Origin of the sequence: Thermoanaerobacterium aotearoense (assembly GCF_009905255.1) — a bacterium.
GTDB lineage: Bacteria > Bacillota > Thermoanaerobacteria > Thermoanaerobacterales > Thermoanaerobacteraceae > Thermoanaerobacterium > Thermoanaerobacterium aotearoense.
Genome location: NZ_CP047602.1, coordinates 173,015 through 403,700, shown reverse-complemented (window position 1 = coordinate 403,700; position 230,686 = coordinate 173,015). Strand labels below are relative to the sequence as shown.

Here is a 230,686-nt window from a genome sequence, read left to right as displayed (position 1 = left end):
GTACATGAAAGCAGTAAGCTTTGCAGGAAAGCTGCTGTGGGGAGTAGCATCAAACGTATCACTCTCGTCAAATGCAATGCCTGCCTCTGTAGTATTGGAAATCACAAATCTTATGGTTTCTGATTCAGCCACTTTTAGAAATGCCTCGTAGTCATCATACGGATTAATACCTCTACTTATGCTATTTACAACCTTATAAGTCCTTTTAGCCTTTCCATCCTTTATTCCTTGAAGTATAATGGTGTAAAGTCCATCCTGCTCATTTAATTTATCCACCAATCCACCTCTTAAAGGCTGTACAACGACGACGCTGCCATTAAAAACACCCTTTTGGTCCATCTCATCAATCATCCAGTCTGCAAATGCCCTTAGAAAATTCCCTTCTCCAAACTGTACTACCTTTTCTGGATATCTTTTATAATCCTTATAAATCTTCGACGATAACCTCATCATTTTCTTCCTCCTTAGCTCGATTTTAGCACACGTGAACATTTTATTTTAAAAAAAATATTTCATTGAATTTCATTGTCAATATTTAACTTTGTAAATGGTTCTGTCAAAGCGCCTTCTACTACAACATTTTTCAACCTAAGGTTTTTAATGTTGTTAAGGTAAAATCCATTTCTACACATTTCTTCTACAAAACTAAGCATCTCAGGATAATCAGGCTTAGCGTTTAAATCAAAGCTTACATAGATATTCTCCATATCAACTCTCTCAATTTTTCTCTCAGGAAGGCCATACATGTATCCTGCTGCAACATGAGCATCAATGCATGTTATATTTTTTAGATAAATATTGCCCACATACGGCGTCCTATCATCTACAGGAAGCTTTTCCTTGCTCCACACGTATTCCGTCTTGCCATCAGCATCGCAGAAATAAAAGCTATTTATTGTAAAAGGCGTCAAAACACCTTCCATTTTAATGTTGGCAGCGTGTATCTCATCTATGATTCCAGTCTTGCCTCTGCCTCTCCTGGTCTTTATGCGTATGCCACGGTCTGTCTTTTTAAATACGCAGTTCTCTACATGGACGTTTTTTACTCCGCCTGACATCTCGCTGCCTATTACGACAGCACCATGACCGTATTCCATAAGGCAGTTTCTTATATAAAGATTTTCCGACGGCATAGGAAGCTTTTGGCTTACAGACAACTTGCCTGATTTTATGGCAATGCAGTCATCGCCAACAGAAAATCTGGTGCCTGCAATGAGGACATCTTTGCACGACTCAGGATCGAGGCCGTCAGTATTTGGTGCATCCTTAGGATTTTCGATGTTTAAGTTTATAAACTTAAGGTTTTGCGACATCAACGGATGTATCGTCCACGACGGCGAATTCCTTATTGTGATGCCTTCTATCAGTACATTTTTGCACTTATTTAAATAAACTGTCCTTGGTCTCCATGCGATTCTTTTAACCTTTGCGTCGTACCACCATGTATCGAAACTGGAATTGCCATCTATAACTCCATCGCCTATAATATTAACATTTTCCACAGAGATGCCAGTTATAAGGCTTGCAAACATATCGTTTGCTTCACCTTCCCAGGATCCCAAATAGCTATTTGAGAATTCTTGGCTATCTATCTCCCCTGGAAGGATAGGGTACATTTCCCTCTCTTTTGCCCCTAATAACACAGCGCCTTTCCCCAATTCTATCGTAATATTGCTTTTTAAAAAAATCGGGTATGTCAAGTAAACACCTTCAGGAAAATACACCCTTCCCCCATCAGGACACGCCATTATGGCTGATTGTATGGAAAAGGTATCAATGCGCTTTCCATCGCCAACAGCACCAAAATCTTTCACGTTTATATATGCTGTTTCAGGTTTTGTCCGTTGAAATACAGTTGATTTTTCTCCTGTATCTTCGTTTTTCAATGTAATTTCGTATTGACTATCAGGCTTTAAATTTTTTATCGTCCACACACTTCTATCGACTTCGCCCATATAATTTGAATTAACGTACAATTGATATTTTTTCTCTAAATAATAAGGTTCTAATCCTTGCAATTCAAAGGAAATTGTGGTAGATGTAACTGATATGACATTTAGTTCTTTCAATCGAATCACTCTTTCTTTAAAGAATCATCCTTTTAATCCGCTTGTAGATATACCTTCGACAAAATACTTTTGAGCCGAGAAGAATACTACGATTGAAGGTATAAGAGCTATAACCGACATTGCAATTATCTTATTCCACTCGAAGTTGCCTGACGTAGCATCCATTGCCATTTTCAAAGCTATTGAGACAGGGTACTTGCTGACAGTCGAGATGTAGATAAGAGGTCCCATGAAGTCATTCATAGACCACATGAATTGAAATATGGTTACAGACACAATGGCTGGCGTTATCACCGGCAGCAATATCCTCGTCAGTATCGTAAATGAATTGCATCCGTCGATTTTGGCGGCTTCATCAAGCTCCTTTGGTATTCCCCTCATAAACTGTATAATCATAAACACGAAGAATGCTTCTGCTGCAAATATGTCATTTGCATACAGAGGAACAAACGTGTCCAGCAAATGCAATTGCTTCCACAAAAGATAGAGCGGTATCCTCAAAACGATCTGCGGCAAAAACATCGTTGAAATCAGTATCGCAAACAAAGGCTTTTTAAACGGAAAATTAAACCTTGAAAAGCCGTATGCTGTCAATACAGATGAAACAACTGTAAAAATAACTTTAGGAATGACGTATTTAAAAGTATTCAAGTAGTACGTTGCAAATGTGTATTGCGTACCTGTTATCCATCCTTTTATATAAGGCGTAAAATCTATCCTTTTTGGTATGAAGCTTATTGACGAAAAGATTTCGCTGTTGGTCTTAAATGATGCACCTACAAGCCAGACAATTGGGTACAACATTATAATTGCGCCAATTGTCAGTATCGCATATCTAATTGCCAAGTTGACTTTTCTTCTAAACTCTCTCTTCCTATACCCCTTATCCATCCTAAGGTTTACATTATTGAATGCTGTCTCATTGTTCATTATGACTCGCCTCCTCCTTCATCTGAATAAAACACCCAGTACTTCGACGATGAAAATACGAACATTGTAAATATCATTATTATTATGAAGAGGAACCATGATATAGCGCTGCCATATCCCATATTGAAGAACTTAAATGAGTTGTCGTAAATCATCATTGGCAAAAGATACGTCTTATACAGAGGACCGCCTTGCGTTATCATGTAAGGTCCGTTGAATTCCTGGAAAGCCTGTATTAGCTGCATTACCAAGTTGAAAAATATTATGGGTGTCAAAAGCGGTATGGTAACTTTAAAGAATGTTTTGATCTTGCCTGCACCGTCAACCGCTGCTGCCTCATAAAGCTCTTGCGGTATGTCTTTTAAACCTGCCAAGAAAATCACCATGGTAGAGCCAAATTCCCATACCCTTAAAGCGCTTATGGTAAATATTGCTCCTAAACCTGTAGAAAACCAACCTACTGGCTTTATACCAAATACTCCCAAAACCTGATTGACAAGCCCTGTATTTGCAAATACAAATTTCCACAAAACAGCTATAGCAATATTTCCACCGAGAATCGATGGTACATAATACGCTGTACGATAAAAATTGATGCCTTTTAGCTTGTAATTCAAGATAAAAGCTATAAAAAGCGAGAATATAAGCTTTAGCGGTACTGTAATTGCAACATACTCCAATGTTGCAGTAAATGACGTCCAGAATGTGCTGTCATGAAACATATTGACGTAATTTTGAATACCAATAAATTGCGGTGCATTAATAATATTGTAATTTGTGAAACTTAATATTAAAGATGTCACAAACGGATATATAGTAAATATCACAAGACCGATAAGCCACGGCAGTATATATAAAAGCCCTATGCGCCTGTTTTCCATTAAAACCCTCCTATCAATACAAAGTGGATGCAATTAATTAAATGCGTGGAACTACAGTTTTCCCTCTGTAGTTCCACAAATTGACCACAGTGTTTTATTTTGTTATTTGACTTAGCACATTCTGAATATTTGTGTACATCTCTTTTGCAGCTTGATCAACTGTTTCTTGGTTGTAAGAAATTTTGTCTATAGTCTGATCGTATACTTGTTGAAGCTTTGGATCCTCCAGATATGGGCTTAATGGCAAGCCTGGCTTTGACTCCAATATCTGCAATCCTTCATACTCTAAGCCTGATATTTTTCCGTCTTTTTTAAGCGTATCCAAAGCAGCCTTGCTTACAGGTATGCCTCTATTTGTGCCCATAGCTTCTACACCTTGTGGGTCATTCAAGATGAAATTCAAGAATGTAGCTGCTTCTTTCGGATATTTGCAATCCTTATTGATGGCAAAAAGCATTGATGGCTTTAATATAGCCGCTGATGTCTTGGCATCAGAATTCATAGGAAGTCCTGCTGTCACAAGCTCCATGTTGTTCTGCTTTATTGGAGTTGCTTCTTTTGATATTGCACTTGTCCATTCAAACAAGCCTGCAAATTTACCATTTAAGAAGCTTGGAAGCTGTGCTATTGGTGCAAGTCCATTGCCGCCTTCTGCAGCTATTGATTGAATTGGGGTAGTGACTTTTTTGTCTAACAAAGTCTTGTAGAATGATAAAGCTGTCTTTATATCGTCTTGAGTAAAGTTAAGCTTGCCATCTGTTGTGAGGAAAGGTTTTCCTGTCTCTTGCTCTGCGTAAGTCATAGACAAAAGCCAAGAATCATAAGAGCCTGTTACAATTGGGTAACTGCCTTTCGGGAACTTTGAAGCATCATTAATAAGGTCATCCCATGTTTTAGGTATCGTGGCACCGTATTTGTCGTACATCGTCTTATTTACGTACAGCACTCTTCCAGTCATAGCTACTGGTATGCCATTTAGTTTACCGTTAACAGTTCCTGTAGCTAAAATGTCTTTAGAATAATTGTCTAATCCCAGCTCGCTTGACAACTTATTAAGATCGTAGAAGCCATTTCCATCTTTAGAGAACAGCGGCAACCAGTTCCAGTTTATCTGCATTATGTCTGCAGCAGTGCCACCTGCCATTTGTGTTGTCTGTTTGTCAAGATAACCATCCCAACCAGCATACTCTGCCTGTATCTTTATATTCGGGTATTTTTGCTCAAAAAGCTTTATGGCGTTTAAAGTCGCTTGATGTCTTGTGTCATCGCCCCACCATGAAAACCTAAGAGTTATTTGCTTTGCTGGCTGGCTTTCAGATGTCTTTGTACTGCTATTTGTGTTCTTCTGGTTCGTTGAATTATTTGATGAGCCACATCCTGTAAGCAACGTCGAAATACCAAGAGCTGCCGCAAGTGCTAATGCTACAAGTTTTTTCATAAATGATCCTCCTTAAAAAATTTTTTTATTTTGCATGTACAAAGCTGTTGATTTTTGACCTCCCTTTATCACCCCTTTCAAATGCAGATTTAATTTATTTTAATTATTTCACTGTACGCCATCATCAATGCGCCTACGCCTTTGGGATCATCATAGACGACTTTTTCTGATATATAGTAGTCATAGCTTCCATCTCTGTATGGATTGTTGCCTAATCCAGCAACAGAGCATATACCTCCAAGCATCAATTTCCCTTCATTTTCTACGAGGTATTTATCGACTGTGCCTTCAAATGCCTTTACGCCACTGTCTTTATAGTTTTTCGGCAAAAGGTTTAATCTCACACCTTTCAGTATGCTGTACGAAATCATCAGCGTTGCGGATGTTTCTTGATAATTTCCTTTTTCACCGCCTTTGTCCAAGACTTGATACCACATGCCTGTTTCTTCATCTTGATAAATAATGAGTCCATCTATTGCTTCGTTGAATATTTTAAGAAGAAGATCTTTTTCAGACTCCATTCTTTTGTCCATCTCTTCCAGCACATCAACAAGGGCCATGACAAACCAACCTTCAGCTCTTCCCCAAAAGTTCGGAGAAACACCTGTTTTTTTATCTGCCCATGCTTCTTTTCTGCTCTCGTCGTACCCATGATAGTAAAGCTTTTTCTCATTGTCATACATAAGCCTTCTCACATTGCCAAACTGGCTTACAATATCAGATAAGCTATGAATGTCACCAAAATTTTTGATGTATTTGATGTAAAAAGGCATCACCATGTAAAGCCCATCAAGCCAAACTTGATAAGGGTATATATCTTTATGCCAAAAATTGCCTTCATTTGTCCTTGGCTGTGTCTTAACTTGATTAAAAATCGTCTCTATGGCTTTCTTGTACTTCTCATCTCCTGTCATTTTGTACACGTCAAATAACACTTTGCCTGAATTTATATCGTCTAAATGGTGATTGTCCATGTTGTAGCCTTTTATCTCGCCGTCTTTTTCTATAAATTCATCAAGGTATTTTAATACAAATGTTTTGTACTTTTCATCATCTGTCGCATTGTAAAGATCAAGTGCGCCTTTTAGCACACAGCCATCTTCGTAATTCCATGATGGCTTGTAACTTTTGTAATCTTTAATGTAGTCATCTATAAACTTTTCAACTTTGTTCAAAGCTTTCAATCCTCCAAATGACTTTTTTAATTTCCAGCAGCAATTTCTGATTAAAGCTTTTCATTTAAACTGTTTTGCACACGTTAACTGGATTTATGCAAAAATTATTTTACGGCTATTACAGAATCTCTTATCTTTAACTTTGTAGGCACGTATATCTTTTCTCCGCTGTTTTCATCATTTTCAATCATGGACATCAATATCTCTGCACCTTTTTGGCTGACATCTTTTATAGGCTTTCTCACCGTTGTAAGTGCAGGTATTATATATCTACAAAATTCACTGTCATCAAAACCAACCACTGAAATATCGTCAGGAACCTTAAGGCCTTTTTCATATATGGCCTTTATAGCACCTACTGCCATATCATCGTTGGAGCAAAAAACGGCTGTCGGTTTTTTCTTTAGCTTTAAAAGCTTGTTCATGGCGCTGTAGCCGCTTTCTATGTCGTACTCTCCACTTACGATGTAATCATTGTTAATAAGTATTTTGCTTTCAATAAGTGCCTTCAAAAAGCCATCTTTTCTATCTACAGTCGATTTGAAACCTTCCTTGCCTTCAATTATGGCAATATCCCTATGGCCATTTTCAATAAGGTACTTCACTGCATTGTAAGCTCCTGTCTTCTCTTCACTCAGTATATTGACTACAGATTTTTCGTTGACTTCCCTATTTAGGACAACCAATGGTATACCTTTTCTCATGACATAGTACATGAATTCATTATCGCTTTCGCTTTGGCTTGTAAGTATGATCCCATCAAAACGGTTTTTCTCGATAGACGAGTAGTCTTTGTACTCGTCTATCCCTCTTATTATAAGATTGTAATTTTTTTTGATTGCGCTGTTTACACCCCTTACAGTTTCATAGAAGAAACTTGGGGATGTTCCTTTGAAGATTGTAGAAAAGAACAAGCCAATATTATATGATTTATTGAGAACAAGGCTTTTAGCATTGTAATTTGGCACGTAATTAAGCTTTTTGGCGATTTCTTTTATCTTCTCTTTCGTCTCCTCTTTTATTTGCGGGCTATCATTTAAAGCTCTGGAAACCGTAGTATGTGATACATTTGCAAGTTTTGCTATATCCTTTATTGTAACGCTCATCTTAAGCACCTTCCACATTCATTATAGAAGACTATACTCCAAAATAATTTACCGCATTGTTATAAGAAATGTCTTCAACTATCTTCCCTAATAAATCTATATCGTAAGGAACCTCACCTTTATCTACCCACTGTCCAATCAAGTTGCACAGTATCCTTCTAAAGTATTCATGTCTTGGGTATGATAGAAAACTTCTCGAATCAGTAACCATTCCAACGAATTTGCTTAAAAGTCCTACATTTGCCAGCGTCCTCATCTGCTCCCTCATTCCATCGATGTTGTCATTAAACCACCATGCAGAGCCAAATTGCATTTTCCCTGGAATCCCTTCTCCTTGGAAGCTTCCCATGAGGGTTGCCAAAACGTAGTTGTCCTTTGGGTTTAATGTGTACAATATGGTCTTAGGAAGTTCTCCTGTAGCTTCTAATGAATCCAAAAGCTTAGATAACGGATAAGCTATATTAACATCATTTATGGAGTCGTAACCTGTGTCAGGTCCTAAGTTTTCAAACATCCTGGTATTTGTATTCCTCAATGCTGCAATGTGAAGCTGCATGGCCCATCCAAGCTCTTTGTACTTTCTTCCTAAGAATTGAAGTATATTCGTCTTAAACTTATCTATCTCGATTTGAGAAAGTTTCTCTCCATTCAAGGCTTTTTTGAATATACCATCGACTTCTTCATCAGAAGACTCTTCATAAGCTACAAAGTCGAGAGCGTGATCTGACAGCCTGCATCCTAAGCTGTCAAAGTACTCCAGTCGTGAATTCAATGCATCTAAGTAATCCTGGTAATCTTCAATGGCCATTCCACTTGCTTCTTCAAGCTTTTTGACCCAGTCTTTAAAATCGTCCTTGTCAATGTTTATACCCTTGTCAGGTCTAAATGCAGGCAAAACCTTTACACTAAAGCTTTCATCATCTCTCAAAAGTTTGTGATACTCAAGGCTATCTGTCGGATCATCTGTTGTACACAATATCTTTACGTTTGAATTCTTAATGATGTTTCTTACACTGAAATCGCTGCTATTTAATACAGCGTTAACTTTTTCCCATATCATTGGAGCTGTTTTCTCATTTAGAAGCTCATTGACGCCAAAGTACCGCTGAAGCTCTAAATGTGTCCAATGAAAAACAGGATTGCCGATAGCCATAGGCATAGTCTTTGCAAACTCTAAAAATTTGCTGTAATCATCAGCATCACCTGTAATATACTTTTCATCGACGCCATTGCTTCTCATAAGTCTCCATTTATAGTGATCGCCATATAGCCAAACTTCCGTGATGTTTTTAAATTTTTTGTCTTCGTAAATATCTTTAGGATTCAAATGACAGTGAAAATCAAATATAGGCATCTTTGAAGCATAATCATGAAATAGTTTAACAGCAACTTCGTTGTCTAATAGAAAATCTTCATCCATAAAATTCTTCATAAAATCAGCTCTCCCACGAAATTTTTGTTCACGTTAACATTTGTTTAATTTAATTATATAACTGCCAATGATGATTGTCAAGTTAATGTTAAAAATTTTTTTGCTTGAATTTATCATCTTTGAAATTTGAAAATTTATTTTGGCAACTTTAATCTTTAAAACTTTTTAGTGCCCTTTGTACAAAATCTCCAGGTGAAATTGCCTTATCAGTCAACTTTTGAAATTTTTCATCTCTCGTTACTATAAAATTGCCTTTAATCTTTTTTAACGATTGTAGTTGTAAGGCATCTTCTAAATCATTAAATTCTGAAAGGGCCATCGCTTTTTCTATATCTTGCTTTGCTACACTTACCACATTCATGATATTAAATAATGCTTTAATGGCTTTTATACAAGTATCATGATTGAGATTTTTATTGATAAAATAATATATATCCGTAACTGCAAATGCAGATATATATGCTGTTACGACCTTTTCATCTGCCATTTTAAATATAGTATATGCATCCTTAGCAAAAGGCTCTCTTTTTAGCAATACATCAAGTATAACATTCGTATCAATCAATATTTTCATCAATTTGCACATTCATCTCCAATCATGCAATATTATCTATGGAGATGAATGTGCTTTACCCCCTCTCTTTGTCTATCTATACAGCAAAACTTGTATTTTTCACAAATTCACTTACAGCGGCTCGCCATTTAGGTAAGATTATTTGTATTTCTCATTTATCCTTTCAGCTCTAATTTGTTCTTTTGTTACATCTTTATTTTCACAGTTTGATAATAAACCATATAAAAAATCAGCATTTGGAGTGCCATCTTTTCTTATAGGCACTAATTTTGCTACTTCTTTACCATTTCGCGTTATTATTATCTCCTCTTTTTCCACAATATCCAAGTATTTTCCTGCTCTTGTTTTGAATTCTGTGGCATTAACTATCATATAAAGCACCTCCTCTAATTACATTATACAATCATTAATTAATTTATACAATTATATATTGATTAATTTTAAAATTTATATAATGATTAAAATTTAACTCTGCAGCTTAAATAAATTTTTCTCATGTATATGCTACTTTGCCCATATTAATTTTATCCTGGTGAAGGCAAGCATATCACTTGCCCTACTACAAGGTTATTTGGATCTATATATGGGTTTAGGGCGAGAATTTTATCGACAGTAGTGCCTACAGTTTTTGCGATTTTATAAAGGGTATCTCCAGGTGCTACTTCCCAGTATATTCCTGTTGGGCATTCTGTCGTTTTGCCATAAGGTATTATGGACGGCAAACATATTACTTGTCCTACCATCAATCTATTTGGATCTATGCCAGGATTCACTCTTATAATGTCATCTACAGGTCTATTTATCTTCTGAGATATAAGCCACAATGTATCACCGGGCTCTACTGTGTAATACCTTCCAGATGGGCAATACGGCATTGTAACACAACCTTTCATTCAATTTTTGTACTATTATATTCACAAAAAGACTCATTGACATATTTTTTCAGAATATGCTGTGGTATAATATGTATGAGAATTAATGCAGTGACAGCGCTCACATAAATTCAATTAAGGAGGTTTTTGTATGGGTCATATTAATATAGATGTGAAAAGAAGGTTTATGGGACGCTTTAAGTACGATAACGATCTTTTACAGGAGATAACAAATTTCATAACAAATGAGAATATAAGATCTGGTGAGATAAGGATTATAGGTGCAGTAAAAAAGGCTCGTTTCGGCTACTTTAACCAATCTACAAAAGAGTACAAATTTATCGAGAAAAACGAACACATGGAAATACTAAGTGCCATAGGAAATATATCCTTAAAAGATGGCAAGCCATTTCCCCATGTACATATAATTCTTGCTGATGAAAACGGAAATGCCTTTGGCGGTCATCTCATGGAAGGCACAAAAATATTCGCTGCTGAATTTGTCATCGTAGATTACGGCGAAAACAACTTAGAAAGGGTCGATGACGACTACACAGGACTATCTCTGTGGAACCTATGAAAAAAAGCTTAAAAGGTGACTTTAGCCTTTTAAGCTTTTACTTTATAAACTTCAGCATGGTGTGCCCGTACTTTATCACGTCTATGTTTGTATTATACACTATATGCCTAATAAGCGGCATGCCTAATATCTTAACCATTCTGTCATAATCGCTGTTACTGAATTTATCCAGTTTATCTCTGTAATCTGAAAGCATTTGTACTTTATCAGTTATAGTTTTGACCATTTTTTCATAGTCTTCACCTGTTGCAATTGATCTTGCAGCGTAAATACCGCTTTCTAAAGCGTGAAATGCTCCGAGCCCTAAAAGTGGATCTAAAAATCCAGCGGCATTTCCAACGAAATATACATTGTCGATTTTGTGCTGTTTAGCAATACCTGTATTTAGTTCCAATTCATAGGTCTCCACCATCTCATAGCTAAATCTCTCAGTTTTTAAAAAAAGCTGCCATAGACTGTCTAATTCACCGTGCTGTAAGTATGTCGTTATAAGCCCTAAAGATGCTTTAGTCTTATCAAAAGGCATGATGTATCCGTACCCAGATCTTGCGTAATCAGTGTTAAACCACATCTCTGCCGTATGTGGTTCAAAATTTCCTAAGATTGTGGCACCTTTTATCCACGTAGTAACGGTGGTTCTCCACTCTGTAAGCTTTTCCAGTATCCCAGAATTTCCAGTAGCCACTACTACAAAGTCAAATTCCCTTGAAAGTTCTTTGTAATCAGGGTCTGCATTAAAGTTTACCTTTGACTTTACGCCTCTTGCCAACTGATTGTCAAGTGAATCCGCATCTTTGCTTCTCAAGACGAAATACCCATGATTTCCTTTTACTGATGAAGTGTACTTTGGAGAATGCATGATGATTTGAGTCATCTTCTCAACAGGCGTCAATGATATGCCATAAGTACGCCTAAAGTAGTAAACGGGATCTTTAATCGGCCTATCTTCCATGTTTAAAAATGAACCGATGTTAGGCTGAATCGTCCCTATAGCATTTTTTCTCTCAAAAATCACACACGTTATTCCAAGTCTTTCAAGCTCATGAGCACATGCGAGCCCTGATATCCCTGCTCCTATTATGGCAACTTTCATAGCCTAAAATTCCTTTCATGTAGTTTTTATCAACATTAAAACTTAAATAATTCATTGACAGCGTACCGTATTATGAATGAAGAATACTTTACTATGTTAAAATTTGTATCGTAAATAAGCTGCTTTATGAGTGGCGTTGTCAAAAACTTTATAAGCCTGTCTATCTTATCGTTATCTACCGTGTCGATGGCTTTCCTGAACTCTAAAAGTTTTAAATTTGCATTTGTAAGATACGCCATTTCATTTTCAAAGTTGCAACCTGTTGCGATGCTTTTTGCTGCCAAAGCGCCACCTAAAATTGATGCAAACTGACCAAAACCCAAGAATGGCTCTATGGCCCCTCCTGCATTGCCTACAAAGTACATGTTTTCGTATGTATGCGGAAACGCATTGCCTGATATATGCTCATAGTCGTACACACTTACTACGTCATAGCCGATCTTCTCTATTTTTAAAAACGTCTCCCAATACCTGTCTATTTCCTCCTTTGTGATGTAAGGAACTATAAGCGCTAAAACGGCCCTTTTATCATCAAAAGGAGCGAGGTATACATAACCGCTTTTGCAGTAGACTGTATTCATCCACATTATAAGCGCATTCGGGTCGAATTTACCGATTACCTCAGCAATTTTAAGCCTCGTATCAACAAGCGTCTGCCAACATCCTAACTCATTTGGTATCTGATGATTTCCAGTTGCTACAATGACATAATCATAAATTTCCTTTAGGTTCTTGTAGTCTGCGTGGACATCAAAATTGACATTTGTCTTTAATTTCTTGTATAGTTGGCTTTCTACTGACAATTCTCCTTGCCCTTTCAGCATAAAGTATCCAAGCCTTCTGCCTTTAATTGTGCGAGTGACTGTTGGCCCATGCATCACAATCTTGTCTATGTTGTTAAGCGGTGCAATAGCTACATCAAAGTTATTTTTTAGATACTCTAAAGGATCATTTATTGGCCTATTTATGACATTTAAAAGTCCTCCTACATGGTTAAAAGCATCGCCGACTTTCGATTTTCTCTCAAATATATCAGGCTTTATCCCATAAGATTCAAGCCTTATAGCTGCAGTTAAGCCTGCCGAGCCTGCTCCTATAATAGCTACTTTCATTTATTTTCCCTCGGCGTCGTATATACTATGCTGTTGGGCTCAGTCGGCTTTGACTTTAACGATTCTATGTTCTGCTGTATGATAGTGATAAATCGCATCTCATCATCCCTCATCTGAGTGAATATCTGCCTCACATACGGATTGGTTATGTTTATTAGATTTTCGTTGTAGAACATCTGCTGATTTATCAAATCCTTCTCTATATCCTGCAATGCATCCATCATATCATAAGACATATTTTTCTTCACGAGGGAATCTATCTGCATCGTCTTTTCAGCAGCGACAATCTTGTCTACATGGTTTAAGGCAGTAATCTCTATCTGTTTCAATACTCCTTTAACTTGACTATCCGGTATGTTTTTGCCGTAATCTTTTGCCTTTTTGTGTATCACATCTTCGTAATTTTTAGCCTTCTTAAAGGCACTCGATATAATCTCTTGCGGGCTCATATTCTGCATTTTGCATCACCGTTATTAGATTTTCCACATTGCATCCCTTATATACATAAAAAGAGGCCTCACCACACATATGTGAAGCCTCCCAACATAATTTGATTATATATCTAATTGTTTTATGACATCTGCCATGACACTTGCTGAATGCCTAAACTTCTCCACTTCTTCGTCAGATAAAGGCAAGTCCAAAATCCTGGCAACGCCATTCCTGCCTACGATAGATGGCAAGCTTAATGAAACATCTTTCACGCCGTACTGTCCATTTAATGGAGATGATACTGTGAGGATGGAATTTTCATCTCTTAAGATGCACTCCACAATCCTTCTTACTGCAACTGCCACAGCATAGTATGTAGCACCTTTTTTGTCTATTATCTTGTAAGCAGCATTTACGACTTCTTCTTCTACTTCCTTTCTGAAATTTGTGTTGCAGACGCGTCCGCATATGCTGCAGTACTCATTAAATGATATACCCGATATGTTTGTTATGCTCCATGCTGCAAACTCTGTGTCACCATGCTCGCCGATTATCCTTCCGTGGACATTTCTCGGATCTATATTGCAGTGCTTGCTTAAAAGGTATCTAAACCTTGAGCTGTCAAGAACGGTGCCAGAACCAAAAACTCTGCCCCATGGAAGTCCAGAAATCTTGTATGTAACGTACGTCAGTATATCTACGGGATTTGTCACAATCAAATATATGGCCTTGTCATTGTACTTTAAAAGCTCAGGTATCATGGACTTAAATATGGCTGTATTTTTCTTTACAAGGTCAAGCCGTGTCTCTCCCGGCTTTTGAGCAGCACCTGCTGTCACAACTATTACATCTGCGCCTTTCACATCTTTGTAGTCACCTGCATACACATTTACAGGCTGTATTAGCGGTATGCCATGGCTTATGTCCAGTGCATCGCCTATAGCCTTGTCCTTGTTTAAATCCACCAGCACGATATCTGTCACAGTCCCACTTAATGCCAGCGTAAATGCCGATGTTGCACCTACAAAACCAGATCCTATTATTGCTACCTTGCTCATTACATCGCCTCCTAAATAATATGTATTTTCCTTTAATAATATTATAACATAGTTTTGATGAAATTGTCTAAATTTTAATCTTATTTTGTCCTTATTGATTTGAAATATTATCTTTATAGTTATTTTCTAAAATACTTTTTCGCAGTTTATCAGATATCATTTCATCCTTTTAATTGCATAAAAATACCGCTTTAGCTATCATGCCTTAGCGGTTTATTATGCTGCTAACTTTTTTACAAGTTTTTGCACTTTTTGTCTTAATTCATTTTCTCCAATATACAAGTGATATTCATTTCTTATATTTTCATCCTGTTCATAGTATTCACAAGCCATATAAATATCATCAAACAAGCTCATTTCTTCATCTGTCAATAAATCTTGCTTTTGTTCATAAAGCACTTGAAAGTCTTCGATAAATTCATTTATGTTTAAATTATTATTTACATATTTCCGACAAATTTCTATTAATTGCATTGCGACATTACTCATTAATTCGCCTCCATTCCTTTACTATTCGTTTCCTTGGAGTTATAGTAATTATCCAGCCATGTTCTTTATCGATATGTATTGATATGCCATTTTTATACCTGACTATATTGCCATTAGGTTCAATATAATTTTCACCATTTTGTAATACATCCAATAACATCTGTTTGTCATCTGGCAATCTTCCAGAAGCTGTTTTCCCAAGTATTTCATTCAATGCATGTTCAGTAGGAACAAAGCCATTATCAGTAAAAAATTTGGCTAAATTAAGCAACTTTTCCTTATATTCAGGTTTATATTTCCCTTTTAATATTATATTGCCCTTTTGTTTTTCCATATATTCATTATACTGCTTTAATATACTGCCGTCAATTTCTATTGACGCATGGTTTGTATTTTTTTTACCCTAGTTTTGCAGCAAAATTTTATGTAGCGTAACCCGGAACCAGCAATTTTACTAACGATTTTGGGTAAAATTTTTTTAAATTTTTGTCATATTTTGGTTGCGGATTATTATGGATTGTGGTATAATATAGTTATATTGAATTTTATTGGGGGAGTTTAATGTGTATTTAAAGAAAAGTAGACGCAGTTCCGGAAGAATATACCTATCTATTGCAGATGGATATCGTGATAAAGAAAGAGGGCATACAAGGACTGTTACTATTGAATCGCTTGGATACCTCGATGAGCTTCAAAAACAATACGATGATCCAATCGCTTTTTTTGAACAAAAGGTTAAAGAATTGAATGAACAAAAAGCCATGAAAAAGACTCCAATTACTCTTAGTTTTTCTCCTAATGAAAGACTTTTGATTAATACGAATGATCGTAAAAACTTTGGCTACGCTGCATTTAGTAAGATTTATCATGAACTTGAATTGGACAAATTTTTGAAAAACAGGCAGCGTCATTCAAAAGAAGAGTATGATTCTAATGCTATTATGAAACTTCTCGTATTTTCACGTTTATTGTATCCTGCTTCAAAGAAAAAGACTTATGAGAATAGAGATATATTCTTTGAGAGGTTTGATTTTTCTTTGGATGATGTCTACAGATGTCTATCTTTTTTTAACAAACATAGTAATGCTTTGCAACTTTGGGTTCATGAGCATATTAAGTCTTTATATGAACGAAATACTAATCTGGTTTATTACGATGTTACCAACTATTATTTTGAAATTGATGAACAAGACGAATTGCGTAAAAAAGGCGTTTCTAAAGAACACAGGCCAGATCCAATTGTGCAGATGGGATTATTTATGGACACCAATGGTATACCTATTACATATAAACTTTTTCCTGGCAATGCTCTAGATAAAACTACATTTATGCCTATGTTAAGGAAAATACAACATGATTATTCTTTGGGAAGAATTATTGTAGTTGCTGATAAAGGTATCATCACTGGCGATAACATTTGGTATACTTTATCTGCTGGTAATGGTTATGTATTCAGCTATTCTGTTCGTTGTGCAGATAAGGAATTTAAGAAATATGTCCTTGACGAAAACGGATATACACACAGAGGAGATAGCTTCAAGATAAAATCCAGACTTTATCCAAGAGAAATATTAGTAACCACCACTAAAGGCAAAAAAATGAAAAAGGTAGTTGATGAAAAACAGGTTATTTTCTATAGTGAAGAATATGCTTTAAAAGCAAAATATGAACGAGCTGCTACCATAGAGAAAGCAAAAGACCTAATTAAAAATCCAGCAAAATACAATAGAGCTACATCATACGGTGCTTCCAAATATGTAAAGAATCTCATTTTTGATGAAGAAACCGGCGAAATATTAGAAAGTGCTCATCAGCATTTAACATTTGATGAGGAAAGGCTAAAAGAAGAAGAAAAATTTGATGGATATTATGCAATAGTTACTAGTGAATACAAAGAATCTGATGATAAAATTATTGAAATGTACCGTGGACTTTGGAAGATAGAAGAATCTTTTAAGATAACTAAAAGTGATATCGAAAGCAGACCAGTTTATTTATCACTGAGGGAACATATTGATGCTCATTTTCTGATATGCTTTATATCACTTGTAATTGTGAGAATACTTGAATATAGATTAAAAGGAAAATATTCTGTTTCAGCTATACTTGAGAGTCTAGCAAAAGCATCCTGCAGTTACATACAAGAAAATTATTATCTGTTTGATTTTAATAATGATGTTCTTGAAGATATAGGTAAAGAATTAGGCATTGATTTTGGGAAAAAGATTATGACATTAGGAGAGATTAAAAAAATTTTAGGAGAAGTAAAAAAATGACATTTCCACTACAACTTTTTGACAAAAACAGAAAGCCCGAAAGCCTTCATTTTAAAGGGCTTAGGGGCTTTTTTTATCCTTTTTTGCTGCAAAAGTCAGGTTATATTGCCCTTTTGTTTTTCCATATATTCATTATACTGCTTTAATATACTGCCGTCAATTTCTATTGACGCATGGTTTGTATTTTTTTTTTTTGGTATCAAATCGTAGATTGTTGGTTTAAAAATTACTACAAGTGGAATATTAGAAGTAAGTATATGAATGTCTTGCGAAAGGATTGAGTTTAAATGAGCGATATAGATGAGATAAAAAAATTGATGGAAAGACTTACAGAAAGCGAAAAAGACAAAGAAGAAGCCAGCAAAAAGATGCAGGAAGTATTGGGCAAATCCATAAAAGAGGTAAAAGAAATACTGCTGACACTAAAAAAATACATAGCCAATGATAATGTAACATTAAGAAGCTACAGCGGCAAAACATTTGCCACAGGAGAAGGAATCATAATCTACGACAAAGGCATAGACGAAAAAATAATTTTAAAATCAGACGGAAGCTTTTACCTTTATAAAGTGGAAAATGACCAATTGGCAACAGAAAAAATAGAGGATTTAGACATACACGACTACATGAGCTACGACACTCTCTTTGACAGCGTGAAAAAATCTTTGATAAAATGCATACAGAAAAATGAAGAAGACATATTGGCATACAAAAGCACCATGCTTAAAATTGACAAGTACAACAAAGATTTGGAAGAAATATTGGCTTTAAAAAATGGGACTGAAGAAAATAAAGTAAACAAGGAAGAACAATGATTCAAAAAAATGAATTTATTACTGATCTGTAACACAATATTAATATTTATTTTTGGGCAAAGTCTTACACTATCACCTCCTTCAAAACCTTGATAAATCAAGGTTTCCCTTCCAAACTTTTGTCTTTTGTGTTCATACAGTTTATATAGTTTATTCTCTGGTTGCAGTAAAATTGCAGTACACTGCAATTATTCGTTCTGTGCCTTAGTCACCAAAATATCCATTTTACATATAGCAATACTGCTCACAGAACTTCCAGAATGAGGTAAACTTTTCTGGATAAAGTACATGAAGCAAAAGCCATATTTCAGATGTATTGTTATCATTGGTGTTGCTGTCAACAACCATACATGAGGCACATCTTTAGTTATTGTCGCTATTGCCTTACTTCTGGCTGCTTTTCTATTCTTTATATAAGCATCTTCGTCGCACACAACAACCTCCCAATCAACATCTTTAAACCAGTCCAGCTTAATCATCACGCTTTCGTAATTTGTGACGATAACTCTACTGTCTGGTAAAGTTTTAGACGTGGTTGTAAACACTTGTGCTTCTAAATTGAACCATTTTTCATTTCATAGACCCAGTTGTATATGAGTGACTTTTTAGTCACAACCAATACCTTTTGGGCATTAATCTCCAGAAAAGCTGCAATTGTTTGCAATGTTTTTCCAAGCCCAGCATCGTCTGCCAGTATTGCATGTTTAGCATTTATTAGGAAACCCACACCTGCCTTTTGATAGTCGTCTAACATACTGCCATATTTCAATCGTGGAGTTTCTCCTGAAATGATTTTTGCAAGTGTAATTCTTTGACTGGATTTTTCTTGAAGGTACTTTTCAACACTTTCGTCAAACTGTATACTATCTGCTATTCCGTACAAACCATTGATGTCAATATCCAGTGGCAGAAACCATTTGTGCAATTGCTTATTGTATCTGCCACCAATACTTTGCAGGTTAGTCTTTTCTCTAACTGTTAACTGGTCAGCAAAGTAACCTGCAACTTTGCCATCCGATTGGACTTTCAGTGAAAGCCTCATTAATTCAACCCTCCTTTACACAGTGTAGTGGGCAGTCATTGCAATAGCTAATTAAAAGCTCTGGTGCATTTAGTTCCTTGGCTACTGCTACGGCAATGTCTGGTGGGCAACGCCTTTTGTTTATTTCCAAAAGGCTTATCATTTGTTGTACTACACCGATACGGTACGCCAACAATTTTTGTGGTATATCTTTCTGTGTGCGTACATGACGTAGTGTATTGCCAAAGCTGTACAAGTAAATAAGCACCTCCTTTATCTTTAGTTATGTACAACTATTAGTTGTATAAATTTTATTGACAAAAAATATTATGAGGCATATAATACACAATGAACGCAAAACATAATATAAACTGTAAACAAATAATTGTTATTGCTGTTGTATATGTATAGTATACACTATATTATACAGTATGCCAAGTACATAAAATACAAATTTTAATTTTATGAAAGGAGGCTTATGATGAACAATAACAATAACAATAACAACAACAACTTTAGCATTACTCTAAGACGCTTAAAAGAAATGCACAATCTAACAAATAAACAGTTAGCTTCAATTGCAGATGTGGCAGAAGTAACCATAATCAAATACTTGTCTGGCAAAAGAAACCCAAGCAGAGAAGTAATACAAAAATTGTCAAGTTACTTTAACATACCTGAAAGTGAGCTAATGAATAGCACACCTGATGAAAACATTAGTACAATATTGGAGAGCTACAACAACGCTGTAAAAAGCTTTGAAAAAATTAAAGGTGAAATCGCAAAGGCTTCTTTTAATGAAATACCGAATTTTGTCAATAGATTAAATGAAGCTTCAAAAACAGTCGAAACTGCGAAAGAAACCTTAAAGAAAATCCTGCTTGAGAGCAAGCCCATAAACTATGTACCTTTATATGACAACAGAATACCTGCTGGGTATCCTAATAGTGTTGGAACTGACAACATCGCAGATTGGGTAGTAACACCGTCAGATTACGAAGTTGACTTTGCAGTCACCATAAAGGGTGATAGCATGATATATGCAGGCATTGATGACGGAGATACTGTTTTTGTTACCTCCAGCGCAACGGCAGAACATGGTGATATGGTTATAGCAGCCACTGAGGAAGGTGAAGTTACTATCAAGTATTTTGTGCAGAAAGGCAATCAGTATTTTCTCATGCCTGCCAACCCAGATTATAAACCGATACCATTCACAGATAAATTCCGTATTGTGGGAAAGGTAGTAGCTGTATTAAAAGAACCCAGACCATACAAAGTGGCAGGTGAGCTAAATGCCTAAACGTCGTGCTAACGGAGAAGGAACTATATATCAGCGTCCTAACGGAACATGGGCTGGACAACACTATCAATGGTAAACGCAAAACTGTGTATGGACGCCGAAAACAGGACGTTGTTACTAAAATAAGAGAACTACAACTTCAAGCTTTGTCTGGGGAATATGTTGACCCAAACACAATAACTGTATCACAATTAGTTCATACATGGCTTGATGTGTATAAAAAATATAACATCAGCCAAACAACTTATAATAATTATCTCCAGAAAATACAAAAGTACATCGACCCCTCTATCGGTAGTATTTTAGTACAACAGTTACAACCAACACAATTGCAAATGCTCTATAATTCTTTAATTGATAAACCAGGGGTACTATACAATATCTATATAATTGTGAAGGCTGCCCTAAAATTAGCTGTAAAACAACGCATAATAAAAGAAAACCCAGATGAAGGCACTAACCACCCTATGCCAAAACTGAAAAAGCGGAAGTCCCTTACACCAGAGGAACGGGACAGATTTTTAGAAACCGCTAAAAAGTATTTTATCTATCCGTACATTGTTTTGGCAATGACCACTGGTTTACGCCGGGGTGAACTGCTTGGGTTGAAATGGTCTGACATTGACTTTGAAAACAAAACAATCACAGTAAACCGTCAAATACAATACACACGTCAACCAGATGGTCATTATAGCTTTATGGAAACAGATACAAAAACAGTCAATGCTTATAGGACTGTGCCGCTTCCAGATGATGCTTTGCCAGTAATGGAAAATTACAAAAAGCTTTATGACCTCTGGCTAAAAGCTATAAATGTAAATACAGATTTTGTGTTTATTACTTCTAAAGGAACACCACTGAACCCTGTAACAATTGCAGTGATGTTTAAGAAAATTCGTGAAGAAGCAGGTGTGCCCTCCGCAAGTCCGCATGTGCTACGCCACACTTATGCAACAAAGTTAGCAGAACGTGGTGTACACCCAAAAGCTGCACAAAGACTTCTGGGTCATGCAAGATTTCAAACAACAATGGATATTTACACAGATGTCACAAACACGCTTATGGAGGACACAAAACATAAAATGAAAAATTTTTTGCAAAATGGGTAAAATAAGCCTAAAGGGCTTATTTTATTATTGCAGTAAAATAACAGTACATGCCATTACTGCAATAGTAAAATAAGCCCAGAAAGGGCTTAAATAGCGGACTTCAGAAAGTAGTTTATGAAATGTTAATATAATGTAACACAATATTAATATTTTTTTAATAAATTTTATCTTTATACGTGATATTATTATATATAGAATGAAAATGAAGTTTTCATAAATGGATATATTAGCCCATGGGGAGGATGAAAAAATGAAGGGTAAGGTTTTTCAAGTTGTTTCTTTTGTGATGGTATTTCTAATAATGGGCTTTATGATATCAATGGAATTTAAGACTATACAAGGCAGTGTAAAGACTGCAGCAGATACATCTCGCGGAAGCAGCGTAAATGTTGATGAGCTAAGCAGCGAACTGCAGAACATGACTGATGAAAGAAATGCCTTAAAACAGCAAGTAGCAGATCTCAATAAAAAGCTTGATGAATTAAACAGCTCATCATCAAAATATGAGGCGACTTTAAATGCTCTGTCGCAAGATGTAGAAAAATACAAAGAGCTTGCAGGTTTTACTGCCATGACTGGTCCAGGAGTCATAGTCACTTTAAACGACAGCGACCTTCAGCCAAAAGATGGAGAAGACCCAAATATGTTTTTGGTACACGATGAAGACCTGATAAAAGTAGTAAATGAGCTAAAAGCAGGTGGAGCTGAAGCCATATCTATAAATGACCAAAGGCTTATAGCTACATCTGAAATAAGGTGTGTAGGTCCTACCATCAACATAAATTCTACAAGATATGCTCCTCCATACGTCATAAAGGCGATTGGAAACCCTGACACATTAGAAGCTTCATTAAATCTCAAAGGCGGCATTGTAGATACTCTTAAATATTATGGGATAAAAGTGGACATACAGACATCTAAAAGCATCGTAGTCCCTGCCTACACAGATCCAATAAACTTAAAATACGCTAAAGCTACAAATTAAACTTGCCTCTTACCTTAATACATTTTATTAAGATAGGTTCAGTCATGGCTGAACCTATCTTTTATTTTGTTTATTATTTTATTTTCAGCAATTATATAGTAAAGGCAAAACCTGCCTGCAATAGAAGGATATGAAGCGACAAGCCTCATGTTCCTCTTTTTATCCTTAGTCCAATCTTCTTTGTACTTTTCATCCCCTCTTAAAAAATCGTAGACTTCATCTCCGACTTCTATTGAGCGCTTTATCGATAAACCTAATGTTACAGCTCCAACGCTTAATCTGCTGTAATCCAAATCATATCCGCTTATGTAGTAATACCTTTTTCTACCTACATGGTAGCTTAATAAGCTTGCAACGATTTTATCATTGTCTTTTAATTCAAACAAGCTTAAAATGCCTCTATTGAAAAAATCAAATGCCAAAGCCTTGTGAAAATCCCTAATCCTCTTAGAATAAAATGCACCCGGCATACGTCGTTTTCTCCACCTTGCCTGATGCAGCTCTATTAGTCTATCCATTGAATCATCTATCTCATTTTCATCTGCGACGCACATGAAACTTCCATCGCACTTTGTGAAAAATCTCTTGATCTCGTACTTTATATTTCTTCTAAATTTGCCATCAAGAGTGCTTAAATATTCATCCCATGTTGCAGGCAGCTTTATATATGGACATACATCTTGAATATCGTAATCGTAGTAAAGCCAGCTATCCATTATATACGGGTATATGCCGCTGCTTTCTGGAAGGTGCTCCAAGTCTAACACTGTAAACCTGTCTATCGTTGACTCCAGATACTTTACAAGTGTACGATAAAACACATCTTCATATCCGTATCTCACTATGAAGTCGAGGTAATCGCTGTTATTAGATCCTATGAATTTTATCCTCTTTACAGGAAGTCCCATCTCACCAAATGTAATCATAAAGGGCGCTATTCCAATAGGGCCTTGGTCACCAACCACCAAAAGAATCCACAGCCTTTTACCGCCGCCAAAATACTTCCACCAATTTACGACCCATTCAAAAGTGTTGAAAGGGTACACTTTAGAATTCTCCTCAAGCTGATGCCATATATCCTTGATGCTTAAAAGAGTCTTTACATCCCTCACTATCTTTATCTCTATGTCAAGTATCTTTCTTTCATCCATAAAAATATCCTCCAAACGACGTACATAAATAGGATAAAGCCTACAAGCATTAATAAATAACTCCACCATGGGTACGTCCTGCCTATTAAGTCTATCTTCAAAATCTGCATCGACACTAAATACGAAACAGACGTCCAAAAAAGTGACCACAAAAGATCGCCGATGGCAGAAAACACAAAAAACGACTTGAAGTCCATCCTTGTTATGCCTGAAGCCCAGATAGCGGGTGTCCTTGGCAGCCCTATGAGGCGCCCTAAAAGATTAGTAACACCACCATACTTTGAAAACCACCGATCCATGCCTTCTAAATCTTTAACAGTTATCTTAAAAAAATGTCCATACTTCTCTACAAAAGTCCTGCCTGATTTGGCACCTATTATGTACGCTAATACATTTCCTGAGACATTTCCTAATGCTGCAATCAAAACCACAGCCAAAAAGCTCATCTGTCCTCTTGATATAAGGTAGCCTGCCGCAAGAAAGAGTATCTCAACAGGCCCTGGCATTCCGGTGCCTTCAACCAGCAATGACAGAAACAATGCCAAATAACCGTAATCTATTATTAAACTGTATAAGATATTAGTGTTCTCCATAATTACCTTCCAATCAAAAATTTCTATATAATAGTATACAACTTTATCGCGAAATTTAAAAGCAAGTGGCACAATAAAAAAAGAGCCTTTAGGCTCTCAAAAAATCAATTTATTTTTTGTAATTTTCGATGACATTTTTGTAAAGGTCATAAGTCTTTTTTGCAATTGATTCCCAACTAAACATGTCTTCTACTCTCCTTCTGCCGTTTGCGCCGAATAAAGCAGCCAAATCCCTGTCATTAAGTAGAATATTGATCTTTTCAGCTAATTCATAAGAATTGCCGGGCTCCACTAAGAATCCAGTTTCTCCATCTACGACTACTTCTTTTATTCCACCTGTGGCGCTGGCAACAACTGGCGTGCTGCATGCCATTGCCTCAAGATTTATAATGCCAAAAGGCTCGTATATGGATGGACATACAAAAACATCGGCATTGCTGTAAAGCTCTATGACTTCTTCCTTTGAAACCATCTTGTCAATCCAGATGATGTTTTCATAAAGCTTGACTTTTTCCTCCATCTCTTCCTTGATTTCCTGTGTATCAGGTGATGAAGCGCACAATACGACTTTTACATCCTGTGGCAAATATTTTACAGCATCTATAAGGTGGATTATTCCCTTTTGTCTTGATATCCTTCCTACAAATAAGATGTACCTTCCATCTATTCCGTATTTTTCCCTTGCCATGTTTGAATCCGCCTTCTTGTATTGATTTAAGTCTATCCCATTGTAGATAACCTCGATCTTGTCTTCCGGCACATTGTAGCACTTCATGATATCTTTCTTGGAATCATTGGACACAGCTATTATCTTGTCAGCCGCCTCAACACCTGTTCTCTCCATCCATGTGCTTAAGTGATACCCATTTCCAAGCTGCTCTTCCTTCCAAGGCCTCAGAGGCTCTAAGCTATGAATGGTGACAATAAGCGGTATATCGTAAAGCATCTTCGCTAGAAAGCCTGCCATAAACGTGTACCATGTGTGGCAGTGGACAATATGTGACGAAACCGCATCACTGACCATGGCAATGTCGGTAGTCAATGGTCCTAACACTTTTTTAAATTTATCGTCAGAAGCTTTTTTCAACATCTCCCATTCTCTATAGCCTTTTACTTCCATGTTTTCAAAATGATTGTCCTGATCTCCAAAGCACCTGACATCAACATTCATAAGCTTTGATAATTCCCTCGTCAAATAATCCACATGGACACCCGCGCCACCGTAAATATTAGGCGGAAATTCATTTGTAAATAACGTGACTCTCAAATTATCCATTGTATACCTCCAAACTTGAAATATTTTTTAATTCATCTATGCACTCAATAATGCCTTTTAGCGGTATCTTAAACCAAGATGGCCTGTTATTGACCTCGTAAATTGCTTCAAACACAGCTTTATCCAGCTTAAACAAGGCTAAAATGGCAGTAATGTATCTTTCATCAGGTATTAAATCTGCATCGTGTTCATTGATTAGATTTACATAGTTTTCAACAAACACGCTTGTTATAACGGTTGCCCATGTTGACAAAAGATTTTCTACTTTTTCTAAATCAACGCCACCTTTACCATTTTCCTTGTACTCAAAAAACTGTGAGTAAGCGGCATAGTTAAATGACCTTATCATGCCAGCCACATCTTTTAAAGGCGACATGTGCCTGCTTCTCTCAGAAATAGATTTTGTAGGCTCTCCTTCAAAATCTATAAGTATATAGCCGTCTTCTTTCTTTAAAAGCTGCTCTAAGTGCAAATCTCCATGACATCTTAAATATTTGCCAAAGTATGGCGCTAAAGATTTAATATTTTCGATGCTTTCCAGTAACAAATTTTTGTCATCGATTATCTCTTTTATAAGGCTTTCAACATCGTCACTGTAATCCTGATTTTTCATGTAATCCAAAAGCAAATTAAAATTGGATATTATCTGATTTGTAATCTCATCTATGTGAGATTCATTGGGTTCTAAAACGCCAAAATTCCCTTCATTAATGAGCGACAGCTTAATGTGCATGTTGGCGATAAGCTCTGATATCCTTTTTACTTCACCCATATAATCGCCGCAATTTTTGTATACAAAGCTTACAAAGTCGCTGCCATCGTACTTCTTCACAAAATCCTTCAAGTACTCCTGAGTATACTGCCACATGTCAGCTACATTTTCAATGTACTGCGAAAACATTGAAAGAGTGTATATTGTGCCTTTCCCATCGTCGTACAAAAAATACCCTCTAATATCTTGCACATCATGAAAACCGTACTTTCTAAGCATGTAAGTCATTTCAAGATCTGGGTTCATGCCATTAGCCATTCTCCTAAATGTCTTCACTATCTCGTTTTTGCTAAGCAGCGTAAGGCTATTGCTGGACTTGTTGTTTAACCTTTTTGAACTGTATATGTCATGATTTAAAATCATGTAAGGCTTAAGTCGGCTGCCTGATTTAAACTCAATTTCTTTTCCACCTCTTAATATATCATCTAAGCATCTGATGTACTCCACATCGTCAACCGCATCGTATAAGCTGTACACACAATTACCATCATTGTATGCGGCAAGACAGCTATCACTTAAAACATTCTTTCTCACAATAATAGGAAAATAATACCGAGATTTTTTTTCTTCACCGCTTATCGTTTCAAAAATAAAATCTATAAGTGCTGCAATAATAATAAATGATCTATCAATACTTAATATAGCATAGTCAAAAAGCGTCTTGTCTTTTATATAAGAGGCTTTCTCCTGAAACCATCTAAATTCTCGAATCTTGTCATCTTTGATTGTTTTTACAATATAATCTATCTTCGACAAGAAGCCATCAAAATCTCCTTCTTCAATGTGCACATAAACCATTCCTTTCAATTAATCTAACCTTAAGATTGATGCTGCTTCTTCTGGCGGTGTAGGATTTATATACGCTCCTGTTGCAAGTTCAAACCCTGCAAATGTGGTAAGCCTTGGCAATATTTCTACATGCCAATGAAAATCGCGTCTATCATGATGTGGCACTGTATGAATGACTATATTGTACGGCGGATTGTCAAAAAGGTCTTCATACTTCTTTACAAGCGATTTAAGTAGCGATGAAAGACTTCTTATGTCATCGTCGTCCATCTCGTTAAAAGCCTTGGCATGTTTTTTAGGAAGTATCCACGATTCATACGCAAATTGCGATGCATAAGGGCATATAACTATAAACCTGTCATTTTCGGCAACGATTCTTGCATTTTCTTTCATTTCTTCATCGATGATGTGGCAGTAAGGGCATCTCCCGGTTTCTGCCTCATGCCTTTCAACGCCTTTTAGTTCTCTCTCCAAAACCTCAGGTACAAATGATACGCCCATAATTTGCCAATGTCCATGCTCTAAGGAAGCACCACCGTTTGCACCAAAGTTTTTAAACATCTGAACGTACTTAATCTTCTCATCTTTCACAATATCCCTGTATCTTAAGATGAGTGCCTTCATGATGTTCTCAATGCCTTCTGAATCCATCTGTCCCAAAGTCATATCATGATACTGGCTTTCAACGATAATCTCTGCTACGCCGTACCCATCATCTGCCCTGTACAATTCACTTCCATGCTTAGCCGCATCCGCATCTTTTTTAAACGCTGCAAACTTGTTATTAAAACCTCTCAATGTCCACATGCCGTCTTCTCCACGAAACTCCACAAGCGTAGGTGGTGTCATGGGTTCATTTCCAGGACAAAATGGACATACTCCGCTATTCTTTATGACATCTGCCTTCTTAAAATCGTGAGGCCTTTTGCCTCTTTCAGTGGAAATGACTGCTATCTTGCCTGTAACAATATCATATCTAATCTCTGACATACCATCACCCTTATCAAAAAATAAAAAACACAATTAAAAAACCAATCAACACATCAGATGTTAACTAAGTATAAGTATGTGCAACCGAGTGCACTTCTTAAGTATATAATATACTTTTTTATACAAAATGTCAATCTAATTTTTACAATCTATCGCAATATATATGATTTCAATGAAGCAAACAAAAAAGCACTCAAGCTAATGAGTGCCTAATACATTTATAACCTTCCCTGCTAACCCCAGAGCGGTTTAAAAACTTTTAAACTGTTTCCCGGGCAACCGCATTTTGCGGACGGCTGCCTCTCTATTTATATTATAGCATAATTTTTCAAAAAATAAACAAAAATTTAGCTGCTTAAATCTACTATTAAACTGATATTCCATGAATATAATCTCTCATTCCAAATTATAATTTAGTGTAGTCTTACGCTTATTCATAAATAAAAGGAGCTGTTTATATTGGCTTTGTTTACAATCATACTTTTAATGAGTCTGGCCTTTATATTGGTTTCGTGTGCTTATTTTACAAATGCCGTAGAATGGTTAGGCAAAAAGTTCAACTTAAATCAAGGAGTAATTGGAAGCATTTTTGCTGCTGTAGGAACAGCGATGCCAGAGACGATTATACCTGTAATTGCAATCATTTTTCACAATGGCCAATCATCAGAAGAAATAGGTGTTGGTGCAATAGTCGGTGCTCCCTTCATGCTGTCGACACTTGGCTTCTTTGTCACAGGCGCCTCTGCAGTAATATACGCTTTATTCCGCAAGAGATCTCTAAAAATAACCCCTTCGCTGACTGGATTTCAAAGGGACATGTCGTATTTTATAATCATGTACTCTTTAGCCGTCATCACTTCCATAGTGAATAACTACATAGATATCAAAAACATTGTATCAATTGCTATACTTATTTCATACTTCGTTTACGTCATTCGCACATTTTCATCTAATGATGAAAGCATAAATGATGTAAAAAATTTGTACTTCTCGTCCCATTTTAATTCAAAGCCTACTGTACATCTCATCCTTTTGCAGCTTATATTTTCACTTTTGGGAATATCCTATGGCGCCCACATATTTATAAAGTACACAGAGCAAGTATCTGCGATGGCAGGGATTCCCCCAGCCATACTGTCATTAATCATAACGCCTATAGCAACCGAGCTTCCAGAAAAGCTTAACTCCGTCTTATGGGTGGGACAAAAAAAAGATACCCTTGCCCTTTTAAACATAACAGGGGCAATGGTATTTCAATCATCTGTGCCTGTCGCCATAGGCATGATGTTTACAGAATGGCATTTGACTGGGCTTACTATGCTTACAACCATGTTATCGCTTATATCGTCATATATATGCCTTTTATATTCATCCAGCAAAAAAAGTTTAAACCCATTTGTTTTGATGTCAGGCATCATTTTCTATGCAATCTTTTTAATGGCATTGCTTTGACTATTCTTTTATGTATGATGCAACAATTTCGCCAAAGTAAAACGTATGGTAATCTGGATACCATCTTTTATCAATATCAGCATCCAGATTTTCCTTTATCATTTCCTGTTTGTATATGACTTTGCATTCATAGTGGAGTGAACACTCGCCTATTATAGGCGTGTCAATCTTTTGGGATGGAATAGGTGTAAGATTGCACTCCTTAAATTTATCAAAATCTCTACCTGATTTTGTACCGCAAAATGCAATGGCCTTACTTAAGTCCTCATTTAGAGGCACGCTAATCGTAAATTCACCTGATTTTTCGATTTGATTGTACGTAAAGCGGGATTTCCTCACTGCAACTAAGAATACAGGCTTGCCCCAAAAATACGTTATTCCTCCCCAGCCGATTATCATGGTGTTTAATTTATTCTCTTTAGTAGTCAAAAATATGCCTCTTGATGTAAGCTTTTGATTCACCTCTTTTAAATACATATCGTAAGGTACTTCTTTAATAGTCATATCGATCCCTCCGCAATATTTTTTACATTATACATTTTATAGCGTAAGCTTGAAAAAACCAAATCCAATAAAAAAACCCCGAGAAAACTCGAGGTATAAAAAGCTATTGATTCTTGATGAGATCTGCAACTGCCGTTATGCTTCCTAATGTTCCAACCAATTTATCAGGAATAATAAGCTTATTGGCAGGATTTTTAGCCATCTCCTGAAGCGCCTCTATTTGCTTTAATGCTATGACAGTCTCATTTGTACCTGACTCTAATATGGCTTTGTTGACCAATTCAATGGCCTTTGCCTGCGCTTCAGCAATCGCTTCAATGGCCTTCGCTTTTCCTTCCGCCTCTAATATCTGTGACTGCCTTAAACCTTCCGCCTTTCTGATATTGGCTTCCTTCTCAGCCTCTGCTTGCAATATCTTTGCCTGCTTTTGTCCTTCGGCAACAGCTATGGCGCTTTGCTTTTCTCCTTCTGCCTGAAGTATCGTAGCCCGCTTATCTCTTTCAGCCTTCATCTGTTTCTCCATCGCTTGTCGTATCTCATCCGGTGGAGTAATGTCCTTTATCTCTACAGACAGTATCTTTATGCCGTATGCGTCTGTAAGCTGATCAATCACTTTGAGAAGCTCCGCGTTTATCTTGTCCCTGCCTGACAAAACTTCGTCAAGTGTCATATCGCCAATGATGTTTCTCATGTTTGTTATCGTAGAATAGACTATGCCTGATCTGTAGTTCTCTATGTTGTATATGGCGTCTTTTGCGCTCATTACCTTATAAAATATGACGTTGTCAACGGATATTTTCACATTGTCTTTCGTAATGACGTTCTGCGGTTCAATGTCTAATATCTGCTGCTTTGTAGATACTTTCGCCCGCACATAATCAACAAACGGTATTACAAAATGCCATCCCGGTTCCAATACCTTGTAAAACTGTCCTAGTCTCTCAATGACGTAAACATAACCTGTTTGAACGACTTTTATAGATGCTACGGCAGCAATAAATATGAGAAGAAGCAATATTATAAGCAAAATAAACACTTTTATTCCTCCAATCTCTTTACAATTAATTTATTTCCAGATATACCTGTTATAACCGCGTTGTCACCGCTTTTTAGCGGCACATCAGACTTGACAGTCCAATACACACCTTCAAAAAACACTTGACCAGTCTTGCCAATATCGTTTTTTATCTCTATGGTCCTGCCTATATACTGGCTTTCATAGGGATATGTCTTTGGTATGTTTTTAAATTTCTTTCTCAAGTATTTAAACGAAAAAATAAGCGAAACAATTCCTACTGCGAGAAATGCAAAAATCTGAATCAGTGTATTAGCTCCTAATAGATCTGCACATATTGCAAAAAAAGCTCCAATGGAAAAATTAAAAAATATGAAGTTGCTTGTAATAAGGTCAATAGCTACGCCGATTATCATTATTGAAATCCATAATGTCAATAATCCTTCCGTATTTATCCCCCTTCCATTGTTAAAATTTTGATATTTTATCTTAGTATATCACAGTATGTGTCCAACATAAAGTAGTTAGACAAGCTATTTTATAAATTTTCTATAAATTTTTTAGACAATATATTAGAGCCGATCGCATAGTATCGGCTCTTTTAAGGAGGATCATCAATTTTAGTTTACAATAAATGATCGTAATTATAAAGAGTATCAAGCTTTTATTTTCCATCCATCTAGATATTTCTTCGTATTTTCAAGCATTTCCTTAAATAATTTTTTTGCATCTTTTAAAGATATTGTAACAAGTGGATCATTTACAAAAGCACTAAAAGCCAAATCAAAATCTCTCTTTAAAGCAGCTTTCAACGTCGTTTCTTGGTTGTATACTTGCCTTAACACGAGGCTGTTTACATTGTCAGGCAATTTTCCTGATAATACAGGCTTTAGTTTATTACCTGAAAATAAAGCGTTTGTTTCAACTACCGCACCGTATGGTATTCCTTCAATCTGTCCATGGTTCGGCATGTTGACATTAGTCACTAAATCGCCTAAGCCTAATAGTGCTTTAATTTGCCTAACACCTTCTTCGCCTGTTTCCTTTAACTCAAATTTTTCCTCACCTGTCTTAAGCCTTTTACTTCTTTCAAGCCTGCGTTTTAAGTCTTCTTTTCTCCAACTTACAGTCGTTAAGCCAAACATCCATTCTCTGACTGTCTCTGGATCTTTTAAATACCAATATCCCGGCACAAATTCCGCCAGATGTCTATCTCCCGCTGCAGCTATTACTCCATACCTCAAAAACAGATCAAACTTTACTCTCTCTGCAGATACAAATGAATTGTTCATCCAATTATTGTTAGCATCGCTGACAAATCCGCTTTCATAGTACTTATTCACAAATTGTTTATAAACATACATTAAATCTATGTCTTTGTACCTTGCATTGTCGATCCACGTAAAATGATTTATACCTAAAACATTTATCTTTATCTCTTCCCTCGGAACATTTTCAATGCCTTCTATATCCTGCAGAGCACGAGATAATAGCTTCTGTGTGCCAAAAACTTCATGGCAGCATCCAAATGCTTTAATTTGAGGGAAAATTTCATACAATGTCCTTACACAAAGTGTCATAGGATTTGTATAATTTATGACCCATGCATCTGGACAATGCTCTTTAATCGCATTGGCAATGTCCACAAACATCGGAATCGTCCTTAAAGCTCTGACTATTCCACCAGGTCCTACTGTATCACCTACTGACTGATAAATGCCATACTTTTCTGGTGCATGAACATCAGATTCCATCTCGTCGAACGTACCTGGCAAAATAGATATTATGACAAAATCAGCACCTTTTAGTGACTCTTCTAACGTCTCACAAGCTTTATAAAGCCATTTGCCTTTAACATCCTGTCTCATTGATAAAGCATTGCCTATTATCTCATTGTCATGTGCCGCATCGTAATCTATGTCGTATAACTTTACTGTACCAGAAATACTTTCCTCTTTTGCTAAGTCAGTCATTAAATTCCACGCCCATCCTCTTGAACCACCACCGATATAAGCAATAGTAATGTCATGAACCTTTCCATCTGTATATCTCATAAAACTCATCCTCCTGACATAAAATAGGTTATTTATTGAGTAGACTTATACTTAGTTTAGTTCTTTAATCCAGTTGTTGCAATACCTTCAACGAAGTATTTTTGCGCTGAAAAAAATATTATGATGCTCGGTATCATTGAAATAATTGTCATTGCCATTATTTGGTTCCAATTTACAACTGAAGTCCCATCAATTGTCATATTAAGCCCGAGAGAAACTGTATATTTTTCTACACTGTTGATATATATCAATGGATTAAAAAAGTCATTCCAAGTCCAAATGAACTGAAATATACACATAGAAATAATTGCAGGTTTACACAATGGTATTAAAATCTTCATAAGTATTTGAAATGAATTGCAACCATCAATTGTAGCCGATTCTTCTAATTCTTTAGGAAGACCTCTCAAAAATTGAACCATCATAAAAATGAAAAAAGGCGTTGTTCCGAACAAAGCGGGAACAATAAATGGTTTATAAGTGTTTATCCAGCCTAACCAATTAAACAATATATATCTTGGTATCAAAACTGCAGTGCCCGGCAACATCATAGTAGATATCATCAAAGTAAACAAAATAGTTTTAAGCGGAAACTCAAATCTTGCAAATCCATAGGCTACAATTGTTGATGATATAGCAGTAAATACAACAACAGGTACAACAAGCGTAATGCTGTTTAAAATAAATGTACCAAAAGAGTATTGTCCCGTACCTTTCCATCCTTCAAAATATGAATTTGTCACAATGTGTTTTGGTATAAGGCTTATCGATTTAAAGATTTCATCATTTGATTTAAATGATGATGCAAAAACCCAAAGTAAAGGATATATCATGAAAATACCAAAAGCCACCAAGAAAACATATATAAATACTTTTCTGATTATATCGTTATTTTGACTATTCTTTGCTTTCATGTCATCTACCTCCATTTTCGTAATACACCCATGTATTTGAAGATTTAAATATTATAACTGTAACAATCAATATTAACAAAAATAAAATCCAAGACAAGGCAGATGAATAACCCATCCTAAAATACCTAAACGCATTATCATAAATCAACATACTGTACACATAAGTAGAGTTCATCGGTCCTCCACCAGTTATCACGTATGGACCTGTAAATTCCTGAAAAGCATTTATAGTCTGCATAACCAAATTAAATAATAGCACAGGCGATATCATAGGTAAAGTTATTGAGAAAAACCTTCTTATTTTGCTTGCACCATCTAACATAGATGCTTCATACAACTCATTCGGGACCTGTTTTAGGGCTGCCAAAAATATTACCATAGAAGACCCAAATTCCCACACTGACAATAAACTTATAGTAAATAATGATATGTGTGGGTTTCCAAGCCAACTTGGCCCGTGTATATGAAAGTATGAAAGAAATTTATTCATAATACCATTATCCATGAATAAAAATTTCCATATAACAGATAAAGCAACACTTCCTCCAAAAATAGAAGGCAGATAATAAGTTGTTCTAAACACATTAACTCCTTTAATATCAATATTTAAGATCATTGCAACAAAAAGTGCAAAACATAATTTTAAAGGAACTGTCATTAATACATATTTTATAGTATTAATTAAAGATGGCCAAAAATACATATCTTTAGTAAACATAGTTATATAATTGCCTAATCCAATAAATACAGGTGATTTTGTAATACTGTAGTTACAAAATGAATAGATAAAAGTCATAGCAAATGGATACAGAGTAAATATTAAAAAGCCTATAATCCATGGACTAATATATAAATACCCCATCAAATTTCTCTTTTTATTATAACTCATTGATTTGACCACTCCTTCATAATGTTTCATAGGGTGAGCTTTAACACACCCTATGAAACTAATTTTTATTGCTGGCTTTTTAATTCTGGAAGTTTCTGTTTATAAGTATTTATCAATTCATCAGCAGCCTGCTCTGGCGTTATCTTTTTATAAGCCAGTTCTTGTATGATATCAGTATTTATCTTTTCTAACTCTTGATTACCACTTATACCGTTTTCAGGAGGTGCCATCTTTTCCATAGCTTGATTTGCATTATCAGTTAAAGTCGAATCCAACAAATTATTTTCTGATAAAATTTTGCGTGCATCTGCGGTAGCTGGAACTCCTCTGACATCTTTAAGTGTTTTTATAGCATCTGTATTCGTAAAGAACCAATTTAAAAATTTTGCTGCTTCATCGATATTTTTAGAATCCTTGTTAATAGCAATAAGCTGTGATGGTCTTACAACTATGCCTGTCTGTTTTGCATTAGGGTCAATAGGTGGCAATGCCAATGACAGGTTCTTTATGTTTGCTTTTACACCAGCATATATAGATGACCAGTTCCAAAGCATACCCGTTTGACCATTAAGCCACATAGGATTTTGATCAGGTTTTCCTTCGTATGGAGCACTTTGAGAAAATGGCTCTATAGCGCCTACTTCGAACAAATCGTTTAAATATTTGAATGCCTCTGTCAATGTTTGTTTATCAAAACCTAAAGTGTAATCATCTTTCACCCACTGATTTCCAGTTTTTTGCCCCACGTATGTGACCAATATATAATCACAAATAGTAGAATCAGCATCTAAAAGATAAGCATTTTTATCCTTTTCATGCACCATCTTAGCGGTTTGCAAGAGATTATCCCATGTCCAAACCGTCTTATCGTCTATGCCAAATTTATTAAAAAAGTCTTTGTTAATATACATTGCCGAATTGTTTATTCCTGTAGGCAAACCTATCAACTTATTGTTGACATAGCAATAATTTTTAAGAAAATTTTGATCAAATGCATTCACATTGATATCTTTTAACTTACTTAAATCTGCAAAAAAATCACCTTGGCTAAAAAGTTGCTGCAACCATGTTACATCTATTTGTATAAGATCAGGTGCTGTACCACTGCTTAATTGAGTTATCAGCTTTTGGAGATAGTCAGTAACGCCGCCATATTCAGCATTAATCTTTACATTGGGATGTTCTTTTTCATAAAGACTTATGGCATCAAGTGTTGCTTTATGTCTGGCATCTCCACCCCACCACATAAATCTTAATGTTACGGTTTTTGGGCTGGTATTATTTTCAGAACTATTTTTCGATGAACTCGAAGAATTCGAAGAACTGCTACATCCTGTAACTAATGAAATTATCAAAAGAAGCGATATTAACAGAGATGTAATTTTTTTAAACATTTTCAATACCTCCTTAGAAATTTATTAACTACTCTAAAAACATTATATTATGTATATTCAATGTGTTAAAGGTATTCAATTTAATATATGGTATCATTATTTGTCATCTAATTATAAGGTATCATTAAGCACAGATTTTTCTAAAGTTATAAAAAGGGGCCGTTCTTCTTTCCTTTTATTAGGTGTGTGTACTGCCAATGTTAGATTCCCTTCAAAGGTCTTAAATATCATACCATGCCCACCATCACCTGCGAAAATTGGATTTTCACTGTGTACCCACGGGCCGGTTATTTTGCCTGTTCTCGATAATGATATACCAACAGCGTATATATTGTTTTCAATAAAACTGGACCACAACATATAAAGCTTTCCCTCTTCAGACCTATAAATAAAAGGGCCATCCGTAACGTAGCATTCATGATCTTTAATCTTTTTAATACTTCTTGTCCAATTAGCACTGGAAGCTTTAAAAAGTGTAATAGGATTTCCTATCGTTGTTTTTAAATCTTTCGACAATCTTACAGCACAAATTTCCCCATCATATATTTGTACCCATTCATGGCAAAATATCATCCAGGGTTCCCCATTCTCATCTACATAAAAAGTCCCATCTAAACACATCCAATCCTTCGGCGTCACCGGTTCAATACTCCATGGTCTATATGGCCCACTTATTTTTTCAGATACTAAAATTTGCGTTCCTCTATTTCTGCCATCAGCGAAAAATGTAGCAAACATATAATACATGTCATTGTATTTGTGCACTTCTGGAGCCCAAAAATTTTTATCCCAAATAAAGTTTTTATCTGGTCTAAATGCAATAAAAGGTCCTTCAAAATTTTCTAAATCAGATGATTTATAGTAATCAAATCCAGTTGCTTTCTCATCATTCCAGCAATTTATATCAGTAGTTCCAAACATATAATATATTTTTTCATTCGGTACTGGAACTACAAATGGATCACGTATATAAAGATCCTTTCGTTTTATCATCTATAATTCCTCCAATTCATCATATCATCGCTTTTAACCCTTCCCATTCAACATTCCACATCCCATTTTTAGGAAATCCAGGTGTGCTTTGGCTATTCCCATCCCAACCAGCTGTCATGAGGGCCATTGCCGCCAATAGTCCACCATTTCCAGGCAAATATACTGGTAGTTCTTTATTCGGTATTTGGTTATTATGGCCATTTACCATATAAGTATTTTTTGGTGAATCCATCAAAAGAATATTTATTGCTGTCTCCGGTTCGCCTAATCTTGTTGCAGTCATAGCCATCATCGGAAAATCCCAACCCCACATTTCCTCAAATTTCCACTCTTTTAATACTCTATGTAAAGTCCTTCTCATAGTTTCTTTATCAACCTTGCGGCCTGGTAGCATCCCCAATGCTGCAAGCATAGATGGATGGTCAAAATTAAATTTCTCATAAGTGTTAATACATTTTTCATGCGATATATATACACCGTCTTTTGAAGGTAAATTAGCTAATTTAAAACGTATTTCATTCCACTCTTGGTTCACATTTAGTCCTAACCTTTCAATCCATTTAACTGCTATTTCCAGCGCAAACGAAAAATACTCCAATTCAAATACCGGATTTAATGTAACGTTAGGATCATGATTTTCTTGTGCTGGAATCAAAGGTGGCGCAAGTATATATCTATCATTTTTTCTATCATATGCAACAAATGATGCAATAAAATCAGCAGTATTAATTACTATGTCTTTAAACATATCTAATGTTTCTTCCGTAGGATTTTCTCTAAAAAACAGTTCACTGTAATATATAAGATGAGGCTGCTGCCAAACAAGCAATGGTCCTATCGGAGAAGGGCTATCCCTTCCATCTGGTCCAACCATTTTAGGCCAGCGTACACCTTTGTATCCTTGCTTTCTCGCAATGTCACGTGATACATTGAAAATGCTCCTGTACCACCATATACTTCTACTCAGCAAAGGCATTCTACCCCATAAAGCAAAATGTACAGCATGCCACCAATGCATTTCCAAATGAAATTTACCATACCAGCTATTACAGGTGAGCCCTGTTTCTTGCGGCGGCATAGAACCCGAACATTGAATAGCTGTAAGATATTGCGAAAGTATTACCCTTCTCTCCAATTCAAAAGCTCTTTTATCCTCACACTTTGAAAAATCTATTGCACCACCTCCTCTCCAAAAGCTATTCCAATATTCTTTACACATCCTTTTGCTTTCACTAAATGAATGCAAGCACTTAAGAGGTTTTTGCTTCGAAAACAAGCACGAAAATTCTATTCTCCCATTATACTCTTTTTGCTTTAATGCAAAATGATTTTCCCCGATTCTATTTAAATAAACGCCTTTTGAGTACTCTATTTTTACAAAATAAACATCTTCATCGACAGTTCTCAATAATTCGACAAAATCTCTGCCATAATCAACCACATTTGTATCATGTCTATCATTTCTATCCCAATCGGAGCCTGATATATTGGCCGCACCATATGGAAATTTTACTTCAATATAAATTTTATTTTGTTTTAGCAGTTCTGATTCAACAGAAAAATTTATCATATCTTCATATGGATGGCAAAAAGTCTCAACGTGAACAGGGACTTTTTCGACTTTAAAGTCACTTATCAATATTCCGTTCCACAAATCTAATACTTGGTGTATTTCGAAAATATCTTTCAATTCTGCTTTTGTGCCATCATCAAGAATTATATTTAATCCTATATTACCTAAATTAATTCTATGAGGATTACTCCTCAACCAATTAAATACATTCTCTTGATTTTCTGCTGATGTTACATATCCAACCTTTCGGTCAAATGCATCGTAATACTTGAGGTTCAAATCTTCCAAAGTATAATAGCCCTTATCATTCTGTGCCGGCGTAGTATGAAACCCCCACTGTGACATGGTACATAAAGGAATGCTCTTATAGTCATCAATAAAAGTTTGCATTCCCGTTATATCAGCTGTAAAAGCAATTTCTCCATTACCTACTGACAATGGATTTTCGATATCTGCTTTTTCCAAAATTACATTATGCCTTTTTACAAGATCATATCTGTTAATTCCCATGTTTTCATCCTTCTTTCACTTATTATAATCATCATTATTCTGATTTTTTAATTGATATGGAAAAATTATATATACGGCAGTACCAATATTCAATTTACTTCTTATTAATATTTCACAATCTTTCCCATAGAGAAGTTTTAACCGTTCATTTGTATTCATTAGTCCAATATGTTCATAAAAATCGAAGTCAGAGTCAAGAATTCTTTTTACATAATTTAGCCTCTCTTTGGACATTCCTATGCCATTATCGATTACTGAAATTTTTATTTTCTTTTTATCAACTGCTTTTATTTTGATTTTTATTGATCCTTCATAATTTTTCTTCTTAAGCCCATGTTTTATAGAATTTTCTATTAAATGTTGCAGCATCAGTTTCATCATGAGACATGATAAAATACTTTCATCATAAATTAGATTTACTTTAAATTTATCTCTATACCTGACCTTCAATATTTGTATATATGCCTTTGTATTTTCAATTTCTTCTTTTACAGTTACTGTTTCATTTGGATTACTTAACAAATACTTTAAAATCTGTGACAAATTTTCAATCATTTTTGTGACATCATTAGGACCGTTTGTGTATGACAATGCCCTAAGATAAATAATCTCCAACGCATTAGACAAAAAATGAGGACTAATTTGCGATTGCAGTGCTAATAACTCCATTGCTTTCATTTTATACTTCTTTTCTGCTAATTCCATTTTCAATTGACTTTTTTCAATATAACTATTAATAATGTTGTAAATTATATAGCTGTACTCATCTCTACTTTCTACTGGAATTTCTGGAAATATCTCATTTGTCTTTTCTGCCTCTATAATCTTTAATATTTTATTTACATTTTCGTAATTTCGTTTAGTGATTCTAAATGTTATCAATATCACAAAAAAAATTGACGTCAAAAGTAAAACTAAAGTCATCTTTAAAAGCTTTATAGGAACTTCATAAAGGTATTTTTTAGGAACAATAGATACATATTTTATATTATAATTTGGAGATTCTAATTTTGTTATGATGTTTGCTTTGCTATAATTATCTAAGTCTATCTTCCCAGTGAAATTCCCATTAATATTTTGACATATTAAATTGTCGTGGGCATCTAATATAAGAATTTTTTGGTCAGGAAATATTGTTGAAGTATTTAGCAAATTTTCAATATAGTCCAAATATATATTTAGTACAAGCACACCATCAATTTTATCCCCGTTAAAGTTTGCAATTTTTTTGTATATACTTAGGACTTTTATCCCCTTTTTATCGAAACTATACATTTTTAAATTTCTAACCTCTATCCAAGAAATCTCATCTTTTGGTGCATTTAAAAAGCTGTCATACCATTTATTATCAATATAATTTGTTACAGAATTAATACCATTTCCTGTCACTAAAAAATTTTTATTAGGATTGTTAAAATACAAATAAATTGATTGTATATAAGGTTCTGAAAACGACGTAGAATCAAATAAACTTTCTATCATGCTAAGATGCCACATATCATCTAAAGAATATTTATTTGTATTTAAGATCCTTTCCAAATACAATGTCACATCTTTGTTTGTTCCAAATGTTAAATAAATTTTATTTATATCATTAAATAAAATTGACAAATCATTACTGCTTTGCTTTAATATTTCTCTACTATTTTTGTATATTTCATCTCTAACATATCTTTCTGTTATTAATATTGAAAATGAACCTAATACAATAACAATTAAAATTAATGGCAATGCCAAAACAAAAAGATTTTTATAAAAAAATTTATTGTTTAATTCTCTCATTTATAAATCATTCCTTAAAATTTATTGCTGAATTTACAAATTCTCTTGGGGATTTTTTATAATATTTTTTAAATGCTCTAGTAAAATTTTTTGGATTTTTATATCCAATCATATAACTTATTTCATAAGTTTTATACAAAGGATTTTTTAGAAACTCTACAGCTTTTTTCATTCTGACCTCAGTTATATAATCAGAAAAATTCATACCGGTTTTTTGTTTAAAATATTTGCTTAAATAATACGGATTCATATAAACTACTTTAGCTACATCTTCCAATGTCACATCTCTGTAATGTTCATCAACATATTTTTCTATGATTGAAATTATGCTGCTGTACTGATCAATTTCATTGTTACATGAGTTATTCAATATTTCCTTTGTATTTTCATTGTCTAATTCTTTTTTTATTCTGCTGAAAACATCAATTATTTCATTATATTTAGTAGGTTTTACTATATAATCTTTAACACCATATCTTAACGCCTGTCTGGCATATTCAAAATCAGTATAACCACTGATTATAACTATTTTAGTGCTTATATTACTTTCAAAAATTTTCTTTGCCAACTCTATACCAGACATAACTGGCATTTTTATATCACATAAAATTGTATCAACCTTATTTTTACACAAATACTCAAAACATTCTCCTCCATTTTCAAATTCTTCTGCAACAACAAAACCCATTTTGTTCCATGGAAAGCAGTTAACTAATCCTGTTCTTATCTCATATTCATCTTCTACTACTACAAGCGTATAAATATTAGACACCACCTTCCTATTTAGCAAACATCTCTTCATCATTCTCTATAGAATTCTTTATTATCTTTCTTCCTTCTCTCAAGTCTTTTATATATCCCAATGCCATAAGCTGGACTATCACATTGCCATAGATTGAAGCTTCTACAGGGCCTGTTATGACTTTTTTCCCTGTAACATCTGCAGTCAGCTTGCACAGGAACTTATCCTGTATCCCACCACCAACCATGTGAATATTATCTATTTCTTGCCCTACAATATCTTCTAAATTGTTTAAGCAATTTTTGTATTGTTCAACTATACCATTGTAAGCGGCTCTTGCTATGTCGCCAATATTCTGCGGCAAACCCTGTCCTGTTTTTGTACAATATTGCCTTATCGCCTCAGCCATATCATCTGGAGCTATAAACAATTTGTCATCAGGATTTATGATAAATTCTTCGTGCTCTGCTTTAGATGCCATCTGGCTGATTTCTGGAAATCCTATTTTAATGCCATTTGAATTCCAACTTTGTTTTAATTGCTGAATTATCCACAGACCATTAATATTTTTAAGTAGCCTTATAAGGCCTTCGACACCGCCTTCATTTGTAAAATTGTACTTCTTTGTATTTTCATTTATTATAGGTTTTTCACTTTCAACACCTAATAATGACCAAGTACCACAAATCAAATAAGCACTTGAACCGTTTTCAATAGGTGTACCTGCAACTGCTGATGCCGTATCATGGCTGCCAACAGAAATCACGGGAACTTCAGACAATCCTGTTTCTTCTTGAATTTCTTTTGTTAGATAACCAATTGTATTTCCTGGCATCAGTATCTTTTGAAAAATACCTTCTGGCAAATTTAACTTTTCTATAAGATCATTTGCCCAATCTTTCTTGTTAGCATCCAACATTTGCGATGTGGATGCAACAGTATATTCATTGTATTTCTCATTTGTCAAATAAAAGTTAAATAAATCTGGAATAAACAACAATGTCTTTGCATTATCCAATAATTCTGGACGCTTTTTATAATCGCAATACAATTGGAATATTGTATTAAATTCCATAAACTGTATACCAGTTACGTTGTAGATTTCCTCCAGTAACGCCATATTTTCAAAATCTTTTATTATGCCATCCGTTCTTTTATCTCTGTAATGAAAAGGATTTGAAATCAATTGATCATTTTTATCAAGCAATCCATAATCGACACCCCAAGTGTCTATACCAATGCCGGATATTTTGATTTTCCTCTTTGATGCTATTTTTAATCCGTTTTTTAATTCGTGAAAAAGCCTTAAAAAATCCCAATAAAATGATTGTCCCAGCTTGACTGGCTCATTTGGAAATCTATAAATCTCTTCAATTGTGATTTTTTCGCCATCAAACGCGGATAGCATAAGACGGCCACTTGAAGCTCCAAAATCAAAAGCCAGATTATACACAATATCTTTCATTGAAATACCATCCTTTAGCCTTAAATTTTAAGCCCTATTTTTTACAATTTCTTTTTCATATTCTTTAACATCATCAATCCACGATGTACCAATAGGCACATTTTCGTCCATGCAGTATTTGTTCCAAACAGAGTAAAATGGCAATGTTTTGAATTCCTCCATCAAAGCAAGTCTTGCACCAAAATTTCCTTTATTCTCCTCTTCCATAAGTAGATGCACAGGCTCTAATAGTGATATTAATATGGCTTTTAGCGTCGCTCTTGCACCTATTACCCATGCCATTATCCTATTTATGCTTGCATCAAAGAAATCTAATGCAATATACACTTTGTCATAAGCATCACATCTTCTTATTTCTTTTGCTAATGAAAGCAAATCTTCATTTAAAATGACTACATGGTCGCTATCCCACCGGACACCACGGCTTACATGAATCAACAAATTGTCATTGAATGTAAGTATTGATGATATCTTATCAGCAATATTCTCAGTAGGATGAAAATGTCCCATATCAAGGCACAGCATTACATCATTTCTCGACGCATAGTTCATATAAAACTCATGTGAACCAACCACATAGCTTTCAGATCCAATGCCAAATAATTTGCTTTCAACAGAATCAACGATATTTGATTTGTCATATTTTACTGAAAATATCTCATCTAAAGATTCTTTAAGTATTTTTCTGTGTTCAATCCTATTAGCAGGCAAATCTTTTGAACCATCAGGAATCCAAACATTATTCACACATTGAGTTTTTAGCTCTCTTCCTATTTCATTTGCGATTTCACGGCATCTTTTACCATGTTGGATCCAAAATTTTCTTATGTTTTCATCTTTGCTTGAAAGCGTATAGCCATCATTTGCTTTAGGATGCGAAAAAAACGTAGGATTGAAGTCAAGGCCAAGGCCATTTTCTTTTGCCCAGTAAATCCATTTCCTGAAATGCTCCACGTTTATTTCATCTCTGTCTACAAATTCACCATCCGTTTCTGCGTAAATGGCATGTAAATTGATTTTGTGTTTGCCTGGTATAAGGCTTAAGGCTTTTTCAATGTCTTGCCTTAATTCTTCACCATTTCTTGCTCTACCAGGCCAGTTTCCTGTCGCCAAAATACCTCCACCGCTTAATCCATTGGCACTTTTTTCGAATCCAGTTACATCATCGCCTTGCCAGCAGTGAAGTGAAATACGAATCTTCTTCATTTTATCTAATACTTTATCAATATCTATGTCAAACTTTGCATAAATCTCTTTTGCATTATAATAATCATTTAAAATTTTATCTTTTTCTGCTTCATACATAATAAACATCCTTTCAATAAATCAAACAATAATTGCATTTGATTCTATTTAATAATAAGCACTATTATTTAATCTTAAGCTTATATATTTTTCATATTATATATATTCGACGTTTTTTGTTAAATTCCTTCTTGTTTTTAATAATTTTTTATTATTTTTTTGTTATTTTTTTGTTTTATAGATATATGTATTGTATTTTCTTTTGTTGACTGTTTTTATATTTAAATTATCTTATCCCAAATAGCTCTATCTGGATTGGGTATTATAGACTTATTTAAAAGCATACCCGTTCTCTCCAAAGCTTTGCATCCTGCATTTATAGATGCTTCAACAGCAGCAAGTTCTCCTGTAAGCAGTAGATATGACTTGCCGCACATACCTCTGGCTATTCTTATCTCTACCAGATTCACTTTTGCAGCTTTTGCAGCCGTATCTGCTGCAAGTATTATTGATGCTGCAGAAAATGTCTCTATGATACCAAGTGCTTCTACATCTTCAATTACAGACGTGCCACTCATAGCTTTATATATTGTTTCATGCGGATTTCCCAATATAAAGCTATCAATGACATTTTCCGAATACTGATTTATGCCCTTTTCTATCGCCGAATTAACTGCACTTAATTTCCCAGCTAACAGAACAATGTATTTCCCCGGACATACTGTATATGCTTCTATTATTTCCACATCAGCAGTTTTAGCCATGTCATCAGCAGCAGTTATACCTGTAGCAACTGATTTGTATTCAACCAATCCTATCGCTTTGTCCATCAAAATCACCTCTTGGTTTGATAACAATACTGTCATCAGTTACATCTATTATAATGCCGTCAATACTGGCATGCAATTTAGCACCCAGCTTATTATTAGGCACATCGCCTATCAGATCTCCTTCTTTCACAATATCTCCTACCTTTACTACAGGTATCGCTTTGGCACCAACATGCTGACTTAGTTGCATGACAACGTGATGTGAAGGAATAACAGTATCAAAATTCATCGGAGCATCTACATCGTATTTTTTGAGCGAAAGTCTTGAAATAAGCCTTTCCATCGGCACTAATCTCTCATCTCGCATGACATTTGCTGTTTCTGGTCTTTTGTTGTGTGGATTTTTTACACCATTTTGCCTTAATTTTATCTTTATCTGGCTTATTATCTTTCTCGGCGACAAACTTTGATGACATGAATACATCTCGCACAATCCACATTCAGAACATAACATTGTCATCGTATATGCAGCGGTATCATCAATAATACTATTTGCAACTGCATTCATGACTTTATGAGGTTTGATGGAATGACCTAATAAATTTCTAGGACATAGATCTGTGCACATTTGGCATTGAGAGCAAACAGACATTGCTCGTTTTAACCCTATCCTTATGTTTGTCTTTCTCTTTGTTATCACAGGGTGGTCTTTTGGGAGAACGATAATAGCTTTTGTAGTTTTTGTTATTGGAGTCTTTACATCAACTATTTTCCCAGTCATAGGACCACCCATTATCACTTCACAATCTTTTTCTAAGCATCCTCCTGCTTTTTCAATAAGACGAGCTACAGATGTTCCTACTTTTGCTTTAAATGTGCTGGGATATTTGACATCTCCCGTTACTGTTACATACTTTTCTGTGACTGGATGTTTTAAATAAATAGCATTATAAACATTAAGCACAGTTTCCACATTCATTACCAACGTGCCAACAGAAATAGGTATAGAACCTTCTGGCACAATTCTTCCAGTCGTTTCATATATTAATACAACTTCATCACCAGCAGGATAAACGTCTGGCAATACCTTTAACTCCAAGTTTTTATAATTACCAATCAAATTCTTAACTGAGCTGATGGCAGTTTTGTATGCTGATTTTATTGCTACAATGCCACGTTTGGCTCCTAAAGTATCAACTATGAATGATAAAGTCATCAATATTTCATCAGTATATATTGCAAGTAGCTGCCTATCTACTCTTAAAAGCGGTTCACATTCAGCGCCATTTAATATGATTGTATCTATACCTGTAGTAAGTTTTGCATGTGTAGGAAATCCAGCTCCGCCTGCACCGACTATTCCATTTTCAAATACGATATTTTTAAGTTCATCAATATTCATCATCTCACCCCAGATTAACTAATCATCAATGATAATATCTTTTATGCTATCAACAATTCCGACAATTGCCGCATCTACAGGCGAATCTGGCATACCACAACCGATTCTTGCTGAACTTCCAAAGGTAACTAATACTATCTCTCCTACACCTGCACCTACATTATCTATTGCAACAACCCTATTTTTACTGTCATAATTCATTTCACTTACTGGTTCTACTATTAAAAATTTATTGCCTATTAAATTTTGATTCTTGCGGGTAGAAATAACAGTACCAACAACTTTAGCTATTATCAATTTTTTCAACTCCTATTATCTCTTACTATTTCAACAAAATCGCCGCTTTTTAGTCCCATGCAATTAGCTTCATCTGTGTCAATATGCATCTCAAGTGTATACTTTTCGTCAACTCTAATCTGTACATTTTCTAAAATTCCGCCTCGCTGACCATTTATTTTTACTGATATTATATCGTCGTCTTTAACATTGAATCTTTTGGAATCTTCCGGTGACATGTGAATATGTCGTTTTGCTATTATACATCCTTCTTTTAATGATATTGCTCCTCTCGGCCCTACAATTGTAATTGGCGATGAACCTTTTATATCACCTGATTCCCGTATAGGAGGGTTTAACCCTAAACTTATTGCATCGGTCTTCGATATTTCTACCTGCGTTTTATCTCTTAAAGGACCCAAAACTCTCACTTTCTCAATAGCATTTAATTTAAATCCGATAATTGTCACACATTCCTCTGCTGCGAACTGTCCACCCATCAATTCCTTTTTCTTTTTAAGGATATAATCTTTTCCAAATAATATATCCAAATGTTCTTTAGTCAGATGTACATGTCGGGCTGATACGCCTACTGGTATCTTAAGCGAATTCCTTTCACTAATCGTATCCGCTATAGTTTTTGATATAATCTCTATCAATTTTTCGTTCACTGTTATCACACTACTTTATCGTAGGCAGTATTTTCTCTACATCTGCATGAGGTCTTGGTATTACGTGAACAGCTACTAACTCCCCTAACTTTTTAGCTGCATTTGCTCCAGTCTCTGTCGCTGCTTTTACTGCACCAACATCTCCTCTTACCATGACTGTTACAAGTCCTGAACCTATTTTTTCAGTTCCTATTAACGTGACATTAGCAGCCTTTACCATTGCATCAGCAGCTTCTATCGCTGCTACCAATCCTCTCGTCTCTACCATTCCTAATGCTTGTTGTTCCATAATCAATTCCTCCTTAAATTCTTTATTTGATGTTTTCGTTAAATTATTTTTCTGCTTTTCGACTTTAACATCTTTTGCATTCGTATCCTTTTCTTCAGAACTCATTTATTTCACCACCATCTGCTTTAAATAGCTTTCCTGCACTAATATTTACCATCTTTATAGTTTCTGGATGTGGATTTGGAATAACTGCGTATGCTACTGTCCGTGTAATCTTGTCAGCTTCAATCTTTCCAGTTAAAATTGCTTCTTCAACTGCTGAAACATCTCCTTTAATAATGATTGTCACAAGTCTGCCTCCAAGTTTTTTCTCCCATGTTACAAACTCTACATTGGCTGTTTTCAACATTGCATCCAGTGTTTCAACCGCTGTGACAAACCCATTTACTTCAATAAGTCCAATTGCATACATTTATCAAACTCCTAAATGTGCCAAAATTATTTAATTGTCGGCAGTATCTTTTCAACATCAGTATGAGGCCTTGGTATTACGTGAACAGCCACTAACTCTCCCAATTTTGAAGCTGCACTTGCGCCAACTTCTGTCGCTGCTTTTACTGCACCGACATCTCCTCTTACCATGACTGTTACAAGTCCTGAACCTATTTTTTCAGTTCCTATCAAAGTGACATCCGCAGCCTTTACCATAGCATCTGCTGCTTCTATTGCTGCTACCAATCCTCTCGTTTCTACCATTCCCAATGCTTCTTGTACCATAATCAAAATCCTCCTCGATTTTTTATTTAAGACAATTTAGCTTTAATAGCTTTTCAGTATCTTCTTCTGGTTTTGCTATTATATTTGTAGCAACTACACCAGATATTTTATTAGCTGCATCAACTGCAGCATCTACCGCTATTTTTACATCCTCAAGATCTCCTCTGAGCTTAACGACTATTATCAATGGAACTGGCAATGCTTCAGCATTTAATGGCTTATTGTTGTCAAAAGACTCTATTACGACATTCGCTTTTTTGCATGCAGCATCTGCTGCCACAAATGCCGCTACTAATCCATAAACTTCAATCAATCCAACAGCCTGCATTATATCACCTAAAATCTGTCATTTATATACACTACTTTTATCCCTTCCTGCTTCATATTAACTTCCATAGCTTCATTCATTTTATCAAGTGAAAATCTATGTGTTATCAGCTCTTCAATTGGAAGTCCTATTTCTTTAGCTCTTTTGAGAAAATCAAAAGTTGTCAAATAGTCTTGAGGAGTGTAAGTCCATGAGCCAACTGCTGTTATCTCCTTATTGCAAATATCATAATGGGGGTTTATCTTACAATCACCATTATTTACAAAAAATCCAACTTCGCATAAACCACCTCCCCGCCTTACAAACTTCCAAATATTAGACGCTGCAGAAGGAACGCCTGTACATTGAAATGCAAAATCTGCGCCAATTCCATCGCTTGCTTTTTTAACAGCATCAACAAGCTCATCAATATTGCTGTATTTAGTAAAATTAATGAGTGCTGTAGCACCTAATCTTTTAGCCATGTTGAGTCTATTCTCATCGCCGTCGACGGCTATGATATTTTCTACTCCAAGCGTCTTTACAACCGACAATAGCAGTAATCCTATAGGGCCACAGCCTTGTACGAGAACTTTACTGTTGAATTTCATAAGACCTGTGGATTTTGCGCGCTCTACTGCATGTACGACTACTGCAGCCGGTTCTACCAAAAGCCTCAAATTAAGGTTTATATCATTGACCTTATAAAATGTTGAGCCTTTCCTTATGACGATGTACTCTGAGAACCAACCATTTAAATGGTAATTATCATCGGATATTAAGCCGTAAATCTTTGAGTTTTCACACAAATTTGTCTTGTCTGGATGATTCAAACATATATCGCATTCACCGCACGGAACGACAGATGTAACAATCTTATCGCCTTCTTTGATTTCTTTACCAGCAGAATCTCGTCTCACGTTTTTCCCCAGCTTGACTATCTCACCTGTACCTTCGTGTCCTAAAACCAATGGTATAAGTCCAAAAGGATCTCCTTTGTATTCATGAACATCAGTACCGCAAACGCCACAGCCTTCCACCTTGACAAGCATTTCATCATCATTTATTTCTGGAATATTAAATTCTTTTACTTCTATTTTTTTAACATCTGTAAGTACAGCAGCTCTGCAGATAGATGGTATTTTTGAATTGCTCTCTTTAATGTTTTCTTTAGGCTCATTTCTTAAATCATTTAATATTTTCTTAACTATCTCCTCAATGTCTATCTGATTGACTTCCATATTATCCTCTCCTATCTTATTGATAATCCATCTGCCAAGACACATCTACGACTTTTAGTAAAAGTCCTTGCAGATGTCAATCCTTCACCTGTTCTGCTTGCAATCGTAAATGTGCAATAACCTTCACCACCATATCCTAACGCGGCATACGATGGAGCATTTTTTACAAATATAGCAGTGTCAATTATTTTTCCAAACTTTGTTAAATTATCAACGTTTTTAGAATGCATATGTGCTGAATGCCTATTGCCATGTTCTAACTCTGTCGCAATCATTATCGCTTCATCTACATTTTTGGCTCTTACTATTCCTAAAATAGGCATCATCAGCTCTTCTACCACTAACGGATTGTCTTTTTCCGCCTCAAAAATTATGCACCTTACGCTTTCATCAGCATCTATGCCTATAGCTTTTAGTATTAAATGAGCATCTTTGCCAACCCATTTCCTGTTTAATGTTATCTTGCCACCTTTGTGATCCAATACAAGTTCAATGAGCTTTTCAATTTCTCGCCCCTCAATCTTGTAGCAGCCATTCTGTTGCATGTAGTAAATCAGTTCATCTGTTATTTTATCTACAGAAACTACTTCCTTTTCAGCAATACAAGGCAAATTGTTGTCAAATGTAGCACCATCGACTATATCTTTCGCAGCTTTTTTTATATCTGCCGTTTCATCAACTACAACTGGTGGATTTCCTGCTCCTGCTCCTATTGCCCTTTTGCCAGATGAGAGAACCGATGTTACTACACCAGGTCCGCCTGTCGCTACTAATAGCGAAACATCAGGACTCTTGAACATAATATTTCCAGTTTCAAGTGTAGGTTTTTCAACAGATGCGACTAAATTCTCAGGGCCGCCAGCTTCCATCACCGCTTCATTTACTAACTTGACAGCGTAATTAGATACATTTACCGCACCTGGATGTGGATTAAATACGACTGAATTACCTGCGGCTATCATACCTATGCTATTGCAAAGGACGGTTTCACTTGGATTTGTCGAAGGAGTAATCGTACCTATTACACCAAATGGCCCCATTTCAACCAATGTCAGTCCCTTATCGCCAGACCATGCTGTTGTCACTATATCTTCGGTACCAGGTGTCTTAAGTGCTACAAGCTCATGTTTTATTATTTTGTGCTCTACTTTCCCCATGCCAGTTTCACTGACGCCCATCTCTGCAAGTATTTTTTTATTCTCCATAATCTTTTTTCTTATATTCTGTATAATCTTTTCTCTCGACTCCATGGACATATTTCTCAATTTTTTCTGGGCATCTTTTGCAGCACGAATAGCATCATTCATATCTTGAAATACGCCAAAATCTCTGAAACTTTTAGTATTTTTTTTAAAATTAAATTCCGATAAGACTTTTTTGACGATCGCTTCAATATCTTCCTCTTTAACTTTCATGATATAACCTCCTCAAATACATCTGCACCATAAATAGAAAGTTCTATATCTTGTTCTACTGTACCACCGCTAACTCCAATTCCACCAACTATTTCACCTTGATGTTTTATAGGGCACCCACCTCCAAACACTACGATTCTATTATCAGTTGTATTTATCCCGTAAAGAGGCTGCCCTGGTTGTGCAAGTTTTGATAACTCTTGCGTCGACATTTTAAGCACCACTGATGTATAAGCTTTATTTATAGCTAGATTCATGCTTTCAAGAAGTGTACCATCCATAAAATGAGCCGCTATCAAATTGCCATGCATGTCAACTATTGCAATAGCAACCGGTAGATTAATGCTTTCTGCCTTCTTTTCTACCTTAGCCATTAAATTTTTTGCTATATCTAAATTTAGCTTTATTTCGCCTTTGTTCTTTCCATAATGCTTTCTTATCACGTCTTTTACTTTTTCTTCTATTTCCGTTCTTATTTCCATATACCTTGCTAAAACAAACAAATAATCAGACAATCTATTGATGTAAACTTTCGAATTAATATTTACAGGATATTTCTTGTCAACTTTGATTAAGCTTCTCTCAGTTTTTCTCGTTATAGTCCTTACAATATCTAATAATGCTGAGATTTGGTTTTTACCAGGTATTACAAAACCATTTTTAATCTTTACCATGTTTTGATAATCGTCAATTAATCTTTCTATGTCAAAGACATCATTTTCTGATATATGCCATTTATCGCTTTTGCCATCTGCTATCTCTGAAAGTATTACTTTTACCTTTATCTGAATATTTTCTATCTCTTTTTTATGGAATCATCATTTATTTGAGCTTTTGCAAATCCTAAATAGCTTGTCAATTCATCCAAATTTCCCAATGTCTCTATTCTCAAATCGTCCTTTGGAATTCTTTCTCCATTTAATAGCAACGTGTAACCATCATCACCAGTTTTAGTATAAACACTCATTGTACCACCTGCTAATCTAAGTATTTAAGTGGCAAACCCTTTACATATTTTGCAGCATTGCATCCAACGAGTCGTGGATCAAAGTTTTCACTTGTCTTTGAAAGAATCAAAGGTGTATTGATTTCCAAGTTTTTAGAGTGCAAACACACTAAATCTCCAGATATGCCTATTCCGATACCTAATACAGATGCTTTTGCTGCATCATAAGCCATTTTCATAACATCAGCACATTCATTGTAAGATAATCTATATAATGCACCTTCTTCTTCAATGCCAGCTATAACCTCGTTTATTATATATTTGTTTTCTGTATTTGCAAAAATCACTATTTGAGGCTTTATAAATTCCATAAAATCACCCTAAATAAGACATCACAAGACCTGTCGCTACAGCATTTCTTGGCCCTTCGATTTTTCTTATATTCCCTCTGCCTGCTATGATTTTGTATTTTGATAGCTCTGATAAAATCATCTCTGGAATTTCAAAGTCCAAAGCAGAACCGCCAACCAAGACTACATTTGGTATTCGCCTTAAATTATTTTCCGGAGCAATTTTTTTCAAAGCTCTAATAGCATTTTTAACGAAAACTTTATCCTTCGCTTGTCTTCGCACGTAAATAATCTTTTCCATTGTCAAATCTTCTTTAAATACAGGGATCATGTCATTTTCTTTTAAAATTACGATCCTACCGTAATATCGAGGATTTAAAGGTTTGTCAAAAAACTTTATCTCCCTATTTTCCATTCTTATGTGAAATAGGCTTTCAACTTTTCCAATCGGATTTCTCTTTATTTCTTCAGACAAATATCTATCATTTAACCCTAATTCTGAATCAATAAGCATTGTGACTAATTCTCCAGCACCTGCCATGTGTATAGATTTTACAATGCCTTTTTCATCAATCAAAGCTGCATCTGTAGAACCCCCACCGATATCCAGTATTGCAAGTGGCAACTTTGTGCCTGGAGTTGTAAGCGCACCTAATGTAGCCATCACAGCTTCTACTCCAGCTATTTTTACAAATACACCCAACTTTCTTTGAAGCTTTTCTGCAATTTCTATCATCGGAAGCGTATCTGTCTTTACCATAGCCGCCAACACGACTGCTTTTTCCATTGAAGTCTCACCAGCAAGTCCGCCCTCTACTTTAACAGGGACTGTCGTATCAACAGCGAAGATATCTTTAATCTTTATCTTATCTACTTTTTGCCCAGTTATATTTGCCATCTTGTTTTTTAGATTTTTTATCATATTCCCAACATTTGTATTTTCTTCACCTTCTACGTCATCAATTGTGCCGACTTCTTCAACTGATTCCATTATAGCTTCAGCACCAGAATCAACACTTACTTTTGATGACATAGTAGGCCCCATGATTAAGAGATTACCAGCCGGAATTATTCTTTCTTTCACTTGTCCCCTCGGTGTTTTTATGACAACTGCTGACTTTTTCCCCATCAAACTTTTCGAAATCGGTATGACATACTTTGTCTCTTCTGGAGTTAAGTCAAATATTGTTGCGATACCATAAGGATTTGATAACGTGCTTATGGACTTGCCTTCTGGTGCCACCTCTACAGCCGCTACAACACCCGATGGAATCTTTTCTATCTGCCTTACTTCGTCAACAATTGGTATAATCTTTTTAAGCCTGTTGTTGATTAAAACTGCTTCATCGCTTTGAACTATAGCAGCTTTTACATCAATATCGTTTTCAAAAGATTTGTTTATCATTATTGAAGCTTCTTCATAGCCAATCTCCTTAGGTATAACCACAATGTAATTTTTGCCTTTAGTAGCATCAGCTAAATCATTTATATGTATTATCTCGCCTACTCCAAGTCCGACACCACCCGGCGTGGATGGATTATGACCTATCATAGTCGAACCAGTGATAACAGTTTCCGTTATTGTCTCCATAGCAGCACCACAGACAACTGGGGCGGCTTCATTGATTCTAATGAGGCTTAAATCCCTAATATTCTTGCCAATTTTTTTTAGTGCCTCAGTCAATCCATTAATAACCCCTGTCACATTATCCACAGTGCCTTTTACACCTGTCGTAGCTGTCAAGGAACTGCTTAAAAATTCTAATGTATTGTCATCTTTAATAGCGGCTATACACACTTCTGTTGTAGAATTGCCAATATCAACACCTGCTATGAGTTTCATCTGAAAAGCCCCTTTAAGTTTTCAAAATATTTCTTTTTTCATATACTTCAGCAGCCTCAAGTATCAAGTTTGCACAGTTAATGGCATTGTACTTATCTCTTAATTCATAGGCAAGATTTATAAGCTCTTCCTTTGTAGATCTAAACGGCCTTAAGCTCTCATATATTTCCAAAATCTTTTCATCTGGAACATCTGTAAGCTCCGATGCTCTTGTGAAATTCTCCTTCATCTGATGCCTGCCGTATCTTTCTGCAATTTGCCCTTGCATTAAAAGCACTTCTTTGGATATCTTGATATCATCGGGTTTTACGTTTCCCTTCATTACATTTTCAATATTTATTTCATTCAAATGTTTGCCTGTTTTTGTCACCAATTTATCAAAAGCACTTTTTGATAGCGGATATTCTTCCATATTTACCATCCCAACTTTTACAAGTCTATCGTCAATTGGATTGATTGAGCATTTTTCAATATCTTTTCCGTCTCTTTTATATGCATTATAGCAGCTTTCACTTGGTATTTAGGTCTCACCATGTAATCATTTTGAATCAAAATAGGCTTTACCATCATGCCTTTAGCATATCTCGCCGCATTTTTGCCTATTTCCCTGTATAATTCTAAATTTAGCAGTGGAGCTTGTGGAAACAGTTCTAAATTGCTTAAAGGATATAAATCTTTTTGATGAATCACTGTAGTACCTTTTGATTGTATGCCTATGCCTATTCCCGATCCGCTTAATAAAGCAGCTTCTTTGCCTATGAACGCCACATCAGAAGTCTTTAGAACTCTTACAATTCTATGAACCATACCTTCTTCTTCGATGCCTGCAATTATTTCTTTTATGACATCTCTATGGTCAAGGCCATTTATAGTCTTTTTTATATGCTTTCCAAATGCAGGCCCAACACCAATGACGACTTCCTCTATATTTTTACCCTTATAGGCAACTCCATTTTCAATAAAATACGAAGGCACATTATCAGTTTTATGCTTATTATTTAATTCTTCTATAACACGTTTAGTAATTTCTTTTAACAGTTCTTCATCTACGTACATTTTTTCACCATCTTTACAAATTGTCAGGATTAATGGTGTAAGGAATATTCTTTATCTCTTCCCATCTATCTTTATCAATCCTATATCCTGTTCCAGGTCCTAAGTAATCATTTGGACAATTTATGGCGCTTATAACATTAAAATCTTCATCAAGAATAGCTGATGTCTGCAAATAGTCTCCAGATATGCGCTGTTTTAACATGTTTAAAATGTTTTCCGCTATATCCTCATGTCCAGATCTATATAAAGCCTTTACGATGTCAATGCCTGTAATCCCTCTTTTCATCATCTCATCGATTGATTCAAGGTCAGACAAAACATCTCTTTCAGGCATATCTTTGCTGCCGTGTGCATATGCTGCTGCTTCTACTTCTTCATCTGTAACTACTCCAAGATTTAACTCTCTAAATACATCCTGCAAAGCTTTAGCTGCCTTTCGCCTCACTTCTACCACATCTTCTTCTTTTACAGGCCTTAACCCTCCATCTACCATTAAATCCCTTTGCAGTACATTGTAGTCATCAAAATCTTCTGCATCAAAATTGGAACCTGCAAACATATTGTCATAATTAGGCGTTCCACTGTAACCTGAAAATATGAAATCAGTACCGGGTAAAAACTGCATCATAGTCCTTGCTGTCCTTCTTATGTCTGAATGTGTAAAAGTCTGATCATTGCCTGATGCTACCTCTAAATCAAGCATAGATGCTATAAGGTTTTCAGCCAGCACCGCCCTTATACCTGAAGGAACTGAGCTAGTTATGCCTATACAGCTTATTGCACCATTTTGAAGCCCCTGCACTCCTGCACCTTTTGTAACCATGATGCACCTGATTTCCAGGTACAACATCGATTTACCCTCTGCATTTCCCATAAGAACTTCTGAACCTGTACCTGACGTAAACCTCATTTTCAATCCTCTTGACGCATAAGCAGAAGCAAGGAATGCTTTGGAGTAAGGTGTATCGTCACCATCTATAAAAACACTTTCAGTTCCATAAACAGATATAGTCTCAGCGTATGTGGTAAATCCCCTCATGCCTAATTCAAGTTCCGTCGCCTCCTCAACAGCACATTGAGTAAGCACGCCTCTTTTTAATGCCTGAGACCCTATCAATAACGCTATTGCATTAAACGGAGCATATTTTGTCACTCCTACGGTGGTCTCTTCTTCCCTAAAACCTCTTAAAGCACATTCGGCAGCATCCGCTGCAATCTGCACAGGATTATCTTTAAGATTTGTAATATGTGATTGATTAGCCGGAATCTTTCTTGCTCGCATTTTCTGCATAGCCATCATCATTTCAACGACATTAAGATGATTTACAACTTCCATTATTTTGGCAGGTGTAAGTCCCGAAACTACTTTTATTATAGTCTTTCTCTCTACATTTATATCTACAAGCATTTTGGCTATATCAAGCGAGTTCATTTTCATGGATTTCTCAGCCTGATAAATATTTATAGCGTGATCAGCTATGAATAAATCTATAAAATCAAAGTCTTCTCTTCTCTTCCCATCCATCTCAACGATCTTGTCGTTTTCAATCTTTATTGATGGCTTAGGATCATTGGGACTACACATTGCTATGAAGCCTTTTTCTGGCCATTCATTTATAAATCCATCCTGATTTACAGGTCTTTTGCCGAGAACCTCAAATCGCTTAGAATGTTTCATAGAGAATTCCTCTTTTTATTCGAAATATGTTTTTAATTGTATTTCAATTGTTCTAATACTTTCTTAGTGATAACATTCACAAGTTCAGAAATGTCATCATCATTCGATTTTGCAGAATTTGTGCTGCATCCTAATGTACTGCACAAATCGCCTGGATGTCTTCCTTTTAAACCGAATTTTCTCCTAATTTCATAAAGCTTTTCTACTTGGCTATCTGATAATTCTTTTGGACCTCCGAGAAGTGTAGAAATAAATGTCAATTTTGCGTAAAATTCAAGTGATTCCATCTTGTAGTATGCGCTAATTAAATCAGGACCGTATGTCAACGCACCATGATTTTCTAATAAAAGCGCATCGTAATTTTGCAAATATTTAGAGACGGCATCTGGCAGCTCTTCTGTAGAAGGCGTCCCGTATTCGGCTATCGGCACACAGCCTAAAGATATAACTGCTTCTGGCATTATTGGCTTTGTAAGCGGGATCCCTACAATAGCAAAACCTGTGCCAAATGGTGGATGTGCATGTATGACTGATTTGACATCTGGCCTTTCTCTATAGACTCTAAGATGCATCTTTATTTCTGTGGACGGTTTGTAGTCGCCTGAAGATTTTAATACTTCACCGTTTAAATTAATATTTAATAGCATGTCTGGAGTCATGAAACCTTTGCTGACACCGGTAGGCGTCGTTATTATTTCATTTTCACCAATCCTAACGGTGATATTGCCGTCATTCGCTGCCACAAACCCATTCATGTAGATTCTCTTTCCTATTTCGCAGATCTGTTTTTTTACCTCATATTCAGAATACACTTTTTGCCCTCCTTTAAATAAAGTTAATTTTTATTGAATTTATTTTGATTTATGTCTGTTTTATTTTGTTTATCTTTATTATATCAATATTTAATAAAATGTCAATAGCATTATGCATAATTAACAAAATTAAAAATAATATTTCTTTAAAATAAAAAAACATCCCACAAAACGTGGGATTTAGCTAACAATAGATTAAATCAATATTGTGTTTTTTCAAGAATTCTTCCCATTCTAAAGACAGCTTTCTATCGGTAAATAGATAATCGATTTTATCTAAGTCAAACATCTTGACGAACGATGACTTGTCAAATTTGTTGTGATCAAGAAGTAAAAACACTTTTTCTGCCGAGTTGGCCATGGCTTTTTTTATTTCAGCTTCCATTTCGTTTGACTCTGTAATGCCATTTGTCATGTCAAAACCTTTTGATGATATTATGGCTTTATCTACACAGAAATTTTTTATCATATCTTCCGCGAAATTTCCAATTAGCGACATAGAATTTTGCTTCAATACTCCTCCTGTAGAAATGACTTTGCAATCTTTCGCATTTGCTAATTCTAATATTATCTTTTCCGAATTTGTTATGACTGTAAGCTTCTTTTTGAATTTTAATTGCTTTGCTACTTGAAGAACTGTAGAGCTTGAATCAAGCAAAAGTGTATCACCATCTTCAATGTATTCGGCAACCTTCATACTTATGGCCTGTTTGCTTTCTATATTCGTTATTTCCCTTATATTTAAGGGGATATCAGCACTTGAATTTTCATTTATAACAGCACCACCATAAGTCCTCTTTAAAAGCCCTTCTGCTTCAAGTTTCTCTAAATCTCTCCTTATAGTTTCCTCTGTCACATTAAACAATTTACTTAACTCAGGCACCAAGACGCTTTGATTTTCCTGTATAAGCCTCATTATCCTCTTCCTTCGTTCTATCGCAAGCATATACTTTCCTCCACTTTTTTAAATTTTAATTAAATTATATACTAAAAACCAACAATAAACAACATAGTATCAAATAACACAATATGAAATAAATAAAAGCATGATAAAAACACCGATTTTTTTGCATAAAAATAAGGCGGCTTTAAAGGCCACCTTTTCAAATACATCTCTACTATTTTGAGGAATGCATAATTTCAGTTTTATTAATAATCACATCACTCACTGTAAATCCGTCCCCTTTTTAATATTTTATCAATTATTTCAGCTCTTTCCTCATTTAATTTCGCATAATCTTTCAATGCATACATTTCGAAATTCATTCGCCTTAAATCATCGCTGCAATAAATTATTTTTTTCGTTCCTACCACCTGAGCTTTGAATACAGTTGATGCTTTTCGCAAATCTATTAAATCCACATCCCGTTTTAGTAAATCCGCTAATTCCTGCGAAATCATAAATAAATCATAACCGCTAATATCTTTATCACTTAAATACGCAATATCAATATCACTGTCGCTTCTAAATATACCATTTACAGCCGAACCAAACAGATATATTACATACGCTCTACTTTATTTATAAGAAAATTCTTTATTACATCGACTTGTTCATCGTTAATATTCATAGTCATCACCACCATTCATCATGATACACATGACATTAATAGAAAAATCGCTTGTATAAAAAGACATTAATTTCTCTTGATAAAATCTTTCAAGACTATTATGCCATATTGTTCTATCTCATACAATAGAAATTCATCTCCTCACTAAAAGATGATAATTTTCTTTCGAGTTTTTTATATAATTTAGCGTTAATATTAAATAACAGCATTAAAAAATCTCCCCTCTTTTCAGATGGAGAGATTTTTAATCATATATTCATTTGAACATCGTCACAAATGACTTAAACAACGTTCTTACATCATACTGATATTGATTTATCGGTTCCACTGGTCTAGTTATTCCAAAAAGTTTATATACAGCAATTCTTGCAGACCTAACTGAATATTCTTCGGTGAATACTACGTCATCAGGTATTTCACAAAATTGCCCAATAAATGCTAAGTTAGTTGAGCCTTCCGGTACAACTTGAGGTCTATCTCCTATTGACCTTGGCATAAATTGTGCTGTAATAAATGGCATCATGCATGGAATGCAATTTGCTGATCCTATTATATCGTCCATCTCTTTTTCAAATTTTAAATGATGCAAAAGTTCAATTAATATTTCTTCTCCTGTACATTCTGACATTTTCTTTTTAACATAATTGCCCGGATTATCTGGATACAATCCATACCCCCAAAATACTTTTACATCATCAGGTTGATTTCTAAAGTGTGGTTGATGTGCCAAAACAATTGACATAAACCAATTAGAATCCTTAAACGTAACAAGAGCACCTGTCCCAGCTTTATTGCGCGAAAATTTCTCCATCAAATCAAAAAACTTTGAATTATTACAAGTTACAGTAAATGATTCCCACTTTGATCCTTGTATATTATCGTCAAATACAGTAGGATTTCCTAAACCTTGTTTTTTCTTTGAAATCTTATCCCACAATTTCCACGATGCACCTTTATCGTTTAAAACAGGTGGCTTTGTCATGGCTCCCAAGCTGTAGCCCTCTGTCATAGAACCATTCGTGACAAATACAACATCGCTTTCATTTAACTCAATTGTCTTTTCTATGCCTTCTTCTTTGTAGTATATCTTTGTAACTGTGATTTCATCTGAATCCTTAAAGTCTAGATCTGTTACGACGCATTTCAGTTTGAAATCAACATTGTGATTTTCCAAGAACTTCTTTATTGGTAAAATTAAAGAATCGTATTGATTATAAGGTGTTCTTGTCACACCTTCCAATGTATGAATTCTTGGAAATTCATGCATAAACCTTATCATATATCTTCTTAATTCTGCTAAGCTATGCCACGGTTGAAATGCAAAAGTCGTTGCCCACATGTACCAAAAATTGGTCTCAAAAAAGTGTGGTTTAAACCAATCACTAATTTTCAACATATTAAGCTTTTCTTCAGGTGTTACAATGAGCTTTGCCAAAGCAATCCTATCCTCATTGTCAAAACCCATAGATGATACATCTACAACTTCACCGTTATTATCAACAAGTCTTGCATTGGAATGGGTTGGATGTTGAGAATCAAATTCAATTATCTCTTCTCTAACAGATTTTTCCGGATTGTCGATGGATGGTATTGACAATAAAAGCTCCCAACTATTTTCATAAGTCTCATCGTTCAGCATCCTGCCGCCTCTTATTACATATCCAGTTTCAGGATTACCCGCACCATCATTGCTTCCACCTAAGACATTCAATTCTTCGAAAATATGAATATGATCACCTGGAAAGCTGCAATCCCTAATCAAATAGCACGCTCCTGCAAGCGAAGCTATTCCTCCTCCTACAAAATAAGCATGAGTGTTTTTATAATCTCTCATAAAAAATCAGCTCCTTGATTATCAAATATTTCTAAAAATAATATAGCTTTATAACGCCGATTTTGAAATAATCAAAGAGCTTAAACTGTATAAAATTTTGACATTTGATAGAATTTGTATATTTTTTAATCACACAGCTCATATTTTTGCAGAGCTTTCATAAAATTGCCTTCAATAAGTTCACTTAAATCTTTAATTAGTTTCTCCGGTTCTTCCTTCATCCCCTTTTTCATCCATTGTATGATCAATCCTATAAATGCCAAGGTATAAAAATTCGCAATAAATTCCCTGTGTTTCTCCTTCACTTTCATATTTTTGGATATTTCATAAACAACCCCAATAACAAGATCATATGTTACAGAGTAAAGATAATTCTCCAAGTGTTCTCTCCCCAATGAGTTTAATGTATTCATGCAGAATAATTTGTTATCCTCAATGTATTTAAATACTTGATAAAATCCCTCTGTCCAATGTTCATAATTTTTATATTGAGAGATTTTTTCAATAGCTTCTTTTTTATAAATCCACTCAAGCAGTTCAAAAATATCGTGAAAATGATAATAAAAAGTCTGCCTATTGAGACCACATCTATCTACTATATCCTGTACGGAGATTTTATTTAACGGCTTTGTCTTCATCAATTCTTTAAGGGCATCAGCCATTACTTTTTTCGTTATTTGAGAATTTGCCATACACTACTCCTCCACATACGGCAAGGTTGAATTTGCGTATGGAAGAACAAGTACCTTAGGATCGCGGTATTTTTTAATGGCTTCATCAAGTGCATCTTGAACGGTTTTAGCGTATTTAAAGAATATCTTTTCAGTAAAACTGCGATCAAAAGACGACACAAGGTATATATCCGCCCTTTTCAATACTTCGCAGATTACAGCGGCTTTGTGTGCTCCAAGCCTGAATTCTTCTTTTATCCATTTCAATGGTTCATCTATAGATGACGAGTTTACCATCCAATCTGAAAAAAGCTTCTCTCCAAGCCCTTCTTTGCATTCCGCAACCAATATTATAGTGCCGCCATCTTTTACAGAATATTGGGCATTGTCAAGCCCTTTTTGAGCTTGATAAAGGTTAATGTCTTTTGGGTATCCTCCACATGAAGCAACGACAATATCAGCTTTTTCGGGTATAACTCTTTTGTACATCTTATCGATGTATTTAGCGCCTTCTCTGTGGGCTTTTATGGGATCTCCAGATACTACTTTTACTATCTCTTTATGACTGTTTAAAACTGCATTTACTATAAAATCAACACCTGCCAGCTTTCCTCCTTCTTCGATGTCTTCTCTCATAGGGTTTCCATCGATTTTGCCTGGCATCGCTCCTTCTGAAAACATAAGGACGTGGTTTTTTTCTATTGTATTTTTGCTGCAAACACCTGGAAGCAGCGCTTTATGTCCTCCGCTGTATCCTGCTTTATAGTGAAGCTCTAAGTTACCTGTAGCTATGATGAAATCTGCATTGTATACTTCACGAAAGACTTCTACAGGCGTACCTCTTTTTGTAGTGCCAACGTACACGCAATCATCTATATCATGGTCGATACACTTTATCCTTTTAAATACTTCTTCACCAACAAGCGTCTTCTTTTCATCATCTGTATGCTTTCTATGGTATCCAAGCCCAAAAACGATTTTTATGCTATCATCGCTTATGCCTGCCTTGTTTAATTCATCAATTATAGGCGGTATCAAAATTTGTGATGGTGATGGCCTTGTTATATCACTGGCAAGTATGACGACATCTTTTTTGCCCTTAACCAAATCAGATAAAGGCGCTTTATCAATTGGTTTTTCAAGCGATCTTAATACTTCTGCCATGGGGTCTTCAACGCCTGGCAAATCCTCAGGATAAAGCACTGTAGACATATTTTCATCTACTTTTACATTTACCGTACCTTTCCCGTATTTCAATGAAACATCCTTATATCCCATCGCAAACCTTCCTTTACAATTTATATTTACCTAAGCCTTAATCCTGTCATGTCGTACAATGTGTCATTTATTTTTTTGATGATTTCATCTGTGACATCGCCATCTATCGATATGCCAACTGTCAGGTCGTCTAAATAAACGCTTGGGTTTTTCTTAAGGTTAACTCCCATTTCTCCGAATACTCTCTTTGCAATATTTATGACTTCTATCTGATTGCATCCATTTCCTACCAAGATCGGCCAGCCAGTCTTCTTTATAAGCTCGTCTATTTTTTCTTTGTACCTTTCGCCGACTACTTTAGATATGAAAGATAGCTCAATGTACTTGATGCCGTTTAATGTCTTTATGCTTTTTTTATAGGGCTTATGTGGCAAATCCTTAAATGTTTCATCTATGATCTTAAGTGCTTCATTCTGCTCCAGTTTATCATCGCCTGTATCGACGAGGTGAATTGTATCAACTGGCGCGTCTTGCCCATTAATGTTAAGCTTAAGTCCCGTCTCATTGTAAAATTTATCTTTTACTTCCTCAATATTTTCAATTTCTCCGTCGATCTTTACAGATACTAATTTGTCGGCGGCTTTGTAAGAAACTTTGTTAACAGAGACATTTGGCATAAGCTTATATATCGCATCATTTATAGCTGAGGTATTTACATTTTCGTTTAATTCGACTTTCCACCCTGTCATTTTTTCAAATTCTTTAAATAAGTCTGAATACTTATTTTTAGCTACATCTGGAAAATCAAAGTACAAAATAGCTATCTTCTCATCAAATCTGGCACCCTTTTTGTATAGTCCTGACTCTCTGCTGAAGTATTCATCAACTAATGAAAGCATCTTGTTCACTTCCATAGGGCCTTTATCTTCTTCTGACTTCAGTTCTTCTTCTGATACAGGGCGATATAAAAACATCCTCTTTTTATCAGGCTGAAAGTATACTGAGTTATTTAGCAAATCTTTTAAAGCATCAGTATCTTCCACGCAACCCCATATTTCCCCTATATCTTCTACAGACAATCCTATGTCTACGCCAATTTTATCCAGCACAAATCTCCAAAGCTTCTCTACATTGCCTTCATTTAAAGCATCTTCCATTTTCATTGAAGGAAACGGCTCTCTTTTAAGCTGTTTTCGCGGATTTTGTATATCGATATCGTGCACATCGCCATTTTGTGGTACATACACATCTGTCCTAATGTCCCTCTGCACTTCTCTTCCTAAAAAATCTATCACATCTGGATCGCCATGGATTAAAAACACTTTTTTAGGATAAAGGAAATTTACAAGCGACAGTATCTCGCTCATATCGGCATGTGCCGAAAGTCCAAACTTGTCAACTGCACATTTTACCGGTATTTCTTTATCCCCCAATTTAAGCTTTTTATCATCGTCTTTTTCATCTGTAAGCTCCAAAAGCCTTCTCCCTGGAGACTCCTCGTCTTGATACCCTGTTATGGCTATCAGATTTTTTTCGTCTCCTGCCAGCTTTTCAGCATACCACTGGCTGGGACCGCCTGTAAGCATTCCTGAGCTTGATACTATCACGCATGGCTCTTTTATGATTTCTTCCCTCATTTCAGGCATGTCAACTGGCATCACGTTGCCATCAAAGAATATTTCTCCGCCTTTAAAAATCTTCTTAGCCAAATTTTCCCTTAGGTAGTTTGGATTTAACTTGTATATCCTGCATATATCTTTTACCATGCCATCTACGTAAACCTTTGTATTTATCATGCCTTTATTTATAGCTTTTTTTAGTATGAGGATTATTTCCTGCGCTCTCCCAAGTGCAAAAGCAGGTATCAGCACCTTTCCGCCATTTTTTACTACAGATCCTATCTTCTCAACAAGCCTTGATTCTTCTAATTCTCTATTTGCATGAAGCTTATCGCCATACGTTGATTCAAAAAAGGCTACATCTGGCCTTAATTTAGGTATTGAGGCACCTTCTATCGTATTCTGCCTAAATCTCGAGAAATCACCTGAGTAAAAAAAGCTTCCCCCATTTCCGACTATGTATATTGACGCTGCACCTGCTATATGACCGGCGCTGTAGAAAGTAACCTTTAAATCAGCGTCTAAAAAAGGTGAAAATGTATGCCCAGGCGTATGGCATATAATCCTGTTTAGCATTTCCTTTACATGTATCTCAGCATAAGCGGGTATCTCCGCTTCTCTTTCCATTATCTTTAAGCTGTCGTACAAAAGTACCCTTGTCAAATCTTTTGCAGCATGTGTCATGTATATCTTGGCATCCGGGTAAATCCTCGATATTATAGGCAGTGCGCCAATGTGATCCATGTGAGCATGGCTTATCAATATCACATCGACGCCGCCATTTTCCTGAATAAGCTGAAAATCAGGAAGGTTATCCTTATTAGACGACATCCTTATGCCGCAATCCAGTAAAATATTTTTTCCATCTATATTCGCTAAGTAGCACGATGCGCCTACTTCACTTGCTCCGCCGCAAAAACAAAGTTTCATGTGTATCCCCTTTACTTGACTTTATTTGTAAGCTTGCCTATTCCTTCAATCTCGATTGTAACCACATCCCCTGACTTTATTGGTCCCACTCCAGATGGAGTGCCTGTAAGTATTACATCGCCAGGATTTAATGTCATCACATGGGATATGAATGATACAAGCTTAGGCACATTGAATATAAGGTGTTTCGTGTTGCTGTGCTGCTTCAATACGCCATTTACGTATGTTTTTATCTCTAAGTTTGATGGATCTACGTCCGTCTCAATCCAGGGCCCTATCGGCAAAAACGTATCAAATGACTTTGCTCTTGTCCACTGCCCGTCTTTTGACTGCAGATCTCTGGCAGTGACATCATTTGCGATTGTATAGCCAAGTACATAGTCTAATGCCTCATCTTCTGAAACATCTTTTGCCGTCTTTTTTATCACGACAGCCAGTTCTCCTTCGTAGTCAACTCTCTCTGACATTTTTGGAATCACTATGTAATCATCAGGTCCTATCGCTGCAGTTGCAGGCTTTATAAACAAAGTAGGCTCATCAGGGCGCCTGTCCCCCATCTCCTCAATGTGATCTCCGTAATTCAATCCAACGCATACAGCCTTTGTCATATCGCATGGCGGCAAAAGCTTCACGTCATCAATCTTTAAATTTTTAATCAAGCTCCCATCTATTGTAAAAATATTTTCACCATCTACTACTCCATACTTCTTTCCTTCATCATCTATTCTTACAATTCTCATGTATACCGCTCCTTTTTATATCTTTTTATAGATATTTTAGCATAATATAAAAGATGTGTAAAAACATTTTAGTAATTTAAAGTAAAAAATTTTATTGACACAAGGGTCTTTTTGTTGTATTATTATTACAATAATTTGAGTGAAAGACGATGAAAGAGGAAAGTAGGTATGTAGAGGATTAAAGAGAGTCCGGGATGGTGGAAGCCGGACATCTTAAGCATATTGAAGTTCCCTCTTAAGTTGCGATCTGAAACTAAAGTAGGTGATGCCGGAGTCTTCTACCGTTAAAAAGAAGGGAGTATGATTGTACTCTTAGAGTGAACCTTTCATGGTTAATAAAGGTGGTACCGCGGAAAATCTCCGTCCTTTGGGATGAGAGATTTTTTTTATAAGATAATATGTTAAAAGGGGTTGATTTGATGGTCATTATAATGAAAGAAAATGCCACAGAAGAAAATATAAAAAATGTCTGCGAATACGTAAATAAATTCAATCTATCGACGCACGTAGTAAATGGTGCTGAAAGGTCTATAATCGGCGTCATCGGAAATGTGGAAATCCTCGAAGATAAGCCTATATCCTCAATGGAAGGCGTATACGACGTCGTCAGGATTTCCTCACCGTATAAGCTTGTGTCAAGGTCTGCAAAGCCTGACAGCACTGTGGTAAGAGTCAAAGATGTAGACATCGGCGGAGGCAGTTTCGTCATGATGGCAGGTCCCTGTGCTGTAGAAAGCTATGAGCAAATGCTTGAAGCTGCCAGGGCAGTCAAGAAATCCGGTGCAAAAGTTTTAAGAGGCGGCGCATATAAGCCAAGGTCATCACCATATTCTTTCCAGGGATTAGAAGAAGAAGGGCTTAAGATATTAAACGCTGTTGGTCAGGAAACAGGTATGGTCACTATAACCGAGATAGTCAGCAGCTCCCACATCGAAAAAGTATCACAATATGCAGATATACTCCAAGTAGGCTCAAGAAACATGCAAAATTTTGAGCTTTTAAAGGAAATAGGCAAGTCAAATATGCCAGTTTTACTGAAGCGGGGCTTATCATCAACCATAGAAGAATGGCTTAATGCAGCGGAATACATCATGAAAGAGGGAAATCCAAATGTCATATTTTGAGTGATTTCGGAAACTAATTTCCAGCGTCATACTATGGCATAAATTAGAAATTAGATACAGAAAATAACAAAGCCTTTGCGATAAAATACTGAAAAGAGGAAAGAAAATGTAAAATAATGAAAATCAATTTAAAAAAAGAGTATAAGAAATAAAGCCTAATAAAATAGGTTTAAAAATTAACAGTATATGGAATCTCAATATTTATGCTGCTCTACCTAATAATCCATCAAGCATAGAAATAAAATCAAACTTAGATTTTTTCAATCTAGCATCAAGATGGATATTAATAGAATGTATCATAATCCAGAAAGACCAACGCTTTTTGCCTCTGGTTTTAGATAGCTCCAACTCATAGTCATTAAGAAGCCTTTTGTTAACACGCTCAGAAGAAGTTCGCTTTTTCATCTCGCATTTCCATTCATCAGAACCACGTGGAATGACGGTAAACAAGCGAGGATCAGATGAAGGCTTCGTATAAACGGTTCTACCATAATCAGAAGAGGAGCACTTATCTTTACAATTACATGAATCAACTTTACCAGTCGCAAAAGGACAGCGCCATTTAATTCTGTTACGGTCTTTCATAAAACCATTGTAAACCATAGATAATCCTGCCATACAGACAGGAATACCATTTTCATTGATTTTAATAGTACCTTGGTACTTGCTGTTGTTTTTATTCTTCTTATTAAGCGGAATTACAGGTTTAATATTCCACTTATTAAGAAGATGATAAGTAGGGTAATTATCATGAGCACAATCACCAATAAATTTATCAAAAACGAAATCAGGATACAAAGCCCTTGCTTCAGACAAAGCAATAATAGCAGTAACACCATCATAACGAGGAGCCTCAACCAAGCGAAGATAAATCGGAATATCAGATTTAAGCTCTTCGTTGTATGTCACTAAAAAATAACCAGAATAACCATAAAACCATGTCTCATGATAACTATCCCAACCATAGCGAGCATCGGGGTCAGAGAACTTGCGATGGCAGTCACAATTAAATATACCCTTATTAGCACAATCACAAGTTCTAATACCGAAAGGACTTCCGCCGGTTTTAATACAAGTACCGTCACCGGAGATAGTAAGTTTTTCAATATCACCGAGGATGCCATCATTGGCGGAAGGCCTAACAGCAACATCGGCAAAAATTTGTTGAAGAAGCTTCTCAGGTCTTGACTCAAAAATTTTACCCTGTAAAGCCAAATCAACAAATTTCTGTATAATACCAGGGTGGCGTGGTGGGAGCTTCTGATTTTTAGCAAGTTTTTTACGTGGTTTGCGTTTAAAAGGATGGAGAGAATCCTGTCGGTCTTTTTCAATATCAGGATCCTCAAGCCATAACCTGTTAATCAAGTCATAATGAGTACCAACACCAGGAATATTATCAGGAGACACGCCAATCATGCAACACAAAAGATTATCATGATGAAGCGTGTAAACCCATTTAGTAATACTGTGACATTTAAGAAGAGACATAAGTACAAAAGACCGAAAAACTTCAGGCTGATTTTTGGCTGGAGAACCAGTATTAGAGTAATAAGGTTCCAGTACAGGTTTAAGAACATCAAGATCTAAATTATAGAGTTTAGATAAAGCTTCAGAAAATTGAAGGACACGATTTTTATCTGAAGCATAAATGGGTTGAATATTTTCGACAAGGAAAGACTGATAATCAGAATGCGAACGCCATGCGCCCAACATAAAATCACCTCAATAACAAGTAGTATGGTAAAAACACCATCCATTTCGATTATTGGGGCGATTTAAAAAAGTCAAGATAGAATGCAACCATATATGTTAAATAAAGGGAAATATAAAGAAAAAATCTTACAATGTAAATAAAGATGTAAATGAATTGGAAATCGAAAAAGGATTTCAGAATGAAATTTTGGGGGATAAATTTAAAAGATGTCTCCTGAAATTCAGATATATCAGGCAACAGAAGTTGCCGAAAATATTCATATTTTGTGAAAGGGGCATACGCACATTTGAGACGTACACAAGGAACACTCTGGACTTAAATGCCGTCGCTGCCGTTAAAAACCTTTCGCATCTACCTGTGATTGTCGATCCAAGTCACGGCACAGGCAGGCGTGACCTTATAGCGCCATTATCAAGGGCTGCTGTAGCAGTTGGGGCAGATGGACTCATCATAGAAGTACACCCACATCCCGACATGGCCCTTTCAGATGGTGCGCAGTCATTAACGCCTGAAGAATTTGATAAGGTTGCAAAAGAAGTGAATAAAATTCTTTTGGCATTGAAAGATTAAAATTAAAGCTGGATTATCATACGATAGCCCAGCTTTTTTTGTCGGCATACATTATTCCATTGTCATCAAGATATTTTTTTGCATCATCTTCAAAACCATTAATCGAATAGTATATAAAGTAACCTTTTATGCCTAAAGTCTTCATATCTCTTACTGTTTTTACAAATTTCTCAGCATCATTTTTGCTAATAGGCTTCTCCCAACTTTTTACTTCTATGAAAAGATCTTTACCTTCTTCATAGCTTTTTGCCCAGATATCTATTTCGTGTTCTCTTCCACCTTCTAACATAACCTTGTATGGTTTTACCTCTTGATATCTTGTAAATTCAGCTCCTTGTATCGGATTGTATATTTTGTCTTTCAACGCTGCATTTTCTTTTTTATATTGTTCAAACTTAAGGTACTTCATCAATACATATTCTAATATATGTCCTTTATAATACTTTTCTCTGCCTTTTAAACTTTTTATTTCTTTTTGCAAAGCCTCTATCTGCATAAGCTCTTTTTCACGTTCTTCATCTAATATTTTCTCTAACGGAAAATTCTCTATTTCTTCCTCGTATTTGTATCTAAACACTTTATAAAATATGTCATCTGTCATGCCTTTATACCTTATGCTTGTACTCCCTTCACTTATGAGATCTCCCTTTATTAGCATTTGAAGTTTGTTCTCAGCTTCTCTGTCATCATACGGCAAATTGCACTTAGCTATTATCTCTTGCCGCGTCCACTCTTTCTCTCTATTTTTTGACAAAAACAAAACTATTTTCTTTGCATTTTTATCATTCACCGTGCTTAATGTTCGAGTTATGTATTCCATCCATGTTCCGTATATGCTGCCACGCCTTAATTCAAAATCCAGTGTTTTCATAAGCCCGTCAATAGTAGTTAAATCTTTGTCTTTGTATATGCTTCGTATTATTGCACTTATATAAAATGGATCTGAGTTTACTAATTTGTTTAGATACAATGCCACATCATCTGACACGGGAACGCCTGTTATTATGCTGTAATTGTATATTGCTTCAAGTCCTTCTTCTTCTTTTAAATTATTAAGCTCTGTCTCTATAAATCTTCCTGGCAATTGACCTCTTATTATGTTCTTAAGCCAGCTTACCCAGCTTCCCGTTACAAGCATTGGCGCAACTTTTGATTCTGCCAACGACAAATATGTTCCTGCAAGATCATTAGCTACTCTTGTTTTTCCAGTATCCCAGTATATTTCACTATTCATAAATTGAAATTCATCGATTATCTGTACTATGTAATCACCTGTCACGCTTGCAATTCTATGCGGTGCCGATTGAGCATTATTCCAAATCGTATCAACCATATCTTTATCTTTTAACGCATCTTTAAATAGCTTTATGTTATCTGAAATGGCTTTATATCCGTTTTTCAATGCAATTTCATTTAACTCATCAAGGCTTTTTATTGTACGGCATAAGCTTACATCCCTTAGTTTAAAACCAAGATATTGAGATATGAAAGACGTATAAAAGCTTAAAGCAAAGTCAACGATCCATTTGCTGCCTTCCTTTACTTCAAAATAAAATGGCACTAAAGGTCCATTTTTTGTGTATATGATATTGTAAAGCCTTTCCACAAGTGCTGTTTTTCCTTTTTTCCCTCTTGACAGCAGTGCTGTTGATCTTGATAATTTCATAGATATCTCGTCTGCCCATCTTTCAAAATAAGACAGCTCTTCCTTTCTTCCGGTAAACAAATCAGGCTGTCCTATTCTCTCTTCAATTGCGTATATCAATTTATTATCAGCCATCATAACACCACCTTGCAATTGGTATCTCTTACTGTAAGTATACCGCAACAGGCAATAATTAACAACAAACTTTTACAGACAATCTTAAGTTCCTGTGCTCGAACATCTTTTAATGCCTTCCTATAATTGATGCAACTAAAATCAATATAAGTGCTGTAACCAGCAACATATAATGCAGCCAAAAATATTTGTAAACTTTCTTAAGCAAGATTAAAAGGTGTATAAAAGAAATTAAATAAAGTATGCAGGCGAACTGTTCAAAAATTAGTCCACCTGCATTAATAATATCTTGATCCGTACAACTAAGCTGCTTAATAAAGAAACACTGATTTTAGCTGCACTCTTTATCAATACATATTTGGAAAACCTAATTGTTTTAATGCCTCGTAAACCACAATTGCCACAGAATTTGACAAATTTAAAGACCTTTCTGCTTTTACCTCGTTCATAGGTATCCTTATGCAGTCATCTTCGTACTTCTCCCTCAGCCACTGAGGAAGTCCTGCTGATTCTTTCCCGAAAAGGATGTATGACTCGTCTTCATACACTACTTCGTGATAAAAGTGTTTGCCTTTCGTCGTAGCTAAATAATATTTACATCCTTTTGTAGACTCTAAAAACTCCTCTAAATTTTCGTACACCTTTAAGTCAAGGTATGGCCAATAATCAAGTCCAGATCTTTTTAAATACTTCTCATTTAAAGAAAATCCAAGTGGCTTTACTAAATGAAGCTTAGAGCCTGTAAGGACACAAGTCCTGGCTATATTACCCGTATTTTGTGGTATCTCCGGTTCAACCAATACTATATTTATAGGCATTTACATTCCTCCGTTTTATTTAAAGAACTTTCTTGGTATGTACTTCCACATGGCTTCTATCATCTTATCATTAGGTTCAAAGTAGAGAATCGTCCTTTTGCCGCCATTTTCAAAGACAGCAAAGTACACATCGGGCGATGCCATTGAGCTTACCGCTTCTACCTTGTTTGGTATCTTTCTGTACTCATCTGAATACTTGTCGCTTGACACCTTTGCTACGATTTCAAAGTCTTTGCAGTCAACACTTAAAAGTCTTTTCCTCCTGCTTTCAGCCACTATCCTGTCTACATCCAGCTCACCGTTGGTATATGCGTACTCGTATTCAATGTTTTGCGATTTAATCACGTAGTAAGCAAAAAAAGGTATGGCAACGATAAAAAAGATGAGGAAACCTTTCACAAAAGGTATAAGTGGTATTATAAAAAAAACAATTACCAATGAAGCTAAAATAAGTCCCAAAGCTTTAAGCGTATCTTTAGATGTCCTCTGTTTCTTTACAAGTTTTTCAATAAATATATCCACAAAATCAACTCCCAGCTTAATTATACTTTTATAATAAATTTATTTTATCAAATTTGCAACACCATTATTTACACCATAAGATATTTCCACTTTCCCTGCTTAAATCTATAAGTGTACATGAAAGAACGAACGACGAAGTCAAAGCATATTCCTATCCATATGCCATATATGCCCATGCCCATCCACTTGCCTAAAGCGTATCCTATAGCAATCCTGAAAAGCCAAAGCCCTATAAATGCCGTCACGACTATATACACCAGATCCCCTGCTGCCCTTAAAACACCAGATAGCACATTCATTATAGCCAGCATCGGTTCAATCGCAGCAAATATCCTTATTACTACAGCACCCATCCTTATGACTTCAGGATCTGTTGAATAAAGCGCAGCAAGCTGACGTGCAAATATAAACATGGCAATGCCTATGACTGTTATTATCCGCACAGCTATTTTATTTGACAGTTTTCCGTACGTCTCTGCCAACATCATCTTTCTGGCCCCTAAGCTCCTTCCGACCAAGGAAGTGGCTGCCAGTTGAAATCCGAATATAGGCATAAATGCAAGGCCATTGGCATTCATGCCTATTTGGTACACTGCAATAGACGCAGTACCCATTGTAGAAACTATAACCTGCATTATCAAAAATCCGCCTTGCATTATAAGCTGCTCTAAAGACGCAGGGACGCCAACCTTCACGATTCTTAACATCATGGGAAAATTAAGCTTCACTCCGTCTTTTATGCTTAAATTGATCCTTCTCTTTCCAAAGTAAAGAACATAAAGTTGTATAAAACCGCCTATGACCCTCGCTATAGTAACAGACATGGCAGAACCTTTTACTCCAAAAGCAGGTATAAGCTGATGTCCACCGACATTTACGCCAAAGACTGTAAGAGAATTTAAGATTAGGCTTATCAAATTTATGGTAGCAGTAATGTACATTGGCGTCCTGGTGTCACCTGCACCTCTTAGCGCACCACCCAATACAATATCTATTATCACAAATGGCATGCCTAAAAGAATGATCTTGTAGTACATAAGCCCCAGCTCAAATACATCTTTTGCTACAGAACCAAAAAACAATTTTATCAGCGGGACAGCAAAGATGTATCCGAAAACGGTAAACAAAATAAAAATGATTATGCACATTACAAGCGCCTGCATTACAGCAAGCTTTGCATTTTCATCGTCATCTTCTCCTATCAGCCTTGCAACGATTACCGTACACCCTGTAGACAGCCCTGCAAATATAGATTGAAAGAAAAACACCAAAGTATTTATCATGCCTACTGCCGCTATAGCTGCTGTACTTATGTGACCTACAAATATGGTTGATACCATGCCAACCATCATTATAAGCATTTGTTCAGTTATAGAAGGCCATGCCAGCTCCAATATTTCCTTTTGAAGGCTAAATCGCTGTTCAGTTTTCTCCATTTTGACCCCCCTACATATCGCTTCCTCTTTTTACAAAATGTCCTCCAAGCTTCTTATTCACATCATACACTATCTTATCGATCTTTAAATTTCTCTTGACATCCAAGTCAAAAAGTGACAACTGCTTTATCTTTATGGCACTTAAATTTGACACAGAAAGTCCTATAAGTCTTACAGGCTGTATTATTTTAGCCTCTTTAAATATAGACTCAGCAACAGAATAAATATCATCAGGCAAATCTATGTATTCATTTAATGTACGGCTTCTTGTGTGGACAATAAAATTTGAAGTCTTTATCTTTACGGTTACAGTCCTGCAATAGAGGCCTTCACTTTTAAGCTCTGATGATACTATGTTGGCAAATCCTCTTAAATACTTTAAAAGCAAATCTACATCGCTGGTGTCTTTTTTAAGAGTTGTCTCTTTCCCTATTGATTTCGTCTCCCTGTAAGTCTCAACAGGCCTTGAATCAATGCCTCTTATCCTGTCGTATATCTCTTTTCCGTACTTTCCAAATATATTCCTAAGCTCATCCTGGCTTAATTTAAGCAAATCATCCACTTTCTCTACGCCTATTTTTTTAAGCCTTTCCGAAGATTTTTTCCCAATGCCGTAAACTTTCGACACGCTTAATGGTCTCAATATGTCAGGCACCATGTCTTCAGTTATGACCATGAGCCCATCAGGTTTATTCCAATCCGACGCAATCTTGGCAAGAAATTTATTGTATGAAACGCCTGCAGACACAGTAAGCCCTGTCGTCATATACACTTTCTCTTTTATTTCCTTGGCAATATCTTCTGGATTTTTGTCGATATCAGTCACATCCAGGTATGCTTCATCGATGGATAAAGGCTCCACAATGTCTGTCACACTATAAAGTATGTCAAACACCTTTTCGGAGACTTCCCTGTACCGCTGAAATCTTACCGGCAAAAAAACGCCGTGTGGACATAAAGTCTTCGCCATATACATAGGCATCGCCGAATGAACGCCATATTTTCTCGCTTCATAAGAGCATGTAGATACGACACCTCTGCCAGATAGCCCACCTACTATGACAGGCTTTCCTCTAAGTTTTGGATTGTCATGCTGTTCAACAGATGCAAAAAAAGCATCCATATCTACATGGATTATCTTGCGCATCATGTATTATCCCTCTACCTTTTTTTCTACAACAATTATACCACAGCATTTTATTAAACCATAATTGAGAAAATCAAAAAATGAGTTGACATCTATTTTTGAAAATTATAAAATAAACGTATGAACAAATATTCATATATTGAGGTGTTTTTATGAATAACCAAATCAATAAAGATGATATATGCGAAATAACTGTGATACACGCTGACATTGTCGAGAAAGTAAAAAAGCTAATGCCTGAAGAAGAAAAATTATATGACCTTGCCGAACTTTTTAAAATATTTGGCGATACCACAAGAATCAAAATATTGTGTGTTTTGTTAAAGTCCGAAATGTGCGTATGCGATATTGCGGCGACACTTGGCATGAATCAATCTGCAGTATCTCATCAGCTAAGGATATTAAAGCAAAGCAAACTGGTAAAACACAGAAAAGAAGGCAAAGTCGCTTACTATTCTCTCGCAGATGACCACGTCACAAAGATATTTGACCAAGGTTTTAGTCATATAGAAGAATGACAGTTATCTGGCTTAAATTTATATGAAAGAAGGGATAAGGTTGGAGGCAAATAGCATGAAAGGCTCAAAGAAGACATTTCTGTTAGAAGGATTAGACTGTGTTGTATGTGCAGCAAAAATAGAAGATGATGTAAAAAAGATAGATGGAATATGCAATGCCAAAGTAGATCTTATAAATACAAAATTAACTGTTGAGTTGGAAAATATAAACAAGATAAATGATATAAACAAAATTATAAAGAAAGTTGTAAAAGATATTGAACCAAATATTCATATTTCTGATCCTGAAAGCAAAATCACAAAAGACAAAGACAGCCACTTTAAATGGAAAATAAAGCAATTACTATTTGCAGCAATTTTATTCATTCTGCCTGTTATTTTTAAACTTCCAGAATACGTGAAGTTCTCCTTCTTTTTCATAAGTTACATTATTTCAGGTGGAGAAATAATTACGCTGTCCATCAAAAAACTCTTGAAAGGTCAATTGTTTAATGAAAATTTTCTCATGAGCATATCCACAATAGGTGCCTTTGCAATCGGCAAATATGAAGAAGGCGTATCCGTCATGCTTTTCTATCAAATAGGCACACTTATTGAGGATTACGCTGTAGACAATTCTAGAAAATCAATAAAAGATTTGATGAATATAAGGCCTGACTACGCAAACTTAAAGATTGGAAATAATATAAAAAAGGTACCGCCAGAAACAGTAAATATAGGCGATATCATCTTAGTAAAACCAGGTGAAAAAATACCGCTGGATGGAAAAGTAATAGATGGTAAATCATTTGTGGATACATCATCTCTGACAGGAGAATATTTACCAATGGAAGTTACAATCGGTTCTGATGTATTAAGCGGTTTTATAAACAAAAACGGCTTTCTCACTATCAAAGTTGAAAAAAACTTTAAAGAATCAACTGTATCAAAGATTCTTGATTTGATAGAAAATGCCGGCAATAAAAAAGCACAAGCCGAAAATTTTATAACGAAATTTGCAAAATACTATACACCAATCGTAACACTATCTGCATTATTTATAGCTACAATCCCTCCTCTACTTTTAAATGAGAACTTCTCAAATTGGATCTACAGAGCGCTGGTATTCTTAGTCATATCATGTCCATGTGCCCTTGTCATATCGGTACCGTTAAGTTTCTTCAGCGGCATCGGAGCTGCGTCAAAAAGCGGCATCCTTATAAAAGGCAGCAATTACTTAGAAGCTTTAAACGATGTTAAAACAATAGTTTTCGACAAAACCGGCACATTGACAGAAGGTACCTTCAAAGTGACAGAAATCAATGCAGAAAATCCTTTAAAAAGCGATGAACTGCTTAAATATGCTGCATACGGAGAATACTACTCAAATCATCCTATAGCATCATCTATCATAAATGCTTACGGCAAAGAAATTGACGCAGGAAAAATAAAAGATTATGTTGAGCTTGCCGGCAATGGCATAAAAACTATTATCGATGATAAAGAAATCCTTATAGGAAATTCAAAATTGATGAAAAGTCATAATATAGCATGTAAGGATGTCAGACCGTACAGTGCTGTCCATATAGCAGTAGACGGAAAATATGCAGGATACATCGTCATATCTGATACAATAAAAAAAGACTCCAAAGATACTGTAAAAACACTTAAGAGCTTAGGTGCAGAAAGGCTTATCATGCTTACCGGAGATAAAAAAGAAATAAGCCAATATATATCGAATGAGTTAGGACTTGATGGTGTTCACTCGGAGCTTCTGCCTGATGAAAAAGTCAATGTAGTCGATGAGCTATGCAGAAATAACTATAACGGCAAAGTAGCTTTTGTTGGAGATGGGATAAATGATGCTCCAGCTTTAACAAGAGCAGATATAGGAATTGCAATGGGAAAAATCGGCACTGATGCTGCTATAGAAGCATCAGACGTAGTGCTGATGACAGACGAGCCTTATAAATTGGTTGACGCAATAAAAATAGCAAAGAAAACTCATAAAATTGTTTTAGAAAATATAATTTTGGCATTAGGCGTTAAATTATCTGTCCTCACATTAGGAGCATTAGGTTTTGCAACAATGTGGGAAGCAGTATTTGCAGACGTTGGGGTAACTGTACTTGCGGTGCTTAACTCCCTTAGAATCTTGACAAAATAAAGCAGCAAAACTTGCTGCTTTATAATCTTACGTATTCGTCGTAGACCATCTTTGATATTTTCCCTATGGCAATCTTTCCATCAAGATTCGTAGTCATGTTGTTTGTCATCACACTTATTATGTAGTCGCAATCTTTTAAAAACACTATTCCTACATCGTGCTCTAAAGATTTAAGTTCCCCAGGCTTATGAGCAATCACTATGTCATCCGGCAAGTACATATCAAGCCTTCCCAAATCCTGTTGCTTCTTTAAGACTTCTATCATCTTAATGCTGTACTCCTCATCTACAACTTTTCCAGAGTACATCTGCTCTAAAAGGCGCGTCATATCCTTTGGACATGTGTAGTTGTCCTTGCCGGATTTTGCTGCTTCAAAGTCCATCATCTTTCTCTGTATTTTAGTATTAACCAAGCCTAAATCTTCTGCCATCTTATTTATATTTTTCATATCTGCTATATCGATCAAAACATTTGCGGCAGTATTGTCGCTTATAATTATCATCAGCGTTATAAGTTCTTCTATGGTGAATTTGTGCTTGCTGTTTAACTGGTACAAGATCCCGCTGCCGTCCGTCTTCATAAAGTCAGATAAAACGATGTTGTCAGTTAGCCTTATGTACCCTTCTTTAGCCATCTTATATATCTGTGCCATGATAAGTATTTTTATCGTGCTGGCAGATGGAAACATCATATCTTCATTTACGCTTATTATTTCTCCAGTCTTCAGATTTTTTACAGAAACACCTATATCTCCATCAGCATTGCTGATGAAATTCATTATGTCATCATGTAAACTCATAATTAAGCACTTCCTTTTCTCATAATTCCGTACGTCTTAATAGTATCACTTTTGAAGAAAAAATCCAGTACCTATTTAAAGGCAAAAAAATCAGGTGTATTAACCACCCAATTTCATTCCATCACTTCTCATATATACCATACTTAAGCATGTTTATGCAACTTTTTAAATCATCAATGATCTTATCTTTATCCGCAATAAGTTTGTCAATGTCATGATTATACTTCTTTATATAATTGTTGCCAATCGCTTCAATGGACGTCATGATAAAGCTTAAAGACCTACTAATATCTACGTCTTTTCGAAATCGCGACAAATCTAAATTTTCCATAAATTTCTTCATGACTTCACTGCTTATTCTCTCATATCTTTTCAATATGTCATCTTTTATTTCTTCTGGCGAATCATAAATAGATACTGTTAAAAATCTGTACTCTAAAGGCTTTCTGTAATACAATCTGAATTTAACCATTGTCCAGCTCATAAGCCTGTCAAATATATCCGAAGATGAATCATCTATGAATTCATAAAAAGCAGCGACAAACTCATCTACAATCCGATCAAAAAGATACAAAAACAAATTCTTTTTGCTCTTAAAGTAGTGGAAAAGAAGGCCTTTTGATATTCCAGCATTTTTGACAATTTCGTTTGTAGAAGCCCTCATATAGCCTTTTTCAGAAAACTCTCTTAGACTTGCTTCAATTATCCTGTCCCTCTTTTCATCGCTTAGATTTTCAAAGCTATCGTACAAAAAGATCCCTTCCTAAAACTAAATTTTCAAATCCCTCTTTTGATAGAAAACATAAGTCCCGCCAATACACAATATCACAATTAAAGCGGATATTGCAACATATATTATCTCAAATCTCTTCCCATTCATCAAATTTTTTGCGTCAAAATACTTAAAAGGCGTAAGGTACTTTAAACGGGAAAGGTGATTGTCTATATCTATGGCAAGAGATAAAATATACGTTGCCAGCATCACACCTATAGTAATAGGCGAAGATAACCTGGGATTTCTTAAAAAACTTGAAAAGTACAATCCCAATGAAACATATATAAGCTGCAATGCTAATACGCCCAACATCAATTTTAGCACATCACCACTAATGTTTTCACCCTTGCTGTAGTATCCCACAAAATACAAAGATGAAACGAAAGTCACAGCATTAAAAATGATTATATTTGTAAACGCGGCAAAAAGCTTTGACGTAATAACCTTTGCTCTCGGCACAGGTTTTGACATCAAAAATTCCGCAGTTTTATCATCTTCCTCTTTAGAAAGTATATTAGAACCAATCAGCGAAGCGTGCAAAGCAGCCATCAATACGATGTATATGAACATGGCGCCGTAAAAACCTATAGCCTTCGATAAATCAAAATTTCCACTGCCAAACATGGATTTTAAGGCATCAGGCATCTTTGAAATCATGTCGTTAAGAGATTGTCCAGATATGGATGAGCTGGCAGCAAATTTCCCCATCGACGACGCCACAAAGGCAATCATCACCAAAGACCATATAATCAATGACTTAACGCTGGATTTCATCTCTTTAATGTAAATATTCACTCATATTCCCCCTTACATTGCATAGATGTCTCTTTTTTGAAAAAAGACATAGCTTAAAAAAATCGACACAACGACTATAAGCAAAGATATGACGGAAAAATGAATGTCATACGAAGAATTTTTCATGATGTAGTTTAAATCGAAATATTTAAAAGGCGTCAAATATTTCATGTTGTCGTCGTTTAAAATAGCCTGAATCATGCCAATTACATAAAATGCAAATACAACTCCTAAAGAAATAGATGTTGTAGACTTAATCTTCCTCGCAACCGATGACAGCAAAACCCCGATAGATAAAAATATCATCTCCACAAACAAAAGTGTAACAGAAATCATGAAAAAGAGTTTGATGTTAAAAGGCTCTTTCGCTACCGATTTTGCCATGATAAATGCAGATAAAAAGTAAACAGCATCTGTAATCAAAAGTACGACGATGGATGATAAAATCTTTGACGTTAAAATATATCCTCGCTTTACAGGTTTCGTCATGAGAAAATCAGCCGTTTTAAGCTTAATCTCCTTTGATATCGAAGACACACCGTAATTCATGGCTTGTATAGCACCTAAAAGCACCACATAAGAAAATACATAAGAATAATAGCCTAAAAACTTGATTATGTCGTCAATAGAGATGCCAAAAGCTTTTCTCACAGCTACAGGATAGCCTTCTAATACATCTTTGAACAAAGACGCATTCTTGTAAAAGGTAGGATACATGGAAAGTAAAAAAACTGCCACAAAGATTAGTGATATAGACCAGACGGCTAAAGACTTTGTTTTTGATTTCAACTCGTACAAAAATACGTTCATAATGACACCCCCTTAAGTGTAGTAATGCATGAAGATTTCTTCTAAACTGGGCTCTTCAATGGCAATATCTGATATGCTTATCTCTGCTATCTTCTTCGTTATATTGTTTATATCACCTTTAAATAAAAAGCTGACCGTCCTATCTTTTACCTGAAGATCGCTTACACCATCCATATTAAAATACTCACTTTTTAAAGGAGCATTTGCCTCAATGTAGATTTTCTTATAGCTATTTTCCCTCAATGTGCTTATCTTCTCAAGGCTCACTATTTTGCCTTCCTTTATGATAGCCACCCTATCACACAATTTTTGGACTTCGCTTAGTATGTGGGACGAAAACAGAATTGTGACACCTTTCTTGTTTTCTTCTTTTAAAAGATTGAAAAACCTTTGCTGCATAAGTGGGTCAAGTCCACTTGTCGGCTCATCTAATATAAGCAGTTTAGGCTCGTGCAAAAGTCCCTGTACTATGCCTACTTTCTTTCTGTTGCCGTATGAAAGGTCGTCGATCCTTTTGTCCAAATCCAAATCCATAAGTTCTGAAAGCTCTTTTATCCTCTTGCTGCAGTCCTTTTTATAAAAACTTGCAGAATACTTTAAAAGGTCTATCACCTTCATGTTGTCGTAGTAGAAGACTTCTGATGGCAGATATCCTATATCCTTCTTTATATCTGGTCCGTACTTTATGCAGTCTTTGCCGAAAATCCTGGCGCTGCCAGATGTAGGATAAATAAGAGATAAGAGTATCCTTATTGTAGTGGATTTCCCTGCACCATTAGGGCCTATGAAGCCGAATACCTCACCTTCTTCCACATCAAAGCTTACATCGATTATACCCCTTGATTTGCCGTAATACTTGGTCAAGTTATTAACTTCAATGATTTTCATAAAAGCGCCTCCTTTTTGACCATTTGGTCAATATCCAATTCGATTATAGTCTTTATTGACCATATAGTCAATACACTTCTAAAAAAATAAGAGGAATTTTAAAAGTACAATGATTTTAAAAATTCCTCTTGAAAAGAAGATTTATTTGAAAGCTCTATGTACTTAACCTTGTCTCTTATCACTTTTGATTTCTCAAGCATATCATCAGAGAGAAGTGCAAATGACGCTCCTAACCCTGCTGCGTTCCCTATTTGAACTGCTTTCTCTTTTAATCCCTTTGGTATAAGTCCGATTGCTGCAGCGCTTTCTATGCTTATGTAACTGCCAAACCCTCCTGCCAAGTAAACTCTTTTTATATCTTTTTCAGCAATATCCATCTCTTTCATGAGAATATTGATTCCAGCCTGTATGGCTCCTTTTGCCAATTGTACCTGCCTTATATCCTTTTGTGTAAGGTATATGCCACCTGCCTCATCAATTAAAAATGATGGTGTATCATCGTATTTAACTAAACTGTTTAAAAATTTCCTTCCCACCGGATCCACTACTTCTTCACTCTCCATTATCCTACCGGTGGTATCCATTATCCCATGCTCAAAAAGCTCTGCCACCACATCGACGATGCCTGAACCGCATATACCTTTTGCTGCTTTTCCTCCAATGGTAGTAAATATGGGATCTCTTTCAAGGTCCACATGATCTATTGCGCCTTCTACACCGCTTAAACCGAAAGTAATGCCAGCTCCTTCAAAAGCAGGACCTGCAGCAGCGGAGCACGATATGAGAAAGTCTTTATTCCCCAGCACTATCTCTCCATTTGTGCCTATATCTATCAGCAAAATGATATCGTCGCTTTCACTGATGCGGCTTGAAAGTACAGCCGCCACCGTATCCGCTCCTACGTATGAAGAAACCATAGGAAGCGTCACAACGTACCCTTCTTTGTTTATATCTATCCCTAAATCTCTTGACCTAACTTCAATCGATGACGTAAATGCAGGTATATAAGGCGAATTAGCGATATTCTTAGCAGGTACTCCTAAAGCCAAGTGCATCATGACGGTATTGCCAACCATCACTATTTCATATATACTTTCATTTGAAATTCCTTGTCTTTCGCAAAAGTGATCTACTATCATATTGATTTCTTCAATCATCGCCATGTGCAATCTATAAAGTCCATCTTCTTTAGCGATTGTATAATTTATCCTCGATATGACATCGGCACCATACGACCTTTGTGGATTCGCGCCTGAAAAAACATCTATCATTTTCCCTGTGGCAATGTCGTACAAGTATGCAGCAATTGTAGTAGTGCCTATATCCAAAGATATGCCGTATAAACTGCCAACAGAGTCAGAACCTTCAACCGATATGATCTCATTCTTTCTCAATACGCAAATGGCATTGTAGCCATTTTTCTCTAATACGCCTGGAAGCACCTTTAATACGCTTAGTGGAATTTTTGCGTCAAATCCTAATGCATCGCATATTCTTTTAAAATCATCTCTCTGGTCATCCAGTGTAGGCATATCAAGCTTTATGCGGATTTTTTTAACTCTCGGGTTTACACTGTCGACTTCAAATAGTCCCATGCTATCAGTCAAGACTGATATTTCTCCTTCATCTAAAATCGTGATAGAAAGATCTCTATCAATATTTACAAAGCATGAAAGCCTTACGCCCTTTTCAAGCTCTGTATCGCTTAAATTCTTCATCTCCTCAGAAGTCACAGGAAGCTTATCATCTATTATGACTTTGCACTTTCCACAAGTGCGATAGCCGCCACATGAATTAGGCACTGGCACGCCATTTTCTATCAATGTTTTAAAAAGGTTTGCACCATCTTGCGCTAAAATTTCCTTGTATTCATCTCTGTATTTGACTTTTAACAAATAATTTATATTTTTCTCATTGCGGTAGATGCACTGGGAAAAATCGCACTTGCTGCAATCATTGTGTGAAGATGACGACTTAATATCTTTTCCTATTCCTAATATGAAGGACAGAGATTTTACAGGGCGCATCACGTTATTTTCATCCAACGTAACGCCTATCTTAGATGCATCAAGGTGTTTGAATATGATCTTCTGTGATGCTATATCCCACTTGTCATCGCCGGGAAACATCATCTCCGTCACTGCATACCCTTCTTTTGACGCATAATCCGCCACATCTCTGTAAAACTTCTCGCAAAGCTTATCTAATGCCGCATTCCCGATGGCATCGTATATCATTCCATTCATATACTTTCCATCGTTAAAAAGCCTTGATGATGCACTTTCAATGCCGCCTTTAATTGTGACAACAGCCATAATAACATATTCTGCACCTTTTAATCTTTCTACTATGTATTTATCATTTATCATATCACCGCTTAGAAACTTTATGGCATCATTTTCATTGTCGTACTCAAAAGAAGCCCTGTCAAAGCAGACCACAGGCTCAATGACATCATAAGCATCATTTATAGCATTCCTGATTTTGTCTAATAAATCTTTATAAGGCTCAGAATCTTTATATCCTAAATACCTTAAAACAGACTTCTCATCTATCTCTATCTCATAAGACCTTATATCCATCTTCTCCTCCTCATTTTGTTTCAATGAAAACTTCCAAAATCCTTTTTCTATATCATATATTAAGGATAACTAAATTTCAATAATTTAAATTAGTATAGTATTCTGAATTTCTAAATCGCTATTGATTATCAGTCGATTTAGTGCTATTATTTTTATAAAAGTAACACAGAAGGAGATGATACGTCTGGAAGAAATAACCCGTTTCGGAGTCTCAATGGAAGCGAATCTGCTTTCACAGTTTGATAAATTGATTGAGTCAAAAAACTACAAAAACAGGTCTGAGGCAATAAGAGATTTGATCAGGGATTACATAGTTGAAAACCATTGCGAATCAGATGACGCCGAATCAATCGGCACTGTCACATATGTTTACAACCATGAAGTAAGAGAGATAAGCGACAAACTTGTTGACATTCAGCATGGGCACCATGAAAACATAATCTCCAGTATGCACGTACACCTTGATGAGCACAATTGCCTTGAAGTGATGGTCGTAAAAGGCACTTCAAAGACTATATCAGCTATAGCCGACGAGATAATAAGCACAAAAGGCGTAAAGCACGGAAAGCTTGTCATGACTACAACCGGGAAGAATTTGTAAGGGGGAGATGTTTATGCATATACCAGATGGATATTTAAGTCCTTCCACCTGTGCTGTTATGGGTGCTGCGATGGTGCCTGTATTGGCTGTGGCAACAAAGAAAGTAAATGAAACTTTTGATAAAAAAGATGTACCTACAATGGCAATAGGTTCAGCCTTTGCCTTCACCATAATGATGTTTAACGTGCCTATACCTGGTGGTACAACAGCACACGCTGTAGGCGCCACGCTTCTGGCCATCGCATTAGGTCCATGGGGAGCCAGCATTTCTCTTACAGTCGCACTTCTTATACAATCGTTGTTCTTTGGAGATGGTGGCATCTTAGCATTAGGTGCAAATAGCTTTAACATGGCATTCGTAGCACCTTTCGTAGGATACGGCGTATATATGCTGCTTCAAAAGCTTAAAGCAGGAAAGGTAATATCATCTGCCATAGGTGCGTACGCTGGAATAAATGCAGCAGCACTTGCAGCATCAATAGAATTAGGACTTCAGCCTGTGCTTTTTCACACAGCAGATGGTCGTGCCTTATACTTCCCGTACGGGCTAAGCCAGTCTATACCTGCTATGATGATAGCACATCTTACAATAGCTGGATTAGTAGAGGCAGCAGTAACTGGACTTGTAGTCTACTACCTTATTAAAGCTGGTGAAGACAACTTGCTTTATAAATTCACTTACAGGCTAAGGGGTGAAAATAAATGAAGAAACTTTTGATAGCTGCAATAGTGATAATACTGCTTACACCTATAGGACTTTTAGCGCCAGGATCTGCTTGGGGTGAGTGGGGCATAGATGAGGTAAAAAACATGGTAGGATATGTGCCAAACGGAATGAAGCATTTCTCAGATACGGTAAAGGCTTTATTTCCTGATTACGGCATACCTGGCTTTGACAAAAACTTTTTCCAGCAATCAATAGGCTACATATTTTCAGCTATCGTAGGAATCGCAGTAATTGCCATAGTGTTTTTTATCCTTAGCAAAATGATAGGTAGGCATGAGGGGAAAAATGAGTAATTTTATCGAAAAGACTGTATTGAGTATACAAAGTACATTTCAAGATATGTTTGAATCAGATGAAATTGCCATCAAACGGGGCCTTATGCAGTCATTGGACGCGAGAATACGGCTTTTATCTATATTGCTTTTGATTGTCTTGTGCAATTTAAGCAGCTCATGGCAATTTCTGTGCTTGATGGTTGTATACTCTATCTTTGTCGCTGTACTTTCGAAGGTGCCAATAAAATCCTATATATTCAGGGTTTTATCAGTATCCGTAATCTTTACAGGAATTGTATTAATACCATCATTGTTTAACATCGTAAAACCGGGAAATCCGCTTATATACATTGGCAAAAACTTGTACATCACAAGGAACGGAGCCATAAGCGCATCGATTTTCATTATGCGCTCTTTTGTCTCCCTTTCCTTCATATACATTTTGATACTGTCCACAAAGTGGGTGGAAATTTTAAAAGCGTTTAGGTATTTCAAGTTGCCGAAAATTTTCTCTGCCACCCTTGATATATCGTTTAGGTATATAACTCTTTTCCTTGATGTGGCGTCAAACATGTTTCTTGCCAGAAAAAGCAGAAGCGTAGGAAAGTCTAAAGGCAAAAGTGAGAGAAGATTTGTAGCGTCGTCAATGGGAAATCTCTTAATAAGATCTGAATATTTAAGCAGCGAAGTCTACAGTGCCATGCTCTCCCGCGGATACAAAGGCGAGTACAAGACAATAAGCGACTTCAAGTTCGATATCTTTGATGCAGTCTGGATATTGTTCAACATTTCACTTTTTGCAGCAACTTTTATCGTAAAAGGAGGCAAACTTTGGATATAGCATTTGAACTTAAAAACGTTTCGTACTCATATATAAAGTCACAACCTGCACTTGTTGATGTAAGCTTTAGCGTATTAAAAGGAGAAAGTTTAATAATCTTAGGTGCCAACGGCTCTGGAAAGTCCACTCTATTAAAATTGATGGATGGCTTAATAAAGCCGGATAGAGGCGAAATATCAGCATTTGGCAAATCCATATTGAATCTGAAAGGGGACCAAGAATACCAATTCAGGAGAAAAGTCGGCTATCTATTTCAAGACTCTGACGTTCAGCTTTTTAATGCGTGTGTCTTTGATGAAGTAGCATTTGCTCCACTGCAGATGGGATTAAATCCTGACAGAGTAAAATCCATGGTAGAAAAGACTCTTGAGTCGTTTGGCATCGCAAAATTAAAAGACAGACCGCCGCACAGGCTAAGCGGCGGTGAAAAAAAGAAAGTAGCTTTAGCATCAATAATGGTTATAAATCCAGATGTATTGCTTTTAGATGAGCCTACAAACGGCCTTGATCCAAGGTCGAGAAAGTGGCTCTACAAAATGTTAATAGACCTAAAAGATGAGGGAAAAACGCTTGTAATATCCACTCACGATTTGGATTTAGCCAGAATCATTGCCGATAGAATCGTCGTGATGAATGAATCACATTCGATAGAGGCTGTAGGAAGATCCAGTGAAATACTTGATGACAGCACACTGCTTGAAAATGTAAATCTAATATGAAATTTAGCTCCCACAATCGGGAGCTTTTTATTTAGAATACAGTTTAAGAGATGACCGAAGAACATTAAGCATCACAATCACCAGCACCATAAAAACTACGATAAATGAAAATCCCACAAACACGCCAAACAAATCGCTTAGCTTTCCTATTATAAAATTGGCCACCATGTTTATAGATGAACTTACGGTGACTATGACGCTTATGACAACGCTTGTATTTTCTTTAAAGCTCTTCATTGCCAATGCCATAGTCGTAGGATAAATTATGGAGTAAAATAAGCCTGCCATAGACAGAAGAATCGATAAATCCTGACTTACCATGCTTAAGGCGACAAAAGATGCTGCCAGCGATGCAAATATGAATATGCTTTTCACATATCCTATTTTTTCAACCACAAACCCTCCTAAAAGCCTGCCTATGGTAAAAGCGGCAAAGAAAAGAGACAAGTACATAGAACTTTTTACGCTGTTCATGCCGTAAGATCCTTTAAGGTACGTCACAGCCCAATTGCCTATGCCGACTTCTGATGCGATGTAAAATCCTAACATGACTGAAAACAAAATGACATGCCTATCTTTCAATACATCAAGATATTTGACTTTATTGCCATCTACATATTTAGCTGTACCAGGAAATCTCGTAAACAAAACTACAATAAGCATTAAAAGAGCTATAATGCCTCCAAAAAGATATATGTTTTGCCATGAATACTTCAAAGCCACAAGCCTTCCTGCCGCATTTGGTGAAATCGTAGCACCTAAACCGTAAAAGAAATGCAAAAGGTTCATCATTATGGCTTGATTAACCAAAAATGCAACTGCAGCGGTGGCATTTATACCTATCTCCAGCATCCCTATGCCAAAATTCATAGAGAAGAAGAAAATCAAAAACACTAAGAAAACCGGTGATGCAAAATATCCTAAAATCCCTATGATGATAAAGACAAGCCCCAAAGACAATGCCATCTTACTGCCATATCTATTTACAATCATTCCACCCACAAACGAAGCTATGATAAATCCAAGGCTTCCAATAAACAAAAGAAGTCCAATATACGTATAATCCACATTGTAAAATGACTTAATTGGAGATAATACAGGACCTTTTATGTTATCGACAAGACCTATTAAAAGCATCAAAAGGTAATTTAAAACAACAATAAATATCTGCATTTTTTCCTCCCTTATCAGTAATGCCATATTTCATTATATAGCATTAAAGAGAATAATACAATGAAATATGAGGTTGAACTTTTTATAGTCATAGCCTCCAAAGGAAAGGAAGTGAAGCTAATGTCCACCAACAAAAAAAGGCGGAAACAAAACCGCCCAGTATATTTGTACAAAATCTTTGAGTTGCTGCTTAAACTATTAGAAATAATATTTGTTTATTCTATTTTTCAATATAGCTTTCTACCATTCGTGATATTATGTCTTGCATCTCAGCCAAAAGATCGGTCTTGCCGTCTTTTAAGCACCAATCAAAGATAACGCCCCTTGCCACAATAAATAGTTTCTCTGTAATTTCCTCACAGTCTAAAACATTTGGTATCTTGCCTTTTTCTTGCTCATTCTTTAATATTTGAATAAGCATATTCTGCATGGAACGACCATGTGTCAAAAACATCTTATTTGTCGGTATATACAGATTTTTTGCCATATCTACTCCATCATTTATTGCAAGTTTTGCATATATGAGAAAATACTGAACCAATATATCCTTGCAGTCTGTATAAGCCTCTAAAATCTTCGGCACTTCAGCCTCAAAAAATTCATCGCCATGCTTAAATATCTCCACCAGAAGGTCATACTTTGATCTAAAGTAGTGATAATAATTTCCTATAGAAACATTGGCTTTTTCTGCTATGTCTTTTACAGTTATATTGTCATATCCATATTTTTTTATAAGCTCTACACCGCAACTGTATATCCTCTTTTTAGTAGCAATGGCCTGCTTTTCTCTGGAAGTTAAACTTTCTGGCACCAATCTCTCTCCTGTTCTTCTAATCTATATTTTTAGCAACCTCAAAGGCATTCCATATTGCATACATTATATTGGACACATTGCCAGCATCGCCGATAAGATATACATTTGAAATCTTATCTTTTACTTCTCTATACAGAGAATCAGACGGCGTATATCCAACTGCAAGAATAACCGTATCCGCTGCAATGTCTATATCACCATCAGGCGTATTCACTTTAAGCACCTTTCCGTCATATGCAGTAGCTTTTGCAGATGTTATGGTCTTTATTCCTTTGAAAGGTATCAATTCTTTCAGCATCTCGCTATTTGCATGGCACAATGGACCATTTACAGCTAAAAGCTTTGGAAGCGCCTCAATTATCGTCACATTCTTGCCCATATCTTTAAGCCATAGCGCTGTCTCACATCCTACAAGTCCGCCGCCAATTACGGCAACATCATTTCCTATATTAACTTTGCCTAACAACGCATCTTGAGCAGTGTAAACCGGTCCTTCTCCCAGTGAAAATACTTTTGGCTTTGAACCTGTCGCGACTATCACCACATCAGCGCCAAAATTAATGACACCGTCAGCATCTAATTCTGAATTTAGATGGACTTCTACGTTTAACTTTTTAAGTTCATTTTCATACCAAGCCACCAGCGCATGATCATCTTCTTTAAATGATGGCACTCCACCGGGAATCAGATTCCCACCTAACCTATCAGTTTTTTCATACACGATTGGCTCATGTCCACGAAGCGCTAATACCCGAGCTGCTTCACAACCTGCCACGCCGCCACCTACTATTAAGACTTTCTTTTTGTGCTGCGTAGGTATAAGCCGCTCAGCGCTTTCACGGCATGCCTGTGGATTTACTGCACAGTTTAATGCGGAATATTCCTGTATGCGTCCCATACATCCTTCATGGCATGATAAACACGGGCGTATAGAAGCGGTATCTCCTGCTTTAAGCTTATTTACATAATCGGGATCTGCTAAAAGCGGACGGCCAAGTGACACTATGTCACACGCTCCATCTCTTACAGCATCTGATGCAAGGTCTGGATTATCCATGCGTCCTGCGCAGATGACAGGCACATTTACAACTTCTTTCACCATCTTTGCATAAGGAATGTAAAGCCCTTTTTCTTGGTACATTGGCGGATGGCTCCACCACCATGCATCGTAGCTTCCTACATCTACGTCCAAAGCATCGTATCCATATTCAACTAAAAGCTTAGCTGCCTCAATCCCTTCTTCAATATCTCTGCCTTTCTCTTCAAATTCTTCCCCTGGAAGTCCACCTTTGCGCCAATCTTTTATGAAGCTTTTTACACTGTACCTTAGCGTAACCGGAAAATCACTGCCACAAGTACTTTTTATCTCCTCCACAACTTCCTTTGCAAAGCGCAGTCTGTTTTCAAGGCTTCCTCCATATTCATCTGTTCGATTGTTAAACATTGATATGGCAAATTGGTCTAAAAGATACCCCTCGTGTACCGCATGTATCTGCACGCCGTCAAATCCTGCTCGCTTCGCATTGTAAGCGCCTTTGCCAAACTGTACAACTATCCTGCGAATTTCCTCTTTTGTAAGAGGACGACACGTCTTGTCAAGCCAACGATGTGGGATAGCCGACGGCGCTACAGGCGGATGTTCTCCTAAATTCGTAGGAATCGTAACCCTTCCAAATCCACCTGACAATTGTAAAAAAACCTTAGAACCGTAAGCGTGTATTTTCTCCGTCATTTCGCGAGCAGTCCTAATGAAGTGAACTGGATTGTGCGTAGAACATGGGCAATTAGGCATGTCATGCTTTTCTATATCGTTGTCAACAAAAGTAACACCAGTTATGATAAGTCCAGTGCCGCCCTTAGCTCTTTCAACGTAGTAATCAATTCCTCTTTGGTTAAAACCACCTTCGGAATCACCAAGACCTAATGGTCCCATAGGAGCCATTGCAAAGCGGTTTTTGATGATACAGCTTCCGATAGACACTTCATCAAAGAGAATACTGTGCTTTTTGTCCATAAAAAGTCCCCTTCTTTTCTCAATTTTATTGAACATGTTCACCGAATGCATTCTACGAAAATTATATCACTATGTTAATTAATTGTCAATAAGGCAATAGATTATTTAGTCAAAATCTATAATTCGCTGATAAAAATAAATTTTAAAAGTTTGTATACATTTGTCTTTCTATTTTGTTATATTAATGAAAGAACAAAAACGGCGCCGTTATATAAAAATGCATCAGATATTATACTTGGGAGGTCAGTCATGAAAGATGAGAGGTTTGAAGACTTCTTGATAAATAAGATGACCATAATTTACAAATATCTCATTAAAATCGGTGCATCCTGTGAAGATGCAGAAGATATCGTACAAGATACCATCTGCAAAGTTATTGAGTATGTTGACTCCATAAGCATTGACGACATCTATCCATGGCTGTTTAAAGTATCACTAAACAGATATTATAATCTGTATAATAAGAAAAAGAAGGAGAAAATTGGCATCGATGATAGAATTCTTAATAGCCTCTATTCAGATGGATTAATAGAAGAACACGTGCTTAATGAAGAATTAAAATCAAACGTTCATAAAATACTTGGTCTGTTAAAGGAAAGCTATAGAACCCTCTTAATTTTTAAGTATTTTGTTGGATTATCTTATAAAGAAATAGGAGAGATCTTAGATCTTGATGAAAACAAAGTAAAGACATATCTTTACCGTGCAAGAAATAAATTTAAAGAATTATGGGAGGTATCCAATTATGGCAGATGAAAAAATTTTAAACAATGATGAGAAAGAACTTGATGAAATTTTTGAAAGCACAAAGAATGATAAATTTGATAAAGCAATTAAAAAAGCAAAATGGCGTTCTATTTTAAGAACCACAATTATAAGTTTGATAGTCATATTAATTGTTTCAATAAGCACCGTCTTTATAGGAATCAAAGTAACACAGTCGGAAAGCTCTGACATAAGTTTTGCCTTATCAGTATTCAATGATATCTCCGCTCCTGATATGTATATAGGAAAATCAATCAGATATGAAGGAATCTTTGGAGGCAAAACAGTTTATTCAACTTACAAGATAATAGAGGGTAAAGTGGTTTATACAGGTCAACAGGAATACAGCTATGGGCTTTTCAACACTGTCGATGTACAGGCTATCAATTCACCAGCTATAGTATGGGGAGAAAGTTTTGATGAAGATGCTCTAAACAAACCAACGTACAACGAACTTGGTCAAAGGGAAATGATTTTCTTCTACCCCTACGTAAAATACAGGACATACAAGAATGACTTAAATTTGCTGGATGACATAGGAAATGACAAATATATAGAGATGGCATTATCTTTTGATAAAGCGTACAGCATCGACGAAGTAAATAAAATGATGCCAAAAAACGTAACTTTAACGTGGTATTGGGTTGACGATCTAAATAGCAAAGAAAAAGAAGCACATAAACCACATAAAAATGAGCAAAAGCTTCCCGATGGAAAGACGATTGATGTAGATAATCCAGCAGATGTATGTTCTGAAAAAGCCGCATATGGTATAAAGGTCTATGACAGCAATGGCGACAGATTAAAAAATCCAGAAGAACTTTTTATAGGAACAATCGAGAACAATGTAAACCAATTAGAAAAGCTTAAAACAGATAATCATAAGCTAAATGGCATCAAGTCAGAGGTTAAAAGGATTTACGACAATTTAAAAGACAAGAATGGGAAAATAAAGAGGGAAGATTTAAAGATACAAGGCGTCGTCGTGACAGGTACTGCAGAAACCTTAAAATCTCTTAGAGGTTTGCCTTTTATAAAAGCATCATCATTAGGTGTTGTCACGGATAAGTATTGATATTGAGTACAAGTGAGTTTAATGTCTGTATAATGGGGTTAAATCCCTCAGCTTAAGCTGAAACCTTTAGGTCAATAAAATAAATAATCACTTCTAGTAAAAAATAAACTAGAGGTGATAAATATGCAAAATTATAGAAAGTCGTCACATGCAACGTATGATCTAAAATATCATATAGTATGGATAACAAAATACAGAAAACCGATATTAGTTGGGAAAATAGCAGAAAGAACAAGGGAACTAATAAGAATGGTATGCAAAAATAATGAAGTAGAAATATTATCAGGACATGTATCAAAAGATCATATACATATACTAGTGTCGGCACCACCACATTTGTCAGTAAGTAAGCTGGTGCAATATATAAAGGGATATAGTTCGAGAAAGTTGCTAATGGAGAATAAGGAGCTTAACAAACAATTTTGGGGACAACATTTATGGGCACGAGGATATTTTGCAGCAAGTAGTGGCAATGTAACAGATGAAGTGATTATTGAATATATACAAAATCAAGACATAGAAGAAAATCAAAAGAATGATAATTTTACTTTAGGCGAGTTTTAAGCTGCTTAAGCGGCATATCCAACCCACCTGCTAAAGCAGGTGGTGGTTGAGTTAAATTGTTATAAAGTTATGGACTTGTGCCAAATAAGTAGACACAAGTCCATAACTCATACTAATATTTTACATTAAAACTTATATTATTCGACTGATTATAAATCGCAATTTTTAAATCTACCTGATATATAACAAACCATTTTACCATAAATATCCTTATTTAATTAGATCAAATGTTAGCTCCACAAATTGTTTTGCTACATCTCTATTGCCACCTCATCAAATGCTGCTTTAATTATATTCCCATAATTCCCTTCTAATGTCTCAATTATATATATTTTCCCAGGTATTGCAGTAGCAGTATCTTCAACATCATTTATAACTTGTAGTGTTTTATTAATTTCTCACCTATTTTTAAATCTTCATATCTGCTTGTTAATAATAAGCTACCACCTTTTTGCCAAAGCCATATTACTTATATTATCTAAACTAAGTTTAATAAAGTTGTTTTCTTCTATGCTCTTATAGTCTCCTATATCTAATCAAATCATAATTATTTTTACTACATAATTTCGATAATTCCAATATAAAAGCGTTCATGCCGTGACAGTTCCCACCACTTGTTATTGCACCTATCTTCATAAAATTCACATTGATTGTAATTGGCTATATTTATTGGCAGTACCAAATATATCAAGATACTGCTTTACAAGTTCTTTAATATCATTCTGAACCATAGAAACTAAATGTCTAATATCATTATCGTTGATTGTTTCAAGATGTTTTTTAATAGATTTAATATATGCTATCTTTATTTCAGTCCCGACATTCACTTTACTTATACCTAATTGTATAGCTTTTTGTATATCTTCATACGGTATGCCTGTACCACCATGCAATACCAATGGCACTTTTGATATTTTATTAATTTTAGACAATCTTTCAAAATCTAACCTGGGTCTACCTTTGTATAATCCATGAGCGTTTCCAATAGCTACTGCTAAGGAATCCACATCGCTTCTTTCTGTAAATTCCGCTACGCTATCTGGATCTGTAAATACATCCTCGCTATTTTCTATATTTTCTTCTGCACCTGATATCCTACCCAGTTCCCCTTCAATGGTCATTCCTTTGTCATGGCATAAATCAGCAATAAATTTTGTGTTTTTAATATTTTCTTCAAAGTTAAGCAATGATCCATCATACATAATTGAGTCGAATTTGTTATCTATGCAGTTTTTAATTATTTCAATATCTTTTCCATGATCAAGATGTAAAATAATAGGAATATTATATTCATCTTTAAGTTGATTTACAAAATTAACAATATGCTTAACTCCTAAAAATTTGACACACCCTTCACTGGCCATCAAAATAATAGGTGACTTCAATTCGTATGCTGCTGAAATTATCCCCAATGCATCATCATAAAAATTAAAATTAAAACCTCCAATCGCATATTTATTGTTCCTTGCTTTTACTAGTATATCATTCAAATTGTGCGCCCCCTAACAAAATGGCTCAAAACTTTTTAACTGCATAAATAATATCTTGAAATGTTAAATTATAATGTTCTAAAAGCTCTCTAGGTGTTCCAGACTGACCAAAAGTATCGTTTATGCCTATCCTTTTTACTTTTACAGGATATTCTTCTGAAAGTATTTCGCAAACAGCCGAACCAAGTCCTCCTATTATACTGTGTTCTTCTGCCGTTATAACCTTACCTGTTTGTTTTGCAACTTTTACTATAAGTTCTCTGTCAATAGGTTTTATTGTATGTATATTTACTATCGTTGCGTTTATTCCTTCTTCTCTTAATCTATCCGCCGCTTCAAGTGCTATCGACACCATTATTCCCGTGGCAATAATCGCTATATCTTTTCCTTCTCTTAGCATTTCTCCTTTACCAAGCTTGAATTTGTAGTTTTTATTATGTATATCTGGCACCGGCATCCTTCCAAGCCTTATATATACTGGTCCATGGTGGTCTGCTGCAGCCGGTATTGCTTGCCTTGTCTCTTCAGCATCTGACGGATTTATTACTACCATATTTGGTATACCACGCATAAGCGATATATCTTCTATAGACTGGTGTGTTGCACCGTCCTCCCCTACTGTTATTCCAGCATGTGTCGCTGCTATTTTTACGTTTAACTTTGGGTATCCTATTGAGTTTCTGATCTGTTCATATGCCCTCCCTGTTGCAAATATCGCAAATGAACTCGCAAATGGTATTTTGCCGCATGTAGCAAACCCGGCCGCTGTTCCCATCATATCCTGCTCTGATATACCTATGTTGAAGAATCTGTCTGGATATGCTTTTTGAAATTCTGCTGTCTTTGTTGATTTTGATAGATCTGCATCCAGCACTACTACGTTTTTGTTTTTTTCTCCTAATTCCACCAATGCTTTACCGTATGCATCCCTTGTCGCTGTACTCATTATGCTTCACTCCTTTCAAGTTCTTCAACCGCTTTTTGTCTTTGTTCTTCATTTGGTGCAGTTCCGTGCCAGTCTACCCGGTTTTCCATAAATGATACACCTTTTCCTTTAATTGTTTTTGCGATAATAATTGTAGGCTTTCCTTTTGTAGATTCTGCTTCTTCTATGGCTCTTTTTATCTGGTCAAAGTCGTGCCCGTCTATTTTTATAACATGCCATCCGAAAGCTTTGAATTTTTCATCTATCGGCTGAATGTTTTTAACTTCTTCATTGTGCCCGTTTATCTGAAGCCCGTTGAAGTCCAGTATTGCAGTTAGATTGTCAAGTTTGTAATGTGCTGCAGTCATCGCTGCTTCCCATATCTGGCCCTCCTGTATTTCGCCGTCGCCTAGTATTACGTATACTCTGTAATCTTTTTTATCTAATTTGCCTGCTAAAGCCATGCCGTTTGCTGCAGATAAACCCTGACCAAGTGAACCTGTAGTCATATCAAGGCCTGGCGTTGACTTCATGTCAGGATGCCCCTGCAGTATTGAACCAAACTTGTCTAAAGACAATAAGACTCTTTCCGAAAAATAACCTCTTTTAGCAAGGACAGCATATAAAACAGGTGCTGCATGTCCTTTTGATAACACGAGCCTGTCCCTGTCATCCCATTTTGGATCATCTGGTTTAATGTTCATTTTATCGAAATACAATTCAGTAAGTATATCAGCAGACGAAAGCGATCCGCCAGGATGTCCATGAGATGCTTCCGCAATCATATTAATTACGTTTATCCTTATTTCCCTTGCTATTTTCATTAATTCATATTTTCTCATAATAAATTTTCACCTCATTATAAAATAAGCGCATAATATTTTATTGACCAAGGGGATTACCCTTGGTCAATATTTAGCAATTTATTTAGTAACTTCTAGTTTTTTAGGCTTCATAACTATTGAAACTATAATAAAAATTAGAATTAGTATAGCAACAAGTGCATATATTCCTGTTTTTGTAAATAACTTAGCCAGATATCCTACAACAATTCCCGTAAATACAAAGTCCGCATCACCAAAAGTAGAATTTGCAAAACCAAGTTGGCCCATTACAGGCAATAACAATGCCGGCAACAGCGTTAAAATTGCACCATTTATAATACCACCTATAATCGTTCCTCTTAGACCACCTGTTGCATTAGTTAATACTCCTGCTGCTGCACCGACAAAGAACAAAGGAATCAAGCCAGGTATAATGACTGCCAAGCCAGTATGTGGCAATATAAGAAACATTATTATGCCACCAACTAGTGATGATAAAAAACCAATAATTACTGCATTCGGCGCAAACGGGAAAATTACAGGACAATCAAGTGCAGGTATAGCATCAGGAACTATTTTTTCAGCAATACCCTTGAATGCAGGAACAATTTCAGCAAGCATCATTCTAACACCTTGTAAAACTACTACAAAACCTGCTGTAAATGTCAATGCCTGAGTTATTGCAAATATAAAAACATCGCTACCACCTGATGCCTTTAATACAACACTTCTATTGGCTGAATACATTGTTATAAGAAAAATAATTGCCATTACAATAGCTGTTGATAAAGTATTATCTCTAAAAAAGCTTAATCCCTGTGGTACTTTTATGTCTTCAGTGGAATGTTCCTTATTTCCAGTTATCTTTCCTATATATGCGGAAATTACATAAGTTAACGCATTATAGTGTCCCATCGCAACACTATCATTGCCTGTAACTTTTCTGTAATAAGGTTGTACTAGTGCTGGTGTTAAAACCATTGTTGATCCTAATATTAAAGAACCAACTACGATCAATTCAACTCCTTTAAATCCAGCTGTACTTAGCACTGCCGCTAAAAGCCCCGACATAAATAATATATGATGGCCTGTTAAAAAAACATATTTAAGAGGCGTAAACCTCGCTATAATAAGATTTACAAGGAATCCAAACAACATCATCAAAGCCATCTCTGAACCAAACATTTTTTGTGCTAAACCGATTACTGCCTCATTTGTTGGTATTACACCTTGCATATGAAATGCTTCTTGGAATATTGGTCCTAATACTCCAAGCGTATTTGCAATCGCAGTTGCTCCAACCTGTAAAATGATGAACCCTATAATTGTTTTTAATGTACCACTGATTATCTGTTGTATAGGCTTTTTTAATGCAATTAATCCTATTAGCGCCATTAGGCCTGCCATTATTGAAGGTTGATTAAATAAGCTAACTATAAATTGCATATTTATCCTCCTCTATTTTTCTATTTGAAATTTTTCATTGCTTCTAACAACTTATCTTCAATATCTTTTTTGTCAATGGCATTTTTCACAAAGACAACATTGAAATTTAATCCCTCTAACTCAGACTTTAATTCTGATGTCGAAATAACTAAATCTGCTACTTTACCTTTTATAGAACCGAGATCGCATGCTTCTACATTAGCACTAATCCTATTTTTAGTTAAAATATCATCAACAGCCATCTTTAGAATTAAGCTTGTGCCAAATCCCATACCACATACAGTTACAATGTTCATATTAACACTCCTTCATCAATAAGCTCACATAATTTTGCTTCGGCTTCTTCCAATATAATATGGCTGAGTATCATTGCAAATTCCTCGCAAAGATCTGATGCTTTGTCTGGTATTGTTATGCTTATATCAACCAATTGTCCTAATTTCCCACCATTATTCCCTAACAATCCTATCGTCTTGATGCCCATCTCTTTTGCTTTGTTTACTGCGTTTACAACATTCAGAGAATTTCCGCTTGAACTTAATGCTATTAATACATCCCCCTTTCTACCAAGACCTTCTACCTGTCTTTCAAAAACTTTGCTGTAATCATAGTCATTGCCAACAGCTGTCAAGGTACTTGTATCAACAGTTAAAGCTATTCCTGCAAATCCCCTCCTCTCTCTTTTATATCTTCCTATTATATCACCCGTTATATGCTGTGAATTAGCTGCACTACCGCCATTACCACATGTTAAAACTTTGTTTCCATTTTTTATACATTCTACAATTTCAGAACTAATTAAATGAATTTTATTTATCATTTCATCATCTACATAATCGAGAATTTTTATTCTCCCATTTATGGCATCTTTTACATCAATCAAATTTATTCCCTCCTTTTTTGCCAAATCTCATATAATTAAATATTTCATGTTGTGCACTTGAATTTAATAAAACACTAATAAATCTTTCATCCCCCAACAGTTCCACCAATTCCGACAGCGCTTTTAAGTGTGAAGAATGGTCTATGGCGCAAAGGCATACTACTATTCTAACCGGATCGTTTTCTTTATTGCCAAAGTTGACTGGATTTTTAAGAGTGATGAGGCTCATGCCTATTTTCTTAGCTCCCGCTTCTGGCCTTGCATGTGGCATTGCTATACCCGGTGCAATGACTATATACGGTCCTATCTCTTTTACAGAATCTATCATGGCGTCTATATACCTATGCTCTATAGCTCCCTCTTTTTCTAAAAGCTCACCTCCAATCCTTACTGCTTCTTCCCAATCTTTTACTTCAACATTCAGCCTAATCGTCTTTTCTGTCAATAGGTCTTTTAACAATGGTTCTGCAACTCCTCTCTCTTCGTTTACATCTTCTAAATCTAAAAATTGTTTAAGTTCTTCTAAGAGTTTCTGCTTGTTTAAAATGCTACAATGCTTTTCAATGATTTTAATTAGATCATCTAACTTGATTGCGTATGTCCTGTCATTTTTTATAAACAATTTCAACTTCTCAATGTCGTTTTCAGTTAACAGAGGATTTACAACGACAGTCTTAATTCCCTCTGCTTCCACTGGAACAGTAGACACTATCAAATCAACATGCTTTTTCTTTAATTGGTCTTTTACTTGATGGTATGCAACAGTTCCTTTTATATTTACATTGAAAACCGATTGAAGCCTTGATGACAGCATCTTTGCCGTCCCGATTCCTGTACCGCATACAACAAGTACATCCATTCTATTTATTGATGGTGATTTTTGCCTCTCTATTGCTGCACCAAAATGCATCACAAAATAACCGATTTCTTCATCATTAAGTTTGTTTCCTGCATATTCCTCTAAAGGCTTTAAGCAACCTTTCACTATTTCAAAAAGCCTGCTGTAATTTCTTTTTATCTCATCCAATACTGGATTTTTCAGCTCTAAGCCATGGCTTAGCCTGTATATTGTAGGTCTTACATGCTCTAAAAGGCCTTCAAAAAGCTGCGCATCTCTCGATAAGTCTATATTTACTTCTTTTTCTACATTGCTTATAATCTTTTTCGTAATAAGCTCCAGTTCAAGCCAATTTTTATCTTTGTTGCTTTTTTTATTTGTCACATTGCTTCCTAAAAGATGGACAGTTATATAGCCAATCTCGTCTATGGGTATGTTGACATTAAAATGTTTTTCAAGCATCTTGGCTATATTTGAAGCGACACTGAATTCCTTCGTCATTTCCAGCGATTTTAATTCTTCTGTAGGCATTATGATGTCTCTTCCAAGCTCTATCCTCTTTATAGCAATTGCAATATGGGCAACTAATCCTGTAAAGGCTGCATCTGAAAATATTGTCTCCAATTCATCTTCTGCAGTTTTTATGCATTCTTCAATGTACGATATGTCAATATTCTGAAAAAGCCTTTTTATTTCATTGTCCATGCCTACGTTTATCTTCGTGTACATAGGCGATTTTACGATGTCAAGCACTTTTTCTATATCTACCGTTTCCGTAAGAAGCTCTATGGCGGCTTTTCTAAGTTTCTTTTCATCGCCTATGACTTTCAATCCATACTTTGGCACTGACTTAAGCTCAAGCCCATGCTCTAAAAGCCATTCCCTCACTTTATCAAGGTCATTTATTATAGTGCTTCTTGACACCAATAATTTGTCTGCCAACGTGTTTATCGTCGTATAATCTTTTTGTCCCATAAGACTACTCAAAATAATGTTAACCCTTTCTTTCTGCGAAAGCGCATAATGATAAATACTTACGTCGTCTAAAATCTCTAATGCCTTTTTTCTATCTTCCAATGATTCAGAAAATTTCACACCTACATTTGGTTTTCTTATCAATTGTGGCAAACTATTGTACTTTAAAAATTCATCAATTGCATCAAGGTCGTATCTTATCGTCCTTGAGCTTACCTTAAATGAACTGGCCAGTTCAGTGATCTTGACCGGGAGACTTGAATTAACAAGCTTTATCAGTATATGTGTGCACCTTTCATTGAGTATGATAATTATCACCTCTTTCACTATAAATTATATTATCATTTTCCTTGCTTGAAAAGCTTAACATTTTTCAAATCAATTATGGCAAAAATGTACTATATATTATACCTCATTTTGCAAAACAAAAATACCGCCTCAACTTTTAGTCTCAGCGGTATAATTTGTCTATCAGATAAACCTCACATTCAATTTTCATTCATAAATTTTTCCAATGTATCTTTATTTGGAAGTCCATCGTTGTCACCCGGTGACATGATTATTATTGCTCCTATTGCATTGCCTCTTTTCACTGCATCTTTTAGTGTAAGTCCTTCTAACAGCCCGCTTATCACACCTGTTGCAAATCCATCACCAGCGCCAACTGTGTCAACGACTTTCTCAACTTTATATCCTTCTACAGTAAAACTTTCATCTTTTGTCTTTACATATGCTCCTTTGTCGCCAATCTTTATGATGACAGCTTCAACTCCTCGCTTTAAGTAAAAATCAGCTATAGAATCAACATCATCCGTTCCTGTCAAAATCAAGCCTTCTTTTATGCCTGGCATGACAATATCGCAATTGAACGCGATCTCATTCAGAGTTGCCACCATCTCATCTTCATTTTTCCAAAGGCTCTTTCGTATATTGGGGTCAAACGATATCTTTATGCCATTTTCCTTCCCGATCTGAATCATCCTGTGCACCGTATCCAGCGTGTCTTTTGAAAGAGCTGCTGTTATGCCTGTAATGTGTATGTGATTAATCTGACTCGCATCACAATCAATGTCATGTGGTGTCATGTGGGATGCTGCAGAACCCTTTCTAAAGTAAAATATGTCTGGATCTCCTTTTGATGTCTTTGATTTAAGCATAAAACCTGTCGGGTATTCATCAGTAAATTTTACCGATGAAACGTCGATTTTTTCTTCCAACAATTTATTATAAATGTACTTGCCAAAAGGATCGTTGCCAAGCCTCGTAATGTACTTTACGGTATGCCCGAGTCTACTTAACCCGATTGCCACATTTGCTTCTGCTCCTGCCAACGCTTTTGTAAACTTGCTGACATTGTCAAGTGTGCCTTCTTCGTCTGCGATAAACAATGCCATAGGTTCTCCTGCCAATAAAACTTTTGCCAAAATGTATCACCTACTTATCCAACTTATTTCAATGCATTTACAAGCCTTTTTGCTCTTTCTTCCAAAAGATCCAAATTGTCAAAATTTATACCCTTTGTAAGATAACCACCTACGCCAACTGCATATGCGCCATTTTCAAACCATTCATTGATATTCTCGTCATTTACGCCGCCTGTAGGCATAAACTCCAAGAATGGAAATGGTCCTTTAAGAGATTTTATTATCTTTGAATCGACAAATTCTCCAGGGAAAAGCTTAATGACTTCTGAACCTAACTTATACGCTTTATACATCTCTGTGGTGGTTGATGCTGCCATCGAAAAGAACACATCATTTTTCTTGCAATATGATGCCACTTCCTCAACGATACATGGTGTTACCACGAAATCTGCACCATTTCCTACAGCTTCCTCTGCCTGACTTAACTCTAATACAGTTCCAGCACCTATTACTTTATCAGGATACTTCCTTTTAAGCTCCTTAATAAGCATCCCAGCACCTTCTACAGTGTATGTTATCTCTATTATGTTTATCCCGCTTTCTATGACTTTTTCTGCCATTTTAAGTCCTAATTCATAATCTTTGCACCTTATGACTGAAAATATGCCGCCTTTTGTCTTCTCTTTTATTTCCTTAAAGCTCATATAAATCATCCTTTCTACATATTTTTAATGAGATCTTGTAGATCCCCTTATTACAAGCTCTGCTTTTAAAACGACCTTCCTCGGTTTAACCACATCATCGCTTTTTATCCTATTAATAAGCATTTTGGCTGATTCCACGCCAACTTCATAGGTAGGCTGTGATATGGTAGTAATCCCTGGCGGTATAAGTGATGCCCATCCCCAGTCGTCGTAGCCACATACGGCTAAATCATGAGGAATTCTTAATTCTAATCTGTGCAGGACATTGAGAAGATTTAGAAGCACCACGCCGTTTACAGCAAATAAAGCAGTTTTATAGACTCCCATCTTTTCTAATATTGATTTTATTTTTTCCTCAATCTGGCTTAAATCGTCATCAATCTCAAACACCATATCATGGCTATCTACTCCGTATTTTTCGCATACATCTGTAAAAGCCTGCTTTCTTTCCGTACGTGTGCTTATATCGCCTATCCTTTCGGTGAAAAAGCCTACTCTTTCATATCCATTTTTTATAAGGTGCAGCACAAGCTCTGAGGCAACTTCGTAGTTGTTGACGACAACGGTATCAAACACCATGTCTTTTATGCTTCTGTCAGCAAGCACCACAGGCAAGTCTTTTTTAGAAAGCTCCACCAAAAATTCGTCATTTCCGCCTGCTGTGTTTATTATAAGTCCGTCTACGTTGTTATCTAAAAAGGATAAGATGTACTCTCTTTCTTTTGTGGCATCATTATCTGTGCTGGCTATCATCAAATTATATCCATTTTCTTTTAAGACTTTTTCTATTCCCTTCACAAGGATTGACGAAAAATGGTTACCTATGTCTGACACAAGTACGCCTATGAGATTCGACCTATTCAATTTTAAGCTGCGAGCCAGATTATTTGGCCTGTAGTTAAGCTCATCTATGACCTTTTTGATGTTTTCCCTTGTAACATCCGACATGTACTCAAATCGGCCATTTAAAAAGCGTGAGATAGTCGTCTTTGAAACACCTGCTTTTTTTGCCACATAATCAATCGTGATTTTAAAGTTATCATTGCTCATGTCATCACCAACATTTATTTTTTAGAAACCAGTTTACGAAACCGGTATATATAATATATTCTACATTAAATTTAAAAATCCTTCTTTTTTATTAATGTTAGTAAACTTTTCTCTCTAAAGTAGAGAACATCATTTTGTAAAAATATATAACTATTAAATTCCCATAAGAAATTTTAGAAAAGCGAAAGACAATCCTAAAAATAGTATAAAAAAAGTTGACATTATAAAACAAGTGAAATATAATAAAAATAGAGATGTTGGAGGAAAGGTTAATGTGCTACTCGGATAAGAGCATTCCTGTGCAGAGGTTAATGCTCTTTTTTGTTTTGACCAATTTCAATCTTGAATTCCAAATGAAAATTCTTGCGATTTAAAATTAGGGCGACGATTGTTAAAAGCGCTGATGTAAATATAGCCATAATCTTTACTATATCCACCTCGCCCCACCCCCTTTTTGCCCTTTACCTCCAACATCTCACGAATATAGGGAGTGGTGCTCTTTCCGAACATTAACCTTAATGATATTATAGCATATACAATCATTTCGTTACAACAAAAAAGTGCGCTCTATGGCGCACAATAGTTAGCTAAATCTTCTTTTTAACCTCGACAACACATCTGACATTGCTGCCAAATCTCCGCCGACTTCTTTCACCTTTCCTCTGTTTTGACTTATTATGTCTTTAAGCCTTGACAAAATCTTATCGTTTTCTGCCCTCAATTCTTCTATCTGTCTTAGTATTTCATCGTCTGATGGCAACGCAATCTCCGCTACATTTACTTCATCCAACTCAAAGTCATACGTATCGTACTTTGATGGAATGACCGTTTCAATGTTAAGCTCGTCTTTTATCTTCTTTGAAAGTACCTTTTGAGCACTATCTTCACCGTGAACAATAAATATTTTCTTAGGCTTTTTCGTAAATGACGATATCCAATCCATAATGCCCTTTTGATCGGCATGTCCAGAAAAGCTTTCTATGTTTTGGATTTCCGCATTAACCGTTATTTCCTCTCCAAAGATATTTACAGTCTTTTCTCCGTCCAATATCCTTCTGCCAAGGGTGCCTTTAGCCTGATAGCCTACAAACACTATTGTGCTGTCAGATCTCCAAAGATTGTGTTTTAAGTGATGCTTTATGCGACCAGCTTCACACATGCCGCTGGCTGAAATGATGATGACAGGCTCTTTAATGTCATTAAGCGCCTTTGACTCTTCTGCTGAATGGGTAAAATGCAAATTAGGAAAATCTAACGGATAATCACCGTTTTCTACGTAGCTTCTGGCTTCGTCATCGAAATAATCAAGATGCTTTCTAAAGACACTTGTAACCGACGTAGCAAGTGGGCTGTCTACGTACACAGGCACTTTGCTTATATACTCTATCTCGTTTTTGTAAAGTTCTTCATCTTTGTGGATCTCGTATAACAGCTCTTGTGTCCTTCCTACAGCAAATGATGGGATTATCACATTGCCTCCTCTTGATATGGTCTTTTTTATTATCTCCATAAGCTTTTTGGCTTTATCGCCTACGTCTTCATGCAGCCTATCGCCGTATGTGGATTCACACACAAGATAATCTGCCTCATCTATTATCGTAGGGTCCCTCAAAATCGGTATATTTTTGTTTCCCAGATCCCCTGAAAAAACTACTTTCGTCTCTTTACTTCCCTCTTTTACCCAAATTTCCAATATAGATGAACCCAGCATGTGTCCTGCATCATTAAATTTTACTTTTACATCTTCTGATGGCTCTATTATCTCATCATAATTGACACCGCAAAAAAGCTGCATCGCTGCTTTTCCATCATCAGCAGTGTAAAGCGGCATCCTAAGCGTTTTTCCTGCCCTCTTTCTTTTTCTATTCTTCCATTCATTCTCAATCTGCTGTATATGCCCGCTGTCCTGCAGCATGTATTCACAAAGGTCTACAGTGCCTTTAGTTGCGTATATCTTTTTTCTATAACCTCTTTTATAAAGAAGGGGAATCCTTCCACTGTGATCTATATGAGCATGTGTCAAAAGCATGAAATCAATGTCTTCAATATCAAATGCAAATTCTTGATAGTTGTACTCATCTTCTATTTCGCTTCCTTGAAACATTCCACAGTCTATCAGAAATTTTGATTTTTCAGTCTCCACAAGATAGCAAGAGCCTGTTACTTCCTTCGCAGCACCTAAAAAAGTGATCTTCATCATATCTCTCCTCTCGCAATTGATAAAAATATTCAAGATTTTATCAATAGTCTTAATAATATTATACTATAATTAATAAAAAAAGCGAGGAAGGACTTACATGCCTTACCTCGCTTTTACAATCCGGGATATGAAAACACTTCTGATATGACAAGTGTAACAGCGCCTATGGCTCTTTCCAGCATTCCAAGCTTCGATATTTCAATAGCAATATCATTGTACCTTGATACAAGACATTTTTCTCTCACATACTCTTTGACAGCGTCTATCAACATATCGCCAATGGCAGATAATGTATTGCCTATAAGCACCAAGTCTGGATTAAACGTATTAACTATATTTACAATTCCAACGCTTAAATTCTTAGAAATTTCGTTTATAGCATCAATAGCAAGCTTGCTTCCTAACTCTGCATAACCTGCAATATCGTTTATATCAAGAGAGTCAATATTTTCACTGTCTATAAAGTCATCTTCTTGCCCTGCTTCAAGCCTTTCTTTTATATATCGAAAAAGGGATTTTTCAGATGCGTAGTTTTCCCAACATCCTCTGTTTCCACAACTGCACATGTGGTCATTTATATCGATGGTCATGTGTCCCATCTCGCCTGCTAACCCATTAGAGCCTCTGTAAAGCTCATTATTGATTATGATTCCTGTACCTATGCCGATGCCTGCACTGACATAGACAAAATTTTTGGCGTTTCTGCCTCCTCCAAACCACTTCTCACCGATAGCACCTGTATTAGCTTCATTATCTATATACACTTTTAAGTTGAATCTCTCTTCTACCATCTTTTTAAGCTCCACATTTTCCCAATTTAGATTTGGAGCCTTTAGCACGACACCTCTTTTATAATCTGTAATACCAGGCACACCGATGCCTATGCCTAATATTCCCTTCACCGTATTTGGCGAATTTTTTATAGCCTCATCTATAAGTTCCAGCATCTTAGATATGATATCTTCCTTGCTTTCGCCCAGCTTTAAATTTATCCGCTTTTGCCACAATATGTTTGCAAGTATGTCTGTCAAAATGACGAGAATGTAATTTACATCAAGATCGACGCCAATGACACAACCAGCAAGGCTATTTATCATAAGCATTATCGGCTTCCTGCCGCCTTTTGACTCACCAGGTCCCTCTTCCTCTACAAAGCCTTCTTTTATAAGTTCATCAACTAAAGAAGAAACTGTGGATTTATTTAGCCCTGTAATATTTGCTAAGTCAGCCCTGGATATTAAGCCTTTTTTGCGGATAGTGTTTAAGACGATGGATTTATTAATTTGTTTTATCAGCAACTGATCACCTGTTATCATTTAATCACCTTGCAATACTTCGTTTTCACCAGCATATTATACCATATTAAAATGCACTTGCTCAACGATTTGGTCCTGACATATTAATCGAAAAACGCGTACAAAAGTTTAACAATTTGACGAATTTTTTGTAACTTTATCCTTCTTCAGCAATCCCACAATATATACAAATAGAAATTATCTCCCATCCTTAGATGGGAGATATATAGCTCATTCCTTATTTTTTGAAGCCGCATCGATATATACAGCAATCAACAAAATCAATCCCTTGACAACGTATTGCCAAAATGGAGCCGAATTAAGTAAACTCATGCCATTGTTTATGCTGGACATCACAAGTGCACCGATAATTGCGCCAATAACCGAGCCAATGCCACCACTAAGACTTGCTCCGCCAATTACGCAAGCAGCGATAGCATCTAATTCAGCATTTTGTCCTGCAGATGTTGAACCAGCGTTTAAAGTCGATGTAAGAATGACACCAGATACAGCGGCCAACAATCCATTTATAGCAAACAAAATTAGCGTTATCTTCTTTACATTTATTCCAGAAAGTTTTGCGGCCTCAACATTGCCACCTATGGCATAAACTCTTCTGCCGAAAACAGTTTTTGATGCAATATAGGTAAATATTGCAGCTAAAATCGCCAAAATCAATACAGAGAAAGGAATACCATTGTAAGAATTTAATGTAAATACAAATAATCCTACCAGTATAGCTATAGCTATGATTTTTGATACATCAAGGTAAAAAGGCGAAACTTCTAATCCATATTTTACTTTAGATTTTCTTTGAGAATACACTGTGTATGCAGCGACTAATAATACAATCATGCCAAGCAAATACCCACTTACTGGTGTTAAATAAGCTTGACCGATGAACTGAAAATCATTGCTTAATGGCGCAATTGTGTACCCATTTGTAATACCGATGAGTATTCCTCTATATACTAACATACCTGCTAATGTCACGATAAATGATGGAACATTTTTATACGCAACCCACCAACCGTTCCATGCACCTAAAATCAAACCAACTATCAATGCTATAATTATTGAAAGTATACCATTAAAGTGAAACCACACATTAGCAATTGCAGCTATTCCACCTGTAAGACCTAAAAGAGAACCTACCGAAAGGTCAATCTGTCCAGCTATTATCACAAAAACCATGCCAACAGCCAAAACAGCAGTAGAAACCATTTGCCTAAAAAGATTGGACATATTTCTGGATGTTAAAAAATCGCCCTTTGTCGCAATAGCAAAAATAATCCAGATTCCAATTAAAGCTATTATCATAGTGTATAATTTCAAGTTTATCGAAAATCTTTTGTTGGCTGTTACATCTTTTTCTTTCATACTATTTGAATTAATCATTACTTTTTACCTCCTATCGCACATTCCATGATCATTTCCTGAGTTACATTTTCATTTACAAATTCACCTTTCTTTTTTCCTTCGTGCATCACTACTATCCTGTCACTTAGTCCTATAACTTCTGGTAATTCTGATGAAACCATAATAATTGAAATCCCACTTCTTACTAACTCATACATCAGTTTGTATATTTCATATTTTGCTCCGACATCAATGCCACGAGTTGGTTCATCTAAAATCAATATTTTAGGATTTCTAAGCAAATTCTTAGCTAAAACCACTTTTTGCTGATTGCCTCCGCTTAAGTTTTTGACTTCTAAATTGAAATTTGAAACTTTAATTTTTAACATCTCAATATACTTTTTAACGTCTACAATTTCCTTGTTTTCATCAACGGAACCAAAATTATTTTTATAACTATCTATATTAGATAAAGTCATATTGTTTCTTACAGATAATATATTTATCAATCCTTGACCTTTTCTGTCCTCCGGAACCATTGCTATTCCATGATCTAAAGCCTGATCCGGATTTTTTATGTCTATCTTTTTACCTTCCAGATAAATCTCACCCTCGCGTCTACCCGGATATGAACCAAAAATGCTGGAAACAAGCTCAGTCCTTCCAGCTCCAATTAGGCCAGCAATACCAAGGATCTCTCCTTCTCTTAAAGAAAAGCTTACGTTATCTACAATCTTCTTATTAGAATCCTTCTTATCATACACGCTAAAGTTTTTTATCTCTAATATCTCTTCTCCTATTTGATGCTCCTCTCTTGGGAAGAGATTTGTAAGCTCACGACCAACCATCATCCTAATAATGTCATTCTCAGTTAAATTCTTTGTATCTTCTGAACCTACAGTCTTTCCATCTCTCTGAACAGTTATCCGATCTGTTATTTCCATTACTTCATTTAATTTATGTGAAATATATATGCACGTTACACCGTTATCTTTTAATTGCCTTAATATGTTGAACAATATTTCAACATCTGCATCAGTAAGCGATGATGTCGGTTCATCTAATATCAGCAAACTTACATTTTTTGATAATGCCTTTGCAATCTCTACTAACTGTTGCTGTCCTATGCCTAAACTTTTAACTGGTACATTAGGATTAATGTTTAGATTCAGTTTGTCCAGCAAGATTTTAGTTTCATAATACATTCTGTCAAAATCAATTATCCCATTCTTATTAGGCTCATTTCCAATAAATATATTTTCACTGACAGATAATTCTTTTACCAAAGACAACTCCTGGTATATTATCCCTATGCCTGCATCTTCTGCATCCTTAATACTGTTTAATTTTAGTTCTCTGCCATTAAATAATATTTCTCCAGTAAAAGTGCCATGTGGATATACTCCACTTAGTATTTTCATAAGCGTAGACTTCCCTGCACCATTCTCACCGCAAAGGCCATGTATCTCTCCTTTTCTTACTTTCAGATTGACATTGTCTAATGCCTTTACGCCGGAGAAGTCTTTTGTTATGTTTTTCATTTCTAGTATAAAATCATCCATATCCATCCCTACCTTTTTTATTAGGGGAATGAATTTTTCATTCCCCTAAGATTTTTGATGATTATTGTTTTGGCCACTGGTCTTTAGGAACATTCTTATAGACATCTTCTAAACTATGGAATCCATCTTTTATGATTGTATCTACCATGTTGTTTTTGTCGACAGCAATAGGTGTAAGCAATACAGACGGTACGTCGATTTTCCCATTGTTGACTTTGCCATTTGCACCTATATCAACACCTTTTGCCAATGCAACAGCAACATCGGCAGCTTTAGTTGCTTCATCCCTAACTGGTTTATATACTGTCATAGACTGTTTTCCTTCGACTATCAACTGGCAGTTTGCCAAATCTGCGTCTTGACCAGATATTGCTACTTTACCTGCAAGATTCTGCTCTTGCAATGCTCTTACAGCGCCTAAAGCTGTACTATCGTTAGCATCGACCACTGCATCGATCTTGTTATTATTTGCTGTCAAAGCATTTTGCATTATGTTGTAAGCATTTTGCGTAAGCCAATCTTGTGCCCATTGTTCACCTACGATTTTTATATCGCCTTTGTCAACCAATGGCTGTAAAACTTTCTTTTGGCCTTGTTCAAATAGCTTTGCATTATTATCTGTCGGCGATCCTTCCAGTAAGAAATAGTTTCCTTTTGGCACTAATTTCGTTATATATTGAGCCTGTAATTCACCAACTTTTTCATTGTCAAATGACACATATGCATCAACATCTGAATTCATTATCAATCTGTCATAAGCCAAAACCTTTAACACCTGCTTTATGAGCTTCTTCTACAATTGGCGCAATTGCACTGCCATCATGCGGTATTATAACAAGCACCTTTACTCCTTGTGCTATTAGATTCTGACATTGTGAATATTGCGTCTGAGAATCGCTGTTAGCAGATTGTACTAACACTTCTGCGCCAAGAGCTTGTGCCCTTTGTACAAAGAAATCTCTGTCATGTGGCCATCTCTCTAAATTCAACGTATCAAAACTTAATCCTATCTTTATTTTTTCTGAATTGCTTGCTGTGTTTGTTGTAGAATTTGATTGGGACTTGGAATTAGAATTTGAACTTGACTGATTTGGATTTGTGGTAGCACAAGCCGAGAATGCAAATACCATTGCAAATATAAGTATTAAATGCAACAATGTTTTTTTAAGGTTTTTACTCATCATTAAATTTCCCCTTCCTAATTGATATTTTTTGGAAGTCAAATACCTTAGTCGTTTTCAAATTAATCGAACCTATGGTTTGCCTTTTTCATCTAACACCCCCTTATGTAGATATTTTTAAGAGATTAAATAAAGTTTTTTATTTTGTAGTGATTTTATTGTAAATATTTACTATATATAGGATTTTATTATTGGCTAAATTGACTTTTATTAATTAGTATCTTAAATAAACATGATAAAGCAAAGTACAAGGAACAGATTATTATGCTTTCATTTCATAGCAAATATTAACTTTACTATTATTAACCTGAAGCTTTGTTAATCAATGTCCCTTGTACTGTCATAAATTTATTTCCAAATGAATTTATTTTACAAATCCAACTTCCCAATTTCTTCAAAGGCGCCTTTAAGCCTTGAATACAAGCTCACGTAGATTGGATACAGTTTGTTGTACTTTTCGACGTTTTCTTTGATTGGATATACGCTGTCTGTAACTTTTATTAAACTATTGCATGCATCATCTACATTTTTGTAAAGGCCATATCCCACAGACGCCATTATTGCTGCACCAAATGAAGGTCCTTCTGTAGCATTTATCATGTCTATCCTTACATTGAATACATCGGCAAGTATTTGCCTCCAAAGCCTGCTTTTAGCACCACCACCACTTACCCTGGCTTCATTTACAGGTATATTTAAAGCCTTTATAAGCTCCAGCGAATCCCTAAGTCCAAATGCGACGCCTTCTAATATAGATCTTGTCATGTGGCTTCTATTGTGTGTAATTGTTAAACCTACAAAGCTGCCTCTCGCATAAGGATCGCTGTAAGGGGTCCTTTCACCCATCAGGTATGGCAAGAATATCAATCCATCACTGCCTGGCTTCACCTTCTCTGCTTCTTCTAAGAGTCCATCAAATGTCATAACATCGGTCTTGTAATTATTTACATCATCTACCCACCATTTAAGACATGATGCAGCCGAAAGCATGACACCCATCACATGCCATTTGCCGTTTGCATGGCAGAATGAGTGAAGCCTAAGCTCATCATCTGCTGCGTACTTGTCCTGTGATGCAAATACGACGCCTGAAGTTCCTAATGCGATGGACACTATGCCGCTTTTCACCGTGCCAGTGCCTACAGCGCCGCTGGCTTGGTCACCACCACCGCCTACGACAATAGTCCCTTCATGAAGCCCTGTCAAATCTGCTGCCTCTTTGGTGACATACCCTGTGACATCTGTTGATTCGTAGCACTTAGGAAGGGCTTTTTCCGGTATTTCAAATATGTCTATCATTTCCTTTGACCATCTTCTATTTTCCACATCGAAAAGAAGTGTACCTGATGCATCTGAAACTTCTGTAGCGTACTCACCTGTCAATTTAAACCTTATATAATCTTTTGGCAAAAGGATATGAGCGATTCTTTCATATACGTCTTTAAGGTGCTTCTTTACCCATAATATCTTTGGTGCAGTAAAACCTGTCAATGCTTTATTCCCTGTGTACTTCAAAAGGCCTTCTTTTCCTATTTTCTCTGTGATGTAGTCGCATTCTTCCTGTGTCCTCTGGTCACACCAAAGTATGGCTGGCGTTAAAACGTTATTGTCTTTGTCTAAAAGCACCAGTCCATGCATCTGCCCGCTTAAGCCAACACCCTTTATTTCATCGCCATTTACGCCGCTTTTCGCAATAATCTCTCTTATTCCATCCCTTGTGCCATTCCACCAATCTTCTGGATTTTGCTCAGCCCAGCCTGGCTCTGGATAGTACACAGGATATTCTTTTGAAACGCTTGATACCACATTGCCGCTTTCATTCATCAGTATTATCTTAACTGATGATGTCCCTAAATCTATCCCTAAAAAATACATACATTTACCTCCATGATTTTTGTTGAGGGCAGCTTTAATGAAGCATGAAGCCGCCCTCATGTTTCATTATTCTGCAAACAAATACTGATTTAGGATTGATTCTAACAGCTCTTGCCTGCCTGATTTGTTGACAATCTGGCTGTGCTCTAATGCGTACTTTTCAAGGCTCTTGAAGTCAGCTTTCCCGCTTACAATGTCAGCGCCAATGCCGTCTTTGTAGCTTGCGTATCTTTCCTCGATGAACTTGTCAAATACGCCATCTTTCACAAGTTTGTAAGCAACTTTGAAGCCTTTTGCAAAGGCATCCATTCCGGCTATATGACCTAAGAAAAGATCTTCTGGTTCAAATGAAGCACGTCTTACTTTTGCATCGAAGTTAAGGCCGCCTTTGTCAAATCCACCCATCTTTATGACTTCATACATAGCAAGCGTTGTCATGCGTATATCTGTAGGGAACTGGTCTGTATCCCATCCTAAAAGCATATCGCCTGTATTTGCGTCAATTGATCCTAATACACCGTTTATTCTGGCGTATCTTAGCTCATGTTGGAAGTCGTGGAATGCCAATGTCGCATGGTTTGCCTCGATATTCACTTTGAAATATTTGTCAAGGCCGTATTTTCTCAAGAATGCCAATACATTTGCCACGTCAAAGTCGTATTGGTGTTTCGTAGGCTCCTTTGGCTTCGGCTCAATCAAGAACTGGCCTTCAAAGCCGATTTCCTTCGCGTAGTCAACAGCCATGTGCAAAAATCTTGCAAAGTTGTCAAGCTCAAACTCCATGTCTGTATTGAGAAGTGTTTCATATCCTTCTCTGCCACCCCAGAATACGTAGTTTTCGCCGCCAAGCTCCTTAGTAATCTCAAGAGCTTTTTTAACTTGAGCTGCAGAATATGCGAAAACATCAGCATTGCAGGATGTTGATGCACCATGTACAAATCTCGGATTGGAGAAAAGATTTGCGGTGCCCCACAAAACTTTCGTCTTGCTGGTCTTCAAGTAATCCTTTATCATGGCAACTATTGTATCTAAGTTTTTGTTTGTCTCTCTAAGAGTGTCTCCTTCAGGTGCAATATCCCTGTCATGGAAGCAGAAGAAAGGTGCATTTATCTTATCAAAAAACTCAAATGCTGCTTCTACCCTTGCCTTTGCTATGTCCATAGGATCTGTGTAGTGGTTCCATGGTCTTTGCATGGTAGCTTTGCCAAATTGATCTGTTCCATCAGCAGTAAAAGTGTGCCAGTAAGCTATAGAAAAGCGTAGATGCTCCTCCATCGTCTTGCCATCGATTACTTCTTCTGGATTGTAAAATTTAAAAGAATAAGGATTGTTTGATTTTGGTCCTTCATATTTTATTTTAGATACGTTCTCAAAATATTTATTCATAAAGCTTCCTCCTTCTATTCGTTTGTCTGTCCAACAAACATTATATATTATATATTCTACACAAATTTAAAAAATCCTTCTTTAAAATAAAAAAAATTTTAGGCTTTAATAAAAAAAATTAATCTTGTTGCTGCAGGAATCATTTTAGTTTATGTCTTTATAAAAAAGGCCATAATTTAAAATGTAGTTTAAAAAGTTATATAAAAAACAAAGTATGCTTCATATTTTTTGAATAAAAACATAAAGCATACTTTAAATGATATGATAAACACCCTAAATTGTAAGTGACATTTCTGCCCCATCTCTTATTGCCTCTACTGCTGTTGCTACTTCTTTACAATCGCCTATGAAAATCATATTGTTGCTTATGCAGCTTTTGAATGTCTCATCTGAAGTATTGCCTATTGCAATCACCACATCGTCTACCTCAACTTCATTGCCATTATTGTAAAAAATTTTTCCGCTTTTTATTTCATCAATTTTTGCGCTCGATATGATTCTTACTCCAAGGTTCCTTAATCTTTCCATCAAAAGCTTCTTATTCATGGCGTATATGTCTTTTCCTACTTCATCAAGCTCTTCTAATACTGTAACGCTTTTACCTATTGTTGCAAGGTACTCTGCCGTCTCCAGCCCTGTCAAACCTCCGCCTATTACAGCTATGCTAATGCCTTGTGGCATTTTGCCACTTAAAACATCTATGGCTTTATAAGGTACTACATCCATTTTAATCGTCAATTCCTTTGGAATTGAGCCTGTTGCAATTATTACTTTGTCATAACTCATATTTTTTAGTTCATCACACGCAACTTCTCGATTCAGATTGACTTTTACACCGTACTTTTTTAAATCAGCTTCAAGATAATCTACCACTTTTCCTATTTCAGACTTATGTGGAGGAACTTTTGCCACTTTTAGCTGTCCTCCCAGTGCATCTGACTTCTCAAATAGCTCCACATTGTGCCCTTTTTTCGCCAAGTACAAAGCAACAGACATTCCAGCAGGACCACCGCCTATTACAGCCACATTAAGCTTATTTTCTGCAATCACATCAAATTCTTTTTCTCTGCCTACCGTGGGATTCATCATGCATGATACAGGAAGCCCTTTTTGTATATAGGCGATACATGCTTGATTGCAGTGGATACAGTATTTTATCTCATCAGCTTTTCCATTGATATATTTAGAAACGCAATCAGGATCTCCTATAAGGCCTCTTGCAATGCCTATGAAATCAGCATAACCATCTCTTACAATCGCTTCCCAGTCATCTGCAGCACCCAGCTTATCGGCAGCAATGACAGGAATCGAAACACTATCTCTTATTTTCTTCGCGTAGTCTATGAGTGGTTTATCATCTATTCCCATTGGCGATATGTGGTACTCTGACGTCGCTCCAACGCCTGATGAAACATTTATTGCATCTGCGCCATGATTTTCTAAAAGCTTCGCAAGTTTTACACTTTCTTCTATGTCAAGTCCGCCATCTGTATAGTCGCTTCCATTTATGCGGCATATCACAGCGATATCAGCTACTTCACTTTTTACATTCTTTAATATCTCCAGTGCAAATCTGGCTCTTCCATCGAAATCTCCATCGTACTCATCATCTCTCGTATTTACATTTGGCGATAAAAATTGATTTACAAACCATCCATGTGCAAAATGAAGCTCAACAGCATCAAATCCTGCTTTTTTTGCCCTTTTTGCAGCATTCACAAAATCTCTTACAAACCCTTTTATGTCTTCCACAGTAAAATCTGATGGCTTGTATTTAGGGTTGTGCATAGCAATCTGCACTGCAGCTTTTCCACCATTGCCATGAATGATATCTGCTAATTTTTTTGAGTCCTTCAATCTTATCATCGTCGTCTATCCCTAATTGATTTTTAAAAAACTTGCCAAACTTATTTACATACGATGCCTCGACTATGACTAAAGCTACATCTTTCGACCTTCTGTCGTAATAGTCCATCCCTTTTTCGCTGACAAATCCATCATTTGATAAATTTGTGACAGTTGGCAGCATGACAAATCTGTTTTTCAATTTTAAATTTCCTATTTTGCCTTCATTTAAAACCACGACAATGCACTTCCTTTTATCTTTTTAATGCCATTACATCTAAACCTTATTGTAATGCTTGTTTTTATATAAGTAAAATAATATAATATTATAAAATATATAAGTCATTGCTTATGGTTGGTGGTTTATATGAATTTCAGAGAATTGAATATATTTTTATCTGTATGTGAGTACGGCAGCATGTCTGAAGCTGCAAAGCACCTTTACATGACACAGCCAGCTATAAGTCAGGCAATTTCCGAGCTGGAAGAAGAGTACAAGGTGAAACTTTTTGATAGGATAGGCAAAAAGCTTATATTGACACATGCAGGTGAAATTTTAAGGGACTATGGAAAAAAAATCAATCTCTTGTTGCTTGAAACTGAAAACACGTTGCATGATATATCTGATAGCAAGGCAGGAAAGCTTAAGCTGGGTGCCAGCAGAACCGTCGGTACGTACCTATTGCCTAAATTAATTGGAGATTTTTTGAAATGACACAAAAATATAGAATTGCCTTTCTGCATAAACAATACATCGGAAATAGTAAAAATGATACTTAATAGTGAAATAGATCTTGGAGTAGTGGAAGGTCCAATACACTCTAATTACATCGAAAGTAGGCATTTATTGGACGATGAGCTGTACATTGTATGCTCTAAAGAGCATCATTGGGCAAAAAAGAATATCATCCAGATGGATGATTTGTCAAAAGCTGATTTTATAGTGAGGGAAGTTGGCAGCGGCACAAGAGAAGTGTTTGAAAACACTATGAAATCTCATAACATAGAATACAACATTAAGTTGGAGTTAAACAGCATTGAAGCGATAAAGAAGGCAGTCGAAGCAAACTTAGGGGTTTCTGTAATATCAAGATTAGCCCTAAGTGATGAATCAAAAAATTCAAAACTTAAAAAGGTAGAAATAAACGAAATCAAATTTAAAAGAAAATTCAATATCATATACCACAAAGACAAGTACCTATCAGATCTTCACAAGAAGTTTATAGATTTCCTTTATTCCTCTGTAGCAAAATAAGCCGTATCATTTTAAAAGGAAGCCGTAATATGTCATGACGTAATCTTTTATCCTATCTGCAATCGCCTTGTGCCCTTCCTCGTTTGGGTGTATTCCATCTTCACATAAAAGCTTTCTGTAATCAGGCCTATCTAAAAACGCACTTCTCACATCTATTATCTTCGTATCAGTGCTTGATGCTATGCTCAATATGGCAGAATTGTATCTTTCCTGCCACCAGTATATCTTCGTGACGCTTCCGAGCCACGTCAATATGTTTTTTGCCATTTCTCTATTGCCTTTACTAATCCAGTTAAAGTATCTGTCTGCATCCAATGGAGGAAGCGTAAGCAAAACCGGAGCTATGTTGGCATTTTTAAGTGAATCTATGAGTTCTCTTAATGTCTCTTTAAACACATTGAAATCAGTATTTGGCAGATGGTCTTTGTAAGGGTCTTTAGCTACCTCATCCCAATTAAAATCGCAATCATTTCCGCCAAACTCTAAAAGCACAATATCAGGTTTTTCCTTGTTTAGCTCTCTTTTAAGCCTGTCTTTTCCTCTTAATATAGTGCTGCCAAACTTCGATATGTTTTCAACAGTTCCTTTTAAGCACCCATTTAGAAGATTTGCATAAGAATCCTTCAAAACCACATATTTGTTTCTAATCTTGTCGAGGACCACGCCTTTAGATATGGAATCTCCGCACACAAGAAAGTTGTAATTTTCTTTTATGTTTAACATTTCCATCATTTAGCCTCCCTAACCTTTTAATCTATTATACCACAAATTAACATATTTATTAACAAAAAATGCCGAAATATTCGGCATCATTCTAATTTCAATATCACATCATTATCCTTTTTGTAGATTATATAGTTTGCGTTGACACCTGATATATCGCCACTTCCCGTTATGGTTTCACCTGTGTTTACGTCAATCAAATCTTTGCCGTCAAAAGTGACAGTCAAGGCATTGTCTTTAGGCAGTATATACACCTGAGTTGGATCAATTGCATGATTTAGCTTTATGTGACTCCAGTTTTTGAAGCTTTTATCAATTGTTCCGTAATATATTTCCACAACTTTATTGTCGCTGTCTAATTTGCCTACGTACACATTGTCATTGCTGTCAGTGCCAATAAGCGAAAATCCGCCACTTAAAAATGTGTAACCACTGCCATTTTTGATGACCCTTATTATCCCATTTGATGACTCGTACAAAAGCACGTCTTTCCTCTGAAGCTCATACATTCTTGCAATTCTCTTAATTGGAAGCCTGAAATTTGTAATCTGTCCCATTATATCTACACGGTACAGATAGCTGTAACCATTGGCATCAACCACGTTTATATAGATCATGTTTGTAAGCGGCGACAATGTGACATTTTCTATATGGCTGTTTCTTGGAGCATATATAAGCTTGTCTATCTTTATCTTGTTGTTTATATCAAGGTCATAGGCTTCAAGCTGTATCGCTTCACTGCCATGGCTATACGTCTTATAAAAATATATGATCCTGTTTCTGTCATTAAGCCATGTGTAGTACTGTATATAGTTGCTGGCTGCAATTACCTTCTTTATTCCTTGAGTCTTAGTATCAACGACTATTATCTGATGGTTTAAAAGGTACGAAACATAGCTTCCGTCATAAGAAGCCTCAACGCTTTCTCCGTCGCTTGGCACAGTAACTTTTATTGTTTTCTGCATTGTGTTTGTATCTGACTCAGTATTGACTTTTTGTATGTGAAACGTAGTTGTGGTAGATAAATACACATTATTTATATAGAAAAGCACTCCCATCTCTATTATCAATGGAAACACTATCCATGTAAAAATTCTTCTTATAGCTTTCATAATACCTCCATCTTATTTTGCATAAAATATTGTAGGAACCATCCTCTCTCCTAAAGGATTTGACGGATTGTTTATGACTTTTCCTTTGTAGTACATTGTCGTAGATGATCCCCCATCGAGATTTGTAGCATTTACAGCACCGTAATCAAGCATTATATTTTGCACGTCTTTTAATGTGGCTCCAACGCTGGATATTGCCCTTCCGTCAATGACTAAAAATATGACTGTGCCATCGGCTTTCTGTCCTATTGCAGTCCTTGGAGCAATACCCCATCCACCGTCACCACTTTTAATCATAGGCTTTCCATTGACTACGAGGGCAGGGCCAAAACTTACTGCTTCTTTTATGTTTAAATTCTTTATCTCATCTAAAGTGTATTTGCCAACCAACAGCTTACCATCTGTTGTAAACCCTGCAAGATCGATTTTCCCGTCTTTACTGTAGGCATTGTTGTATATAAGCTTTCCATTGTGTATGATTATTCCGCCTGGAGTACCCCCACTTCCGGTCCATGCACCATCAACGTACCCAATAAAACCGCCAGCGTTTATAGCGGCTATAGCCCCATTTTCCTTAGCTATCTCGCTGACCGTTTCTCCTTCTTTAGGAAGCTTACTTGATATGCCTACTTCAACTCTCGTAGGGTCGTGGATTAAAATCACCTTTCCTTTAAATCTGCTGCTGCTTATGTCATTCACTTCAATCGTCGTATCGTGATTGTTTTTGAAATTCAATAGACTACTTTTGCTGCTGTCTGTAGATATACTTGTCATTTCCTTCATTATAGCGTCAATTTTGCTTTGTGGCAAAAATAACGTGGCAATGTACTTATGGCTGAATGTAGTCATAGCTGTCGCTACCAAAGTATTTCTGATATTTGTAAATGGCCCGTAAAATATCGACATTGGTATCACTATTACAGCCAAAAATACTTGAAATATTACATAAGCTATTATTTTTTTCATACAATTTCTCTCTCCCATTTTAATACCTTATAATTTTACACATATTCTATTATACAAGAAAATTATTAATATTTTATTAAAAAAATCGCAAATATATAAAAAAATATATCCTGATTGGCTATTTTTGTAGCATAATCAGGATATATTTTACATATATTGTGTTATTTTGCAAGATTGTATATATTTATTATGTCTTCTTTCGTAAGTTTAACAAATTGTCCTACGGTTGCTGTCCCATTTGACGTGCATTTGTCTGCCATTTCTTCAAACCTGTCGTAAGGTATATTAGCCTCCCTCAGTGTCACAGGAAGGCCAATGTTTCTAAAGAAATCCTCAAGTCTTTTTATGCCTTCCAACGCTATCGCTTCTCTGTCGGTAAATGTCAAATCTACATCCCAAACTTTAACGGCAAACTGGACAAATCTATCCAAGTCGTGTTTATACACGTATTTCATCCACGCTGGGAATATTACGGCAAGTCCTGCGCCGTGTGCTATGTCGTAGATTGCACTTAACTCATGTTCAATCCTATGTGATGCCCAATCGCCGATTCTTCCCGTATCCAAAAGTCCATTATGTGCAATAGTACCTGCCCACATCACTTCAGCTCTCACATCATAATCCTCAGGATTTTCAATAAGCCTTGGAACATTGTTTATCATGGTCTTAAGCGTTGCTTCGCAAAGCCTATCCGTAAGATCTACACTCCTGACGTTTGTAAAGTACCTTTCCATTATGTGAGCCATTATATCCGCTGCACCTGCAGCCGTCTGATACTGAGGAAGTGTAAACAAAAGCTCTGGATTCATGATGGCAAACTGAGGCCTTATAAGATCAGAGTGTATGCCCTTCTTGTACCATCCATCTTCATTTGTTATGACAGCGCTATCGCTGGCTTCACTTCCTGTTGCAGCCAATGTCAGTATTACACCTACTGGTAATGCCCTTTCAATCTCAGCTTTGCCTACAAAGAAATCCCACACATCACCATCATAAAGCGCACCAACAGCGATAGCCTTTGCAGTGTCTATCGCGCTACCCCCACCTACGGCCAATATGAAGTCAATGCCATTTTCCTTGCAAATCTTTATTCCTTCATAAACCAAGCTAAGCCTTGGATTTGGTTTAACACCTGATAATTCTATGTAATCAACACCATTGCCTTTTAGCGATTTTACGACTTTGTCGTAAAGACCTGTCTTTTTTATGCTACCACTGCCGTAAACAAACAATACCTTTTTTGAATATTTTTTTGTCTCTTCACCTACTCTATTTTCAGTCCCTCTGCCAAAGATGATCTTTGTCGGACAAACAAAATCAAAATTGTTCATAAAATCACACCCTCTTTTTAATGTTTCTTTTGAGATAATTATACCACTGGTTTTTTGAAAAACATATTTTGATGGTATGCTATGATACCGCTTGATATGTAACAATTAATATACTACTTCATATATTAGTTTTAGAACACGATCATATTTAATCGTGCTCTAAATATTCCAAACGAGGTGGTTGTTTTGCCAACTATTCAAATTAACCCTACTGATGATGCTTATATATCACAGTACTTTCCTACCCAAAACTTCGGCAATTCTATTTCGCTATTTACCGGTGAATATTTAAGGTTTGGAAATATGCCAGATGCTTACAGAACTCTATTAAAATTTGATTTATCGGGAGCTATACCGTCTGGAAATGTAATGACAGATGCTAAACTGTATCTTTATGTAAACAGAAAAGATATGCCTGATAGCATACTGTATCCACAGAATATTACAATCTATGAAAACCTCAATGACTTTAGCCAATCAACAGTAACTTGGAATACAGCTCCATTTACTGTCATCACCCCTTATAGTTTTACTGTTACAGACAGCATGGTAGGAAGTTATATAGGAATTGATATAACAAATTTAGCGTATAAATGGGTTCTAACACCATCTTTAAACTTTGGCATAACAATAAGAGGAATAGAAAATGTAGTTGACACTATAATAGGATATGAATCAACCAACAATGTAAATAAACCATATCTGGAAATAACTTATGAACCATGTCCTGTATGTCCAACTGGTCCGACTGGTCCAACTGGTCCTACTGGCCCGACTGGCCCTACTGGCCCGACTGGCCCAACTGGCCCAACTGGCCCAACTGGCCCGACTGGTCCGACTGGCCCAACTGGTCCGACTGGTCCTACTGGCCCTACTGGCCCTACTGGCCCTACTGGCCCTACTGGCCCGACTGGCCCAACTGGCCCAACTGGCCCGACTGGTCCGACTGGCCCAACTGGTCCTACTGGTCCTACTGGCCCGACTGGCCCAACTGGCGCAGGAATAGCAGCTTACGGATATATTTACAACACAACTGGTAACACCGTCATTCTTGGTGGAGATGTAACATTTGACAGCAATGGACCATTAGTAGGCATCTCCCACACAACAGGAACTGCACCTATAACATTTGATATCGGTGGAACCTATCGAATTGGCTATACTACGACAGCTTCAGTAGCTGTTTTGAATTCGATGGTGTTGACATTAAACGGAACTCCATTATCACAAACGCAGTACTCCACTATCATCAACGCAACAGAATTAGTAGGTGAAGCTATAATAACAGTATCCGCTGGAGACGTATTGACTTTGAGAAATACAGGCGTCGCCTTGACTTTGGCTTCTGGTGTCGTAAATGCTTCTATCACATTGCTAAAGCTTGACTGATATTAAGAAACATCTAAGGGTTTGGTTTTGCCAGCCCTTAGATGTAATTTATTTGAATTAATAGGAGGATATCTATGTGCCAGAGTATAACTATAAGTCTGTGCATGATAGTAAAAAATGAAGAACTAACATTGGATAGATGCTTAACATCCATAAAAGATGCTGTAGATGAAATAGTCATAGTTGATACGGGCTCTACCGACTTAACAAAAAACATTGCAAAGAAATATACTGATAAAATATTTGATTTTAAGTGGATAGACGATTTTAGCGCAGCAAGAAATTTTTCATTTAGCAAAGCAACAATGGATTATATATTATGGCTTGATGCAGATGATTATATGGAGCCAGACGATTTAGAGAAACTTATAAATCTTAAAGACAACTTCGACACATCTATTGACTCAGTGACGATGAAATACGTATTGACTAAAACATCAAATGGCAGTCCATCTTTCATAAGCATTAGAAATCGCCTTGTTAAAAGGACGAAGGATTTTAAATGGATTGGCGCAGTGCATGAATACCTTGATGTCTACGGAAAAATTTACAATAGCGATATACAAATTGTGCATGGTAAAATAAAAAATACGCCCAATAGAAACATTGAAATTTATGAAAAGATGATTGAAAGCAAAAAAGATTTTTCACCAAGAGATATGTTTTACTATGCAAATGAATTGGCCGAACACAAAAGGTATGCTGAGGCCATTCAATATTACAACATGTTTATAGACTCCAAGAAAGGATGGATGGAAGATATACTGTATTCTCTCGGAAAGCTTGCTGACTGCTATGAAGCTTTAGGAGATTTAAATAAAAGAGATGAAGCGATTTTTAAATCTTTTGAGTACGACGTACCAAGGCCTGAATTCTGTTGCAGATTAGGTTATAAATTTTTGCAGGAAAACAAGATAAAACAATCTATTTTCTGGTATGAGCTTGCGACAAAAGTCGAAAAACCTAATCAAGGCTTTGTAAATATAGCATGTTCAACATGGCTTCCACATATTCAGTTGTGCATATGCTATTATAGATTAGGTGACATAGAAAAATCATATATGCATAATGAAGAAGCGAGAAAGTACGATCCAAATAATCCTATGGTGCTTCAAAACAAAGCATTTTTAGAAAGCTTATTATAAAAAAAGAACAGGTCTATTTAATGCCTGTTCTTTTTTATACTTACTCTATTTTAAACATCTTAAGCGATTCCATAAGCTCTTGTGCATACATTTTAAGCTCATTTGCCGTACTTGAAAGCTCCTCAATTATAGCTGTCTGCTCTTGTGATGATGCCGAAATCTCCTCGGTAGACGCCGCAGTTTCCTCCGATACAGCGGCTATATCCTGCACAGCATCAACGATCTTGTTCTTATTGGCTTCTATCTCTTTTAAGGAGTCGTTCAGATTATTTATCATGTCTGTCACAAACTTCAAGGCTTGTATTATGCCTTCGAATATTTCTTTCGTGTTATTGACTGAATTGCTTTGCTCCATGACGATGTTATTGGCATTTTCCACCGTTGCCACCGTTTCATTTACATCATTTTGTATCTCAGATATAAGCTCTGATATGCTTTTAGCCGCAATGCTTGACTCATCAGCCAATTTTCTCACTTCGTCAGCAACGACTGCAAAGCCTTTTCCGGCCTCTCCAGCCCTTGCAGCTTCTATTGCTGCATTTAAAGACAATAAATTGGTCTGATCCGCTATCTGCCTTATTGTATCAACTATCTTTCCTATCTGGTTTGACTTATCTCTCAAGAAAAGGGTAGATTCTCTTACTTTGTTGTTAGATTCGATGCTTTGCTGCGTCTTAGCTAAAAGGCTTTCAATTATTTCATTGCTGCTTTCAGAAATCATGTTTATGTTTGTGACTTCGTCCAAAATATTGTTGGAATCATTCATAGCCGTATCTATAAGCTTTCCAAGCTCCAACGTTGCTTTAGCGCTGCTTTGAGCGCTTTCAGCTTGATTCGATGAACCTTCAGCTATCTGCTCTATTGCCCTGGCCACATCCTGCATCGTCGACGAAACTTGCTCTGATGACGATGCAATGTTATTTGAAATGTTGTTTACAGATTCAGCCACATTTTTTATCTTTATGACCAATGACCGTATTCCTTCAATCATGTCATTGTAACTCTTAGAAAGCAGTCCTACTTCATCTCTCGATTTTATATCAGTGCTAAGCACAAGCTCGCCTTTTGACGCTTTCTCCATCGTCTTTGATATTTTCCTGATGCCACCTGTCAAAGTGGAAATAAATACGAAAGCCAACAGCAGTCCAAATATGAGGCAGATAATCATTACAGTGATCATCGTATTCCTTATGGAGCTTGTATCAACACTTAGCTCCTGAATAGTCGTAGAAACGACGCCGATCCATCCAAATTCGCTTAGCTTCTTGACGCTGGCAAACTTCAACTGATTGTTAAAAGTGTACTCCATCGTCTTATTATTAAGGGACAAAAGCTGTTTGCCAAAGCTGTACTTCGTCATCTTTGTAAACATCATGGTTTTATCTGGATGCGATATGACAGTGCCATCACTTGTCATAAGATAAAAGTATCCTGAATTTCCTATCTTTATACTGCTTATGGCATCCGAAAGCTTCGATAGGTCTATGTCTATTCCTACAACGCCTGCTAAGTTTTGGTTTTCATCAAATATGGCTTTTGACATGGTTATCTCAGGTTTGCCAGACAGGATATCCTTGTAAGGTTCAGTTGAAGCGATAGCACCTCCTGCATCTAAAGCAGCTTGATACCAAGGCCTTTTAGTGAGATCTACACCGCTAACATCTTGAACAGGATAGATGATGGTCTTGCCGTCTTTAGCTGTAAAATAAGCGTTCAATATGATCGAATTGTTGTCTTCTACACCTTTTAATTTATCCAACAAACTGCTTGAATCGCCGGTTTTTATGTAGTTTTTAAGGTCGCTGGAATTGGCAATATCGTTAAGTGAAATCTCTGCGTTTTGCTTCACCATTCCAATGTAATTGTCAAGCACTGAAAGTGCTGCTTGATTTGATTTGTCTATTCTGCTTTTTAAAATTGTCTGCGCTTCATTTACAGAAAAATAGCCTGTAATAAGAAGCGGTACGACGATAAACAGGGTAACCAATGAGAAAATCTTGATCCTTATGCTTTTCACTGCCTTATCACCTCATGTATTAATTTTGCTCATAAATTGTTTATCGGCTATTTTAACAATAATCTTAAGCGTTTTTTGTATTTTTTCTCATATTAATTCCATAAACGCTGCCATGCTGCCGGTTACGCCTTTATCTCTCCTGTAGGAGTAAAACTCGTCAATATTGCAGGATGTGCAAAGACCTGATATTGTTATGTTTTCATCTTTTATCCCACAATTTATAAGCTCATAATAGTTTGTCATCTCAAGGTTTAGCATCCACTTTCCATCGCCTTTATCTATCAATACGTCAGCTACATTTATATTTAATTTTGATATTTCATCTACCACATCTTTCCCTACTTCATAACAGCAAACTCCTATGGCTGGACCTACAGCAGCAAGTATGTCTTTTTTATCAGATCCAAAAGCACTTACCATTTTCTCAACCGTCTTAGGGCCAATCTCTTTCACTGTGCCTCTCCAGCCAGCGTGTGCTAATGCTATGACATTTTTTACAGGATCTAAGAAATAAAGGGGTGTGCAGTCAGCGTAAAATGTCACAATGGGTATGCCCCTTTCATTTGTCATCAAAGCATCGGCATTTTTTATATCGCTTTTCCCAAAGTTTTTACCTTTATCAGATTCATTAACAATTTTAATGCCATCTGAATGGACTTGATTTGAAAACACCATGTCATTGTAATTGATATTTGCAACACCACATATACGATTAAAATTTTCGTACACGCTTTCTTTATCATCATACCTTGTAAGGCTTAAATTGAGTGAGCTGTAAGACCCACTACTTACACCGCCAATTCTTGTAGAAAAAAGATGTTTTGCTTTACCAGTTTCTTCAAATGCAGGTATCGTGTAAAAGACGATGCCATCCACTTCATTTCTTTTAAATCCTTTATTCACCTTAATCATACCTTTCCAGATTATTTTGTATAAAAAAAGGACATCACTGTCCTCAATTCAGCTTGTCTTTTTCTTTTTCTCTTCTTTTTTATTTATGTACTTGTCAGAAAACTTGATCATTGAAAGCATTATTAAAAAAAGCAATGCTACCGTCAGCACCCCTGCAACCGGTATAATAATAATGTACTTTTCCATCATTGACCTCTCCCTTTTTAACCTTATACATACATTATACTATAATCGTATACAAATTTGTTTACTTTTAAAAAAAAATAATGCAGAGATTTCTGCATTATTTGAGTTCTACAAGTTCATAATCTGTAGTGCCCATGCCAAGCTCTTCGCCGTACTTAAATTGTATGTCTCCTCTCGTCTCAGGATGGACAGCGGCAAATTTGTCATCCCCTTCATTAAGACCTCTGCCTACATCACCTAATGCAGAATGAGGATTTCCTGCTTGCCTATTTACAAGGTCAAAGCTGGCTTTATCTATTGCAACAGGGTCAAATGATGCCAATATTCCTATATCCTGTACAATCGGTGCATCGCTCCATGGCGCACAGTCACATAGTGGCGTCACATTCATCACAAAGTTTATAAAAGCTATTTTGCCTTTTTTATTCATATATGCTCCATAGGCGTACTCAGTCATTCTCTCCACAAACTCGTCCATGTCTGTTCCCCACTGTGGATTTATGGCATCGTACTGGCACATTGTGATGCACTCGCCACAGCCAATGCATTTCTCAGGATCTATGTAAGCCTTGCCATCTACCAGTGATATGGCATCTTCTGGACAATTCTTGATGCATGTCTGACAAGCGGTGCATTTTTTGCCTACTTTCGGGCTTACGGTAGAGTGCTGCTGTTGCTTACCCGCCCTCGGAGCACATCCCATCGCAAGGTTTTTTATAGCACCTCCAAATCCAGCCATTTCATGTGCTTTAAAATGTGAAAGCACGATCATGGAATTGGCATTGACTATGTTAGACGATATTTTCACTGTCTTAAAGTGCTTCTTGTTTATCTCTACTTCATCTTCATCTTTGCTTAATAAGCCATCGGCAATTATAAGTGGTGCATTGACGACAGCATAAGCGAAGCCATTTTCTATTGCTGTAATCAAATGGTCTACTGCATTTGAACGGCTCCCTTTGTAAAGTGTATTAGAATCAGTCAAAAACGGTTTGCCGCCGTTGGCCTTAACCTTGTCTACCACTTGCCTTACAAATATGGGATTTATGTATGCATTATTTCCTCTTTCTCCAAAATGGAGTTTTATAGCCACTAAGTCATCTTTTTTAAAAATGCTTTTAAATCCTGCTACATCGAAAAGCCTTGATACTTTTGATGTGATACTTCCTGACGGCTTTAAAGATCTCATGTTGTAATAGTATACCTTTGATTTCATGTAAAATCACTCCTTTAATCACCAGCTAATTTGCCTCTTATCATTTTTGCTCCTTTTCTCACATAACCTAACATAGAGTTGTCCAATATCATTATAATTGCAAGGTAAACGGCAGAGCCTGCAAAAATGGCGGTTCCTAATGATACAGCTTCATAAATCTTTGTTTCTGGAAAATGGCTCATGACAAAATTGAATGTCAAATATGCAAATCCCCCCATTATAGCAGAGCCGATAATGGACTTTAAAAACGAAGCTAAAATTTCGCGCCCACCAATAGTGCCTATTTTCTTCTTTAAAGAATACATAAGCATCAATGATGTAACAGTTGCCGCAACTGAAGTAGACAATGCCAAACCTCCTAATGCAAGGTACCTTACGATGATGAGATTAAGTCCTATATTCACTAATACGGCAATCCCACCATTTACCATCGGAGTTTTTGTATCTTTCAAAGAGTAAAATCCTCTGCTTAAGACATTTCTAAGCCCATTGGCTGTCATGCCTAAACTTAAAAACATGAATGCGATGGATGTAAGATAAGTTGATCTTTCGTTAAAGGCTCCTCTCTCAAACAAGATCCTTATAATCGGATATCTAAATATTATGGCACCTACTGTAACTGGAATCATGATGTAGAGTATCGCTTTAACTGCTGTTTTTATGCCATTTTTAAACTCATCTACGTTGTTTGCTGCAAAGTGCTTTGAAAGCATAGGATATATTACAATTGCTATTGCCATCGAAAATATATCAAAGCCTATAAGCCTATTTGCATAGTTTAAAGCTGCAATGCTGCCTGAAGGCAAGTATGACGCTATCATTCTGTCAACATAGGTATTTATCACCTGTATTGATGTTCCAATGAGAACAGGCATTGCCAATATGATTACTCTTTTTACTCCTTCATCTTTCAAATCCAGCACAAATCTGTACCTAAAGCCAAACTTGTAAAGGACCGGAAGTTGCATTATGACTTGAATGACAGAACCTGCCACAGTTGCCAAAGCTACACCATATATGCCGTACTTAGCTCCATATAAAATTGCTACACCTATTATGATGATATTGTACGGTATGCCTATCATGGCAGGCACAGAAAAATGGTCAAGGGATTGCAAAACACCTGTTATGATATTTGACACCAACACAAATACCATCACAGGCATCAAAATCATCGTAAGCTTTAGTGTAGCGTAATAGACATCTCCTTTAAATCCCGGTGCCATTATTTTGACTAAAATCGGCGCCATCACTATGCCTACTGACGCAAAAATAACTGTCAATAAAATCAAAGCATTTAAAAGGTTGTTTATAAAGTCAAAAGCCTTGTCTTTTCCTCTTTTTGCAAGGTATTCAGAAAAAAGTGGTATGACTGTAGTGCCGATAGACGCCGCAATTGCAGCAAACAAAACCATCGGTATGTTCTGAGCCATGTTGTAAGCATCAACGTATTTTGTGGTGCCAAACTTTGACCCTATGACTACCTCTCTCAAAAAACCAGTTATCTTGCTTATCAATGTTATAATCATCACAAGCCCTGCAGCTTTAGCAGTTTTCTTTACTGTTGACATTTAACGCACCTTCACTTTAATTTTTCTCCACCAGCATAAACGATATCTCAGCTTCGGCTGCCAAGTCACCATCCACTGTTGCAATGCCTTTCGCCTTTACGAGATTTAATTTTGACGAGGTTATCTCAACTTCTATCTTTAACTGATCTCCAGGCTCCACTACTCTTTTGAATTTGCACCTATTTATGCCTGTAAAAAGCCCTATCATGTTATTGTTGACTTTCCCGTGCATCACGGTTATTCCACCAAGCTGCGCCATAGCCTCTACAATAAGTACCCCCGGCATAATAGGATTTCCTGGAAAATGTCCTTGAAAAAAAGGTTCATTTGCAGAGACGTTTTTTATGCCTACGGCTTTCTTACCATCTTCAATCTCCAGCACTTTGTCAATCATCAAAAACGGATATCTATGGGGTATGACCTCCCTAATCTCTTTATTATCTAACATCTAATCCACTCCTATTTTTGCTTTTTACTATGATTATACCACAGAGAATGAAAATATGAAAATTGCACAGCTAAAAAAATAACCGCCCTGTAAGCTTAGAGCGGTTATGGTTTCATATCTTCTTTGACAGTTGATTGTACATTTCATCTGCCAATCCAATTCCTGAGTTTTGCGCTATTGACTGTGCATAATTGTCGTACATCATTGTAGTAAATACGTCCGTAGCAAAGTCATCGCCAGTTAGCGGGTCCTTTGGTATAGTATTTCTCATCTCAGTAAGCATTTGGTTTACAAATACAGCTTCCAAGTCGATGCACGCTTCTTTTAATTTTTGCTTGTCTTTATTGTTTAAGGCATCTTGTATCGCCTTTTGAAAATCACCAGTATTATTGTTGACATTAAGCTGGTTCACCTGATTTACTTCATTTATGCTGCTTACAGGATCTATGTTCATCTAAGATTTCCCCCAATTGAAAATTTATCTCCTTAGATTGTTGGCAATGCTAAGCATATCGTCTGCCGCCTGAATGGCCTTTGAATTCAATTCGTAAGCCCTTTGAGCCGCTATCATGTTTACCATCTCATTTACCACTTGCACGTTTGAAGTCTCCAAAAAACCTTGGCGGACATTTCCCATTCTGCCCTGAAAATCGTCTCTTGTGCCAGGACTTCCTGATGCGGCTGTAGCCTCATAAAGGTTGTCGCCTTTGTCCAACAGTCCATCTGGATTTTGGAAATTGTAGATTCCCAAAGTCGCTACATCCTGCTGAGTTCCATCAGGATTTTTCACAGATATTACTCCTAAAGGAGATATAGATATATCCTTTTGGGTGCTATCAAACGTTATTGGATTTCCTCCATCGTCTAAAACAGGATAGCCATCAGCAGTAGTTAAAGTCGCTGTATTTTGATCTACGCTTAGCTTAAAGCTTCCATCTCTCGTGTAATATGTATTCCCATCAGGGCCTAATACCGCGAAAAATCCCTCTCCGTCCAACGCCACATCTAAAGGATTGTCAGTTTCCTGCAGACTTCCTTCGCTAAAGTCTTTGACAATGGCAGACGGCCTTACGCCAACACCCACCTGCATGTTTACAGGCTTTCCCTGCCCGCCGTTTACGTCTTCCGTCTGAAGCGTCTGGTATATGAGGTCCTGAAATTCTGCCCTATCCCTCTTAAATGCAGTCGTATTTACATTTGCAAGATTGTTTGAAATCACATCAACATTAAGCTGCTGCGCATTCATGCCTGATGCAGCAGACCACAATGCTCTTATCACTTAATACCACCTCTTTTTATACTTTTCCAACTTCGTTTACGCTTTTATCGAGAGTTTCATCAAATGCAGACACTGACTTTTGGTTTGCCTCATAAGTCCTCATTGCGCTTATCATGGTCACCATCTCATCTACTGGATTTACATTTGATCCCTCTAAGTAACCCTGTTTTACCTTTGAAGTCGCCGGTACAGCTTGTCCACCAGTTGTGAAAAACAGATTGTTGCCTTCTTTCCTCAGTGTATTGTAATTTGCAAAATCCACTATGTTCAACTTATCGACAGTTTGACCATTTACGCTTATGTTTCCAGATTCATCGACAGATATATCTCCGTTGCTAAGCTGTATAGGGCCATTTTGGCCTAAAACGTAATAACCATCTTTCGTCACAAGATATCCATTACTATTTAAAGTAAACGAGCCATCTCTCGTGTACCTTACGCCATTTGGCGTGCTTACAGTAAAAAATCCAGAACCATCTAATGCAAAATCCAGCTTTCCATCGGTCTTTTCAATATCCCCTTCAGAGAAATTGGTGTTAAATGTTTCAACTAAAACACCGTAATCCATCGTGCCAATGTTGCCATTGTAAGGTACATTGTCGCCGCCATTTCTTGTAACCATATAATCAGGAAAAGCCATCGTCGTCACAGTGTCCTTTTTGTAGCCTGTGGTATTTACATTTGCTATGTTATTTGAAAGCACATCTACTATCTTCTGCTGTGCTATCATTCCAGATGATGCTGTGTATAAACCTCTTAACATATAAACACCTTCTTACTTGATTTTAAAAGCATCAATGACGGTTTCGTGGTCTTCCATAAATGGCAAAGACTCCAATGCCTTTCCCGTCCCTAAAGCCACACATGATATTGGATCATTTGCCAGTATAACTGGCACGTCCATCTTTTCCTCCAGCAATTTGTCAAGCCCATGCAACAGCGAACCCCCACCAGTAAGCACTATGCCTCTATCGCATATGTCTGCTGCTAATTCTGGCGGAGTTTTTTCCAATACGCTGTGAACCAAGTCAACAATATCAGCCAATGGCTCTTCCAGTGCTTCCGCAACCTCATCTGAGCTTACGTCGAAGCTTTTCGGCAATCCCGATATAAGGCTCCTTCCCTTCACAGTCATGTATTCTTCCTTGTCTTTTTTAATGGCAGAACCTATGTTTATCTTTATTTCCTCAGCAGTCCTATCTCCTATGATGATGTTGTACTTTTTCCTTATGTACTTTATTATAGCGCTGTCAAAGTTATTTCCTGCAACTTTGATGCTTTTAGACACCACTGCGTTACCTAAAGAAATGACGGCAACATCAGTGGTGCCTCCCCCAATATCTACTACCATATTGCCACACGGCTTTTCTATGTCAAGACCTGCCCCTATAGCTGCAGCTATAGGTTCTTCAATCAAAAAAGCTCTCCTGGCACCTGCATGTACTGCAGCATCTATGACAGCCCTTTTTTGAACCTGTGTCACCTCGCTGGGTATGCAGATCATTATTCTGGGCCTCATTATAATTCCCCCGCCGCAAGCCTTTTGAATGAAGTATCTTAGCATTTTTTCGGTTATGTCATAATCTGAAATCACTCCAGCACTCATTGGCCTGACAGCTATTATATCCCCCGGCGTCCTGCCTACCATTCTTTTTGCCTCATCGCCTATTGCAAGTACTTTGCCTGTATTTCTGTCAATGGCTACAACAGATGGCTCGTTTAAAACGATCCCCTCATCCTTCATATAGACAAGTACAGATGCCGTGCCGAGGTCAATTCCAATATCTTTTGATAAAGCAAACATCTAAACACACCTTTCTTCTGTTTTTCGACATTGTATTGGCATCCATATTCTTTATCGACACTTAAAAATAAATATTTAATAAATAAATTCGACAAATATTTCATAATTCCTCTTTTTAATATTAAATTTTTATTTAGCGGATTTGTACTTTATTTTAGTGGCATTACCGCCTCTTATATGTCTTTCAGCCTTATTTTTCTCCAATACTTCTTTAACTTCTTTGTAGAGCTTAGGATTTATATTCTCAAGTCTTTCCGTTACATCTTTATGGACTGTGCTTTTGCTGACACCAAAAACTTTTGCAGCTTCTCTTACAGTCGATTTGTTCTTTATTATATATTTTCCTATCTCCAATGTCCTCTCTTCGATATAATCCTTCAATACAAAAACCCCCTTAAGTATAGACCTTTCAATATATTTATATGCGGGGATTGTATCAATAGAATAAAATGACAAGCTTCAATGCAAAAAAATAACAGGGTTTTTCCCTGTTATCATGATGACAAACGCACAGTTTTATTTGCTGAAGTATTGCATAGGGTCTATATAATTTCCATCTTTCAGTAGCTCAAAGTGGACATGCGGATCTTCTGCAATTTCAAACTTAGCCGTATTTCCAACTTTACCTATGACGCTTCCTTGTTGTACTGCCTGTCCCACTTTTACACTGACGTTATCCTCAAGATTGCTGTAGCGAGTTATATACGAACCATTTTTTATCTCTACAGTATTTCCAAGCCTACTATCGTTGTACACCTTTGTCACAACACCGCTCATTGCTGCTACGACATCAGTGCCTAAATCAGCTTTTAAATCTACCCCTTTGTGTGTAGTCCATTCATCGAGGGTTTTTGAATATGTAAGCTTTGTCACAGCAAATTCCATAATCACATCGCCATTTACCGGTTTTATCAGCGAGAAGATAGTGCTGCTTTCACTCTTTGAATTATTACTTGCTGTATTGATACTTGACATGGTATTTACAGCATTATTTGGTTGAACTTTTTCTTCCACTGCCTTCTGTGCTGTACTTGATACATTAGTTTTCACAGGCGATGATGCACTGGTGGAATTTGTGCTTTCAACTTTCACTTTATTTTCTTCTTTTGCCGTGCTATTATTCTTGGTAGTAGGTTGCTCTGAAACAGTATTCTTTGTGCCCAAATCTGTCTTCACAGCATTTTGCGTTGTACTAAGCTCTGCCATCTTCTTTAAGTTATTGTCTGTAACGTAGACAGCAGTAACTGCTACGACAACTATGCACAAAAACAAAATCAAGTAAAATCCTTTTCTGTCAAAGAACCTTGCCAAATCATCTCTATTTATCTTCATAAAAATTCACCTCCTTTTGGTATTTTAACCAATATAATTTAATTTATACCAAAGGAGGTTTCTCAGCATTTATCTGGACTCAGGCCTTTCCATTTTTCAGTTTTAAAAGATCATCTATTTTCATTATTTCTACACCCGTATAGTAGTGCTTCAATATGTCTTCAAAGCTTTTTCCGTCTTTCGCCATTGCATTTGCACCATATTGGCTCATACCTACACCATGTCCATATCCAATCACATTTATCACCACATTGCTTCCTTTCATGCTAAAGCTGAAGTTGGTAGAATTTAACTGAAATAGATCTTGTATGTCTGTTCCTGTAAAATCTACACCGCCTATGTTTAAAGACAAGACGTGCCCTGCTTCAGTCCTTTTTATGTTTTTTATGTATCCTAATACGTTTTTTGTGGTTATATTAGCTTTAGGCGCTTTGCTCTTTATGCGGTTTACAAATTCTTCTGATGATACTGTCACAGCCGTCTTAAATTTCTGGGCTACTTCTTCCCCTGGAGATGGCACGCTTTTTAGGTAAGGAAGGTTCTCCTTCCACACGTTAATAGCATCTTCTGTCTCACCACCGCTTATGGCATGGTATACAGGATCTATAAGCACATCATTGTACACTATCACAAGGCCTTTTGTGTCATTTACCGCTTTTACTATCTTGTCGTGGTATAAATTGTAATTGTCACCCCATCGGGATTTCATTACATCATCTGATATCCATGCCTGACAGTGTTTTGAATCTGTGCATATATCACTGCCTGGATGAAGATCACAACCTTTACCGCCTAAAGCTAATTCCTTCGAAAGAGCATACGTCCTTGCAGCAACTGCCTGTGCCTTTAAAGCTTCCAGTTCAAAATCTGCAGGCATTTCTGCTGCTACAACACCTACAAGGTAATCTTCCAAATTCATCTTTACATTTTTGTTTTCATCTACCACAAACACATTAATCGTATTGTAATCTGCAGGCGCTTCTTCTACATTGGTTTTTAAATCTTTAAGCCCTCCACTATTTATAAGCCTGACAGTACTTCCATTGGACACAACACTTCTTGCAGGAGCCAATCCTATGACGATTACAGTTGGCAGTAAAATAGTCGCAAAAACAATTAAAATAACCCCGTACGCAATATGCTTCATCATATCCTCCTTAAAAACAGGCTAATAAAGTATATGCTACGGGGTGAAAATTTATGAATCAGTAATTTATAACCTTTTGTACATAATCAACCGTCAGATCTTTCATCATAAAATCTATCATGCGAGATATCATGGCTGCCGCTTCTTCCCTCGTCAATGTGTCATTGGCATCTATGTTGCCATAGCTATCACCTTCTAATAATCCAATCTCATTTGCAACGTAAATATCTCTTTTAGCCCATGCAGGAATGCTGCTGTCATCTTTAAAGCCTGTATTGAAATTGCCTGATGGAGCAAGATTAGAAAGACCTAATGCTCTTATGAAAATAGCTGCCGCTTCCGCTCTTGTAAGTGGCTCATCAGGGCTAAACTGACTTGGAGCTGTTCCTGATATAAGCCCGGCTTGACTTGCTGCTTTTATGTATCCGTAATTGCTGTCAGAGGTGGATACATCTACAAACGGTGATACTTCTGCAGTTTTAGACTTTGAGTACCCTGTCGTCTTTGGAGCAGTGTAAGGTGCTAAATCTATGGCTTTTGCAACCGCAACTGTAAAATCAGCCCTCGTTATAGGAAGTTTTGGCCCAAAATACTTTGAGGTATTTGGGAAAACCTCCATGCTCATAAGCTTCAATATATCGTCATATCCCCATGTGCCATTTATATCAAGGACGTCTGGCACCACAAGCCTTTTTTCCTGCGGCACTTCGTCTAAACTTGCGCTACTTGAACCCGTATTTCTTCCTATTACATTGCCATTTCCATCAAACTCTGGCAAATCGTACGTATACGTCATGACGTCTTGTCCAGCCTGGCTTAAAAGATAACCACCTCTAAAGCTTATGTAGTTAGGATCATTTGTCACGTACTGAAGGTCAGAGCTTACAGTAAATGATACATTCACATCAGCAGTGCCGCTCCACGATACATTCGTGTTGTTAGAGACGGTATTACCTTCTATCGTGTAGTTAATCTGCTGTGTCTTTACACTGCCGTAAGCATGGCTATACCCTACTGTTTTGTCAGTTATGTCCACAACAATCGTTCCGCCGTTGTTGTTTAAGGTATACACCTTTCTTCCCGCAAAATTGCCTGCAAAGTAATCTACACCTGGGTTTATCGATTTAATGTCAGAGCCATTGAAATCATAAGATGACAGCCTGTAGACTTTGCCGCCCTCTGTTATGGTCTCTGAGAACCTGCTTAAAGTAGTGTTTGACTGCACTTGATTGTACTGATCCTTTGGCGTATCCACAGTAGTAAATGTCAATGTCCTTGTAAGCTTGCCACCATCACTGGATGACAATTGATACCTGTACGTTGACGTAGTAGTTCCAGATCTTGTAGACTGTGATACAGTAAGTTTCCCGTCAAACACGACAGGACTGCCTGTTATAAATACTACTTCCTTGTACTCATATTCGTTGGCGATGCCGCCTTCGTACCCGGCATCATTGGCAAAAGCGTACACTGGAATAGCCATAAGCAATAATATCAATATAATCATAATCTTCTTCATGCTGCATCTCCCCATTTACTGCTGTACAGTGACTATTATTCCTGAAGCGCCATCTCTCACTATGTAAAGACTGTCGCCGCTATTTAAGTCATTGACAGATATTACTTTGTTGTTCTTCACTATGACTGCCTTAGTGACATCTATAGAATCTAAAGACGTATTAAGCTCCCAATTGTTGTTGAGTCCATTCCAATCCATCACATTGTCCAAAGTCAAGACGTTACCATTAACGCTGCTTAACACTGCTTTACTCACCCTGTCTGTACTCACTAAAGGCCTTAAGTTTACGGCTATTGCATTGCCATTACTGGAAACGACGTACGCAGAATAATACGTAGAGCCGCTGTACTTCTGATTCAAAAATTGACTGTACGGTATGTTTGAAGGACTATTGCCAGTATTATCTACAATATATGTTTCATCACCGACGTAAAAAGTTTCGTCGCCATTGGCAACCCATTCGTTGTTGCTTAAAGATTCATCGCCGTAATCATTGCCACTGTAATAGTAGTAGTTGCCAAGCGTTATGGAGTCTGACGTGACAGTTATAATATTTCCTTTAGCGTAGTAGTATCCTGACGGGACGTTTGTATTCAATATGGATATGAAGTTTGCGCCTCCGCCTCTTGCAAACGAAATGTAAGCTTGGCTTACCTTCGACAACTGGTCTTTTGTCACCAAAAGCCCATCATTCAGTATGATGGTGCCATCATTTACGCTTACCTGGCGATTGTCGCTTAGTGTCACTGTCAAAGTGTTTCCATCGTACGATATGTTACCAACGTAGCTCATATTAAATCCATTTTGTATCGATACAAGTGTTGCAGTATCTATGCCATAATGGTTTTCAACCATTATGTACGCATCATATCCTTTGTATTTGTTAATATCGCTTACAGGTATTTTCAGCCCATTAAGGTAGACTGACGCGCCATCAAGGCTGTACATAGAATAGTCAGATGATGTATTCCATTGACCTTGCCTATATATTTGGACATCCTTAAGCTGTATCTTAGGGTTAAATCCAGAAACCCCTGATATAGTGCCTCTTATGACTGCAACAGCTTTATTGTAGTCCCCTTCTAAAAACACCTCATCAGGTGTATTGGAGCTTATGCTGCTGAAATAAAGCTTTATATACTCTCCGACCTTCAAATCTCCTACGCTTAGCGACCCACTTCCACCTTCAACAGGCATATCAACATTTGCCGTATACGTATTTCCATTGTCCAATGTTATTGAAACTTGGCTGCTATTCGTCTCTATATCGGTTATTTTTCCGCTGTCTTGCCTATCACCAAGATTGACCTGACCATTTCCGCTTAAATCGGTGTACGCAACATCTATTCTTGTGGCTGTGCTGCCAGAAACAGTGACTTTAGCCGTTTCCCCGTACTTTAAGTCGCTTATAGATGCATCTACCGAATTCATCGTAAGTTGCGTATTGTTGTTGTAGTATATTATATAGCTATTTCCACTGTCGTCTATAAGCCTAAAGCTTCCCTGCCAAACGGCATCGATGGTACCGCTTAAAACCGATGAAGATGCACTTTCTGTTTCGGCAAATACCACATTGCTGCCATTTGTGTAATATGTGATCCTATCACCATTTGTAATTAATGAAGATAATCCTGCAACACCGTTTTTCAACACTGCAAAGTCGTAATTTGCACTTTGAGAGTTTTCAGAAATCAATGCAATGTCTTGTCCGCTGTCATTTTTGATTTCGTAAGTGTACCTCATGCCGCCATTTACACTGTCTTTTTGTACGCTTTCAACATACCCCATATCCTTTGTGTATCCCATCATTGTATATGAGACATTGAAAGCCCTGCTTAGCACGGCTGCCATCTGTTCTCTCGTGATGTAATCGTTGGGGCCAAAATACCCATTTGTGTACCCGGACATTATTTTCGCCTCAATCGTCGCTTCTATGTATGGCAATTTGTCTGCATCAAATAGACTGCTGTCTTTGTATGAGTAAACGTACTGTGCATCTTTCCCATAGACAGGCGTCAGATTGATACCTTTAGCGATCCAATTGGCTATCTCCTGTCTTGTGGCATTTTTCGTAAAATCCAAAGACTGCTCCTGCTTTGACAGAAGCCCTGTATTTTTGGCAACGGTTATCACACCTTGTGCCCAACTATCTACCGTACCGCTGGAAGTAGTTCCAGCAGCAGCCGGTACTGCGCCAGATGCACTGTTTTGAGCCACTTGCATGTCTTTCTCTTTCCCCATAAGCCTTAATATCATGGCAAGTGCTTCTTCTCTTTTTAAATAATTTGTAGGATAATAAAGTCCATTTCCATTGCCTCTTATGACTGCCAAGGCTGTCATCCTCATTATATCGCCTTTTGCAAAGCTATTGCCTATATCTTTGTAAGACATATTTTCAAAAGTAGCTGTTGCATTGTTTACTCCAGAATAAACCGTTGAACCATAAGCAGACGCAAACATCAAAATGAATAAAATTGAAATCACGGTTATTGTCTTAATTAGCCTTTTCATAGCACATACCTCATCACAAATTAGAATCAACTACAGCATATCTTCCAGTATATAAAACATACCCTGAGACGTAATGCAAAACAGGATCTACGTATTGGTAATAAGTCGTGCTGCCATCAAAATTTTTTAATGACAGTGAACTATTTTTTGCTCTATTGCTGTAATAATTCATCGCTACATTTACAGCCTGTCTAAAGTTGGTCATGTGTGCCACAAGGCTGCCGCTTATCTCATCATAACTTATCTGATACACATCAGATACAATCGCACTTGATTTTCCAAGGCTTTTGTTTAAATCATCTATCGTCTTACCATCCAGCAATTTGACAGTAATCCTGTCCATGTCAGACGTCAAGTTTAAAGCCTGAGGTGAAAAGTTTATGCTGAAGTCGGAAGTCCTAACGATGATACTGCCACTTTTGCCGCTAAAGCTTTTTGGAATATTCACAACCCAAGTATTTGTATTGTTGTACTTGTACCCTGTCAAATCCACAGTGTATGTGCTGGAACTTGCAGCATCATTTCCCAGCGTAATGTATACTACACTGCCTGAAGCGTTTATGGATGTATTGCCTATGACATCTGGCACACCAGTATCGTACTTTGCGTTAGTTGAAGAATCAGTGTATGCAGATGCATAAGCAAAGCCGCTGTTGCCTTTATCGTTAATAGGCCTTAGCTCAAAATTGTAAAGAGTGTTAGGACTCAAACCATCGACGTAATACTCTAACTTGTCTGTTGATGCAATAAATGAATAATTTGCATCGGTGCTTCTTTTACCGTATATTTCATAGAGATTTGCGCCATTTACAGCATTCCAGTACAAATGTATGGCATGGTCATTTCCGTAAATCGTCTGGGCGTAAAATCCGGATGGATTGTCTGGCGCTGTCTGAACATACGTAAATCCGCCTGACAGCACAGCATCTGCGTAATCTGGATTCAATATCCTTACATCTACCTTTCCAGCAGTATGTTGTGGTGTGACAACAGTTATGGTGGTGTAATTATTGACAATCACTGACTGAGCCAATGCATCTCCAAAGTAAACGAGAAGTCCTGTTTTAAAATTGTCACCCGCAATCGTTACGGTATCTCCTCCTCTTGTTGATCCCGTATTAGGAGTTATAGATGTAATGACAGGGTTTGCACCTGTCTTAACGTAGGTAAATGCACCTTGCATTGTGGTACTTGCTCCGTCATCTACGTTGTACACCGTGACATCTATAGGTACATTGAGTAGACTCGGATCACCTGCCGGCGTCTTGACGACTATTTCTGTGCTACTGCTTGATACGACCGTAGCTTTATTTCCTTCAAAGTACACTGATACATTGCTTCTAAAATCGCTGCCAGTTATTGTAACAGTTGTACCACCTGCAATGCTTCCTTTTGATGGATCTACTTTAGTTATGGCAGGATTTGAAACAGGAGAAACGTACTCGATGTTTGCTGTAACTGTACCACCATCTGGATTTACAATCTTTAATGTCTTCACCCCTATGTCACTACTTGCTGGTGCCACAAATTTTATCTCACTGCCGCTTACTACAGTGACATTTGCCACTTCTACATCGTCAATGTAAACTTTAGAGCCTGGCCTCATTATTGTCGTACCATCGTAAACAGGAACAGCGAAATTAGAGCCCATCACAATTACATGTGTGGTGCCATTCACGTTGACCTTTGGTGGAATTATGCTACTTATTGTGGGTTTAGATTGAACGTACGTAAAGCCGTTATCCAGATATCCTATGCCTGTGTCGTAATTTACGACAGATACCCTTACAGGTCCCGGCACATTAGGAGGCGTCACAACCTTCAACGTGCCATAGTCTACGTATATTACCTTTGTGGCTTTCACATTGCCGAAATACACATCAGGCCCTATAGGGTTCCCATCGCTGTCTTTTAGTATATTGCCATTTTGGTCTTTTGCTATCCTAAAATCCTGCCCTGTTATTGTTATGGTATCGCCGCCATACGTAGAACCTGTATTAGGATCTATATTCGTTATGACAGGCAAGCTATTTGGAACAACGTAAGTGAACCCCGCTTCACCACTGTGAAGACCGTAAGTGTAGTTACCACCATCGTAGTTTATGACTGTGACGTAAGTCATTCCCGGATTTCCTGGAGGCGTCATAGCCTGTATTGTCGTGCCATCAGAGCTTACAGTAATATTTGTAGCAAGTTGTCCACCGATGTATACTTGTGCTCCTCGCCTAAAATCACTTCCCGTTATTGTTATGGCAGTGCCGCCGTTTACAGTACCTTGATCTGGAGTTATTGACGTTATGACGGGATTTGATTCAGGGACAAGATAGTGAAATTTCTGCGGCGATTTTGCTGTAGCCGTATCAGGGTTTACTACGGTTATATCGTAAAGCCCTGTATACTGCAGATCTGGTACAACTGCAGTTATGGTATTCTGATCTATTACGTACACATCGTCCATAACCGTATTGCCTATATAAACTGTCGCCCCATCGCTGTCGCCTATTTTTCTCGAAAAATCACTGCCAAAGATGTACACCAGAGTACCCTTTCCACCGTAATTGGGAGATACACTGGTTATTTTTGGGTTTGTCTCAATAAGCAAGTATTCAAATCCATCCTGCAATGATGCCGTACCGCCATCTGACGGATTAATAACCTGCACTATCTTTTGCCCCAATGTGCCTGCAGGTGTTACAGCATTTATTACAGTATTCCCCGACGTGACGCTTGTCACATTGGCCTGTACGCCATCAATGGTGACAATGCTTCCTGTCTCAAAATTGCTGCCTGTAATAGTTATCTGTGTACCGCCTTTCGTAGGTCCTTTATTAGGGGTCACAGAAGTAATCGTAGGAGTCTTCTGAGTGTCTTTTATTTCAAACCCGTTTTTAAGGGTGATTGTACCACCTGCTGTGCCATTTTCTCCATCGTAGTTAATAACCGTCACATCCTGCCATCCTATCGGATAAGGACTTGTCGTAACAGGCACTATCGCCTTTATCTGTGTCCCTATGTTTAACTTCTTTCCATCTATGATGTTGCCGCTATTGTCCACAACGCTTATAACCTGCAAATTTATATTTCCTATCGTCACCGTAGGATACACCGGAACGTATACGCCATTCTGAACAGTTTGCCCTACGTAGAAATCTGTCCCCGTTATTGTTATTAAATTTCCTCCATACTTAGATCCAAAATTTGTAAATACGTTTGTAATAGTGGGAGCAGTATAGTAGTAATAACCATTTGTCATCGTAGCAAATCCACGGTTTTGATCTGCATCCTTATTTACAACTTCAACATCTACATAGCCAAGGGCACTGCTCTTAGGAGTTACGACAGTCACTATCGACCTATTGCTGGAATCAATAGTCAAATCTTTTACAGTAGCCAAGACACCTCCAAAGTACACGCTGACACCTGGTCTTATGTCAAATCCTTGTATTGTGACAGTATCGCCGCCTGCCCTGCTGCCGCTATTTGGGGATATGCTTAGGATTTGAGGGTTTGAAGGAAGCGGATTGTACGTGAACTTATTGGCTGGCGAACTTTGCTCGGAGTACTGCATGACGACATTTCCATTGGAATCCATAATCGTCGTCTCTACTGTTACTACTACATCAACAGACATAGGCTGTCCTGGCGGGTTCAAAGTAATGCTCGGAGACAATACCTGCAAAATCTCCTGTCCACCAGATGGAGCATAAACATCCTCTATCACCGCCTTATTACCGCCAAATGTCACATAAAGCTTCCTTACTCTCGTACCTACTACATTTTGCCCTGTCACAGGATCTGTGTAAGTGTAGCTGCTATTAGTGTATGTTATCTCTGTATTGTCTGGGTTTGAGGTATACGTGGACGGATCGTCGCTTCTTTGGAAGTTGTAACCCCAAATAGTCACATCTGTGCTGCCATTTTCATAACCACTGTACGGATTCATGTCTATTGCCACAAGGCTGTCCTGTACAGCAAGGTAGAAGTATCCGTTTTGCTCTGTCACAGTGTACCCTGTAATAGGGTCTACTATGTCTACATTCACAGGCCCAGATTTTGAATAAGGTGGAGTTGTAACCTGTATTGCATCCATATTGTTTGTAAGACCAGGCAAACTTACCATTTGAACGTTTTGCCCTTGAACACCGCCAAACTTGACTATAAGATCTTGTCTTAAGTTTTGACCGACTATTATGACCTTCGTGCCACCGGATACTGTGCCAGCATTTGGCGTTATGCTGTCAATCGTTATGATAGAAGGCGTAGGAATTATTTGGAGTGCATTTACCAATGTGACTGTTGCACCATTTGATGCAATGATGTCGATGTTTTGATATGGCAATGTCGTATCCTTTGGAGCAGGCACTACTACGCTCATCTCGGTATCGCTTACTACCGTAACATTCCCACTATTTACAAGGTTTTCTCCAACGTAAACCCTCATGCCGCTTCCCAATGTGGAAAAGCCATGGCCGTATATCGTTATAGTATCGCCTACAATTGCTGTATACTTTGATAAGCTTGTTATGTCTTGATTGACTGCAGATAGATTCGTGCTGTACGTATTTGATTGACCGCCGTATATATTTGTAACGTTAATATTATATGTTGTATAAGGATCTATCCTTATGCTGGAAGGTATATCTGAAATCAAGACAGAGCCGCTTTGGGACACCACATTTGATGTTTCCCCGTTTATGTTGCCTACAGCTATATCGCTTAAATTGCTGCCTTCCATTCTTATGTACGACTGTGGCTGAGATATGCCCGTTACATTACCATTATTATCCCTCGTCACAGTCTTATAGTTGTCCAATGCTGCAGTTTGTATATTAGGATTGTCGATGTATGTAAATCCATTTGGTATTGCTGCACTTTGCCCATCGCTTCTATGGGCTATGATCATATAAGGCTTATTCAGCAAAAGACCGGCAGCACTCATTGTAGGAACCTTTGCGTATATCTTGCTTTCATTCACACTAAGTATTGTCAACTTCGTGTTGTCTGAAATAGAATCGATGTAAACCGCATCAATTTGAGATGTCATGTTTCCCGAGCTGTCAAATGTCATAAAAGCGCTACCATCTATCTCTATGGCTGTCGATGCATCATAAGGCCCTTTCGCAGGAGATGCCATAGTGCCATCATACCGCAATGACTCCACAGAAGTTATATTAGGCGGATTTGAAGCATAAGCTTTCGACATATTTCCTGGGAAAAACGAAAACAAAATGACAAATATCAACAATAGCGACACAAATCTCTTCATCACACACGCCCTCATTTCATCAGATACTTTATGCAAATGAAAAACTATATAATCCAATATATATATCGACATTTTTCTTTGAAATTTTATAGCTGAAAGCAAAAAAAAAAAAAAACGCTGCAATAAATGCAGCACACCATATTGGGTTGGGGGTGCAGAATATAAATTTAATTATGGGGAAAAGGGGAATCATTCTTACATGTCATATTATATTACAATAATTTGTCGAAATAAATAGGTCTTAAGACCCAAATTAATCCAAAATTTAATCAATTATTTGTAATTTTTTTCTTCAAACCGGCTTATTTTCAGCATTTTATAAAAGCGGATAAAAAAATATTTTTCGACAAAATATATTAACATACAACAAAATAACAAAGGAGGCAGTGAAATGTCAATATTAGAAATAAATTTCGTCCCTGTAGGAACAGGCAGCGCTTCTTACTCAAGTTTTGTGCAAGACGCTGTAGAACTTTTAAACACGAGAGGCCTCAAATACGCTGTTACACCTACATCGACAGTCATCGAAGGAAATACAGGAGAGCTTATGAAAGTAGCAGAAGAAATCCACAATATACCATTTAAAGATGGGGCCATGAGGGTCGTGACAAACATCATGATCGACGAAAGGCGAGATAAACCGGATAATATGGAAAAGAGAGTAAGTGAGGTAATCAGTTGATAGAATAAGCGCTTCTGCGCTTATTCTATCTTTGTTATGGCTTTTGTCAATTCATTTATAGAATTGGTCAAATTGTCTATCTTACCTTCGATTCTAACCAAAAGGTAAATGCTTACTACTATTGGAAACCCCAGATTGGCGATACCTGCAAAAATCTCATTCATGATGATCCTCCTTTATATATTTGATATTAAGTTGGATGTATCAAAGCCAATAATATGCAAAATAAACGCTAAAAGCGGGGTTGCCCCCGCCGTATTATTTGACTAAAAATTCTTTTTCGGTTGTGGATACAAGGCTGGCGCTAACTGCTTCTACCAGCTCACCGCCATTTGTGTCAAATATGTTTTTTGATATTATAGTATCCATCGCCGCTTTAACTTGGCTATCAGTAAGCGTTTCAAGTGCATTATCCACATTTATTCTGAAGTTGCTGCCAAGCTTATTTTTAAAGTTCATCTGAAGCTGTACCGCCACTTTTATACCTCCCTTCCTCGATAATCAATTTAAATTATCACTCTTGTGCCAGATCTACTTGGTTTATGCGGGTCACAGACTTCACAGGATATGTTTGAAGCCCGCTTAAAACTGCCGCCACATCCATCACATCCTGATCAAGTGCAGAACTTTTAATGTTATTGTAAGTTCTACTTCTTATGACATCGACGCCTCTTTCGTCCTTTCCAGTGATGTAGGATATGGAAATCCTTGATCCTTGCGGGGTTGATATAACTGCCATTTTAACACCTCCTTTTACTTTTTACACTTATAATATAGAAAAAGCGAAAAAATCTTACCCATAAAAAAACAGGAAATTATCTTTGTGATAACTTCCTGTTTTAAATCTATCTATTTTGCCAGCTCGTATATGGCACGAGCATATATCTTGGCGTTTAAGACGAGATCGTCTATCTCAATGTACTCATTTGCCTGATGGTCAAGATCTGGTTTGCCCGGGAAAATCGGTCCAAATGCCACCATGTTTTTCATCTCTTTGGCGTACGTTCCACCGCCAATCGACAACGGTTCATCTTTCCTTCCCGTCACATCTTCATATACTTTCATAAGGGTCTTTATTAGGAAATGATCTTTAGGGAAATAAAGCGGCGGCTGATGCATCATGTTTTCTACTCTCATTCCGTGTTTACTTATTTTCGCATTAAATGGATTCATCAAATCCTCGTACTTATAAGTCACAGGATACCTGATGTTTAAACCTATTGAACCTTTCTCCTCGTCAAAATTTATAGTGCCTACGTTAAACGAAAGCTCACCTGTGTCATCTTTTAAGTAAACTCCAAATGTCTTACCATCTGTCTCAAGCCCGACGTTTTTAGCAAAAAAGTCTATAAATTCTTTTACATCGTCTTCATCTTGGTAGATGACATTTAAAAACATCAAAAGCTGCATTATCGCATTCTTTCCAAGGTGTGGAAGGCTCCCATGTGCTGATACGCCACGAGATTTTACTACAAGCATGTCGTTTTCGACTTGGCTGTCTAAATCAAAACCTGAAACATCCTTAAATCTCTTAACCTCATCCTTAAAAGCTTTTCTTTTGTCTTCATCTTTTACATAAATGCCGCATTCACAGTAGTCTGGAACCATGTTAGGCCTATTGCCGCCTTTTATATACTTTATGACAATATTCTGAGATTTTTTTTCAAAATCTTTTACAACTTCAAACATGGTGATGCCTTTTTCTGCGTATATGACTGGATAATTGGCATCTGGCGTAAAGCCGATTGATGGTGATTCATCATGTTTAAGGTAATGCTCTATCTCTTTAGAGCCTGTCTCCTCATTTGTGCCAAAAAGTATCCTTACTCTCTTGTTTAATTTAAGTCCAGAATCTTTAATGGCCTTTAATGCGTAAAGAGCAGCCATTATAGGTCCTTTATCGTCTGTTGCCCCCCTGCCGTATATTTTACCATCATGGATTTCGCCGCCATAAGGTGGATACTCCCAGCCGTCCCCTTCAGGCACTACATCCAGATGCCCTAAGACGCCTACCATCTCATCGCCTTCCCCGTATTCTGCATACCCTACATATCCGTCTACATTTTTTGTCTTGAAGCCCAAACTTTTAGCTATGTCTAAAGCTAATTCCAATGCCTTTGCGACTCCTTCGCCATAAGGCATCCCCGGCTTCATGTCCCCCTCAGTGCTTTTTATCTTGATGATTTCTTGCGTCGACTTGACTAAGTCGTCTTTTAAAGCATCTACATACTGATCTAATACCATAAAAAGCCCTCCTATTTATTTAGTTTAATTACATTATAGTCCCTTTTTTAAAAGAAATAAAGCAATACGATTAAACTCGTATTGCTTTAAAAGTCATTCGTCATCCCTTAAAGCCCTTAAATATTTATTTGCATACCTTCTGTAAAGAAGGAGAGCTGTTGCTGAGAAAAATACAGGCCCAATTATCATCCATATAGTAGACGTATAGTCACCTGATGTCATAGGCTCTATAATGGTAAAGAAATTTGCAAAACCTACCGTCGCTGCACTTAAAATAGTGACAGTCATCACCATTCCTTTGCCCTTAAACACTTGATAACCTTTCTTTATGCTGCTTTTGCCTTTAAAATAAGGATATGCGATGATCAAGAACATATAAGGCAGCGTCATGGCAACATTAGCCATCAAAACAAGCCTTGTGAAGAATACTTTCGCAATATCTCCACCAAATGACACCAAAAATATCATAGCGACCACGATGCCGCACTGAACCCATATAGCCACCTTTGGTATCCCATCTTCAACATAACCTATGTTGGAAGGCCATAGCTCTTTTGGAGTACCTTCTACAAGCTGTTTAAGCGGCGCATAGGCAAGTGTGAAAAACGCTCCTGTAAGCGCTAAAAACATGGATATGCCTACGATTCTGGCAACCCAATTTCCCAATGATACAGATGCTGCTTGCCCCATGCCTAAACTCATACCCAACTGATAGCCGAGATTGTTCATTATAACGTACGCCACATTTGCTAAGTTTATCTTGTCAGAAGACAAAACGTCTTTCCAATTTGTAAAAATACCTATTAAGAAAATGCCCAATGAATAGCCTACAGCTATTATTGAAGCCGCTATCATCATGCCTCTCGGGAATGTCCTTTCGGCATTTTCCGTCTGATCCACGACACCACCCACAACTTCTGTACCGCCGTAAGCAAAAATCGCGAATACCACAAACGACAAGACAGATAGCGGTGTTGCATAAGAAGGATTTGGCGATGCCACAAACGAACTGATTCCTGTAATCGGCTCTTTAAATTTTCCACCTGTAGCAATAAACACTATCAAAGAGCCAACTAAAAGAACAACGTTTAGCAAAAGCACAGCCGTCCCACCTACAGACGCGACTTTTGAAACGCCGCTTAATCCTTTGCTGGCTACAAAAGTTATAACGATGATAAGGATTATTCCCAACATTCCCAGCGTCTGTGTAGAATTAAGCCCTAAAAAGTGAAGCTCAGATGTCTTGTCGCTTCCAAATATGGCATTTGAAAGCGGAATCCAAATTGTAGAGCATATGTTTACAAGCCATACAACATACGATGCGTACCACATAAAAGTGCCTGTAAACGCAAAAAGGGGTCCTACGGATTTCTCCATCCATGTATAAATACCACCGCTTTCTTCTTTGAAAGCAGCGCCATACTCAGCCATCATAAATGCAAATGGGATGAAAAATGTAATGCCTGATAAAATATACCACGGAATAGCGCCGTATCCCATAAGGTAAAATGATCTTGGCATGTTTGTAAAGCCAAAAACAGATGTAAATATCATTAAAATCAATGATAATTGGGATAATTTCTTTCTAGCATTTTCTTTTGTTGTCATCTGATTCCTCCTTTTGTTTAATTATTAAATTATTTTAATACATTTATTATAATTTAAACTTGCGATTTTTGCAATATTTAAGCATTTTCCAGCATTTCTCATATCAAATTCGCCAATCATTTCTCTCTAAAGACGAAATGATTAAGTCAAAAAGCTTTTTTCTTTCTCTTTTATTATTGACATCTGAAAGCCCAATATTCTCTAAAAACAAAATATCATTGCCTGTTCTCACTTTATAATGCAAACACGCTTTATAAAGGATTTCCCTTAGGCTTTTTGTAAGTTTCAAAGAAGAAAAAATTTTTTCCATCAGTTCAATTTCTTCTCTTTTGAAAAAACCGCTGTCGACTTTTGCAAAATCCTCAGCATTTCTTATAAAAGCATCGATCTTCTCCACATTATTTTGAATAAGCTTCAAAACATCGTCTTTGGAAACCGTATCAATTCCAACTCTATCTGAAACCACCTTAATCAAAAAAATCCTGTGCTGCTCTACGTATTTTGATGCAGAAACATAAAAGCCGCTGGACTCCATATCGCACAGATCTTCCTCCAAAAGCTCTGGACTTGAAAGAGGCTTATCAAAGGTCTCTATAGAACATTCTTTAAAATCGTGCTTCAAAAGGATGTCCGGATAATAGTCTTTCCCTGTAGAAGCATCTTTTATCTTATTGATAAGATAAGGTGCACCTATTTGAAATCCATCTTTTGCACCGCAGATGCCAATATTCGCCACAATATCGCCATCATCAGGCGGTATTTTAGCTAAAAGATGTGATGTAGCTGCAGCACAATTAACCTTGCCAACGCCAGTTATTATCAATCTCATGTTATCGCTTTTAAAGACTTGATAATATCTTTCGTCCACATCTTTCTTCAAATTGTAATAATCTATAATAGGCTTTGCTTCCACATACATAGATACAGATATGTAAACCATGATTTCTAAGCTCCTTTTTTAACTTTGCAAAACGCCTATAATATTATAATTCTTTTGCTGTGACTTAACAAATAAATTCTGATTTTATGTTTACTTAAGCTTATTTTATGGTATAACCTGACTTTTGCAGCAAAAAAGGATAAAAAAAGCCCCTAAGCCCTTTAAAATGAAGGCTTTCGGGCTTTCTGTTTTTGTCAAAAAGTTGTAGTGGAAATGTCATTTTTTTACTTCTCCTAAAATTTTTTTAATCTCTCCTAATGTCATAATCTTTTTCCCAAAATCAATGCCTAATTCTTTACCTATATCTTCAAGAACATCATTATTAAAATCAAACAGATAATAATTTTCTTGTATGTAACTGCAGGATGCTTTTGCTAGACTCTCAAGTATAGCTGAAACAGAATATTTTCCTTTTAATCTATATTCAAGTATTCTCACAATTACAAGTGATATAAAGCATATCAGAAAATGAGCATCAATATGTTCCCTCAGTGATAAATAAACTGGTCTGCTTTCGATATCACTTTTAGTTATCTTAAAAGATTCTTCTATCTTCCAAAGTCCACGGTACATTTCAATAATTTTATCATCAGATTCTTTGTATTCACTAGTAACTATTGCATAATATCCATCAAATTTTTCTTCTTCTTTTAGCCTTTCCTCATCAAATGTTAAATGCTGATGAGCACTTTCTAATATTTCGCCGGTTTCTTCATCAAAAATGAGATTCTTTACATATTTGGAAGCACCGTATGATGTAGCTCTATTGTATTTTGCTGGATTTTTAATTAGGTCTTTTGCTTTCTCTATGGTAGCAGCTCGTTCATATTTTGCTTTTAAAGCATATTCTTCACTATAGAAAATAACCTGTTTTTCATCAACTACCTTTTTCATTTTTTTGCCTTTAGTGGTGGTTACTAATATTTCTCTTGGATAAAGTCTGGATTTTATCTTGAAGCTATCTCCTCTGTGTGTATATCCGTTTTCGTCAAGGACATATTTCTTAAATTCCTTATCTGCACAACGAACAGAATAGCTGAATACATAACCATTACCAGCAGATAAAGTATACCAAATGTTATCGCCAGTGATGATACCTTTATCAGCAACTACAATAATTCTTCCCAAAGAATAATCATGTTGTATTTTCCTTAACATAGGCATAAATGTAGTTTTATCTAGAGCATTGCCAGGAAAAAGTTTATATGTAATAGGTATACCATTGGTGTCCATAAATAATCCCATCTGCACAATTGGATCTGGCCTGTGTTCTTTAGAAACGCCTTTTTTACGCAATTCGTCTTGTTCATCAATTTCAAAATAATAGTTGGTAACATCGTAATAAACCAGATTAGTATTTCGTTCATATAAAGACTTAATATGCTCATGAACCCAAAGTTGCAAAGCATTACTATGTTTGTTAAAAAAAGATAGACATCTGTAGACATCATCCAAAGAAAAATCAAACCTCTCAAAGAATATATCTCTATTCTCATAAGTCTTTTTCTTTGAAGCAGGATACAATAAACGTGAAAATACGAGAAGTTTCATAATAGCATTAGAATCATACTCTTCTTTTGAATGACGCTGCCTGTTTTTCAAAAATTTGTCCAATTCAAGTTCATGATAAATCTTACTAAATGCAGCGTAGCCAAAGTTTTTACGATTATTCGTATTAATCAAAAGTCTTTCATTAGGAGAAAAACTAAGAGTAATTGGAGTCTTTTTCATGGCTTTTTGTTCATTCAATTCTTTAACCTTTTGTTCAAAAAAAGCGATTGGATCATCGTATTGTTTTTGAAGCTCATCGAGGTATCCAAGCGATTCAATAGTAACAGTCCTTGTATGCCCTCTTTCTTTATCACGATATCCATCTGCAATAGATAGGTATATTCTTCCGGAACTGCGTCTACTTTTCTTTAAATACACATTAAACTCCCCCAATAAAATTCAATATAACTATATTATACCACAATCCATAATAATCCGCAACCAAAATATGACAAAAATTTAAAAAAATTTTACCCAAAATCGTTAGTAAAATTGCTGGTTCCGGGTTACGCTACATAAAATTTTGCTGCAAAACTAGGGTATCTTTCATCCACATCTTTCTTCAAATTGTAATAATCTATAATAGGCTTTGCTTCCACATACATAGATACAGATATGTAAACCATGATTTCTAAGCTCCTTTTTTAACTTTGCAAAACGCCTATAATATTATAATTCTTTTGCTGTGACTTAACAAATAAATTCTGATCTTATGTTTACTTATACAAGATAAAATAAAATTTACTCAATCAAGCAAAATAAGCACAACAAAAAAGTGTACATAAGTACACCGTTTTAATCAACTCTGTATATAATTGCTCCAAGACTTCTAAGCTTATCCTCGATGTTTACATAACCTCTGTCTATATGATATACATCGTTTATAATAGTCTTTCCATCCGCTATAAGTCCTGCTAATATGAGTGCAGCTCCGGCTCTCAAATCCGTTGCCTTCACTTCTGCACCTGATAAATGATCAATACCTGTTACTACTGCAGTTCTTCCTTCGATCTTTATATCCGCGCCCATCCTTTTTAATTCATCTACATGCATAAATCTGTTTTCAAACACTGTCTCTATGATTACGCTGGTGCCTTTCGCTCCAGCCATCATTGCCATCATCTGAGCCTGCATATCTGTAGGAAAACCCGGATACGGCAGCGTCTTCATGTCAACTGCTTTATAGCTCTTACAGCCTCTTACTCTTACGCCTGTACCTTCTTCATACACTTCGATGCCACACTCAGTTAACTTGGCAATTATAGGCTTGACGTGATCAACTATGACATTTTCTATAAGCACATCACCGCCTGTCATGGCTGATGCAACCATGTACGTACCGGCTTCAATTCTATCTGGTATGACAGTGTGCTCCGTAGCTTTAAGCTCTTTTACGCCTTCTATCCTTATTGTATCTGTGCCAGCGCCTTTTATGTTAGCGCCCATCTTATTGAGAAAATTGGCAAGATCCACCACTTCAGGTTCTTCGGCTGCATTTTCAACGGTAGTAAGACCATCTGCAAATACAGCAGCCATCATGATGTTTTCAGTTGCTCCAACGCTTGGAAAGTCCAGATAAACCTTCTTCCCTACAAGCTTTTTAGCTTTTGCTTCTACATATCCATGACCTATGTCTATCTCTGCACCCAGCGTTTGAAATCCCTTTAAGTGTAAGTCTATAGGCCTTGTCCCTATGGCGCAGCCACCCGGCAGCGATATCTTTGCATGACCCAATTTTGCCAGAATAGGCCCCATCACAAGGAATGATGCTCTCATCTTTTTAACAAGTTCATACGGCGCCTCAACATCTTTTATGTCCACATTTATCTTAAGCCTTCCATCCTGAAATGTGCATTTGGCACCTAAAAACTTGATAAGCTCTATCATCACATTCACATCTTTAAGCTCTGGCACATCATCTATAATTACTTCTCCTTCCGAAAGCAAAGATGCTGCGATGATAGGCAAAACTGAATTTTTCGCTCCACTTACCTTTACAGTGCCCTTCAGCGCAGGGCTATTTTCAACGATAATCCTCGTGTATACCACCCTCTATTGTTAATATTCTATTGCTATGACAGGTGTTGCCAGCCAAATATATGTTTTGTCATCGTAACTGCTATATCTTACTGCAACGTTCAAATTTATTTTTTCACTACCCATCTCAATATATTCCTTAATTTTATTTGTGTGAGCAGAAATACTGACTAAATTTTCTTCATTTAATCCTTCTACCTTAGAAGCATCCGTATCTTTCATCACTTCTTCTAATATACTACTTATTTTGTCTTTATTCAACTTGCCATCGTATGTACCCACAAGGCACGTGGCAATCTCTGGAGCAATGTTTAAACTTGAATACGCTTTTTTGATTCTTTCGTTTTCACTAAGGACATCCTTGTTTCCATTAAGCAAGTATTCGTCTATCAATATGTAAGTTTCATTAGCCGCTTCGTTCTTGACGCTTTGCACGACAATTGAAATTTTCTTGTCTTTCGTGTCGTATTCCGCATCGTACTGTCTGAAATTAGCCTGATCGAGTTTTGAAACCTTAACCATTTTATCGTCAATTTCCAACGATTTTATAACATTTTCTACAGTTTTATTCATTTGGCTCAAAGGCGTAAAATCGGAATTCAATTTCGCCCACCCGTTAATATTTGCGTACTGATACGATGCACCGCTTTTTAAAAAAGCATCTTCTATGACTGAAACATCGTTGCCTTTTGCAGAAAATGCATCCATCTGAGAGTTTAGCATGAAAAACACCACAACAATTGTAACAGCAATCAATGATAACTTATTAAACATATTCATTCCTCCAATATTAAAATAAAAGTGGGCGGTATCATACGGCAAATTCACAAGGGGGATAATAAATTCACCATACGTTCCGCCCAACCTAATATAATTATTGACAATTTTAAATTATTTATACATAAAAAAATCCACCAATCAACGATGGATGCTTAAACTCCATAAAATTTTAAAAGCAGCTTCATAAGCTGCTTTTAAATTCATCCACTTTTTCATCTGTCATGCCAAATGCGTATTTTATGGCTTGTACAATGCGCTTTGATGCATTGCCATCCCCATATGGGTTTACTGCATTTGCCATCCTGTCGTATTCATCTTTATCTGTAAGTAGCAGTTTTGCTTCATTGTAAACTCTGTCGAAATCCGTCCCTATTATCTTTACAGTGCCTGCTTTAACCGCTTCAGGCCTTTCTGTAACATCTCTTAAGACCAAGACAGGTTTTCCTAATGATGGAACTTCCTCCTGAAGCCCTCCTGAGTCTGTCATGACCATGTAACATCTTTTCAAAAGGTTGTGCATCTCATCTGTATCGATTGGATCAAGCAGTAACACATTGTCAAGGTTGTCAAGGACGCTAAATACCGTATCCCTTACGACGGGATTTTTGTGAACTGGGTATATAATGTACGTATCCTTAAAATCAATGGCTATTTTCCTCAATGCGTTGCATATATTTTCTATTGGCAAACCCCAATTTTCTCTGCGATGTGCCGTAACAACGATGACTTTCTTGTTTTTATAATCAACGCTATTTAACCTATCATCACGAAAGACGTAATTTTCCTTTACAGTGTATTTCATTGCATCTATGACGGTATTGCCTGTTACAAATATGCTGCTTTCATCTACTCCTTCTTTTATAAGGTTATCCTTTGCCGTCTGTGTCGGTGCAAAGTGCAAATCCGTAAGAACTCCTGTAAGCTTTCTATTCATCTCCTCAGGATACGGAAACCACTTGTCGAAAGACCTTAACCCTGCCTCCACATGGCCTACTTTTATCTTTTTGTAAAAGGCCGACAAAGCAGCAACAAACGTCGTGGTGGTATCACCGTGAACCAAAATCAAATCAGGCTTTTCCTTCTCCAAGACATCATCAAGCCCTCTTAAGACAGATGATGTTATGTCTGACAATGACTGACTTTCCTTCATCACATCAAGGTCATACTTAGGAATGACATTAAAAAGCCTCAGCACCTGATCAAGCATGTCCCGGTGCTGAGCTGTAACGCATACGACTGTCTCTATTCCATCGGCACACTGAAGCTCTTTCACAAGTGGCGCCATCTTAATCGCCTCTGGTCTTGTGCCGAAAATAGGCATTACTTTTAGCATGTCTTCAGCTCCTTATATTTACACATTCATATTTTTAGCTTTGTGTCCATAAAGTCCCATCTTGTCAGCGCCCCATAATACGGCTAAAATCGCAACAATCAATATGATGTAACCTTTTGCACCATTTGTGGAGGATATAAGTATTGCGCTTAAACCCAAGAACAAACTTACACCGTACATGACAAAGACAGCCTGTCTCTGTGAAAGGCCCAGCGCTAAAAGCCTATGATGCAAATGTCCTTTATCTGCCTCCATGATTGGCTTTTTATTGGCCAACCGCCTTATTATTGCAAATATGGTGTCAAACACCGGGACACCTAACGCCAAAATCGGAACAGCAATCGCAATGGCAGCAGCAGATTTTACTGCACCTTGGATAGACACCGCCGACAGGATGAAGCCCAAAAACATGGCGCCAGTATCTCCCATGAATATCTTAGCAGGATTGAAATTGTATGGTAAGAAGCCCAGTGCAGCTCCTGTGACAGCAACGGTAATAATCGCAGTAGCATATCGTCCGTTTAATAAAGACACTACAAATAGAGATCCAGACGATATAGATGCTATGCCTGCAGCAAGTCCATCAAGCCCATCAATAAGGTTCATGGCATTTGTGATACCTACGATCCAAAATATGCTAAGGGGAATAGCAAAAACACCAATGTTTATCATGCCATCGCCAAATGGGTTTGTAAGCCAATCAATCCTTACACCGCTTAAGACAACCACAAATGCTGCCAAAAGCTGTCCTAATAGCTTCACTTTAGCTTTTAATTCGTATTTATCATCAAATATGCCTAAAGCCACTATTATCGTGCTTCCAGCTATTATTCCGATGTTAGTCTCTGACTTTGGCAAAAACAAAAGCATGCTTAAAACTGTACCAAGGTATATGGCCAATCCGCCTATAAGCGGTACTGGCTTACTGTGAACACGCCTTTTATCCTTTGGTATATCAATGGCTCCAATTTTATAAGCCAACTTCTTTGCCGCTGGTGTAGCCATAAGTGCAGCCACAAAAGCCACAACAAACGACAAAATGTATATTCTCATTTTAACACTCCCCTGAACTTATTACATAATTATATAATATTCCACCAACGTCGTTATTGTCAACTATTTATCGTCTTTCCATCTTCACAACTTCTACAGAAGCTTCTTTCAAATACCCAAATGAAAGGTTATCAGGGTAATCCCCTTCATAGACAACTCTTTTTATACCTGCATTGATGATCATCTTGGCGCACATAGAGCATGGGCTTGCACTTATATAGATGGTTGCATCTTTTGTGCTTACACCGTTTAACGCCGCTTGTATTATGGCGTTCTGCTCAGCGTGAGTGCCTCTACAAAGCTCATGCCTTTCGCCTGATGGTATGTTTAGGCTTTCCCTCATACATCCTACTTCTTCACAGTGTTTAAGCCCTGTCGGTGCACCATTGTACCCTGTCGATATGATATGCTTGTCCTTCACAATGACAGCACCAACCTGCCTTCTTAAACAGGTAGATCTGGTCTTTACCACATCTACCACCATCATAAAATACTCATCCCACGACGGTCTCATCTTTCATTCCTTTCAAATCTTGTTCATTACTTTGTTCCGAAAAGTCTATCTCCTGCGTCGCCAAGGCCTGGCACGATGTATCCATGCTCATTCAGCCTTTCATCAATGCAAGCTAAATATATAGGAACTTCCGGATGGTCTTTGTGAACAGCTTCTATCCCTTCAGGTGCAGCTATGAGATTGACAAGCTTTATGCTTTGAGCGCCTCTTTCTTTCAAAAAGTGTATGGCTGCAGATGCAGAACCACCTGTTGCCAGCATAGGATCCACTACAATAAGATCTCTCTCGTTTATATCAGAAGGCAACTTGCAGTAGTATTCAACAGGTTTCAATGTCTCAGGATCCCTGTACAAACCTATATGTCCAACCTTAGCTGCAGGTATAAGTTTCATCATGCCATCTACCATGCCAAGTCCGGCTCTTAAGATTGGAACTATGCCTAACTTTTTGCCAGCTATGACTTTCGTCTTGGCAATTGCTATAGGTGTCTTTACTTCAATCTCCTCCAGCGGAAGATCTCTTGTCACTTCATACGCCATAAGCATTGATATCTCTTCCACAAGCTCTCTAAATTCCTTTGACCCTGTATTTTCATCTCTTATCAAACTGATTTTGTGCTGTATTAACGGATGATCTAACACATAAACATTATCGTACATTCATTTACCTCCTATGTCATCTCGAGTATTTTTTTTCAATCTCAGAAATCTTGTCAATCCTCTTTTGATGCCTTCCGCCTTGAAATTCTGCGTCAAGCCATTCATCCACCAAAAGGGTTGCAAGACCTGGCCCTACAACTCTTCCCCCCATGCAAAGCACATTTGCATTGTTGTGCTCTTTTGAGTACCTTGCTGAAAAGGCATCAGATACGTGTGCTGCCCTGATGCCAGGCACTTTATTGGCAGCAATGGATATGCCAACGCCTGTGCCGCACAAAAGTATGCCTTTCTCAAACTGTCCACTGGCTACAGCTTCTGCCACTTCTCTGGCGTAATCAGGATAGTCTACAGAATCCTCACTAAATGTGCCAAAATCCTTGTATTCTATCCCTCTTTCCTCAAGATGTTTCTTTATAGCCTCTTTAAGCTCATAGCCACCGTGATCAGAACCTATCGCAATCATTGAAAAGCTCCTTTCTACAATTTTTCTATTATACGCATTATAGATGCATATATTTCTTCTGCAGTCTTTTTGTATACATCTAAACCTCTTCCAAATGGATCCTCAATATCTCCACTTTTATCCGCAAATTCATTTAATGTAAAGACCTTATCTGCAAATTCGGGATGCCTTTTTAAGATGAATTCTCTTTGCGAAGCTGTCATGGTCAAAACCAAATCAGCGTCCTTTATGTGCTCTTTTTTTATGCTTCTGGACTTGTGATTTGATATGTCAATGCCATACTGGTCTTTCAAAACCTTAATAGCCTCATCTGTAGCTGGCAATCCGTCGTACGTCATAGTCCCTGCTGATTCCGCCACATGAGAAATGCCTTTCTCCTTTGCTATATGGTTAAATATGCCTTCGGCCATGCTGCTTCTGCATGTATTCCCTGTGCAAACAAATAATATTTTCATAAAATACATTTTCTCCTTATGCGTTGATTTCCCTGTATCCAGCGGCTTTTTCAAGCCTATTCATAATAGCCAGTCCAATTTCATCGTAGTCAAATCCTTCCGCATAAACTACGTCAACGCCTTTTTTGTCGAATTCTCTAAGACACCTAAAAAGATTTTTGGCGATAGTTTCAGGCTTTTCCCTGTTGCCTACTACTAAAACTTCCCCGTTTCGATATTTTTCGCATGTTTGCTCTGTTGCCATTATACCAACTTTTTTGCCATTATTCAATTGAAATTCTGTCAACTCTTGTATTTTTTTTATAACATCGCCTATATTTCCCTTGACTATGTAAACTTCTGCATCTGGAGAATAGTGTTTGTACTTCATGCCTGGTGATTTAGGCTTCACGTCCAAAGAAGGTTTTTTGTAGACAACAGGATCTACATCAACACTGCCGACTACGTCCATTATCATCTCTTTCGTGATTCCGCCAGGCCTTAAAATGGTAGGAATCTCTCCTGTCATGTCTACCACTGTAGACTCCACCCCTACATCACAGCTTCCGCCGTCTATTATCATGTCTACTCTGCCGTAAAGGTCGCTGATCACGTGTGAAGCATCTGTAGGACTTGGCTTACCAGATAGATTTGCGCTTGGAGCAGACACAGGCACACCAGCTCTTTTTATGAGTGTATGTGCAATCTTATTAGACGGCATTCTAATGGCTACAGTATTCATTCCGGCTGTATTTATAGATGGAACTATATCAGACTTTTCAAATATCATTGTCAATGGTCCCGGCCAAAACTGATGCGCCAGCTTTAATGAATCATTGGAGACATTTTTAGCGTATTTAAAGAGATCTTGAAACTCTGCGATGTGCAAGATAAGAGGATTATCCTGAGGTCTGCCTTTGGCTACGAATATCTTGGCCACAGCATCCGGATTTAGTGAATTGGCGCCAATGCCGTAAACCGTCTCTGTAGGAAAAGCCACAAGACCTCCATTTAGAAGTATAGCCGCTGCCTCGTCAATTAAATTCATATCTGGATTATCTCTATCAAGCTTAACTACCTTTGTCATTTGTCACAACCCTTTCAATCATTTCATAAAACTCTCGTAATTATTATACCACTAATGATTCCCGCAATCATTCCAAATACAGAAATCCTTCCTCTGTACAAGTCTCTTGATTCCGGTATCATCTCTCCGCAAGTCACATAAAGCATGGCGCCACCGGCAATCCCCAGATTTAAAGCTATGAAAAAAGGTGATATCTCTCCCATATAAACACCAGCAATAGCTCCTAAGCCTGTAGGTATACCTGCCAGTATTGCATACATCACGTTCTTAAATGGCGTTACACCTCCTATAGATAGAGGTGTGGCCATTGCTATTCCTTCAGGTATGTCATGAAGGGCAATGACAAGTGCAATGCTTAAGCCGAAACTGCTGGATGCCATAAAGCCAGAGCCTACAGCAAGCCCTTCAGGAAAATTATGTATTGCAATGGCGAATCCCATTATTATTCCCTCTTTTAAATAATTGTTTATTCTCTCCTTATCAGGCAGTATATCTTCAAAAAAAACCACGATTAAGACACCTGCTATAAGTCCTAACATGCCCACATTCAATCCGCCCGTCTCAAAGGCATGTGGAAGCAAATCAAATGTTACTACAGACAGCATGAGACCACCTGCAAAACCCAATATCGTGCTTAAAAATCGCTTGGATGGTTTCCTCAAAAAAAATGTCATGGCACCACCTGTACCAGTGCCTACTATGCCTATAAGAAAGCCCAGCACAACAACATGAAAATTGCTCACAATATCACCTCATCTAAGTAAAATTTATTCCGCAAAAAAGCATAATATGATATGTGGCAAAATAAAATCTACCCGGATGGTAGGAGGTCCATCCGGGTAGAAAAGCGCCCTCAATGAGGACAGCTGGGGGGCAATATTTGTATTTTCATAATGTGAATCATTAAAGTGTTTTCTTTATTATAAATGAGAAATCAATAGTGGGTCAAGTTAAAAAAATTTAACAATTTAAAAAGTTGTGTAAGCAGCAATAATCTCCATAAAATAATTCATTTAAGGCTAAAAGAAAAGGCTTCAAAGCATCATTGCATGCTTTCAAGCCTTTCCGCCTGATCTTCTGCTAAAAGCGCATCGATTATCTCATCTAAATCGCCATCTAAAACCATCTGCAATTTGTAAAGCGTAAGCCCTATCCTGTGATCTGTAACTCTGCCTTGCGGGAAGTTATAAGTCCTTATCCTTTCGCTTCTGTCCCCTGTGCCAACCTGCAGCTTTCTCGTCATGGAAATTTCTCTTTCTTTTTCTTCTCTCGCCATCTCATAGAGCTTTGCTCTAAGTATCTTCATGGCTCTTTCCCTGTTTTGAAGCTGTGATCTTTCATCTTGACACGATATTACTATGCCTGTGGGTATGTGGGTAAGCCTTACTGCCGAATCAGTTGTGTTTACGCTCTGCCCGCCATGTCCGCCAGACCTAAACACGTCTATCTTTATGTCATTTGGATTTATCTCGATGTCCACATCTTCCACTTCCGGCAATACTGCAACCGTCGCGGTAGATGTGTGTATCCTTCCTCCAGCTTCCGTAGTAGGTATCCTTTGAACCCTGTGAACGCCGCTTTCAAATTTAAGCCTGCTATACGCTCCTTTACCGGCTATACTGAATATGACTTCCTTAAAACCACCAAGCTCCGTAGCATTTGAGCTCATTATCTCGTACTTCCAGCGCTTTTTCTCTGCGTACATAGTGTACATCCTAAAAAGGTCGTATGCAAAAAGCGCAGCTTCTTCGCCGCCAGCACCAGCCCTTATCTCCATGATGACATCTTTCTCATCGTTGGGATCTTTAGGAAGCAGCAAAAGCTTTATCTCATTTAGGAGGCTTTCCTCTTTCTCCTCAAGGCTTTTAAGCTCCTCCTCCGCCATGTCTTTTAGCTCGTCATCGGTCTCAATCAGCTCTTTAGTAGACTCTATATCATCTTTGACCTTCTTGTACTCCCGATACTTTTGGACGATTTCCTCTAATCCAGCCTGCTCTTTCGCCATCCTTTTCCATTCATCCATGTCTTTCATTGATTCAGGATCGCTTAATTTCTGGCTAAGCTCCACATATCTATCTTCAATTGCCTTAAGTTTATCTATCATCATCTCACCTCAAAAGCTGATTATATCATATAAATAACATTTTTAAAAGTATCAAGGGCCAAGCCATTTCCCTAAGACTACCCTGTCTATACCTTGAAGATCTTTCACGATTTCTATATCGCCATATCCACCATCTAAAAGTATCTGTGATACATCAAACGCCTCATCATATCCTACTTCAAACGCTATTATACCGCCCCTTTTAATATATCCTTTAGAATCTCTGACTATATTTCTGTAAAATAAAAGGCCGTCTTCTCCACCGTCAAGAGCTATCTTAGGCTCTTTTTTAACTTCCTCCTGCAATTTGTCTATATCACCGCTTCTAATATACGGCGGATTAGACACAATCACATCAAACTTCACATCTTTCGGCACCGAAGAAAATAAATCGCTTTTTAAAAAGACGATCTTGTCTAAGACACCGTTCTCATAAGCATTATCTCTCGCCACAGATAAAGCATCGTCGCTTATATCTAAAGCGTATACTTTCACATCTTTGTATTTCGCTATGCTTACGGCAATAGCACCGCTTCCGGTGCCTATATCCAATACCACATCGCTTTTCTTAAGCCTCTTTAAGACTTCCTCTACCAATATCTCGGTGTCGTTCCTCGGTATTAAAACTTTAGGACTTACTTTAAATATAAGTCCCATAAAATGCTTTTTTCCAACTATATATTGATAAGGCATGCCACTTATGCGTAAATCCAATAAACCTTTGTATCTTTCAAAAATATCTTCGCTTATCTCTTTATCCCTATTTACAATGATATATTCCCTTTCCACACCTAATGCAAAAGATAAAAGCCCTTCCGCTTCAAGCCGCGGCTCTGAAACATGACTTTTAAGGTACTGTATCCCAAAGTTTAAAGCGTCAAATATCTTCAAAAGCTTTTCCTCCCTCGTCTTCCAAGACGCTTTTCAAAGATGCTATGGCTACCTCCAACTGGCTGTCATCAGGCTCTTTTGTAGTAAGCTTCTGAAGCATGAGCCCAGGGTAAACAAATGCAGCTATGACTTTATTGTCGCTATGGCCTGCTATCTTTATCACTTCATACGATATGCCTGCGACGACAGGCAAAAGCAGTATTCTGGATATTATCCTTACGTATAATGATGGCCATCTTAAAAACGAAAATACGATAATTGATACAATCATGACTATAAACAAGAAGTTTGTGCCGCACCTTGGATGAAGCGTCGTATACTTTCTGGCATTTTCAACGGTAAGCTCTTCTTCATGTTCGAAGCAGTGAATCGTCTTATGTTCGGCACCGTGGTATTGGAAAACCCTCTTTATGTCTTCCATCCTGGATATGAGCGCAAGATACGCAATAAATATCGCGACCCTAAGTACACCTTCAAAAAGGTTTATGAGAAACGTATTTTCAGTGTACCTCTTTAAAAAGCCTGCCACATAAGTTGGCCCTATGAAAAATATGATTATGGATATAGCCAATGATAGAGCCACAGAAAGGTACATTATGGCATCATCCAGTTTGTCACCAAAGACCTTCTTCAAAAAAAGCTCAAACTTAGAAGGCTCCTCATCTTCACTTTCACCTTCTATCAATTCAGCAGAATAGCTTAATGTCTTGATTCCAATTATCAAAGAATCTATAAGTGCAACTGTTCCTCTTATAAATGGAAGCGACAATATCTTATACCTTCTGGTCAAAGGCTTTACCATGTCTTTTTTTACAACTATGTCATTTCCACACCTTACAGCAGTAGCTATGCTGTTGTGCCCTCTCATCATTACGCCTTCTATTACCGCTTGTCCGCCTATGTCTGTCTTCTTCATTGCTGCACCTCCTTAAAAATCCGCTTAAGTCCGCGGGACTTCATGGCACTTTCTACACCTTGCTTCATAAGACTCCTTTGCTCCAACCATTATAATGGGATCGTCGTAATTGGCAGGCTTCCCATTTATAAGCCTTTGCGTGCGAGTAGCAGGATTGCCACACTTCATGCATATAGCAGTAAGCTTATCGACAAATTCAGCTATGGCCATCAATTCTGGAGTCGGACCAAATGGTTCACCTCTAAAGTCCATGTCAAGCCCTGCACATATGACTCTTTTCCCGCTATCGGCAATCTCTTTTACGATGTCGACTATTTCAGAATCAAAAAATTGAACTTCATCTATAGCAAATACATCCGTATCTTCTTCAGCATAAGCCAATATGTCAGAAGCCTTTACTATGGCAATGGCGTGCATGTTGTCGCCGTTATGAGATACGACTTTGTCTATGGAATACCTATCGTCTATAGCCGGTTTGAAAACCTGAACTTTTTGCCTGGCAATCTTAGCTCTCTTTATCCTTCTTATAAGTTCCTCACTTTTTCCACTGAACATGGGACCAGTTACAACTTCTATGTACCCGTGGTCTTTAGGCCCATACATCATAATCCACCTCTTAGAAAATAGTTTAAAACCACAAAAAGTTTATTGATAAAATATAGAAAAATTTATCATAAGCGAAATTTGTGAGCATTGATAAATTTTTCATATTATGAATTTAAATTTAGAATTTTAGTATTTACCCATGCTTCATACAATAAAAGGTTAGAGCAACAACTCTAACCACTTCATTATTTTGCATCCATATTGTATTTTTTCTTAAACCTTTCTACCCTTCCACCTGTATCAATCAACTTCTGCTGACCAGTAAAAAGTGGATGGCACTTTGAGCATATTTCAACTCTAAGTTCTTTCTTTGTAGAGCCTGTCACAAATGTATTTCCACATGCACACCTTACAACTGCATCGTGATAATAAGTTGGATGTATTCCTTCTTTCATCGCCTTCACCTCTTTCAAACCGAAATTACACTTAAATGATTATATCATACATAATATATAATATCAAGATTTATAAAGCTGGGATCTTATGGCCTCTATGAACTCTGCATTAGTCCTTGTCCTCATAAGCCTATCTATCAACACCTCAGTGACTTCATTAGGCGCAATGCTGCTCATGGCTTTTCTTATCATCCACATAGCTTCCAGCTCTTTTTGTGAAAGCAGCAATTCTTCCTTCCTTGTACCTGATTTGTATATATCAATTGCAGGGAATATACGCCTTTCTTGCAGTTTCCTGTCAAGGTGCAGCTCCATGTTGCCAGTTCCCTTAAATTCTTCAAATATGACATCATCCATACGGCTTCCAGTCTCGATTAAAGCTGTAGCTAAGATTGTCAAACTTCCGCCCTCCTCAATATTTCTGGCGGCGCCAAAAAATCTCTTAGGCGGATGAAGTGCTGACGGATCAAGACCACCAGATAGAGTCCTGCCAGATGGTGGCGTCACAAGATTATACGCCCTTGCAAGCCTTGTTATGCTGTCCATCAGAATGACGACATCTTTTCCATATTCTACCAATCTTTTTGCGTATTCCAATACCATCTCTGCCACTTTTGTGTGATGCTCTGGAAGTTCATCAAAAGTGGAGTAGACAACTTCGCCTTTTATAGACCTTTTCATGTCTGTGACTTCTTCAGGTCTTTCATCGATGAGAAGCACAATAAGGTGAACTTCAGGATGATTTATAGAAATGCTATTGGCTATCTTCTTTAAAAGGGTGGTCTTGCCAGCTTTCGGCGGAGCCACGATCATTCCCCTTTGGCCTTTTCCAATAGGCGCTATTATATCCACAAGCCTCATAGCAAGCTCTGTTGGAATCGTTTCAAGTCTCAATTTTTCATCTGGGAAAATAGGTGTAAGCTCGTCAAATGGAACTCTTTTCTTAGCAAGATCTGGACTTTCACCGTTTATAGACTCTACATAAAGAATTGCAGAATATTTTTCTCCTTCTCTCGGAATCCTGGTGATGCCTTTTACTTTATCACCAACTTTAAGCCCAAATCTTCTAATCTGCGACTGGGATATATAAATATCTTTATTGCCTTGTATAAAATTTTCAACTCTTAAAAATCCATATCCATCAGGCATTATGTCAAGGACGCCTTCTGCAACCACGTCCCCCTGCGTCTCTATAAGCTCTTTCAACGGTTCAGATACATCACTTATAAGTGGAAGCCCTTCTTTTATAAATATGCTGTTATTCTTCCTCGGCTCTTTTTCCTTTTCTTCGGTCTTTTCTTCCTCTTTCTTTTCCTCTGTCACATCTAAAGATACGTCTTCCTTGACATCTTCTTCGTCTTCATAAGCTTCGTCTTCATGCTTAACCTTTATTGCTTCATCTATATCCTTTTTGGCTTCCTCCACATTTTCAGTGATATTTTCTTTGCTTCTTAGACGCATCCTTAGCTTTCTTCTAAGCTCTTCATAATCTGCATCTGATTTTTCAAGCTCTTCAACTGGTATGCTTATTTTCCCTATTGTCTTTTTTTCTTCACTGCTTTCACTTTTATCGTCTTTAATGGATTCTGCATCTTTTGCCTTTTCGTCATTTACATCTGGCACCGTTTCTATGATTTTTTCAGTATCAGATGCTTTTTCTTCCACACCTTTTTCAGAATCCTTTTCATCTTCTTGTCTTTCTAATATTGCTTCTTCATCATGAATTTCTTCTGATGGCAGATTCTGTAGGTCTTTTGCCTCTTTATCCGTCATCTCCTTAAGCTCAATCTGTTTTGACTTCTCTACGATAAGCTCTTTTAGCTGTTGTTTTCTGTACTTCGTAATGCTTTTTACGCCATATCTTTTGGCTATGTCCCTAAGTTCTGCAAGGGATTTCCCTTCTAAATCATTAAAATCCAAAAAAAGGCACCTCCTGAACAAAATTATTATTTAAATTGTAAATGGGATTTTATTAAAAAATTTATAAATAATATTTTTAATAAAAAAAGAATTGTTTTAGATTGGTCTTAGAATACACGGTTATAATATTTGCAAATAGGCAATGATGTATTCTTGAGCCCTCAAACGTTATACACTATTTATATTTTATTATACCTTTTAAAAAAGTCAAGTAACGCAGCATAATTTTAATAATTTTTTAACATCCTGTTAATATTATCGACACATTTTATAAAAATATTCAGCTTATGTAATTTTTTCTTAAAATAATATTAAAAAAGTCAGAGGAAATATCCCCTGACTTAAAATCATTTCTTAGGAACTGTCTCCCAATCTTTTAAGAATCTTTCAATGCCTATATCTGTCAATGGATGTTTTATCATTTGCATGATCACTTTGTACGGCACTGTAGCTATATGTGCTCCCACTTTAGCCGCTTCTAACACGTGCATTGGATGTCTTATGCTTGCCGCTATAACTTCTGTCTCAATTCCATATATGTCAAATATCTGGACGATGTCAGACACCAACTGTAATCCGTCTGTGGAAATATCGTCAAGCCTGCCTACAAAAGGACTTACGTATGTAGCGCCTGCTCTTGCTGCGAGAAGTGCCTGTGTCGCTGAAAAAACCAGTGTGACATTCGTCTTTACGCCTTTTTCAGTAAGTATTTTAACTGCCTTTAAACCTTCTGCCGTCATAGGTATCTTTATGACGATATTTTTGTGAATCTTAGCAAGCTCTAATGCTTCTTTCACCATGCCGTCGTGATCTTCTGATACGACTTCTGCGCTAATAGGACCGTCGACAATCGTAGTTATCTCTTTTACTACCTCTATGAAGTCTCTGCCTTCTTTAGCTATAAGAGAAGGATTCGTGGTAACACCGCATATTACGCCAAGCTCATTTGCTTCCCTTATCTCATCGACATTGGCAGTATCAATAAAAAACTTCATATTGCACACTCCTTTAAAACAAATTTATCCCATAGGGGCGAAAACCGTCCCTTATGAATCTAAAACTTAAGCTCTTCCTTCTGAGCCAAACATCCTCATCTTATTCTTTATTACTTCCTTCATAGCTTCTTTGCATGGACCTAAAATCTTCCTTGGATCGTACACTTCCTCATCGTTTTTCAATAGCTCTCTAAGCCTTGCAGCAAAAGCTTGTCTTATGTCAGTATCGATATTTATCTTATTTACACCTAAGCTTACTGCCTTCCTTATATCAGCTTCTGGAACTCCTGATGCACCGTGGAGAACTATAGGCATCTTAAGCATCTCTTTAATCTTTACAAGCCTGTCAAAATCGAGTTTAGGCTCACCTTTATATGGGCCGTGTGCAGTACCGATGGATATTGCCAAGTAGTCAACACCTGTCTCTTTTGCAAACTTAAAAGCTTCATCAGGATCTGTCATAGATGCTTCCCTTTCATCAACAGTTACATTGTCTTCTGTACCGCCAATTTTGCCTATCTCTGCCTCTACAGATACACCCATGCCGTGTGCAATAGTTACAACGTTTTTTGTCACTTCAATGTTTTTCTCGAGGGGTAACTTTGATGCGTCCATCATTACGGAAGTCCAACCATTTCTAAGACATTTCATGACATTGTTGAAATCTGTACCGTGATCTAAGTGTAATGCGATGGGAACTGATGCTTTAGTTGCCAATGTTCTTACGATTGCAGAAATTGTCTCTATGCCAGCATATTTTAAACCGCCTTCACTAACCTGGATTATGGCAGGAGATCTCATTTCTTCTGCAGCCTCAACAATGGCTTGTGTTATCTCAAGATTGCTCGTATTAAAAGCACCTACTGCATAGCCTTCTTCATTGGCTTTTTTTAATAATTCTATACCTGTTACTAACATCATAACACCTCCTTAATATATTTTACCCAATTGACGTGTATAAATCAAGAAAAAAGGTGCCTATGCGGCACCTTTACACTGCTACTCTTTCCAGTAAAATTTTATTTACGTATTCCTTGACTTTGAAAATATCGAAAGGTTTTTTTATAAATCTCTGCCCTTTAAAGCATTCATCAGGATCATCAGCAGACATGAAAATGATTTCCATGTCTGGATGTCGCATCTTCAAAGTCTTTGTAAACTCCAAAACATCACATTTCCCTATATGTATGTCAAAAATGCTCACATCAGGCTTAAAGCTTTCCAACTTTTCGTGCACTTTTTCAATTTCACTGCATGTTTTTGCAAGGTGTCCCTCCATCGTAAAAAGTTCTTTTAAGAGAGAACAGACACCTTTGTTATCATCTACAATAAAAATCCTCCCCAACTACAAAAACCTCCCTACTGCTGGCTTCCTCATAAATTAATTTTTCAACAAATTCAAACGTTTTTCTACCAACGCACACACAAATATATATATTCTACAAAAATTTTAATATTCCTCTAATCTAAAAAAATTTTTTTAAAAAAAGAGCGGATGTTTCTCCGCCCTTCTAAACGATGGTCTTTATATATTATGAAATAGTAGATTTGATAGTTCCACTCTTTAATTCGTTGAAATACTGTACTATGCCATTGTATATGCCTTGCGCCACTTTCCACTGAAAATTATCATCTGTGAGAAGCTGAGCATCCGTAGGACTTGTAACAAATCCCGTCTCCACCAAGACAGCAACCATCTTCGTCTGGTTTAATACCACCAAATTAGGCCTCTCTGATAAACCTCTATCCGTCGTGTTTATTTCCTGCATCAAGTTGTCGTGTATTATTTGCGCAAACGTCTTGTCATCCCTCGTGTCGCCATTGTATCCATTTGGATAGTAAAGAACTGTCGTCCCATTTGCAGATGGTGAGTCAAAAGCATCGCAGTGAATGCTTACAAACGCATCTGCACCTGCACTATTTGCCTGATCAGGTCTATCATAAAGTCCTACATATGTATCTGTGGTGCGGGACATCATGGTACGAAATCCGCCGTTGTCAAGAAGTGTCTTTAGCTTAAGCCCGATTGCCAATGCTATATCTGCTTCGTGTATACCTCCAACTCCTATTGCCCCTGGATCAGAGCCTCCATGTCCCGGATCTATATATATAAGCGGACCGTTATTGGAAGTCTGTCTGGGACTGCCAATATTAAATGAAATGTCAAATTCCTTTTTGTCCTGTGATTGTGTTATCGTATATGGAAGACTTGAAGACATACTTACAACAAGCCTTGTTATGGCAGGCTGAAGTTGGTTCTGTCCAATATAAGCCATGTTAAGTCCACCTTGATTTATGGAGATCTGCTTATTAGTGACCGCATTTATGGCATTATCAAAATCAAAGTACACCCTTACGCCAGAGCTGTCAGTCAGAATCCCTTTTTGGTACACCAATGGACCGTCTGCTTTTAAAGTCACTGTGTAAACGCCATTTGCATAAGTTGAACTAAAACTTGTGATGTTTACATTGTTTGACGCAGAAGGATCTGGTGTTTTTGATGTGACCTGTATTAAATACTTATCACCTATCCACTTCACATCATACCCTAAGCTTTCAAACAAAAATCTCATAGGAACGTAAGATGTATTGTAGTTTATGAGTCTTGCAGGCGCTGGAAGCTGTACTTGATTTCCGTCGACAGTGGCGTAATTTTTGCCTATGAAAAATTTGAAGACTTTTCCCTTTACTATAGTTATCGTCTGAGTAGTCCCATCCCAGTCTACACTGGCTCCTAATCCTTGTGCAATCGACCTTAATGGCACTATGGTGTTTCCGTCCAATATAAGCGGCGGATTGCTGCCTGTATTAAATGGATTCCTATCTACAGTTATGGTGACATCAGGCACGTTGTAATTTACAACTTTGCCGTCTACAACGATATTCCCGCTTAATGCGTACGAAGTAGAATGAAGTATAAAAATAAAAAGCAAAATAGATAGGATCGCGATGGCTTTTCTCAATTCTCTACCCCCTTTCGACAAAAATTCTATTATTTATAAACATATTTACATGATAGCCTATTTTTATTACAGATAAGTTACAGACACATTACAATTTATTAACTTCTTATGGATAACCAGAATTTCTTGATTTCCCGCATGCCATTAATAGGCTCATTTCGCCGCCATATTATAAAAAATACCTGTCTCCAGGTATTTTTCGACTTATTTGTTCAGATATTTATACAATGTCAATGTCATGTCATAGGCATCCTGCCATTTAACGTATCCACTTTTCAAAACGTCCATATACGCTTCTTTAGATACAAGCCCTTTCTCATAAGCCAATTTAAAAAGATCTCCACTATTGCCATCAGCCTCATTTCTATATCCAGCGTATGTCAAAAGTATATCCGCAGCTTCTTCCTTTGTAAGAGGCTTGTCTACAATGTATTTTTGCAAATACTGACTACCTTCGCTTAATAGCTGTTGCTTAGATGGCATAGACCTTTCTATCATTTTGTACGTCATATAATAAAACGATATGCTTTTTATGTTTTCACTAAGCTTAAAATCATTTGTATATCCAGGCACTACAAGACCCCAATGGAGGACAAACTTTAGACCGTCAAATGCCCAACTTTTTTCTACAGCTTCTTCTACTTTAAACGGCTTAAGGTACGCTCCTTGGCTTACTAATATGGACTGTATGTTTTTTATATCTTCTTCGCTTTTTGCGATGTCAGCAAATGATTTGTCTTTGGCTATGGAGTACGCTGACGCTACACCTGCCGCATCTCCTTCTGCCATGCCTATCGGTATCGTTCTGGCTGACCCTGCTGCTAAGTGGCTGTAGGAGGCTGATCGCCCTACTACAAGCAGGTTCTCTACTTTCTCAGGCACTATGCACCTAAATGGCACGGCATACTCTACAGGCTTTCCATACACATATCCTGTGTCTTCCGGTGATGTGGCTTGTATGTCTACTGGATATGAGCCTATTGCTATCCTGTCGTAGAAATCTCTATTGAATACCACATCGTTTATGTCAAGTGTGTAGTATCCTTTTATATGCCTCGTCTCTCTTATATACAGTTCGTCTGCTGTGCCGTCAAGCTGCACTTTCTCAAAACCAGGGATGTTTTCTCTAAAAAACTGCACTATCCTTGGAAGTTCTTTTTTTGCCAGTTCCATTCCTTTTTCTATTGATGATTGGTCAAGTCCGTCTACGCCGTATATCAAAAGGGCGTTTACTAATACTGTGCCATCATCTTGCCTGCCAAGGTTAAGCCCTCTTAACCTAAGCATAGGCGTTGAAGGCTTGTAGTTTTTTGTGATTGATAGAAATCCGTTTGCGGATGTATCGTTTATATACGTTGCTGGTATCTTTTTCTCGTATTTTATTATTTTTATTAGGTTGTTCCAGTCTATGCCTTTTAATCTAAATACAAGTGTCGATGCCTGTACTTTGCCTTTTACACCCATGTCTTCTGCGCCGATTGTGTACGGCACACCTGCAGATGCTGCGACTGAAGCATCCTGTGTTGCGTCGATTATCCTTTTGCCATAGTAGTTTACTTCTTTTCCATCCTTTAACGCTGTTATGCCTATTATCTTGTTGCCATCCATTATAGGCTTTTCAAATACAGTGTTGTACGACTGAGTGATGTTTGGAAGGTTTAAAAGCTTCAAGAATACTTCTTTTGCCTTTTTTACATCAAAGGAGTTTTTTGAGCCTATGCCTTTAAAAAACTCCTTAAATGTGCCTTGCGTAAGCAATGTGCCGTCAGGACCTTTGCTCATGTCTATAGTATTTAACATTCCGTAAGTCATGAGGCCTCCAGGGCCATCGTGTTTGTCAATGATTAAGACTTTAGCGTCGTTTTTTGCTGCGGACCTTGCAGCAGCAACGCCTTCCGGCTCTGCTCCTACCACTATGACATCGTACTGGCTTCCGTCTTTAGGAAGGTTAAGCTTTATAGGGCTAGGAAGATTTGCATTTCCCTCTATGACTTTAGCTTTAGCCTCCTGTGACGATTTTTTGTACTTTTCTACGTAAAAGTAACCGCCTACTGCTGTTATTATTAACACTGACACGATGAAAAGCGTAATGATGATTATAAAATACTTCTTAGGCAAAAAAATCACCTCAACATATTTCTCATATGTTGATTATATCATGATTTGTCTATATTTGAATATAAATTTCTCAGTCTTAATCATTCATAGTGTAAAGCCTCAATCGGTTTAAGCCCCGCTGCCTTGTTTGCAGGATACATCCCAAAGAATAAGCCTATCAAGAGGGAAAATGAGAATGATATTAATATCGTGTTTATTGATGGGCTTACCGTCATGTTCATGAAATGTCCCATCAGATACGATGCTATAAATCCAAAGATTACTCCTACTATCCCTCCTACTCCGCTTATGGTCAGCGATTCTATCATGAACTGCAGTAGTATGTCCCTTTTCTTAGCTCCTAATGCTTTTCTTATGCCTATTTCTCTCGTCCTCTCTGTGACTGATACTAACATTATGTTCATTATGCCTATGCCGCCTACTATTAATGCTATGCCTGCTATTCCGCCCAGCATCATGGACAGTGTGTTGCTGACGCTGTTTACTGTTGATAATAGGTCTGATTGGTTTAATATTCTATATGCGTTTGTGTCACCTTTGAATATTGTGTTTAGCATGTTTTCTACATGGTATTGTGCTATGTTTACGTATTGTTCTGATGATGCGCTTAGGTATATCTGAGTTATTCCTCTGTTTCTCTGGAATACGAACATCGTCTTTATTGGGATGAATATCGAGTCGTCATAGGAGTTTGATATTGATGAGCCTCCTGATGCTAATACTCCTACTACTGTGAAGTTGTTTCCATCCAGTTGTATTGTTTTGCCTAAGGGATCTGTGAATCCAAACAAATCGCTGGCTACGTTACTGCCTATTACCGCTACTTTTTGCCTCATGTCATTGTCTATTGATAGTATGAACCTACCTTCTCTTAATTTTAAATTTCTCAGTGTGGCATAGTTTTCGTTTACTCCGCTTATGTTTTCTTCGTATGATTGGTCACCGTACTTGGCATATGCGTTGGCACTCATTATTGGGGATATTTGCGATATGTACGGTGAGTCTCCTATTGACATGGCTTGGCTGTAGGACAGGGATGTGTCCATACCCCTGCCCATTATTGATACCATTATTAGGTTTGAACCCATGCTTTTTATCTGCGATGTTACTCCTTCTGTGGCTCCTTGTCCTAAGCTTACCAGTCCTATTACTGACATTACGCCTATTACTATTCCAAGCATGGTTAGAAATGATCTTAGTTTGTTGTCTATTATGCTTTTTAAGGACATTTTTATTGCCTGCATCAATGCCATTCTACGCACTTCCTTTTATTCATATATTTTGCCGTCCATTATTTTTACAGTCCTTTTTGCTTGGTTTGCTACGTTTATGTCGTGGGTTATGAGTATTATGGTGTTGCCTCTTTCGTTTAATTCTTTTATTATTTTCATGACTTCTTTGCCGCTTTGGGAGTCTAAGTTTCCTGTCGGTTCGTCTGCCAGTATAAGATGCGGATTGTTGGCTAAGGCTCTTGCTATTGCTACTCTCTGCTGCTGTCCTCCTGATAGTTCTGTAGGTTTATGGTGTATTCTTTTTTCCAGACCTACCATGGTAAGGAGCTCTACTGCTCTATTGTACCTTTCTTTTGCCGGTATGCCTTTGTATATCATTGGAAGTTCTACATTTTCTAATGCTGTAAGTTTTTGAAGCAGGTTGAAGCTTTGGAATATGAATCCTATTTCGCTGGATCTTAGTTCAGCCAGTTTGTTTTCATTTAGCTTGCTTGTGTCGTTTCCGTTTAGGTAGTATTCTCCTTCTGTCATTACGTCTAAACACCCTATTATATTCATCAGTGTGGATTTCCCTGAGCCTGATGGTCCTACTATTGATACAAATTCTCCTTCGTCGACGGTTAAGTTTATGTTGTCTAAAGCTCTTACTTCGTTGTCTCCCATCTTGTATATCTTTGACAGGTTTTTCATGGTGATCACATTTTTGTTTTCCATCGTCAATTGCTCCCATCTTTTAAAATTAGTGCATAGGAGGCACTCCTACTCCACCTAAAGCTCCAAATCCCCCACCTTGATTACTTTTACTACTGGAGTTTGTACTGCTGGTACTTGTCGCTGTTGGTACAACGACTTTATCTCCTTCACTCAATCCGCTTAAAATTTCAATATATTTGTCATTGTATATGCCAGTTGTTACTTGCCTTATATTTTTCATATTTTTCCCATTGCTATTTGAATTACTTTCATCATACAATATCACATATTTGCTATTTCCATTTGTCTGAACTGCTTCTATCGGAAGCAACAATGTGTTTTCTTTTTGTGCCACTACAATAGATACATTCATGCTTTGACCTAACTTCAACTTGTCTGTATACGGCAGTGATACAGTAACATCATAAGATGCTACATTATTTTGTATTGTAGGCACCGATGATATTTCCGTCACAGTTCCTTCAAATGTTTGGCCTTGCAAATCGTCTGTTGTAATATTGGCTTTCTGCCCTATTTTGATTTTGCTTATATCGGTTTCATCTATTGGAACATCTATTGAATAACCGCTGTTGCTTACTATAACCGCAGTATCGGCTTGGTTGTAGACAGATGAAAGATTGCTTATAGACGTGCTGCTGCCAGTATTAGAATTAGAGCTACTACTTGAAGATGCCGTATTAGAACTACTGCTACTGCTTGAAGATGTTGACGCAGAAGAATTTGAGTTAGAAAGCTGATCTCCTTCATTTATATTCTGTGAGATAATTATTCCGTCAATAGGCGCATAAATATTCAAATTGTTAACTTCGCTTAAAATGTTATTGTAGTTATTTTGTGCTTGTTGCAGATTAAGCTGATCTTTCTTAATAGTAGAATCATCTACTGTTGTAGTTATCGTAGCAATCAATGCACCTGCATTAATCTTCTGCCCTTCCTTCACATTTATCGATGCAACCGTTCCTTGAATTTGAGATGTTACTACATTTGTGTTCTTGACACTTAATGTGCCATTTTCAATAGCCCTTATATCACCATTACTCGTATGTATCGTCACCTGTGCTGAAGCACCGTCCGTCAATGCACCAGCATTTGATAAAGTTACAGTGACATAGTAATATGATGCACCATTGACAGGTATTGCTTGGGTTGAAACATCTGTCACAGTCCCTTCTACTGTTGCAAATGAATTGTACAAATAGACATCTGCTGTCTGTCCATTATGAATACTGCCTATCTGAGAACCGTTAAACGGCACTTTTATAGTAGCAGTAGAATAATCGCTGACAGTTGCCACTGTGGTGCCAGAATTTACAACCTGCCCTACTTTTACGTCGATGCTGTCTACAATGCCTGAGTATGGAGATACTATGTTTTGCTTTGATATCGTATCATTGTATGATTTTGTATCATTTTGAAGCTGCTGTTGTGCTATTTCCAAACTAATCAACGCATCATTTAACTGTGAATTAAGATCATCATCCTGTATTTGATAAAGAAGATCGCCTGCTTTTACTTTATCGCCTACTTTAAAATAAACTTTCTTGACTGTCCCACTTCCTTTCAGTGTAATCACTCTCTTGTCTGTATCAAGGTTTCCTGTTCCATCAACCGTCATCGAAATGTTGCCTTTTGTGGCCTCTACATAGGAAGTTCTGGCCGATGTAGGCGTGGCTTTGCTTTTTGTAAAGTAGTAAGTAGCGCCTGCTGCAACTACCAAAATAATGCTGGTTATAATTATTACCTTTTTATTCATGACACCGTCTTCCTCTCATCAATTTATTACACATATACTACAACTGGACTTTAGAGTTTTGATGTGAAAATTTTGTGAAATTTATGTGATAATCTCTCTCAATCTCTCTTTCACTTTCCGATTGTGCCTTAATTCTTTTATGGTATTGTTCTGTATCTGGCGTATTCGCTCTCGAGTCAGTCCAAAGATATTTCCGATCTCCGTCAGTGTCTTTAAATTGCAGCCAAAGCCAAATCGCATTTTAAGTATCATTCTTTCCCTCTCTGGAAGACTATCTAAAATCTTTCTGATTTCTTTTTTAATCTCTTTTTCTATGGCCATCTCCTCTACATCAATTGTATCGTCTTGTATAAAATTTATAAGCTCTGCATCGACTCTTTCATCATTGACGTATTGATTTAGACTTATGACATCTGTAGCGTATGACAGATAACCTTCTATCTCTTCTTCAGTATATCCTGTCAATCTGGATATTTCCTCTGTTGTAGCAAGACTTCCTTTTTTCTGCTCTATCAAATACCGCGCTTTCAATATTCGGTTTATTTTTTCATTTATATGGATTGGAAGCCTAATGATTTTGCCGTAATTGCCTATATATCTTCTCATGCTTTGCTGTATATACCAAGTAGCATAAGTAGAAAATTTGTAACCTTTGGTGTGGTCAAACTTGTCTATCGCTGTAAGAAGGCCTATCAATCCTTCTTGAACAAGGTCATCAAACTCCACGCCAGACTTTAAAAAGCCAGCAGCAACTTTGTCAACAAGCCTTATGTTGCATTCCACCAATACATCTTTAGCGCTTTCATCTCCATTTCTAAGCCTTTCAAATAAATTTTTTTCCTCTTCTTTTGTCAATAATTTTGGCATCCTATCATCCCCATCATTATCACTTATTTTCTATGTAAACAATACTACAACCGGACTTTATAGTTTTGATGTGAAAATTTTGTGAAATTTATGTGATAGATAAAAAAAGCGGAAGATGAAATATTCATCCTCCGCCTGATCATATTTAAGCTCCTTCACTTAAAAATTTGTACTGTGACATGTAGAGGTCATAATAAAGGCCTCTAAGATTCATAAGCTCATCGTGTGTGCCTGTCTCGACAATCCTTCCTCCATCTACCACCATTATCCTATCGGCATCCCTAATGGTAGAAAGCCTGTGAGCTATGACAAAAGACGTTCTTCCCGAAAGAAGTCTTTTTATGCCTTTTTGCACGAGCCTTTCCGTCTGTGTATCTATGTTAGATGTGGCTTCATCCAAAATCAATATGCGAGGATTTGCCAAAAGCGCTCTTGCAAATGATATTAACTGTCTTTGTCCCACAGAAAGCCTTGAGCCCCTCTCGTTTACCTCTGTGTCGTATCCTTTTTCCATCTTCATTATAAACTCATGAGCATTTACGGCTTTTGCCGCAGCTATGATTTCCTCGTCTGTAGCATCAAGCTTACCGTACCTTATATTTTCCTTTATTGTAGCCGAAAACAGAAACGTATCCTGCAGCATTATGCCCATCTGGCTTCTCAGTGACTCCAGCTCCACATGCTTTATGTCTTTGCCATCTATCAAGACAGCACCTTTAGATGGATCGTAAAAACGGCTTATGAGATTTACAATCGTAGTCTTTCCTGCACCAGTAGGTCCTACAAGCGCAATAGTCTCCCCAGCATTCACTTTAAAGCTTACATCATCTAATACAACACTGCCATCTTCATAGCCAAATGTGACATTTTTAAACTCAACATTCCCTTTTATCTTAGGCATCTTAATGGCATTTTTCATGTCTACAATATCTGGCTCAATGTCCATTATCTCAAATATTCTCTCTGCAGATGCGAAAGACATTACTAAGCTATTGTAAAAATTGCTTATGTCGAGGATCGGCCTCCAGAACATGCCTATATACATGGTAAATGCTATTATTGTCCCGATTGTGACGCCGTATCCCATAAACTTCGCACTAAAATAATAAAGTATTACAGCTCCAATTCCATAAGACGCGTCAACCATAGGCCAAAAAAGGTCATTAAGTCTTACAGCTTTAATGAAGCTGTCCATCATATCCTTGACAAGCTTAAAGAACACTGAAGAAGTCTTGTCTTCATTTGCAAACTCCTGCACAACTTTTATCCCTGAAAAATCTTCATGTGTGTAAGCATTAAACGTAGACCTCTTTCTTCTAAATTCCTGCCATCTTCTTCTTGACAAAGTCTCTATTGAAAAAAGCCCAACCACAAGCATCGGCAACAAAATCATAGATGCTAAAGCCAATTTGCTGTTTAAATAAAACATCATGGCACCAACGCATATTACTGTAAGAATCTGTGGTATAAAATTTGTAACGCTGTTGTTAAACAAATCCTGCAGTGAATTCACATCTCCTATAACCCTTGCTAAGATTTTGCCTACTGGCCTCGAGTCAAAAAACGAAAACGAAAGCTTCTGTATGTGGCTATAAAGTTCATGCCTTATATTTAAAAGTATGTCATTTGTGACAGAAGCCATCTTTACTATCCTGGTTCTTGATGCCATCATTGATAAAAAATTTAATGACACCATCAAAATCCCGATGACAAACAATCCGTTTATATCGCCATTTCGTATGTTTTTATCGATTGCTGTCTTCATAAGAACTGGATTTACCAAGCTTACAGCCATCTCAAATATTAAAAACATTATCACTACAAATACCTTTAATTTATATTTGCCAAGGTAACTAAATAGCCTTTTCAATATGACGAAATTTGACATTCGCCTTAAGTCTTCGTCTTGCTTCACCGTATTTTTAGCCATTTTCGTGCCTCCCTCTTTTTACAAATATTTTAGCTTAAGGCATCAGGTATGCCGTATTCTTCGTCGCTAAAATCTTTAAACTGCTCTAAGTAAATCTCATAGTATCTGCCTCTTTTTTCTAAAAGCTCATCATGTGTCCCTCTCTCGACGATTCGTCCATCTTCCATGTAAAGTATCATGTCTGCATTTTTGACAGCCGATATCCTGTGAGCAATGATAAACGTCGTAGCGTTTTTCCGCCTTTCGCTTAGATTTTTTAAAAGCCTAAATTCCGTATCCATGTCAAGAGCAGATGTGGCATCATCAAGTATCAATATCTTTGCATCCCTTATAAGTGCTCTCGCAATAGATATCCTTTGCTTTTGCCCACCTGACAGTCCTATACCCCTTTCACCTACTATCGTATCGTATTTGTCGTCAAACTCCTCCACAAAGTCATCTGCGCAAGCCAGTCTTAATGCTTCCTTTACTTCTTCGAATGACGCATCTTCTTTTCCAAATCTGACATTTTCTTCGATACTTTCAGAAAACAAAAATGTATCCTGCTGCACTACCGCCATCTGGCTTCTCAAATCGTGAAGATTTATGCTTCTTACGTCATGGCCGTCAATGTACACAGCCCCATCAAAGACATCATAATACCTCCCGATGAGATTTACCAAAGACGACTTTCCAGAGCCAGTAGTACCCATTATGGCAACAGTTTGACCCGCTGAAACCTTGAAATTTATGTCTTTTAAGACCATATCATCATGGTATTTAAAAAACACATGCTTAAATTCCACGTTGCCTTTTAATTCCTTTATCCTTATAGAATCTTCACTGTCTTTAATAGACGGAACGATATCCATGATCCTCATTATCTTTTTAGCTGACGCATCTGACTGCGCAATAAGATTCGTCAAAAATCCCAACATCCTCATAGGCCATATAAGCATGTATATATATCCGCTAAAAGCCACCAATTCCCCAATAGATAGAGAACTTTTAATGACCAGCATGCCGCCAAATACCACCAATATGACGATAGAGAAATTCGTCAAAAAATCTATGGGCGGAAAATACTTGGCCACTATCCTGTTTTGCTCCATTCTAAGCTCAAAATTTTCATTATTTAAGCTTAGAAATTTCATGATCTCGTACTTTTCTCTCGCAAAAGCCTTCACAAGCCTTACGCCAGCTATATTCTCCTGTGCCGCCGTATTCATAAGCACACCTTGATCACTTAGCTTCCCATAAGATATGCCAATCTTTTTTTTAAACTGAAGTGCAAGATACCCAATGATAGGCATTCCCAAAAGACTTACTAAAGTAAGCTTCCAATTTATAAAAAAGAGTATTGTGGATGCTGTGATAAAATATATCATATTTTCAATAAACAGCCTTATGCCAAACGAAACGCTCCTCCACACATTGTCAACATCTTCGCCTATCCTTGACATAAGCTCACCTGTATTCATATTATCAAAGAAGCTAAAAGGAAGGCTTTGAATGTGATCAAAAAGATCCTTCTTTATGTCTACGCTTATCTTAGCTGAAAGCACATCAAATATATACTCTCTTAAATATCCTAATACGGTCCTCACTGCTGTAATTGCAATAAAAGCCCACAAAATTGGCCAAAGAAGGCTCTTGTCACCGCCTATAAATACTTTGTCGGTAATTATCTCCTGTAGATATGGATTAAACATATCAAGTGCGATTGCCAGTACCATGGCAATAGACGGCACTATCACATACAATTTGTACCTTAAGACGTATTTTAAAACTCTCCTCAAAAGAATCCCCCCTTAAAAAATAAAGACTGTACAAGAACATAGTCTTATACAGTCTTTTTAAGCAAACTTTGACACACAACAATCGTAGGTACAATTATCGTGCATAAAAGCAAAGATCGTGTTTGACTGTGTTCTTAAACAATTTAAAGTACAGCAAACAAAGCCAATAAATTACCATAAATTTACGGCTTCAAAGCAAAATGCCATACTTTTGCCATTTTCAATCTAATGGCTTATTTAAGAACACCCTTAATCATCACAATCTTTCCTTTCAAAGAGAAACTATAGATATTATACCATTTAGGACAAAACGATTGCAACAAATTTGTAAAAAAACCCTTAATGATCAGCTTTCTTTTCTTGTCTATATCATATTTCTATATGTATTTTAAAAATAATAGCTATTAGAAAGTTATGACTATTATTATCAATAATATTATTAAAAACTTTAATTTCAATTTACCTTCACTAATCGAGGAGAACAAACTTGCCTACTGCTTCATATCCGTGACCTCTCAGAATAATAAACTCATCTTTTATGTTTTCAATGTCCTAGAGAGCGGTGGTTCTTTTCAATCTTGATGCTATCTTCAGTTTTATAAATTTTGATAAATTATTTTCCCATCGTCTCGCGAGAAATAGGTTTATAAGGAATTCCCTTTATTCTAGCTCTTACATATTCTCCTGAAAGACTCAATTGATTTACTGTCCACACTTTACCATTACCAGGATCCAAAGAAATATTTGGTAAAAATGCGGCTGAAGCTTCATTTTTATTAGCTAATGACCAATTAACCCAGCTAATATTATTAGAATTTAAAAACTCCAGCCATTCATCTGCTTCATTTAAATACGGGCCTCCATCTCCACTTGCTTCACTGGTTCCCCATTCTGTAACAAATACGGCTAAGCCATTTTCAAGTGCTTTTTCAATGTTTCTAGCAATATTTCCTTTATTGCCATTTTCCCACACACTAGCACTTCCAGTATAAAAATGAGCACTATACATAACATTTTTGTCATCGATAGGATCATTTACCGCTAAATCAGGTCTTGTACTCCATTCTGGGCTTCCAACAATTATTATATTTTCATTTCCCATATCTCTTAACATTTTTATAATTGGCTCTGCATATTTTTTTACTTTTTCCCACCCTGCAATATCATTTGTTATATCTGATTCTGTTGAATTTGGTTCATTAGTGAGCTCATATATAATATGTAAGTCATTTGGATATTTACTAGCTATTTCTTTAAAGAATTCTTTTGCACCACTATATATCTTTGCGTTTGGATCGCCAGGATTCAAAACATGCCAGTCAACTATTACATACATATCATTCTTAATCGCTAAATTTATTCCTTCTATAACTTTTTCTTTAACACTTGGATCTGTAGAATAACCACCTTCACCAACATACATAGCCAATCTGATTACATTTGCTTCCCAATCTTTCGATAAAGCAGAGAAAGCATTGTTATTAATAATTTGCGGGAACCACTGTAATCCGTGCGTGCTCATTCCTCTCAACTGTATTGGATTACCGCGCTGATCCCCCAGTGTCTTTCTACCATCTATTTCTATAATTTTAAGTCTACCCGCTAATGAAGGTTTTTTTACCATAGAATTTCCTATTAAATGTGGAAATTTTTCCTGTTCATAACCACCAAAGGTTAAAGATGTATCTTTTAAGATTAGACTCATAATTACAGCAAACATAGCAAGCATACCTACAAAAAAGTACCATTTATTAATATGCAATTTATTCAAAGCCTCGTCCTCCTCCAAATTTTTTTAATATTAGCAAACTTATCATACTTCCATAAATTGATTTAATTTTCTTTTGCTTTATACATTGGTTTTTGGCAGTTCTATTTGTTTTAAGTTTTTATTTTAACACAGCATCTTACAGAGATAAATAGTAGAGCTCATTTCTAAATCTAATCCTCATTAAAATTTTCATGTTTTTTAACTAGATAAAATTTTACACTAAGACATAGAAACTTAAAAAACAATTGAAGCTCTATTTATCACTTCTTTGTACCATAATGCACTATCTTTTAAAATTCTTTTTTGTGTTTTATAATCCACATAAACTATACCAAATCTCTTTGAATATCCAAAGGCCCATTCAAAATTGTCCAAAAACGACCATAAAAAATATCCTTTTAAATTTCCTCCTTCTTTAATAAATTTATTGGCATATTTTAGATGTTCTTTTATATATTCTATCCTTTCTTGATCATGAACCTTGCCATCTTCTGTTATTATATCTTTAAATGCTGCTCCATTTTCAGTTATATAGATTGGTATTCTTGTATACTCTTTATCAAGTCTTTTCAAAAGATCATACAGTGATTCAGGTCTTATCTCCCAACCCATGTCTGTCTTAGCACCAGGTCCTTCCACTCCTATCCATTTTAGCATAGATTTTTCACTATACTTAACAATCGATCTGCTATAAAAATTAATTCCCAAAAAGTCTATCGGTTGACTTATAATACCTAAATCTTCGCTTTTTATGAAATCAAATTTTCCAATTTCTTCTTTGTATAATTCTATCATATCTTCTGGATAGTTCCCTTTGAATATTGGATCTAAAAACCATCTATTAGAAAAACCGTCTGCATATTGAGCTGCTAATCTGTCTACATCTCTTTCACTTGCCGGATACGCAGGTGTTAAATTTAAGGTTATTCCAATTTGACTTTCTTTTATATTCATATCTCTAAAAATCTTTACTGCCTCACCATGAGATAGTAATATATGATGTGCCGCAATTAACGCTTCTCTATAGTCTTTATGCCCTGGTGCATGCTCACCAATCCCATAGCTTAATATTGATGCACACCACGGTTCATTATGTGTTATCCACATTGGAACCACATTGCCTATTTCTTTAAACAATTTTTGAGAGTATTCTGAATACCAATATATTAAGTCCCTATTTAACCATCCTCCCAAATCTCCAGCCCACTGTGGTAAATCCCAATGATATATTGTGGCCACAGGAATTATATCATTCTTTAATAGCTCCTCTACTAATCTTTTATAAAAATCAATTCCTTTAGGATTAAAATTGCCTTTCTCCGGAAAAATTCTCGGCCATGCTATAGAAAACCTGTAAGCTTTTACGCCTATTTCCTTTAATATTACTACATCTTCTTTATATCTGTGATAATGGTCACAAGCAATATCTCCTGTATCACCGTTGTATGTCATGCCACTAGTTTTTGAAAATGTATCCCATATAGAAGGCGTTCTGCCATCTTCATTTACCGCTCCTTCTATCTGATATGATGATGTTGCTGTTCCAAACAAAAAACCTTTTGGAAAATTAGCCATTATAATCACTCCTGTCTTTTATAATAAACTTAGCCTTTTACAGCTCCTGCAGTCATTCCACTAATAAAATATTTCTGCAATAAGAAAAATATTAAAGCAACTGGTATTGTAACAACTGTGGATGCTGCCATAAGCAAATCATATCTGTTTTGATAATTACCTACAAAAAGCCTTATGCCAACAGGTATGGTTTGAACATCTGCTGATGTTGTTAATACCCAGGCAAATAATAGCTCATCCCATGCCATCAAGAAAATATAAATAGCAGCTGCTATTATACCTGGTATAGCTAATGGCAAAATAACACGGATAAATGCACTAAACTGCGTACATCCATCTATTCTTGCCGCTTCTTCTATTTCTAAAGGTATGGATGCAAAAAAACCTCTTAAAATCCATATGCTAAATGGAATATAAAATGCAGAATAAGTTATGATTATCCCATGATAAGTATTAACCATTTTTATGCCAAACGTCTGCTGAATTTGAAGAAATATCAAATATAGAGGAAGTAAAAACAATATACCTGGAATCATCTGTGTACCAAGCGTTGCTATACCAAATAAATTCGACCCTATAAATTTAAACCTAGCTAATGCATAACCGGCTAAAACTGCAATTGATAAAGCAATTATTGTAGTTGAAGCATCAATAATAAGGCTATTTTTGAAATATAATCCAAAGTTTATATTTGTCCACATATCATGATAATTTATTAAAATATTTTTTAATTGTGGTTGTATTTTACCTGTCAGCAATCCTTCTTGATTGCTCATTGATGATATTACCATCCATATCAAAGGAAATATAGTAATTACAATGAACATCCACAACATGGTGAGAGAAATAAATCTCTTTATTTTTTTCTTTTGTCTATAAGTTAAATATTTTTTTTGTACTTTTTGTGTATTCGCTTTATTTGTGATCAAATTAATACCTCCTCTTATTCCATTGACAATGAATCTTTAAATATTTTATACCAAATGCCTGTTAATGTTAGTACAGCTATCATTAGCATGACAGATGCAGCTGCACCAGTACCAAATTGCCACATATTAAATGAATTCCTCGAAATATTTGTCATAACTAAATCTCCCCAATCACCTGGGTATCCAGCACCATTTCCAAACATCATTGCAACGATATTATAAGAGTAAATGCTTCCTATCATGCCAAAAAGTATTAGAGTTCCAATTACCGGTTTTAAAAATGGTAACGTAACATATATAAGTTTTTGCCAGCCTGTAGCACCATCAATTTCAGCTGCTTCATAGTAATCATCCGATATCGTCTGTAAAGCTGCAAGTAGCATTATCATAGTCATTGGGAATGATCTCCAAACCGTTGGAATGATTATTGCTATTAAAACATTTGGGCCAATAAGCCAAAACGGTTTATTTGGCAAGATATGTAAATAATCCACAAGAATCTTGTTTATTATACCACTATCTTGTCTCCACATAAATCCCCAAAGCAATCCTACTACATATGAAGGTACGACCCAAGGTAACAAAAGCAAAGTACGCGCTATACCTCTACCTTTAAATTGTTGCTTTAAAACATGAGCAAGCCATAACCCAATAATTAAAACTGAGAGATTGACAACAATAGTATAAATAACTGTATTTCTAACTGCATCCATAAACCCAATTCTTAGTGTGCTTGATGGATCAAATAATATTGTATAAAAATTTTCTAATCCAATAAAAGGTGCATGTAAAAATTTTAATAGCGTATATTGATTTAATTTTAATAACGAAATATATAGACCTTCAGCCATAGGAACAAAGTGTATCATAAGCATTGCAATAATGGCTGGTAATATAAGTAGGTAAGCTAACTTATTTTTCTTGAAATTTTGTTTTAGATAATCCAATTAAATCAACTCCTTTTATTAGGAGTATTATTGCAAATTGCAATAATACTCCTTTCAAATCTATTTAGATTGCTGTAAAACCCCATCCACTTCTTCTGCTGCTTTGTTCATTTCGTCAACTATCATATTCTCATTAAACGGTCCTTTAACTCCACTCACGTCATCCCATACATTACCTAAATGAGTAAGCAATATATTCTCTATTTGTCCCCATGCAGGTACAGCAGGATAAGAACGTCCATATTGGGCAATTTCCTTAAATACAGCCATATGAGGATCTGATGTTATATAAGGGTCGTCAAGTGCTTCTTTCAATGCTGGAAGCATACCTGACACTTTTGCATAATTTACTTGTGCTTCTTTTGTTACAAGATATTTAATCAAATTGTAAGCCTCTGTTTTATGTGTTGACGCTTTAAATATTGCTAAATCACTACCTCCAAAGAAGGAAAACCTTCCAGCAGGGCCTTCAGGCAAATTAGCAACCGCATAATTTTTCGCCGCTATAGTATCAGATAATCCGCCTTTATCTGCAGGTGTTGAAAAGTTCTTTACTAACCACGGACCTGAAAAGATCATCGCAAATTGACCTTTAGCGAATAGGTTTTCAACATCTGTACTATTTTTTTCAAGAACAGCTTTTGGTACTAAACCTTGTAGCGCAAGACCCGTATAAAAATCTATTCCTTTCAAAGCTGCTTGGCTGTTAAATACTGCATGTTGATCATCTGGCGATAGATAATCTCCACCTGCACCCCATATCCAAGAAGCAAAATTATGCACTACATTCCAGTCATTTTTACCAGGAAGGCCTATAGCAGCTATCTTCTGACCGTTAATGTCCATATTATTAATCTTTTTAGCAGCATCTAAAAAAGAATCCCACGTTGCAAAAGCTTGTTTCGGATCTATCCCAGCTTTCTCAAACACATCTGTTCTATAAAATATTCCTCTCGTATCAACAAACCAAGGTACTGCAGATGTTTTTCCAGAATTTTTAATACCTGTTGAATTCCACGCAGCAGGCAAGAAAGCACTTGCTCCTCCTAAATCAGAAACTTTATCTGTTAAATCCTCAAGTGCACCCATTGAAGCAATAGCAGGAACCCATGTAGTTCCAAGCTGCAAAACATCAGGTCCAACTCCGCTTGTTGCAGCTGTAGTAATTTTTGTCCACGCAGAACCCCAATCCAAAACTGTTACTTTTATCTTGATATTTGGATTAGCATCTGTAAACGGTTTTACGACATTTAAAAAATCATCAACAGTTTGAGGACTATTAGGCATAATCCATACTTGTAAAGTGACTTTCTCCGAAGATGTGCTTTTAGATTGATTACTGCTACCACCATTACTTTGAGTTGATGAACTACCACAACCAGTCAAAGATCCTAATGCTAACATCAATACCAGCAAAACAACAAGAATTTTTTTGTACATAAATAAACCTCCTCTAAATAAAATTAACACGTGTTAATAATTATATATAATAAAGGTTATACCTTTATTATACAATGTTATTTTATAAAATTAAAAATAAGGTTTTTAATTAAAGAGTCTTAATCTCAATAGATGACCAGTTAAAAAGCATTTATATGTATTTTTATTTTTGATAATAATACCAAAAAATATTTTTATAATAATGATTTTTTGCTCATTTTTTATTAATTATCGTCAACTTTGATAAGCTGATATAAACACGTGTTTATTTAATTATATACTATGTTTTTTTGCATTGTCAATAGCATCTTATTATTTTATAATTTTAAAAAACTTTTATAAAAATAACCTACTCACTAATTTTTCTGCAAGACTCTCTTTCTATCAGCTTTGCAGAAACAAGAAATTTAGCTATAATTTCAGATTCACCTTCAATCGATTTAACTAAATTTTCTACACATAATTCTGCCATTTGCAAGAGCGAAACGCTCATAGTTGTTAACGCAGGTTTTATATAACGCGAAATAGTTATATCATCAAAGCCAATTATTGAAACATCATCAGGTACATTATATTCTAATTCTTGAAGTGCTTGCATAGCACCTATTGCCATTTGATCATTTGCTGCAAAAATTGCAGTTGGTTTTATTTTTTTAAATAACTTATGTGTAGCATTATACCCACTTTCCTCAACAAAACTGCCTTTTACTATATAGTGATTATCATACGTAATACCTGCTTCTTTTAATGCTTTTTTATATCCTTCTAACCGTGCAAATCCCGATAGCTTATCCAAATCTCCTGATATATGAGCTATTTCCTTATGTCCTAAATTTATAAGATATTTTGTTGCTTCATAAGCTCCATTTAAGTTGTCCATATTTACAATAATACTTTTATTGAATATTTCGTCTTCTTCTTTTATTTCCTGATCTACAATTGCTATCTTGAATCCTTCCTCGATAAGACTTTTTATTTCAGGATCACTATTTCTCACACCAATAAATATAGCACCACTGATAGTTTTGTTATAAAAAATCTCCTTTACTTTTTTATAATCTTTAACTTTAAAAACCGTTGTTATAAGGACATTATAACCAATTCTATTTGCAAAATCCACTACTGCAGTAGTAAATGGTCCAAAATAAACATTGTCATATATCTTATGTATATCTGAGTCTTTTTTTATATCAACTATGACAAGACCTATTGTTTTAGACGATTTTCCTCTTAACATTCTCGCCGATGCATGTGGAACATAATTATATTCTTTAATAACTTTTAATACTTTCTCTCTTGTATCAGGAGGAACATTTGGATAATTATTTATTACTCTTGAAACAGTACTGCGTGAAACACCAGCAATTTTTGCTATTTCTTTGCTATTCATATTTACTTCTCCTCCAAAAATCAACAAAATTATAAACTCGTGTTTACATTTTATTATAACATAAATTCTATTTAATAAAAAGCATTTCCACTATTATTTATAAGAAACGTGCAAAAGCTAACTGCCAACAGCTTCTTAAGAAGTTGTTGGCAGTTGAAATGATTATATGTTTCCGCTTTTTTCTAATAAGCCGTATATGATAGCTGCTGCTTCTGCTCTTGTGGCATTTCCTTTAGGTTCAAATACGTTATTTGGCTCCCCATTTACTATTCCTAATTTCGCTGCATTTGCCACTACATTTCTTGCCCAATCGCTTATGGATTTGTCGTCGCTAAATGTTGTCGCACCTATATTCTCTTCTTCGTACTGTGTCAGCATCTCGTATGCCCTCATGGCTATTGCTGTCATCTCTTCTCTTGTTATGCTGTCATTTGGCCTTGCGTTCTTTCCGTCACCTTCGATTATCCCTGCTTTGTATGCTGCTTCTATCGCGTTTGCATACCAGTCTCCACTTTTTACATCGCTAAATTCTCCACTGTATGCTTCTTCTTTTATGTTTAATAGCCTCAGTATCATTGCTGTAAATTCTGCTCTCGTCACTGTCTTGTTTGGTTCATACTGAGTGTCTGTCATTCCTTCTACTATGTGCCTTGACGCTAATACTTCTATTACGTCTTTCGCCCAACTGTCTTTTACGTCATTAAATGTCTTGTCGTACTCAAATGCCGCATATTGCGAGAAGTGTGTTGCATTGAATGTTATTGTTCCAGATGATGCGTCTACTTTACCACCTACGTACTCCCATTGGTTTGTCGTTGAGTTGTAGTAGTAAACTGCTACTTTTCTTGGATCGTTAGCTTTTGATATATTTAATGTCACCTCTACTGGTTTTGCCAATGTTACATTCCCACTGCTACCGCTTATTGTTATGTCAACTACATTAGAAAGTGGCACATAATTTGTCACATTAGGCTTTCCATTGTCTTTTATTGATACATTGACACCGTTTTGTATCTGGTTTTGATTAAGTGCATCTTTCGTGAGTGCTATCGATGCATTGTCTGATTTTATGACGATGTCTTTGCCGTTGGCAGCGCTTGTGTCTAAAATGTCCTTAGAAATCTGCACGACTTTCTGTTGTCCCTCACCTATTGTTGTTATGTCAAATATGACTTTCTTGTCCTTTGAATTTACTATAAGGTCTTTAGCTTTTCCTGCATCAAGCGTCAATGTAATAACGTTGCCGTTCTTTGTGATTACACCTATTGTATTGTTTACAGCACCATTGTTATTTGTAGTAGTTGTATTGACACTTCCACTGGTATTATTTGCACTGCCTGTGTTACTGCCATTATTGCCGGTACTGCCGCCAGTGCTTCCACCTTCTTGACCTGTAGTACCATTACCATTGCTACCATTATCGCTTGGGTTTACTATAACCGCAACATCATCCTGAGGATCTATATTAAAAGGTATCCAATCTCCAAGAAATGCTGTTATAGCCTTATCTGCAGTGGAAATATCTGTGCCGTCCAATAATTTTCCGTCTTTTATTACTGTAGCCCATGAAACTCTTTGAGATGTATTGTCAACACCCGCTAAGGCTTCCATAGTGTCATATTCATACATCTTTGGTGATGTTCCTCCAAGTGTTGAAAGCCATCCTGCTGGTTGTATCAGCGATTGCATAGTGCCGGAATAATCAGTAGGTTCTATTATAGTCTTATCAAATACAACTTCACTGGTATTAGCCAACCAAGGCCTACCAAAATATCCCGGTTTAGAATGCTTTGTAGATGCAGTATCAACACCAGGTGTTGTTGATGTTACAGTACAATTGTACATCAAGAAACCTCTCCCAGATGATTGCTGGGCAGCGGTAATATACCCTACATCGTTGCTTGCATCGCTTGTGTTAAAAACAAGCTGACACTTATAGAATACAGCCGTCATTGGACCAAATATATAATCAGTAGAACCCATAACTGCACATTTATTAAATGCTGCTATTGAATTGTTTCCACCATATAGTGTATCTTGCCTTCCAACAAATCTGCAATTGTTAAAGTATATTTGTTTCGCATTATCAGCTATTGCAAGCGCAGCAGCTCTTTCTACAAATGATTTATTTTGGACTGCAGTATCTCCTACATCTGTAGGTCTCACACCTTTATTGCCGACATCAGGCACTACCACATCATTGGCTTCTTTATCAGATATATATTGATTGTATGAATTTTCAAATATAATCCCATCTGCCTCGAACCCATCTGCATAGACAACTACTGTTGCGTTCCAAAAACTACCATTCGTAGTGCCTGCACCAGGGTTATGGTATGCCAAATAACCATTTTCCTTATTTACAGCTAATAAATCTGCATGATATTTGCCATCTGGTCCCATACTGTAGTAACTATACCCTGTACCGTAATATGAAGTTATCCTTACGGCATTTTTGTCAATTCCGACACCCTGATTGGTCAAATTAATACTTGGTTGTGTGCTTGCATTTTTTATTGTAACGTTCGGCACATCTATAACCAGCATTTCTTCGTAATTACCGGGTTGAACTTCAATAGTGACTCTTTCGTTATTTGGACGATACATTGCTCTAACAGCATCTAATGCATCACTAATCGAAGTATAGTCACAATCTTTTGGACCTACAGTTATAGTTTCTTTATAAGGAATCTGTGTATAGACTCTAATACTTGTCAAATATGTTTGCGATGCATTATTGCCAGCAATACCCGTTAAGGTCACGTATCCGTCGCTTTGTGCAACATAAGTAGCTGTCTTGATTTGATTTGTACTACCTAAGTTAACATCTACATTTGTAGTATTATCATTATTAAAGTTAAATGCTGCACTACTTGTGTAACTTACAAAGACTATATCTCCTGATTTTACAGGAACATCTATAGTTCCTCCTTTAGAAAGCAGTAGGTAATAATTATTTTCAGAGACTCCACTGCTTGAAAGCTTGAGACCCAAATAGTAGTTAGACCCATTAATTGTCTCAATACCTGGTCCCAATGCAATGGAGTTATACATAGCAAAATCCCATTTTGTTATAGGTTTAAAATTCAAATCAACTGTATTAGGTGCGTCTTTTACTATTAAATCAGGTGTTGGAGTCAATACAACAGGGTATTCACCCGTTCCTTTTATGCTAATCTTATATTGTCCATCTCTTAAATTAATATTGCTATCAGTTAGATTAAACGTATAGCTATAGCCTGGCTCATTTATATTTGTAAATGTGATTGTAGCACTGCTTTTTATAGAGTCGTCAAGTCCTGTTGTATTTACGGTAATTTGATAAGTAGGCTTTTTTGTAAACATAAAATCATGCGTTCCATCGCTATTCGCACTTATTGTATTTTCATTAAGGGTATAATCATTAACACCTTCCGCATCCAAGGTATAAGTTACACCAGTTTCAAGCTGAACAGTGTAAGAGCCGTCACTTGATATATTTATTTGTGGTACATAAGTATTTGAAGATATAAAGTTCAGTTTCAACTTTGCCAGCGCATCCTGCGAGAGCCCTGTAATATGACCCGTCAAAGTTACGAGAGATGCCTTTTCCACACTAACATCAAATGTCTGATCGCCTGCACCATTTGCTATTGATAGAGTCTTCGCACTTGTAATAAGGTATCCATTGGCATTGTTTAGGCTTACATCATAATCATAATTTTCGTTTAATGTCACTGTGTATTTCCCATTGACAACATCTGCCGTTGTAACTTCTCCGTTTTCTTTATTTGTGAATGTAATTCCATAATTCGAAAGATCTGATGGTGCTGACACTGTGCCGCTGACAGTCACTGGTCTCGTATGCTGCCTATAAACTCTGGCCACTACAAGTTTCTCATCTTTAGAATATATCTTGTAAAGTCCTTCTTCTGATGCATAAAACGTCATCACACTTGCTGTACTTGAACCTAACGTATGAACTTGAGTAGAGATATTTCCGCTGGGCGACTGAAAAACAATCGTAGATGGATTTCCGTTTGATGCTACTACCAAAGTAACAATGTCGTCTTTTTGTAAATAAACTCCTATATATACATTAGGATTTGCGCTTGAATTTGAATAAAGATATCCTGAATAAGTTATGCTTCCATCACTGCTTTTCAAAGATTTTGAATCATACCGAGTTAGATTTGTATTTATTGTCCTTAGCCTATGTGTATTTAATTTTCCTCCATCGCTAAATACAAATTCTCCATTGTTAAGCGTAAATCCATTTATTGTAACGCCTGATGTTCCCGGAGTAACACCTGGATACAAGCTATTTATAATGTCCACCGTTAATTTATTGTTGTATTTTGTTGGATCAAGCTGTTCTGCGCCAAAGTCCCATACATCTATCTTGTTGTAATCTATCGTCTCCGTTCCACCACCTTCCTGTCCGGTGCTACTTGCCTTGGTAGTAGTAAATGTAACTATTGGCCCAAAGATAGTATTGTTTTGGTCATCTGTTGCTTCAACAGTTATTGTGTACTGAGTATCTGGATTAAGTCCTGTAAGATCGTAAGCCGTAGTACTTGCATCAACTTTCCCCAATATGGTGCCGTCTGCACCTACAAGCTGATATCCTGTATAAGTGCCAGAAACTGCACTTGTCCAAGTTACTGTTGCACTGTCGTACGTCACATTTGATACCGTAGCTGTACTATTTGATGGCCACTCCGGAATCTGCGGCTGTGTAGTATTTCCCGTAAACTGTATATTAGTTGAATGAACAAAATGCCATGGATTTACAGGAGTCGTTTGGTCACCGTCATAATTAGGAGTAGAACCATAGAAAACTACATTGTTAAATGTGCTGTTTTTTAAGTAGTAAATCTTCGTCTGATACGTTCCAGCGCCAAAAAATACATTGTTGAAAGTAATATTGTAATCAAATCCATCTGGAGCACCCTGGAACATTATGGCGTATTTTTTAGATCCATTTACCGTACAATTTTCCACCGTGATGTCGTGGAATGTCGGTTCATCTGGAGCCCAATTGCTGGTATCTGTAGGCAATGCGCTTGAGTATCCGTCTGTTAGCAAAAATGGCGATCCGTCATTATCTGTTATATACGCAAGAGCACTATCTCTAAATGTAATATTTCTTGCACCACCTCCATTGCCACTTTGAGATTTACCTCTTAGTCCTATAGCAGTTCCATTTATGACATTGTCCTCAGCTAAAATGTTCTGAATCCACGCTGCAGTATGGCTGCCCATCGCTATTACACCATGTCCTCTGCCAAAGTAGTTGTCAAACACCCATGCATTTCCAGTCGGAGGATTTTGTTCACCTGAAAGTCCGACGCCTGCATCGAAATTGACATCGTCATCCCCTGTATTGAATACAGAATTTACAACAGTCAAGCCTGTACTGTTGCCAAAATCTATACCATCGCCATTGTTGCAGTCATAAGTTGAAGCAATCAATTGATTTAAAACTACATTTTGCGAGTTTGAAACAGATATTGTATGGAAAGACGGATTAGTCACTGTAAGTCCGTCGCCGATGTAAAGTCCATTGACATTGTTAAATACCATCAAGTTAGACCTTGTAGCATAAGCATTGCTGGTACCTTGAGATGAATATTTATTAAACTGATTTAAGGCAAGGTGGTTTTTCGCAGTAGTCGATATGTTGCTGCTATTTCCCTTTTGATACTGGTCAAATTGATCATCAATCGGCACACTGGTATCTTTGCTGGAAACTTGTGCCCATCCATTGCCATTTATTACGCCATGTCCTACAATTCTTATGTTTTGATATTGTATTGTATTGCCATATACATCTGTATTAACTGTCGAAATAAGAGGTGCTGACTTCTGTCCTACTTGACTCGGATCAGTATCGTATGGATTGGGATATTGATCAGGATCCGTAGTGCCTAAAAGCGTACCTTCTACATCAAGTGTCATATTGCTTTTAAGATGTATAGGTCCTGTGACAAATATCTTTCCAGCAGGCACCAATACAACGCCGCCGTCTGGACATTCGTCAATTGCCTTTTGTATTGCTGCAGTATTTAAAGTGCCTGATGATGGTATATCATCTGCATCGTCAGCCAGCACACCATCACCTACAGCGCCTGTTGACTCTATATTTATGATGTTTTCACTTGGCGTTGAAGGTGCAGTGCTTTGCGTGATTGTAACCGGTGTTGATGTATTGCCATTAGTATCTACAGATTGTACTTGAATCGTATACAACGTATCAGGCTTAAGCCCTGTAAGCACAAATGAATGCATCGAAATCTTATATGCACTCTTAACAGTATTTCCACTGTCATCCTTTAAATCTCCAACATTCTTATCGTAAAATTGCTTAATATATGGACTTGCCACTGTTTGATTTTCACTTGCATAGTACACTTGTTCATATACACTATCGCTTACAGTAATCTTGTAGTCGGTAATATCACTGTAATTGTCTGGTTTATGCCAAACAAGCGTAAAACCTGTATCGGTTACAGAACCTGATAAGACTTGAAGATCAACAGGTGCAGCCGGTCCAGAAGAAGTCGTATCTGCAAATGCTTTACTCATTGGCATTGTAAACACCATTAAAAATGCCAATAAAAATGAAACGAAGCTATTGAGTTTCTTTCCTATACCCATCATTTCCCCTCCTAAAACATTATATTGATTTTTAAATCATTTTAATTTGCCAAATATACTTATAAACCTTTTCACCCCCCATCTTTAAAATTTACATCATTTAACAAAATTGTGCGAAATGAGTTTTTTAGACACACTTGTAAAGCCTATTGCAAGACTGCTAAATTTATGCACACGTTAACAATTTTGGTTGCTAAAAATTCTCGTGAAAAATGCAAAGATTTAGAAATTTCGCAAAGCAACATAAAAACAACGACAAATAATACCATGAATAAATAATAATATAATGTTAAAATCATTAGATTTACATATTTTAGGTCGAATCGTCTCATTCAGCTTCTTATGTAACTGTATCTAATTAATTGTTAACGTGAACACTTTTCTTGTATTTAATTATATATCTTATCACAATAAATGTCAATAATAATAAAAAAAATCGCCCCATATTTTGGAGCGATGTTTTATATCAATCACGATACTTTTTATATAAATTATACTCTTTATTAATAATATTTATAGCTTATATTTTTATATCCGGGTACATCTGTATATGTATAAATTATGCAATCATGGCTCACACACGCCAGTTCCCCTATCTGCTGCAATTTGAAAAATTGCCTCTTTTTAAAACTGTAACCACATTATTTTTTTGCCTTAAAAATCTTTTCTTCTTAGTGTATCTATATACAGTCGCAACAGCAATAAAACCTAAACTGGCAAATAAATTTATTTCTGCGGATGGTTTCCATATTGTTTCTGCTGAAATAAAATATAATGTTGCAGCTAAGAAATATATAGTGCCAAAAACAATGTCATTTTTAGATAGACTTTTTCTCATCATATACTCCTCCGTTATTGAAAATTTAGTATTGATTTATTTTGCACCACTTGTAGCCATGTCCAAAAGTTTTTATCTTCCTATATAAATTTTTTTCGGATATAATTTACACATTATATTATAAACCATTGCTATAAAAAGTAAATGAATTTTCCGTCATTTTATATATATCTTATCACAATAAATGTCAATAACAATAAAAAAATCGCCCCATATTTTGGAGCGATGTTTTATATCAATTACGATACTTTCTTTTTCAGAAGCCCTATCATGAAGGCTGTCACAACCATACCTACAAGTATAGCAAAAATGTATAAGAGCGGATTTGATACAGCGATTGGTATTACAAATATCCCGCCATGAGGCGCTCTAAGTTCTATATGGAACAACATGGAAAGTGCGCCTGTAACCGCGGATCCTACCATAATGGAAGGTATTACTCTAAATGGATCTGCTGCAGCAAACGGTATAGCGCCTTCTGTTATAAATGATGCACCTAAAACCCATGCTGCTTTGCCTGCTTCTCTTTCCTCTTTTGTAAATCTATTTTTAAATATGACTGTTGCAAGCGCTAAACCTAAAGGCGGTGTCATTCCTGCAGCCATAACCGCAGCCATAGGCATAAACACATTTGACGCCAAAAGACCTGTTGCAAATGTGTATGCTGTCTTGTTGACAGGGCCACCCATGTCAAACGCCATCATAAGTCCTAATAGTGCGCCAAATATGACTGCATTTGTGGAGCTCATTCCCTTAAGCCAATTTGTAAGACCTGTCATTATGGTCTTCATCGGTGTGCCAACAACGTATATCATGAGAAGACCTACGATAAGCGTCGATAATACCGGCAGTATAAGGACCGGCATTAGGCCTTCCATCGTCTTAGGCAATTTTATGGTCTTTTTCAGGTAGTAGACTGTATAACCAGCGAGAAAACCAGATATGATGCCGCCTAAAAATCCTGCACCAGTTGATACTGCCAACATACCTCCTACCATACCTGGTACAAGTCCAGGTCTATCTGCTATAGAATAAGCCAAAAATCCAGAAAGTATTGGAACCATAAGTGCGAATGCAGATCCACCGCCGATTTGCATCAATGCAGCAGGCAATGTGCCCGGTACCTGAAATGCCTTGTAGCCCCATAGGAATGAAAGTGCTATGGATATACCACCAGCGACGACAAATGGAATCATGTAGGATACACCTGTCATCAAATGCTTGTAAGCACCTGTCCTTTGGCTGGCCCTTTCTTCATGAATCTTTTCCACTTTTTCTACGTAATTTTTCGGTTTTTCCATCTTCAATGCTTTTTCAATCAATTCTTTTGGATTTTTTATAGCTTCCTCAACCGGAACTTCCAGTATAGGTTTACCTTCGAAGCGGGACTTGTCGACTTTTGTCGCAGCAGCAATTATGACTGCATCCGCTTCATTTATGTCGTTTTCTGTCAATTGATTTTCTGCCCCTATAGACCCTTGTGTCTCCACTTTTATAGCCACATTAAGCTCTTTGCCTGCCATTTCTAAGTTTTCTGCAGCCATATAGGTATGGGCTATACCTGTAGGGCATGCAGTAATGGCAACAATCTTTTTCATCAAAAATCCCCCTTACTCATATTTTTTGAAAGCATTTATGACATCCTCATAAGTCTCAGCCTTATTCAGTTCATCTCTCACCTCCTCATGCATCAATGACCTTGAAAGCTTAGCTAAAATCTTAAGATGCAAATTGTCAGAATCCTCAGGTGCTGCAATAAGAAAGAACAGATATGCTGGTTTCCCATCCATGGAATTATAGTCTATGCCATCTTTCGACTTTCCAAAAACTAATGACGCCTTTTTCACTAAGTTGCTTTTCCCATGCGGTATTGCAACACCCATTCCAATGCCTGTGGAGTACTCCTCTTCCCTTTTTAGCACTACCTCCAAAAACTTTCCTTCGTCCTCAATGGCTCCTTTTTCTGCCAATGGCCTTATAAGCTCTTTTAATACAGATAATTTATCTTTCGATTTCAAATCGAATATCATCATGTCTTTGTCAAGTATCTCTTCAATCATCGTTTATCACCTTTCTATTACTTCAATTTCAACCTTTTTCTTAAGTTCTTCCACATCTTTTAAAGAACATGCCTTAGTGCCTTCCCTCATGATAACTGATGTAGACGCAGATGATGCTATCTTTATAGTGTCTTCTACAGGAAGATTCTCGCTTAGTCCATAGGCAAAACCTGCCACGTAGGCATCTCCAGCTCCTACCGTCCCTTTCACTTGAACCTTTATCGGTCTTACTTTGTACGCCCTCTCTTTGGTCACCACCATGCTTCCACTGCCACCCATCGATACTGCCACAATTGAAATTCCACTTTCAATTATTCTCACGCCTTCTTCAATAATCTCATCAACACTTTCAAGATTTTTCTTTGATACCCTTCGAAGTTCATGGATATTGGGCTTTATCATGTATGGCTTTCCTTCTATGCCAAGCTTTAAAGCATCACCATCAGCATCTAATATGACTTTTGCGCCTTTTTCGTTGACCTTCTCAATTATTTGTCTATAAAAATCCTCCTCCATATTAGGAAGCAGGCTTCCTGATAGAACAATCACATCCGATAAATCAGCATGCTCATTTATGCTCGAAATTAGCTTTTCTATTTCACTTTGAGAAACATCTGGACCAGCTTCGTTTATATCAGTATAAGTATGGTTAATCTCATCAACTATCTTTATATTTGTCCTTATGTCACTTTTGATTTGGACAAACCTGCAGTCAATCCCTGATTCCTTTAAGACATTTTCGATGTACTTGCCGTTTGGTCCCATAAAGCCTAAGCACTTGACGTCACAACCTAAATTTTTTAAATTTTTTGCGACATTTATGCCTTTCCCGCCTGCATCAATTATGGTTCTTGACACCCTGTTTACTGCACCTAATCTAAAATCATTTACTATTAGCGTCCTGTCTATCGCCGGATTTACCGTCACCGTCGTAACCATCTAATACATCCTTTCCAAAGTTTAGTACATCCACATTGGCTTGCTCGTACTTTCTAACTATCTCGTAGTCCAGCTCGTCATCGGTTATAATGGCAGTTATATCGCTTAAATCTGCAAATTTTACAAAAGATTTCTTCCCAAACTTGGTGTGGTCTACAACTGCGTAAACCTCATTTGATACATCTATCATGGCCTTTTTCGTGTTTGCCTCTATAATATCTGGTGTCATAAGCCCATTCTCATACGATATGGCATTAGCACCAATAAAGGCTTTGTCAACCTTAAAATTTCTTATCACCATCTCAGCTATAGGACCAACAAGCGCTTTTGTGTTTAACCGCTCTATGCCGCCTGTAACTATAAGCTCAATATTGTTGCGGTTCGAAAGCTCTATAGCGATAATAGGAGAGTTTGTGACAACTGTAAGATGTATGTCTTCAAGTGATTTTGCAATCATCAACGTAGTAGTGCCGGCATCAAGGATTACAGAATCGCCTTCTTCTATAAGTGAAGCTGCCATCTTGCCAATCTGCATCTTTGATGGAAGCTCGTAATCCTCTTTTTCCACAAAAGACGGCTCGTAGTGTGTATGCGTATTCAATATAGCGCCACCATGTGTCCTCTGTATAAACCCGTCAATCTCCAACATCTTTAGATCTCGTCTTATAGTGGACTCAGATACGCCTAAGATTTCGCTAAGCTGAGACACTGTAATGCTTTTATCCTTGCTTAGTATCTCGGCTATCTTCATCCTGCGCTCTTCCCCAAACATTCAATCACATCCATTCAAAACAGATGATATTTTTTGATTGATTTTGCTTAATTATGATTATACATTGAAAATGTTTTTTTGTCAATCGCCTATATATAAGATTTTCACTTTTTTACTACATTATAAATGTAAATCGAAAAATTCGAAAAATATTATTAACGCTCACAAATTTCGTTTTCTATATATCAGCGATTCATTTCGCTTGTTTGGCTAACGCCGTCTATGCGTTGTGACGGCTTTCACTTTCGCTCATACGCCAAACTGCGCTATATTCATCGTGATATATCACGAAAACTCCATTAATCGTTCGCTTATAATAATATTTTTCAAGCAACATCTATTTAAGATCTATTTAAAAATGAAAATGGGGGGTTTAAAAATGATAAACGGTTTTGAGAAAGAATATGGGATAGTGCCAAAGAATTTTTTTGAAAGTCTATCTTCAATATCCGGTTCACAGTTAAAAATCATAATGTACATCGCAAAGCATACAATAAACAATGGAAAGTGCATTCCAGTGAAGCTCACTATCGATGAAATACAAAAAGGAAAATACGAAAATGGCAAGAGAATAGACAGCGGCACCGGTCTATCTACAGGCATCATAAGTAAAAGCTTGAAAAATGCCATAAAAGACGGATTTTTGGTGTGCTACGTCGATAACGAGGACAAATTGCGTCAGAAGAAATACTACACATTAAGACAAAATACATCCATCGAAAGCATCACATACAAATATGGCGAAAACGGTAGAATAATCGAATTTTGTGATTGGCAAAATATGACAACTGGTGATTTCGCTGGTATATCATATATCGACAAAAATGAATGCATGGATAAAGAAAGTGAAAACCGTATTTCAGATAGTGAAAAGGTAGAAGAAGTTAAAACCATTGAAAACATTCCACTTTCAAAAAGTGAAGACAATATGATCATATCAGATATGAATGATATGATAGATATTAATTCTTATAGTATATCTATCAATCATATCAATGATATGATGCATCAAAAAGGTGAAAATGCGCCTAAGTACATAGATAAAGATTTGCTTAAAAATAGGTACCATCTTACAGATGACGAAATGAATTTGTGCATATCTCGCATGAAAGGAAAAGACATAAAATACCCAGCAAAGTTTTTAGAGAAAGTCATACAAAACTACTTAAAAGACAAATCAATACTAAAAGATGCCGCATCGTCAAATACGGCACCAAGAAACTACTTCAATTCATACCCGCAGAGGAAGTACGACGTAGATGAACTGGAAAGAAAGCTATTGGAAGTGTCAAGAAAGAGGACTCGACAATAATCAAATGCCTTTTTCAAATAGCAGCTTATCAATCACATAAGATGCGAGAATTATGAGAAGCGGCATGATTGAGAACGCATATCTATTAGTCGGTATAAACATAAGCTGAATAAGCGTCAATAGTATGGCATATATGCCGATAAAACGTATTTCGCGTTTTCTTAAAGAATAAAATGTTCCAAGCCAACCTATAGCCATAACAAAGCTGTGAAGAAGATATATATTTCGCAAGTATTGATATTTCGGGTCAAGATCATACCACATGCTGCCAAAAATTATATTGAACTTGCCTATGGTATACCATTTAAAATAATAGATGGGGCTTTTTTCGAACCCTTTTATGATGAATTTGATGACATCCATAGTGGAGCGAATGTTCTGAGGAACATGTTCAATTCCATTGAAGAAAGGGAAGGCGCCTCCCAACATAGGATTCCAAGTTTGAGTTGCAAATAAAATAAGCTTGTGAAGCGTGACAATATTTCTAATCCACCAAGGCATCATGATCACTATAAACCCGATTAAAACCTGCAAAAAGTTTCTTGCGGTGTAATTTAGATCCCTATTTTGAATGTACATTAAAATGTAAGGTATCACTATAAGCGGTGCTGCAGCAGGTCTTATTAAGATTGCCAGTCCAAATAAGATACCTGTTAAAACATTTATATACACTTTAGGTCTTTTAAGCGCAATAATCTGCAAATACAAATACACCATAAAAACAAAAGTATACACCGTCTCTGTAAGAATTAGCGTAGATGCCCAGACGAATGTAGGATAAATGGCTGATATTGAGGCAGCCATAAGACCCACTTTGTTATTTTTGATTTCTCTACCTATTAAGAAAATAAGTAAAACCGTCAATACGCTTAATACACTTTGCACGATCCTTATAGCTTGAAGCGGACTACCATTAGAAAAGCCAAAAATCTTGTAGATTAAAGCGAGAAATAAAGGATACCCTGGTGTCACATAGGCATTTGGAGTGTCCGACATATAACCTAAGAAGCCTTTTGTCAAAAACTGTTTCACCATTATGTCGTAATTCTTGGCATCGCCTGAAAGAGGCGGCTGAATTACCTTGTAGACGAAGAGGAATCTCAAATACAAAGCAATAGCCAAAACAGCAATCAATGAAACAGCGACAAAAAACTTCTTTGAGCTAAGCTTCAGTTTGATATCCATGATTACCTCCTATCTTAATGCAATCAACGATGCACCTGCAAAGATGAGAACTACGCCAATCCACCTTGTCATTGGTATAGCTTCTTTAAATATGAGCCACGCCACAAATACTCCTAAGGCATAAGCGGTGCTCTGCAAAGGGTAGACAATGCTGAACTTGCCTTTTGCAAGAATATACAGCCACAGGACAGTAGCCAATGCATATATTATTATCCCGCTTATGACGTACGGTGACGTAAGTGACATAAGTACGCTTTTAAAACTACTGGCACTTCCAATGCCTATTTTCCAAAGCACTTGCCCTGTCACCAAAAGCAAAACATTCACTAAAACAAGTACGTATATCAATCGCCTTTGCCTCCTTCTACATCTCTGCTTACATTTTCTACCATATTCTTTAATATGGCTACTTCCTGCGTCAGTTTAACAATGCTTTCCGTCTGTTTAGATATTATCAACGTAAGATGAAAACAGTATGAGATGATAAATAAAAGTCCTAAGAGAAACAGGACAGACGGAGCATAATAAATGTGAAGCATACGGCTTAAAAGATTTAAAAATTTCAAGTTAGCTGATATTACAATCATCACTATAGAAAAAAATATCCAAAATAAGCTGTACTTCTCTAAAAGATTGCCTTTTTTTATCTCAACTATGATTATAACTAAAAACAGTATGCTAAAAATTAAAGAAAAACTATAGACATTAAAAAACACAAAAAGACCTCCTATGCTTTTTGTTGTTCTTTGGCTTTGATGCAATTTATCAGTATCGCCAGCGTCACCTTTACCATGTAATAAATTGAACGCCTAAAATTGATAGAAGAACGTCCGCCTAATCTCTCATACATCTCCACAGGTATTTCCACGATTTTAAACCCGCCTTTGCTGAGCCTTGCTACAACTTCAACTTCAGGGTAATCTTGAGGATAGCTTTCGCTAAAGTATTTGATGACTTTCCTGTTAGCTGCCCTAAAACCTGATGTGGTATCATATATGGCTTTGCCTGTCAGAGCTTTTAATAAAAGCGTAAAAAAGTATGAACCTGTCCGCCTTAGATACGATCCCTTGTAATTGGTCTTTGAAACATACCTTGACCCTATCACAAGATCAGCCTTATCTTCTAATATGGGCTTTATAAGCTTATCTATGAATCTTGCATCGTGCTGCCCATCTGCGTCAATCTGTATCGCTATGTCGTAGCCATACTTATAAGCATACTTATATCCTGTCTGCATACATCCACCGATTCCAAGGTTAAAAGGGAGATCTATGACTATGACACCATTGTTTTTAGCGATAAGAGATGTCTTATCGCTGGAACCGTCATTAACAACGAGTATATCTACATCTTTATTTGTTAACTTTATATTGTTGATGACGCTGTCGATGGTCTTCTCCTCGTTGTAAGCCGGAATGATGACAATGACATTTGGCAATTTATTCAACTCCCATCACATTAATACACATTACATTATATCATAAATTTATCACATAAATAAATTTTTCCTCATTTTTACATAAGAATCTACGTTATGCCTTCTTAAACACCCAAAGTTTGCTGCCTACAAAGTTTATCATCATTGAAAACAATGTGGCAATCACTTTGGCAGAAATCACGCCTAAAATGGGTTTTAATGGATACAGGATAGAAAGAGATACCGCTAATGACACACCATTTACAGCGATAAATTTGAATACTTCGTATCCATGCGGAGTTGATTTGTCGCCAAATGTCCAATACTTATTCATGATAAAGCTGTTTACAACGCCACAGCTATAAGATATTACCTGCGCTGCCATGTAGTACATTCCAAAAAACGTAAGGACGGTAAAGACCGAAAAGTCCACCAAAGTATTTACTATGCCTACCAGATTAAACTTTATAAACTGCACAAATCCTGCCTTGTTATTCCATCCTTTCTCCTGTCTTTCCATCATCAAACCCCACCTTTCTCGCTATGATGTACAATGGTCTATCCCTTACCTCGTCGTATATCCTTCCGATATACTCTCCAAATGCCCCTAAGACCGAAAAGTTTAGACCAAATAAGATCATATTTATAGCCATGACTGTATTCTCCATCGACACATCTACGCCTGCGACTTTTAAGACAAGCTCTACAATCAAGTACACAAAACCTGCAGCTAACAGGAAAATGCCCAAGTTCAAAGGCAATTTAAGCGGAGCGTAAGAAAACGACGTTATACCGTCCATGGCCAGCTTAAGCATCTTTTTAAGCGTGTACTTTGTTTCACCTGCAAGCCTCGGATCTCTCACGTATTCTACACCTATCTGCTTAAAGCCTACCCAGCTTACAAGCCCTCTTATATACCTGTTTTTTTCCTTTATGGAATTAAGAGAATTCATCACATCACAGACTTTTCTGTCAATAAGTCTGAAATCTCCTGTATCAACAGGTATGTCTACATTTGTAAGGCTTTTTAGCAATCTGTAGAAAACCCTTGCTGTAAAGAGCTTAAAGAATGACTCCCCTTTTCTCTCTGCCCTTTTGCCGTACACGACATCGTATCCTTCTTTCCACTTCTCGATCATCTTCAGTATCACTTCAGGTGGATCTTGCAGATCCGCATCGATGACAACGACAGCATCACCTTTGGCATTGTCCATACCGGCTGTTATGGCTGTCTGATGCCCAAAATTTCTCGAAAAGCTTATAAGCTTCACGTTTTTATCACTCATGCTTATCCTACTCAAAATCTCCGCTGATTTGTCATGGCTTCCATCGTCTACAAATATAAGCTCGTAAGTCTCATCAGTTGAGTCCATGACTTTTTTAAGCCGCCTGTACGATTCTTCGATAAGAAGTTCTTCGTTGTACACAGGTACCACAACAGAATATCTTATATGAAACATATCTATCCCTTCTTCCCAAAATATTTATGTCCAAGTGCCAATGTCAGTTGACATTGACACCTTTAAGATCATAAAGTTCTCCAAAATCTCTGCCAAAACCTCCGAAGCCATTGCCGCTTTGGGTAGAATTTGTGTTGCTCCACTCGCTTGTCGGCACAAGCTTCCCATTTTCTCTTACCCAGTTCATTATCTCGCTGTTGGAACCTCTGTCCATTCCTCCTGTCATCACGTACCTTACTTCTCCTTTTTTCACAAGCTCTTTAAACTGACTCAGTGTCAAAATATTGTCAGATCCTGAAAAACCACCCAACGCCATCACAGGCTCACCTGTCTTTATGATTATGCTATCTGCACTTTGTGATGATGATACGACTAAAAGGTACTTTGCATTGCCTTTGTTTTTCTCAAGGAAGCTTATAAGCTTAGAATTTGTACTGCTGTTTATATCTCCACCTCCGAAATCAAACCTATTTCTACCTGTAGAAAGCTCTAATCCGGCAGACGGCATTGTGCCATTCATAGGATAAAACAGCGTCGTAGCCGACCAGATAGTAGGCGCTATCAAAAGCCCTATTACACCTACTGTAAGCATAGCCTTTTTGACTTTAAATCCACTATTTTTAGCAAAAATCATCAATGACAAGACTACTGCCGAATCGATAGAAAGCACTGCAACAGATAACATGATGTACTTCGTAAGATTAGACGTATTGTAGTGGTAGTACAATATTAAAAGCTCAACCAAGCCGTCAGCCACAAGTGATAGAGGTAAAAGCCATGACTTTGCACTGCCTTCTTGGTACATCTCCCACATTGAAACGATGCCTATGCCTGTAAGTGCCGCTATAGGAGGTGCCATCATCGTCAAATAGTACGGATGGAACATGCCTGTGGTAAAACTGAAGTATATAAACACAGGTACAAGCCATGAAATCCACAGTATCAGAGAAAGCTTCCTACCGTCATCAAATGGCCTTTTAAGCCTTTTTCTCAAAATTTCTGCTAAAAATCCGAAAATAGCCATCGGGAAAAGCCATATTATCTGATCAGACAGGCTGTTGTTTGAAAAAAGCCTTAATACGCTGGCTTTTTCGTCTCCGCCGAACATGCCGCCCATGCCGCCTCTATTGCCATTTGGCCTTTCAAAATTGCCACCTACGAAATTTGGATTTGGCGCATTTTGCCCATTAAACCTTGGGAAATTACCTTGGTTTGCAGGTGGTGTATTTTGAGTGGCATTTGAACTACTGCCATTCTTAGTAGCGCTTGATACCGTATCTACTGACGTACTTAATTGTGACGTGCCTTGATTAGACTGCCTATTAAATTGACCGTTGAAATCTCCAAAGTTTCTACGGAATTCTCCACCATTGAAATTTCCTACGCGGCCGCCAAATCCGCCTCCAAAACCTGTATTTCTGCCAAGGCCAAGCCTTTCAAGCCCATTGTGACCTATTATGAGCTCTAACTCCGAGTTGTCTGTACTGCTGCCTACATAAGGTCTCATGCTTTGAGGAGTCATGTCAACAATGATGGCCCATGAAAGAGATACAATAAGTAAAACAACGGTAGCTAATGACAAATAGCCTATCCTTTTCTTAAAACTTATCTTTGACGCTAAAACGTATGTTATATACACTGCCGGAATTATCATATAAGCTTCCAGCATCTTTACATTGAAGCCAACGCCTACTAAAACTAAGCTTAATAGCAAATACTTAAGTTTACCTGTATCTAAGGCTTTCATAAGGGCTAAAACTGCAAACAAAAGGGTCATAAGCAACATATTGTCAATCGTATTATTTCTGCTGTCTGCCACGAATACAGGCGTTGTGGCTAAAACCAATGCTGCTATAAGCCCTGCTGCCTTGCCAAAATACTTTTTAACGAGGACGTATATTAAGGCTACTGATATTACACCTGCTATGGCCTGTGGCAGCAATATGCTTATGCCATTAAATCCAAATATCTTGACAAAAATAGTCTGTATCCAAAATCCCAATGGAGGCTTGTCTATAGTGACAAATCCAGCCGGATCGTATGATACAAAGAAGAAATTCTTAAGACTCATGCTCATGCTTTTTACGCCTGCAGCGTAATACTGGTTTGCATATCCTTCGATGCTTAAATTGGTAAAATTTAATATAGCTGATAATAGTAAAATCAAATATAACCCAATATTGTCTTTGTTAAACTTCAATCTTTTCATGGTTCATCCTCCAATCTATTAACTAATTGTAATAATTTTATTGCTCATATAAGCTTCGTGTTCTATGTATCTTCGATTCACTTCTCTCGTTTTGCTAACGCCGTCTATGCGTTGTGACGGCTTTCGCTAACGCTCATACGCAAAACTTCGCTACGTTCATCGGATACATTAACGAACACTCCGCAATATATTCGCTCATAAAATTATTACAAATTAAGTACTTGGTTGAAATTTATCGCTCATATAGGCTTATTCCATATATCTCAATATACCCTCAGAATGTCTTATAAGTTTCAAATAGTTGTGTGAATTTCGTGTGATTCTAAACCTAAATCAAACGCACATATCTTATTTATGACAGCTACATCGTAAGATACTTTTACAAGGTAAATTGCCATCACCACATTTGCCAATGAAACCATCATAGGCACAAATCCAAAAGAATTTCTCAAACCTCCAAACAAAACGTAGTACATGTTTAAAAAGCTTGTTATGCTGAAACCGACAAAAAGCCCAAACAGCCTCATGTCTTTCACATACAAAAATGCCAATATTGCTAACGCTGCAGCAGGGAATAAGTATCTTTCATGCATCCCTGTCGAAAATGTAAATACTAAAGCGATCTGCAAAAGCGCTGCAAGATACGCAAGGTCGCTGTTTTTCCCTTTGATGTATATAAACCAGGAGAACAATGTAGCCAAAACTATGAATATAAATCCCCATGTGCTGTAGCTAAATACAAGCAATTTTGTGCCAGAATTCACATAGTTTGCTCCCAACAATCCGTAGAAATTAAAGCCATTTACAGATGCATAAGGGTACTCTGAAATAGTCTTTTCATACAACTTAAATATCCACAAAGGATCTTGACCTATAGCAAACGGCACCAAGACGATAACTGCCGTAACCAATGACGCCACAAAAGCCTTTAATAAATTTTTAAAGCTTCTCTCATTCACAATCTCAAAAAACAAGACAGGTGCAAATATGATTCCCTGCGGCTTCATAAGCACTGCTGCTGTAAAAAACACCGATGAAAGCCAAAGTTTTTTCTCCGACAGAAAATACACTGCTATTATCACAAGCATCGTGAAAAACGAATCAACCTGTCCCCAAGCAGATGAATTTATGAATACGGCTGGATTGAAGATGTACAAAGCCGACACAAACGCACTTATGCTTTTTGCAAAATGCTTATTTGCTATTTTGTATATGATGTAAGATGATGCAATATCAGCTAAAATCGATGGAAGCTTCAATAGCACATTGTAATAATGCGATAGATTTCCGATTGACGCTATCTTGCCTATTAAATAAAGCACGTAGATGTAAAGCGGTGGATAATCACAGCTTGGAGTATTTTTGTAGAAGTTTAATATGTCCTGCGATGCAGACTGTGCCCAGCTTCTAAAAAGCCCTATATCACCTGAATAACCTTCAATAGTTGCAGCTATATAAAGCCGCATGAAAAATCCTATCAAAAATAGTGTTGCTATGATGAATTTGTCGCTTTGCAAATCTAACTTAAACTTTTTATTCTTCAATGCATAGTAACTTAAAATAAACAACAAAAACACCACTGCCGCATACGCCATTATATACACGCCGTACCTTGATGATGTTCCCCTGAACCCTCCAAAATTCCCTCTACTGCGAGGCATCTGCCATTGGGATTGGCTATTCTGTCCATTTACTTGAGGAGGATTGCCTCTTTGCCAGACACCTTGATTTGTGTTTCCACTGCCCCAACTTCTATTTGTGCTGCCTTGCGCGAAATTATGTTGAAAATTCCCCCTAAACCCCTCTGTACTTCCACTGTAATGGTACAGTGCGTACGCACTTAAAATCACCAATAAAACCAAGACAAATGCCAAACTGTACTTTACCACCTTTTTGCCCATCGCCTTATCTCCTTTTCTTTTATCCTGCCTATAGAAATTATAAAACTTAAATGTTGCAAAAAAATTAAAAAAATGTGTGATTTCTGTGTGAAAAAAGCAACCAGCATACGCTGATTGCTTATTTTAAAGGGTATTTTATTATGAAGCTTACGCCTTTATCTCTATTTACAGCTTTTATCTCGCCATTATAAAAGTCTACGATTTTCTTCGTTATGGCAAGTCCTAAGCCAAAATTTCCCGTCTTGTCCTTGTACATCCTGTCAAATATATGTCCTATATGCTTCTCATCGATCTTTGGCCCGTCATTGTATATGTCAAGATAAGCATACTGACCTTCTTTTTTAAGTGTCACTTTTATCACTTCATTGGCATATCTTAGGGCATTGTCAAGGATGTTTTCTATGCTGACCTCTATCTTGTCCCTATCGCCCTTTATTATAACCTCATCCAAGCTTAAGTCCCACTCAATATCGCTTTTTATGATTTCAAACCTGCTTATTATGTTGTTCACAAGATCCTTTAAATTTATATAGTCATTTTTGGTATCATTCTCCAGCACATAGTCAAGTGTATTCAAGTAAAGCATCTGGTTTATTTTCTTTTGAAGCCTTATGGCTTCGTCCTTAATTATGCCTGCCGTCTTTTCCAGCGAATCGATGTACACACCGTCTATTATGGCATCGGCATGACTCATTATCACCATGACAGGTGTCTTTAGGTCGTGTGATATGCTTTGCAAAAACAGCTTTTCCTCCTCGTCCGCCCTTTTCAACTCTTTCTGCATTATATTCATGGAATTTGCCAGCATACCTATCTCGTCTTCCCTGTCTATGTTTATAGGCTCTTTCCAATCTTTGTGAGCTATCCTCATGGTATACTCCTCTAATTTCTTTAATGGCTTTGAGATGTATCCTGCGATGATTATAGACGTAAAAAATCCAATGATGATGAATATTATTCCTATAGCAATGACCAGATAAAGAATGGTATTGTCCACCATGTTTGGCACGTACGACACAAGATAAGCTTTATTGGACGAATCGTAATTTACTGTGCTTATGATAAAGAAATACTCCATGTTGTTGTAGACTTCCCTATAAAGCTTCTCATTCATGTTTCCGCCTTTTATAAAACTGGACATCCAAAGCTTAACGCCAAGTGAATCAAAGGATGGATTATGAACGTCTGGCGGAGGTTCTCTGTGATTTATGTCTATGATCAAAGGTCTATTTGCAGTATCAAAATCAACAATGAAGTTATCTCCGCCTTTTAGATTTCTCAATCTCGAAAAATTGTTGTAGTTGCCGCCAAAATTATTATTTTTAAGAAGCATCTCATGTGAGACCTTTAAATCCTGTATCTTGTTGTTTTCTTCTACTCTCCTGTATGCAAAGATATAAAGCATCGACAGGCTGCACACTATGATAAGTATGACAGCAGTAAATGTCATCCATATTCTCATTGCAAGTGATCTAAATCTAAATATCTTCTTCATGATTTACACACCAATTTATAGCCGTATCCGTATACGGTCTCTATATTTAATCTATCCACTTTTTTCCTAAGCCTTCTTATGGTGTCGTCAACCACCCTGTCAGAGCCGAAGTAGTCCTCTCCCCAGACATTATTCAATATCTGATCTCTCGAAACCACAATATTTTTATTCTTTACAAGGTAGCAAAAAAGCTCATATTCTTTATTCGTAAGCTGTATCTCATTATCACCTAAATAGACAGTCCTTTGCTTCTCATAAAGCGTATAATCCCCCACTTGCAAAGCATCATCGCTGCCGCCTTCTTCTTTCCCGTATATCCTCTCCATAAGCTTGTTTGTCCTAATGACAAGCTCACGAGGCAAAAAAGGCTTCGAAAGGTAGTCGTCGCTTCCAAGCTCTAATCCTACCACCCTGTCAAGCTCCTCATTTCTTGCAGACATAAATATGACAGGCGTAGACTTATTGTGCTCCTTTATGGCCTTTATAAGCTCATATCCATCTACATCAGGAAGCATTATGTCAAGTATCCATAGATCTGGCATGTCGTTTATCCGCTCCATCGCCGTACTTCCATCAAAAAAGGTAGTGACACTATAGCCTTCCCTCTCAAGATACTTCTGCAAAAGAAGGTTTAGGCTTCTTTCATCCTCTACAAGATATATTTTTCTTGGCAATTTAATCACCAGCTTTTACACTATACTTACTTCGTCTATTATTTTATCACATAAAAATAACAAATGTATAAAGAAATTGTGTGAAAGGTGTGTGAAAATAAAAAACATGGCGAATAAACTTCAAAGGAAGATTGCCATGTTTTTGTAGAATAATTTGATTTTTAAATATAAAAAAGTCCCCCAGAGGAGGAGGACTTTTTTGTTAGGCTTGTGTTATTTTGTGCCTCTTATTATAATCAGCACAGCTTTGCCCGTTGATGGATTTGTATATACATCAACTACTGAACTACCCGTAACACCATTCAAGCCTGTAATATTGCCGTTTGCATCTTTTGTTACAGTATCTTGAACTATGCTACCAAGACCAACTACTGTATTAGCACCATTTACAGCATTTATAACAACTACATTGTTATCAAGTGGCATAAAACCAGCACTTGTGTATATACTATTATTTTGATAATTGAAGTATACTGTAGTACCCTCAGCATATACAGTCTTTGCAGTTGTATCAGCTTTACTTAATAATGTTGCACCAATTACATTACCCGAAGCATTAATTGTTAATTGATATGCTGCATTTGTAGCACCTGTTGCTATTGTGCCATTACTATTAACTGCAATATCGCCAAGATTTAATGTGCCTGCTGGTGCATTATATGTCTTTGATACGCCGTTCTCAATTACATTTAATGAAATGTATGAAGTTGACGATGTTACAACTTCATTTATACCTGTTACATAATCAACAGGAGTTGTTGTACTTGTTAAGCTTGCTACATTATTAAATATCACTAAGCTCAATGTTCCATAACTACTGCTTGATAATGAATAAGCATATATAGCTGGATGTGAACTGTCAGCTACATCTGACCAGTTGACTGGTGTCAATGTCTTGTCAGTAGGATCATAGTTATAGAAAACCGTTGAAGAACTTACATAGTATGGTGTTCCATTTATCTTAATAAGATTATCCGTTTTGTCTGTCAAAACACCTGTACTTGGTACTGAATTAACTGTAATTTCAGCTAAATTGCTAATATTGCCATTTGAATCAAGTGAATATGTGACTACATCTCCAGCATATACATTAGCAACTACAGTTGATGGAATATCACTATATACTACATTAAATACTTTACTTGTACCATCTGGCAACGCCAATGAAACTGACGTATTATATGGAGTAAAAGTATTACCATATTGTACTACAGCATAATTTGTAGCAGTTGATGTACCACTCCATTGAACTATAGTATTATTTTTACCTACTATAGCAGTACCTGTTGAACCAGCGCTTACTGATACTCCTGTACTACCAGGTATCGCTGAACCAACTGTGTAATTAGTACCATTAATTGTAACAGTTGTTGTAGAACCACTTACTGATACTTGTGATATTGTACCAGTTACAGACTGCCTTACAACATACAATACTGTTGCTGTTCCATTAGTCACATCCTGATTGTCAACTGGAATACTTACTTGATATACTACATCTCCAGCTTTAATATCTGTAGCTTTTGATACTGCACCTACTACAGGATATGGATTGCCATTACTGTCATTTATTGCAAATCTATTGTCTATATAACTAGACGAAGATGTCACATTGTTATTTACTAACAAACTTTGAGCATTTCCTGTTGCGTCAGTTATAACAGCATATCCATAACCAGATACATTAGTTGGATCAATTAATGTAATCTTTGAACCATTGTCAACCACTTGGCTCTTATAAACATCTGCCATTGTTGTCAATACACCATCAACCACAACTGGGATATTATCAACAGATACCGAAGCATCATAGAATGAATATTTTTGAGTAGTAGCATTAAATGAAACTTCACTATTTGTTGTAGCTGTAAATGTCTTTATATCTGTTGTAACAGGCGTTGCAGCTAATGGATTGCCATTTGTATCTTCATTAACTGTAACTATCTGTCCAAGATAATTGTTGAAGTTTACAGAACCTGTAGGAATCAATGTATAAACTAAATTGCCATTATTATAAGTCATCTGATATAAGCCATTAGTTTCTGTAACTGGTACTACTTTTACATAGCCTGTAGTTACACTGCTATCAACATCATGTGTTGCATATACATAGTATGTTGTTGAATTTCCAACTCTGCTTAACAATGTTTTGCCTGTGTCGCTTTCTGCACCGTTGACATATGTGTTAATGTCAAGATCTAATGCATTGTTTATTAACATAGCCATTTCGCCACGTGTTATTGTTGTGCCAGCAGATAAAACAACACCCTTTGTTATACCTACACTTGTAGCTTTAGATATAACGCCATATGGCCATGAATAATCTTGTGTATAACCTAATGCTCTTAAGATCATTGCAAGAGCTTCTGTATATGTTACAGGATTATTTGGTCTAAATGTACCATCTGGATAACCACTTGGATCAGCAACGTTTATATCACCTGCTGCCCAGAAATTTGCTGGAACATCGCTGAACTTTGTAGGACCAGCTGATACTTTTGCAGCTTGTTGCAAACCTTCTGCTGCATTAACAAAAGCGATCATCTGTGCTCTTGTCACAACACCGTCGGGTTGGAATGTACCATCTGGCATACCAGATACTAAACCCAACGATTGCAGACGAGCAACTGCACTCGCATACGGTGCACTACTGCTCACATCGGAGAATGTCCCTGCAAAGCCTACTGCCATTGCACTGAACACCAATGTGAACGTGAGAACCACTGCTATTAACTTTTTAAGGTTCTTCATGGAATAAATCCTCCTCCTTAATATATAGTGTATATTTTTCTTTTGAAAGGTGGTACCTTCCAAAAAGCTTTTGACTATGTAGGGTGGCTCTTTGCCAACCTGAGTTAATTATATCATCGTGTCAATCACGAAGTCAATAAATGTTACCATTTTGTAATAAATCTGTAATAATCGATTAACAATGCTTATGCCGCCAAATAGTGCATTAATTAGATATATACGACAAATTTTTAAAATATCCTTCTTAAATTTAACATAAAATTATTAACAAATTATTAAATTTTCAGTCCAAAATTGGTGCAATTTTAATTTCGAACATCCTGTTCCATGGATATTCTACATCTGCACCTTTTATTTTGATGCCGCAATCGGCGTATACGGACATAAGCGTATCGAGATACGGCTTCATCTTTTCTTTTAGCACATCATCTGCTTCATTTTTGTTTGTCAAATTGTCTGGGTTTAGTCCATTTGTTTTTGCCCAGTTTTGCATCTCATCTCTCACTATGCTCTGGTATATGTAGTCATCAGCATACCTTATGAAAGTAAATGCATAGTAGTATTTTTGCATATCTTCTAAAGCATTTTTATCTTTTTTCGTATCAATATATGATTTTATGCTCAGCTCTGATACTACTGTCCCTATAGTGTTGCTGGGTGTATTCCACCCGGAATACGCATCGACACTGGTAATAAGCTTATCTTTAAGTATCTCATCTACAAGATCTTTATCACCTCCGTTTGTCTTGGCCACATCTGCCACGCCAAAATTTTGTCCACTAATTTTATATTTGCTTACTACATTTTTTATTCCTGTTTTGTAATTTTTGTGCATGTGAATGTAGATGATATTTTTTGCATCTTGTGATGTCTCTCCTCCTATGTAGCCTATCTTCTCCTCTGTTATCTCTTTCACTGTCCCACCTTCAAAAAGCAGATAATTATTTTCATCGCCACTTTCCTCGTACACTATCTTATAAGATGGTTTTAAACCATTTTCTTCATTTAGTATCTTCGCCACTGTCATCATGCTTATTTCGTCTGCACCATGAAGCATATAGACATTTTTATGGCCTTTTATGGAACTTTTTAGATCATCATAGGAGTATTTAAGCATGCTTTTCATGGTGGTATCGTCAAGGCCGATGGTCAGAGTAACATTTGGCTTTAAATCTGATGCCATTTGCTCGTTTATAAGAGCTTCTGAGGCTATCACAGCCATACAGTTAAATAAATAAGAAGGCATACTTAATTTCAATCTCTCAAGCGTCTTTGTATCGTTCTCTGATATGGCTTTCTTTACTTGCTTGTAATAATCTATATTAGCCCTATTTTGAACGTATATTGTGTCCTGCTGATAAAGAACTGAAGATACCTGCGGCATTATAGATATTAATACAATCCTTTTGCCATTTGCCAAGTCCATTATTTGCTTTAATCTTTCAAGGCTTTCTTTGTAATTAATATCATTTATGTAACTTCGTGATGCTATAAGCCCACCTGATATAAATTGATTGGTGGATATGATGACAGCGCTTATGTCAGGCCTTTCGACAGCTCCTTTAAGCCAATCATAAATCATATCTTGATTGCTTTTTTTCTTGTAATCATCAAGTGCATCCATGGGAGGCACTAATAGCTCTTTTCCTCCTGCCTTTGCCAATATATCTACGTTTTGAAGGGATACAGGCCTCGTGTCAAGAGGAACAAAAACTATCTTGTCTTTTGACACATATTTCAGATTGTCTTTATATGATGTGTCAATGGAAGCCATGATTATTGTCATCATGACTACAATTATGAATGCAAAAAATTTCTTCATTGTCATTTATTTCTCCTTTTATCATTTCATCCAAGCTTTCTATATTATTTTACAATATGTTGTGATATAATGCTATTGCGAGGTGAAATAAGTGAAGAAATACATGATCGTTTTCTCTCTTATTGTTATAATTGCCGCATTAGGTTTTTATAGATATGAGAAAGCTGAAAATCTAAAAAAGTGCGTCCCTGTCCTTATGTATCATAATATTTATGATGGAAATATCCCGCCAAATAAAAGCGGCGTCTTAATCACACCACGAAACTTTGAAAAGCAGATTTCGTACCTTAAAAGCAATGGATATGAAACTATAACTGTAGAGGACTTATATGACTTTATGAAGTACGGTAAAATGCTTCCAAAGAAACCTATACTTATCACATTTGATGATGGCTACCTTGGCAATTACACTTACGCATATCCTTTATTTAAAAGAATCGGCTATAAAGGTGTGATAAACGTCATAGTGAAGAACGTGCCATCGCCTACCAATAAAGTTGTGACTCCATATCCGCATTTTGACTGGATAGAGGCAAAGGAGATGTCTTCAAGCGGCGTGATGGAGATTGAAAGCCATACATACGATTCTCACAAGTATGCGAAAAGCGGAAATCATGATATACCTATGCTATCAGGACCTATAGATATAAATGGAAAACTCGAAACTATGGATGAATACAGAAAAAGGATAACAGATGACCTTTCAAAGGCAAAAGAAGAAATAGAAAGAAATTTAGGGAAAGAGGTCATTGCTTTGGCGTATCCTTATGGTGTAGGCAGCGATACATCTAAAGATGTGGCAGCATCATTGGGGTACAAAGTGATATTTACTATGGAAGAAGGCGTCAATTTATATAAAGGCGACACATACGCAGTGAAACGTATAACTGTGAAAAATACTGATACAGGAGAAGATATAGTGAAGAAAATAGAGAGGTATGAAGGAAAGTGAAGAAGCATCATTTGCCGACGACAGCCACGCCAACAATTTTTTGTTTTTTAATAATCATTGCAAAAAGATAAGATACTGCGTAAATTAGTATAAATGTGATTATTATGTATATATCGTAGAGATATTGATTGCCTGTATTTAAAAAGTGATTTGCCACATCTAAAAAGAGCGGATGTGACAGATATATGCCAAATGAAAGCTTGCCTGTATTTGCCAATAAACCGCTTAAAGCATGGTAATTCAATATCTTCGTCGACAAAGTTAAAAAGAACAGCGACGCTAAAAGTGCAAATGCATAATAGTAAATATTGTACAAATTAGAATCTATATGCTTATTTGCAAATGCCCTAAGTGATATATCAACAAAAAGATAGCCAAATAAAACCGCGACAAGGAACGAATTAAGCAATTTTTTGCTGTAATGTTCTCCTAACTTATGCATGTTTTCGCCAATATACATGCCTGCAATTATAAACGATATGTACGTTATAAAAAGAAGACTGGAATTTTGGTAATATCTACTTATGACGTATTTGAATAGCAATACACTCATTGTTTGAAGTATTATAATAGATAACACAATCGTTTGTGTATTTTTATTTATGAGTCTATAAATATAAAGCAGTACAGGAAACAAAACATACAGCTGTGCTATTAAGACTATAAAATAGAGATGGTAAAACATGCCACCAAACAGGATGTTTTTAATTGTCAATATCGATCTCAACGGCACATGATGCGCTATGTGCAAATATGCACCGTATATTATTGTCCAGACAGCATACGGCAGCAATACGTTTTTAAGCCGCTTTTTGTAAAACAGCCTCCAATCGCACCCATCGCCATAATTGTACATAAGAAGCATAGCTGATGCGAATATAAATGCTGGCACTGCAAACTGTGAAAGCCTATTTATCACAGCAAATATGATATAAGATAAAGATGATTTGTTTAACTGAACAACCGCATTTGAAGTAGTATGTATCATCAAAACCGCTATTATAGCTATGCCTTTCAGTATATCGATCTCGTCTATGCGTGATTTTGTCATCAATCTCTCTCCTTGATTTTTATTTCATTCAGTCCTTTCAAATAATCGTCGTAAAAAAATTTCATTGTTATTCCATAATCACCGTAAAATTTAAAAACATTTTCTTTAAAATCGGCTAATTTTAAATAATCTCTGCAATACAATAGATCTCCCGTATAAATTACCTTATGTTTAAACTCAAGAGATGCTTTATTTAGATTTATTAAATCTATATCATCTGTGCCTAATATTTCTGAAAATTTTACTTCTAATGAAAGCTCATCATTAAGGCTTGGCATACGTTCATATAAAACAGCAAAATCAATGTCACTATTTTCATTTTGATATTCCGTCCCATACGATCCAAAGATATACAAAGCTAATATATCAGGATTTTCTTTTACATAATCTACAAGCAAACCGATCTGTTTTTTATATTTGTTAAATTTCTCATAACTATCACCGTTTATTAATTTTCATTGTCATTATATCACAAAAAAGGCATAAATCAAAAAAGGACCCGGAAGCGGATCCTTTTATTTCATCGATAATGCTGCAGCTATGAAATCCCTAAATAGCGGATGTGGTCTTAGCGGCCTTGATTTAAATTCTGGATGAAATTGCGATGCAACAAAGTATGGATGATCTTTCACCTCTATTATCTCTACAAGTCTATCATCTGGCGACAATCCTGACAATACAAGTCCTTTTGACGTGAGAAGCTCTCTATATTCGTTGTTAAACTCGTACCTGTGCCTGTGGCGCTCATATATGAGCTCGTCTTTGTAAGCTTCATAAGCCTTTGTACCTTCTTTTAACTTGCATGGATATACCCCAAGCCTCATTGTGCCGCCTTTTTCATCTATGTCCTTCTGCTCAGGCATAAGATCTATGACAGGGTATGGTGTAGCGCCATTAAACTCCGTAGAATGGGCATTTTTAAGCCCAGCTACATTTCTTGCAAACTCTATCACTGCACACTGCATTCCTAAACACAGCCCTAAGTACGGTATCTTGTTTTCTCTGGCGTATTGGGCAGCCCTTATTTTCCCTTCTACACCTCTATCGCCAAATCCTCCAGGCACCAAAATGCCTTTCGCACCTCTTAAAAGCTCGTCAACAGTATCGTCATTTACATTTTCAGAGTTTACCCACCTTATCTTTACATTGGCGTCATTGTATATGCCAGCATGTCTTAACGACTCCACAACGCTTATATACGCGTCGTGCAGCTCAACGTATTTGCCGACTAAAGCTATCTCTACTTCTTTTTTCAGATTTTTCTCTTTTTCTACAAATGCTCTCCATTCTTTAAGATCAGGCTCTCCTGCTGGCAGATTAAGCCTACTTATGACGTACTCATCTACTTTCTGCCTGTCAAGCTCCAGTGGGACTTCATAGATGGAGTCTACATCGATATTTTCGATGACGGCATCTGGTTTTACATTGCAAAACATGCCTATCTTTTCTTTTATATCATCTGTCAGAGGGAATTCTGTCCTGCAAACGATCATGTCAGGCTGTATGCCAATAGATCTCAATTCTTTCACGCTGTGCTGTGTAGGCTTCGTCTTAAGCTCACCAGTCTTGCCGAGATGCGGTACAAGTGTGACATGTATGAACATGACATTGTCTCTTCCTTCTTCGACGCCTATCTGCCTTATAGCCTCCAAAAACGGCAAGCTTTCTATGTCGCCTACAGTACCTCCTATCTCCACGATGACACAATCCACATTTTGTTCTTTCCTTACCCGCCTTATCCTGTCTTTTATCTCATTTGTAATGTGGGGTATTACCTGAACCGTCGCACCTAAATAATCGCCTTTTCTTTCCTTTGATATGACAGACCAGTACACTTTACCTGTAGTTATATTGCTGCTTTTTGTAAGGTTTATGTCTATAAATCTTTCATAATGGCCAAGATCCAAGTCCGTCTCTGCACCGTCTTCTGTGACGAATACTTCCCCATGCTGGTAGGGGCTCATTGTCCCCGGATCTATGTTTATATACGGATCGCATTTTATCACCGCCACGCTAATGCCACGGCTTTTTAACAGTCTACCTAATGATGCTGCTGTTATTCCTTTGCCTAATGATGATACAACACCGCCCGTCACAAATATATACTTCGACATCGTCTCACCTCATCTTTTATTTTATCTTATATCGAACGCAAAATGCATTTAATTAAGTGAAAGGCATTAAAAAAATCTCTATTCTTAAAAATAGAGACTCTTATCCCTTTAATTTTTAGATGGCTTTTTAAATTTTCTTCGATAATGACTCATTCAAAACACCCCAAAAAAAATAAATACTTTTTTATTATATATGAGATTTTTTTGAATGTAAAGGGGGTTGAAAAATAAAATAATGTGGTATAATATATATAGACAAATTTAAAGCCTGTGGTCACAATGTTATAGAAAAAGGTGAGGATGCTGCCCTCACCTTTTTCTCGACTATGTACATATCACTTCATGTACCACTTAATTATTATCTCTAATAACTTAAGCAGTATTTCTGTGACTTTGTACCAGTCTATTTGGCGGCCTCTTTTCCGCCTTTTGCTGCCTGCGGTCACAACGCTCACCTCCTTTCTTGGAGGCTACCATTATTATATCATACGTTTTTACCTGTTATTGCAATGTTTTTACTGAAAAATGTTTGAAAAATAAAATAATGTGGTATAATATATATAGACAAATTTAAAACCTGTAGACACTTTGCATAGAAAAAGGTGAGGCCGTTACCCTCACCTTTTTCTCGACTATGTACACAATCATTTCGTGTACCACTTAATTATTATCTCTAATAACTTAAGCAGTATTTCTATGATTCTGTACCAGTCTATTGGGCGGTTTTCTTTCCGTCCTTTGCCACCTGTAGACACTTTGCCACCTCCTTTCTTGGAGGCTACCATTATTATACCATATGTTTTTACCTGCTATTGCAATATTTTTACTGAAAAATGTTTGAAAAATAAAATAATGTGGTATAATATATATAGACAAATTTAAAGCCAGTGGTCATTGTTTATAGAAAAAGGTGAGGACGCTACCCTCACCTTTTTCTCGACTATGTACATATCACTTCGTGTACCACTTAATTATTATCTCTAATAACTTAAGCAGTATTTCTGTGACTTTGTACCAGTCTATTTGGCGGCCTCTTTTCCGCCTTTTGCCGCCAGTGGCCATTGTTTCACCTCCTTTCTTGGAGGCTACCATTATTATACCATACGTTTTTACCTGTTATTGCAATGTTTTTGTTTTGATATTATAATTAGTTTATCAATGTAAAGGGGGAAAATATATGCCATCAGATTATCATGTACACATAGAAAGAGGGCCGTACACGATTGATTGGCTTAAAAAATTTGTGGATACGGCATTAGATAAAGGTCTCACAGAGATAGGCATATCAGAGCATGGATACAGATTTGATAATGGATATGCCGCATTTGGAAGCGACGGCTTTAGAGGAGAATGGATCAAAAAATACAATGGCCAAGACATTGATGAATATGTGTCTTTTATAAATGAGGCAAAATCTATGGGACTTCCTGTAAAATTAGGCATAGAAGCAGATTATATACCAGGCAAAGAAAGAGAGCTTATGGATTTCTTAAAGCCATATCCTTGGGATTATGTGATCGGCTCCATACACTGGATAGAAGACTGGGGCATAGATCTTGATGACTGCCTTGATATCTGGGAGTCATGTGATGTAGACTCTGTGTATTTGGAGTATTTTAATATGATTGAAAAGATGGCTGAAACAGGTATTTTTGACTTTATAGGTCATATTGATTTGGTGAAAATTTTCAAATTTAGGCCAACAACTGCAGTTTACGATAAAATAGAGGAAAATATTAAGAATATAGCGAAAACAGGCATAGCTGTAGAAGTCTCTACAGCAGGACTTAGAAAACCTGTTGGTGAAATATATCCATCAAAAGAGATAATGTCAATGATTAAAAAGTACAATATTCCTATTCTCGTAAACTCTGACGCCCATACGCCGGAGGATGTAGCAAGAGACTTTGACAAAGCATATAATTACGTGAAGTCATTTGGGATCGACACGCTCAACTATTTTGATAAGAGAAAGAAAATACCGTATAAGATATAGAAATAAAGGCAGGGAGATTTTGTTTCCCCTGCTTTTATCTTATAATTTCTCTAATATGCTTCCTTATATTATCAGCTATCTCTAATGCTTTTTTTGCATCATTCTCATTAGGCATACCATCAGGAAGACTTCCTATAGGAGCATCCGGATATCTAGACGGTATATAGTACATATCAACAATTTTTACATCGTCTATAAATTCATCAAACGCATCTGAAAATTTGCTTATAATCCTTATTAAAGTTATTAAATGATGTACCCTAGGCGGATTTATTCCGTTATATATTAGATATGCTTTTAAGTGTTTTTCTATTGATTGTTGAGAATGAAAGCAAACAAGATTATATAACTTTGCCTTTAATAATTCATTGGCTGCTTTATAATCATCCTCTGCATAATTAAGCCATTGTTTATATTCATCATAATTTTCTTTCATATAAGACTTTACCTTTCTCAATTATTTCTTTCGTGTAGAATAAATTATTAGTCTCTATAAAGCGTCTTTCTTCCTCAGGCGTATATACAAAAAAATCAATAGGTACATCAGATTTTATGGCTTTAGAAACATATAATAACCTATCTATATATCTCAAATCTGTGCTCATTATAACCACTAAATCTATATCACTCCAGACAGTTGACTTTCCATTGGCCATCGAACCAAATAAAATTATTTTTTCAGGATTGCACTTTTCTACAATTGTATCAACTATAATTTTCAATTCCTTTTCCAGTGAATAATCAATTAACTCCACAGCTTGCATAATAATTCACCTCAATATCTCATCCTTTAATTATTATTATAACATATATAGACAGATTTTTATGCTGTATACGCTAAAAGGATAAGCATATGCTTATCCTTTTGCCGTATATAAACCCCTATCCCCATAAAACAAAAAGCCGCAGTAAAGACTACGGCCGGTTGCACCACTATCTCCGCATAACCCAGGTGCCCAGATACAGGTTATGCTTCACAGAATCCTATATATTTTGTTTATATTTTTAATATTCGACACAAAACATAATTTTCCTTCTTTGATAAAAAATTTTTTATATCAGATTTTTTACTGCTTTTGCCCTTAATATGCTGTTTAATTTGTTTAATGATTCTACAGCCTCTATGGGGATTTCTCTATCTGTATTAACAATCATGAGAGCAGTCCCGTCGTTTTTATTGGGGCTTACATGCATGGAAGATATGTTTATGCCAAAGTCCCCCAATACATTTCCTATATGGCCGATTACACCAGGCACATCTTTATTTTTAACAAAAAGCATGTATTCTGTAGGCTCAAAGTTGACCCTGTGCCCCAAGTATTCTACGATGCGTATTTCATCACCATACGTTGTCCCCGAAAACTTGTAAGATTCTCCTTTTGTGTCAATGACATTTATGGTGACAAGACTTGAATAGTGATCTATTTCTTCTATCTTGCCATCTATGACTTCTATCCCCATTTCTTTTGCTCTTAGCCTTGCATTTACAATGCTTATGCCTTCTTTCAAAGCAGGTTTTAAAAGTCCTTTCAATGCGTGAAGCGTGACGACTTCTGTGTTTAGACTGGATATTTCTCCCCTGTATATTATCTCTACCGTTTTTGCAGGCACATCGCTTATCTGGTAGTAAAGAGAACCCATGGCTTCGCAAAGCTTCATGTACGGCTTCAATTCTCCAAATTCATCGGCTTTCACATCCGGAAGATTTACTATGTTGCCGTAAAGTTTCCCGCTTAATGCCGTTATCACTTCTTTTGCTACAGATATACCTACATTGTTTTGAGCTTCAACAGTTGATGCTCCTAAATGAGGAGTCACTACCACATTCGGAAGCTCTAAAAGCTTGTTGTGAAAATCCTGCTTTTCCCTGTCATAAGACGGTTCTACTTTAAACACGTCAAGGGCAGCCGCAGCCACAATCCCTTCTTTGACTGCGTCGTACAAGGCTTCTTCATTTATTAGTCCGCCTCTTGCACAGTTTACGATTCTCACGCCTTTTTTGACTTTCTTAAATTCCTCATGGCTTATTATGTCAATAGTCTCCTCCGTTTTCGGAGTATGGATAGTTATAAAGTCCGACTCTTGCAAAAGCTCGTCAAATGATACTTTTCTTACGCCAAACTTTTCAAAGCGGCTGTCTGGTATATACGGGTCATAAGCAATGACTTTCATGTCAAATGATGCAAGCCTTGTTGCAACTAATGATCCTATTCTGCCAAGCCCAATTATGCCTACGGTTTTTCCGCTTAACTCTACACCCTTAAACTTGTTTCTCCTAAAGTCGCCGTTTTTTGCGCCGATATAAGCCTGCGGTATGTTTCTGGCAATAGATAGCATAAGCCCAATTGTATGCTCTGCAGCCGATATGATGTTGCCTTCAGGAGTATTTACGACAATTATGCCTTTTTCCGTCGCCGCCAAAAGGTCTATATTATCGACGCCATTGCCTGCCCTTCCTATTACTTTTAAATTCTTTCCCTTTGAGATAAGTTCTTTATCGACATTTGTAACGCTTCTTACGACTATTGCATCATAATCGCCTATGATATTCAAAAGTTCTTCTCGTGGTAGATCCAGTTTAAAATCCACATCCGCATGATTCTTAAGGTACTCCAAGCCGCTTTCGGCTATTCTCTCCGTCACCAATACTTTCACAATAAATCCCCCTCAAATAAAATTAAGATAAATCTGATAATGCGCTTTTTAATGCATCAAACGTCAAATCAAGCATTTCATCTGTGACATATCCCATGTGGCCGATCCTAATTATCTTGCCTTTTAAATGCCCTTGTCCGCCTGTCACAAGCACGCCTTTCTCTGACATGTAGTTTATTACATCCCCTGCTTTGTACCCTTCTGGCACTTCTATTGCCGTCAAAAGATCTGACGATATGGACTCATCTGGGAAAAGCTTAAGCCCCATGTCTTTTACGGTCTTCCTCACCTTCTCACCGATTGCATGTTGATTTTTGTATACTGTGTCCATTCCTGTACTGAGAAGCATATCTGTGGCTTTTTTTACAGCCATCACAGTGGAAACCGCTGGTGTATATGGGTTGTCCGGCTTTTCGTTTTGTACGCCTTTCCTCGCTTTTTTAAGGTCAAAATAATACTTAGGAAGATCAGACTCCTCTGCCATCTGCCACGCCCTCTCGCTTAAAGCCACAAAGCTTAATCCTGGCGGAGACATCAAGCACTTCTGTGAACAGGTGATGACCGCATCTAATCCCCATTCATCCATGTCAAGAGGTATGCCGCCTAATGAGCTTACAGCATCAACTACGATAAGCGTACCATATTTTTTAGCAACATCAGCTATTGCTTTTACATCATTTGTGACGCCTGTGGACGTCTCATTCTGCGTCACAATCAAAGCCTTGTACTTATCTTTTTTCAAGGCATCGTCTAAAATGTCAAGGCGGACTGCATTGCCCCAACCAAAATCGATAATATCAGAATCGAGTCCGTAAGCTTTTGTAATATCGTAAAACCTCTCTCCAAAATGGCCTATGCTGGCCACCAAGACTTTATCTCCTCTTTTAAAGAGATTTGCAACGACGGCTTCCATGCCACCTGTACCAGATGACGTCAATGTCAATACGTCCATGTTTGTCTTAAATATACTTTTAAGATTTGAATTAAGATCTGAAAATAATTTAAAATATTCCGGCGTCCTATGGTGATACGGCTGAAGATGGCATACGTCCAACACTTCCTTAGGCACCATAGTAGGGCCCGGTGTCATGAGAATCCTATTTTTCATAAGCTTCACACCTTTTTAAATATTTATTTAATATGATAAACTATTAAAGAAAAAAATGCAATAGTAAAAAACAAATGTCTACTATAAGTAGACATTATCGTATGTATTAGTTTACCTTATATAAAAATTAGACGAATAAGCGGATTACATCCTCCATCCTGTCAGATATAAGCCTTTTGGCATCATGGATGGCTTCATCTATCGTCATAGGTTTATCCACTATGCTAAACATCGCTATAACACCTATTTTATAAAGCTCTTTGTATCCACGACCTAAACCGCCTGAAAGTATTATGACTTTCTTGCCATATTTTTGGGCTATCTTCGCTATACCTGCCGGCGCCTTGCCAAATGCAGTTTGAAAGTCTGTATTGCCTTCACCTGTTATGACTATGTCGCAAGACTTTATCTTTTCCTCCATATTTGCGGCTTCCATCACTATCTCTATGCCAGATTTTATCTTGGCATTTAAAAATGCTATCAAGGAAAACCCTAATCCACCAGCCGCACCAGCACCTGGCGTATCTTTAAAATCCTTTCCAACCGTCTTTTCTACAATTTTGGCATAGTGGTATAAGTTCTTGTCAAGGATATTTACCATTTCAGGCGTTGCGCCTTTCTGAGGACCGTAAACGTAAGATGCGCCGTTTTTGCCGCAAAGGGGATTTGTAACATCTGACGCCACTATGAAGCTGCTTTCGTATATCCTCTTATCCAAACCATCTACGTCTATTTTCTTTAACCTCGAAAGATTTCCTCCTCCGTAAGGTATGTCTTTGCCGTCTTCATCTAAGAGCTTTGCCCCTAAAGCTTCCATCATGCCTGCACCGCCGTCATTTGTGGCGCTGCCACCTAAGCCTACGATGAACCTGCGGCATCCTTCGTCAAGGGCTTTTTTTATAAGCTGCCCTACGCCGTACGTAGTGGTGACTAATGGATTTCTCATATCAATAGGCACAAGGTTTAAGCCAGACGATGCAGCCATCTCTATGACTGCCGTACCGTCCTTTAATATGCCAAAAAAGCTCTTTACTGCATTGCCAAGAGGGCCTACTACCTCCGCCTCCACAATTTTCCCGCCTGATGAAAAAATCAATGCATCTATTGTGCCTTCTCCACCGTCCGCTATAGGCACTTTTATGATGTCAGCATCCACAGCCCTTCTTATGCCTTCTGCCATAGCCT

At 36.9% G+C, this 230,686-nt stretch carries 209 protein-coding genes, 2 pseudogenes, 1 riboswitch and 1 other annotated feature (2 of these 213 cut by a window edge); of the genes and pseudogenes, 27 read left to right on the top strand and 184 right to left on the bottom strand.

Annotation, left to right across the window (positions count from 1 at the left end; translation table 11 throughout):
* The 11 genes from GSH73_RS01930 to GSH73_RS01880 form a co-directional block, all read right to left on the bottom strand.
* A protein-coding gene (locus GSH73_RS01930; protein WP_233432497.1) for a tagaturonate reductase crosses the window boundary here: on the bottom strand, window positions 1–453 show its beginning. 1,002 nt of this gene lie to the left of the window's left edge; 453 of the gene's 1,455 nt are visible here — the first part of the coding sequence; it begins with the start codon at window positions 451–453; the stop codon falls past the left edge of the window.
* 59 nt (window positions 454–512) lie between these two features.
* Window positions 513–2,078, bottom strand: a complete 1,566-nt coding sequence (locus GSH73_RS01925; protein WP_235062537.1) for a glycoside hydrolase family 28 protein — start codon at window positions 2,076–2,078, stop codon at window positions 513–515.
* Between the two features lie 15 nt (window positions 2,079–2,093).
* Window positions 2,094–2,999 carry a carbohydrate ABC transporter permease gene (locus tag GSH73_RS01920; RefSeq protein WP_014757124.1) on the bottom strand — a complete coding sequence of 302 codons (906 nt, stop codon included), beginning with the start codon at window positions 2,997–2,999 and terminating at the stop codon, window positions 2,094–2,096.
* A complete protein-coding gene (locus GSH73_RS01915) occupies window positions 2,999–3,880 on the bottom strand; it encodes a carbohydrate ABC transporter permease (RefSeq protein WP_014757125.1) in 882 nt (293 codons plus the stop codon). The genes GSH73_RS01920 and GSH73_RS01915 overlap by 1 nt, the downstream gene beginning before the upstream one ends.
* A gap of 94 nt (window positions 3,881–3,974) precedes the next feature.
* The gene (locus GSH73_RS01910) at window positions 3,975–5,318 is read right to left on the bottom strand and encodes an ABC transporter substrate-binding protein (RefSeq protein WP_014757126.1); all 1,344 of its coding nucleotides are present in this window, start codon (window positions 5,316–5,318) and stop codon (window positions 3,975–3,977) included.
* A gap of 89 nt (window positions 5,319–5,407) precedes the next feature.
* Window positions 5,408–6,493: a glycoside hydrolase family 88/105 protein gene (locus tag GSH73_RS01905; RefSeq protein ID WP_014757127.1), complete on the bottom strand. Its 1,086-nt coding sequence runs from the start codon at window positions 6,491–6,493 to the stop codon at window positions 5,408–5,410.
* A gap of 104 nt (window positions 6,494–6,597) precedes the next feature.
* The gene (locus GSH73_RS01900; protein WP_014757128.1) at window positions 6,598–7,599 is read right to left on the bottom strand and encodes a LacI family DNA-binding transcriptional regulator; all 1,002 of its coding nucleotides are present in this window, start codon (window positions 7,597–7,599) and stop codon (window positions 6,598–6,600) included.
* Window positions 7,600–7,630: 31 nt separating this feature from the next.
* Entirely contained in the window at window positions 7,631–9,031 is a 1,401-nt protein-coding gene (gene uxaC, locus GSH73_RS01895; RefSeq protein WP_014757129.1) for a glucuronate isomerase, read from the bottom strand.
* Window positions 9,032–9,179: 148 nt separating this feature from the next.
* Window positions 9,180–9,605 carry a type II toxin-antitoxin system VapC family toxin gene (locus GSH73_RS01890; RefSeq protein WP_038068416.1) on the bottom strand — a complete coding sequence of 142 codons (426 nt, stop codon included), beginning with the start codon at window positions 9,603–9,605 and terminating at the stop codon, window positions 9,180–9,182.
* Window positions 9,606–9,743: 138 nt separating this feature from the next.
* Complete coding sequence (locus GSH73_RS01885) at window positions 9,744–9,977, bottom strand: type II toxin-antitoxin system Phd/YefM family antitoxin (protein ID WP_014757131.1); 234 nt, start codon at window positions 9,975–9,977, stop codon at window positions 9,744–9,746.
* A 152-nt stretch (window positions 9,978–10,129) separates the two neighbouring features.
* Window positions 10,130–10,480 (bottom strand): LysM peptidoglycan-binding domain-containing protein, encoded by a 351-nt coding sequence (locus tag GSH73_RS01880; protein ID WP_014757132.1) that lies wholly within the window; start codon window positions 10,478–10,480, stop codon window positions 10,130–10,132.
* Between the two features lie 148 nt (window positions 10,481–10,628).
* Here GSH73_RS01880 and GSH73_RS01875 point away from each other — a divergent pair, with 148 nt between their 5' ends.
* On the top strand, window positions 10,629–11,057 hold the full coding sequence (locus tag GSH73_RS01875) for a PPC domain-containing DNA-binding protein (RefSeq protein WP_014757133.1): 429 nt from the start codon (window positions 10,629–10,631) through the stop codon (window positions 11,055–11,057).
* A gap of 37 nt (window positions 11,058–11,094) precedes the next feature.
* On the opposite strand, the gene GSH73_RS01870 is transcribed toward GSH73_RS01875, so the two are convergent.
* The 6 genes from GSH73_RS01870 to GSH73_RS01845 form a co-directional block, all read right to left on the bottom strand.
* Entirely contained in the window at window positions 11,095–12,150 is a 1,056-nt protein-coding gene (locus GSH73_RS01870) for an NAD(P)/FAD-dependent oxidoreductase (RefSeq protein ID WP_014757134.1), read from the bottom strand.
* Window positions 12,151–12,185: 35 nt separating this feature from the next.
* Window positions 12,186–13,262 (bottom strand): FAD-dependent oxidoreductase, encoded by a 1,077-nt coding sequence (locus GSH73_RS01865; RefSeq protein ID WP_014757135.1) that lies wholly within the window; start codon window positions 13,260–13,262, stop codon window positions 12,186–12,188.
* Complete coding sequence (locus GSH73_RS01860) at window positions 13,259–13,720, bottom strand: hypothetical protein (RefSeq protein WP_014757136.1); 462 nt, start codon at window positions 13,718–13,720, stop codon at window positions 13,259–13,261. The genes GSH73_RS01865 and GSH73_RS01860 overlap by 4 nt, the downstream gene beginning before the upstream one ends.
* A 96-nt stretch (window positions 13,721–13,816) precedes the next feature.
* Window positions 13,817–14,752, bottom strand: coding sequence for an L-lactate dehydrogenase (locus tag GSH73_RS01855; RefSeq protein WP_014757138.1), 936 nt, complete (start codon window positions 14,750–14,752; stop codon window positions 13,817–13,819).
* Between the two features lie 216 nt (window positions 14,753–14,968).
* On the bottom strand, window positions 14,969–15,241 hold the full coding sequence (locus GSH73_RS01850) for a colicin immunity domain-containing protein (protein WP_014757139.1): 273 nt from the start codon (window positions 15,239–15,241) through the stop codon (window positions 14,969–14,971).
* Complete coding sequence (locus tag GSH73_RS01845; protein WP_014757140.1) at window positions 15,234–15,575, bottom strand: hypothetical protein; 342 nt, start codon at window positions 15,573–15,575, stop codon at window positions 15,234–15,236. The genes GSH73_RS01850 and GSH73_RS01845 overlap by 8 nt, the downstream gene beginning before the upstream one ends.
* 229 nt (window positions 15,576–15,804) lie before the next feature.
* On the opposite strand from GSH73_RS01845, the gene GSH73_RS01840 reads away from it, so the two are divergent.
* Complete coding sequence (locus GSH73_RS01840) at window positions 15,805–17,517, top strand: IS1634 family transposase (RefSeq protein WP_014757141.1); 1,713 nt, start codon at window positions 15,805–15,807, stop codon at window positions 17,515–17,517.
* Window positions 17,518–17,804: 287 nt separating this feature from the next.
* Window positions 17,805–18,332 (top strand): hypothetical protein, encoded by a 528-nt coding sequence (locus tag GSH73_RS01835; RefSeq protein WP_014757143.1) that lies wholly within the window; start codon window positions 17,805–17,807, stop codon window positions 18,330–18,332.
* 188 nt (window positions 18,333–18,520) lie between these two features.
* Here GSH73_RS01835 and GSH73_RS13655 read toward each other — a convergent pair whose 3' ends face one another.
* From GSH73_RS13655 to GSH73_RS01820, 3 genes are read right to left on the bottom strand one after another with little or no spacing between them, the layout of a single operon-like run.
* Window positions 18,521–18,877 (bottom strand): SNF2-related protein, encoded by a 357-nt coding sequence (locus tag GSH73_RS13655; protein WP_014757144.1) that lies wholly within the window; start codon window positions 18,875–18,877, stop codon window positions 18,521–18,523.
* Window positions 18,878–18,885: 8 nt separating this feature from the next.
* A complete protein-coding gene (locus GSH73_RS13650) occupies window positions 18,886–19,374 on the bottom strand; it encodes an SNF2-related protein (protein ID WP_014757145.1) in 489 nt (162 codons plus the stop codon).
* Window positions 19,375–19,378: 4 nt separating this feature from the next.
* Complete coding sequence (locus GSH73_RS01820; RefSeq protein WP_014757146.1) at window positions 19,379–19,609, bottom strand: helix-turn-helix domain-containing protein; 231 nt, start codon at window positions 19,607–19,609, stop codon at window positions 19,379–19,381.
* Window positions 19,610–19,834: 225 nt separating this feature from the next.
* On the opposite strand from GSH73_RS01820, the gene GSH73_RS01815 reads away from it, so the two are divergent.
* The 3 genes from GSH73_RS01815 (at window position 19,835) to GSH73_RS01805 (ending at window position 22,750) form a co-directional block, all read left to right on the top strand.
* Window positions 19,835–20,656, top strand: coding sequence for a LexA family transcriptional regulator (locus GSH73_RS01815; protein WP_014757147.1), 822 nt, complete (start codon window positions 19,835–19,837; stop codon window positions 20,654–20,656).
* Window positions 20,657–20,661: 5 nt separating this feature from the next.
* Window positions 20,662–21,765 (top strand): tyrosine-type recombinase/integrase, encoded by a 1,104-nt coding sequence (locus GSH73_RS01810; protein WP_014757148.1) that lies wholly within the window; start codon window positions 20,662–20,664, stop codon window positions 21,763–21,765.
* A gap of 250 nt (window positions 21,766–22,015) precedes the next feature.
* Complete coding sequence (locus tag GSH73_RS01805; protein WP_014757149.1) at window positions 22,016–22,750, top strand: DUF881 domain-containing protein; 735 nt, start codon at window positions 22,016–22,018, stop codon at window positions 22,748–22,750.
* Window positions 22,751–22,788: 38 nt separating this feature from the next.
* Here the strand turns inward: GSH73_RS01805 and GSH73_RS01800 are convergent, their stop codons facing one another.
* From GSH73_RS01800 to galT, 5 genes are all read right to left on the bottom strand, one after another.
* A complete protein-coding gene (locus GSH73_RS01800; protein WP_014757150.1) occupies window positions 22,789–23,901 on the bottom strand; it encodes a GNAT family N-acetyltransferase in 1,113 nt (370 codons plus the stop codon).
* Window positions 23,874–24,494: a DedA family protein gene (locus GSH73_RS01795; RefSeq protein ID WP_014757151.1), complete on the bottom strand. Its 621-nt coding sequence runs from the start codon at window positions 24,492–24,494 to the stop codon at window positions 23,874–23,876. The genes GSH73_RS01800 and GSH73_RS01795 overlap by 28 nt, the downstream gene beginning before the upstream one ends.
* A 109-nt stretch (window positions 24,495–24,603) precedes the next feature.
* Window positions 24,604–25,770, bottom strand: coding sequence for a glycogen synthase (gene glgA, locus GSH73_RS01790; RefSeq protein ID WP_014757152.1), 1,167 nt, complete (start codon window positions 25,768–25,770; stop codon window positions 24,604–24,606).
* Entirely contained in the window at window positions 25,763–27,340 is a 1,578-nt protein-coding gene (locus tag GSH73_RS01785; protein WP_044984021.1) for a hypothetical protein, read from the bottom strand. The genes glgA and GSH73_RS01785 overlap by 8 nt, the downstream gene beginning before the upstream one ends.
* Window positions 27,341–27,349: 9 nt before the next feature.
* Window positions 27,350–28,321: a galactose-1-phosphate uridylyltransferase gene (galT, locus tag GSH73_RS01780; protein ID WP_014757154.1), complete on the bottom strand. Its 972-nt coding sequence runs from the start codon at window positions 28,319–28,321 to the stop codon at window positions 27,350–27,352.
* Window positions 28,322–28,780: 459 nt separating this feature from the next.
* Here galT and GSH73_RS01775 point away from each other — a divergent pair, with 459 nt between their 5' ends.
* Complete coding sequence (locus tag GSH73_RS01775; RefSeq protein WP_014757155.1) at window positions 28,781–29,773, top strand: sodium:calcium antiporter; 993 nt, start codon at window positions 28,781–28,783, stop codon at window positions 29,771–29,773.
* On the opposite strand, the gene GSH73_RS01770 is transcribed toward GSH73_RS01775, so the two are convergent.
* The 38 genes from GSH73_RS01770 to GSH73_RS01585 form a co-directional block, all read right to left on the bottom strand.
* On the bottom strand, window positions 29,774–30,277 hold the full coding sequence (locus GSH73_RS01770) for a flavin reductase family protein (RefSeq protein ID WP_014757156.1): 504 nt from the start codon (window positions 30,275–30,277) through the stop codon (window positions 29,774–29,776).
* Window positions 30,278–30,380: 103 nt separating this feature from the next.
* Window positions 30,381–31,313 (bottom strand): SPFH domain-containing protein, encoded by a 933-nt coding sequence (locus tag GSH73_RS01765; RefSeq protein ID WP_014757157.1) that lies wholly within the window; start codon window positions 31,311–31,313, stop codon window positions 30,381–30,383.
* 2 nt (window positions 31,314–31,315) lie between these two features.
* Window positions 31,316–31,729 carry an NfeD family protein gene (locus tag GSH73_RS01760; RefSeq protein ID WP_038068340.1) on the bottom strand — a complete coding sequence of 138 codons (414 nt, stop codon included), beginning with the start codon at window positions 31,727–31,729 and terminating at the stop codon, window positions 31,316–31,318.
* Between the two features lie 219 nt (window positions 31,730–31,948).
* Window positions 31,949–33,346 carry an alpha-galacturonidase gene (locus GSH73_RS01755; RefSeq protein ID WP_014757159.1) on the bottom strand — a complete coding sequence of 466 codons (1,398 nt, stop codon included), beginning with the start codon at window positions 33,344–33,346 and terminating at the stop codon, window positions 31,949–31,951.
* Between the two features lie 56 nt (window positions 33,347–33,402).
* Window positions 33,403–34,260 (bottom strand): carbohydrate ABC transporter permease, encoded by an 858-nt coding sequence (locus GSH73_RS01750; RefSeq protein ID WP_014757160.1) that lies wholly within the window; start codon window positions 34,258–34,260, stop codon window positions 33,403–33,405.
* A 1-nt stretch (window position 34,261) separates the two neighbouring features.
* Entirely contained in the window at window positions 34,262–35,149 is an 888-nt protein-coding gene (locus GSH73_RS01745; protein ID WP_014757161.1) for a carbohydrate ABC transporter permease, read from the bottom strand.
* 65 nt (window positions 35,150–35,214) lie between these two features.
* Window positions 35,215–36,543 carry an ABC transporter substrate-binding protein gene (locus GSH73_RS01740; protein ID WP_014757162.1) on the bottom strand — a complete coding sequence of 443 codons (1,329 nt, stop codon included), beginning with the start codon at window positions 36,541–36,543 and terminating at the stop codon, window positions 35,215–35,217.
* Window positions 36,544–36,654: 111 nt separating this feature from the next.
* Window positions 36,655–37,536, bottom strand: a complete 882-nt coding sequence (locus GSH73_RS01735) for a glycoside hydrolase family 43 protein (RefSeq protein ID WP_014757163.1) — start codon at window positions 37,534–37,536, stop codon at window positions 36,655–36,657.
* Window positions 37,537–37,555: 19 nt separating this feature from the next.
* On the bottom strand, window positions 37,556–39,619 hold the full coding sequence (locus tag GSH73_RS01730; RefSeq protein ID WP_014757164.1) for a hypothetical protein: 2,064 nt from the start codon (window positions 39,617–39,619) through the stop codon (window positions 37,556–37,558).
* A 15-nt stretch (window positions 39,620–39,634) separates the two neighbouring features.
* A complete protein-coding gene (locus tag GSH73_RS01725; protein WP_014757165.1) occupies window positions 39,635–41,401 on the bottom strand; it encodes a sensor histidine kinase in 1,767 nt (588 codons plus the stop codon).
* 7 nt (window positions 41,402–41,408) lie between these two features.
* A complete protein-coding gene (locus GSH73_RS01720; RefSeq protein WP_236640052.1) occupies window positions 41,409–42,191 on the bottom strand; it encodes a response regulator transcription factor in 783 nt (260 codons plus the stop codon).
* A complete protein-coding gene (locus tag GSH73_RS01715; RefSeq protein WP_014757167.1) occupies window positions 42,181–43,608 on the bottom strand; it encodes a rhamnulokinase in 1,428 nt (475 codons plus the stop codon). Before GSH73_RS01715 ends, GSH73_RS01720 begins: the two co-directional genes overlap by 11 nt.
* Window positions 43,609–43,635: 27 nt before the next feature.
* Window positions 43,636–44,913, bottom strand: coding sequence for an L-rhamnose isomerase (locus GSH73_RS01710; RefSeq protein ID WP_014757168.1), 1,278 nt, complete (start codon window positions 44,911–44,913; stop codon window positions 43,636–43,638).
* 221 nt (window positions 44,914–45,134) lie between these two features.
* Window positions 45,135–45,683, bottom strand: a complete 549-nt coding sequence (locus tag GSH73_RS01705) for a BMC domain-containing protein (RefSeq protein ID WP_014757169.1) — start codon at window positions 45,681–45,683, stop codon at window positions 45,135–45,137.
* Window positions 45,658–47,025, bottom strand: coding sequence for a 4Fe-4S dicluster domain-containing protein (locus tag GSH73_RS01700; RefSeq protein WP_014757170.1), 1,368 nt, complete (start codon window positions 47,023–47,025; stop codon window positions 45,658–45,660). The genes GSH73_RS01705 and GSH73_RS01700 overlap by 26 nt, the downstream gene beginning before the upstream one ends.
* An 18-nt stretch (window positions 47,026–47,043) precedes the next feature.
* Entirely contained in the window at window positions 47,044–47,322 is a 279-nt protein-coding gene (locus tag GSH73_RS01695) for a EutN/CcmL family microcompartment protein (protein WP_014757171.1), read from the bottom strand.
* A 5-nt stretch (window positions 47,323–47,327) separates the two neighbouring features.
* Entirely contained in the window at window positions 47,328–47,972 is a 645-nt protein-coding gene (gene pduL, locus GSH73_RS01690) for a phosphate propanoyltransferase (protein ID WP_014757172.1), read from the bottom strand.
* Between the two features lie 10 nt (window positions 47,973–47,982).
* Complete coding sequence (locus GSH73_RS01685; RefSeq protein ID WP_038068350.1) at window positions 47,983–48,261, bottom strand: BMC domain-containing protein; 279 nt, start codon at window positions 48,259–48,261, stop codon at window positions 47,983–47,985.
* Window positions 48,262–48,355: 94 nt separating this feature from the next.
* Entirely contained in the window at window positions 48,356–48,673 is a 318-nt protein-coding gene (locus GSH73_RS01680; protein ID WP_014757174.1) for a BMC domain-containing protein, read from the bottom strand.
* 26 nt (window positions 48,674–48,699) lie between these two features.
* Window positions 48,700–48,978, bottom strand: a complete 279-nt coding sequence (pduA, locus tag GSH73_RS01675; RefSeq protein WP_014757175.1) for a propanediol utilization microcompartment protein PduA — start codon at window positions 48,976–48,978, stop codon at window positions 48,700–48,702.
* 22 nt (window positions 48,979–49,000) lie between these two features.
* On the bottom strand, window positions 49,001–49,306 hold the full coding sequence (locus GSH73_RS01670; protein WP_014757176.1) for a BMC domain-containing protein: 306 nt from the start codon (window positions 49,304–49,306) through the stop codon (window positions 49,001–49,003).
* Window positions 49,307–49,314: 8 nt separating this feature from the next.
* A complete protein-coding gene (locus GSH73_RS01665; RefSeq protein ID WP_014757177.1) occupies window positions 49,315–50,526 on the bottom strand; it encodes a zinc-dependent alcohol dehydrogenase in 1,212 nt (403 codons plus the stop codon).
* A gap of 11 nt (window positions 50,527–50,537) precedes the next feature.
* Window positions 50,538–51,941, bottom strand: coding sequence for an aldehyde dehydrogenase family protein (locus GSH73_RS01660; protein ID WP_160175234.1), 1,404 nt, complete (start codon window positions 51,939–51,941; stop codon window positions 50,538–50,540).
* Entirely contained in the window at window positions 51,938–52,699 is a 762-nt protein-coding gene (locus tag GSH73_RS13645) for an ATP:cob(I)alamin adenosyltransferase (RefSeq protein ID WP_267889035.1), read from the bottom strand. The genes GSH73_RS01660 and GSH73_RS13645 overlap by 4 nt, the downstream gene beginning before the upstream one ends.
* Before the next feature lie 38 nt (window positions 52,700–52,737).
* Complete coding sequence (locus GSH73_RS13640) at window positions 52,738–52,908, bottom strand: ATP:cob(I)alamin adenosyltransferase (RefSeq protein WP_014757180.1); 171 nt, start codon at window positions 52,906–52,908, stop codon at window positions 52,738–52,740.
* A gap of 11 nt (window positions 52,909–52,919) precedes the next feature.
* Window positions 52,920–53,258 carry a glycerol dehydratase reactivase beta/small subunit family protein gene (locus GSH73_RS01645; protein WP_014757181.1) on the bottom strand — a complete coding sequence of 113 codons (339 nt, stop codon included), beginning with the start codon at window positions 53,256–53,258 and terminating at the stop codon, window positions 52,920–52,922.
* A gap of 4 nt (window positions 53,259–53,262) precedes the next feature.
* Window positions 53,263–55,080 carry a diol dehydratase reactivase subunit alpha gene (locus tag GSH73_RS01640; protein ID WP_014757182.1) on the bottom strand — a complete coding sequence of 606 codons (1,818 nt, stop codon included), beginning with the start codon at window positions 55,078–55,080 and terminating at the stop codon, window positions 53,263–53,265.
* Window positions 55,081–55,093: 13 nt separating this feature from the next.
* The gene (locus GSH73_RS01635; RefSeq protein ID WP_014757183.1) at window positions 55,094–55,492 is read right to left on the bottom strand and encodes a diol dehydratase small subunit; all 399 of its coding nucleotides are present in this window, start codon (window positions 55,490–55,492) and stop codon (window positions 55,094–55,096) included.
* A 17-nt stretch (window positions 55,493–55,509) separates the two neighbouring features.
* Window positions 55,510–56,136 carry a propanediol/glycerol family dehydratase medium subunit gene (locus tag GSH73_RS01630; protein ID WP_014757184.1) on the bottom strand — a complete coding sequence of 209 codons (627 nt, stop codon included), beginning with the start codon at window positions 56,134–56,136 and terminating at the stop codon, window positions 55,510–55,512.
* A gap of 13 nt (window positions 56,137–56,149) precedes the next feature.
* The gene (locus tag GSH73_RS01625; RefSeq protein WP_014757185.1) at window positions 56,150–57,814 is read right to left on the bottom strand and encodes a propanediol/glycerol family dehydratase large subunit; all 1,665 of its coding nucleotides are present in this window, start codon (window positions 57,812–57,814) and stop codon (window positions 56,150–56,152) included.
* Window positions 57,815–57,846: 32 nt separating this feature from the next.
* Window positions 57,847–58,626: a class II aldolase/adducin family protein gene (locus GSH73_RS01620; protein ID WP_014757186.1), complete on the bottom strand. Its 780-nt coding sequence runs from the start codon at window positions 58,624–58,626 to the stop codon at window positions 57,847–57,849.
* Window positions 58,627–58,810: 184 nt separating this feature from the next.
* On the bottom strand, window positions 58,811–59,572 hold the full coding sequence (locus tag GSH73_RS01615; RefSeq protein ID WP_014757187.1) for a DeoR/GlpR family DNA-binding transcription regulator: 762 nt from the start codon (window positions 59,570–59,572) through the stop codon (window positions 58,811–58,813).
* Between the two features lie 215 nt (window positions 59,573–59,787).
* Entirely contained in the window at window positions 59,788–60,078 is a 291-nt protein-coding gene (gene mntA, locus GSH73_RS01610; RefSeq protein WP_432422594.1) for a type VII toxin-antitoxin system MntA family adenylyltransferase antitoxin, read from the bottom strand.
* 375 nt (window positions 60,079–60,453) lie between these two features.
* The gene (locus GSH73_RS01605; protein ID WP_014757189.1) at window positions 60,454–62,031 is read right to left on the bottom strand and encodes an oleate hydratase; all 1,578 of its coding nucleotides are present in this window, start codon (window positions 62,029–62,031) and stop codon (window positions 60,454–60,456) included.
* A 125-nt stretch (window positions 62,032–62,156) separates the two neighbouring features.
* Complete coding sequence (gene dhaS / locus GSH73_RS01600) at window positions 62,157–62,723, bottom strand: dihydroxyacetone kinase transcriptional activator DhaS (RefSeq protein ID WP_014757190.1); 567 nt, start codon at window positions 62,721–62,723, stop codon at window positions 62,157–62,159.
* Between the two features lie 3 nt (window positions 62,724–62,726).
* The gene (gene larAH6 / locus GSH73_RS01595; protein ID WP_014757191.1) at window positions 62,727–63,980 is read right to left on the bottom strand and encodes a nickel-dependent malate racemase, LarAH6 family; all 1,254 of its coding nucleotides are present in this window, start codon (window positions 63,978–63,980) and stop codon (window positions 62,727–62,729) included.
* A 26-nt stretch (window positions 63,981–64,006) separates the two neighbouring features.
* Window positions 64,007–66,469: an MBL fold metallo-hydrolase gene (locus tag GSH73_RS01590; protein WP_014757192.1), complete on the bottom strand. Its 2,463-nt coding sequence runs from the start codon at window positions 66,467–66,469 to the stop codon at window positions 64,007–64,009.
* Between the two features lie 11 nt (window positions 66,470–66,480).
* Window positions 66,481–67,209, bottom strand: a complete 729-nt coding sequence (locus GSH73_RS01585) for a fumarylacetoacetate hydrolase family protein (RefSeq protein ID WP_014757193.1) — start codon at window positions 67,207–67,209, stop codon at window positions 66,481–66,483.
* 140 nt (window positions 67,210–67,349) lie between these two features.
* Window positions 67,350–67,580, top strand: a binding site (T-box leader).
* 48 nt (window positions 67,581–67,628) lie between these two features.
* On the opposite strand from GSH73_RS01585, the gene GSH73_RS01580 reads away from it, so the two are divergent.
* Window positions 67,629–68,333, top strand: a complete 705-nt coding sequence (locus GSH73_RS01580) for an N-acetylneuraminate synthase family protein (RefSeq protein ID WP_235062535.1) — start codon at window positions 67,629–67,631, stop codon at window positions 68,331–68,333.
* A 201-nt stretch (window positions 68,334–68,534) separates the two neighbouring features.
* Here GSH73_RS01580 and GSH73_RS01575 read toward each other — a convergent pair whose 3' ends face one another.
* A complete protein-coding gene (locus tag GSH73_RS01575) occupies window positions 68,535–70,046 on the bottom strand; it encodes a hypothetical protein (RefSeq protein ID WP_014759563.1) in 1,512 nt (503 codons plus the stop codon).
* 250 nt (window positions 70,047–70,296) lie between these two features.
* Here GSH73_RS01575 and GSH73_RS01570 point away from each other — a divergent pair.
* Window positions 70,297–70,617: pseudogene (locus GSH73_RS01570) on the top strand (3-deoxy-7-phosphoheptulonate synthase); the annotation flags it as partial.
* 16 nt (window positions 70,618–70,633) lie between these two features.
* Here the strand turns inward: GSH73_RS01570 and GSH73_RS01565 are convergent.
* The 5 genes from GSH73_RS01565 to GSH73_RS01545 form a co-directional block, all read right to left on the bottom strand.
* Window positions 70,634–72,397 (bottom strand): restriction endonuclease, encoded by a 1,764-nt coding sequence (locus GSH73_RS01565; protein ID WP_014757195.1) that lies wholly within the window; start codon window positions 72,395–72,397, stop codon window positions 70,634–70,636.
* A gap of 347 nt (window positions 72,398–72,744) precedes the next feature.
* Window positions 72,745–73,215 (bottom strand): tRNA (uridine(34)/cytosine(34)/5-carboxymethylaminomethyluridine(34)-2'-O)-methyltransferase TrmL, encoded by a 471-nt coding sequence (gene trmL, locus GSH73_RS01560; RefSeq protein ID WP_014757196.1) that lies wholly within the window; start codon window positions 73,213–73,215, stop codon window positions 72,745–72,747.
* Between the two features lie 15 nt (window positions 73,216–73,230).
* The gene (locus GSH73_RS01555; protein ID WP_014757197.1) at window positions 73,231–73,737 is read right to left on the bottom strand and encodes a DUF6106 family protein; all 507 of its coding nucleotides are present in this window, start codon (window positions 73,735–73,737) and stop codon (window positions 73,231–73,233) included.
* 68 nt (window positions 73,738–73,805) lie between these two features.
* On the bottom strand, window positions 73,806–75,173 hold the full coding sequence (locus GSH73_RS01550; protein WP_014757198.1) for an MATE family efflux transporter: 1,368 nt from the start codon (window positions 75,171–75,173) through the stop codon (window positions 73,806–73,808).
* 10 nt (window positions 75,174–75,183) lie between these two features.
* Entirely contained in the window at window positions 75,184–76,323 is a 1,140-nt protein-coding gene (locus tag GSH73_RS01545; protein WP_014757199.1) for a DNA polymerase IV, read from the bottom strand.
* A 149-nt stretch (window positions 76,324–76,472) separates the two neighbouring features.
* On the opposite strand from GSH73_RS01545, the gene GSH73_RS01540 reads away from it, so the two are divergent.
* Together GSH73_RS01540 and GSH73_RS01535 are read left to right on the top strand one after the other, a co-directional pair.
* The gene (locus tag GSH73_RS01540) at window positions 76,473–76,838 is read left to right on the top strand and encodes an ArsR/SmtB family transcription factor (RefSeq protein WP_014757200.1); all 366 of its coding nucleotides are present in this window, start codon (window positions 76,473–76,475) and stop codon (window positions 76,836–76,838) included.
* A 55-nt stretch (window positions 76,839–76,893) separates the two neighbouring features.
* A complete protein-coding gene (locus GSH73_RS01535) occupies window positions 76,894–78,984 on the top strand; it encodes a heavy metal translocating P-type ATPase (protein WP_014757201.1) in 2,091 nt (696 codons plus the stop codon).
* Between the two features lie 19 nt (window positions 78,985–79,003).
* Here GSH73_RS01535 and GSH73_RS01530 read toward each other — a convergent pair whose 3' ends face one another.
* From GSH73_RS01530 to GSH73_RS01505, 6 genes are all read right to left on the bottom strand, one after another.
* Window positions 79,004–79,783 carry a serine hydrolase gene (locus GSH73_RS01530; protein ID WP_014757202.1) on the bottom strand — a complete coding sequence of 260 codons (780 nt, stop codon included), beginning with the start codon at window positions 79,781–79,783 and terminating at the stop codon, window positions 79,004–79,006.
* 121 nt (window positions 79,784–79,904) lie between these two features.
* Complete coding sequence (locus tag GSH73_RS01525) at window positions 79,905–80,534, bottom strand: TetR/AcrR family transcriptional regulator (RefSeq protein WP_014757203.1); 630 nt, start codon at window positions 80,532–80,534, stop codon at window positions 79,905–79,907.
* Window positions 80,535–80,552: 18 nt separating this feature from the next.
* A complete protein-coding gene (locus GSH73_RS01520) occupies window positions 80,553–81,353 on the bottom strand; it encodes an ABC transporter permease subunit (RefSeq protein ID WP_014757204.1) in 801 nt (266 codons plus the stop codon).
* 12 nt (window positions 81,354–81,365) lie between these two features.
* Window positions 81,366–82,163, bottom strand: coding sequence for an ABC transporter permease subunit (locus tag GSH73_RS01515; protein WP_014757205.1), 798 nt, complete (start codon window positions 82,161–82,163; stop codon window positions 81,366–81,368).
* Window positions 82,164–82,175: 12 nt separating this feature from the next.
* Window positions 82,176–83,051 carry an ABC transporter ATP-binding protein gene (locus tag GSH73_RS01510; protein ID WP_014757206.1) on the bottom strand — a complete coding sequence of 292 codons (876 nt, stop codon included), beginning with the start codon at window positions 83,049–83,051 and terminating at the stop codon, window positions 82,176–82,178.
* A gap of 98 nt (window positions 83,052–83,149) precedes the next feature.
* Complete coding sequence (locus GSH73_RS01505) at window positions 83,150–85,633, bottom strand: ASKHA domain-containing protein (protein ID WP_014757207.1); 2,484 nt, start codon at window positions 85,631–85,633, stop codon at window positions 83,150–83,152.
* Between the two features lie 175 nt (window positions 85,634–85,808).
* Between GSH73_RS01505 and nikR the strand changes: the two genes are divergently transcribed.
* Genes nikR through GSH73_RS01480 form a run of 5 tightly spaced genes read left to right on the top strand, consistent with a single transcriptional unit; the run spans window position 85,809 to window position 88,796 of the window.
* Window positions 85,809–86,234: a nickel-responsive transcriptional regulator NikR gene (nikR, locus tag GSH73_RS01500; protein WP_084214878.1), complete on the top strand. Its 426-nt coding sequence runs from the start codon at window positions 85,809–85,811 to the stop codon at window positions 86,232–86,234.
* Between the two features lie 13 nt (window positions 86,235–86,247).
* Entirely contained in the window at window positions 86,248–86,940 is a 693-nt protein-coding gene (gene cbiM / locus GSH73_RS01495; RefSeq protein WP_014757209.1) for a cobalt transporter CbiM, read from the top strand.
* The gene (locus GSH73_RS01490; protein WP_014757210.1) at window positions 86,937–87,254 is read left to right on the top strand and encodes a PDGLE domain-containing protein; all 318 of its coding nucleotides are present in this window, start codon (window positions 86,937–86,939) and stop codon (window positions 87,252–87,254) included. Before cbiM ends, GSH73_RS01490 begins: the two co-directional genes overlap by 4 nt.
* Entirely contained in the window at window positions 87,247–88,077 is an 831-nt protein-coding gene (cbiQ, locus tag GSH73_RS01485; protein ID WP_014757211.1) for a cobalt ECF transporter T component CbiQ, read from the top strand. The genes GSH73_RS01490 and cbiQ overlap by 8 nt, the downstream gene beginning before the upstream one ends.
* Window positions 88,068–88,796 carry an energy-coupling factor ABC transporter ATP-binding protein gene (locus GSH73_RS01480; RefSeq protein ID WP_014757212.1) on the top strand — a complete coding sequence of 243 codons (729 nt, stop codon included), beginning with the start codon at window positions 88,068–88,070 and terminating at the stop codon, window positions 88,794–88,796. Before cbiQ ends, GSH73_RS01480 begins: the two co-directional genes overlap by 10 nt.
* A 27-nt stretch (window positions 88,797–88,823) precedes the next feature.
* On the opposite strand, the gene GSH73_RS01475 is transcribed toward GSH73_RS01480, so the two are convergent.
* The 3 genes from GSH73_RS01475 to GSH73_RS01465 all read right to left on the bottom strand — a co-directional run bounded on the left by GSH73_RS01475 (window position 88,824) and on the right by GSH73_RS01465 (window position 92,797).
* A complete protein-coding gene (locus GSH73_RS01475; RefSeq protein WP_014757213.1) occupies window positions 88,824–89,969 on the bottom strand; it encodes an MFS transporter in 1,146 nt (381 codons plus the stop codon).
* 220 nt (window positions 89,970–90,189) lie between these two features.
* Entirely contained in the window at window positions 90,190–90,780 is a 591-nt protein-coding gene (locus GSH73_RS01470; RefSeq protein ID WP_014757214.1) for a TetR/AcrR family transcriptional regulator, read from the bottom strand.
* Window positions 90,781–90,799: 19 nt separating this feature from the next.
* The gene (locus tag GSH73_RS01465) at window positions 90,800–92,797 is read right to left on the bottom strand and encodes an oxidoreductase (protein ID WP_014757215.1); all 1,998 of its coding nucleotides are present in this window, start codon (window positions 92,795–92,797) and stop codon (window positions 90,800–90,802) included.
* Window positions 92,798–93,046: 249 nt separating this feature from the next.
* On the opposite strand from GSH73_RS01465, the gene GSH73_RS01460 reads away from it, so the two are divergent.
* The 3 genes from GSH73_RS01460 (at window position 93,047) to tnpA (ending at window position 95,201) form a co-directional block, all read left to right on the top strand.
* Complete coding sequence (locus GSH73_RS01460) at window positions 93,047–93,553, top strand: RNA polymerase sigma factor (RefSeq protein ID WP_014757216.1); 507 nt, start codon at window positions 93,047–93,049, stop codon at window positions 93,551–93,553.
* A complete protein-coding gene (locus GSH73_RS01455; RefSeq protein WP_014757217.1) occupies window positions 93,543–94,637 on the top strand; it encodes an anti sigma factor C-terminal domain-containing protein in 1,095 nt (364 codons plus the stop codon). Before GSH73_RS01460 ends, GSH73_RS01455 begins: the two co-directional genes overlap by 11 nt.
* Window positions 94,638–94,760: 123 nt before the next feature.
* A complete protein-coding gene (tnpA, locus tag GSH73_RS01450; RefSeq protein WP_014757073.1) occupies window positions 94,761–95,201 on the top strand; it encodes an IS200/IS605 family transposase in 441 nt (146 codons plus the stop codon).
* Between the two features lie 641 nt (window positions 95,202–95,842).
* Here tnpA and GSH73_RS01445 read toward each other — a convergent pair.
* From GSH73_RS01445 to GSH73_RS01360, 20 genes and pseudogenes are all read right to left on the bottom strand, one after another.
* Window positions 95,843–96,691 carry a class II fructose-bisphosphate aldolase gene (locus GSH73_RS01445; RefSeq protein ID WP_014757218.1) on the bottom strand — a complete coding sequence of 283 codons (849 nt, stop codon included), beginning with the start codon at window positions 96,689–96,691 and terminating at the stop codon, window positions 95,843–95,845.
* 25 nt (window positions 96,692–96,716) lie between these two features.
* On the bottom strand, window positions 96,717–97,637 hold the full coding sequence (locus tag GSH73_RS01440; protein ID WP_014757219.1) for a transketolase family protein: 921 nt from the start codon (window positions 97,635–97,637) through the stop codon (window positions 96,717–96,719).
* The gene (locus GSH73_RS01435; RefSeq protein WP_014757220.1) at window positions 97,637–98,458 is read right to left on the bottom strand and encodes a transketolase; all 822 of its coding nucleotides are present in this window, start codon (window positions 98,456–98,458) and stop codon (window positions 97,637–97,639) included. Before GSH73_RS01435 ends, GSH73_RS01440 begins: the two co-directional genes overlap by 1 nt.
* An 81-nt stretch (window positions 98,459–98,539) precedes the next feature.
* Complete coding sequence (ulaA, locus tag GSH73_RS01430; RefSeq protein ID WP_014757221.1) at window positions 98,540–99,886, bottom strand: PTS ascorbate transporter subunit IIC; 1,347 nt, start codon at window positions 99,884–99,886, stop codon at window positions 98,540–98,542.
* Between the two features lie 20 nt (window positions 99,887–99,906).
* Window positions 99,907–100,182: a PTS sugar transporter subunit IIB gene (locus GSH73_RS01425; protein ID WP_014757222.1), complete on the bottom strand. Its 276-nt coding sequence runs from the start codon at window positions 100,180–100,182 to the stop codon at window positions 99,907–99,909.
* The gene (locus tag GSH73_RS01420) at window positions 100,179–100,769 is read right to left on the bottom strand and encodes a D-sedoheptulose-7-phosphate isomerase (protein ID WP_014757223.1); all 591 of its coding nucleotides are present in this window, start codon (window positions 100,767–100,769) and stop codon (window positions 100,179–100,181) included. The genes GSH73_RS01425 and GSH73_RS01420 overlap by 4 nt, the downstream gene beginning before the upstream one ends.
* A complete protein-coding gene (locus GSH73_RS01415; RefSeq protein WP_014757224.1) occupies window positions 100,762–102,909 on the bottom strand; it encodes a BglG family transcription antiterminator in 2,148 nt (715 codons plus the stop codon). The genes GSH73_RS01420 and GSH73_RS01415 overlap by 8 nt, the downstream gene beginning before the upstream one ends.
* Before the next feature lie 161 nt (window positions 102,910–103,070).
* Window positions 103,071–104,006, bottom strand: coding sequence for a sugar kinase (locus GSH73_RS01410; protein WP_014757225.1), 936 nt, complete (start codon window positions 104,004–104,006; stop codon window positions 103,071–103,073).
* 23 nt (window positions 104,007–104,029) lie between these two features.
* Window positions 104,030–104,650 carry a bifunctional 4-hydroxy-2-oxoglutarate aldolase/2-dehydro-3-deoxy-phosphogluconate aldolase gene (locus GSH73_RS01405; RefSeq protein WP_014757226.1) on the bottom strand — a complete coding sequence of 207 codons (621 nt, stop codon included), beginning with the start codon at window positions 104,648–104,650 and terminating at the stop codon, window positions 104,030–104,032.
* 24 nt (window positions 104,651–104,674) lie between these two features.
* A complete protein-coding gene (locus GSH73_RS01400) occupies window positions 104,675–105,700 on the bottom strand; it encodes a LacI family DNA-binding transcriptional regulator (protein WP_014757227.1) in 1,026 nt (341 codons plus the stop codon).
* Between the two features lie 308 nt (window positions 105,701–106,008).
* On the bottom strand, window positions 106,009–106,137 hold the full coding sequence (locus tag GSH73_RS13635) for a hypothetical protein (RefSeq protein WP_267889028.1): 129 nt from the start codon (window positions 106,135–106,137) through the stop codon (window positions 106,009–106,011).
* A 146-nt stretch (window positions 106,138–106,283) separates the two neighbouring features.
* Window positions 106,284–107,897, bottom strand: a complete 1,614-nt coding sequence (locus GSH73_RS01395; RefSeq protein ID WP_014757228.1) for an MBL fold metallo-hydrolase RNA specificity domain-containing protein — start codon at window positions 107,895–107,897, stop codon at window positions 106,284–106,286.
* 116 nt (window positions 107,898–108,013) lie between these two features.
* Window positions 108,014–109,216: an ROK family transcriptional regulator gene (locus tag GSH73_RS01390; RefSeq protein WP_014757229.1), complete on the bottom strand. Its 1,203-nt coding sequence runs from the start codon at window positions 109,214–109,216 to the stop codon at window positions 108,014–108,016.
* A gap of 210 nt (window positions 109,217–109,426) precedes the next feature.
* A complete protein-coding gene (locus tag GSH73_RS01385) occupies window positions 109,427–110,593 on the bottom strand; it encodes a sugar ABC transporter permease (protein ID WP_014757230.1) in 1,167 nt (388 codons plus the stop codon).
* Window positions 110,593–112,116: a xylose ABC transporter ATP-binding protein gene (locus GSH73_RS01380; RefSeq protein WP_014757231.1), complete on the bottom strand. Its 1,524-nt coding sequence runs from the start codon at window positions 112,114–112,116 to the stop codon at window positions 110,593–110,595. Before GSH73_RS01380 ends, GSH73_RS01385 begins: the two co-directional genes overlap by 1 nt.
* A 61-nt stretch (window positions 112,117–112,177) precedes the next feature.
* The gene (locus tag GSH73_RS13840; RefSeq protein ID WP_269089278.1) at window positions 112,178–112,879 is read right to left on the bottom strand and encodes a sugar ABC transporter substrate-binding protein; all 702 of its coding nucleotides are present in this window, start codon (window positions 112,877–112,879) and stop codon (window positions 112,178–112,180) included.
* On the bottom strand, window positions 112,869–113,300 hold the full coding sequence (locus tag GSH73_RS13835) for a substrate-binding domain-containing protein (RefSeq protein WP_233432500.1): 432 nt from the start codon (window positions 113,298–113,300) through the stop codon (window positions 112,869–112,871). Before GSH73_RS13835 ends, GSH73_RS13840 begins: the two co-directional genes overlap by 11 nt.
* Window positions 113,301–113,666: 366 nt before the next feature.
* A complete protein-coding gene (gene xylB, locus GSH73_RS01370) occupies window positions 113,667–115,172 on the bottom strand; it encodes a xylulokinase (RefSeq protein ID WP_014757232.1) in 1,506 nt (501 codons plus the stop codon).
* 66 nt (window positions 115,173–115,238) lie between these two features.
* Entirely contained in the window at window positions 115,239–116,558 is a 1,320-nt protein-coding gene (gene xylA, locus GSH73_RS01365; RefSeq protein ID WP_014757233.1) for a xylose isomerase, read from the bottom strand.
* A 273-nt stretch (window positions 116,559–116,831) separates the two neighbouring features.
* Window positions 116,832–118,641 (bottom strand): annotated as a pseudogene (locus GSH73_RS01360) (NAD(P)/FAD-dependent oxidoreductase).
* A 129-nt stretch (window positions 118,642–118,770) separates the two neighbouring features.
* Here GSH73_RS01360 and GSH73_RS13830 point away from each other — a divergent pair.
* Both GSH73_RS13830 and GSH73_RS13825 read left to right on the top strand, forming a co-directional pair.
* Window positions 118,771–119,118: a LysR family transcriptional regulator gene (locus GSH73_RS13830; RefSeq protein ID WP_038069161.1), complete on the top strand. Its 348-nt coding sequence runs from the start codon at window positions 118,771–118,773 to the stop codon at window positions 119,116–119,118.
* A 9-nt stretch (window positions 119,119–119,127) separates the two neighbouring features.
* Window positions 119,128–119,658, top strand: a complete 531-nt coding sequence (locus GSH73_RS13825; protein ID WP_432416187.1) for a LysR substrate-binding domain-containing protein — start codon at window positions 119,128–119,130, stop codon at window positions 119,656–119,658.
* A 6-nt stretch (window positions 119,659–119,664) separates the two neighbouring features.
* On the opposite strand, the gene GSH73_RS01350 is transcribed toward GSH73_RS13825, so the two are convergent.
* From GSH73_RS01350 to GSH73_RS01335, 4 genes are all read right to left on the bottom strand, one after another.
* Window positions 119,665–120,387 carry an SGNH/GDSL hydrolase family protein gene (locus GSH73_RS01350; protein ID WP_014757234.1) on the bottom strand — a complete coding sequence of 241 codons (723 nt, stop codon included), beginning with the start codon at window positions 120,385–120,387 and terminating at the stop codon, window positions 119,665–119,667.
* A gap of 80 nt (window positions 120,388–120,467) precedes the next feature.
* Window positions 120,468–121,493 carry a hypothetical protein gene (locus tag GSH73_RS01345; RefSeq protein ID WP_014757235.1) on the bottom strand — a complete coding sequence of 342 codons (1,026 nt, stop codon included), beginning with the start codon at window positions 121,491–121,493 and terminating at the stop codon, window positions 120,468–120,470.
* Window positions 121,494–121,505: 12 nt separating this feature from the next.
* Complete coding sequence (locus GSH73_RS01340) at window positions 121,506–122,459, bottom strand: phosphodiester glycosidase family protein (protein WP_038069157.1); 954 nt, start codon at window positions 122,457–122,459, stop codon at window positions 121,506–121,508.
* A 161-nt stretch (window positions 122,460–122,620) separates the two neighbouring features.
* Window positions 122,621–123,790, bottom strand: coding sequence for an iron-containing alcohol dehydrogenase (locus GSH73_RS01335; RefSeq protein ID WP_014757237.1), 1,170 nt, complete (start codon window positions 123,788–123,790; stop codon window positions 122,621–122,623).
* 186 nt (window positions 123,791–123,976) lie between these two features.
* Here GSH73_RS01335 and GSH73_RS01330 point away from each other — a divergent pair, with 186 nt between their 5' ends.
* Together GSH73_RS01330 and GSH73_RS01325 are read left to right on the top strand one after the other, a co-directional pair.
* Entirely contained in the window at window positions 123,977–125,179 is a 1,203-nt protein-coding gene (locus tag GSH73_RS01330; RefSeq protein WP_014757238.1) for a DNRLRE domain-containing protein, read from the top strand.
* 74 nt (window positions 125,180–125,253) lie between these two features.
* Complete coding sequence (locus tag GSH73_RS01325; protein ID WP_014757239.1) at window positions 125,254–126,324, top strand: tetratricopeptide repeat-containing glycosyltransferase family 2 protein; 1,071 nt, start codon at window positions 125,254–125,256, stop codon at window positions 126,322–126,324.
* Window positions 126,325–126,364: 40 nt separating this feature from the next.
* On the opposite strand, the gene GSH73_RS01320 is transcribed toward GSH73_RS01325, so the two are convergent.
* The 16 genes from GSH73_RS01320 to GSH73_RS01250 all read right to left on the bottom strand — a co-directional run bounded on the left by GSH73_RS01320 (window position 126,365) and on the right by GSH73_RS01250 (window position 147,532).
* Window positions 126,365–128,341 (bottom strand): methyl-accepting chemotaxis protein, encoded by a 1,977-nt coding sequence (locus GSH73_RS01320; protein ID WP_014757240.1) that lies wholly within the window; start codon window positions 128,339–128,341, stop codon window positions 126,365–126,367.
* 87 nt (window positions 128,342–128,428) lie between these two features.
* Window positions 128,429–129,253, bottom strand: coding sequence for a peptidoglycan editing factor PgeF (pgeF, locus tag GSH73_RS01315; RefSeq protein WP_014757241.1), 825 nt, complete (start codon window positions 129,251–129,253; stop codon window positions 128,429–128,431).
* 48 nt (window positions 129,254–129,301) lie between these two features.
* Window positions 129,302–129,439 carry a hypothetical protein gene (locus tag GSH73_RS13375; RefSeq protein ID WP_200866668.1) on the bottom strand — a complete coding sequence of 46 codons (138 nt, stop codon included), beginning with the start codon at window positions 129,437–129,439 and terminating at the stop codon, window positions 129,302–129,304.
* Window positions 129,440–129,536: 97 nt separating this feature from the next.
* Window positions 129,537–130,655, bottom strand: coding sequence for a DUF362 domain-containing protein (locus tag GSH73_RS01310; RefSeq protein WP_014757243.1), 1,119 nt, complete (start codon window positions 130,653–130,655; stop codon window positions 129,537–129,539).
* A gap of 14 nt (window positions 130,656–130,669) precedes the next feature.
* Window positions 130,670–132,226 carry a murein biosynthesis integral membrane protein MurJ gene (gene murJ, locus GSH73_RS01305; RefSeq protein WP_014757244.1) on the bottom strand — a complete coding sequence of 519 codons (1,557 nt, stop codon included), beginning with the start codon at window positions 132,224–132,226 and terminating at the stop codon, window positions 130,670–130,672.
* 16 nt (window positions 132,227–132,242) lie between these two features.
* Window positions 132,243–132,674, bottom strand: coding sequence for a 3-hydroxyacyl-ACP dehydratase FabZ (gene fabZ, locus GSH73_RS01300; RefSeq protein ID WP_014757245.1), 432 nt, complete (start codon window positions 132,672–132,674; stop codon window positions 132,243–132,245).
* Between the two features lie 112 nt (window positions 132,675–132,786).
* Window positions 132,787–133,128 carry a rod-binding protein gene (locus tag GSH73_RS01295; protein ID WP_014757246.1) on the bottom strand — a complete coding sequence of 114 codons (342 nt, stop codon included), beginning with the start codon at window positions 133,126–133,128 and terminating at the stop codon, window positions 132,787–132,789.
* A 24-nt stretch (window positions 133,129–133,152) separates the two neighbouring features.
* Complete coding sequence (gene flgG / locus GSH73_RS01290; protein WP_014757247.1) at window positions 133,153–133,953, bottom strand: flagellar basal-body rod protein FlgG; 801 nt, start codon at window positions 133,951–133,953, stop codon at window positions 133,153–133,155.
* A gap of 16 nt (window positions 133,954–133,969) precedes the next feature.
* A complete protein-coding gene (gene flgF, locus GSH73_RS01285; RefSeq protein WP_014757248.1) occupies window positions 133,970–134,716 on the bottom strand; it encodes a flagellar basal-body rod protein FlgF in 747 nt (248 codons plus the stop codon).
* A 12-nt stretch (window positions 134,717–134,728) separates the two neighbouring features.
* Window positions 134,729–135,757 carry a rod shape-determining protein gene (locus GSH73_RS01280; RefSeq protein ID WP_014757249.1) on the bottom strand — a complete coding sequence of 343 codons (1,029 nt, stop codon included), beginning with the start codon at window positions 135,755–135,757 and terminating at the stop codon, window positions 134,729–134,731.
* 129 nt (window positions 135,758–135,886) lie between these two features.
* Window positions 135,887–136,138 (bottom strand): sporulation transcriptional regulator SpoIIID, encoded by a 252-nt coding sequence (gene spoIIID / locus GSH73_RS01275; protein WP_014757250.1) that lies wholly within the window; start codon window positions 136,136–136,138, stop codon window positions 135,887–135,889.
* A gap of 135 nt (window positions 136,139–136,273) precedes the next feature.
* The gene (locus GSH73_RS01270; protein WP_014757251.1) at window positions 136,274–137,089 is read right to left on the bottom strand and encodes a M23 family metallopeptidase; all 816 of its coding nucleotides are present in this window, start codon (window positions 137,087–137,089) and stop codon (window positions 136,274–136,276) included.
* A 79-nt stretch (window positions 137,090–137,168) separates the two neighbouring features.
* Window positions 137,169–138,236 carry a stage II sporulation protein D gene (gene spoIID / locus GSH73_RS01265; protein ID WP_014757252.1) on the bottom strand — a complete coding sequence of 356 codons (1,068 nt, stop codon included), beginning with the start codon at window positions 138,234–138,236 and terminating at the stop codon, window positions 137,169–137,171.
* Between the two features lie 58 nt (window positions 138,237–138,294).
* Window positions 138,295–139,755, bottom strand: a complete 1,461-nt coding sequence (locus tag GSH73_RS01260; protein ID WP_014757253.1) for an S-layer homology domain-containing protein — start codon at window positions 139,753–139,755, stop codon at window positions 138,295–138,297.
* A 15-nt stretch (window positions 139,756–139,770) separates the two neighbouring features.
* A complete protein-coding gene (locus tag GSH73_RS01255; RefSeq protein ID WP_014757254.1) occupies window positions 139,771–142,266 on the bottom strand; it encodes an S-layer homology domain-containing protein in 2,496 nt (831 codons plus the stop codon).
* Window positions 142,267–142,279: 13 nt separating this feature from the next.
* Complete coding sequence (locus GSH73_RS01250) at window positions 142,280–147,532, bottom strand: IPT/TIG domain-containing protein (protein ID WP_014757255.1); 5,253 nt, start codon at window positions 147,530–147,532, stop codon at window positions 142,280–142,282.
* Between the two features lie 391 nt (window positions 147,533–147,923).
* Here GSH73_RS01250 and GSH73_RS01245 point away from each other — a divergent pair, with 391 nt between their 5' ends.
* The gene (locus tag GSH73_RS01245; RefSeq protein WP_014757256.1) at window positions 147,924–148,214 is read left to right on the top strand and encodes an MTH1187 family thiamine-binding protein; all 291 of its coding nucleotides are present in this window, start codon (window positions 147,924–147,926) and stop codon (window positions 148,212–148,214) included.
* 20 nt (window positions 148,215–148,234) lie between these two features.
* Here the strand turns inward: GSH73_RS01245 and GSH73_RS01240 are convergent, their stop codons facing one another.
* The 46 genes from GSH73_RS01240 to GSH73_RS01010 all read right to left on the bottom strand — a co-directional run bounded on the left by GSH73_RS01240 (window position 148,235) and on the right by GSH73_RS01010 (window position 203,399).
* The gene (locus GSH73_RS01240) at window positions 148,235–148,378 is read right to left on the bottom strand and encodes a YvrJ family protein (RefSeq protein ID WP_014757257.1); all 144 of its coding nucleotides are present in this window, start codon (window positions 148,376–148,378) and stop codon (window positions 148,235–148,237) included.
* 94 nt (window positions 148,379–148,472) lie between these two features.
* Window positions 148,473–148,691 carry a DUF2922 domain-containing protein gene (locus GSH73_RS01235; RefSeq protein WP_014757258.1) on the bottom strand — a complete coding sequence of 73 codons (219 nt, stop codon included), beginning with the start codon at window positions 148,689–148,691 and terminating at the stop codon, window positions 148,473–148,475.
* Between the two features lie 37 nt (window positions 148,692–148,728).
* A complete protein-coding gene (locus GSH73_RS01230) occupies window positions 148,729–148,953 on the bottom strand; it encodes a DUF1659 domain-containing protein (protein WP_014757259.1) in 225 nt (74 codons plus the stop codon).
* 110 nt (window positions 148,954–149,063) lie between these two features.
* Window positions 149,064–150,458: a dipeptidase PepV gene (gene pepV, locus GSH73_RS01225; protein WP_014757260.1), complete on the bottom strand. Its 1,395-nt coding sequence runs from the start codon at window positions 150,456–150,458 to the stop codon at window positions 149,064–149,066.
* A gap of 93 nt (window positions 150,459–150,551) precedes the next feature.
* Complete coding sequence (gene yjeM / locus GSH73_RS01220; protein WP_014757261.1) at window positions 150,552–152,066, bottom strand: glutamate/gamma-aminobutyrate family transporter YjeM; 1,515 nt, start codon at window positions 152,064–152,066, stop codon at window positions 150,552–150,554.
* Window positions 152,067–152,169: 103 nt separating this feature from the next.
* Window positions 152,170–153,006: a 5'-methylthioadenosine/S-adenosylhomocysteine nucleosidase family protein gene (locus tag GSH73_RS01215; RefSeq protein WP_014757262.1), complete on the bottom strand. Its 837-nt coding sequence runs from the start codon at window positions 153,004–153,006 to the stop codon at window positions 152,170–152,172.
* A 216-nt stretch (window positions 153,007–153,222) separates the two neighbouring features.
* Entirely contained in the window at window positions 153,223–154,935 is a 1,713-nt protein-coding gene (locus GSH73_RS01210) for an IS1634 family transposase (RefSeq protein WP_160175233.1), read from the bottom strand.
* A 417-nt stretch (window positions 154,936–155,352) separates the two neighbouring features.
* Window positions 155,353–156,606, bottom strand: coding sequence for a UDP-N-acetylglucosamine 1-carboxyvinyltransferase (murA, locus tag GSH73_RS01200; protein ID WP_014757263.1), 1,254 nt, complete (start codon window positions 156,604–156,606; stop codon window positions 155,353–155,355).
* 9 nt (window positions 156,607–156,615) lie between these two features.
* A complete protein-coding gene (locus tag GSH73_RS01195) occupies window positions 156,616–157,368 on the bottom strand; it encodes a YwmB family TATA-box binding protein (protein WP_014757264.1) in 753 nt (250 codons plus the stop codon).
* A gap of 187 nt (window positions 157,369–157,555) precedes the next feature.
* Entirely contained in the window at window positions 157,556–158,707 is a 1,152-nt protein-coding gene (wecB, locus tag GSH73_RS01190; protein WP_014757265.1) for a non-hydrolyzing UDP-N-acetylglucosamine 2-epimerase, read from the bottom strand.
* 18 nt (window positions 158,708–158,725) lie between these two features.
* Window positions 158,726–159,760: an MraY family glycosyltransferase gene (locus GSH73_RS01185; RefSeq protein WP_014757266.1), complete on the bottom strand. Its 1,035-nt coding sequence runs from the start codon at window positions 159,758–159,760 to the stop codon at window positions 158,726–158,728.
* A gap of 67 nt (window positions 159,761–159,827) precedes the next feature.
* Window positions 159,828–160,274 carry a deoxycytidylate deaminase gene (locus tag GSH73_RS01180; protein ID WP_014757267.1) on the bottom strand — a complete coding sequence of 149 codons (447 nt, stop codon included), beginning with the start codon at window positions 160,272–160,274 and terminating at the stop codon, window positions 159,828–159,830.
* A 26-nt stretch (window positions 160,275–160,300) separates the two neighbouring features.
* The gene (gene upp, locus GSH73_RS01175; protein WP_014757268.1) at window positions 160,301–160,933 is read right to left on the bottom strand and encodes a uracil phosphoribosyltransferase; all 633 of its coding nucleotides are present in this window, start codon (window positions 160,931–160,933) and stop codon (window positions 160,301–160,303) included.
* Window positions 160,934–160,949: 16 nt separating this feature from the next.
* Window positions 160,950–161,396: a ribose 5-phosphate isomerase B gene (gene rpiB / locus GSH73_RS01170; RefSeq protein ID WP_014757269.1), complete on the bottom strand. Its 447-nt coding sequence runs from the start codon at window positions 161,394–161,396 to the stop codon at window positions 160,950–160,952.
* A 14-nt stretch (window positions 161,397–161,410) separates the two neighbouring features.
* A complete protein-coding gene (locus GSH73_RS01165) occupies window positions 161,411–161,851 on the bottom strand; it encodes a low molecular weight protein arginine phosphatase (protein WP_014757270.1) in 441 nt (146 codons plus the stop codon).
* Between the two features lie 16 nt (window positions 161,852–161,867).
* Window positions 161,868–162,917, bottom strand: coding sequence for an L-threonylcarbamoyladenylate synthase (locus GSH73_RS01160; RefSeq protein ID WP_014757271.1), 1,050 nt, complete (start codon window positions 162,915–162,917; stop codon window positions 161,868–161,870).
* A gap of 23 nt (window positions 162,918–162,940) precedes the next feature.
* A complete protein-coding gene (locus GSH73_RS01155) occupies window positions 162,941–163,660 on the bottom strand; it encodes a ZIP family metal transporter (RefSeq protein WP_014757272.1) in 720 nt (239 codons plus the stop codon).
* Between the two features lie 299 nt (window positions 163,661–163,959).
* On the bottom strand, window positions 163,960–165,021 hold the full coding sequence (gene prfA / locus GSH73_RS01150; protein ID WP_014757273.1) for a peptide chain release factor 1: 1,062 nt from the start codon (window positions 165,019–165,021) through the stop codon (window positions 163,960–163,962).
* Window positions 165,022–165,072: 51 nt separating this feature from the next.
* Window positions 165,073–165,912, bottom strand: coding sequence for a peptide chain release factor N(5)-glutamine methyltransferase (prmC, locus tag GSH73_RS01145; RefSeq protein ID WP_014757274.1), 840 nt, complete (start codon window positions 165,910–165,912; stop codon window positions 165,073–165,075).
* Entirely contained in the window at window positions 165,899–166,828 is a 930-nt protein-coding gene (locus tag GSH73_RS01140) for a DUF1385 domain-containing protein (RefSeq protein WP_014757275.1), read from the bottom strand. The genes prmC and GSH73_RS01140 overlap by 14 nt, the downstream gene beginning before the upstream one ends.
* Window positions 166,829–166,852: 24 nt before the next feature.
* Window positions 166,853–167,434, bottom strand: a complete 582-nt coding sequence (locus GSH73_RS01135; RefSeq protein WP_038070151.1) for a thymidine kinase — start codon at window positions 167,432–167,434, stop codon at window positions 166,853–166,855.
* A 185-nt stretch (window positions 167,435–167,619) separates the two neighbouring features.
* Window positions 167,620–167,829: a 50S ribosomal protein L31 gene (gene rpmE, locus GSH73_RS01130; RefSeq protein WP_014757277.1), complete on the bottom strand. Its 210-nt coding sequence runs from the start codon at window positions 167,827–167,829 to the stop codon at window positions 167,620–167,622.
* A 63-nt stretch (window positions 167,830–167,892) separates the two neighbouring features.
* Window positions 167,893–169,749 carry a transcription termination factor Rho gene (rho, locus tag GSH73_RS01125; protein ID WP_014757278.1) on the bottom strand — a complete coding sequence of 619 codons (1,857 nt, stop codon included), beginning with the start codon at window positions 169,747–169,749 and terminating at the stop codon, window positions 167,893–167,895.
* 347 nt (window positions 169,750–170,096) lie between these two features.
* Window positions 170,097–170,744 carry a fructose-6-phosphate aldolase gene (gene fsa, locus GSH73_RS01120; protein WP_013788937.1) on the bottom strand — a complete coding sequence of 216 codons (648 nt, stop codon included), beginning with the start codon at window positions 170,742–170,744 and terminating at the stop codon, window positions 170,097–170,099.
* 66 nt (window positions 170,745–170,810) lie between these two features.
* Complete coding sequence (locus tag GSH73_RS01115) at window positions 170,811–171,662, bottom strand: class II fructose-1,6-bisphosphate aldolase (protein WP_014757279.1); 852 nt, start codon at window positions 171,660–171,662, stop codon at window positions 170,811–170,813.
* Between the two features lie 73 nt (window positions 171,663–171,735).
* Window positions 171,736–172,089, bottom strand: coding sequence for a response regulator (locus GSH73_RS01110; protein ID WP_014757280.1), 354 nt, complete (start codon window positions 172,087–172,089; stop codon window positions 171,736–171,738).
* Window positions 172,090–172,276: 187 nt separating this feature from the next.
* Complete coding sequence (locus tag GSH73_RS01105; RefSeq protein WP_014757281.1) at window positions 172,277–173,707, bottom strand: N-acetylmuramoyl-L-alanine amidase; 1,431 nt, start codon at window positions 173,705–173,707, stop codon at window positions 172,277–172,279.
* A 204-nt stretch (window positions 173,708–173,911) separates the two neighbouring features.
* Window positions 173,912–175,825, bottom strand: coding sequence for an FAD-dependent oxidoreductase (locus GSH73_RS01100; RefSeq protein ID WP_014757282.1), 1,914 nt, complete (start codon window positions 175,823–175,825; stop codon window positions 173,912–173,914).
* A gap of 80 nt (window positions 175,826–175,905) precedes the next feature.
* Entirely contained in the window at window positions 175,906–177,078 is a 1,173-nt protein-coding gene (locus GSH73_RS01095) for an ABC transporter permease (RefSeq protein ID WP_014757283.1), read from the bottom strand.
* A 15-nt stretch (window positions 177,079–177,093) separates the two neighbouring features.
* Entirely contained in the window at window positions 177,094–177,771 is a 678-nt protein-coding gene (locus tag GSH73_RS01090) for an ABC transporter ATP-binding protein (protein ID WP_014757284.1), read from the bottom strand.
* Between the two features lie 25 nt (window positions 177,772–177,796).
* Entirely contained in the window at window positions 177,797–179,524 is a 1,728-nt protein-coding gene (locus tag GSH73_RS01085; RefSeq protein ID WP_014757285.1) for an efflux RND transporter periplasmic adaptor subunit, read from the bottom strand.
* Between the two features lie 81 nt (window positions 179,525–179,605).
* Window positions 179,606–180,391 (bottom strand): sigma-70 family RNA polymerase sigma factor, encoded by a 786-nt coding sequence (locus GSH73_RS01080; protein WP_014757286.1) that lies wholly within the window; start codon window positions 180,389–180,391, stop codon window positions 179,606–179,608.
* Window positions 180,392–180,536: 145 nt separating this feature from the next.
* Window positions 180,537–182,321, bottom strand: a complete 1,785-nt coding sequence (locus GSH73_RS01075) for an ABC transporter ATP-binding protein (protein ID WP_014757287.1) — start codon at window positions 182,319–182,321, stop codon at window positions 180,537–180,539.
* A gap of 29 nt (window positions 182,322–182,350) precedes the next feature.
* On the bottom strand, window positions 182,351–184,099 hold the full coding sequence (locus GSH73_RS01070) for an ABC transporter ATP-binding protein (protein ID WP_014757288.1): 1,749 nt from the start codon (window positions 184,097–184,099) through the stop codon (window positions 182,351–182,353).
* Between the two features lie 613 nt (window positions 184,100–184,712).
* Window positions 184,713–185,870: a glycoside hydrolase family 5 protein gene (locus GSH73_RS01065; protein ID WP_014757289.1), complete on the bottom strand. Its 1,158-nt coding sequence runs from the start codon at window positions 185,868–185,870 to the stop codon at window positions 184,713–184,715.
* Window positions 185,871–186,104: 234 nt separating this feature from the next.
* Window positions 186,105–187,445, bottom strand: coding sequence for a GH1 family beta-glucosidase (locus GSH73_RS01060; protein WP_014757290.1), 1,341 nt, complete (start codon window positions 187,443–187,445; stop codon window positions 186,105–186,107).
* Window positions 187,446–187,474: 29 nt separating this feature from the next.
* Window positions 187,475–188,374 (bottom strand): carbohydrate ABC transporter permease, encoded by a 900-nt coding sequence (locus tag GSH73_RS01055; RefSeq protein ID WP_014757291.1) that lies wholly within the window; start codon window positions 188,372–188,374, stop codon window positions 187,475–187,477.
* 14 nt (window positions 188,375–188,388) lie between these two features.
* Entirely contained in the window at window positions 188,389–189,321 is a 933-nt protein-coding gene (locus tag GSH73_RS01050; protein WP_014757292.1) for a carbohydrate ABC transporter permease, read from the bottom strand.
* 60 nt (window positions 189,322–189,381) lie between these two features.
* Window positions 189,382–190,761 carry a sugar ABC transporter substrate-binding protein gene (locus GSH73_RS01045; RefSeq protein ID WP_014757293.1) on the bottom strand — a complete coding sequence of 460 codons (1,380 nt, stop codon included), beginning with the start codon at window positions 190,759–190,761 and terminating at the stop codon, window positions 189,382–189,384.
* Between the two features lie 349 nt (window positions 190,762–191,110).
* Window positions 191,111–192,151: a LacI family DNA-binding transcriptional regulator gene (locus GSH73_RS01040; RefSeq protein ID WP_014757294.1), complete on the bottom strand. Its 1,041-nt coding sequence runs from the start codon at window positions 192,149–192,151 to the stop codon at window positions 191,111–191,113.
* A 162-nt stretch (window positions 192,152–192,313) separates the two neighbouring features.
* Complete coding sequence (locus GSH73_RS01035; RefSeq protein WP_014757295.1) at window positions 192,314–198,790, bottom strand: pectinesterase family protein; 6,477 nt, start codon at window positions 198,788–198,790, stop codon at window positions 192,314–192,316.
* 592 nt (window positions 198,791–199,382) lie between these two features.
* Window positions 199,383–199,631, bottom strand: coding sequence for a hypothetical protein (locus GSH73_RS01030; RefSeq protein WP_014757296.1), 249 nt, complete (start codon window positions 199,629–199,631; stop codon window positions 199,383–199,385).
* Between the two features lie 236 nt (window positions 199,632–199,867).
* Entirely contained in the window at window positions 199,868–201,226 is a 1,359-nt protein-coding gene (locus tag GSH73_RS01025; RefSeq protein WP_014757297.1) for a PTS fructose transporter subunit IIC, read from the bottom strand.
* A gap of 12 nt (window positions 201,227–201,238) precedes the next feature.
* On the bottom strand, window positions 201,239–201,688 hold the full coding sequence (locus tag GSH73_RS01020; RefSeq protein ID WP_014757298.1) for a PTS sugar transporter subunit IIA: 450 nt from the start codon (window positions 201,686–201,688) through the stop codon (window positions 201,239–201,241).
* A gap of 6 nt (window positions 201,689–201,694) precedes the next feature.
* Entirely contained in the window at window positions 201,695–202,627 is a 933-nt protein-coding gene (gene pfkB / locus GSH73_RS01015) for a 1-phosphofructokinase (protein WP_014757299.1), read from the bottom strand.
* Window positions 202,572–203,399 (bottom strand): DeoR/GlpR family DNA-binding transcription regulator, encoded by an 828-nt coding sequence (locus GSH73_RS01010; protein WP_014757300.1) that lies wholly within the window; start codon window positions 203,397–203,399, stop codon window positions 202,572–202,574. The genes pfkB and GSH73_RS01010 overlap by 56 nt, the downstream gene beginning before the upstream one ends.
* Before the next feature lie 379 nt (window positions 203,400–203,778).
* On the opposite strand from GSH73_RS01010, the gene GSH73_RS01005 reads away from it, so the two are divergent.
* Entirely contained in the window at window positions 203,779–204,711 is a 933-nt protein-coding gene (locus GSH73_RS01005; protein ID WP_014757301.1) for a hypothetical protein, read from the top strand.
* Here the strand turns inward: GSH73_RS01005 and GSH73_RS01000 are convergent, their stop codons facing one another.
* From GSH73_RS01000 to GSH73_RS00945, 12 genes are all read right to left on the bottom strand, one after another.
* Window positions 204,712–205,896 (bottom strand): ArnT family glycosyltransferase, encoded by a 1,185-nt coding sequence (locus GSH73_RS01000; protein WP_014757302.1) that lies wholly within the window; start codon window positions 205,894–205,896, stop codon window positions 204,712–204,714. It abuts the gene before it with no gap.
* 9 nt (window positions 205,897–205,905) lie between these two features.
* Window positions 205,906–206,244: an EamA family transporter gene (locus GSH73_RS00995; RefSeq protein ID WP_014757303.1), complete on the bottom strand. Its 339-nt coding sequence runs from the start codon at window positions 206,242–206,244 to the stop codon at window positions 205,906–205,908.
* The gene (locus GSH73_RS00990) at window positions 206,241–206,612 is read right to left on the bottom strand and encodes a DUF2304 domain-containing protein (RefSeq protein ID WP_014757304.1); all 372 of its coding nucleotides are present in this window, start codon (window positions 206,610–206,612) and stop codon (window positions 206,241–206,243) included. Before GSH73_RS00990 ends, GSH73_RS00995 begins: the two co-directional genes overlap by 4 nt.
* An 11-nt stretch (window positions 206,613–206,623) precedes the next feature.
* Complete coding sequence (locus GSH73_RS00985) at window positions 206,624–207,334, bottom strand: glycosyltransferase family 2 protein (RefSeq protein WP_014757305.1); 711 nt, start codon at window positions 207,332–207,334, stop codon at window positions 206,624–206,626.
* A 94-nt stretch (window positions 207,335–207,428) separates the two neighbouring features.
* The gene (locus tag GSH73_RS00980; protein ID WP_038068571.1) at window positions 207,429–207,836 is read right to left on the bottom strand and encodes a GtrA family protein; all 408 of its coding nucleotides are present in this window, start codon (window positions 207,834–207,836) and stop codon (window positions 207,429–207,431) included.
* Entirely contained in the window at window positions 207,805–208,773 is a 969-nt protein-coding gene (locus GSH73_RS00975) for a glycosyltransferase family 2 protein (RefSeq protein WP_014757307.1), read from the bottom strand. Before GSH73_RS00975 ends, GSH73_RS00980 begins: the two co-directional genes overlap by 32 nt.
* Before the next feature lie 43 nt (window positions 208,774–208,816).
* Entirely contained in the window at window positions 208,817–210,982 is a 2,166-nt protein-coding gene (locus tag GSH73_RS00970; protein ID WP_014757308.1) for a glycosyltransferase family 39 protein, read from the bottom strand.
* Window positions 210,983–211,275: 293 nt separating this feature from the next.
* Window positions 211,276–212,883 carry an MptA/MptB family glycosyltransferase gene (locus GSH73_RS00965; protein WP_014757309.1) on the bottom strand — a complete coding sequence of 536 codons (1,608 nt, stop codon included), beginning with the start codon at window positions 212,881–212,883 and terminating at the stop codon, window positions 211,276–211,278.
* 118 nt (window positions 212,884–213,001) lie between these two features.
* The gene (locus GSH73_RS00960; RefSeq protein ID WP_014757310.1) at window positions 213,002–214,378 is read right to left on the bottom strand and encodes a HAMP domain-containing sensor histidine kinase; all 1,377 of its coding nucleotides are present in this window, start codon (window positions 214,376–214,378) and stop codon (window positions 213,002–213,004) included.
* Complete coding sequence (locus tag GSH73_RS00955; RefSeq protein WP_038068576.1) at window positions 214,375–215,052, bottom strand: response regulator transcription factor; 678 nt, start codon at window positions 215,050–215,052, stop codon at window positions 214,375–214,377. Before GSH73_RS00955 ends, GSH73_RS00960 begins: the two co-directional genes overlap by 4 nt.
* Window positions 215,053–215,265: 213 nt before the next feature.
* Window positions 215,266–217,803: an S-layer homology domain-containing protein gene (locus tag GSH73_RS00950; RefSeq protein ID WP_038068578.1), complete on the bottom strand. Its 2,538-nt coding sequence runs from the start codon at window positions 217,801–217,803 to the stop codon at window positions 215,266–215,268.
* Between the two features lie 283 nt (window positions 217,804–218,086).
* Complete coding sequence (locus GSH73_RS00945) at window positions 218,087–219,625, bottom strand: DUF4127 family protein (protein WP_038068601.1); 1,539 nt, start codon at window positions 219,623–219,625, stop codon at window positions 218,087–218,089.
* A 91-nt stretch (window positions 219,626–219,716) separates the two neighbouring features.
* Between GSH73_RS00945 and GSH73_RS00940 the strand changes: the two genes are divergently transcribed.
* Window positions 219,717–220,577 carry a polysaccharide deacetylase family protein gene (locus GSH73_RS00940; RefSeq protein WP_014757314.1) on the top strand — a complete coding sequence of 287 codons (861 nt, stop codon included), beginning with the start codon at window positions 219,717–219,719 and terminating at the stop codon, window positions 220,575–220,577.
* 7 nt (window positions 220,578–220,584) lie between these two features.
* Here GSH73_RS00940 and GSH73_RS00935 read toward each other — a convergent pair whose 3' ends face one another.
* The 3 genes from GSH73_RS00935 to pyrG all read right to left on the bottom strand — a co-directional run bounded on the left by GSH73_RS00935 (window position 220,585) and on the right by pyrG (window position 223,742).
* The gene (locus GSH73_RS00935; protein ID WP_014757315.1) at window positions 220,585–221,628 is read right to left on the bottom strand and encodes an acyltransferase; all 1,044 of its coding nucleotides are present in this window, start codon (window positions 221,626–221,628) and stop codon (window positions 220,585–220,587) included.
* Window positions 221,628–222,026 carry a type VII toxin-antitoxin system MntA family adenylyltransferase antitoxin gene (gene mntA, locus GSH73_RS00930; RefSeq protein WP_014757316.1) on the bottom strand — a complete coding sequence of 133 codons (399 nt, stop codon included), beginning with the start codon at window positions 222,024–222,026 and terminating at the stop codon, window positions 221,628–221,630. Before mntA (GSH73_RS00930) ends, GSH73_RS00935 begins: the two co-directional genes overlap by 1 nt.
* 117 nt (window positions 222,027–222,143) lie before the next feature.
* Complete coding sequence (gene pyrG, locus GSH73_RS00925; RefSeq protein WP_014757317.1) at window positions 222,144–223,742, bottom strand: CTP synthase; 1,599 nt, start codon at window positions 223,740–223,742, stop codon at window positions 222,144–222,146.
* Between the two features lie 1,177 nt (window positions 223,743–224,919).
* Between pyrG and GSH73_RS00920 the strand changes: the two genes are divergently transcribed.
* Complete coding sequence (locus GSH73_RS00920) at window positions 224,920–225,738, top strand: histidinol-phosphatase (protein WP_014757318.1); 819 nt, start codon at window positions 224,920–224,922, stop codon at window positions 225,736–225,738.
* 34 nt (window positions 225,739–225,772) lie between these two features.
* On the opposite strand, the gene GSH73_RS00915 is transcribed toward GSH73_RS00920, so the two are convergent.
* The 5 genes from GSH73_RS00915 to GSH73_RS00895 all read right to left on the bottom strand — a co-directional run.
* Window positions 225,773–226,174, bottom strand: coding sequence for a HEPN domain-containing protein (locus GSH73_RS00915; RefSeq protein WP_014757319.1), 402 nt, complete (start codon window positions 226,172–226,174; stop codon window positions 225,773–225,775).
* Window positions 226,158–226,502, bottom strand: a complete 345-nt coding sequence (locus GSH73_RS00910) for a nucleotidyltransferase domain-containing protein (protein ID WP_038068586.1) — start codon at window positions 226,500–226,502, stop codon at window positions 226,158–226,160. Before GSH73_RS00910 ends, GSH73_RS00915 begins: the two co-directional genes overlap by 17 nt.
* 146 nt (window positions 226,503–226,648) lie before the next feature.
* Window positions 226,649–226,732, bottom strand: a riboswitch (cyclic di-GMP riboswitch).
* A gap of 59 nt (window positions 226,733–226,791) precedes the next feature.
* A complete protein-coding gene (serA, locus tag GSH73_RS00905; RefSeq protein WP_014757321.1) occupies window positions 226,792–228,393 on the bottom strand; it encodes a phosphoglycerate dehydrogenase in 1,602 nt (533 codons plus the stop codon).
* Window positions 228,394–228,415: 22 nt separating this feature from the next.
* Window positions 228,416–229,501, bottom strand: a complete 1,086-nt coding sequence (locus GSH73_RS00900) for a pyridoxal-phosphate-dependent aminotransferase family protein (RefSeq protein WP_014757322.1) — start codon at window positions 229,499–229,501, stop codon at window positions 228,416–228,418.
* 127 nt (window positions 229,502–229,628) lie between these two features.
* Window positions 229,629–230,686 carry the 3' portion of a glycerate kinase gene (locus GSH73_RS00895; protein WP_014757323.1) on the bottom strand. It continues 61 nt past the right edge of the window, so the window shows 1,058 of its 1,119 coding nt (coding positions 62–1,119); its start codon lies beyond the right edge, outside the window — the gene reads right to left on this strand; it ends in the stop codon at window positions 229,629–229,631.

Bases quoted from the DNA above. Each gene is read 5' to 3' on its own strand.
- GSH73_RS01920 (WP_014757124.1), bottom strand. From the start codon at position 2,999: ATGAACAATGAGACAGCATTCAATAATGTAAACCTTAGGATGGATAAG.
- GSH73_RS01915 (WP_014757125.1), bottom strand. From the start codon at position 3,880: ATGGAAAACAGGCGCATAGGGCTTTTATATATACTGCCGTGGCTTATC.
- GSH73_RS01910 (WP_014757126.1), bottom strand. From the start codon at position 5,318: ATGAAAAAACTTGTAGCATTAGCACTTGCGGCAGCTCTTGGTATTTCG.
- GSH73_RS01900 (WP_014757128.1), bottom strand. From the start codon at position 7,599: ATGAGCGTTACAATAAAGGATATAGCAAAACTTGCAAATGTATCACAT.
- uxaC (WP_014757129.1), bottom strand. From the start codon at position 9,031: ATGAAGAATTTTATGGATGAAGATTTTCTATTAGACAACGAAGTTGCT.
- GSH73_RS01890 (WP_038068416.1), bottom strand. From the start codon at position 9,605: ATGAAAATATTGATTGATACGAATGTTATACTTGATGTATTGCTAAAA.
- GSH73_RS01885 (WP_014757131.1), bottom strand. From the start codon at position 9,977: ATGATAGTTAATGCCACAGAATTCAAAACAAGAGCAGGAAAATACTTG.
- GSH73_RS01880 (WP_014757132.1), bottom strand. From the start codon at position 10,480: ATGCCGTATTGCCCATCTGGAAGGTATTACACAGTAGAGCCCGGTGAT.
- GSH73_RS01875 (WP_014757133.1), top strand. From the start codon at position 10,629: ATGGGTCATATTAATATAGATGTGAAAAGAAGGTTTATGGGACGCTTT.
- GSH73_RS01870 (WP_014757134.1), bottom strand. From the start codon at position 12,150: ATGAAAGTTGCCATAATAGGAGCAGGGATATCAGGGCTCGCATGTGCT.
- GSH73_RS01865 (WP_014757135.1), bottom strand. From the start codon at position 13,262: ATGAAAGTAGCTATTATAGGAGCAGGCTCGGCAGGCTTAACTGCAGCT.
- GSH73_RS01860 (WP_014757136.1), bottom strand. From the start codon at position 13,720: ATGCAGAATATGAGCCCGCAAGAGATTATATCGAGTGCCTTTAAGAAG.
- GSH73_RS01855 (WP_014757138.1), bottom strand. From the start codon at position 14,752: ATGAGCAAGGTAGCAATAATAGGATCTGGTTTTGTAGGTGCAACATCG.
- GSH73_RS01850 (WP_014757139.1), bottom strand. From the start codon at position 15,241: ATGAGTAATGTCGCAATGCAATTAATAGAAATTTGTCGGAAATATGTA.
- GSH73_RS01845 (WP_014757140.1), bottom strand. From the start codon at position 15,575: ATGGAAAAACAAAAGGGCAATATAATATTAAAAGGGAAATATAAACCT.
- GSH73_RS01835 (WP_014757143.1), top strand. From the start codon at position 17,805: ATGAGCGATATAGATGAGATAAAAAAATTGATGGAAAGACTTACAGAA.
- GSH73_RS13650 (WP_014757145.1), bottom strand. From the start codon at position 19,374: ATGAGGCTTTCACTGAAAGTCCAATCGGATGGCAAAGTTGCAGGTTAC.
- GSH73_RS01815 (WP_014757147.1), top strand. From the start codon at position 19,835: ATGAACAATAACAATAACAATAACAACAACAACTTTAGCATTACTCTA.
- GSH73_RS01805 (WP_014757149.1), top strand. From the start codon at position 22,016: ATGAAGGGTAAGGTTTTTCAAGTTGTTTCTTTTGTGATGGTATTTCTA.
- GSH73_RS01800 (WP_014757150.1), bottom strand. From the start codon at position 23,901: ATGGATGAAAGAAAGATACTTGACATAGAGATAAAGATAGTGAGGGAT.
- GSH73_RS01795 (WP_014757151.1), bottom strand. From the start codon at position 24,494: ATGGAGAACACTAATATCTTATACAGTTTAATAATAGATTACGGTTAT.
- glgA (WP_014757152.1), bottom strand. From the start codon at position 25,770: ATGGATAATTTGAGAGTCACGTTATTTACAAATGAATTTCCGCCTAAT.
- GSH73_RS01785 (WP_044984021.1), bottom strand. From the start codon at position 27,340: ATGGTTTATGTGCACATTGAAGAAGGAGATTTTGATGGCTTCTTGTCG.
- galT (WP_014757154.1), bottom strand. From the start codon at position 28,321: ATGTCAGAGATTAGATATGATATTGTTACAGGCAAGATAGCAGTCATT.
- GSH73_RS01770 (WP_014757156.1), bottom strand. From the start codon at position 30,277: ATGACTATTAAAGAAGTACCTTACGATATGTATTTAAAAGAGGTGAAT.
- GSH73_RS01755 (WP_014757159.1), bottom strand. From the start codon at position 33,346: ATGAGATATACAGATGGAAAGGTTCATGACATTACTATTGCTTATATC.
- GSH73_RS01750 (WP_014757160.1), bottom strand. From the start codon at position 34,260: ATGAAAGCAAAGAATAGTCAAAATAACGATATAATCAGAAAAGTATTT.
- GSH73_RS01745 (WP_014757161.1), bottom strand. From the start codon at position 35,149: ATGAGTTATAATAAAAAGAGAAATTTGATGGGGTATTTATATATTAGT.
- GSH73_RS01740 (WP_014757162.1), bottom strand. From the start codon at position 36,543: ATGTTTAAAAAAATTACATCTCTGTTAATATCGCTTCTTTTGATAATT.
- GSH73_RS01735 (WP_014757163.1), bottom strand. From the start codon at position 37,536: ATGATAAAACGAAAGGATCTTTATATACGTGATCCATTTGTAGTTCCA.
- GSH73_RS01730 (WP_014757164.1), bottom strand. From the start codon at position 39,619: ATGGGAATTAACAGATATGATCTTGTAAAAAGGCATAATGTAATTTTG.
- GSH73_RS01725 (WP_014757165.1), bottom strand. From the start codon at position 41,401: ATGAGAGAATTAAACAATAAATTTTTTTATAAAAATCTTTTTGTTTTG.
- GSH73_RS01715 (WP_014757167.1), bottom strand. From the start codon at position 43,608: ATGAAAGATATTGTGTATAATCTGGCTTTTGATTTTGGAGCTTCAAGT.
- GSH73_RS01710 (WP_014757168.1), bottom strand. From the start codon at position 44,913: ATGTATGAAGCAGAAAAAGATAAAATTTTAAATGATTATTATAATGCA.
- GSH73_RS01705 (WP_014757169.1), bottom strand. From the start codon at position 45,683: ATGGACAAAGCGATAGGATTGGTTGAATACAAATCAGTTGCTACAGGT.
- GSH73_RS01700 (WP_014757170.1), bottom strand. From the start codon at position 47,025: ATGAATATTGATGAACTTAAAAATATCGTATTTGAAAATGGAATAGTC.
- GSH73_RS01685 (WP_038068350.1), bottom strand. From the start codon at position 48,261: ATGGAACAACAAGCATTAGGAATGGTAGAGACGAGAGGATTGGTAGCA.
- GSH73_RS01680 (WP_014757174.1), bottom strand. From the start codon at position 48,673: ATGTATGCAATTGGACTTATTGAAGTAAATGGGTTTGTCACAGCGGTT.
- pduA (WP_014757175.1), bottom strand. From the start codon at position 48,978: ATGGTACAAGAAGCATTGGGAATGGTAGAAACGAGAGGATTGGTAGCA.
- GSH73_RS01670 (WP_014757176.1), bottom strand. From the start codon at position 49,306: ATGCAGGCTGTTGGATTGATTGAAGTTTATGGATTAGTAGCGGCATTT.
- GSH73_RS01665 (WP_014757177.1), bottom strand. From the start codon at position 50,526: ATGGAAGTCAATCAGATAGACATTGAGGAGATAGTTAAGAAAATATTA.
- GSH73_RS01660 (WP_160175234.1), bottom strand. From the start codon at position 51,941: ATGAAAGTTAAAGAGGAAGATATTGAAGCGATCGTCAAAAAAGTCTTA.
- GSH73_RS13640 (WP_014757180.1), bottom strand. From the start codon at position 52,908: ATGAGTGTTTATACTAAAACTGGTGATGATGGTTACACGTTGCTATTA.
- GSH73_RS01645 (WP_014757181.1), bottom strand. From the start codon at position 53,258: ATGGAATTTATAAAGCCTCAAATAGTGATTTTTGCAAATACAGAAAAC.
- GSH73_RS01640 (WP_014757182.1), bottom strand. From the start codon at position 55,080: ATGAAACTCATAGCAGGTGTTGATATTGGCAATTCTACAACAGAAGTG.
- GSH73_RS01635 (WP_014757183.1), bottom strand. From the start codon at position 55,492: ATGGAAGAATATCCGCTATCAAAAAGTGCTTTTGATAAATTGGTGACA.
- GSH73_RS01630 (WP_014757184.1), bottom strand. From the start codon at position 56,136: ATGTACGTAGATGAAGAACTGTTAAAAGAAATTACTAAACGTGTTATA.
- GSH73_RS01625 (WP_014757185.1), bottom strand. From the start codon at position 57,814: ATGAAACATTCTAAGCGATTTGAGGTTCTCGGCAAAAGACCTGTAAAT.
- GSH73_RS01615 (WP_014757187.1), bottom strand. From the start codon at position 59,572: ATGCTTGCGATAGAACGAAGGAAGAGGATAATGAGGCTTATACAGGAA.
- GSH73_RS01605 (WP_014757189.1), bottom strand. From the start codon at position 62,031: ATGAGAGATTATAAAAACACTCATGCTTATTTTGTAGGAGGAGGAATA.
- dhaS (WP_014757190.1), bottom strand. From the start codon at position 62,723: ATGGCAAATTCTCAAATAACGAAAAAAGTAATGGCTGATGCCCTTAAA.
- larAH6 (WP_014757191.1), bottom strand. From the start codon at position 63,980: ATGGGATATAAGGATGTTTCATTGAAATACGGGAAAGGTACGGTAAAT.
- GSH73_RS01590 (WP_014757192.1), bottom strand. From the start codon at position 66,469: ATGAAACTTTGTTTTTGCGGCGGAGCAAGTGAAGTAGGCGCATCGTGC.
- GSH73_RS01585 (WP_014757193.1), bottom strand. From the start codon at position 67,209: ATGAGAATTGTAAGAATAGATGATGAAGGAAAGAAGTATGGAGTAGTA.
- GSH73_RS01580 (WP_235062535.1), top strand. From the start codon at position 67,629: ATGGTCATTATAATGAAAGAAAATGCCACAGAAGAAAATATAAAAAAT.
- GSH73_RS01575 (WP_014759563.1), bottom strand. From the start codon at position 70,046: ATGTTGGGCGCATGGCGTTCGCATTCTGATTATCAGTCTTTCCTTGTC.
- GSH73_RS01565 (WP_014757195.1), bottom strand. From the start codon at position 72,397: ATGGCTGATAATAAATTGATATACGCAATTGAAGAGAGAATAGGACAG.
- trmL (WP_014757196.1), bottom strand. From the start codon at position 73,215: ATGCCTATAAATATAGTATTGGTTGAACCGGAGATACCACAAAATACG.
- GSH73_RS01550 (WP_014757198.1), bottom strand. From the start codon at position 75,173: ATGGAGAAAACTGAACAGCGATTTAGCCTTCAAAAGGAAATATTGGAG.
- GSH73_RS01545 (WP_014757199.1), bottom strand. From the start codon at position 76,323: ATGATGCGCAAGATAATCCATGTAGATATGGATGCTTTTTTTGCATCT.
- GSH73_RS01540 (WP_014757200.1), top strand. From the start codon at position 76,473: ATGAATAACCAAATCAATAAAGATGATATATGCGAAATAACTGTGATA.
- GSH73_RS01535 (WP_014757201.1), top strand. From the start codon at position 76,894: ATGAAAGGCTCAAAGAAGACATTTCTGTTAGAAGGATTAGACTGTGTT.
- GSH73_RS01530 (WP_014757202.1), bottom strand. From the start codon at position 79,783: ATGAGTTTACATGATGACATAATGAATTTCATCAGCAATGCTGATGGA.
- GSH73_RS01515 (WP_014757205.1), bottom strand. From the start codon at position 82,163: ATGAACGTATTTTTGTACGAGTTGAAATCAAAAACAAAGTCTTTAGCC.
- GSH73_RS01510 (WP_014757206.1), bottom strand. From the start codon at position 83,051: ATGAAAATCATTGAAGTTAATAACTTGACCAAGTATTACGGCAAATCA.
- GSH73_RS01505 (WP_014757207.1), bottom strand. From the start codon at position 85,633: ATGGATATAAGGTCTTATGAGATAGAGATAGATGAGAAGTCTGTTTTA.
- nikR (WP_084214878.1), top strand. From the start codon at position 85,809: ATGATACGTCTGGAAGAAATAACCCGTTTCGGAGTCTCAATGGAAGCG.
- cbiM (WP_014757209.1), top strand. From the start codon at position 86,248: ATGCATATACCAGATGGATATTTAAGTCCTTCCACCTGTGCTGTTATG.
- GSH73_RS01490 (WP_014757210.1), top strand. From the start codon at position 86,937: ATGAAGAAACTTTTGATAGCTGCAATAGTGATAATACTGCTTACACCT.
- cbiQ (WP_014757211.1), top strand. From the start codon at position 87,247: ATGAGTAATTTTATCGAAAAGACTGTATTGAGTATACAAAGTACATTT.
- GSH73_RS01475 (WP_014757213.1), bottom strand. From the start codon at position 89,969: ATGCAGATATTTATTGTTGTTTTAAATTACCTTTTGATGCTTTTAATA.
- GSH73_RS01465 (WP_014757215.1), bottom strand. From the start codon at position 92,797: ATGGACAAAAAGCACAGTATTCTCTTTGATGAAGTGTCTATCGGAAGC.
- GSH73_RS01460 (WP_014757216.1), top strand. From the start codon at position 93,047: ATGAAAGATGAGAGGTTTGAAGACTTCTTGATAAATAAGATGACCATA.
- GSH73_RS01455 (WP_014757217.1), top strand. From the start codon at position 93,543: ATGGCAGATGAAAAAATTTTAAACAATGATGAGAAAGAACTTGATGAA.
- tnpA (WP_014757073.1), top strand. From the start codon at position 94,761: ATGCAAAATTATAGAAAGTCGTCACATGCAACGTATGATCTAAAATAT.
- GSH73_RS01440 (WP_014757219.1), bottom strand. From the start codon at position 97,637: ATGAGTACAGCGACAAGGGATGCATACGGTAAAGCATTGGTGGAATTA.
- GSH73_RS01435 (WP_014757220.1), bottom strand. From the start codon at position 98,458: ATGAGAAAATATGAATTAATGAAAATAGCAAGGGAAATAAGGATAAAC.
- ulaA (WP_014757221.1), bottom strand. From the start codon at position 99,886: ATGCAATTTATAGTTAGCTTATTTAATCAACCTTCAATAATGGCAGGC.
- GSH73_RS01425 (WP_014757222.1), bottom strand. From the start codon at position 100,182: ATGAACATTGTAACTGTATGTGGTATGGGATTTGGCACAAGCTTAATT.
- GSH73_RS01405 (WP_014757226.1), bottom strand. From the start codon at position 104,650: ATGAGCTTTAAGGAAATAAAAGAGAAGACAAAAGGCGGCATATTTTCA.
- GSH73_RS01400 (WP_014757227.1), bottom strand. From the start codon at position 105,700: ATGAGCAATGATAACTTTAAAATCACGATTGATTATGTGGCAAAAAAA.
- GSH73_RS01395 (WP_014757228.1), bottom strand. From the start codon at position 107,897: ATGAAGATCACTTTTTTAGGTGCTGCGAAGGAAGTAACAGGCTCTTGC.
- GSH73_RS01390 (WP_014757229.1), bottom strand. From the start codon at position 109,216: ATGATAACAGGTGATCAGTTGCTGATAAAACAAATTAATAAATCCATC.
- GSH73_RS01385 (WP_014757230.1), bottom strand. From the start codon at position 110,593: ATGATTAATTCAAATAGTATGAAAGAAAAAGATGTAACAGCCAACAAA.
- GSH73_RS01380 (WP_014757231.1), bottom strand. From the start codon at position 112,116: ATGGATGATTTTATACTAGAAATGAAAAACATAACAAAAGACTTCTCC.
- GSH73_RS13835 (WP_233432500.1), bottom strand. From the start codon at position 113,300: ATGATGAGTAAAAACCTTAAAAAAACATTGTTGCATTTAATACTTATA.
- xylB (WP_014757232.1), bottom strand. From the start codon at position 115,172: ATGTATTTTTTAGGGATAGATTTAGGGACATCATCAGTTAAGATAATA.
- xylA (WP_014757233.1), bottom strand. From the start codon at position 116,558: ATGAATAAATATTTTGAGAACGTATCTAAAATAAAATATGAAGGACCA.
- GSH73_RS13830 (WP_038069161.1), top strand. From the start codon at position 118,771: ATGAATTTCAGAGAATTGAATATATTTTTATCTGTATGTGAGTACGGC.
- GSH73_RS01350 (WP_014757234.1), bottom strand. From the start codon at position 120,387: ATGGAAATGTTAAACATAAAAGAAAATTACAACTTTCTTGTGTGCGGA.
- GSH73_RS01345 (WP_014757235.1), bottom strand. From the start codon at position 121,493: ATGAAAGCTATAAGAAGAATTTTTACATGGATAGTGTTTCCATTGATA.
- GSH73_RS01340 (WP_038069157.1), bottom strand. From the start codon at position 122,459: ATGAAAAAAATAATAGCTTATGTAATATTTCAAGTATTTTTGGCTGTA.
- GSH73_RS01335 (WP_014757237.1), bottom strand. From the start codon at position 123,790: ATGAACAATTTTGATTTTGTTTGTCCGACAAAGATCATCTTTGGCAGA.
- GSH73_RS01325 (WP_014757239.1), top strand. From the start codon at position 125,254: ATGTGCCAGAGTATAACTATAAGTCTGTGCATGATAGTAAAAAATGAA.
- pgeF (WP_014757241.1), bottom strand. From the start codon at position 129,253: ATGATTAAGGTGAATAAAGGATTTAAAAGAAATGAAGTGGATGGCATC.
- GSH73_RS13375 (WP_200866668.1), bottom strand. From the start codon at position 129,439: ATGGAAAAGTACATTATTATTATACCGGTTGCAGGGGTGCTGACGGTA.
- GSH73_RS01310 (WP_014757243.1), bottom strand. From the start codon at position 130,655: ATGAAATCAAAGGTATACTATTACAACATGAGATCTTTAAAGCCGTCA.
- murJ (WP_014757244.1), bottom strand. From the start codon at position 132,226: ATGTCAACAGTAAAGAAAACTGCTAAAGCTGCAGGGCTTGTGATGATT.
- fabZ (WP_014757245.1), bottom strand. From the start codon at position 132,674: ATGTTAGATAATAAAGAGATTAGGGAGGTCATACCCCATAGATATCCG.
- GSH73_RS01295 (WP_014757246.1), bottom strand. From the start codon at position 133,128: ATGAACATAGATCCTGTAAGCAGCATAAATGAAGTAAATCAGGTGAAC.
- flgF (WP_014757248.1), bottom strand. From the start codon at position 134,716: ATGTTAAGAGGTTTATACACAGCATCATCTGGAATGATAGCACAGCAG.
- GSH73_RS01280 (WP_014757249.1), bottom strand. From the start codon at position 135,757: ATGTTTGCTTTATCAAAAGATATTGGAATTGACCTCGGCACGGCATCT.
- GSH73_RS01270 (WP_014757251.1), bottom strand. From the start codon at position 137,089: ATGAAGATAAATAGAGATGATTTGGCAAGGTTCTTTGACAGAAAAGGA.
- spoIID (WP_014757252.1), bottom strand. From the start codon at position 138,236: ATGAAGCATATTGCGTACGGGGTTATTTTAATTGTTTTTGCGACTATT.
- GSH73_RS01260 (WP_014757253.1), bottom strand. From the start codon at position 139,755: ATGAAGAAGATTATGATTATATTGATATTATTGCTTATGGCTATTCCA.
- GSH73_RS01255 (WP_014757254.1), bottom strand. From the start codon at position 142,266: ATGAAAAGGCTAATTAAGACAATAACCGTGATTTCAATTTTATTCATT.
- GSH73_RS01250 (WP_014757255.1), bottom strand. From the start codon at position 147,532: ATGAAGAGATTTGTGTCGCTATTGTTGATATTTGTCATTTTGTTTTCG.
- GSH73_RS01245 (WP_014757256.1), top strand. From the start codon at position 147,924: ATGTCAATATTAGAAATAAATTTCGTCCCTGTAGGAACAGGCAGCGCT.
- GSH73_RS01240 (WP_014757257.1), bottom strand. From the start codon at position 148,378: ATGAATGAGATTTTTGCAGGTATCGCCAATCTGGGGTTTCCAATAGTA.
- GSH73_RS01230 (WP_014757259.1), bottom strand. From the start codon at position 148,953: ATGGCAGTTATATCAACCCCGCAAGGATCAAGGATTTCCATATCCTAC.
- pepV (WP_014757260.1), bottom strand. From the start codon at position 150,458: ATGGTATTAGATCAGTATGTAGATGCTTTAAAAGACGACTTAGTCAAG.
- yjeM (WP_014757261.1), bottom strand. From the start codon at position 152,066: ATGACAACAAAAGAAAATGCTAGAAAGAAATTATCCCAATTATCATTG.
- GSH73_RS01215 (WP_014757262.1), bottom strand. From the start codon at position 153,006: ATGGTTTACATATCTGTATCTATGTATGTGGAAGCAAAGCCTATTATA.
- GSH73_RS01195 (WP_014757264.1), bottom strand. From the start codon at position 157,368: ATGTTTAATAAGTTATCATTGATTGCTGTTACAATTGTTGTGGTGTTT.
- wecB (WP_014757265.1), bottom strand. From the start codon at position 158,707: ATGCTAAAAGTAATGCCTATTTTCGGCACAAGACCAGAGGCGATTAAG.
- GSH73_RS01185 (WP_014757266.1), bottom strand. From the start codon at position 159,760: ATGAGAATATACATTTTGTCGTTTGTTGTGGCTTTTGTGGCTGCACTT.
- GSH73_RS01180 (WP_014757267.1), bottom strand. From the start codon at position 160,274: ATGAGACCGTCGTGGGATGAGTATTTTATGATGGTGGTAGATGTGGTA.
- upp (WP_014757268.1), bottom strand. From the start codon at position 160,933: ATGTACGATAATGTTTATGTGTTAGATCATCCGTTAATACAGCACAAA.
- rpiB (WP_014757269.1), bottom strand. From the start codon at position 161,396: ATGATTGCGATAGGTTCTGATCACGGTGGCTATGAGCTTAAAGAGGCT.
- GSH73_RS01165 (WP_014757270.1), bottom strand. From the start codon at position 161,851: ATGAAAATATTATTTGTTTGCACAGGGAATACATGCAGAAGCAGCATG.
- GSH73_RS01160 (WP_014757271.1), bottom strand. From the start codon at position 162,917: ATGACAAAGGTAGTTAAGCTTGATAGAGATAATCCAGATATGAATTTA.
- prfA (WP_014757273.1), bottom strand. From the start codon at position 165,021: ATGATAGATAAACTTAAGGCAATTGAAGATAGATATGTGGAGCTTAGC.
- GSH73_RS01140 (WP_014757275.1), bottom strand. From the start codon at position 166,828: ATGAAGAAGACAGACATAGGCGGACAAGCGGTAATAGAAGGCGTAATG.
- GSH73_RS01135 (WP_038070151.1), bottom strand. From the start codon at position 167,434: ATGATGTATGGGCCTAAAGACCACGGGTACATAGAAGTTGTAACTGGT.
- rpmE (WP_014757277.1), bottom strand. From the start codon at position 167,829: ATGAAAGAAGGAATACATCCAACTTATTATCACGATGCAGTTGTAAGG.
- fsa (WP_013788937.1), bottom strand. From the start codon at position 170,744: ATGAAGTTTTTTATTGATACTGCCAATGTCGATGAGATAAGGGAAGCA.
- GSH73_RS01115 (WP_014757279.1), bottom strand. From the start codon at position 171,662: ATGTTAGTAACAGGTATAGAATTATTAAAAAAAGCCAATGAAGAAGGC.
- GSH73_RS01095 (WP_014757283.1), bottom strand. From the start codon at position 177,078: ATGGCATTGATGCAGGCAATAAAAATGTCCTTAAAAAGCATAATAGAC.
- GSH73_RS01090 (WP_014757284.1), bottom strand. From the start codon at position 177,771: ATGGAAAACAAAAATGTGATCACCATGAAAAACCTGTCAAAGATATAC.
- GSH73_RS01085 (WP_014757285.1), bottom strand. From the start codon at position 179,524: ATGAATAAAAAGGTAATAATTATAACCAGCATTATTTTGGTAGTTGCA.
- GSH73_RS01080 (WP_014757286.1), bottom strand. From the start codon at position 180,391: ATGCCAAAATTATTGACAAAAGAAGAGGAAAAAAATTTATTTGAAAGG.
- GSH73_RS01075 (WP_014757287.1), bottom strand. From the start codon at position 182,321: ATGGCTAAAAATACGGTGAAGCAAGACGAAGACTTAAGGCGAATGTCA.
- GSH73_RS01060 (WP_014757290.1), bottom strand. From the start codon at position 187,445: ATGGCTAATTTTCCAAAAGGTTTTTTGTTTGGAACAGCAACATCATCA.
- GSH73_RS01045 (WP_014757293.1), bottom strand. From the start codon at position 190,761: ATGTACAAAAAAATTCTTGTTGTTTTGCTGGTATTGATGTTAGCATTA.
- GSH73_RS01040 (WP_014757294.1), bottom strand. From the start codon at position 192,151: ATGAATAGCAAAGAAATAGCAAAAATTGCTGGTGTTTCACGCAGTACT.
- GSH73_RS01035 (WP_014757295.1), bottom strand. From the start codon at position 198,790: ATGGGTATAGGAAAGAAACTCAATAGCTTCGTTTCATTTTTATTGGCA.
- GSH73_RS01030 (WP_014757296.1), bottom strand. From the start codon at position 199,631: ATGATGAGAAAAAGTCTATCTAAAAATGACATTGTTTTTGGCACTATA.
- GSH73_RS01025 (WP_014757297.1), bottom strand. From the start codon at position 201,226: ATGAAAAAGATTGTTGCCATTACTGCATGCCCTACAGGTATAGCCCAT.
- GSH73_RS01020 (WP_014757298.1), bottom strand. From the start codon at position 201,688: ATGATTGAAGAGATACTTGACAAAGACATGATGATATTCGATTTGAAA.
- pfkB (WP_014757299.1), bottom strand. From the start codon at position 202,627: ATGGTTACGACGGTGACGGTAAATCCGGCGATAGACAGGACGCTAATA.
- GSH73_RS01010 (WP_014757300.1), bottom strand. From the start codon at position 203,399: ATGTTTGGGGAAGAGCGCAGGATGAAGATAGCCGAGATACTAAGCAAG.
- GSH73_RS01005 (WP_014757301.1), top strand. From the start codon at position 203,779: ATGATAAACGGTTTTGAGAAAGAATATGGGATAGTGCCAAAGAATTTT.
- GSH73_RS01000 (WP_014757302.1), bottom strand. From the start codon at position 205,896: ATGGATATCAAACTGAAGCTTAGCTCAAAGAAGTTTTTTGTCGCTGTT.
- GSH73_RS00980 (WP_038068571.1), bottom strand. From the start codon at position 207,836: ATGATGGAAAGACAGGAGAAAGGATGGAATAACAAGGCAGGATTTGTG.
- GSH73_RS00975 (WP_014757307.1), bottom strand. From the start codon at position 208,773: ATGTTTCATATAAGATATTCTGTTGTGGTACCTGTGTACAACGAAGAA.
- GSH73_RS00970 (WP_014757308.1), bottom strand. From the start codon at position 210,982: ATGAAAAGATTGAAGTTTAACAAAGACAATATTGGGTTATATTTGATT.
- GSH73_RS00965 (WP_014757309.1), bottom strand. From the start codon at position 212,883: ATGGGCAAAAAGGTGGTAAAGTACAGTTTGGCATTTGTCTTGGTTTTA.
- GSH73_RS00960 (WP_014757310.1), bottom strand. From the start codon at position 214,378: ATGAAGAAGATATTTAGATTTAGATCACTTGCAATGAGAATATGGATG.
- GSH73_RS00950 (WP_038068578.1), bottom strand. From the start codon at position 217,803: ATGAAGAACCTTAAAAAGTTAATAGCAGTGGTTCTCACGTTCACATTG.
- GSH73_RS00945 (WP_038068601.1), bottom strand. From the start codon at position 219,625: ATGAAGAAATTTTTTGCATTCATAATTGTAGTCATGATGACAATAATC.
- GSH73_RS00935 (WP_014757315.1), bottom strand. From the start codon at position 221,628: ATGACAAAATCACGCATAGACGAGATCGATATACTGAAAGGCATAGCT.
- pyrG (WP_014757317.1), bottom strand. From the start codon at position 223,742: ATGTCGAAGTATATATTTGTGACGGGCGGTGTTGTATCATCATTAGGC.
- GSH73_RS00920 (WP_014757318.1), top strand. From the start codon at position 224,920: ATGCCATCAGATTATCATGTACACATAGAAAGAGGGCCGTACACGATT.
- GSH73_RS00915 (WP_014757319.1), bottom strand. From the start codon at position 226,174: ATGAAAGAAAATTATGATGAATATAAACAATGGCTTAATTATGCAGAG.
- GSH73_RS00910 (WP_038068586.1), bottom strand. From the start codon at position 226,502: ATGCAAGCTGTGGAGTTAATTGATTATTCACTGGAAAAGGAATTGAAA.
- GSH73_RS00900 (WP_014757322.1), bottom strand. From the start codon at position 229,501: ATGAAAAATAGGATTCTCATGACACCGGGCCCTACTATGGTGCCTAAG.